The following is a 230,686-nucleotide window of genomic DNA, read 5'->3' as shown; positions in this document are numbered from 1 at the left end:
GGGCCGGGTTGGGGAAGGTCGAGAACACCGACGCCAGTTCCAGGCTGGCCTGAGTGCCGCGAACCATATGGTGGGTTTGTTCGAAATCGAAGAAGAGATTGCTGTATAGCGTGTAGACCAACAGCGCGCCGCAAAAGGCGCCCGCCACTTGGGCAAGGATATAAAACGGCAATTTACGCTTTTCGAAGTCCGCGAAAATGCTCAACGCAATGCTCACCGCAGGATTGAGGTGCGCCCCGGAAACCCCGGCGGTCAGGTAGATCGCCATGCTGACGCCGACGCCCCAGATGATGCTGATTTCCCACAAACCAAAGCTGGCACCCGCGACCTTGAGCGCGGCAACACAACCGGTACCAAAAAAGATAAGCAGCGCAGTGCCCAGAAACTCGGCCATGCATTGGCTCGAGAGCGACGGTTGTTGTAAAGCAGTTGTCATTGGAAACCTCAATTGTTTTTGTTGTCTGGCGCTTTTTTCATCATGGTCGAAGCGCGATTTTCACCAAGGCAGGATCCCCATCCTGGTCTTGGTTTACTGCTGGGTACTGCTGTAGGACTTTTCGTGCTGTATTCAGATTCGAAAAAATATAGACAAGAAACACTGCTGTCAAAGGTCGAAAGTGAACTGTCAGTCATAATCCAACTATTAGTCAGGTGAATGATCGTATTGTTCACGCAGTGGTTCCTGCGCGGACGAACGGTAAAAGTCGGCACCAGCCCTTTAAAAAGGGGCCGTAATAGAGCCTTTTGCGAGGCAATGTCCTAGAATCCAGCGCAGGATTTTTCTACTGCCGCCCAGTCTGGAGCTGTCATGACCCCCGCATTGGATTTGTTGAAAAAAGTTCGAGCCGAACATCGCGTGCACAGTTACGAACATGATCCAAAGGCCGCGTCCTATGGGTTGGAGGCCGCAGAGAAGCTTGGGCTCGACCCGGCGCGGGTGTTCAAGACCTTGCTGGCGGCCAGTGAAAAAGGTGAATTGCTGGTGGCGGTGGTACCGGTCGTCGGGAGTCTGGACTTGAAGCATCTGGCGCATGCGGCGGGTGTGAAAAAAGTCGAAATGGCCGATCCGGCAGCTGCGCAGCGAGCGACGGGTTACCTGTTGGGCGGAATCAGTCCATTGGGGCAGAAGAAGCGTTTGCGTACATTCATTGATAATTCGGCTCAGCCTTTCGCCAGCATTTTTGTCAGTGCCGGTCGGCGTGGTCTGGAAGTGGAATTGGCACCGCAGGTGCTGGCCGAACATGCCCAGGCCAAGTTCGCCGATATCAGCCGCGTCTGATTGAGGCTTATCCAGGCGTGTCTGTATGGTGGAAATTCCGTTTCTCTGTCACTGGTGTGAGTCAGCCTGGCGCGGCATGCTGGGAGATCTGACAAAGGGAGAAGGTCATGCAGCTTGAATTTCACCAGGTCGACGCGTTCAGTGATCGGCCGTTCAGTGGCAATCCCGCGATGGTCTATCGGCTCGATGCCTGGCTCGCCGATGAGCTGATGCAGAAAATCGCCGCCGAACACAATCTCGCCGAAACCGCCTTTGTGGTGCGTGAAGGTCAGGACTGGCACATCCGCTGGTTTACCCCGACCACCGAGGTGCCGTTGTGTGGCCATGCGACGCTGGCCAGCGCCTATGTGTTGTTTGAGATCTATAAAGAACCTGCCGAACGCCTGGACTTCATTTGCAAGTCCGGCCCGTTGAGCGTGAGCCGCGAAGGTGAGCGTTTATGGTTGGACTTCCCGGCGATCACGCCTTCGGAGGTCGGCGTCACTCTGGACGTCGAGCGCGCCTTGGGGGTCGAAGTGGTCGATGTGCTGGGGTCAAACGAGTTGTTTGTGGTGTTGGAGTCGGAACAGGCAGTGCTGGATTGCCAGCCAGACATGGTCGCATTGGCGAAGCTGCCGTGGCCCGGGGCGATTGTGACCGCCAAAGGCAGCGAGCATGATTTTGTCTCTCGCTATTTCGCGCCAGCGATTGGTCTCAACGAAGACCCGGTGACCGGCTCGACCCATTGCAGCCTGATTCCGTATTGGTCGAAACGGCTGGGTAAAACGAGCCTGACCGCGTATCAGTGTTCGAAACGGGGAGGGGAGTTGTTCTGCCGGCTGGAAGGTGATCGGGTGAAGATTGGCGGCAATGCGACGCTCGTTGCGAGCGGCGCACTGATATTGGCTTAACGCAAAACACCTGTAGGAGTGTGTATCAGTTGGTGTTGCTGTAGCGGCGCACACCCGATTCGACGGCCGGAATCTGCGCGGCAACGCTGCCGGACGCCTGGAACAGCACCAGGTGATCAGCCGCCACACGAATGCCGACGTCAGCACCGACCTGATGATCAGCATGGCTCGGAAAAATCGATTCCAGCTGCGCCCCGGTTGGCATCTGCAACCGATACAAGGTCGACGCGCCCTGGAACGACTTGCCGACAATTCGCGCCTTCAACGAGCTGTCCGGGGCATAGACGATATCGTCTGGGCGTAGCAACACGTCCACTGCGCCGCCCATCGGCCAGGTGTAAGCCCGATTGCCGCGCAATTCACCCAGCTCGGTCTGCACAGATTCCGGGCTGCTCAACTGGCCACGAATGAAGTAACCCTGGCCAATGAAGCTGGCCACAAACGGTGTCTGCGGTTCGTGATACAGGTTGTAAGGCGTGTCCCACTGTTCCAGCCGACCTTCCTTGAACACACCGACATGATCGCTGACCGCGAACGCCTCTTCCTGGTCGTGGGTCACCAGAATTGCGCTGGTGCCACGGGCCTTGAGAATGTCGCGCACTTCATGGCTGAGCTTGCGTCGCAGTTCGCCATCAAGGTTGGAGAACGGTTCGTCGAGCAACAGCAGTTGTGGTTCCGGTGCCAGTGCACGGGCCAGTGCAACCCGTTGCTGCTGACCGCCGGACAGTTCATGCGGGAAGCGCTTGCCAAGGTGCTTCAGGTTGACCAGTTCCAGCAGCTCTTCGGTCACGCGCTCCTTTTGCGGATGCTTGCGGATCCCGAAGGCGATGTTCTCGGCCACGCTCAAATGCGGGAACAGTGCGTAGTCCTGAAACACCATGCCGATCCGGCGTTTCTCCGGGGCGAGGGTAAAACCGGCACGGGAAATGGTCTCGCCGGCCAAGGTGATTTCACCTTCGTGCACCGGTTCGAAACCGGCAATCGCCCGCAACGTGGTGGTTTTGCCGCAGCCCGAAGAGCCGAGCAGGCAACCGATGTCACCGGCATTCAAATGCAGGTTGAGGTTCTGCACGACCCGCTGGTCTTGATAGCCGCAGGCGAGGTTACGCAGGTTAAGCAATAATGGCTGGCTCATGCGTGGTGATACGAAGGCGGGACGAGAAATTCGAGCAGGGCCTTTTGTGCGTGAAGACGGTTTTCGGCTTGATCCCAGGCGACCGAGCGTTTGTCGTCGAGCAGGTCGACGCTGATCTCTTCGCCGCGGTGGGCCGGCAGGCAATGCATGAAGAGCACGTCGTCCGCAGCCAGGTCGAGCAGCGCGCGATTGACCTGGTAGGGCGCGAACAGCTTCAGGCGCTTGGCGGTTTCTTCTTCCTGGCCCATGGAGGTCCAGACGTCGGTGCTCACCAGGTGAGCGCCGCGCACGGCTTCCTTTGGATCGCGGACGATTGTCACGCGATCGCCGGCCTTGGCCACGAATTCAGGGTTGGGCTCGTAACCTTCAGGGCAGGCAATGCGCAGCTGGAAGTCGAACTGGATCGCCGCTTCTAAATAGCTGTTGCACATGTTGTTGCCGTCGCCGATCCAGGCCACGGTCTTGCCCTGGATCGAACCGCGATGTTCGAGGAAGGTTTGCATGTCGGCCAGCAACTGGCACGGGTGCAGGTCGTCGGACAGGCCGTTGATCACCGGCACGCGGGAGTTGGCGGCGAATTCGGTCAGGGTGCTGTGGGCAAAGGTTCGGATCATCACGGCGTCGAGCATGCTCGACATGACGATCGCGCAGTCGCCGATCGGCTCGCCACGGCCCAGTTGCGTGTCGCGCGGCGACAGGAAGATCGCCTGGCCACCGAGCTGGATCATGCCGGCTTCGAACGAGATCCGGGTACGGGTCGAGGACTTCTCGAAAATCATCCCCAGGACGCGGTTTTTCAGAGGCTCGAACAGTACGCCGCGGTTACGCAGGTCCTTGAGCTCAACGCCTCGACGGATCACGCTGACCAGCTCTTCGGGCGTGCAATCCATCAGGGAGAGAAAGTGCCTTGCGCTCATCATTGACTACCTTTTTGCTACAAACCGCAGATGCTCAAAGCCTTGTTTAACGGAACAACGGGCGAGACCTGCGGCGTAAGCCGCACGGGGCGACGAAATAGGGGAAGGCGCGATCTTATAATTAAATGTCGCGTCTTACCAATAGGGGGCTCATTTTTACCGCTTCGAAAGGTTGCAGCGCTGCAACCGTTCAATGCAAGCGAAGGTTTTTTGATCCTCATCGCTCTGCATTTGTACACGGTGCCGAAGCGGGTATGCAACCACCCCTTTGTGCAGGCTCGCGCATTGAGCGCGTGCTTCTGTCCGGGGGCTATGCGCCGAAGATGGCTTGTTTTCTCAAGGGCTACGTTGTCTGTTGTTACGGTTTTGCGTGCGGGAATCAGGTGGTACTCAGGTAATCTGCGCGTCATTGCGTAATGTCGACAGAATCAAGTCAAACACTCCCAAGGAGGGACCCCGTCGTATGTCGATCAATAAAACCGGATACGCAGGCCTGACACGGCTCCGTCGGGTCTCTCCGGCGTTTGATATGGCAGTGCTGTCCACGGTCATGGGCTTCGCGATTATCGCCAGCACGATTTACCCCGGCGTTTCGAGCGCCGTGGTGGGGGCCATTGTCGGTGCTTTTATTGGCGTGAAGAATTTCAAGGACGACACGAGTGCAGATTGATTCGACCCAGTGTTTGGTAGTGGGTGGATTGATCGCAACGGGAATTTATCTGGGAGCTTCTCTGCTCTACCGATCAACGCCCGACCTCAAGCATGGCGCTGCCTTGGTGGTTGCGTGGTTTACCGTGGTAAGCGTTGTCGATATTGCGTTGCAGGTCTATCAAGCGGAACCTCATCAGCTGGGTATTCTGGCAAACCAGAAAGCAATCATTCTGATCGGCTCTGGAGTCATGCTTTGGTTGGCTGTCGGGGGCATTTGGGCGGCATTGATTTCACCCCTCAAGAAGAAAGCGTTGAAGGCTTCTCCGTCCCGGTAAGGTGCGGGGCAGGCCCGAAACACTTGCTAATGCAAAGTGCTGGGTTATAACTACCTGACGAGTGACGCAGGAAGCCTTCGAAATGGAATCGAAAGAAAAGCTGTTAATGGATCTACTTGGCCTCACGGCCCGCTCCCTGACCCACCTTACCGCCTCAATGACCTCGATGTGCTTCGAGCTGATGCGCAGTGAAGATGAGGTCACCAAGGCCGCCGGTCGACGGATGATCGACCGCATGGCAACCATCAGCACCGGGCTCGACGAGCATTGGCGACTGATCGGCGAGCTCACCGGCGTGCATGTTCCACAGGAGCAGGTCGAAACCCTTCAGGAAGTCCAGTTGCAGGCGGCGCCCCGTTTGCCGCCGAACTGAGTGCAGACGGCCATCGGCTGGCCTGATGGGGGCCGATTCACAAGACGAACGTCGCTGGCGCAGGAGCGTGTCTGGCGCCATAGTTTTGATCCCGCGGCCGATATAGCCCGCCCAGAACAAGACAGAGACTGGCCATGACCAAGACTCTCCATCACCGTGCCTGCCACTTGTGTGAAGCCATTTGCGGCCTGACCCTCGAAACCACCGAAGCCGACGGCGCGGTGCAGATCACTTCGATCAAGGGTGATCCGCTGGATACGTTCAGCCGTGGGCACATCTGCCCCAAGGCGGTGGCGCTGCAAGATATTCAGAACGATCCGGATCGTCTGCGTCAGCCGATGCAGCGAGTGGGCAGCGAATGGCAGCCTATCGCGTGGGAAGACGCCTTCAGCCTGGTCGCCGAACGCCTCGCGGCGATTCAGGAACGTCACGGGCAGAACGCGGTGGCGGTGTATCAAGGCAACCCCAGTGTGCACAACTACGGGTTGATGACTCACAGCAATTATTTCCTCGGCCTGCTGAAAACCCATAACCGTTTTTCAGCGACGTCCGTCGACCAGTTGCCGCATCACCTGACCAGTCATTTGATGTACGGCCATGGGTTGTTATTGCCGATTCCGGACATCGATCACACCGATTTCATGCTGATCCTGGGCGGTAATCCGCTGGCGTCCAACGGCAGCATCATGACCGTGCCGGATGTGGAAAAACGCTTGAAGGCGATTCAGGCCCGGGGCGGCAAAGTGGTGGTGGTCGATCCGCGTCGCAGCGAAACCGCCGCGATGGCCGATCAGCACCTGTTCGTGCGTCCCGGTGGCGATGCGGCATTGTTGTTCGGGCTGCTCAATACCTTGTTCGCTGAAAACCTGACGCGTGAGAGTCATTTGCCGGTCGACGGTCTGGATGACGTACGCCAGGCCATCGCCACGTTCACCGCCGAAGCCATGAGCTCGCTGTGCGCCGTGCCGGCCGAACAGATCCGCCAACTGGCGCGGGATTTTGCGGCGGCGCCGACAGCGGTGTGTTACGGCCGCATGGGCGTCTCGACCCAAGCGTTCGGTACGCTGTGCCATTGGCTGGTGCAATTGATCAATCTGGTCACCGGCAACCTTGATAGCGTGGGCGGTGCGTTGTGCACCGAGCCGGCGGTGGACCTGGTGGCGTCGACTTCGGGCGGGCATTTCAATCGGTGGCAAAGCCGTGTGTCCGCACGTCCGGAATATGCCGGCGAGTTGCCGGTATCGGCGCTGGCTGAAGAAATGCTCACCGAAGGGGAAGGGCAGGTTCGCGCACTGATCACCGTCGCCGGCAATCCGGTGCTGTCGACACCCAATGGCCGGCAACTGGAACAGGCGCTGGATGGTCTGGAATTCATGGTCAGCGTCGACCTGTACATCAATGAAACCACGCGCTATGCCGACCTGATTCTGCCCTCGACCTCGGCGCTGGAAAACGATCACTACGACACGACGTTCAACATGTTCGCGGTACGCAACGTGACGCGTTTCAACCGGGCGATCCTGGCCAAGCCGGAAGGTGCGTTGCATGACTGGGAGATCTTTGTCGGCCTGGCCAAGGCGTTTGCGGCGAAGACCGGCAAAGAACTGAAGCCGACGATTGCGCCCGCGCAAATGATCGACCTTGGCTTGCGGATGGGGCTGTATGGCGATGCGTCGGAACACAAGCTGTCGCTGGCCACCTTGTTCGACCATCCGCATGGGGTCGACCTGGGCGCGTTGAAATCCAACCTCGCGCCACGATTGAAAACCGCCAATCAGCGAGTGCAGGCAGCGCCGCCGACGATCCTTGCCGACCTCGCACGTTTCGCCGCACTACAAGCACCGGCCGCTGATCAGTTGCTGATGATTGGCCGCCGTCATGTGCGCAGCAACAATTCGTGGATGCACAACTATCACCGCCTGGTGAAGGGCAAACCACGTCATCAATTACTGATGCACCCGGACGACCTGTCCAGTCGCGGACTCAGCGACGGGCAGCGCGTGCGGGTGAGTTCGAGGGTGGGCATGATTGAAGTGGAAGTGGTCGCCAGCCTGGAGATGATGAAAGGCGTGGTCAGCCTGCCGCACGGCTGGGGGCATGCGCGGCCGGGTGTGCAGATGACGATTGCCAGTGGCCAGCCGGGATCCAGCGCCAATGACCTGACCGATGAATGTCTGCTCGACGAGTTGTCGGGGAATGCGGCGTTGAACGGCGTGCCGGTCACCGTGGCGGCGGCGTGATCGTGTCTGTCGGGGAGACCGAGCATGGCGCTCGGGTTTCCGTTACAATGCGCCACCGTGCCGACCTCTGAGTCGGAAAGTTCAGCCGAGGTGCTCCATGGATATCATCGAAACGATTAAAGAGCAGATTGCTAACAACACCATTCTGCTTTACATGAAAGGTTCGCCGAATGCCCCGCAGTGTGGCTTCTCCGCGAAAGCCGCGCAGGCCGTGATGGCATGTGGCGAAAAGTTTGCGTACGTGGACATCCTGCAGAACCCGGAAATCCGCGCCAACCTGCCAAAATACGCCAACTGGCCAACCTTCCCGCAACTGTGGGTCGGTGGTGAGCTGGTCGGCGGTAGCGACATCATGACCGAGATGGCTGCTGACGGTTCGCTGCAGAGCACGATCAAAGCCGCTGTTGAAGCGGCCGCTGCCAACAAGACCGAAGCTTGATTCGGTATTTGTAGGCAATAAAAAAGCCCCGCCTCTTTAAAAGAGTGCGGGGCTTTTTAATGTCTCGAGTTTAGCGGGCGCTCACTTACTCGTCTTCGCCCATCTGCGATTGCAGGTAGTTCTCAAGACCGACTTTATCGATCAGGCCCAGTTGGGTTTCCAGCCAGTCGATATGTTCTTCTTCGGATTCGAGAATGTCTTCGAGCAGTTCACGGCTACCGAAGTCGCCGACCGTTTCGCAATGAGCGATGGCGACTTTCAGATCAGCATGGCCGGTGCGCTCGATACGCAGGTCGCACTCAAGCATTTCCTTGGTGTGCTCGCCGATGTGCAGCTTGCCCAGGTCCTGGACGTTCGGCAGGCCTTCAAGGAACAGGATGCGCTTGATCAGCTTGTCCGCGTGCTTCATCTCATCGATGGATTCGTGGTACTCGTGCTTGCCCAGCTTGTTCAGGCCCCAATCTTCATACATGCGCGCATGCAAGAAGTATTGATTGATCGCGACCAGCTCATTGGCAAGGATCTTGTTGAGATGCTGGATGACTGTAACGTCGCCTTTCATGATGGGGTCCTGCCCTGAGTAACTGTCAATTGAGCAGAGTTTGAGCCGCGTATGTAAGGGTGTCAAACCTAAGTTATTGAAACTTATATGAAAATTAATCTGAATAAGAATGTTTGTGTTCCGCGTCTGGAGCGTAAGCGATTGATTTTCAGGCATAAAAAAACCGGACATCAAGTCCGGTTCTTTGAAACAGGGGCTTTACGCGGCAGTAAATTCTACCGGGAAAGGAATGGCTGCCTGAGCCGATTGCAATTTGGTCAGGGTTTCGCGAACCACTTCCTTTGCAAGGCAGGCGCATTTGCCGCATTGGCTGGCTACGCCGGTGGCCTGACGGACTTCCTTATAGCTGCAGCAACCTTCATAGATTGCATCGCGGATTTGACCGTCGGTGACGCCAGTGCAGAGGCAGACATACATAAGAAAAAACCGTCGCTGGTTGTGACTCAATTGCGATGGATCTTAATGTTAACGAGAATGATTGTCAAAGTGGTTTCTGAAAGCTTTGCGTTATAAGCGGGCGTGACCGACGAACGGTTTTCAATCAGGCAATCTGCCAGTAACGGTCACGACGGCAATTTTGACCCTCCTGCAAAAAACCGTTGAAGACAGCCTAAAAACGCCGTGTATGATGGTCGGTCCTTCGAAGGGGGGTCGTGTCACAGGGCTGTCGCCTGAGGGTGGCAGGCTGATGCGAATCCAGTTCTTCACGTTAATAGACCAGGAGATATCCAATGAGCGTACTCGTAGGCAAACAAGCCCCGGACTTCACCGTTCCAGCCGTCCTCGGCAATGGCGAAATCGTAGACAGCTTCACCCTGTCGTCGGCCATCAAAGGCAAATACGGCCTGGTGTTCTTCTACCCACTGGACTTCACCTTCGTTTGCCCGTCCGAGCTGATCGCTCTGGACAACCGCATGGCTGACTTCAAGTCCCGCAACGTTGAAGTGGTTGCCGTGTCGATCGACTCGCACTTCACCCACAACGCCTGGCGCAACACCCCGGTGAACAATGGCGGTATCGGCCAGGTTCGTTACACCATGGCTGCCGACATCAAGCAGGAAATCATGAAGGCTTACGACGTTCAGTCCGCTGACGGCGTGGCTTTCCGTGGCGCGTTCCTGATCGACGACAAAGGCGTTGTCCGTTCGCAGATCATCAACGACCTGCCGCTGGGCCGTAACATGGAAGAGCTGATCCGTCTGGTCGACGCTCTGCAATTCCACGAAGAGCACGGCGAAGTTTGCCCTGCCAACTGGAAAAAAGGCGACAAGGGCATGAACGCTTCGCCAGAAGGCGTTGCTGCTTACCTGACCGAGCACGCTGCGGCGCTGTAAGCCCAAGCGTCAGGCATAAAAAAACCGGCCTCAGTGGCCGGTTTTTTTATGCGCGGGATTCATCAGCGACAGATCAGTCGTTGAAATCTTCCCAGCCGCCCATTTGTTTCCAGCGATTGACGATGCCGCAGAACAGCTCTGCCGTCTTCTCGGTGTCATAACGAGCCGAGTGGGCCTCGCGACCGTCGAAGTCGATATCCGCCGCTTGGCAGGCCTTGGCGAGCACGGTCTGACCGTAGGCCAGGCCGGCAAGGGTCGCGGTGTCGAAGCTGGAAAACGGATGAAACGGATTACGTTTCATGTCCAGGCGTGCGACGGCTGCGTTGAGGAAGCCCAAATCGAAGCTGCTGTTGTGGCCGACCAGAATTGCCCGTTTGCAGCCGTTGGCTTTCAGGGCCTTGCGGATGCCGCGGAAAATATCGGTCAGCGCCGCTTCTTCACTCACGGCCATGCGCAGCGGGTGATCGAGTTTGATCCCGGTGAATTCCAGCGCTGCTGCTTCGATGTTTGCGCCTTCAAAAGGCTCTACACGGAAGAAGTAGGTGTGATCGGGGTACACAAACCCTTTCTCGTCCATGGCGATGGTGGTTGCAGCAATTTCCAGCAGGGCGTCGGTGGCCGAGTTGAAACCACCGGTTTCTACGTCGACGACGACCGGCAGGTAGCCACGGAATCTGGCAGCCATTGGATGACGAGGACCGCCTCCACCGCCTTGTCCGTCCTGTTCGTCGTCGAAATGGTCTTCACTCACGCGTGTTCCTCCAGCAGGCGCCAGCGCAGTTTTTCACCGGCGCGCAGCGGGATAACGGTCAACTCGCCAAATGGCAGGCTGGTTGGGGCGGTCCACTCATCGCGGACCAGGGTAATGCGGTCGGTGTTCGCTGGCAGGCCATAGAAACGCGGGCCGTTGAGGCTGGCGAAGGCTTCGAGCTTGTCCAGCGCGTTGCGCTGTTCGAACGCTTCGGCGTACATCTCGATGGCCGCATAGGCGGTGTAGCAACCGGCGCAGCCACACGCGGCTTCTTTGGCGTGCTGGGCGTGGGGAGCCGAGTCGGTGCCCAGGAAGAACTTTTCGCTGCCGCTGGTGGCGGCGTCGAGCAGGGCTTCCTGGTGCGTATTGCGCTTGAGAATCGGCAGGCAATAGAAGTGCGGCCGAATACCGCCCACCAGCATGTGGTTGCGGTTGTACAGCAGGTGGTGCGCGGTGATGGTTGCGCCGACGTTGGCCGAGGCCGCGTTGACGAATTGCACGGCATCGGCGGTGGTGATGTGTTCGAACACCACTTTAAGCGTCGGGAAACGCTCGACCACACGGCGCATGTGCTCATCGATGAAGATTTTTTCGCGGTCGAACACGTCGACATCGCCACGGGTGACTTCACCGTGAATCAACAACGGCATCCCGACTTCGGCCATGGCCTCGAGCGCAGGGAAGATCTTGTCGATGCTGGTGACGCCAGAATCCGAGTTGGTGGTCGCGCCGGCCGGGTACAGCTTGGCGGCGTACACGAAACCGCTGGCCTTGGCCTCGCGAATTTCTTCGGGCTGGGTGCGGTCGGTCAGGTAAAGCACCATCAACGGTTCGAAGCGACTGCCGGCCGGGCGTGCAGCAAGGATTCGCTGGCGATAGCCGTCGGCTTCAGCGGCGTTACGCACCGGAGGTACCAGGTTGGGCATGATGATGGCGCGACCAAAGGTGCGCGCAACATCCGCAACGGTATTGGTCAACACGGCACCATCGCGAAGATGAATGTGCCAGTCGTCGGGACGCAGCAGGGTCAGGCGGTCGGACATGAGGGGATTCCAGGCGGGTCAAACTCAGGGGAATGCTACCGGAAAAGACTCTTGCAGGCACTCGCTATCAAGTTTTGCAGGAACCTACCGATATGAATCAGGTATGCCGGAAACATGCGTGTGTCGGTCTTTTTGTTGTAGAAGCCAGTGGAGCCTCCCGTGCGCCAGCGTTATTTAGCCTTGCTCAGCGTGTTTGCCAGCCTTCCTGCGATGGCGCTCACTTTCCAGACGCGTCTGGAGAGCATCGAGTGGACGGTCGAAGGTGACAAGTTCGAATGCCGCCTGACTCAGCCGATCACCGATTTCGGGTCGGGTGAATTCGTGCGCCGTGCCGGTGAGCAGGCGATATTCCGTCTGAATACCTACAACGCGATGATTGGTGGCGGTTCGGCAACCTTGCTAGCGGCTGCCGCGCCGTGGCAACCAGGGCGTGGCGATATCAACCTGGGCTCGGTACGCCTAAGCAGCGGCAATGTGCTGTTCAACAGCTCGCAAGCTCAGGCCGGGCGCCTGATCAGTGGCTTGATCGATGGCCGCAGTCCGGTGATCCGGCATGCCTCTGGCGATGGCCGGGTCTCGGAAGTGCGTCTGTTGCCGGTCAAGTTCAGCAAGGCATTCAATGACTACCAAAGCTGTGTGGCGAAATTGCTGCCGAAGAATTTCGAACAGGTCAAACAGTCCGAAATCACCTTCACGGGGGCTGAAGGCATCGATCTCGATGCGCACGCCAAGGCGCAGTTGCAAGTGATGCTGGAGTTCATGAAGGCTGATCCGTCGGTCAATCACATCGAGCTCGACGGGCACTCCGACAACAGTGGCAATCGCCTGGCCAATCGTGAGCTGTCACGCCGGCGCGCATTGGCGGTGATGGATTACTTCAAGGCCAACGGCATTCAGGAGTCGCAGATCACCATGCGCTTCCACGGCGAGCGTTACCCTGTAGCGCCTAACACCAACGCCGCCAACCGCGCGAAGAATCGCCGGGTTGCCGTGCGTCTGGAACGTGTCGCGCCGACGGAGAAAGTCGCGCCTCAAGGGGCGACACCGGGAAGCGCTTCGACGACCTCCTGAGCCGGCTGAAATCGTCGCCCGATCGACAGAATCTGTCGCTTCGTCGTCATAAGCTGTCGCGACACTGTAAATTATTTCGTATGACCGGTAGACTTCACGGCTTTCCGTAGAACCCCGTGGAGTGATGGCATGGCGGACGTAAACAAGGTCGTTCTGGCGTATTCCGGCGGCCTGGACACTTCGGTGATCCTCAAGTGGCTGCAGGATACTTATAACTGTGAAGTCGTGACCTTCACCGCTGACCTGGGTCAGGGCGAAGAGGTCGAACCTGCACGCGCCAAGGCACAGGCCATGGGCGTGAAAGAGATCTACATCGACGACTTGCGCGAAGAATTCGTGCGCGATTTCGTTTTCCCGATGTTCCGCGCCAACACCGTTTACGAAGGCGAGTACCTGCTGGGTACTTCCATCGCTCGTCCGTTGATCGCCAAACGCCTGATCGAAATCGCCAACGAAACCGGCGCTGACGCCATTTCCCATGGTGCCACCGGCAAGGGCAACGACCAGGTTCGTTTCGAGCTGGGTGCCTACGCCTTGAAGCCAGGCGTGAAAGTGATTGCTCCGTGGCGCGAATGGGACCTGCTGTCCCGTGAAAAGCTGATGGATTACGCTGAAAAGCACAACATCCCGATCGAGCGTCACGGCAAGAAAAAATCCCCGTACTCGATGGATGCCAACCTGCTGCACATCTCCTATGAAGGCGGCGTGCTGGAAGACACCTGGACCGAGCACGAAGAAGACATGTGGAAATGGACCGTCTCCCCGGAGAACGCTCCAGACAAACCGCAATACCTGGAACTGACCTACCGTAACGGCGACATCGTTGCACTGGACGGCGTCGAGATGACCCCGGCTACCGTGCTGGCGACCCTGAACCGTATCGGTGGCGAACACGGTATCGGCCGTCTCGACATCGTCGAGAACCGTTACGTGGGCATGAAGTCCCGTGGTTGCTACGAAACGCCTGGTGGCACCATCATGCTGCGCGCTCACCGTGCGATCGAATCGATCACCCTGGACCGCGAAGTGGCTCACCTCAAAGACGAGTTGATGCCCAAGTACGCCAGCCTGATCTACACCGGTTACTGGTGGAGCCCAGAGCGTCTGATGCTGCAACAGATGATCGATGCGTCCCAGGCCCACGTGAACGGCGTTGTTCGCCTGAAGCTGTACAAGGGCAACGTGATCGTGACCGGTCGCAAGTCTGACGAATCGTTGTTCGACGCCAATATCGCGACCTTCGAAGAAGACGGCGGTGCTTACAACCAGGCCGACGCAGCGGGCTTCATCAAGCTCAACGCCCTGCGTATGCGCATTGCTGCGAACAAAGGCCGCAAGCTGTTCTGAGACCTTTGCCGTTGGTAATGGAAGTGTGGCCTTGTCGGTGACAAGGCCACACCTCGTAATGGGGATGTTCTACCTGGCATTCTTCAAGCATTCAGCTTGTTCTTGATGCCTGTTACGCCTTTCTGCTGCTTTTCTCTCCTTTTGCTCTTCAAGAGCTACCTGCCGGTCTCTGCCGGATAAAACGTTTGCCCAATGATAGTCAACGCTTGAGAGCTCGAATTATAAGCAACGCAGAAGATAGAACCGCTGCGCTTCCTTGTCAGTTTCGAATGCTTGAGCACGCTTTCCTTCAGCGATGTCTCCGAGTCGCCGCACGTGAGAAATACGATCACTTGCGCGATGTTTTTCTGTGGGGGCTGAATGCTCTCCAGCAGCGAGCTGAACTCTAATGGCTGACCCGATACGCGTGCATCGACGATGTGCAGATCCTTCAGCCGTTCAGGCAGGCAGACGTAATGCCGGGCCGCAAGATTAGGCATGGAGGCAGTGTTGTCCTTGCGATCCGCGCTTTTCATGACGGTTAAGAAGTGCTCTCCCTTTTCAAAATCAGAAGGCGCGTAAAGCGACCGATAATTGAAGTTAAGGGTCACGAAAAACAGGAAAAGCAAATAAAACGGAAAGCTGATCAGATACCAGATGTACAGCGCTCGTTCTTCATCGCCGAGAAAGGGCAATGAAAGAGCCGCTGATGCTTCAGACAGTGTCGCGAAAATTGCAATGATAGTCATGGGGGTCGTCATTTTTCTTTTGAGTTTCATAATAGTCTTTGCTCATTATGGTGTTAACTTTTGCTCGGTGGTTTAAAGGTTTGTTTGTTGGGGTGTTGGAATCTGTTCTGCGGAAGCTGCTGGTAATATAATTGGGGGGGCTCCGGTTTTGAGTTGTATGTTTTAAGGTTTGGTAAAGTTGCGTAATTGTTTGAGTGTCATGTTGGTGTGACTTGTTTTGCTGGAAGATATTGTGGGTGGTCTGATTTTTAAGTGTGTCCTGAAATAAGTAATTTGTTGTACCTGGGTATGATGTTTTTTTTGTGTGAGGTTTCCGATCGAGGGGGATGTCTTGCCTGTTTTAAAGTGTAGCTGAGTACTGGTTTTTTTGTCGGAGGTGCGCGTTTGATGGATTAATGTTTTTTATTGCCGTAATTCGACGCGGAAAAATGGTCGGAAGGCTGGGTGCGCGAAATTTGATACCGTGCAGGATGCAATTTGTTTTAAGAAATTTGTAGGACCAATCTTTTAAATTTGTAAGAAATGTCTCTGGCTGTGGGTGGCTGAGGGCGGCGGCATGCCATGGATGAAGCGACTAGGCTATTGTGCGGGCTCTAAAAATTCGAACAGCGAAATTGGACTTGCCCATGAATAAAGTGCTGATCGTGGATGATCACCCCGTCATTCGTCTTGCGGTGCGTATGCTAATGGAGCGCCATGGCTACGAAGTCATTGCAGAAACAGATAACGGCGTGGACGCATTACAACTGGCCCGTGAACTAATGCCGGACATTGTCATTCTGGATATTGGAATACCCAAGCTGGATGGGCTGGAGGTCATTGCGCGACTGACATCGACGGCGATGCCACTTAAAGTGCTGATATTGACTTCACAGGCGCCGGGGCATTTTTCCATGCGTTGCATGCAGTCGGGAGCTGCAGGCTATGTGTGTAAACAACAGGACCTGACTGAGTTGCTCAGTGCAATAAAAGCCGTGCTGTCAGGCTACAGTTACTTTCCGAATCAAGCGTTGCATACCGTGCGGTCAAGTCTTGGCAATGCCAGTGAAGCCGATATGGTGGATCGTTTGTCCGGACGCGAAATGATGGTTTTACAACAGTTGGCCAGAGGAAAGACCAATAAGGAGATTGCCGATGGAATGTTTCTCAGCAATAAAACCGTCAGTACCTACAAAACCCGCCTGTTGTTGAAGCTTAATGCTCGTTCCCTGGTCGACCTGATCGAACTGGCTCAACGCAATGGCCTGGTATAAGTGCCACCCACGTCTGAAGACGCCGTGCTCATCAGCGATGGGCGCTTAGTAAAGAGCCTCCGTTTCGGGAGGCTTTTAGGGGTTACAGGTCAAAATCGTAATCGGCCAATTGCTTTTGCAGTCGGCGCTCCTCCAGCAGGTTGTCGATGGTGCGACGTTTGCTCAGGTTGGTCTTTGCCACTTCTACTACCGGTTCAGCGTCATCGGCCTCAACGGGTGTGAAGTCGTCTTCTACGTCCAATTGCTCTTTGCCAGTGCTCATAGGTCAACTCCAGGCTAAGACTGCCTTTGGCGCCCCTTATATCGATAATCGCCCGGCGGGTAAAAAAGATTTTTTCAATCGATACATCAATAATTTTAATAGCGCCTCAATCGTCCGAGGTCTTTTGCTTGTATTCGCATAAGTCCTCGATCCGGCAGCTGCCGCAGCGGGGCTTGCGGGCCAGGCATACGTAACGCCCGTGAAGGATCAGCCAGTGATGCGAGTCGAGCAGGTATTGCTTGGGTACAAATTTCATCAGTTTCTGCTCAACCTCGACGACATTCTTGCCGGGCGCAATGCCGGTGCGGTTGCTGACCCGGAAGATATGGGTGTCCACGGCCATGGTCAGTTGGCGAAAGGCGGTATTGAGCACCACGTTCGCCGTCTTGCGGCCGACGCCAGGGAGCGCTTCCAGTTCCTCGCGGGTTTGCGGGACTTCACCGCCGTGGCGTTCCACCAGCAAGCGACAGGTTTCGATCACGTTTTTCGCTTTGCTGTTAAACAGGCCAATCGTCTTGATGTATTCCGACAGCCCTTCGACGCCCAGCGCATGGATTGCCGCCGGGGTGTTGGCCACGGGATAGAGTTTGGCGGTGGCCTTGTTGACGCCGACATCGGTCGACTGAGCAGAAAGAATCACGGCAATCAGCAATTCGAAGGGCGACGAATAGGCCAGTTCAGTCTTGGGTTCCGGGTTGTCTTCGTGAAACCGGCGGAAAATTTCCAAACGTTTTGCGGCATTCATGGGCGATGCGTTTCCCTAAAAATCAGTCAATCAATGTGAAGGCGTCGAGCGAGCCCAGGCCTGACGTGCGGCGACCAACGCTCCCAGCAGGATGAACCCGCCGGGGACTAGCGTGGCGAGGTGCAGGCCACCGTTGCCAAGGAGCTCTCGCAGCAGGCCCAGGCCCAGCATCAATGCGCCAAACACGGCGCACAGGCGCAAGCGATCAAGGCGCGGGCTCTGGAAGAAACCGTTGTATTCCAGCACAACGCACTGCAGGGCGATCAGTCCTGCGTAAAGCGCCACAGGCTGGTGCCATTGCAGTGACCAGGCTTGTGCGGCCATTTGCGCGCAGCTGGTGAGCGTGGCGGCCAGCAGGATGCTGGCAATCAAGCGGGCGGACGGCAGCAGTCGCGATCGCAAGGCCCACATGCCAAGGCCGTAACCACCGATGACCACGATGAACATTAGCCACAGTCCCAGTGCCGCCGTCCAGGAGGTCGTGGCGCCGATCAGGGGCGCCAGCATCAGTGAGTTTTGCAGGGTTGACGACTTAGTCATGGGCGTTACTTCCGATCAAGGATTGCCGGTGTTCATCGAAGTAGCGCAAGGCGTCATGAATGGCGCTGATCACCGCCCTTGAAGTGATGGTCGCCCCTGCCACCTGATCGAATTGTCCCTGATCCTTTTTCAAGGCCCAGCCCGTGTCGCCGGGGTCGTTGCGGGACTTGCCGGTAAACGCCTGAAGCCATGCGTTCGGCCAGTCGGCGATCTTGCCCCCCAGCCCCGGGGTTTCCGATTGCTTGAGGGCTTTGACCCCCAACAACTTACCGTTGGCATCAATGACAATCATCAACTCGATTTTGCCTTCATAGCCCAGAGTCTGGCTGCGCAGCAATACCGCGCTCGGCTGGCCGGCCTTGGTCGCCAGGTTGCCGCCCAGCAGCGTGCTGTTGGCCAACGGGATGTTGGCGAGGTCGAGCGGCTGTTCCAGGGGGTGATTGTCATAGTTTTCGGGCGGTAGCAGGTCCAGCAGGTTGCGACTGTCGATCAGCCGTTGTTCTGCAGCAATACGCGGTGCGCTGGTGTGGTGCGCGAAGTAAGTCGCGCCGATACCCAACCCGGCCAGTAACACCAGAATCACCACACTGGACGCTCGTTTCATGGGGTCACTGGCTCCTGCCTGGACGCGATAAAACGCTCCAGCGCCGGTACACAAAGGTTCATCAGCAGCACGGAAAATGCCAATCCGTCCGGATAACCGCCCCAGGTCCGTATCAGGTAAGTCAGCAAGCCCACACCCAGACCAAAGAGCAATCGGGCACCTGCGCTTTTTGCCCCGGACACCGGTTCAGTGACAATGAAAAAAGCCCCCAGCATGGTGGCTCCGGTGAGCAGATGAAACAGTGGTGAGCCATGGGAATCGGAGCCCGAACCGTTCCAGCACAGCAGACTGATGACAAACAGGCTGGCGAGCATGCCGACCGGTGCATGCCAGCTGAACACCCGGCGTTGCAGGAGAAAGACGCCGCCGGCGAGAAAGGCCAGGTTGACCCATTCCATGCCGCGTCCGCCGAAATGACCGAATGCCGGGTTGCCGGCGAAGAGTTCGTCCATGGTCAGGCTTTTGTTGATGCGCAGGCTGTCCAGTGCAGTGGCCTGGGCCCAAGCGTCTGGTGTAGCGCCGAGGTTGAAGCCGAATATCTGTTGCAGGCCGCCGAGCAAGTCCATGCCGTGGGAGGATGGCCAGTGCGTCATCTGTTGGGGAAACGTCACCAGCACCAGAGCGAAACCGAGCATTGCCGGGTTAAACGGATTCTTGCCCACCCCGCCATACAATTGTTTGCCCAGTATCGCGAACGCCGCCGCACAGACCGTCAACCACCACGGGCAGTACGGCGGCAATGCCAGCGCCAGCAACGTCGCGCTGACCAGCGCGCTACCGTCGCTCAACGTTGGTTTGAGCGGACGCCGGCGAAGTCGCAACACGGCACCTTCAACCGCCAGCGCGGTGGCAGCCGCCAGTATCAGGTTGATCAAGACGCCCCAGCCATACAGCCAAAACAACGTCAGCATTCCCGGCACGGTGGCCAGCAACACCAGCTTCATGGCCTGCTGGAGGCGTTCGTCCACCGATTCAAGGGGCGACATAGGCATCCACCTGGCGCTGGGCTTCCAACAGCCGCGCGCGGGCCTTGGCGATCAATTCGTTTGGGGTGTCCGCACTTCGTTCGAGTTTGCTGACGTCGGCACGGGCGTAGGCCAATTCGGTTTTCAGCTGTCGAAGCTGGCTGTCGATGGGGCGCTTTTCGATGCGTGTCAGGTCCGGCAGCGGTTGTTCACTCGCCGCTTCCGCGACGTGCAACGCCTGTTCCGCCTCATTGAGCGCTTGTTGCAGGGCTTCGAGCTGTTCGGCCGGTGCTTCGTTGGTCTGGGCTTTCTTGAGTTCGGCGCGACGCATGGCCAACTGAATTTTTGCCCGCTTCAATTCGGCATCCTTCGCCGGGACCACTGGCGTCGGGGGGGCTGCTGAAATGCTTTCCAGTTGCGCCAAAGCCTGTTCGGCGGCCTCGAACTGTTGTTGCAGAACGATCAGTTGCGATTGCTGCTCGAAGGTCGGTGGATGCCCGAAGGCCTTGAGCGACTTGTTCAGCTGCGCCCGACTCATCGCCACTTCGATCCTGGCCTTTTTCAACGCCGCATCAGCGTTCGCCACTTTTTGTGCGCGCACGCGTTCAAGCGCCGCTTGCACCGGGTCAGCCGTCGTCACTTCACTGTGTGCAACAGCGCGTTGGGCGCGGGCCTGACGTTCTGCGATTTTCTGTTGTTCCTCGCGCTGCAAGCGGGCATTGCGTTGTTCAAAGCGGCGCCGTGCATGGTTGCGCTTGGCGGCGCGAGCCTGTTGCTCTTCAAGGCTGAAGGCCAGGCCTCCGACAATCGGCAGTACCGTGGCCAGCGGCAACGGACGCATCTCGATGCAGTCCACCGGGCAGGGCGCCACGCACAGGTCGCAACCGGTGCATTCGTCGATGATCACCGTGTGCATCAACTTGGCCGCGCCAACAATGGCATCGACCGGGCAGGCCTGGATGCATTTGGTGCAACCGATGCATTCGGCTTCACGAATATAGGCAATCTGCGCCGGGGCTGAACCGCGACTGGTGTCCAGTTCCAGTACCGGTACTTTCAGCAGTTCGGCCAGCGCAGCGATGGTTTCGCTGCCACCGGGCGGGCACTTGTTGATCGGCTCGCCGCTGGCGATGCCTTCGGCGTAGGGCTTGCATCCGGGGTGGCCACACTTGCCGCATTGAGTCTGCGGCAGGAGGGCGTCGATGCGTTGAATCAGACTCATGTTTTGATCAGTCCGCTAAATCCGAGAAATGCCACTGCGATCAGTCCGGCGCCGATCAGCTCGATCGGCAGGCCACGAAAGGGCAGGGGGATATCGTTATCGAGTGTGCGCTGGCGCAAATCGCTGAACAGGCTCAGCACCAGCCAAAACCCCAGCCCGGTGCCGAGGCTCAGAAAGGCGACGTGAAAGAATCCCTTGTCGTCCTGAGCGTTGAGCAACGTCAACCCGAGCACGCCAGCATTGCCCAAAAGAAGCGGCCAGAGCCCGTCGAACGCCAATCTGGGCAACAGCTGCGACAGCGCTTTCAACAACGGTGAGATCAACAACACGCTTAAGGGCAGGAACACGAAAAGACGCAGCGATGTCAGCTCCAGCGGCACCAGCAACCAACGGTCAGCGCTATAGCCCAGCGTGCCAACCAGCAGCATCAAACAGGTGGTCGCAATGCCCAGTGCATGAACTTGCCGATGCGCGTTGCCCAGCAGCGGATCGGCGCCCAGCGGCCAGTGCAACACGACATTGTTGATCAGGGCAGCGCTGATAAGCGTAAGAAGTATCTCGGTCATGATCGTGCCGGCAAGAACGGGGGCTTTTTAACGAGCGGTCTAAAAAGCTTAGGCATTATCCGGCAAGGACGGAGGGTGGGCCAGATATGAAAATCCCACAGTCGCGTCAGGCACGACTGTGGGATCGGTTTACAGCAAGACCTTACTTGATGCGCTGACCCGGCTTGGCACCGCTGTCAGGGCTGAGCAGGTAGATTTCTTCACCGCCAGGACCGGCCGCCATCACCATGCCTTCAGAGATGCCGAACTTCATTTTTCGTGGCTTGAGGTTAGCGATCATCATGGTCAGGCGACCATCGAGCTTAGACGGGTCCGGGTAAGCACTCTTGATCCCGGAGAACACATTGCGTTGCTCGTCACCGATGTCCAGGGTCAGGCGCAGTAACTTGTCGGCGCCTTCCACGTGTTCAGCCTTGACGATCAGTGCGACGCGCAGGTCGATCGCAGCGAACGCGTCGAACTCGATCTCTGGCGATAGCGGATCCTTGGCCAGTTCGCCGTTGCCGGCCGGTGCAGCTTCGCCGGTATCGGTTGCGCTGGCGGTCAGGTCTTCTTTCGACGCGTCGCTCATGGCCTGTACTTTCACCGGGTCGATACGGGTCATCAACGGCTTGAACTCGTTCAGCTGGTGGTTGCTGAGCAGGGTTGCGTGGTCGTTCCAGGTCAGCGGCGCGACGTTCAGGAACGCCTCGGCGTCGGCGGCCAGCAACGGCAGGACCGGCTTGAGGAAAATCACCAACTGGCGGAACAGGTTGACGCCCAAGGCGCAGATGGCCTGGACTTCGTCCTGCTTGCCTTCCTGTTTGTTCAGCGACCACGGGGCCTTGTCGGCGATCCAGGCGTTGGCACGGTCGGCCAGGCCCATGATTTCACGCATGGCGCGGGCGAAGTCGCGAGCCTCGTAAGCCTCGGCGATGCTGGGCGCAGCAGCCAGGAACGCGTCGGTCAGCTCAGGTGCGGCATTACCGGCCACCAGCACACCGGCGTTGCCTTTATGGATGAAGCCGGCGCAACGGCTGGCGATGTTGACGACTTTGCCGACCAGGTCCGAGTTGACCTTCTGCACGAAGTCTTCGAGGTTCAGGTCGAGGTCGTCGACGCCACGGCTCAGCTTGGCCGCGTAGTAGTAGCGCAGGTACTCCGGCGACAAGTGATCCAGGTAGGTCCGGGCCTTGATGAAGGTGCCACGGGACTTGGACATTTTCTGACCGTTGACGGTAAGGTAGCCGTGCACGTTGATACCGGTCGGTTTGCGGAAACCCGCGCCTTCAAGCATCGCTGGCCAGAACAGGGCGTGGAAGTTAACGATGTCCTTGCCGATGAAATGGTACAGCTCGGCGGTGGAGTCCTTGCCCCAGAACGCGTCGAAGTCCAGCTCCGGCGTGCGGTCGCACAGGTTCTTGAAGCTGGCCATGTAGCCGATTGGCGCATCCAGCCACACGTAGAAATATTTGCCCGGCTCGTCCGGAATCTCGAAGCCGAAGTACGGCGCATCGCGGGAGATGTCCCACTGTTGCAGGCCGGCATCCAGCCATTCGGCGATCTTGTTGGCCACGGCGTCTTGCAGGGTGCCGCTGCGGGTCCAGGTTTGCAGCATTTCCTGGAAGTCCGGCAGCTTGAAGAAGAAGTGCTGGGAATCCTTGAGCACCGGCGTGGCGCCAGAGATCGCCGACTTCGGATCCTTCAGGTCGGTCGGCGCGTAGGTCGCACCGCATTTCTCGCAGTTGTCGCCGTACTGGTCTTCGGTGCCGCATTTCGGGCAGGTGCCCTTGATGAAGCGGTCGGCCAGGAACATTTTCTTTTCCGGGTCGAAATATTGCGTGATCGAGCGCTGGGCGATGTGCCCGGCGTCGCGCAGCTTCAGGTAGATCTGGCTCGACAGCTCACGGTTTTCTTCGGCGTGAGTGGAGTGGAAGTTGTCGAAGTCCACCAGGAACTCGGCAAAGTCGGCGCTGTGTTCAGCCTGGACGTTGGCGATCAGTTGTTCCGGGGTGATGCCTTCCTTTTCTGCGCGCAGCATGATCGCCGAACCGTGGGCGTCGTCGGCGCAGACATAAATGCATTGGTTGCCGCGGTGCTTCTGGAAGCGCACCCACATATCGGTCTGGATGTATTCCAGCATGTGGCCAAGATGGATCGAACCATTGGCATAGGGCAGGGCGCTGGTGACGAGGATCTTGCGTGGCTCGGACATGGGGCTCGGCTACTTGATGAAACGGAGGTCGGCCACTATAAAGCGCTGGCGCATATTTTTCACCCTGTGAGCCTGTTTCATTGGATGAGTAACGGTTGGATGCCCTCTTTTGAACATCCCGTCGATCCTTCAGAACAGGTACGATACCCACCATCTTTTCCAAGTCCTGTTTTCGGAGTTGCCCATGAGCGCCGTCAATCGCGCAGCGGTGGAAGCCGTCCTTCGCCAATACACCGACCCTTACCTGAACCAGGACCCGGTCAGCGCCGGATGTGTACGTAATATCGACATCCAGGGCGATCGTGTCAGCGTCCAGTTGGAATTGGGTTACGCCGCCGGCCTGTTCAAGAGCGGCTGGTCGCAGATGCTGCAAATGGCTATCGAAGGCCTGGACGGTGTGACGACGGCCCGTGTCGACATCACCAGCGTGATTGCCGCGCACAAGGCTCAGGCGCAGATCCCGGGGTTGGCCAACGTGAAAAACGTGGTGGCCGTGGCGTCCGGCAAGGGCGGCGTGGGTAAATCCACCACCGCCGCGAACCTGGCGCTGGCGCTGGCCCGTGAAGGGGCCAAGGTCGGGATTCTTGACGCGGACATCTACGGTCCGAGCCAGGGCATCATGTTCGGCATCCCCGAAGGCACCCGACCAAAGGTCAAGGATCAGAAGTGGTTTGTGCCGATCGAGTCCCATGGCGTTGAAGTGATGTCGATGGCGTTCCTGACCGACGACAACACACCGATGGTCTGGCGCGGTCCGATGGTCTCCGGTGCGCTGCTGCAACTGGTCACCCAGACCGCGTGGGGCGACCTCGATTACCTGGTCATCGACATGCCGCCAGGCACCGGTGACATTCAGCTGACCCTGGCACAGAAAGTCCCGGTGGCCGGTGCCGTGATCGTCACGACCCCGCAAGACCTGGCGTTGCTGGATGCGCGCAAAGGCGTGGAAATGTTCCGCAAGGTCAATATCCCGGTGCTGGGCGTGGTGGAAAACATGGCCGTGCACATCTGCTCCAACTGCGGGCATGCCGAGCATCTGTTTGGTGAAGGCGGGGGTGTGAAGCTGGCCAACCAGTATGGTGTCGAACTGTTGGCCTCGTTGCCGCTGGCGATGGCCATTCGCGAACAGGCCGATGGCGGCAAGCCAACCGTGATCGCCGAACCGGACAGCCCGATTGCGCTGGTGTATCAGGAACTCGCTCGCCACGTCGGCGCGCGGATCGTGTTGCAGGAAGCGGCATCGCCGGCGATGCCGAACATCACCATCAGCGACGATTGATTCGCTGAATAGATGTTGTAGCAGCTGCCGAGGCACGAGGCTGCGTTGGGCTGCGCAGCGGCCCCCGAGGGCGGTCCTGCGGACACGCAACGCAGCCTCGTGCCTGGGCAGCTGCTACAGGGTTTTGGGTGTTGCCTTAGATTCGCAACCCGCCATCCATTTCGAGGATCCGGCCGGTGTAGTAGTCGTTCTCGAAAATGTATGCCGCCGAATGGGCGATCTCTTCCGGTTTGCCCATGCGTTTGAGCGGAATACCGGCCGTCATCTTTTCCAGCGCTTCAGGCTTCATGCCCAGCGTCATTTCGGTTTCGATAAAGCCCGGTGCGATGCCCGCCACGCGAATGCCGTAGCGCGCCAGTTCCTTGGCCCAGGTCACGGTCGCTGCCGCCACGCCAGCCTTGGCCGCCGAGTAGTTGGTCTGGCCAACGTTGCCGGCACGGGAAATCGAGGAGATATTGATGATCGCGCCGCTGTTGTTCAGCTCGACCATTTTTGCCGCGACTTCACGGGTGCACAGGAACACGCCGGTCAGGTTGACGTCGATCACCGCCTGCCATTGGGCCAGGCTCATCTTGGTCATTTCGCCGTCCTTGACCTTCAGCAGCAGACCGTCGCGCAGGATGCCGGCGTTGTTGATCAGGCCGTGGATCGCACCGAAGTCTTCGGCGACCTGGGCGACCATGTGGGTCACTTGCTCTTCATTGGCGACGTTGCACAGGTAGCTGCGCGCCTCGACGCCCTTGGCCTTGCACGCGGCGACGGTGTCGTCGAGTTTTTCCTGGTTCAGGTCCACCAGCGCGAGCTTCGCGCCTTTACCCGCGAAATACTCGGCCATCGAACGGCCTAAACCCTGGCAACCGCCAGTGATAATGATTACTTTGTCAGTGAGTTGCATTCGCATGCCCCAATAGCAGGTCAGAGTGGTTTCCTAGTAGAGGGCCTCTCGATCTGCGCCTGATGTGGCCTGGCTACACATGAGAACTGCCCCGATGGCGTACTGGATACTTATCCCCAGGCGCCTGTCCGTTTTTTCGACGGATTCTATATAAGGAGTCATAAATTGAGCGTTGAAGCGGCCAAGAATGCCCGAGAATTGCTTCTCAAGGAATACCGGGGAGTGCTTTCTACCCACTCCAAGTCGATGCCGGGGTACCCGTTTGGCTCGGTGGTTCCTTACTGCCTGGACGAGCAGGGCCGGCCGCTGATCCTTATCAGCCGCATCGCCCAGCACACGCATAACCTGCAGAAAGACCCGAAATGCTCGCTGTTCGTGGGCGAGCGCGAGGCCGATGACGTGCAAGCCGTTGGTCGGCTGACGTACCTCGCCGAAGCAGAAAAGCTCGAGGACGAAGCGGCCATTGAAGCGGCCGCCGAGCGTTACTACCGCTATTTCCCTGAATCGCAGAGCTATCACAAGGCCCACGATTTCGATTTCTGGGTGCTTAAACCCGTGCGTCACCGCTACATCGGTGGCTTCGGCGCGATTCACTGGGTTGAACACCTGACTCTGGCCAACCCGTTTGCCGGCAAAGCCGAGGTGAGCATGGTCGAGCACATGAATGCCGATCACGCCAAAGCCATCGCGCACTACGTCGATCTGGCGGGCCTGCCGAAAACCGAACCGGCGCAACTGGCCGGCATCGACACCGAAGGCATGCATTTGCGCATCGGTCAGGCGCTGTATTGGTTGCCGTTTCAAGCACCTTGTAATACGCCGACACAAGTCCGGGAAGCCTTGGTTTTCCTGGCTCACGCCGAGCATTGGCCCAAAAAAGAAGTCGCCGACGCTTGAATTCACGAAAGGGCGACGTCATCTAAGGCTAACTGGCAAGGCATTCTTGCGTTGAGGAACCATTTGATGCGCCCTTTTTTATTGCTCTTTGTACTTTTCCCGGTGTTGGAGCTATTCGTATTCGTCAAAGTCAGTGGCGCCATCGGGTTTTTCCCGGCCTTGCTGCTGATCATTCTCGGCTCGATGCTCGGCGTGTTCGTGTTGCGCATCGCCGGTCTGGCCACTGCGTTGCGTGCCCGTGAAAGCCTGAATCGCGGCGAGCTGCCGGCCCAGACCATGCTGGAAGGGTTGATGCTGGCCCTGGCAGGCGGTCTGTTGATCCTGCCGGGCTTCGTCTCTGACGTGCTGGGTCTGATCATGCTGCTGCCGATCTCCCGTCGACTGCTGGCCAACAAAATGCGCCAGCGCGCTGAAGAAGCCTCGATCCGTCAGCGTGCCTTCGCCGACGACCTGCAGCCACGTGGCGGTCCTGCACCACGCGAGCCGCTGGGCCGTGAGCCCAACGTGATCGAAGGCGAGTTCGAACACCGCGACCCCCAGTAAAACGTTTCACCTGCACGGCACCTTCGGGTGCCGTGTCTGTTTCGGGTCATCGATGTAAAAAATTTCGATCCCCGCCCTTGTAATAAGCTTATGCGCCCTTATGTAACGGTCACCGCAAGGTTTCTGGCGATCACGCCAGACAGACTTCCGCGTCTCGCTTGTCGAGCCGCACCCGGCACCGCCGGATTTGTTAAACCCGCCGGGAATACACCGGCCGATGAAAACCACAATTAGGAGAGATCGACAATGAAGCTTCGTCCTCTGCATGACCGCGTCGTCATCCGTCGCAGCGAAGAAGAAAAGAAAACCGCTGGCGGTATCGTCCTGCCAGGTTCGGCTGCTGAAAAAGCCAACAGTGGCGAGATCCTCGCTGTCGGTACCGGCCGCGTGCTGGACAACGGTGAAGTGCGTGCACTGGCCGTTAAAGTGGGCGACAAGGTTGTGTTCGGCCCGTACTCCGGCAGCAACACCGTGAAAGTTGACGGCGAAGACCTGCTGGTAATGGCTGAGAACGAGATTCTCGCTGTTATCGAAGGCTGATACCCCGCTCATTTTCCCGCTACTACAAAGTATTTAAGGAATATCGATCATGGCTGCTAAAGAAGTTAAATTCGGCGATTCCGCCCGCAAGAAAATGCTCGCCGGTGTGAACGTCCTGGCTGACGCAGTAAAAGCGACCCTGGGCCCTAAAGGCCGTAACGTGATCATCGAGAAGAGCTTCGGCGCTCCGACCATCACCAAGGACGGCGTTTCCGTTGCCAAAGAAATCGAGCTGAAAGATCGCTTCGAAAACATGGGCGCGCAGCTGGTCAAAGACGTTGCCTCCCGTGCCAACGACGACGCAGGCGACGGCACCACCACCGCTACCGTTCTGGCTCAATCGATCGTCAACGAAGGCCTGAAAGCCGTCGCTGCCGGCATGAACCCGATGGACCTGAAGCGCGGCATCGACAAAGCGACCATCGCGATCGTCAAAGAGCTCAAAGCCCTGTCCAAGCCTTGCGCTGACACCAAGGCCATCGCTCAGGTCGGCACCATCTCGGCCAACTCCGACAGCTCCATCGGCGACATCATTGCCGAAGCCATGGAAAAAGTCGGTAAAGAAGGCGTGATCACCGTTGAAGAAGGCTCGGGCCTGGAAAACGAACTGTCGGTTGTTGAAGGCATGCAGTTCGACCGTGGCTACCTGTCCCCGTACTTCGTCAACAAGCCAGAGACCATGACTGCCGAGCTGGACGGTCCGCTGATCCTGCTGGTCGACAAAAAGATCTCGAACATCCGCGAAATGCTGCCAGTACTGGAAGCCGTTGCCAAAGCCGGCCGTCCACTGCTGATCGTGGCCGAAGACGTTGAAGGCGAAGCCCTGGCGACTCTGGTTGTGAACAACATGCGTGGCATCGTTAAAGTCGCAGCCGTCAAGGCTCCAGGCTTCGGCGACCGTCGCAAGGCCATGCTGCAGGACATCGCTGTTCTGACGGGCGGTACCGTTATCTCCGAAGAGATCGGCCTGAGCCTGGAAAGCACTACCCTGGAACACCTGGGTAATGCCAAGCGCGTGATCCTGTCCAAAGAAAACACCACCGTGATCGACGGTGCCGGCGTTGAGGCTGACATCCAGGCTCGCGTTCTGCAGATCCGTCAGCAAGTGGCTGATACTTCGTCCGACTACGACCGTGAAAAACTGCAAGAGCGTCTGGCCAAGTTGTCCGGCGGCGTTGCAGTGATCAAGGTTGGCGCCGGTTCCGAAGTTGAAATGAAAGAGAAGAAAGCCCGCGTTGAAGACGCCCTGCACGCTACCCGTGCAGCCGTTGAAGAAGGCGTGGTACCTGGCGGCGGCGTGGCACTGGTTCGCGCTCTGCAGGCTATCTCCGAGCTGAAAGGCGACAACGATGACCAGAACGTTGGCATCCAGTTGCTGCGTCGCGCTGTTGAAGCGCCACTGCGTCAGATCGTTGCCAACTCCGGCGACGAGCCAAGCGTAGTGGTCGACAAGGTCAAGCAGGGTTCGGGTAACTACGGTTACAACGCTGCGACCGGCGAATACGGCGACATGATCGAAATGGGTATCCTGGACCCGGCTAAAGTGACTCGTTCGGCTCTGCAAGCGGCTTCGTCGATTGCCAGCCTGATGATCACCACTGAAGCCATGATCGCCGAGATCAAGGACGACGCACCAGCTGGCGGCGGCATGCCAGACATGGGCGGTATGGGCGGCATGGGCGGCATGATGTAAGCCAGCCTTACCCCTGTACTGAAAAACCCCGCCTGCGAAAGCAGGCGGGGTTTTTTATTGCCTCATATCGGGCCAGTCAGGAAACCGCTTTAACCTGTGTGAGCCGGGCTTGCCCGCGATGGCGTCAGCCCAGGCGCTCACTTCTAACGGTTTGATCGGTGTTTCATGCGTTGACTGTTTTCGCTTTGGCCATCGACGCAACCTTGGAAGCAGGTCGATATAGCACGTAATAATAAGACCCCAGGCAAATCAGCCAGCAGAAAACCGCGGTCCACAGGTTGTGCGAAAAGAAGTGCGCGCCCTGCATCATCCGGCCAATCGAAAACACCGAACCCAGGGCGAAGGCGAAGACAAATGCCGCACGCGCCATGCGCGGACGACGGTCACGCAACACAAAGAACAGGGCAAACAGGGTGAAACCGGTGGCGGCATGACCACCGGGCCAGCAGCGGCCGGGTTTGTTCGTGTGCGGGCGAGGGCTCAGCAATTCGCTGTAGGTCTCGTGGCCGCCAAACTGCTCAAGGCTCCATGGGCATTGCACCGCCGTCACTGCTTTCATGGGCGTTACAAAGGATGTTGCCAGACCCAGCGACAGCACCAGGCATCCCAACTCACGCTTGAACGGCTTGAGCTTGTCCACAAAAAAAGACGCGATAAAGCCGATGATCGCAAACACGGAAAAGGCGATCACTGCCTGCTTGGCGCGGTCGTGCAAAATGTCTTCCAAAAAGTAGCTGTGGCGCCCGATGAAATCCCCGGCCACTGGATCGTAGAACAGCTTGGCAAGGTCCATGTCCAGGGACGTCAGTTCCAGTAACACCAGAACGATCGCCGCGACGGCGGGAACACCCAGGCACACCCAGAAATTGAGCGGGCGTGAGGCAGGGCGGACAACGGTTGATGACATGGTGGATCCTGAGCAAAGGAAAACCCCCGGGGCATCAGCCCGGGGCGATTCGGTTAACGTTCGCTGACTTGGCCGGCACCCTCCTTGGGCGCCTTCCAGCCAAGCAGCTGTTGCTTGAAGCCATAACTGGCCGTTTGGTAATAAGTAATCGCCCGGGTGATCAACGGATCACTGGCGGTGGCACGGGACTCGCGACTCTCTGTCAGCGCGTCATCGTGACGGCGCAATCCTTGGCGCGGGCTAAGGATCGCCAGATCCTTGCCGTCAAACAACCCCAGGTGTTGATAATTGCCAACCACCACGCGTGGCGGCAGTGGATTGTCCTGCAACAGGTTGCGACCAAAGAATGTCGATTCGTAATCCAGATTCAGCAAGCCCAGCAACGTGGGGGCGAGGTCGATCTGGCTGGACAATTGTGCCGTCTCTCGGGCTTCGATCAACTTCGGTGCGTAAATGAACAGCGGAATCTGGTAGTTGGTGATCGGCAAATCTTCTTTACCGGCGCTGCCTGCGGTGTGGTCGGCGACGAAGACGAAGATTGTATTGTCAAACCACGGTTTTTGGCGCGCCTGATCGAGGAACTGACCAATGGCATAGTCGGTGTACTTCACGGCGCCGTCACGGCCATTGCCGGATTTGATGTCGATGCGGTTATCCGGGTAGGTATAAGGGCGATGGTTGGACGTGGTCATCAGTTGCAGAAGGAACGGCTGTTGCTTCGCATAGTCGGCGTCCGCCAGTTTCAGCGTCTGCGTGTACAGGTCTTCGTCGGCCATGCCCCAGGCATTCTTGAAGTGAATCTCGGCTTCATCGACGCTGCTCTGGTCGACCACGCGGTAACCGTTGCCGCTGAAGAACGCGTTCATGTTGTCGAAGTAACCGCGTCCCCCATAAACGAACACGCTGTCGTACCCCACGGCCTTGAGCTGTTGGCCGAGGCTGGCAAAACCGCTCTCACGGCCTATGCGCTTGACGATCGAGCGCCCCGGCGTTGGCGGGATGGCCAGCGTGATGGCTTCCAGGCCTCGATCCGTACGGGTGCCGGTGGCGTAGAAGTTGTTGAAATACAGGCTCTGCTGGCGCAGGGCATCGAGGTTGGGGGTCAGGTTACGCTGGTCGCCATTACTGCCCATGTACTTGGCACTGAAGCTTTCGATGGTCACCAGTACGATGTTGGGTTTGCGCAGGGTGCCGGGGTTATCGATGTCCCGGCGGATGTCTTGCGGGTCCTTGCCGACAAAACGTGCATTGGGTTCGCTGAGCTCGGCCCGAATCTGCTGTGCGACAACGTCGGCCGGCAGCGTGCTGTAGAACTGCGGGTAATCCAGATCGTTATTACGGAACGCTGCGAAAAACTGGTATGGGCCATTGCTCGACAGCTCGTTCTGGTAGGCGTTACCGCCCTGGGCGCGAGGTGAGTCCTGACTGAGCAGTTGCAGGCTCAAACCCGCGATGATCAATAAACCCAAGGCATTCAGCAGGCGCCCGCGCAACGGCGGCAACGGGGCGCTCATCGCGGCATTGAAGGGTTTACGCAATAAGACGCTCAAGCCGACCGCCAGGATCGCGAGCAGGCTCAACAATTTGCCGATCGGATAGGACTCGAGCAGGTTGTTCAGCACTTCATCGGAATACACCAGGTAGTCGACGGCGATGAAATTGAAGCGCACGCCAAATTCATCCCAGAACAGCCATTCGGCCACTGCGGTGAACAACATGGCGAACAGGCTGACCGTCAGCAGGCCCTGAAGCAACCAGCGATGACCGCGGCGACGCCACAGCGCCGGTGGGCACAGCAGCAAGTAGAGGCCCATGGGCAATGCCGCGTAGGCAATAAACCCCAGGTCATACAGCAAGCCGATGCCGAACACCGACAGGAAGCCGCTGCCGGCCTCGTCCAGGTGCGTGATGAGCAGAACCGTGCGGGTCAGAAAAAAAATCGCCAGCCAGGCGCCGGTGACCAGCAAGAGAAAGCGCATTGGCGCCGTCCTGAAAAAGTCCATTGTGTATACCTTCCTTATTATCATTAGCGCGGGATTCTCGCCTGGATGCTGTTGCCAGGGTGTGAATCGATAGTGAAAAAGGTGTCAACCGTACCATTTGCGTGCACAAATTGACTCTGCGAAGCGAAACCCTAGTCCTCAGCCACACTTGGCCTTAAGCTGCGCGGGCCAAGACGGCCGTTACTGTGTTACCGAGGAGTGCCCATGCGAATTCTATTGGTTGAAGACAACCGCGATATCCTGGCCAATCTGGCTGATTACCTGGGCCTCAAAGGCTACACCGTGGATTGCGCACAAGACGGTCTGTCCGGCCTGCACCTGGCGGCCACCGAGCATTACGACTTGATCGTGCTCGACATCATGCTGCCCGGCATCGACGGCTACACCCTGTGCAAACGTCTGCGCGAAGACGCCCGCCGCGACACGCCGGTGATCATGCTCACCGCCCGCGATCAACTCGACGACCGGCTACAGGGCTTCAAGTCCGGCGCCGACGACTACCTGATCAAACCGTTTGCCCTGTCTGAACTGGCCGCGCGGATCGAAGCGGTGATGCGTCGCACCCAAGGTGGCGGCCGTCGCACCTTGCAGGTCGGCGATCTGGCCTACGACCTCGATACCCTGGAAGTGACTCGCGAAGGGCGACTGCTGAAACTCAACCCGGTGGGCCTGAAGTTGCTGGCCGTGCTGATGCAGAAAAGTCCGCACGTGCTGCGCCGGGAAATTCTCGAAGAAGCGCTGTGGGGCGATGACTGCCCGGACAGTGACAGCCTGCGCAGCCACGTCCATCAACTGCGTCAGGTGATCGACAAGCCTTTCGCCAAGCCATTGCTGCAAACCGTTCACGGTGTGGGTTATCGCCTGGCCGAGGGCCGTGATGGAGTTTAAGCAGAGCCTTGCTCAACGGATCATCATCGCCTTTGCGCTGATGAGCGCATTGGTGGCCGGTGCCTTTGCCATGGGCATTGTGGCAACCGTACACGTGGTGGAAGAAAAGCTTATTTCGTCCGGACTGGGTGGCGATCTGCAGCGTCTGTTGCTGATGGACAGCATGTCGGACTGGAGCCACCGCCCTGAGCCGGATCAACTGTTCTACTTCAGTGGCGGGGCAGGGGATTTCGAACTGCCCAAGGATCTGCGCAACCTCGATTCGGGTTTTCACGAAGTTTTCCGCGATCAACTGTCGTATCACGCCATGGTCGAAATCGTCGACGGTCGGCGCTATGTGCTGCTTCAAGACCAAAGCGATTTCGAAGAGCGTGAGCGGGTGCTGTTTGCCGTGGTGCTGGTCGGCTTTGTCCTGAGCCTGGCGCTGGCGGTTTTTCTCGGCTGGGTCCTGGCGCGCAAAGTCATGGCGCCCGTGGTACGACTGGCCCGCCAGGTCCGCCATCGCGATCAACTGTTGGGGCTGGCGCCGCCGCTGGCACCGGATTATGCCGCAGACGAAGTGGGCGAACTGGCCGTCGCCTTCGACGCCACCCTGGGTCGTTTGCGCCAGGCGCTGAACCGCGAGCGGTTATTTACCAGTGACGTCAGCCACGAACTGCGTACGCCCCTGATGGTGTTGGCCAGTTCCTGTGAATTACTGCTGGAAAATCCCGGGATCGATCAGCGCGGCCACGCCCAGGTCGAACGCATTGCGCGGGCCTGTGAAGAGATGCGTGAACTGGTGCAGACCTTCCTGATGCTGGCCCGCGCACAACGTGAAGACGCGAGTATGTCGCCGCAGCAGAACCTGAAACAGGTTGCCGACGGCTTGCTCACGCTGTGGCGAGAACCGATCGAAACCAAGGGGCTGAAACTGATTTTCGAACCGGGTCCCCCTCCATCTGCCCGTTACAACGCAACGCTCCTGCATGCGGTGATGGGCAACCTGTTGCGCAATGCGCTGCATTACACCGAACACGGTTTCATCCGCCTGACCCTCACCGCCACGGGGTTTGTGGTCGAGGACAGCGGGGTGGGCATTCCCGAAGAAAAACGCGAGGCGATGTTCGAGCCGTTCGTGCGGGGTTCGGAAAAACGGGGAGAGGGTCTTGGTCTGGGGTTGTCGCTGGTGCAGCGGATTTGTGAGAACCAGGGCTGGTCCGTCAGCCTGACGACTATGGAGCCCAATGGCTGTCGTTTTCAGGTCGAATTAAACGCATCGGAGGCTGGTTGAGTGAACGGTTGCAGTTCAATGGCCCTGAGCTATCGTTGTTATCCTGTAAAACCTTGAAATAGTTCGGGGTTTCTCTCAACGAAATTTTCACAAATGAATGACCTGACTCTGACACTAGACTACCTAAGGTTGGTGACATCAGCATTTCAGGAGACCTGATGATGGACGGCCCGATCAAACTCGATTTTTCGGAAAAATACGACGATCAACACGCTAAGCGTTATCTGCAAAAGCATCAGGATGGCCTCGGTCGCAAACTGTCCCACTGGCGCGACGTACAGCTGGCACGCAAGGCGCTGACACTGGCCGGCGAGCCCGGACTGGTACTCGACCTGCCCTGCGGTGCAGGGCGTTTCTGGCCAATGCTGGCGGAAAAGGCTAACCGTGCAATCATCGGCGCCGACAACTCTGAATCAATGGTGAAGATCGCTTGCCAGGCGCAACCCGCCGACGTGGTGAAGCGGGTACAACCCTTGCACACTTCTGCCTTCGACATCGCCTTGCCTGATAATGCCGTTGACAGCATTTTCTGCATGCGTTTGCTGCACCACATCGGTGAAGCCGAGCATCGACTGGCGATTCTGCGCGAATTCGAGCGTGTCACCCGTGATAGCGTGATCATTTCGTTGTGGGTGGATGGCAACTTCAAGGCCTGGAAACGCAAGCGTTCAGAAGCGCGGCGTGGGCAGGAAGGTTACCAAAACCGCTTTGTGTTACCGGCCGCAACGGTCGAGAAAGAATTCGAGCAAGCGGGTTTCCGCATCCAGGAAAAACTGGACTTTATACCGCTCTACGCCATGTGGCGCGTTTACGTATTACGCAAGAGGTAACAGGATGGCAGTGCAATGTGCAGCAGAAACGGAAGTCGCTCCCAAGGACCGCTTCGACTTTTTCTGGAATCAGCGCGGTGAATGGGTAGAAGAACCCAACGTTCGCCGTGGCGGGGAAAGTGGCGTGCAGCGCGTCATGGGCAGTGATGGACAACTGCTCTATGCCAAGCGCCAGACCGGCCATATCTATCGCAGCTGGCTGCATCCGTTTGGCCGCCCGACCGTGTTGCGCGAGCAAGATGCGCTGGTCGGCCTGCGCAAGCTTGGCGTGCGTGTTCCTGAAATCGTTTTCTGCGGCGCACAGCGCGACCCTGTGCACAAATGGCGCGCATTGCTGGTGACCAAGTCGCTGGATGGCTTCGAGGAAATCGAACACTGGTACGCCGGTGGTGGTCGCGAGCGCCATGGCGAGGCGGTGAATGATCGCGTGTTAAAGGATCTGGCCGAAAACCTCGCCCGGATGCACAAGGGCCGTTGGCAGCACAGCTGCATCTACATCAAGCACGTGTTCTTGCGAGTGACTGGCGAAGGCGAATCGGCCAAGGTCGAAATCGCCTTGATCGATCTGGAGAAGTGCCGACAGCGGATGACCGCTCATCAAGCGGCCGCTCATGACATGAAGCAACTGCGTCGCCATTCGTCATTCAGCGATGCGGACTGGAAAAAACTCGTCTACTTTTATGAGACGGCGTTTGGCAGCGCTATCAAAGGTTTATAGCGATGAAACTCGAAATTGCACGAGGTTTGTTTGTAGTTGGAGCCTTGGCAGTTGCTTCATTGGCGGTGGCTGCCTGGGAGCAGCCACGCACGCAGGTCCTCAGTTCAGTGAGCAGCGATGCTCACTGTCCATTACCACGCGCAATCAAAGCCTCCGCTGCTGCGCAACCCGATCATGACTTGTTGTTGCTCATGTTCGGGCTTGCCCAGGGAATGAGGCCGCAAAGTTGACCAGATTGAAACGCAAATAAAAGGCCTCGCATATGTGCGAGGCCTTTTTTTATGACCAAAACAAATCCCCTACAGGGGGTTATACGTGTTCTTTGGGGGCGGGTTTGGCCAGCAAGGTGTAGATGCACGGCAGCACAAACAAGGTAAACAACGTCCCGATCGACATCCCCGTAGCAATCACCGTCCCGATGTCAAACCGGCTCACCGCCCCCGCGCCCGTGGCAAGGATCAACGGCACCATGCCAAACACCATCGCTGCCGTGGTCATCAGCACAGGGCGAAGCCGGATCGCCGCCGCTTCCTCCACCGCTTCGCGAGCCGTCAGGCCTTTTTCCTTGCGCAGCAGGTTGGCGAACTCGACGATCAGGATCCCGTGCTTGCTGATCAGCCCGATCAGCGTCACCAGCCCGACCTGGGTATAAATGTTCATGCTCGACCAGCCGAGGAATAGCGGAATCAACGCCCCGCAAATCGACAGCGGCACGGTCACCAGAATCACCAGCGGGTCGCGATAGCTTTCAAACTGCGCAGCCAGCACCAGGAAGATGATTGCCAGCGCCAGGGCAAAGGTGACCCACAGCGCACTGCCTTCCTGAACGTATTGCCGTGATGCGCCGGCATAGTCGACGGCGAAGCCCGCCGGGGCTTCTTCCCGGGCGATCTGCCGCACGGTGTCGAGGGCTTCACCCATGCTGACCAGCGGCACCCCGGAAAGGATGGCCGAGTTGAGTTGCTGGAACTGGTTCAGCTGTCGCGGTCGCGCCCGGTCGGTGACGGTGATCAGGGTCGACAGGGCCAGCAATTGGCCCTTGTTGTTCTTCACGTAATAGTTGTTCAGCCAGTCCGGGTTGTCCCGGAAGGGACGTTCGACCTGCGCGATGACCTTGTAACTGCGGCCCTCGATGGTGAAGCGGTTGATTTCCGCCTCACCCAGCAATGTCGCCAGGGTTCCGCCCAGGTCTTGCATGGACACGCCCATCTGCGCGGCTTTGGCGCGGTCGATATCGACCACCACTTCCGGTTTGTCGAAGGCCAGGTCGACGTCGACGAAGGCGAACTTGCCGGACTCCATGGCACGTTTTTTCACCCGGTCCATGACCTGTAACAGCAACTCGTAATCATTGGCCGTGTTAATCACGAACTGAAACGGCAGGCCTTCGCCGGTACCGGGCAGGGAGGGCAAGTTGAAGCCGAAGATCTGCAACCCGGCAATGCTCTCCAGTTTGCGCTGGACCTCGGGCAGGATCGCCATCTGTGTGCGGTCGCGTTCATTCCACGGTTTGAGCAGGAAACCGCCAATCCCCGATTGCACGCCGTTGAACCCATTGATCTGGAACGAGGAGTAGTACTCGGGAAACTCCTTGAAAATGGTGATGAATTCGTCGGTGTAGGTGTTCAGGTAGTCGAGGTTGGCCGGTTGCGGGGCGTTGGCCAACATGAAAATGATGCCCTGATCCTCGTCGGGTGCCAGCTCCGACTTGGTGAATTTGAGCAGCACCGGGATCAGGCAGAGCACGATCAGCGCAAATACCAGCACCACCGGCCGGGTGTTCAGGGTGCCGTGCAGCAGGCTTTGGTAACGACGCTTGAGGCCTTCGAAAATCAGGTCCAGGCGGTGGGCGAGACCGCTGGGATTTTCGTCGTGGCGCAGCAAAAAGGCGCACATCATCGGCGACAGTGTCAGCGCAACCACGCCGGAGATCACCACCGCTCCGGCCAGCGTCAGGGCGAATTCCTTGAACAGCGCCCCCGTCAGCCCGGTCAGGAAACCGATGGGCGCGTAAACCGCCGCCAGAGTGATGGTCATCGAGACCACCGGCATCGCAATTTCCCGGGCACCTTCGATGGCCGCGTCAAAAGGTGTTTTGCCTTCTTCGATGTGCCGGTGAATGTTCTCCACCACGACGATGGCATCGTCCACCACCAACCCAATGGCGAGCACCATCGCCAGCAGCGTCAGCAGGTTGATCGAGTAACCCATCATCTGCATGAAAAACATCACGCCGATCATCGACAGCGGAATGGTCACCACCGGAATCACCACCGACCGCAGCGCCCCGAGAAACAGGAACACCACGACGATGACGATCAGCACCGCTTCGAACAGGGTTTTCACCACCTCATCGATTGAGGCCTGGATGAACAGCGTGGCGTCGTAGGCGATTTCACCTTTGAGGTTCGGCGGCAACTGGGCTTCCAGGTCCGGCATGATCTTGCGCACTTCCTTGATCACGTCCAGAGGGTTGGCGCCCGGCGTGGCCTTGATGCCGATGTACACCGAGGGGGTGCCACCGAAGGAACTGATGGTGTCGTAGTTTTCCGCGCCCATTTCCACCCGCGCGACATCGCTGAGCAGCACGCGGCTGTCACCGTCGACCTTGAGCGGGATCGCGGCAAAGGCTTCGGCGGATTTGAGCTCGGTGTTGGCATTGATGCTGGTGACGACGTACTCGCCTTTCACTTCGCCGGCGGCGGAGAGGAAGTTGTACTGGCGGACCGCGTTGGTCACGTCGCTGGCGCTCAGGCCGAAACCGGCCAGCTTCACCGGGTCCAGCCACAGGCGCATGGCAAACACCTGATTGCCGAGAATCTCGGCTTCGGCCATGCCGGGCAGGGTGGCCAGTTTCGGCTGGATGACCCGCGACAGGTAATCGGTGATCTGCGGGTTGCTCAATTCCTTGCTGAAGAAACTGATGTACATGAGCGCCGAGGCGTCGGCCGCTTCCTTGCTCAGCACCGGGTCTTCGGCATCTTGAGGCAGACGGTTCTTGACCTCGTTGGCCTTGGCCAGCAGCTCGGTGAACAAGCGGTCGCTGTTGGAACCGATACGTGCGTAGATCGAGATCACCGAGAAGTTCTGGCGACTGACCGACGTCATGTAGTCGATACCCTCGGCACTTGCCAGGCTCTGCTGCAGCGGTTGGGTGATGTAGCCCTGGATGGTCTCGGCGTTGGCCCCGGGGTACGCCGTGGTTACCGTGATCAGGGCGTTTTCCATTTGCGGGTATTGGCGCAGGGGCAGCTTGCTCCAGGCTTGGAAGCCCAGCAGCACTATCAGCAGGCTGACCACGGTCGCGAGGACCGGGCGGCGGATGAACGGATCGGTAAAAGCCATGGGGATTCCTTGATCAGTCCGCGCGCGGCTGACTGTTCTTCTCGGCTAGGGTCTTGTCGTCGCTGATCGCGATGTGCGCACCGTTGTCCAGTTTGATCTGGCCGGCCGTGACCACTTTTTCGCCGTTCTGCACACCTTTGGTAATCATCACCAGCCCATCGCGGCGCTCACCGGTTTCGATGAAACGCCGTTCGGCGATCAGGATCGGTTGGCCCTTGTCGTCTTTTTCCAGGCTGCCGTCTTCGGCTTTTTTCTGCGCGACGACGTAGATCGAGTTGCCGTACAGCGTGTAGGTGATCGCGCTTTCCGGCACGACGATGCGCGGCTGCGGGTCCGGCAACAAGACCTGCAGGCTGGCGAACATCCCCGGCAGCAAGGTGCCGTCAGGATTGGCCAGGGTCGCGCGGACCTGGACGTTGCGCGTGCTGTTTTCGACTTTCGGGTTGATCGCACTGATGGTGCCGGGGAAGGTCCGCGTCGGGTAGGCCGCGACAATGACCTGCACCGGTTGGCCGAGGGCGATCTTCGGGATCGACTGCTCGGGCACGAAGAAGTCTACATAGAGGCTGCTAAGGTCTTGCAGGGTGGCAATCATGGTGCCAGTGGCGACATAGTCGCCGACGTCCACCTGACGAATGCCGATGGTCCCGCTGAAGGGCGCGGCGATGCTCTTTTTGCTGAGCGCGGCCCTGAGCTGATTGACCGTGGCCTTGCTCTTTTTCTGCACCGCTGACAGTCGGTCGAATTCGCCTTTGGAAATCGCCTGGCTGCCGACCAGCTGGCTGCCGCGACCGTAATCGAGCTGCGCCAGCCCGAGGTCGGCCAGCGCCGTTTCCAGCAAGGCACTTTCCACAGCGCTGTCGAGTCGCAGCAGGGGTTGGCCGGCCTTGACCTTCTGCCCTGACTCGAACTGCAAATCGACGACGGTGCCGTCGGTCTCCAGGCTCAGGTCCACGCCTTGCAATGCCTTGAGCGTGCCAACGGTGGGCAGGCGCGCTTGCCACGGCCGTTCGGTGGCGGTGGCCACGGCAACACTGATCGGCGGTTTTGGCGCGGAGAAGCCTTGAATCATCGTGTAGATGGAGAAGGCTTTATAACCGGCCAGGACCAGCACGATCAGCAGAACAACACCCAACATGATCAGCATGCGGCGACGCAGCATATTTCCAGTTCCTTGGAGAAAATCAGGTGAGACAGGGAGGCACATTACTCCGAGTGCGCGAGTGATTCCAACTGACACATTTCACAGTCAGGAAAACAACGAACACTAAACCTGTGGCGAGGAAGCAAGCTCCCTCGCCCCAGGGTGATCACCAACAGGGGAGGATGGGATCAGATGAGGTGCAGGTGGTTGTCCCAGAGGCCGGCTGGCAGCTCCAGGGGTTTTGCAACGAGGTTTGTCTGGCGGCAATCGTAGTAGCGGCAGCGGCCCTGGCCCGAGGTCACGACAAACCCATCGGCCACGGCGCCGACGCCAGCGCAGTCGGGCAATGGCGCATCCAGGCGCACTTCGCCGCTGTCCAGGTCCCAGATGAAAAAGCGATTGCCCCGTGGCGCGGTCAACGCCACCAGGCGCAGTTCGCTGTTCACCGCGACGCTGGCGGTGTAATGCCCCATCGCCTGCAACTGATGCTCGGGCACCGGGAACGCCACGAACGGCTGGCCGGGACGCTTGATCGCCAGCAGCTCCGATGACTCGTGGGACGGCCCCATGAATTGCTGACCGGCAACGATGGTGCCGTCGCTGGCGATCCCCAGATGCCGCACGCTGTTCATCTGTTGGGCGAGGGTTTCCTTGCTCAATAGCGTGCCGTCGCGTTGCATCAGCACCAGGCTCGGTTCCATGGCGTTGAGGTTCATCTCGACCCGGCTTTCGGCCTCGGTGCGAATGCCGCCGTTGGCCACTACCAGGGTTTCGCCATCGGGCATCCACGACACCTGATGCGGGCCGATGCCGTGGGTGGAAATCTCGCCGCTGTGGATAAGTCGCTCACCTTCGAACTTATACACACCGAGCAAGCCGCGGCCCGGATCGGAGGTGTCGTTCTCGGTGGCGTACAGCCAGTCGCCGCTCTTGTGAATCACCGCGTGACCGTAGAAATGCCGGTTCGGCAGCGAGGTCACGGTTTGCAGCAGCGTGCCGTCGCGCAGGTCGATCAGGTAACTCTCGGTGCCGGGACGACGGGCCACGAACAGCGCTATCGGCAACGTCGGGTGGTTGATGATGTCGTGGCAGCGCTGGCCGACCTGGGTGGCAAACACCCGGGTGCCGTCCAGCCGGTAACCGACGGCGTAATGCTTGCCGTCGGTATCGTCCCGCGCCGACAGCAGCAGCGGGCTTTTGTCCTTTTGCTTGAACAGCGTCCAGCCGCCCAGTGTCACTGCTCCCAGCAGCAAGCTACCTAAAGTCAGAGCCTGACGTCGCAGCATGGCACTCGTCCTCATCAGTCACCGTCGTTGGCGTTGAAGCCCAGTTGAATGCCCAGCGCCTTGGCCAGTTCGCCTTCGTGCAGGCGGTGGACCACGTTGAGGCTGTCATAGAGGTCGTTGAGTTGCTGGCGACCGGCATCGTCGTTGAGCATTTCGGTCAGCGAGCGCTGGTTGCTGGCGAACAGTTTCAGCGAGGCGGCGTAGGCGGCATCGATCTTGTCGGCCAACGGCTTTTGATCGCTCGGCAACAGACCGCGCAGGCCTTTGTTGTCGACGCCTTCCCACACGGTTTTGGCTGCGGCGAGGCTGGCTTCGAGGCCGGTCAGGGACGACTGGCTGCGCCATGCATCGGCCTGGAAAGGCTGCGGCACGCCCTTGCTCTGGCGGCCCATTGGCGTGCCGAGTTTTTTCTTCAGGGTATCGATAGCGGTGACTTGCACACGCAACAAGTCGGCGATGGCTTCGTGGGAATCGGCGTAGCGCTGGTTCGGGAACTTGCTCATTTGCGCGAGCATGCCGTCGGTGTTGTTCCAGCTTTGCAGAATCTCTTCGGCCAGTTGTTTCTGACGCTCGCCGATGGCTTTCAGCAGCGGGCAATACTTGGCTTTCTGTGCGTCGTTGGCGACGTCCGGCTTGTTGTCGAACAGGATGTATTCATAGGCGGAGAGGCCCTGAACCACCACGCTGGACTTGGCCAGCGCGGCGGCATCGATCTGCGGCTGCGCGGTGACCAATTGCTCGACCTGACGGCCGACCAGGTTCTTCTTGTCCGGCCAGAACTGCACCTGCCACGAACGGTTGCCTTCGGCCAATGGCCCGATCAGCAGCGGTTGCAGCTCGGCCCAGGCTTTCTGCGCGTGCAGGAAGTCGGTGCGGGCGGTGTCGAGGTTTTCCTTGCCTTCGCAGTAGGCCAGGGCGCTGGCGGCCAATTGGCGGTCGGCTTCAACCCAGCGGGTGTAGGTCGGCAGGATCACCGATTTGGCGATAGCGGCCGACGTCACGGCTTGCGGGTCCTGCGGTGAGCAGGCGCCCAGTGCGAGTGCGGCAAGGCTGGTGAACAACAATTTGGGGCGGAACATGTCGGGCTCCCGATTCTTTATAAGTGTTTAAAGAGAATTCAAAAACGCCAGCAACGCAGCGCGTTGCTCGGCATTGAAAGACAAAACCTGTTGCTGCGCGGCCTGAGCTTCGCCGCCATGCCAGAGCACGGCTTCGAGCAGATTGCGCGCGCGGCCATCATGCAAAAACTGGGTGTGGCCACTGACCGCTTGCGTCAAGCCGATGCCCCACAACGGCGGGGTACGCCAGTCGCGGCCACTGGCCTGGAATTCGGTGCGGTTGTCGGCGAGGCCGTCGCCCATGTCATGCAGCAGCAGATCGCTGTACGGGCGAATCACTTGATTGGCCAGTTCCGGTTCGGCGGCATTGGCGGCGGTGGTGTATTTCGGCGTGTGGCAGGACTGGCATCCGGCCTGGAAAAACAGGTTTTTGCCGGCCAGCACTTCGGGCGCGCTGACATCGCGGCGGGCCGGTACGGCAAGGTTTCGGCTGTAGAACAGCACCAGGCGCAGGATGTTGTCGCTGACTTCCGGCTCGCCATCGGGACCGGTGCCATTTGGCGCCTGTTTGCAGGCGGTTTGCGCATCGGTGCAGTCGTCAAAAGGTCTCAGACTGGTGGTCAGGCCCATGTCACCGGAAAACGCATGCACATTCTGTTGATTGAGATTCGGTTGCCCGGCTTTCCAGCCAAATCGGCCGAGGACGGTTTTCTGCTGGGCGTCATCCCAGACCCGGTTCGGGCGTCCGGCGATGCCGTTTTTGTCCTTCGCCTGCGCTTCGGCATTGGCCAGGATCGCCTCGTCGGGGATCGCTTCGAGCAGGCCCAGGCCAATCATTGGCGGGGCGACACGCGCCGAAAACCGCGTGTCGGGGTGCATCGGGCCGTAGCCCAGTTGGGTGATGTTCAGGCTCGGTTTGCGCAGTTCGACTTCGGTGCCGTCCTTGAATCGCACCGCAACGGGCGTGTAATCGACGCGCACCTTGCCTTCCGGTGCAACACCGGGCACGGCCATGTCCTGGAACTGACCGCCATAGACCGGCTCCGGCACCACGCCGAGCTGCTCGATGACCTTGGCATAGGCCGGCGAGTCGGGGATCGACAGGCGCACCAGCATCGAGACGGCATTCGGCGCATCTGGCGTCGGCGGATGGCCGCGCCCGTCCTTGATGTGGCAGCCCTGGCAGGCGTTGGTGTTGAACAGCGGACCGAGACCGTCGCGAGCAGTGGTGGTCGACGGCGCGATCACCCACGGGCTGCGGAAGAAACTGTTGCCGACGCTGAAGTCCACGCGCCGTGACGGCGGCAGGTTGGCGGAGGGCAGGGAAAACGAGTTCTGATCGGTCTTGCGCACGGTCGCGCTGCCACCGGACCGGGCTTCACCGGGTTCGGCCTTGGTAAAACGCGGGGCGTCATCGCAGGCACTCAGGCTCAGGGCCAGTAACAGTGCGGACAAGCGAAGAGGCAGCGGGGGCATCAGATATCCTGCAAGACGAGCAAAACAAGGGCGCAAAGTCTAACAGGGGATGGGAATTTGAATAAGAGGAATTATCGTTTGCTTGATGTGGCGCAGGGTTATTTGCTTAACACACTCCCACAATGGATCGGTGATTGGCAGGTATGAAAAAGGCGACCCTAAGGTCGCCTTCTTGTTTAGCCAGCGTTGATCAGAATTCGTGATCAGCGTTGTCCGGGTTCAGGTCGCTGATGCCCAGTTTGCCAGCGGCGGCTTCGATCGAACCGGTCTGCTTGACCAGCGAAGCGATGGCGTCACGGACGATCTGGTTGCCCGCCGTGTTGCCGGCGGCGATCAGTTGGTCGTAGTGCTCACCCTTGTCGGCGTGATCGACCATGACCTGAATCTTGGCTTCGGTAGCGGCCAGATCAGCTTTCAGCGCGGTGTCGGCAGCCGGGTCGGCCTTGGCCACCAGGGAGGACAGGCTGGCGCCGGTCATTTTGGTGCCGTCGACGCGGGTGTATTCGCCCAGGTACACGTTACGAATGCCTTTGGCATCGTAGAAGTGCGAGTTGTGGGTGTTGTCGCTGAAGCAATCCTGTTCGTCTTCCGGGGAGTTGGCTTCCAGGGACACCTTCATGCGCTCGCCCGCCAGTTCGCCCAGGGACAGGCTGCCCATGCCGAACAGCATTTTGCGCAGGCCGGTATCCACCGGTTCGGCTTCCAGGGTGGCGCGGTAGTTGTCAGCCACGTTCGGCTTCCAGTTACCGACCATTTCTTCCAGGTCGCTGACCAGCAGCTGGGTCACGGATTTCAGGTAAGCGCGGCGACGATCGTTGTGACCGCCAGTAGCGCCTTTGCCTTCCAGGTAGTCCGACGCTGGACGGTTGCCGGCGCCTGGGCCGGTGCCGTTCAGGTCCTGGCCCCACAGCAGGAATTCGATGGCGTGGTAGCCGGTCGCAACGTTGGCCTCGGAACCGCCCAGCTCGTTCAGGCTGGCAAGTTTTTCCGGGGTGATGTCTTTCACGTCGACCTTGTCTTCGCCGACCTGGACTTCAGTGTTGGCGATGATGTTGGCGGTGGCGCCCGGGTTACCCAGTGCGTGTTCGTAGGATTTGTCGACGTAGTCGATCAGGCCTTCGTCCAGTGGCCAGGCGTTCACCTGACCTTCCCAGTCGTCGATGATGGTGTTGCCGAAGCGGAACACTTCGCTCTGCAGGTAAGGAACGCGAGCAGCGACCCAGGCAGCCTTGGCCGCTTTCAGGGTGTCGTTGTTCGGTTTGGCAAGGAAAGCGTCGACGGCGGTCTGCAGGGTTTTCGCGGTGGATTCGGCATCGCTGTAAACGGCGAAGACGATGTCGGCGTAATGCGCGACAACGGCTTTGGCGGCCGCTTCATCGACTTTGCTGGTCGCGGCAGGGGCAGTCGCTGGCGCAGCAGCGGTGCTGGCGGCCGGAGTCGGCGCTGGCGCGGCGGCGGTCTTGTCCTTGCCTTCGCCACAACCGGCGAGGGAAATAGCGATGGCCAACAGACTGGCGGTAGCCAGAGGCATACGAATCATGGCGAACATCCTGCTTCGAGAGGGGTGGAAGGGCGCTTCACGCGCGCAAAACTGCGACATAATGCAAATCTTTCGCATTATGTGTAAAGAGTGCAGGTGGAAATATTTCTTATTCGCGCGGGGGGGCGTAGATCAAAAGAAGCGCAGCCTCGTTGCACTCGAGAGCTGCTACAGACACACGCAGTCCTGCAGCAGCTCTCGAGTGCAATGAGGCTGCGTCTTTCGCAGGCCTACAAAATAGCTGCGTTGCTGCGCTGGGCCTGTTTCAGATAGGCGCTCAATTCACGGGCCGGCAGTGGCTTGCTGTAGTGGTAGCCCTGACCTTCGTGGCAGCCTTCGGAGATGATGTAGGCCTCTTGCTCGGCGGTCTCCACGCCTTCGGCAATGACCTGCATGCCGAGGCTCTTGCCCAGCTGGATGATCGCGCGAACGATGGTGGCATCGTCGTCGTCGTCGAGCAGGTCCTGCACGAAGCTCTTGTCGATCTTGATCTTGTCCAGCGGCAGGCTTTTCAGATAACTCAGTGACGAATAGCCGGTACCGAAGTCATCAATGGCGATCAACGCGCCGGAGCGACGCAGGCTCAGCAAGTGCTGGGCGGCGGTGCTGATGTCTTCCATCAGTCCGGTTTCGGTCACTTCCAGTTCCAGGCTGCGCGGTGGCAAGCGGTACATTTGCAGCAGGTTGTTCACCACCCGTGGCAACTCGGCGTGGTGCAGTTGCACGGTGGACAGGTTCACCGCCATGCGCAGGTCGGGGAAGCCCTGATCGTGCCAGTCGCGCAATTGTTTGCAGGCTTGATCCAGCACCCATTCGCCGATGGCAATGATGGTGCCATTCTGCTCGGCCAGCGGGATGAACAGGTCCGGCGGCACCAGTCCATGTTCGGGATGCTGCCAGCGAATGAGTGCTTCGACGCCCACCACCCGGTGGTCGCGGTAGCTGATCTGTGGCTGGTAGACGAGGTAGAACTGATCGCGAGCCAGCGCATCGCGCAGGTCTTTTTCCAGTTCGCGACGGCGGCGCATCTCGGTGTCGACGCTGGCGATGTAGAACTGATAACGGTTGCGCGAGCGGGTCTTGGCCAGGGTCATGGTCTGCTCGGCTTTTTGCAGCAGCTTCTCGGTGCTGTCACCGTCTTCGGGGAACAGGGTGATGCCGATGGTCGCGCGCAGGCGGATTTCCTGATGGTCGAGGGCAAACGCCGCTTCCAGATCATCGAGGATGCTTTGCGCCAGTTCGGCGGCTTCGTAAGGTTGTTCGATATCGGCCTGGACCAGGGCGAACTGGTCGCCGCCGAGACGGGCGAGGGCGCCGAGGCGACCGCTGTGGGCCCGCAAGCGGTCAGCCAACGCCAGCAGCAATTGGTCGCCGGTCTGGTAGCTGAATTGTTCGTTGATGCCTTTGAAATCGTCCAGGCCCACCACCAAAACCGCGACCCGCCGCTGCAGTTTGCCGGCGTCGACCAGGATCTTGTCCAGTTGTTGCTGCAGTTGCTGGCGGTTCGGCAGGCCGGTGAGGAAGTCGTACTGGGCCATGCGCAACAGGCTGTTTTCCGCTTCGTGGCGCAGGTGGGTGTTGCGTTCGATGGATTCGAGCAACTGGTTGGCGGTGTTGATCCAGATCCCCAGTTCGTTCTTTTCGTGGCCCTTGAGCTGCGGAATCTTGTGTTCGCTGGGGCGATCCGGGTTGATTTCGGTCAGGTGCTCGATAATTCGCGACAGCGGTTTGGTCAGCAGCCAGTGATAGACCAGGTACAGCACCAGGCCCATGGCCATGGCGCGCAACACGCCGGAAATGAAGATGATGACGGAGCTGACGATGAACCCTTGGCCGTAGGTGGCGGTGTCGAGGGTGATGCTCAGGTCGCCGTAATACTCGCTATAAGGACCGCGACCGACCAGTTGGGTGGTGAAGGTGCGTTCCTTGCCGAGGATCAGGTCAGTCAGCCAGCGGCTGTGGGAATGCTGCAGTTCGCGGGTTTTTTGCGCGAGCATGGCTTCGTTGGGATGGCCGATGGAGGCCTGGCGCACGGCGTCGTCCTGGAACAGGCCTTCGATCACTTGCATGCCCATTTCCCGGTCCAGGCTGTAGACGGCCTGGGTAGACGGGTCGCGAAACATGTCGAGGATGCGTTCGGCATCGTTGGCTACGGCCTGGCGTGTCTTGTAGGCGTCGAAAACGATTTGCGCACAGCTCAAGACCACGCCGACGATCAATGCCGACAGGAGCACGACCCGGAGCAACTTCACCGACAAGCTGTTCTTGAGTTCCAGCTTCAAAGGGTTATTCCTTGTTCCGTGCGGGTAGCATCAATTTGCCATGAGTATTGGCAATCCCGTGATGGCAGTCAAAGGGACATTTATTCACAGGGGATTTTGTCTGTGGGCCTGGCCGATTTGCTGTTGTCCGGGGTGTTTGTCCTATTAGTACTGTGTCGGTAGTTGGGTCCTTCAACTTGAGGGGATTGGGATAATTTTTCCTTCTGGGTTGATGGTAGCCGGCTATGGCGTTGGGGCAAGGGGGGCAGGCTGGTTTCATTGTCAGCAATTGACCTGTTTTTCGGATTTGCTCCGTCCCCCTGTAGGAGTGAGCCTGCTCGCGATGGCGGCCTCACAACCGACCAATCTTTTTCTGCTGCCCCCAACTGATCGTTCCCACGCTTCGCATTCCGTTTTTGTACGTTGAAAGGCGTGTAAGAAACACAGCGCTTTCCCACGCATTTTTCAGGTTGTCGGGTAGGAAGCCTTGTCTCTAACCTCTGGCTGTCGCTGAAAACTCAGCGACCGGGTGTGAGAGCCCGGCAACTTATGGTCATCCAGTGTCTGTACACGCATAATCGCCGCCAGCTTACTCGCTGCCAGTAATTGCGTTATGGCGGCTGTGTGCGGGCGGACTTCGGTCCGGCCGGGTGTCCATAACCGGTCTTCTCACCTCGCACATAGCTGCCACCTCTTCGCCGTGTGAGAAGCGGCAAGTGGGGGCTCCAACGCTGGAGAAATACAATGGACAAATTGATTCCCGATCCACCCTTGGACACCACCGACCCAGACGCCGAAGAAACCCAATCCGAAGCACTCCTGCGAGACCGCGAAGCCATAAAACGCGCCCTCGACTACTACCTTGATCCCCCGTCCCAATACACCGAAAAACCCCGCCGTCCCAGCACGATGTACATGATCGCCCCGAACATGGACACCGAAAGCCTGCTGGCCCAGGCCTGCGAGTCACTGGCCTCTGCCAGCGTCATGACCAGCGATTTCGCCGCGAATCTGATAGGCCCGCAGCGCAACACCGTGTTGGCGATTCAGCAGATCATCATGCTGGCGGAGTTGGCGGTGAACCGGGCGCTGGATAACGTAGATCCGGTGTAGACCGCGTTATCGTTCTTCGCGAGCCTGCTCGCGTAGGCGCCCGAATAGTCGACACATTTCTCCAGGCAAAAAAAACCCGGCATTAAAAGCCGGGTTTTTTGTCTGGCGTCGATCTTAAGCGGTGAAGGTTTTGCCTTCGAACTGCTCAGCCACGAATTTCCAGTTGACCAGGTTCCAGAACGCTTCGACGTATTTCGGACGAACGTTGCGGTAGTCGATGTAGTAGGCGTGTTCCCAGACGTCGCAGGTCAGCAGCGGGGTGTCGCCGTTGGTCAGCGGGTTGCCGGCGCCGATGGTGCTGGCCAGGGCCAGGGAACCGTCAGCCTTTTTCACCAGCCAGCCCCAACCGGAACCGAAGGTGCCGATGGACGTCTTGCTGAATTCTTCCTTGAACTTGTCGAACGAACCGAACGAAGCGTTGATGGCTTCAGCCAGCGCGCCGGTCGGTTGACCGCCGGCGTTTGGCGCCAGGCAGTTCCAGTAGAAAGTGTGGTTCCAGACCTGAGCGGCGTTGTTGAAGATGCCGCCCGAGGAAGATTTAACGATTTCTTCCAGGGATTTGCCTTCGAACTCGGTGCCTGGCACCAGGTTGTTCAGGTTCACGACGTAGGTGTTGTGGTGCTTGTCGTGGTGGTATTCCAGAGTTTCCTTGGAAATGTGCGGCTGCAGGGCATCGTGTGCGTAAGGCAGCGGCGGCAATTCGAAAGCCATGATGATTCTCCTAATCAGGTCAGTTGCGGTGAGCGCAAGGCCGATCACGGGCGGCCAGACAAGCGCCGGGGAGTTTGTACTCTTTGCGGCGCATCGGATCGGATCATAGCACCGGGGGTGCGGCATAACCACGCAACAACTGTGTGGGATAGAGGTTCCAGAGCCTTTTGGAATATTCAGGGCGTGACGATTAGTTGAAACGCCACCGCAAACATCATCACCGCCACCAGCAGATCGAGAATCCGCCAGGTGCTTGGCCGCGCTAGCCACGGCGCCAGCCATGCCGCGCCCAACGCCAAGGTGAAGAACCACAGCAACGAAGCACTGGCCGCGCCCACCACATAAGCGCCGGGTTCGGTTTGTTGTGCACCGAGGGAGCCGATCAGCAACACCGTGTCCAGATAAACGTGCGGGTTGAGCAAGGTCACCGCCAGGGCACTGAGCATCACCGCGCGCAGTGAACGCACGGTCTGGTTTTCACCCTGTTGCAGGCTCTGTTTCGAAAAAGCCCTGCGCAGCGCCTGGCTGCCGTACCAAATCAGAAACACCGCGCCGCTCCAACGGGCAACCGCCAGCAAGGTCGGGTTATGCGCCAGTACCGTGGCGAGGCCAAATACGCCGGCGGCCACGAGCAACGCATCGCAAACGACGCACAGTGCCGCCACCGGCAGGTGATGTTCACGACGAAGACTTTGCGCCAGCACAAACGCATTCTGCGTGCCGATCGCCATGATCAGCCCGGCGGCCACCAACAGGCCGTTCACATAGCTTTGCCACATAAGGTTTACTCCGCGTTGGCCGCCAGGTCCCGCAGCACGTGGAGTGCGCGTTCGGCGTCGGCCTGACCGACAAACAGGTGATCGTGGTAGTAACCGGCGATTACGTTGCAGCTGATGCCGGCCTTGCCCAATGCGGTGGCGAAGGCGGCGGTCAGGCCGACCGCTTCCAGCGCCGAATGCACATTCAAGGTGATCCAGGCCGCGACGTAGTCGAAACTGAAACCGGCCTGTTCGGCGTGGGAACGTTCCAGGATCACGGTCAGGCCTTCCTGCTCGCGAAAGCTGCCGACGATCTCAAGGCCCACTGGCAGCTTGCCGTCGCGCAAGGTACAGAACACGTATTCGCCGGCGTTGAGTTGCGGGCTCATGCTGCGCAGCAGGGTTGCCAATGAAGTTTCGCCAGCCATGTCGGATTCCTTGATGAAGAGATTCTTGTTGAAGAGATCTTGGTGAGCATTCTCCGCTGCTAACCTGTATAAGAAAAACCAATCATGCTGATCGCTCATTAGGAAAACTGATGTTCGACTATAAATTACTCTCTGCCCTGGCCGCCGTGGTCGAGCAGGCCGGTTTCGAACGGGCCGCGCAGGTGCTGGGCTTGTCGCAATCGGCGATCTCCCAGCGGATCAAACTGCTGGAGGCGCGGGTCGGCCAGCCGGTGCTGGTGCGGGTTACACCGCCGGCGCCGACGGAGATTGGCCGGCGCCTGCTCAACCATGTGCAGCAAGTGCGTTTGCTGGAGCGCGACTTGCAAACCCTGGTGCCAGCGCTGGATGAAGAAGGGCTGCCGGAGCGCCTGCGCATCGCGTTGAATGCCGACAGCCTCGCCACGTGGTGGGCGCAAGCGGTGGGCGATTTCTGTGCCGAACAACATCTGCTGCTGGATCTGGTGGTCGAAGACCAGACCGTCGGCCTCAAACGCATGCGCGCCGGCGAAGTGGCGGCGTGTGTCTGCGCCAGTGAACGCCCGGTGGCCGGGGCCCGCAGCGTTTTGCTGGGGGCCATGCGTTATCGGGCGTTGGCCAGTCCGGCGTTCATCGCGCGCCATTTTCCGGAGGGCGTTCGCGCCGATCAACTGGCGAAAACCCCGGCTTTGGTGTTTGGCCCGGACGATTTCCTGCAGCATCGCTACCTCGCATCCCTCGGGGTCGACGGCGGTTTCGAACACCATTTATGCCCCTCGTCCGAAGGCTTCATCCGTTTGACCGAAGCCGGTCTCGGCTGGGGGCTGGTGCCGGAACTACAGGTGCGCGAACAACTGGAACGCGGTGTTTTGCAGGAGCTTTTGCCAGATAAGCCCATCGATGTGCCGCTGTACTGGCATCATTGGCGCAATGGCGGTCAGCTTCTGGGGTTGTTGACCGATCAATTGGTGCGTTCGTCGAAGCAATGGCTGGTGCCGTTGGACTGACGGGCAGCGTCAAGACTCACGCATTAGGCAAAACGAAAGACATCGGAGCACTACATGAAAATTCTGGTCACCGGCGCAAGCGGCTTCATCGGCGGACGCTTTGCGCGTTTCGCCCTGGAGCAGGGCCTGGACGTGCGGGTCAACGGTCGCCGGGCCGAAAGCGTCGAACACCTGGTGCGCCGTGGCGCCGAGTTCATTCAGGGCGATTTGAGCGACCCGGAACTGGCGCGTGACCTGTGTTCCGACGTCGAAGCCGTGGTCCATTGCGCGGGGGCGGTGGGGCTGTGGGGGCGTTATCAGGACTTTCATCAGGGCAATGTCCAGGTCACCGAAAACGTGGTCGAAGCCTGCCTGAAACAACGGGTTCGGCGCTTGGTGCACTTGTCGTCGCCGTCGATCTACTTTGATGGCCGCGACCACCTGGGTTTGACCGAAGAACAAGTGCCCAAGCGCTTCAAGCATCCCTACGCGGCCACCAAATTCCTCGCCGAGCAAAAAGTCTTCGGTGCCCAGGAATTCGGCCTCGAAACCCTGGCCCTGCGCCCGCGTTTTGTCACGGGCGCGGGTGACATGAGCATCTTCCCGCGTCTGTTGAAAATGCAGCGCAAGGGGCGCTTGGCGATCATCGGCAATGGTCTGAACAAGGTCGATTTCACCAGCGTGCAAAACCTCAACGAAGCGTTGCTCAGCAGCTTGCTCGCCAGCGGTTCGGCCTTGGGCAAGGCCTACAACATCAGTAACGGCACGCCGATTCCGTTGTGGGACGTGGTCAATTACGTCATGCGCAACATGCAAGTCCCACAAGTGACGCGCTACCGTTCCTACGGTCTGGGCTACACCGTCGCAGCGCTCAACGAAGGGGTGTGCAAGCTGTGGCCGGGGCGTCCCGAGCCGACCTTGTCGCGACTGGGCATGCAGGTGATGAACAAAAATTTCACCCTGGACATCAGTCGCGCCCGGCATTATCTGGACTACGATCCGAAAGTCAGTGTCTGGGCCGCCCTCGATGAATTTTGCAGTTGGTGGAAGGCCCAGGACATCCGCTGACGTACCAGGACCTGCCTGCCCGCACTGAACCGAGTGGGGTATAGAGAGTCAATCGGTGCGACAGTGGGGTTTATACTCGCCGCATAAAGCCATCACCGCGTTCCACAAAGGTTGACTCAATGTCCATGCGTAACGATGCCAACGACGATTTCGATGATGTACCGAGCCTGCGTGCCGACAGCCTCGACGATGATGATTTTCCGACCACCGTCCGTACCAGCGTGCATTCCCGTCCGGTGCCGGTGGTGAAGGTCAAAAGCGCCAGCACTGGCCCGCTGTGGGCATTGGTCGGCGCGTTGTTTTTTGCGTTTGCGGGCCTGGCGTGGTGGAGTTTTCAGCAGATTTCGTTGATGGAACAACAACTGGTCGCGACGCAGGAAAGTTTTGCGCGCATCAGTGAGGAAGCGGCGGGACGCTTGCAGGATATTTCCGGCAAGGTCGTCGCCAGCCAGACCAACGTCACCAGCGACAGCGAAGCGCTGAAACTGCAAATCAAGGATCTGGAAACCAAACTGCTGGATCAGAGCAAACAGCAGCAGGGTGTTGTCGGTCAGACCACCGATCTGGACAAACGCCTGGCGCAAATGACCGCACAAACCAGCGACCTGGATAAACGTCTGGCGCAGCTTGCCGCCCAGAGCACCGAGCATCAGACGGCCAATACTCAGTTGCAGGCGCAGCTCAAAGCCTTGAGCACTGAGTTGACCGCCCTGAAAAGCGCCCCGGACGACAGCAGTAAATTCGACGCACAGCTTAAAAGCCTGGGCGCCGATATCGTCGCGCTGAAAAAACAAGGCAACCCAAGCGCCGCGATCGAGCGTCTGGAACAAGACATGATTGTGCTCAAGAGCGAGCAGGACAACCGCCCGGCTGTCGCACAAGGCTCCACCAATACCGCCGAGTTCGACGCGTTCCGCGGCCAGGTCACCCGCAACATCAACACCCTTCAGGCGCAGATCCAGAACCTGCAGCAGCAACTGCGCGCCCGCCAGTAACCCCCGGGCTCCTGTAGCCGCTGTCGACTCCTGGCGAAGCGGCGTCCGGCTGCAAAGCAGTCGTTAAATCTACCCACGAATTTTTTCAGGTAGACCGCAAACGCAGCCTCGCCAAGGCTCGACAGCGGCTACAGGACCGGGTGTATCTCCCATTGCCGTCTACGCTCTTGAAACATCAACAGGAACGAGGGATGCGCTATGGGGGTTTTGCACAAACTGGCTTTATTGGGCGGGATGCTGTTGCTGTGCCTGGGGCAGGTTCACGCCGCCACGGCGGAAAAGGATGACAGTCAGGCCGCCAAAGCCTTGCTGGAAAAAGCCCTGGCTTACTACCACGACAATGGCGACAAGGCCTTTGCGGCGTTCAGCCGTCAGGGCGAGTTTGTCGACAAGGATCGCTACGTGTTCGTGGTCGATACCAAGGGCGTGATGCTCGCCAGCGGCGGGCCGTCGGCGGCATTGATCGGGCGCGATGTCACCGAGACCCTCGGGCCAGACTTGCAGAAAGCTTTCAAGGACGCCTTGAAAGTACCGGAAGGCAATGGCATCCAGCAGGCGGAATACCGCTGGCAGAACTGGTCTGACGGCAAGGTCGAGCGCAAACATGTGTTCTATCAGCGCGTCGGTCAGCGGATTCTGGCGGTCGGTTACTACCTGCCACGGGCGTCAGCAGAACAGGCGATGGCGCTGTTGAACAAAGCCGCGACCGATCTGGCCAAGGACGAGAAGGGCACACTGACCGCGATCAATTCCCTCAAGGGCGGTTACCTGCAGGATGACCTGTACGTGTTCGTCGTCGACCTGGACACCCAACGCTACGTGGCCCACGGCACCAACCTGCGGCTGATCAACACCGACTTCGGCAAGATCAAGGACCCGGAGGGTAAACCGGTGGGCGAGCCGATCCTTGCGTTGATGGCCAAGCAGGATTATGGCGAATACGAATACCGCTGGAAAAACCCGGTGACCAACAAGGTTGAGGACAAACATGCGTACCTGAAGAAGGTCGGGCATTTTCTGGTGGCAGTCGGGTATTACAGCCCTTGAATCACTGTGACTGACAAACCGCTATCGCGGGCTTGCCCGCGATGGCCGCGACTCGGTCTATTACCGGACCTTGTCTTCACGCCCCCGCAACAACATGTTCGGCATCGCAACCGCCGCCGCCAACCCCAGCAACGACACCGCCGCACTCACCATCAGCAAATGCCTGAACGTCAGCAACAACTCCGCACGCAAGGCGTTTTGCGCATCGCCCGGCGCGGCGTTCAAACCGTCGAGCAAGACATTGCCCGAACGGCCCTCGACAATCAGCGACGAGCCGGCAATGTGCGCGAAGCTCGAATCCTGCAACAACGCCAGCAGCAGCGCCGACATCAACGCCACCCCCACCGCGCCGCCCAGCGAACGGAACAGGTTGGTGGTGCTGGTGGCAACGCCAATGTCGCGCTGTTCCACCGAGTTCTGGGTGCCGACCAGTGATGTCGGGAATTGCATGCCGCTGGCGATCCCGCACAGCAACATGAACAGACTGCTGAGCACAAATGCCTGCGGCGGGCTGAACGCCATGCCCAGAATCGCCATGGGCATCAGCGCCGCGCCGGTCAGGATCATCGGTTTGTAGCGCCCGGTCACCGAGGTCCGGCGTCCGGCAAAGTAGGCGCCAATCGGCAAACCCATCGCCAGCGGCAACAGGTGCAGTGCAGCGCTGTCGGCCCCGGCGCCGGTGACGCTCTGGAAGCGCAGCGGCATCAGCACGATCAGCGAGATCGCCTGGAAACTGGTGAAGAAAATCGTGCACCAGCAAAAAATCGCGTTGCGGTTGGCAAACAGATGCATCGGCAGCAACGGCTCCCGCGCGCGGCGCTCATGCCAGACGAACACCCCAAGAATCACCACCGCGCAGGCAAACAAACCCAGCACTTGCGCGCTGCGAAACGAATGACCCTGACCGACCTGGGTGATGCCCAGCAGCAACGCGGTCAAACCGATGATCATCAGCAACGTGCCGAGGTAGTCGATCACCGGTTTGCGCTGCGGCACCGGCAGCCCGACCAGCGTACGATTCGCCACCACCCAGGCACCCAGGCCCAGCGGCAGATTGATCAAGAACACCCAGCGCCAGGACAGGTACTCGGTCATGTAACCGCCCAGCACCGGGCCGGCCACGCTGGCCACCGCGTACATGCTGCTGAAATAACCCTGATAGCGACCGCGTTCCCGGGGCGGGACGATGTCCCCGATGATCGCCTGACTGACCGAAATCATCCCGCCGGCGCCGATACCCTGAATGATCCGCGCCAGCACCAATTGCTCCATGCTCTGGGCCATGCCGCAGAACAATGAGGCGAGGGTGAACAAGCCCATGCCGAACAGCATCAGCTTGCGCCGACCATACAAATCGCCGAGCTTGCCGTAGATCGGCACCGCCACCGTCATCGCCACCATGTACCCGGAAATCACCCAGGCCAGCAGGCTGACGTCCTTGAACTGGGCGGAAATCGCCGGCATCGAGACGGCGACGATGGTCTGGTCCAGCGCGCCGAGAAAGATCGCCAGCATCAGGGCGATCAGCACGCTGCGAATGGCCGGTTTTGGCGTGTCAGGCTGGTTGAGATTGGTCACGGTAAAACCTGCGGGCAGAGATGGACCCGCAAGGCGCTCGGCGAGCGGGAATGCTCGCCAGTGTAAGTCGATAGCAAGCTATTCGATAGCCTCGTACGGAAGCCCGACGTAATTTTCTGCAATGGTTTTTCGACCAGCTTCGGAACCGACAAAGTAGTCCAGTTCGGACTCGCTGATGCGCTGGCTGAAGGCATCATGGTCGTCAAAACGGTGCAGCATCGAGGTCATCCACCAGGAAAATCGCTCGGCTTTCCACACCCGGCGCAGGCAGATTTCAGAGTATTTCTCCAGCAAATCCACGCGTCCTTCCCGATAGACCTTCAACAGAATATTGAACAACGTGCTGACGTCACTGGCGGCCAGGTTCAGGCCCTTGGCGCCGGTGGGCGGGACGATGTGCGCGGCGTCGCCGACCAGGAACATCCGCCCGAATTGCATCGGTTCAACGACAAAACTGCGCAACGGCGCGATGCTTTTTTCGATGGACGGGCCGGTGACCAGTGAGGCTGCCAACGCTGGCGGCAGACGCAATTTCAACTCATCCCAGAAACGCTGATCCGACCAGTCCTGCACCTGGTCCTCGGCCGGCACCTGAAGGTAATACCGGGTGCGGGTCGCCGAGCGCATGCTGCACAAAGCAAAACCGCGCTTGTGGCGGGCGTACACCAGCTCTTCGTGCACCGGCGGCGTGTCGGCGAGGATGCCGAGCCAGCCAAACGGATAGACCCGCTCGAACACCTTGAGGCAGTCGTCGGGGATCGATTGGCGCGCCACACCGTGAAAGCCATCGCACCCGGCGATGTAGTCGCAATCGAGGCGATACGTCTGGCCATCCTTATCAAAGGTGACGAAAGGTTCTGCGCTTTTCATCCCGTGCGGTTTGACGTTGACGGCGTCATAAATCGTCTGCGCGCCGGCCTCCCGACGAGCGGCCATCAGGTCGCGGGTGACCTCGGTCTGGCCATACACCATCACGGTTTTTCCGCCCGTCAATGCCTGCAGATCGATGTGCACCTGACGGCCATCGAGTGCCAGTTCGAAGCCGGTATGCACCAACCCTTCGGCGTCCATCCGCTGACCTACGCCGGCCTGGCGCAACAGCTCTACCATGCCTTGTTCAAGGACCCCGGCACGGATTCGCCCGAGCACATAATCCGGGCTCTGGCGTTCAAGAATGAGGGTGTCGATACCGGCGTTGTGCAGCAATTGCCCGAGCAGTAAACCGGCAGGACCGGCGCCAATGATGGCGATTTGGGTTTTCAGCGTTTTCATTGTTGTCAGGACTCGCAAGCTCCACGCGACCAAGGCCGGTGAATTATTTTTATGGATCGAGTGCTTGCATTTTTCCCTCGCGAGTCTGTCAATTGAAGGTGAAAACTGAGCCGATACCTGTTCTTTCTGCCAATCGGTGCGATTATCGCCCGCAACCCCCCGAGGCCTGGATTGAAGTGATGAACAAGCCTGACCTGCCTTCGATTCCAGTGTTCAAGCTCTACGGTGAAAGCCTGGACTGGCCGACCCCCGACTTGCTGCACTGCGAAACCATTTCCAAACGCAGCCGCGAACACCAATGGGAAATCAAACCCCACCGCCATGCCGATTTGTGCCAGTTACTCTTCGTCTTCAAAGGTCAGGCAGAGCTTGAGATCGAAGGTAAACGCACGCAACTGACCGAGCCCACCGTGCTGATCCTGCCGCCATTGTCGGTGCACGGTTATCGATTTTCCGAAGACGTCGAAGGGTTTGTCTTGACCCTCGCTGCGCCGCTGATCGCCCATCTGCAAGCGCAACTGGGCAACTCGGTGAATGCCTTGGCCCAGGCTGAAAGCTACCCGGCGGGCAAGGACGGTGACTACCTCAACAGCCTGTTTTCAGCGCTGCAAGACGAATACACCGGCCACCAACCGGCGCGTGAAATGCTCATGCATTCACTGGTCAGCGTGATCATGGTCTGGGTCAGCCGGCAGGTGATTTCACGTCGCAGCGCCAGCCAGCGTCCGCAGCGTGCCCGGGAATACCTCAACGGATTTATTCAACTGGTGGAAGAGACTTACCGCCAGCACGTCAAGGTCGAAGACCTCGCGCATCGGCTGGGGATTTCCGTGTCTCACCTCAACGGCACGTGCCGTGAACTGGCGGGGCAACCGGCGTTGCAGATCATGCACGAACGGCAATTGCTGGAGGCCAAGCGTTTGCTGACCTATACCAGCATGACCATTTACGAAATGTCTGACGTGTTGGGATTTTCCGATCCGACCAACTTCACGCGCCTGTTCCGGCGTCGCGTGGGCATTTCGCCCAAGGCATTCCGCGACCGCTTGAAGGCCGATCAGGGCAACGAGTCCTGATCCCCCGGGTCACCGCAGGGCGTTGAGGGTCGCGTTGTGAGGGATGCAGCGCTCGAAATTGCAGCTCGCAAATTCGCGGGGCAGTTGTCGCGCCTGCTCGACCCGCCAGGCCGCGGTGCCATACAGCGCCAGCGTCACCGCGCAGGTGATGAAAATGGTGAGGTATCTTCTTGTTTTGATGTTCATGGCGTGGACCTCTGAACGAAATACCCTTGGGTATTACTTTGAGCATAGGTCAGCGCCGGTGAGTTGCCACTAAAGCGGATGTTCAAAACACTGATGCGCCCCTTGTAGGATTACAGGTCGACATCCCACTCCGGTTCTTCCGGGAATCTTAAAACAAGGAAATCCAGCAGGCTGCGCAGCGCGGCCGGCATGTGTTTGCGTGAGGCATACACCGCGTAGATATTCATCTGCCTTGGCTCGGCATGAGGCAGCAGGCGGATCAGTTCGCCGCTGTGGATGTGCACACCCGCCTGATAACTCGGCAGCATCGCCACCCCGGCGCCGGCGATGGTTGCGCGCAGCAAGGTGCTGGCTTCGTTGGCGCTGATGTTGCCTTGCACCGTCACCGAAACTGGCTCGCCGTCCTCCTCGAAATGCCAAAGGCTTTTGCCGAAGTAGGAATGGGTCAGGCAATTGTGCTGGCTCAACTCCTCCACCCGCAGCGGCGCTGGATGTTCGCGCAAGTAGGCGGGCGAGGCGCAGATCACCGAACGGCAAACCGTCAGCCGTCGGGCGATCAGGTTCGGGTCCAGGTCGTTGCTGGTGCGGATTGCCAGATCGATGCGCTCATCCACCAGGTTCACGGTGCGGTCGAGCATCTGCAGGTCGATGCTGACGCCAGGGTAACGTTTGACGTAGGCCGCCATGGCGTCCGCCAGTTGCGCCTGGCCAAACGAGGTGCTGACACTGATGCGCAGCAACCCCCGCGGCGCATCGTCCGGCTCGCTGACGGCGGCTTGCATGTCGGTGGACAAGTCGAGCATCTGCCGACAGCGGGGCAGCATCTCGGTGCCGGCGGCGGTCAGGCTCAATTTGCGGGTGGTGCGGTGCATCAACCGGGCGCCGACCCAATCCTCCAGTTCCGCCAGATAACGTGACACCACCGGCCGTGACAGGTCCAGATGATCGGCGGCGGCCGACTGGCTGCCGAGGTCGACCACCGTGACGAATACGCGCATTGCTTGAAGACGATCCATGATTTGCCCGCTTTCAGAAACAAACTATGTTCAAGCATCGCATTTTTTGTACTGAGTCATGCAACTAAGCTCCCTCCCATCGCCAAGCATGGCATTCGGATTACGGAGCAACAGATGATCGGTTTCACCACCCTCAAGCGTATTTTGCTGGCCACCGCCGCTCTCGGCTTCGCGGCCCATGCAGCGGCGGCCTCGACCTTGACCCTGGATGTCTACAACCCCGGCGACAAGGCGATCTTCCCGGTGACGTCGGTATTGGTCAGTGGCGAGAAAGAAGCGATTCTGGTGGATGCGCAGTTTGGTAAGTCCCAGGCCGAACAAGTGGTCGAGAAAATCCGCGCCAGCGGCAAGCAACTGAGCACCATCTACATCAGCCATGGCGACCCGGATTATTACTTCGGCCTCGACACCCTGACCGCCGCGTTCCCCAACGCCAAAGTGCTGGCCTCGCAGCCGACAGTGGATCACATCAAGCACACCGTCGACGGCAAACTGGCGTTCTGGGGCCCGAAAATGGGCGCTGACGTACCGGCGAAAACCATCGTGCCCGGCGTGCTCAAGGGCGACAGCCTGATACTGGAAGGGCAGAAATTGCAGGTGGTGGGGCTGGACAGCAAGCAGCCGGACCGCACCTTCGTCTGGATTCCATCGATCAAAGCGGTTGTCGGTGGGGTGGTTGTGGCAGAAAACATCCATGTCTGGATGGCCGACACGCAAACCCCGCAGTCCCACGCCGATTGGTTGACGACGCTGCACGCCATCGAAACCTTGAAACCGAACACCATCGTGCCGGGTCATTACCTCGGTGACAGCGCCCGCTCCCTGGCGGCCGTGCGGTTCACGGCTGAATACATCAAGGCGTTCGACGAAGAAACCGCCAAGGCCAAGGATTCCGCCGCACTGATCGCCGCGATGAAAAAACGCTTCCCGACGCTGGGCGAAGAAAGCTCGCTGGAGCTGAGCGCCAAAGTCGCCAAGGGCGAGATGAAGTGGGGCGAATGACCGGACACCTGTGAATGATCGTTCCCACGCAGAGTGGGAACGATCAACAACTACATCCAAGCCAACTGGAGAACGTCATGAGCAAAATCGCAATCATCGGGGCCACTGGCCGTGCCGGCAGCCAATTGCTGGAAGAAGCCCTGCGTCGTGGTCATAGCGTCACCGCCATTGCCCGCGACACGTCGAAGATCGGTCAGCGTGCCGGTGTGGTGAGCAAGAATGTCGATGCCCTTGATGGCGAAGCGTTGCAAGCCGCTGTGGCGGGTCATGACGTGGTCATCAGCGCCGCGCATTTCTCGACACTCCCCGTCGCGGCGGTGATCGGGCCGGTGAAAAAGGCCGGGGTGAAACGTCTGCTGGTGGTGGGCGGTGCCGGTTCATTGTTGTTGCCGGGAGGGACTCGCGTGATCGACAGCGAGGGCTTTCCCCAAGCGTACAAAGCCGAGGCGGGTGCCGGGGCGTTGTTCCTTGAGAACCTGCATCAGGAAAATGACCTGGACTGGACCTTCCTGTCACCGTCGGCGGAGTTTGTCGAAGGCGAGCGCACGGGTGTGTTCCGGATTGGCCAGGATGATTTGCTGGTGAGCCGTGAAGGGCGCAGCTGGATCACGTTTGCCGATTATGCGATTGCGATGATCGATGAAGTTGAAGTGCCGAAGCACTCCCGCCAGCGGTTCACCGTAGGCTACTGAGTCCACTGAACCCCTGTCACCGATCGTTCCCACGCAGAGCGTGGGAACGATCAAGGCTTCAGAAGGCTAGCGTGACTGAGCCTGCTCAACCAGCCACCCCAACAATTCCTGCAACTTCGGCGAAGGTGCGGGCTTGTGCGGCAAAACCAGGTAATACGCCAACCCCGTTTTCACCTTCAGTTCAAACGGCATCACCAGTCGCCCGGCGCTCAAGTCATCGCCAATCAACGACCAGTCGCCAATCGCTACACCCGTCCCCTGTGACGCCATCGACATCGCCAGGTCCAGGGTTTCGAAGTGCTGACCCTTGCTGACATTGTTCAGCCGAACATTGGCCGTGGCCAGCCAGGCTTTCCAGTCACGCTCATCACGGGTGGGGTGCAGCAGCATGTGCCGCTGAAGGTCTTCCGGGGTCTGCAACGGCACCGGGCCTTCAAGCAGCGGTTTGGAACAGACCGGCGTCAATATTTCTTCAAACAGGCGTTGCGAGGTCAACGTGCTGTCCGGTGGCACGCCGTACATCACCGCCGCATCGAACTGCTCACGATGAAAATCCACGCCGTGCTTGACCGTGGTGGTCAGTTCCACCGGCACGTCCGGGCGCTCCCGTTGCCACTGCAAAAGACGCGGCAACAGCCAGCGCATCACGCAGGTCGGCGCCTTGAGTTGCAGGGTTTCGCGCTTCTCGCCGATCTGTTCAACGGCCTCATCGATCAGGCCGAAAATCTGCTGCACCCGTGGCAGCCATTCCCGCCCTTCAGCCGTCAGATCGAGGCCGCGAGCCTGGCGGATGAACAGTTCATAACCGAGGTGATCTTCGAGCCCGGCGATCTGCCGGCTTACCGCGCCTTGGGTGATGTGCAGCTGTTCGGCGGCCCGGGTGAAGTTGCAGCACTGCGCGGTAATCAGAAAAGTGTGCAGCGCCGGCAGGGGAGGCAGTCGTTTCATTGGGATCCAAGGTATGACGTGAGGACATGGCTAGTATGACTTTTTATCCATTGTTGAGGCTACGTGTCGCCCGTTCCAATGAGGCCATCCCTGGACCTGCCCACTCATCATAAACACTGTGCAGGCCCGGCGTCTCAAACGAACAAGAAGGGCAAAACACAATGGCGACGTGCGGCGAAGTATTGGTCAAGTTACTCGAAGATTACGGGGTTGAGCAGGTGTTCGGCATTCCCGGGGTTCATACCGTGGAGCTGTATCGCGGGCTGGCCCGTTCGAGCATCAACCACGTCACTCCGCGTCACGAACAGGGCGCCGGTTTCATGGCCGACGGTTATGCCCGCACCAGCGGCAAACCGGGTGTGTGCTTCATCATCACCGGCCCTGGCATGACCAACATCACCACTGCGATGGGCCAGGCTTACGCCGATTCGATCCCGATGCTGGTGATCTCCAGCGTGCAATCGCGCAGCCAGTTGGGCGGCGGTCGCGGCAAGCTGCATGAACTGCCGAACCAGGGCGCGTTGGTCGCCGGTGTGGCGGCGTTCTCCCACACCCTGATGTCGGCGTCCGAGTTGCCGGGCGTGCTGGCCCGTGCCTTTGCGCTGTTCCAGGCTGGCCGTCCGCGTCCGGTGCACATCGAAATTCCGTTGGACGTGCTGGTTGAAGAAGCCGATGACCTGCTGACCAGCGTACCGGTGAACATTGACCGCGCCGGTGCATCGCCGACCGCCGTCTCGCGCATGACCGAGTTGCTGGCCGGCGCCAAGCGCCCGCTGATTCTCGCCGGTGGCGGTGCCATCGATGCCGCTGCCGAACTGACTGAACTGGCCGAACTGCTGGACGCGCCGGTGGCCCTGACCATCAACGCCAAAGGCATGCTCGAATCCAGTCACCCGTTGCTGATCGGTTCGACCCAGAGCCTGGTCGCGACTCGCGCACTGGTGGCCGAAGCCGACGTGGTCCTGGCCATCGGCACCGAATTGGCCGAGACCGACTACGACGTCACCTTCGCCGGTGGTTTCGAAATCCCGGGCAAGCTGCTGCGCGTGGACATCGACCCGGACCAGACCGTGCGCAACTATCCGCCGCACGTGGCGCTGGTGTCCGACTCGCGCAACGCTGCTCAGGCATTGCTGAGCGCGCTGTCCCACAAGTCCCTGGCCGAGCGCGCCAATGATTGGGGTCAGGTGCGTGCCTCCCGTTTGCGTGAGGCACTCGCCGAGAGCTGGGATGCCCCGACCCTGGCGCAAACACGCTTTCTCGAAACCGTCCTGCACGAGCTGCCAGACGCGGTGTTCGTCGGCGATTCGACCCAGCCTGTGTACACCGGCAACCTGACCTTCAACCCCGAGCGCCCGCGTCGCTGGTTCAACTCGTCCACCGGTTACGGCACCTTGGGTTACGCCTTGCCAGCGGCGATTGGCGCCTGGCTCGGCGGCAGCGTCGAAGGCGGTTCGCGTCCTCCGGTGGTGTGCCTGATCGGCGACGGCGGCCTGCAATTCACCCTGCCGGAATTGGCCAGTGCCGTTGAAGCGCGCACCCCGGTGATCGTGCTGCTGTGGAATAACCAGGGCTACGAAGAGATCAAGAAATACATGGTCAACCGCGCCATCGAGCCGGTCGGCGTGGACATCTACACCCCGGACTTCATCGGTGTGGCCAAGGCCTTGGGCTGCGCGGCGCAAGCCATCAGCGACGTCGAGCAATTGCGTACGGCGCTGCGTGCTGCGGCGGATCGCCAAGGCCCGACCCTGATTGAAATCGATCAGACCCAGTGGATGAAGGCGGTGTCGAAATGAGTTTTCCAACCACGCTCGACGGTCTGTTCATCAATGGCCAATGGTCGGCCGGCCACGAACACTTGCGCGTGATCAACCCGGCGACCGAAGCCTTGTTGACCACGGTCAATGGCGGCGATGCGGAGTCTGTCGATCAGGCGGTGAGCGCGGCCGCCAACGCCTTTGCCGCCTGGTCGAAAACCACCGGCGCCGAGCGCGGCGCGATCCTGCGCAACATCGCAGCGGGCGTGCAGGCTGGTCGTGAAAAACTGATGCATTTGCAGTCGAGCAACAACGGCAAGCCATTGTTCGAAGCGGCCATCGACGTCGACGACGTGATCGCGACGTTTGAGTATTACGCCGGTCTGGCCGAAGGCCTCGACGCTAAACTAGACAGCGCCGTTGAATTGCCGAGCGACGATTTCAGCGCGCGTCTGCGCCGCGAGCCGGCCGGTGTGGTCGGCCTGATCGTGCCGTGGAATTTCCCGATGGTCACCACCGCGTGGAAACTCGCTCCGGCCCTGGCCGCCGGTTGCTGCGTGGTGCTCAAGCCTTCGGAAGTGACACCGCTGCCGGAACTGGAACTGGCGTCGATCATCGCTGAAGCCGGGTTGCCGGCCGGCGTTTTCAACCTGGTGTGCGGCACCGGTCTGGCCGTTGGCGCGCCACTGTCGGTTGATCCGCGCATCGCCAAGATTTCTTTCACCGGCAGCAACGCGGTGGGCGTGCAAGTCATGCAACGTGCGGCGGAAACCGTCAAAGGCGTGAGCCTGGAACTGGGCGGCAAATCGTCGTTGCTGGTGCTGGCCGATGCCGACCTCGACCTGGCGGTGGACGTGGCCTGTGGCGGCGGTTTCTTCAACGCCGGGCAAATGTGTTCCGCTACCAGCCGTGTGCTGGTCGCCGATGAACTGGCCGATGAATTCCTGCTGCGCCTGAAGGCGCGCGCCGAAGCCATTCGGGTGGCCGACCCGTTTGATCCGGCCGTGGAAATGGGCGCACTGGTCAATCAGGCGCAATACCAGCGTGTGCTGGGCCACATCGATCGAGGTTTGAGTGCCGGCGCCAAGCTGATCTGTGGTGGCAATCGCCCGGCCGATCTGCCTCGCGGATATTTTTTGCAGCCGACAATCTTCACCGAAGTGCCCCTCGACAGTGCGCTGTGGTGTGAAGAGATTTTCGGTCCGGTGATCTGCGTGCGCAGTTTTGCCACAGAAGCCGAGGCGATTGCCCTGGCCAACGACAGCCAGTTCGGCCTGGTGGCCAGCGTGGTCACGCGCAATGCCGAGGCGGCTGATAGGGTCGCCAACGCCTTGCAGGCGGGCCTTGTGTGGATCAACGCGCCGCAGGTGATCTTCCCGCAAACCGCCTGGGGTGGTTACAAACAAAGCAGCATCGGCCGCGAGTTGGGGCCGTGGGGCTTGCAGGCGTTCCAGGAAATCAAACACGTGATCCGGGCGGTCTGACGGCACGAAAAAGGTCAGCGCATGCCTCGAAAGGAGGCATGCGCTGGCGTCATGGCTTCGATGAGTTTTTATCGATAGTCAGGTGTTTTACACGACCTCAGGATGAACTTGCCGGCTCAGCCAAACCCCCGAAAATACGGGGGCCAATGCAGATCCGGTCGCGCGGATGCAACAGTTTCGACCTGCCTTATACCTACAAAAACAAAGGGAGTCCGTTATGGGCGAACATGATCTGAACAGACGTCAATTCATCAAGACCGTAGGCGTAGCCTCGGTGGCAGCGGCCGCCATGAGCATGCCGTTCATGAAGGCCAATGCCAGCGACACACGCTTTGCGGGCAAGACGCTGCGTTTGCTGACCTGGTCCGATGACACTGGCCTGGCAGCCCTGCGCAACATCGCCGCGACCTTCGAAGACAAGTACGGCTGCAAAGTCATCGCTGACCGCACCGGCAGCACTTCGGAAATGGTCGCCAAACTCAAGGCCGGCGGTGATCGTCCGCAGTACGACATCATCACCCTGGCCGGCGTCGGCGCCGAAGGTCTGGCCGCCGCCAACCTGCTGGAAAAACCCGATCTCAACCGTATCCCGAACCTGGTCGATGTTCCGGAAAAATACCGCACCGGCGCCAATGGCCACGGCATCGGTTACCTGCTCTGGTGCAACAGCCTGGTCTACAGCACCCGCACCCAGAAAGAAGCGCCAACCAGCTACGCCTCCCTGTGGGATGCCGACGCTGCGCCAAACATCTTCCTGCCGCCGCCGAACTGGACCGAGGCCATGGACCTGATCATCATCGCCGCCAAACTGGCCGGTGGTGACGAGCACAACATTGAGCCGGGCTTCAAGAAACTCGCCGAGCTGAAAGATCGCGTAGTCACCCTGGGTGAAAACCCGAACCAGATCGCCGAGCTGTTCCGCACCGGTTCGCTGGACATGGGCGGCCTGTACGCACCGGCATTCTTCCCCAAACAGATCCGCGACCCGGCCTACGGCCTGAGCGCAACCTTTGGCATGAAGGAAGGTTTCTACACCGACTTGATGCAATCGGTGATGCCGAAGAACCGTCCGGGCGACACCGACATGGCGTACGCCTTCATCAACCACTCTCTGGACCCGCTGGTGCAGGGCAAGATGGCTGAAGACATCTACAACGGCCCGGTCAACGCCAAGGCGATCATCTCCGCCGAAGCGCGCAAGAGCCCGTACATCCTCACGCCAGAGCAGATTGCCGAGAAGGCGATCATGCACGACAACGCCTTCCTGGCCACCGTGCATGACCAATGGATTCGTCGCTACACGGAAATCTTTTCTTCCTGATCTGAATCACAGGGAGGTTCTTTGAACCTCATCGCGGGCAAGCCTTGCTCCTGCAAGAGCAGCGCCTTACCTGCAGGAGCACGGCTTGCCCGCGATCGAGTGCCCAGCACTCGCCGAGATCTTCCATTGACGAGACCCTTGCTATGGAACACCAACCTTTGACTCATCCGGTCAGCATCGCCCCCGAGCGTGCCCGTCGGGGTGTTTCGCCAACGACCCGCGCCTGGTTTTTCCTGTCGCCGTCGATGCTGTTTCTGGGTGTGCTGATCGCCGCCAGCCTGCTGGTCCTGCGCATGAGCGTGGGCACCAAGGGCGCGGAATGGACCGGGTTCAGCCTGGCCAGTTATGCCCAATTGCTCGAACCGTATTACCTCAAATCCTTGCTGCTGACCTTGCGCCTGGCGCTGATCAGCGCTGTGATCGCCGTGGTCCTGGCGATCCCGGTGGCCTACACCATGTCGCGCCTGACCTCGCCGTTCGTGCGCCGAGTGTTCCTCGCTGCGGTGCTGTTGCCGTTGCTGGTCAACCTGCTGCTGCAAAGCTACGGCTGGCTGGTGATCCTCGGCCCGGGCGGCATGCTCAATCAGGCACTGATGGGCCTCGGTCTGATCAAACGCCCGATCATGTTGCTCTACAACCAGAACGGTGTACTGATGGGCCTGGTGCAAACCGCGTTCCCGTTGGCCGTGTTGCCGATTGCCAGCGCCATGCGCGGCGTCGCCCGTACTTACGAAGAAGCTGCTGCGACCCTGGGCGCCAGTCGCTTCCAGGTGTTCCGCCAGGTGGTGTTGCCGATGAGCATGCCGGGGATCATTACCGGCGCGACGTTGGTGTTCGCCTACAACGCCAGCAGCTTCGTGGTGCCTTTGCTGCTCGGTGGTCGACGCGTGCCGATGCTGGCGGTGATGGTCCATGACCAGATCGCCCCGCTGATGAACTGGCCCGCCGCGTCCGCTGCCGGTGTGGTGTTGATTGTCACCACGCTCGCGATCATGACCTTGTCCGAATACATCACTGGCCGCCGTCGGCGCATGCTGGAGGCTTCGCAATGAGTACCCTGACCAAGAAACGTTATGGGCTGCTGCCGGGCGAAACCGGCAAGTTCGCCGGCATCCTCTCGGGCTTCATCCTGCTGCTGGCGGTGTTGCCGATCCTGACCATGATCGTGATGTCGTTCAGCGGCTCGTCGAACCTCGACTTCCCGCCGAGCAGCTACAGCCTGCAATGGTACAAGGCTGCCTGGCACACCTTCGTTTCGCCAGACGCCAGCGACGTGCTGAGCCTGGGCAAAGCCATGACCACCAGTTTGATGGTGTCCTGCCTGACCATGGTCTTCGCCACAATCATCGCGGTGCCAGCCGCTTATGCGCTGACCCGTTGCGAGTTCCGCGGCAAGGCCGTGGCGCTGCAACTGATGTCGTTGCCGTTGGTGTTTCCGATGGTGGTGTTGGGCCTGGCGTTGCTGCTGGTGTTCGACAGCCTGCCGTTCCAGATGACCACCTCGCGGCTGGTGATTGCCCACGTGATTCTGGCGTTGCCATTTGTGGTGAAAAACTGCACCGCGGCGATGCTGTCCATCGGCAGCGAAGTCGAGGAGGCCGCGCAAATGCTCGGTGCTTCGCCGACCCGGGCGATTGTCGATGTGGTGGTGCCATTGATGAAGTCGGGGATCCTGGCGGGTGCGCTGCTGGCGTTCATCGTCTCGTTCAACGAATTCACCGTGACCTATTTCCTCTACACCATCGACGTCATGACCGTGCCGATCTGGATGTACAGCCGCACCGTGTCTTCGCTCGACCCTACCGTTTTCTCGTTTGCCGTGCTGATCGTGCTGATCGACTTCGTCCTGATCTGGGCGCTGGAGAAGCTGGTCGGTGAAGGTGGCGTTTCGTTCTGATTTCTTGAGGTGATTCACATGTCTGGTCTGATTCTGGAAAACGTCGAGAAACACTACGGCTCGGCCTGCGCGGTAAAGGATGTAAACCTGCATTTGCCCGAGGGCAAACTGGTGTGTTTCCTCGGCCCGTCGGGCTGCGGTAAAACCACGCTGCTGCGCATGATCGCCGGCCTCGAAACCCTCACCGGCGGCGAGATTCGCCTGGACGGTGAGGACATCGGCCACACGCCGGCGCATCAGCGTAATTTCGGCATGGTGTTTCAATCCCTGGCCTTGTTCCCGCACATGACCGTGGGGGAGAACATCGCTTATCCACTGAAACTGCGTGGCGTCAGCAAGGCTGACCAGCAGGCGCGGGTGGTGGAATTGCTGGAGCTGATTCAGCTGCAGGAAATGATTGATCGCCCGGTGGCCAAACTCTCCGGCGGTCAGCGTCAGCGCGTGGCGATTGCCCGGGCGATTGCTTCGCGACCAAAAATCCTCCTGCTGGATGAGCCACTGTCGGCGCTGGACGCCAAGCTGCGCGAATCGATGCAAGTGGAGATCCGTCAGCTGCAACAGCGCCTGAACATCACCACGATCATGGTGACCCACGATCAGCGTGAGGCCATGACCATGGCCGATATCGTCGTGGTACTGGGTGAGCACCGTGTGCAGCAAGTCGGCACGCCGATTGAAATCTACCGCCACCCGGCCAACGAATTTGTCGCGGACTTTATCGGTTCGGGCAACATCTTCCCGGCCACGGCGTTGGGCAATGGCAAGGTCGGTCTGCCGGGGGGCGATGCACTGGACGTGCCGATCTGCAGCAGCATTGTGGTCGGCGAGAAAGTGAAGATGCTGATTCGCCCGGAAGACCTGCAACTGTCGCACCCGCAGGCGACGGCCGGGAATCGCTTGCTTGGCAAGGTGACGTTCGTGCGTGATATCGGCGCGACGATTGAAACCACCGTGGAGTGTTCCGGGGTGTCGTTTACCGCGCTGAGCACACCGTGCCAGGGGTTCGGGTTGAGCATTGGCAACCCGGTGTCGGTGACGTTGCCGGCTGAGGCCTGCCGCGTACTCGGGGCCTAACATCCACCGCTCTGCAGGAGCAAGGCTTGCCCGCGATGAACAATGACTGGGTGTAACTGATACACCGCATCAAGTCATCGCGGGCAAGCCTTGCTCCTGCAGGGCGCTAAACCGACAGCCGCAACCGCGCCAAATCCCGCAACGGCGGCGCCCCAAACAACCGACTGTATTCACGGCTGAACTGCGAAGGGCTTTCATACCCCACCCGATACCCCGCCGCCGAAGCCTCCAACCCTTCCGCCAGCATCAACCGCCGCGCTTCCTGCAACCTCAGCTGCTTCTGATACTGCAACGGACTCATCGCCGTCATCGCCTTGAACCGGTGATGCAACGTCGACACGCTCAGGTTCACCTCTTTCGCCAGATCATCGATACGCAGCGGCTGCTCATAGTTGCCGTTCAGCCACTGGATCGCCTGACTGATGCGATGGCTCTGGCTGTTGGCGATCGCGATCTCATACAGCCGATGCCCCTGGGGGCTGCGCAACAACCGATAAAGAATCTCCCGACGAATCAGCGGCGCGAGCATGGCGATGTCTTTTGGCGTGTCGAGCAAACGTGCCAGACGCAGCACGGCGTCGAGCATGGCGCTGTCGATCCGCTCGACATACAGGCCACGGCCGGTGGGTCGGGTCGGTACACCTAAAGGTCCGGCATCGGCAATCAGCGCGCTGATTTCTGCCGGGTCGATGTCCAGCCGCACCGAGAGAATCGGTTCTTGCGAGGTGACATTGACGATCCGTCCGCTCAGGGGCATCGAGACCGAGACCACCAGGTAATGCAGCGGGTCGTAATTGAAGTATTCGTCCGCCAGCCGCACCTCTTTGCGCCCCTGCGCCATGATGCACAACGCCGGTTGGGCGAGCACCGGGGCAAAGTCGTGGGACTTGCTGTGTTTGGCCATGAACAGCGAGCCGACGGCGGTCTCATAATTGCCATCATCGGTTGTATAGCGACGGATGATCGCGGCCAGTTCCGCGCGCTGTTTCTCCATCTCGGCGTCCAGTGGGGCTTGAAAATGATCGAGCGACGACATGCAAGGCATCCTCGGTGGGGCGTGGATAATGCACTCAGCTTATGTTTGTGCAAGACGAAGCGGTAGACACATCCTGCCTCAACCTTGCCTGATTCTGCACGGGGTGATGTAGCGGCGCCTCTAGCATTGGGCAGCCCCCGTAAAACTTGCTTGAAAGCTCGGTTTCATTGACCTGAAAGCCTTTTGCCGGTTGGCAAGGTTTCTTTGCGATGCGCGCAGGATTGTGCAACAAGCCGGCAGGAATCGACTAACCGCGCTGTCGGGTGCGCGATTAACCTTTGATCCTGTCGCAGCCCGTCCCACGGCTGCCACTCGAGTACCTGGGAGGGTTGAACATGTCTACGCAGATCCCCGTCAGTCATATGGCCTTTGTCCGTGCCCACGCCGGGCGTTCGGTGGAACTCGGTGCGCGTCTGAGCGCCCTGATCGAGCCGACGCGCAATGCACCGGGTTGCCTGAGCTTTACCCTGCAACAGTCGCAATGCGATACCGAGTTGTGGCTGGTGTCCGGTTTCTGGATCAACCAGCAGGCCATGACCGCGTACTTCAGCACCCCGGCGATGGACGTGTTTGCTGAATTGGTGCAGGACCTGGTGGTCAACAGCCTGGATTTCCACACTTTCAAGGAAGTGTCGGCGGCCCAGGCGCAGGGTCAGACCCAGTCGTGGGTACACAAAATGGCGGGTTGAGGGTTTAATGACCGCATTCTCAACCAGCCAGGATCCGCGACATGGCACGTAAAGCCTTTGAACACTTCGAAGCCGTTTCCGCAGTAGTACCGGGTGAGGGTGGATACCACGCCGCCATCGCCGTCAAAGCCCTGGGTGGCGCGGGCGCACCGCGTTTCCACAAAGTCCTCGAAGACCAGACCTTCAAGACCGCTCATGAAGCCGATGAAGCCGCCGCCAAAGAGCTGACCCGCCTCAAGGACGTCAAGGAAAATACCGACCTGCTCTGGTAACTACTTGACCGCCCCTGGGCGATACATCTTGAACAATGCCTCTGGCCCCAGCTGAAAATAGTCCGCTGGCCCGCCGCCGCGCAGAATCGGTTCTGCCGCGGCGGTGTCGTAGACGCCATCCTTCAACAGCCATTTGGCGATATGCACGGCGACCACTTCGCCGAGAATCAGCCAGCTCGGCACCACATTCCCGTCCGCGCGCTGCAACTGGATAATCTGCGTGACCTTGCACTCAAAGGACACCGGACTTTCAGCGACCCGTGGCACCTGAATGATTGTCGAGGCGGCGGGCGTCAATCCGGACAATTCGAATTCATTCACTTCTGGCCCGACCATCGCACAGCTCTGGTTCATCTGCTCGGCCAATGGGCGAGTGGCGAGGTTCCAGGCGAATTCGCCGGTCTGTTCAATGTTGTTCAGGCTGTCTTTGCGCCCGACGCTGGAAAAACCAATGATCGGCGGAATGTAGTTGAACGCGTTGAAGAAGCTGTATGGCGCCAGGTTCAAGCGGCCGTTGGCATCCTGCGAGGAAATCCAGCCGATGGGGCGCGGGCCGACGATGGCGTTGAACGGGTCGTGTGGCAGGCCGTGCCCGTTGGCGGGTTCGTAGTAGTGGATGTCGTCGGGCATGGAGGGGTTCCTGGGCAGTGTGCGGATGGCGTTCATAGTGCAAGGATGAACCCATAATTTCCAGCAGAAGCAAATCCCGTAGGAGCCGGCTTGCTGGCTCCTACCGGGGATTGTGTTTATTCAATGAAAAGGGGCAGACCCGTGAAGGTCTGCCCCTGTTTTTGTTGCGCGGGCTGAATCAGTCCGTCTCGATCCGCGAATGCTTGCGGGTGTCTTTCATGGTCACGTACACCAGCAACGACACTGCAATACACGCCGTGACATACCAGTAATACCCGGTTTCCATGCCGATGCTCTTGAACCACAGCGCGATGTATTCAGCCGTACCGCCGAAGATCGACACGGTCAGGGCGTAAGGCAAGCCAACCCCCAGTGCACGAATTTCAGTCGGGAACAGTTCGGCCTTCACCACCGCGTTGATCGAGGTGTAGCCGCTGACGATGATCAGCGCCGCCATGATCAGGAAGAACGCGCCCCACCAGGTCTGAACGGTGTGCAGGGTGGTCAGGATCGGCACGGTGAACAGCGTCCCCAGAATACCGAAGGCAATCAGGATCGGCCGACGACCGACTTTATCCGACAGCCCGCCGATGATCGGTTGCAGGCACATGAACAGGAACAGCGTCGCCGCCGAAATGGTGGTGGAGTCGGAGATGCTCATGCCGACCGTGTTCACCAGGTATTTCTGCATGTAGGTGGTGTAGGTGTAGAACGCCAGGGTACCGCCCATGGTCAGGCCGACCACGGTCATCAGTTCCTTCGGATGGCGCATCAAGGTGCGCATCGCACTTTCCTTGGCCTTCTCTTTCTTGGTGAACGACTCGGTTTCTTCCATGCCACGACGCAGGTACAGCGCGACCACGGCACACAGTGCGCCGATGGCGAACGGGATGCGCCAGCCCCAGTCGTACAGTTGTTCGGTGGTCAGGACTTGTTGCAGCACGATCAACACCGCCAAAGCGATGAGCTGACCCGAGATCAGGGTCACGTACTGGAAGCTGGAGTAGAAACCGCGACGATCCTTGGTCGCCATTTCGCTGAGGTAGGTCGCCGAGGTGCCGTACTCGCCACCGACCGACAGGCCTTGCAGCAGACGGGCGAAAATCAGCAGGATCGGTGCGCCGATGCCAATGGTTTCATAACCCGGGCTCAGGGCGATCAGCAGCGAGCCGAAACACATCAGGTACACCGAAGCCATCAGCGCTTTTTTGCGACCGGCCTTGTCGGCGTAGAGGCCCATCAGCCAGCCGCCGATCGGGCGCATCAGGAAGCCCACAGCGAAGATCGCGGCGGTGTTCAAAAGTTGGGCGGTGGTGTCGCCTTTAGGGAAAAAGGCCTTGGCGAAGTACAGGGAGAAGGCGGCGTAGACGTACCAGTCGTACCACTCGACCATGTTGCCGACGGAGCCGCTGAAAATCGATTTGATGCGACTGGCAGTGGTTCTTTCTTTAGCCGGCACGGCAGCCGACCCAAGGGGCAGGGCGTTGGAGTTATCCATTGAAGGATCCTTCGTTTAATTGTTTTTGTGGAGCGCGTTGAAACGCAGCCTGCTGGGGCTATAGCAGGAGATGTGCCAAGGGGGAGAGGGGCGGTTTAGAGGGGTTTTGCAGATTGGGTGAGCGGAAATCCGCTTATGCTGGATTGAGTGTGAGCGGATTTTCGCTTAGCTGGCGTGGAATGGCCTTGCATGGGCCGGCCTCATCGCGAGCAGGCCAGTCCGGACACTGCAAAAATCAGCTATCAGTCAGGAACATCTCGCGCGTCAGTCCATGCCGCTGCATCTTTTCATTAAAGGTCCGGCGCGGCAGTTGCAGCTCTTCAAGCACCGCTTTCACATCGCCCTTGTGCCGGGTCAGTGCCGCGCGCAGGCAATGCGCTTCGAACGCTTCCTGCTGCGCCGCCAGCGATTGCCCCGGATCAATCCCCACCGGTTCCGGCTCACCCAGCCCCAGCACTTGCCGTTCGGCAACGTTCGCCAGTTCGCGCACATTGCCCGGCCAGTCGTGGCTCAGCAGATGACTCAACTGCGGGCCGGTCAACGGTGGAAAGGTCCGGCCCAAACGCTCGGCGGCCTGCTGTGCAAACGACTCGAACAACAACGGAATGTCTTCGCGCCGATCACGCAAGGGCGGTAGCCGCAACTCGGCGACATTCAGTCGATACGCCAAATCCTCACGAAAACGCCCGGCCCGTGCCTCATCCAGCAGGTCCGGCTTGGTCGCGGCAATGATCCGCAAATCCACGCGAATACTCTGGTTCGACCCCAAGCGCTCAAGCTTCTGCTCCTGCAACACCCGCAGCAACTTCACCTGCTGGGCCAGCGGCATGCTTTCGATTTCGTCGAGAAACAGCGTGCCGCCATCGGCGTATTCAAGCTTGCCAATACGTTTACCCGTAGCACCAGTGAACGCGCCGCTCTCGTGGCCAAACAATTCAGCTTCGAACAACTGCTCCGGAATCGCCGCGCAGTTGAGCGCCACAAACGGCTTGTCGGCTCGCGGCCCGAAGTCATGCAGGCACCGCGCGACCAGCTCTTTGCCGCTGCCGGTTTCACCGCGGATCAACACGTTGACTGGCAATGCCGCGAGGTCCAGCACTTGCCGACGCAGCGTCTGCAAGCCACGGGACACACCGAGCAGGGTGGCGTCGAGTTTGGCGCGGTTGTCGGCCTGCTCGTGCAGGGCACGGTTCTCCAAAACCAGCCGACGCTTGTCCAACGCCCTGCGTAAACTGCTCAGCAAGGTTTCGGGGCTGAACGGTTTTTCAAGGAAGTCGTACGCGCCATCGCGCATCGCTTCGACCGCCATCGGCACATCGCCGTGACCCGTCAGCAAAATCACCGGCAAGTCCGCATCGCGATGCTGGACTTCGGCCAACAACTCCAACCCGGTCATGCCGGGCATGCGCACATCGCTGAGGATCACCCCGGGAAAATGCGCGGGCAATTGCGCCAGGCATTCATCGGCGCGACTGAACAACTGCACCTCGAACCCCGACAGGCTCAGCCATTGTTCGACGGCGCTGCGAATGCTGCTTTCGTCGTCGACCACCATCACTGAATTCAACATGCGGCTGGTGCCTCCAGATCGATGGGCAAGGTCAGGGTGAACACCGCGCCGTTGCCGTGATTATCGGCACTCAGGCGTCCGCCCGCTTCGTGAACGATGGCAAACGATACCGCCAGCCCAAGCCCCAGGCCATCGCCCACCGGTTTGGTGGTGAAAAACGGATCGAACACGTTCGGCAGGTGTTCTTCGGCGATGCCGCCACCGTTGTCGCTGACCGTCAGGCGCCACAATTGCTCGTCGGCTTCGAGGCGGATTTCCAGGCGTTTGCAGGGCTTGTCGTGCATGGCGTCGAGGGCATTGCGCAGCAGGTTGATCAGCACCTGTTCCAGGCGAATGGCATCACCCCGTACCCACGCCGGACGCGTCAGGTGCAACACAGTGCTGACCTGTTCGTCACGCAGACGCGCGTCGAGCAACTGCAACGATTGATCCACCACCGCCGCCAGGTCCAGTCGTTCGCGCAGGCCGCTGGGGCTTTTGCGGGCGAAGGTTTTCAGGTGGCCGGTGAGGGCAGCCATGCGTGTGAGCATGTCGTCCACCGGTTTGAGCGCCTTGTAGGCGTCGTCGACCCGGCCGTGATCGAGCAGCAGCCTCAGCGTAGCGAGCTGCATGCGCTGGGCGGTCAGTGGCTGATTGATTTCATGGGCGAGGGCGGCCGACATCTGGCCGAGCGCCGCCAGTTTAGCCGATTGCACCAGCCCGTCCTGAGCGGTGCGCAGGTCGCGGGTGCGTTCTTCCACCAGTTGTTCGAGTTCTTCGCGGCTGCGCTGGCGCATTTTCGCCAGACGCCAGCGTTGATTGAGGAACAGCAACAGAAACACCAGCGCCAGCCACAACCCGGCAGCGGCCAGCGCGGCATTGCGACTGTCTTCGAACGCGACTTGCGGGCGACGCAACAGGTGCAGCGTCCAGCCTTCGGTGGCCAGTGGCAGCGATTCCCACAGGTAATCCGCCGTCCCGTCAGGGCCGACCACCCGCGCCAGATCGCTGTTGTCGTCGAAGCGGCGCAGGGATTGAGACTCAAGCGGCGTCAGCGGTTGCTTGTCGTACTGGCGGGTCGCCTTGAGCGCGGCGTGATCGTTGTCGTTCAGCGGTTTCAACAAGCGATAACGCCAGCCCGGCTGGTTGGCGATGAAGATGATCCCGCGTGCGTCACTGACCAGCAGCGTGTCGCTGCCCTGGCGCCATTCGCGTTCCAGTTCCGGAAACTCGAGCTTCACCACCATGGCACCGAGAAACTCGCCGTTGTCGCCGGTGACTGCGCTGGACAGGAAATACCCCGGAATGCCACTGGTCACGCCCACCGCGTAAAAGCGCCCGGTGCCTTGGGTGCGGGTCTCGCTGAAGTAGGGGCGAAAGCCGTAGTTGTGGCCGACGTAACTGCTGGGCAAGCGCCAATTGCTGGCGGCCACGGCGAGGCCGGTGCGGTCGAGCAGTTCGAGGGTCGAGGACTGGGCGGCGCCGTTGATTTTTTCCAGCTTGCGATTCAGTACGTCCTGTTGCTCAGGCGATACCGTGCCGTTGAGGGCGGCGCGCAACTCCGGGTCCAGTGCGAGCACGGCAGGCAGGGCGCGGTAGCGGTCGATCAGGGTGTGCAGGGAATTGGCGTACAGCGCCAATTGCTGATTGGCGCGCGCAGCGTCTTCAACCAGGGCCTGGCGTTCGGTGTGGCGCATGGCGAAACCGGCGGCCAACACGGCACCGGCGATGATCACTGCGGTATAGAGAGACAGGCGCAAAGTACGAGAAGTCGGCAACATGCTGTAGGAAACAGAAAAAGGTACGGGCGCGCACCATAGCATGCCGCCCGTGCCGGTTATCGTTGCGACGTTGATCCCCTTTTAAAGGGAGGTGACTTTGGAGGACTGGGTGTTCAGCAGTCCACGGGTATTTCTCAGCTCGTTAATGGCGCCATGGGTTAATAGTCTCAGACTGGCGACCGTATCGCCGGACGAGGTATGGAGTTTGCCCGGAATGAAACTGAAGGTATTGACTGCCTGCGTTCCGGTAGCGGCGAACATCGCTTCAATGTTATTCAGACTGTCTTCCAGGAGGCCGATCAGGTTGGTGATGTTCGCGTTCAGCCTGTCAATTTTCTCTGGCGTGAGATCAGCGCTGGCACCCATCACTTCGTGCACGATTTCGGGCAGGCCTGACAGGGCGGATACTCCAGCGCTTAATTCACTCGCCAGTGGTGTATTCGCTAATTTGAGCGTGGTGGAAGTGGCCAGATTGATGCCCTCTTTGCCACCTTTCAAAATTCCTTTTTGATTCATGTCGGCAACACCTTTGGCAATGCCTTTGACTTTGGCGCCGATAAAAGGGACTAACTCCATGGTCTTGTATTCACCCTTTTTTGCGATCCTATCGGGGTCCAGTTTCCTTGATTTCAATTGGACGGATGTACTCAGACCCGCGCGTTCCGCCGCCCAGTCAATACTGAAGCTCACTGCTTTTTTTGCCGCTATGCCTGCGACAAAACCAACGGCAACACCCGCCGGGCCAGCGGCTGAACCCAGCGCACTGACCCCTATGCCTATGCCGACTCCGGCCCCATAGGCAATTATCTGGCTGCCAATATGCGTCGCCGTTCGGATCGCGGCGGAGGACCCCAGCGCTGCTGCCGAGCGATGGTTAAGAATCTGCCCTTGGGCTTCCCTGGCTCGGCGAGCCGAGAGCGCGACGATTTTTGTATGTTTGTACACTGCCTGATTCAGGTCTGATCGATCGCCCCTGGCTTTCTGTGTGGTGCGGCTTTGCGCTTTTCGCTCATCGCGTTGCCGGGGTGTTTCCAGCGTGGCGTTCAGGAAATTTTCAAGTGTCTGACCATCGGGGTCGATAAAGACGATCGGGTTGTTGTTCACCATTGCATACAGATTCAGCCCGTCCACAGCGCCGCCAGGGTCGGCACTGACCCATCGCTGCAACCACGGCGCGTAATAGCGGGCGCCATAGTAATAAAGCCCGCTGCGGTCCATTTCCTTGCCTGAGTAGCGAATCGTCTTGTAGTCGGCCTCTACCGCCGAACGCGCCGCCCACCATGCGGTGCCGCCAAACGGGTAATAACATTCAAGGCTGATCAAGGCACCGTCGCGGTCCAGTTCGTGTGTGCTGGACCCCAAATGATCGTCGAGGCTATAGCGCAATTGATCCGGCTCCAGGTCATCCGGCTGGCCGCTGACCCAGTGCAGGCATCGAACATTGCCGAAAGCGAGTGGCAGCGTGACGACGTGCAGCACACTGGCGTCGTCGCGGGTGTGAATCTCCAGCCCCGGCAGGTAAAGCACTTCACGGCTGTGGGTTATTGAGCGGGTATGGGTGAGGTAGCGTTTGCACACCCGTTCGCCCTGGCTGTAGAGGTAGGTTTCCTGATCGTCCGCCAAGCCGTTGCCGTGGGTGAGCAGGGTCACCTTTTCCAGTTCATCGTGGGCATTCCAGCTCAGGGGTTGGGTACCCTCCTGCAGCAATAGCTGGTTTCCATGCCGGTCAAAGTGGCGCTCGAAATCCGGTTCCGGGTCGCCGGTTTTCCAGCGCACGCCACGGTTGCTGTCACGGTCGATTCGCATGTGCTGCGTAAAATTGTTGCCCTCACGCTGATGACGCAGCGTGGTCAGGTTATTGCCCTCATCGTAGGTGTAGTGTTCTGTGTAGCCATAACGACGGCCAGAGTCGATCGGCTGCATCGGGGTCGGCAACCCGGGGCGCAGATTGGGGATCTCTGCTTCGAAACCGCTGGCGCTGATCAGCCGGTAGAGTGAGTCATAGAGAAAGTTGCGGTGACCGTCGACGCGCTGGTTGGCACCGTACACCGTGGTCAGTGTGTGATCCTCGATGCGTAGAACATTGCCTGTGCGGTCATAGAAATATCGCAGGTTTTGCTGCAAGGCCTCGTCGGGTTTACCGGACTTGAGCGAGTCCAGGCGACCGTCGGCCGGGTCGAAGCGCCATTGGCTGATGATGCCGTTGCCGGCCACTTGTGTATGGATCTGGCCGGCCGCGTTGTACTGCGCATCCTGTAGAACACATTGCGGCTCATGGTCCTTGAGTTGCAAAAACACCTGCTTGAGTTGCCCGGCGATGTCGTAGTGCTGGTGTTGTTGGTGGCCACCGGCATCGGTCTGTGTCAATACCGCACCGAGCGGACTGTAGGTGCTGCTGCTGATGAAGGGGCCAACCTCGGCAATCGTTCGGGTTTCACTCAACGGCGCGCCTTGCAGGTTGAAGCAGCTCAATTCGAGCCACCCTGCCGGATCGACGTGTTTGATCATCTGGCCACGCACATTGCAGGCCGGATCGGCCGATGCGTCGGCATAGGTGAAGGTTTCCACGTCAGGCCGGGAGTTTTGCGCGACGGCCACCACACGTAATTGAGAATCGTAGCTCGTGCGCCAATGGTGATCGCGCCCGTCCCAACGCTGCAATGTTTCACCGGCCAGCCCCGGCAAGCTCAGCCCGCTGCCGGCATCGACGCTGTTCACTTTCAACGGTTGACCGGACAAGCTGTAGACCGTAGCGAGGTTGGGTGTTGAACCGGTGTTGAACAGACGCGGATCCCATTGAGCGATCGATTGCCCTGCCCGGTTGTAACATTGACGAGAGACAAGGCTTTCAACATCACCGCCGACCGTGTTTCGCAGGTACGCCACCTGTCTCATACACAGTGTGCGAGGGTCGTGGGCCAACAATATAGGCGTACCTTGGTGCATTGATCAGTCACTCGTTGCCATGTCGTCGTTCGATTCAAGCGGCTTTTCGTTTGACTGTACGGGCTTGCCGTGCCAGGAACTGGTTGTCCGTAGTGCTCATCTCCCTGTACCAGGCCAGGCCTGTTTGAGCGCGAGCGATGTAATCCAGGGTCGTTCGGGTCTGCGCCTGCAACACTGACCGATGAATCGGGGCAAGGGTCTTTGGCGAGGTCATGAAGTTGACGTTGGGGAGTTGGTCAGCTGGATAAATGACATCGGTGCCCAACGCGTTGAACGCGGCGTCGGCACTGGCCCAGCGCTCCTCGACAGTGCTCTTCCACTCGGTGAGCATGCCTTCTATTTTGTTGATTTTGACGGGGTCGAGACGGTTCTTGATGTCCTCTGCCTCTATGGCCCGTTGAAACGAATTGATCGCGCCAGGGATGATCGACAGCCATGAGGCCATCACTCTGTTCATCATGAAGCCAGGGTTCAATGTCGAATTGAGCGCCGGGCGAATGACCTGATCCCTGATCGATTTCCAGTTGGCTTTCACGTCTCTGGCGGCAGGAGCCAAACCCAACTCTTGATCAATGGCGGCAATGGACATCGTCGAGGTTTGCGGGATCAGCGCACCGGAGGTCAGCCCCATGCCACTGGTCATCGGATTTTCCAATGCCCCGGCTACATCTCCGCCAAGGTTGCCGCCGATCAATGCGTTGGGGTCGGTGAATTGCAGTGCGTGAGAGGCCTGAGGAAGTACGAGGCCGGCTTGCCCGCTGCCCATGACGCCCCCCTCATAGCCGATTGCACCTTTGATGCCCTCAACCACCAGGCCTTTCACCAGATTTTTTCCAATATTTGTTTGATGAATGACGTTGTCGAGTTGCTGGAGTGTCTGGTCGGCGTAGCCATTGAGGGCGGAGATGAACCTCGAGTAGTTGTAAATCACACTCTCCGCTTTCGTCTCGCCGGTGTGATCCACATAGCGCAGTGGATTGTTCCCGACAAACTGATACAGGTTCAGCCCGTCCGCCGCCCCCGCAGGATCAGCACTCACCCAACGCTGCAACCACGGTGCGTAGTAGCGAGCGCCGTAGTAATAAAGCCCGCATTCATCCATTTCCTTGCCTGAATAGCGGATGGTTTTGTAGCCCACCTCCAGTAATGACGCGGCCTTCAGCCAGGCGGTGCCGCCGAACGGGTAGTAGCCTTCGTGGCTGATCAATCTGGCGGCCTGGTCCAGCTCCATGAGGCAGGAACCCAACTGATCGTCGAGGGTGTAGCGCAGTTGATCCTGATCGATCCCGTCGGGTTTTTTGCTCGCCCAGTGCAGGCAGCGGACGCAGCCCCGACCACCCGGCAACGTTATGACGTGCAGCGTTTCGCCGTCGTCCCGGGTGCGGATTTCCAGCCCCGGCAAGTAGATCACCTGACGAAAATGGGTGAGAGTCGAGCCTTGCCATTCATGGCGCTTGAGAAGCCGTACACCCTGACTGTAGCGATACGATTCCTCATCGTTAGCGTTGTTCTCACGTTCGACCAGCGTCGCCGATGCCAGTTGATCGCGACTGTTCCAGTGCAAAGACCTGCCCGAGGCCAAGACCTGCTGATTGCCGTGGCGGTCGAACAGACTGTCGAAATCAGGGGCTGGATCTGCTTCTTTCCAGCGCACACCACGGTTGCTGTTCGGGTCGATGAACATCTTGTGGGTGTAACCGCCCACAGCACGCTCATGGGTCAACTTGATCAGGCTTCCGCCTTCGTCGTACTCGTAGCGCTGTTTATAGTTGAGGTGATTGTTGGGATCACTCGGCAAAGGGCGTCCCGGCATTTCAGAGCCTGGGGTGGCGTCACGGCCGGTGGCGCTGGTCAGCTGGTAGAACGAGTTGTGAGTGAATGTACGGCGGCCATTGATGAGCTGATTACAGTGGTACACCGGTTCAAAGGTCAGATCGTCGATATGCAGCACATTACCGACCCGGTCGTAAACGTACTCAAAGTGCTGGAGCAGATCCTGCCCGGGCACACCGGCGGTGAAGGTCGTAAGACGAGCATCGGCCTCGTCGTATAGCCAGCGGCTGAATACGTTGTTGCCGGCACGTTGCTCAATGATCTGGCCGGCCGCGTTGTACCGGGCCGCTTCAAGTACAGCCTGCCAGGTGCCTGTGGGTTCAAGCAGCAGGTGAACCTGTTGCAGTTGACCGGCGATGTCGTATCGCATCCGTTGCTGATGATGGAAGGCATCGGTCTGGGTCAGCAACGCGCCGTGCGGGTTGTAGGTCCGGCTGCTGGCGAAAGTACCGGCCTCGGTGACGGTTCGGCTGTCGCGCAATGGCTGGCCCTTGAGGCTGAAGCTGCTGAACTCGAGTGCGCCGCTGGGGTCGGTTTGTCGGATCATCCGGCCGCGAAGATTGTAGTTCGGGTCAGCCAGTGCAGAGGCGTAGGTGTCAGTATCAACGACGCCGTGTCCGCTCTCTTCAAGCATGAGCATGCGCAATTGGTTGTCGTAAGTGCTGCGCCAATGATTGCCGCGTCCATCCCAGCTCTGGAGGACTTCACCGGCCAGACCCTTCAGGTTTGTGCGCCTGCCGGCGTCGACGCTGTCAACGTTTACCGGGTGCCCGGCAAGGTCGTAAATCGTCGACAGGTTGGGCCTGGAGGCGTTGGCCAGCCGCGCGTCCCGTTGTTCCACCAGCCGCCCGAGCGTATCAAAGCGTTGCCGGGTGATGTGGGTTTCCACGGGGCCGTCCGGCACAGAGCGCAAGTAGGTCATCTGGCGCACGGTCAGGCGCCGCCCATCAACGGCCTTCACCAACGGTGTTTTCCAGTCGACCGTGCGACTCATCGCTTGCCTGCCTTGGACCCTCGCGAGTCCGGCGGGACAAAGGTGTCATTGAAATCCAGCTTGGCGGTGTACCAGGGGTGGATGATTTCCAGCGCAGTATCCGCCTTGGCGTTGATGATCTTGATCAGGCGACCCAGGACGTCGTAGTAACATTTATCGTGATAGCCAAAATTCCTGAAAGAGTGGTCATGGATGTAGCCATAAGCATTAGCGAAATAGGGGCGATAAGTGCGTACCGCCAACCCCTTGTTGTTGTATTCCACGCGTTCGCTGATGCGCCAGCGTTGCTCGGCGTGCGCCTCCTTCGGCTGGCCGTTTTCGATCACCAATTCGCCGTTTTCCACCACATAGGCCTCGCCAGGCTCGACGCGTTGCTGGGTTTGCAAGGACCGTCCGAAACCGTCGATGATGTTCAGGTCGACGTGGATTTGCGACGCCTGTTCGTCGTAGTAATCGCGATCGGCAGTCAGCACCACGCTGTGCACCGGTACGCGAACGATGGATTGCAGCAAGTCCCACAATGCCTGTTCTGCCGGCGTCCGGGACGTGCGCCTGGCCAGGCGCCGTCGGGCACTGGCGCGAATGTGAAGGTCGGGCAGCACGTAGCCTTGCAGGATCCACTCAGTGAGCCAGTCAGGTGTCTGCTTCACTGCATCAGGGAGCGTGCCCATCCAGCTGAACAGGTCCTTGCGAAAGGTACTGGCGGCATTTTGCAGCGCGTCCTTGGGAGATTCGATTGCCGTTGCGGGGCTGGAATCTTCGGGGCGGGTGTAGTTGGCAATCGGCAGGAAGCCGGCGGGCGCGCCGTTTTCCGTTCCGTAATAGGTGATGGTGTGCGGGCCGGACGGATCGTAAAGGGCTTCTTCAACGTTTTCGTTGGCATCAATGATGCGCAGCGGTTGCAGTGAGTGATAGTCGTACTTTAAGAGGGTGGTACAGCCATCCGGTTGTTCGACGCTGAGGGTCGCGAAAGCGTAATCGTCGCTGCTCGCTTTGGTTACGCCATGGCTCGGGGTTTCATTGTATTGGGTCACCCGGTAGAAGCGTTCGAGGCCTGCATACTGGGCAAAGTTGTATTGGCTGGACCAAAGATTTCTTTGCTGGTCTTCTTCCTCATCGGCCTCTTTGTTCGTCCCGAGAATCAGCGGCATCGACAAATAACCAATCTTCGTCAGTTCAGCCCGGATGTCGATTGGAGGGCTCACATCGCTGTAGACATCCAGCGCCGTCTTGTTCAATTGCGCCATTTCCAGCGGGCCTGCCAGCGCTTCGAAGCTAGCCGTGCCGTCGGGCATTATCGTGCGGTCTTGGGTTTCGAGGTAGCGTTGCACCGTTTGTGAGGTCAGCTCCCGCTGAGCTTCCCATTCGACTGATTTGAACGAGTCCATGAACTGTTCATAATCAATGGCTTCGGGGTTCAGCCCCGTCGGTGCCTGGCCCTTGGGCAAGACCAGTGCATTGCCGCGTTGCTGATAGGGCAGGCCGAGCCTCCAGCCTTGCAGATCGACCAAATGAATAAACGCAGCGCAGGTTTCGGCCAGGTAGTAGAACTGTTGAGCCCGGTCATGGGCGTCGCTCCACCATTTGCGTTCATCCACATCGGAAAAGGGTGGCTCATCCAGTTCAGTCAGGCGTCGGGCATAACTGACCGTGATGCTGTGGGTCGTCAGCCCGAACGCATCCCGACCCAGGTTCACGACATGCCGGCACAGCGGGTCATTGATAAAACGCTCATAGCGGTAGCTGATGCTTTCCAGTTGCGACACCATTAACACCGGGGCAGGATCGTGCTGACCGCGCTCACGCACTTGGCGCACGATGTAGCGGGATTGTTCGACCAGGAACGGGGTGGTCGGGTCATTCGCCGCGTAGGTTTCCACGCGCAGCACAGTGCCGGCGAGTGCGCGGGCGATTCCGTGCATAGTGGCTTCATCGTCAGGCGTAATGAGTTCTTCACACTCGTCGCCCGGGTGATAACGACAAAACAACGTGTCGCCCAGCGGGTGCGCCTTATCGTCACCGTTGAAGTAACCCTCGTCAGGCATGTCGATCTGTTGGCCGGTATGAGACCAGGTGCAGACCAGCGCCGGCGCGGTAAAGCTTTCGTCTTCGTCCGAGCCGATCTCGCTGTCAGTCTGGTGCAGCCGCCCGAAACCACGAAATTCCCGATCCCGGTCGTCGTAGTAACCCTGAAAGTAGCGGAAAAACTGATTCAGCCGATTGCCGGTGATTTCATCGAGCTGGCTTTGATGGCTCACCACTTGAATGGGGAAGGGCAGGTGACAGGTGAGATGGGTCGTGGTTTTTTCGTCCAGCCATTCTTGCGCCGAACTGCGATACACCACCTCGGTACTGCATCCCATGTTGTTATTGCTGGCGATCATCAGATAGGGCTTGGCGCCAACGAAGTCATAGCGCCAGTGCCGGGGTTTGATGTGGGGAACGGTCAGGATCAGGCTGGCGCAGCCCAGGCCTTGCAGGTCGGCGAGGGTCACTTGGCACAGGTGGTCGTAACGCACGCCTTCGGGCCAGGAAACACCAATGGGGGTCAGTTCAAAACCATTGCCGCCCCGGTTGAGATAAATCTCGAACCCGTCGGAATTCAGATAGATCAGCGCCGGTGCGCCCGAGCCGTTCAGATCGGCGATGCGCACACGCGCCGCGTCGAAGGTCGCGTCATCGAATGTCGGCCCTTCGATGACAAATCCAGTGCCGAATGTGCCGTTCCCAAGGTTCGGCCAGCATTTGATTTCGTCGTGGCGGATGCGGCACAACTCGGTGGTGTCGCTGCCCAGGAGGTTGCCCATAAACACCAGTTCGCTGCGTGCGTTGCTGATCAATGGCAGGCGGTCATCATCCGGCGTGTGAGCGACGTCTTCGCCTTTGGCAAAACCTTCCTCGCGCCGGCTGGCGTACAGGCGTACGGAGTTGGGGCCGATCAGTGCCAGCGAGCTGAGGCCATCGCCCTGCACGTCACCCAACTGTGAGACGGCGTTGAAAAACTCCAGCGGGAACGCTTTGAACGGAATAAACCCTGACCAGCTCCGATCCGGGTTCAATGCATGGAAACCCGCTACGCCGGGTTGGGCGATGACCCAGTCCAGGCGTCCGTTTCCGGTCAGGTCCATCAGGGCTTGATGGGTTTGCTTGCGGCGGTCGGCGACAGGGATGTCGTCGAGCGCAGTCCACGGGCCGTAGGTGATGCGATCACCACCGGTGCGGTCACGCAAGGGTTCGCGGTAGTACCAGCATTGGTCGTAGCGACACAGGAAACCTGGCAGTCCCTCACCGAACAGGTCGACGCATTGAGAGTGCTGGCCGTCCTCGATAGCCGGCATGTGGTCGAACGGGAAAAACACGGCGGGCAGAGTATTGAGTTCAGCACCTGAATACTCGAACTCTATCGGCGGAATGTTTTCCACGGCGCCGCTGGCGGCGTACGTCTGGTAATGCGCCGCGGTGATTTGGCTGTAAGACCAGGGGCCGGTGTTGCCCGAATACTCCAGCAGCAAGCGACGGACCAACGCCGGCTCGTCACCCAGTTCCGCAAAGCGGTGAAACATCAGCACCTGCTGGCAAAGACGGCGGGTGCCGACTTCAAAGCCTTGGCCATAAGACGAAAACGGATCCGGACGCTTCAGCCAGGGACTGAGTGTTTCACTGTCGTAGACCGGTTTTTCGGTCAGGGATCGGGTGCGCTCGCCATAATCGAATACCACGAGGAAGTGCCATGAAGGCGGCGCTGATGTGAGTACGTTCCAACCATACAAATGGCTGCTGGCCTCAAAGTTGCCATACAACACTCGATGCACATAGCGTTGGGCCCGGTAGTCGTGCGGGGCGGGCTCGTCGGCAGGGTCCTCCGCCTTGTACTCGTAGCAGATGTGCTCGCCGCGGGCGTTCATGCTTTCCTGCAGCAGCCAGGCAACCACCCGATCCGGTTGTTGCGGGTCTGCCTTGCGCGCGGTGTCGACCTTGCCAAACAGGTGCAGGCTGCCATCGGCCCCATGCACCAGCCAGAAACCTTGGGGGTTGACCTCGGAGCACCAGAATTCGATGACATCAAACGTGGTTTCGACTCGGGGTCGATATTGCACGACCCGATGGGCACCGATGGGCAAACCGCGGTATTCAGATGCGTCCCGCGACTTGATCTTGCCGTCAGCGTCGCGTTCGGCGATCAACTCCTCGCCGGAGGCACTGAGGAACACATCATCATCGGTGTAGCGCGGCACGCCTTTGCTGGTCTGGCGGGTAAAGGCGCTGAGGTTCAAATGCCAACCGACACCGAACGGCCCGTTTCCTGATTGGCTGCTATAGCTCAGGGAAAGTTGCGGGTCCCAACCGCGTCCCGGCGAAAGCGCCAGCGGCAACTCGAATGAGGCGCCACCGGTGGGGCCAACCTTGCCCCAGCTTTTGCCGATGCTGGCGATCGAGGCACTCTTGGCAATCGAGGGTTCAGTGATACTCAGGGACGCTTGCTCTTGCATGGGGCTGATCCTGTTTGGCCGGGCGTTCGTCCGTGGCGATGGTGTCGCTGACTGAAGCAGACGCTAACAAGAGGGGAGCCGTAAGTAACCTGTCAGATCTGACAGGGAGAGGGGGTTTCTCCAGATCGAATGGCTATAAAAAATAGCGGTTCAATGCCATTGGTGTTATTCACAGGCAAAAAAAAGCGGCCGGGTCGCCTTTTCAGGCAACCCGGCCGCTGTTTGGCCCGATGAAGCGCTTACTGCACTTCTACTGCCAGACTTTCACTGATCTTCTTCTGCCAGATCGCAGGACCGGTGATGTGAACCGACTCGCCTTTGCTATCAACCGCAACCGTTACCGGCATGTCTTTCACGTCGAACTCGTAGATGGCTTCCATCCCCAGTTCTGCGAAGGCAACAACGCGGGATTTCTTGATGGCTTGCGCCACCAGGTAAGCCGCGCCGCCGACTGCCATCAGGTAAACGGCTTTGTGGTCCTTGATCGCTTCGATAGCGGTAGGGCCACGCTCGGATTTGCCGATCATGCCCAGCAGGCCGGTTTGCTCGAGGATCTGACGGGTGAACTTGTCCATCCGCGTGGCGGTGGTCGGACCGGCAGGGCCAACCACTTCTTCGCGCACCGGATCAACCGGGCCGACGTAGTAGATGAAGCGACCCTTGAGGTCCACCGGCAAGGTTTCACCCTTGTTCAGCATCTCGACCATGCGCTTGTGCGCCGCGTCGCGACCGGTGAGCATCTTGCCGTTGAGCAGGACGGTTTCGCCCGGCTTCCAGCTCTGCACTTCTTCCGGGGTCAGGGTGTCGAGGTTGACGCGACGGGCCGACGGACCGGCTTCCCAGACGATTTCCGGGTAGGCGTCCAGCGGTGGCGCTTCCAGCGAGGCCGGGCCGGAACCGTCGAGCACGAAGTGCGCGTGACGGGTGGCGGCGCAGTTGGGGATCATGCACACCGGCAACGAAGCGGCGTGGGTCGGGTAATCCATGATCTTCACGTCGAGCACGGTGGTCAGGCCACCCAGACCCTGGGCGCCGATGCCCAGTTGGTTGACCTTCTCGAACAGCTCCAGACGCATTTCTTCGATGCGGTTCTGCGGGCCACGCGCTTTCAGCTCGTGAATGTCGATGGATTCCATCAACACTTCCTTGGCCATCACCGCGGCTTTCTCGGCGGTGCCGCCGATGCCGATGCCGAGCATGCCCGGTGGGCACCAGCCGGCGCCCATGGTCGGAACGGTCTTCAATACCCAGTCGACGATCGAGTCGGACGGGTTGAGCATGGCCATTTTCGACTTGTTCTCGGAACCGCCGCCCTTGGCTGCCACGTCCACTTCCACGGTGTTACCCGGAACGATGGAGTAGTGGATAACGGCCGGGGTGTTGTCCTTGGTGTTTTTACGAGCGCCCGCCGGGTCGGCGAGGATCGAGGCACGCAGTACGTTTTCCGGCAGGTTGTAAGCCCGGCGCACGCCTTCGTTGATCATGTCGTCCAGGCCCATGGTGGCGCCATCCCAACGTACATCCATGCCCACACGAACGAATACGGTGACGATGCCGGTGTCCTGGCAGATCGGGCGGTGGCCGGTGGCACACATGCGCGAGTTGATCAGGATTTGCGCGATGGAGTCGCGGGCGGCCGGCGATTCTTCACGCAGGTAGGCTTCGTGCATCGCCTGGATGAAGTCAACGGGGTGGTAGTAGGAAATGAACTGCAGGGCGTCGGCAACGCTCTGAATCAGGTCGTCTTGCTTGATCACGGTCATGAGTCGCGCTCCTCTAAAAGACGGGAACATTCAATAAGGTGCTTGCAGCTTGGGTGCATCGGTCGGTTGCAAGCACCTTTCAAGGCACGCCGGACAAGCTGGCGCGACGCTAAAAAGGCGCGGCAGTATACCGCGCCTCGCGGGCGGGTACACGCGCCGGCAGGCAATCGTTGGTCGCATACACCCCGATCTCTCTGGCCGCAGGCTTCGCCAGCTGCTACTGGTAGGTGAGAAGGGGGAGGGCGGGCCATGCTTTTGACGTCAGTTTTTTGCCCCGAAAATTGAATGGTCATTTGTCCGGCTCGCCACTAAAGTGGCAGTCGGCCTGTAGAGTAGGACACTCAAACAGCCTCTTTTCGCATGGTGAGTCAACGATTGACCCATAACGCCATCCAACGGCTTTTACTCAAACGCTTTGCCCTCGCTGCCGGCACTTACGCCCTGGCTTTGATGTTGCTGTGGCTGGCATTTTTCACCGGCCACTACAACGAACCCGCAACCAGTGTTGCTGTCGGCACGGCCATGGTGATCATCAGCCAGGCGGCGTTGTTCGCGGTGTTTTACAGCGGCTGCAACCTGCGCTTTTCCGACCCCAGCCTGACCGAAGTGCAAGTGCTGATGGGGCTGGGCTGGCAAACCTGGCTGATCGCCAATCTGGATGAAGCACGCGGCGCGTTCCTGGTGTTCTATGTACTGATTCTGCTGTTCGGGCTGTTCCATCTGTCTCGCCGGGCGTTGGTGCGGTGTGCGCTGTTGGTGTTTTTCAGTTTCAGCGCGATCACGCTGTGGGAGGGCTACCGCTTTCAATTGCCCGACCCGGCGCTGGCCGGGTTGCAAGTGTCTGTGCTGTTTATCGTGTTGATCTGGCTGGTGCTTTACGCCCGCTATGTCCAGGCGTCGCGTCAACGCATGCGGCAACGGCGCTTCGCGTTGCAAGCGCACCAGGACACCCTGCGCGGGATGATGCGCCAGCTTGAAGACCTGGTCGCCACCGACGAACTCACCGGGCTGTTCAACCGCCGCCATTTCCTGCGCCTGGCTTCCCGCGAACTCAATGCCATGGACGCCGGCGTGATGCATGGCCTGGCGTTGATCGACCTCGACCACTTCAAACGCATCAATGATGTGCACGGTCACGCGGCGGGCGACCAGGTCTTGCAAGCCTTTGCCGGTGTCGCGACCGCATGCCTGCGCGACGGCGACGTGCTGGCGCGTTATGGCGGCGAAGAATTCGTGGTGCTGGTGCCCGATTGCGATGCCGAACGCTTGACCGCGTGCTGTGAACGGTTGCGTATCGCCTTCACCGATGTCGAGTTGATCGGCCTCAATGTCGCCCATCTCAGCTTGTCGGCGGGCATGACGTTGCTGGAACTGGGCGACGATCTCGACGATGCCTTGCAGCGCGCGGATCAGGCGCTTTATCGCGCCAAGCGTGACGGACGCAACCGGTGCGCAGCGGCCTGGGAGAACGTCGATGCCTGAGTTACGCGTCGGCGAGCGTCACTTTACGGTGACGTCGGGCAGTAATCTGCTCGATGCCTTGAATCAAAACGGCGTGCCAGTGCCCTACAGTTGCCGCGCCGGCAGTTGCCATGCCTGCCTGGTGCAATGTGTACAAGGGCTACCGATTGACAGCCGCCCGGATGCCTTGAGCGCGCAGCAGCGTCAGCAAGGCTGGCGCTTGGCGTGCCAGTGCCAGGTGGTCGAGGACCTGCAGGTGCACACCTTCGACCCGCAACAGGACGGTCGTCCGGCCGAGGTGGCCGCTGTGGATTGGTTGAGCGCCAGTGTGTTGCGTTTGCGCCTGACCCCCGAGCGCCCTTTGCGCTACAACGCCGGTCAACATCTGGTGTTGTGGGCCGGCAACGTGGCGCGGCCTTATTCATTGGCCAGCCTGCCGGAAGAAGACCGCTTTCTGGAGTTTCACCTTGATTGCCGTCAGCCGGGGGCATTCAGCGATGCGGCCCGTCAGTTGAAAATCGGCGATTCGATTCGCCTCGGCGAACTGCGCGGCGGGGCCTTGCACTACGATCCGGACTGGCACACTCGCCCGCTGTGGCTGTTGGCCGCCGGTACCGGTTTGGGGCCGCTGTTTGGCGTGTTGCGCGAAGCGCTGCGTCAGGATCATCAAGGGGCTATCCGCGTCATTCACCTCGCCCATGATGCCAATGAGCATTACCTGGCCAAACCCCTGCAAGCCATCGCCGAGGGCCGTGAAAACCTCAGCGTCGAACACTGGACCCCGGCCGAGTTGCCGCAGGCATTGGCGCAACTGCGGCTTGTCTCCCGGCAAACCCTGGCCTTAGTCTGCGGAGCCCCCGACAGTGTCGACGCCTTTTCCCGGCGCCTGTACCTCGCGGGTTTGCCGCGCAATCAACTGCTGGCCGATGTGTTCCTGCCTCGTGGTTGAGCGCTGATTTTTCAGACGCGAGACCCACCATGACCGATGCCATCCAGATTGAACGCGAACGCGGTGTGCTGACGCTGCGCCTGAATCGCCCCGAAAAGAAAAACGCCCTGACGCGCGCCATGTACAGCCACTTGGCCGAAGCACTGAAACAGGCCGACACCAACCCCGAAATCAACGCCGTGCTGATCGCCGGCAGCGCCGAGTGCTTCACCGCCGGCAACGACATCGCCGACTTCATCCAGCAACCGCCGGGCAACCTCGACAGTCCGGTGTTTCATTTCATGCTCAATTTGCTGGAATGCCGTAAACCGGTAATCGCTGCGGTGGCGGGTGCGGCGGTGGGGATTGGCACGACGATGCTGCTGCATTGCGATCTGGTGTATGTCAGTCGGGATGCTCGCCTGAGGATGCCGTTCGTTAATCTCGGGTTGTGTCCGGAGTTCGGCTCCAGCTTGCTCCTGCCACGTTTGATTGGGCATGCCAAAGCGGCGGAGTTGTTGCTGCTGGGTGAAGGGTTCAGCGGTGAACAAGCGGCGGAGTGGGGAATTGCCACCGAGGCGTTGGGCAGTGGCGAAGCAGCGTTGGCCAAGGCGCGGGAGATGGCGTTGCGCTTTGAATCGTTGCCACCGGAAGCGGTGCGCATCAGCAAGCAATTGATGAAAGCGCCGGACCGGGAATTGCTGCGCAAGGTGATAGAAGAAGAGGGCGCGTTATTCACCCAGCGGCTGCGGTCGCCGGAAGCGATGGCGGCGTTGACCGGGTTTATAAAGCGGCATTGAATCTTCGGTGATCTTCGATCGTTCCCACGCTCCGCGTCCGTTTTTGGGACGCGGAGCGTCCCGGGTTGCATTCCCACGCGGAGCGTGGGAACGATCAGCAAAAAGCCCCGCCATTCACATGGTGGGGCTTTTGTTTTCAGCGGCCGGTCACTCAGACCATCGGGTCGCCAACGTGCAGGATTTTCATCCCGTTGGTGCCGCCGATGGTGTGGTAGCTGTCGCCCTTGGTCAGGATGACCCAGTCGCCTTTCTCCACAACGCCGCGCTTGAGCAACTCGTCGATCGCGGCCTGGCTGACTTGCTCAGGCGGCAGCGATGCCGGGTCGAACGGTACGGTGTAGACGCCGCGGAACATGGCCGCGCGGGCCTGTGTTTCGCGGTGCGGGGAGAACGCGTAGATCGGCACCGAAGAACGGATGCGCGACATGATCAACGGCGTGTAGCCACTCTCGGTCAGGGCGATGATCGCCTTCACGCCCGGGAAGTGGTTGGCGGTGTACATGGCCGCCAGCGCGATGCTCTGGTCGCAGCTTTCGAACACTTTGCCGATACGGTGGCTGGAGGTCTTGCTGGTCGGGTGCTTTTCAGCCCCGACGCAGATGCGGGCCATCGCCTGCACAGCTTCCAGCGGGTACAGACCGGCAGCACTTTCGGCCGAAAGCATCACGGCGTCGGTGTAGTCGAGCACGGCGTTGGCTACGTCGGACACTTCGGCGCGAGTCGGCATCGGGTTCTGGATCATCGACTCCATCATCTGGGTCGCCACGATCACAGCCTTGTTGTGGCGGCGTGCGTGCAGAATGATTTTCTTCTGAATGCCCACCAGCTCGGCATCGCCGATTTCCACACCCAAATCACCACGGGCAACCATGACCGCATCGGACGCCTGGATCAGCGCGTCGAGGGTTTCATCGTCGGCCACGGCTTCGGCGCGTTCGATCTTCGCCACCAGCCAGGCAGTACCGCCGGCCTCGTCGCGCAGTTGACGGGCGTATTCCATGTCGGCGGCGTCACGCGGGAAGGACACGGCGAGGTAGTCGACTTCCATCTCGGCAGCGAGCTTGATGTCGGCCTTGTCTTTCTCGGTCAGGGCCGGTGCGGTCAAACCACCGCCGCGACGGTTGATGCCTTTATGGTCGGACAGCGGACCGCCGATCAGCACGGTGCAGTTCAGCTCGGTGGCGGTGGCGGTATCAACGCGCATTACCACGCGACCGTCGTCGAGCAGCAGCTCGTCGCCCACGCCGCAGTCTTTGACCAGGTCCGGGTAGTCGATGCCGACCACTTGCTGGTTGCCTTCGGTCAGAGGATGGCTGGTGGAGAAGGTGAATTGATCACCGATCTTCAGCTCGATCTTCTTGTTGGCGAATTTGGCGATACGGATTTTCGGGCCTTGCAGGTCACCCAGCAGGGCAACGAAGCGGCCGTGCTTGGCAGCGAGGTCACGCACCAGCTTCGCGCGAGCCTTGTGCTCGTCGGGGGTGCCGTGGGAGAAGTTCAGGCGGGCGACGTCCAGGCCAGCCAGAATCAGCTGTTCGAGAACTTCCGGCGAGTTACTGGCCGGGCCAAGGGTAGCGACGATTTTGGTACGACGGACGGACATGCAAAGACTCCTGAGTTCAAGCGCTGAGTGAGGCTACTATCATCTTTGGGTGTAGTCATTGTTCATGTGCACTACTTATTCGTTTGTTTATTGAAATGAACATTCCTGAAGATTTTCGCCAGCAGGCCGATACAGCGCTCAAGACAGGAGATCCCCCCATGCGATTTGCGCTCATTGCCGTCCTTGCCCTCAGTGTGACGGGTTGTGCCCGTTGGTCGATGAACCATCATTTGAATCTCGCGTACAGCGCCTACGACCGTGGCAATTGCGAGCAGGTCATGCTCGAACTGTCGAAAGTCGAGCGCTCCAGCCGTGCGCGGCCTTATGTGTGGCCGGAAGTGTCGATGATGCGCGGCCAGTGCCTGGAACGGCAGATGCTGTTTGTCGATGCGGCGCAGACTTACCAGTACATCATTGCGACCTACCCGCAAAGCGAATACGCCTACCGCGCCCGCGCTCGTCTGGAAACCCTGCAGAGTACGGGCCATTATCCGGTTCGCAGCGCCGCGAACCCACGCCCGGCGACGTACTGATTTCAGTTAGCCCTGGCCGCTCGGCGGGGGTGAGCTATAGTCCAGAAGATCGGTTTTAGAGGCTTGCCTTTCCTTTAAAGCCGAGGTCATACCTGTGATCGGCAGGAGTAAGCGTCAGCGGTTGCATGACTGTCGCACCGGGAACGGGGAGAGCGTGCCTTCGCTTCCATGGATTAAATGGAAGAGAGCCCGTTCCGAAGCATTAGTGCGGCCCTGCTTAAGGGCCTTGCTGGGCCATTTTCGCATGTTTACCGACCGCCGAATCGAGCGGCATCAGCTGCCGTATTTCTTGAGAGTGTTCAACAGCGTCACCGACAAACCCATCGGCTTTCTCGGCAACGTGTCTGCAGACGGGCTGATGCTTATCAGTCAGTTGCCCATGATGGTGGGGGTCGACTTTGACCTGCGCCTGAAAATCCCCGCCGCCGACGGTTGCCAGCAGGTCATCGACCTGACGGCGAGTTGCCTGTGGTGTCATGAAGACGCAACTCCCCACCACTATGACGCCGGGTTCAGCCTGCAACGGGCACCGCCGGAGTTTGGGCAACTGGTGGAGGCGTTGACGCAGTACTTCAGTTTTCAGCCGTTGCCGGCGTCTGCCTGAGTTAAGCGGCGCTCTCACTATTGCCATCGCGGGCTTGCCCGCGATGGCGTCAGCACAGGCGCCTGATATCTGAAGCTCAGGCCGTCTTGATCGCCTTCTCGTTATCCAGCGACCGCTCCACCAGCATCAACCCCAACTCACTCATCCGGTAAATCGCCATCGCCAGATGCCGCGGCGTGTTGTCCAGGCTTTCCGCCAGGTCGAGCAGCAGAATGCTGACCGTCGAAAACGTTTCGTAGGTCTCGATGGTCAAGGCTTCGGGATTGGCGTCCGGGACAACGGTGAACATTTTCATGGCGCGGTCCTGGGAAGTGCGAAGGGTTTCTGCGTCGGGTTTGAGGTAATGGTCGAGCGCCTTGTCGGCGGCGGCGTGGAGCTTTCTTGAATCGAGGGTGGCGTAGGGGGAAACCGGGTCGGTTTCGGGGGGTGGATTGGGTGTTGGTTTGAACATGATTGTATTGCCTCTATTAGGGCTACCACCGATTCGCGACTAAACGAAGGGGTGGCGGCTGTACGCAGGTTAGTCGACCGGGAGGCATACGAAAACCGGCGCGCCCGAGGGCGCCCTGCGCACAACCACCATCGAGTGCGGGGATAGGGAATACCCGACTGGATGACGCTTATGCACCTTCATATGTCTACCGGGCGACTAAACCCGATCGCTGAGTGGCAGCGACACGGATCAAGTTACGGGGCAAGGCCAAGGTGCACAAGCCGGCGGATTCTGGCGGATGTGTAGTCCGTTGCGCAAGGCGTTGTAGTCACTTGGCGAGGGCCTGAAAAATCGGGATGAAGCTCAATTTGATGATCATGCCGTTCATCGGAACTGTCAGATTTTACAGGTAGGCAGCGTCCCTGTGCGCGAAGTAGAAAGGCACTTACGGTCTGCGCAGAACATTAGGGACGAACAGCAATCATGTCAGAAGATAAAGACACTACCGAAGTTGGCAACGCCTCTGAACCTGGGATTCTGGTTTCCCGGCCCTATGTAAGCAAGCAGGAGAACTTTTCAAACTACATGAGGTTGGAAGGGGGAGGGCATGCCAACCATTACATCAGAGTTGTTGATGCTTTTACCGGCGCAACGTGTAGCGGTGAGGTACACATGACCGGTGCCGGTCAATTTTTTCTCCAGACCTATCCTTTGCCCGCTGGAGAGCAGCGTTATTTTGTCTGGTTATGGAATGGAAAAGATGAATGGGTGATGTCCAGCAGGCTTATTTCTTTTGGTCACTATGTGCCGACGTTGGGGGAGTCGAACTCGTCGATCAAACAGCTCGATAATGACGACATGTTAAAGGGCGTTTCTTCTCGTTCGACAAACGCGCAAGAACCCGCCGATCCACCGGGTGTCAACGCGTACCACATTCCGCAATTCAACTGGCCGCAGGGACAAAAAATTGAAGGGCGGCAGTACTTTGAATTGACCGCTTTTCCGGGATGGAAAATAAATATTATAGATGCCGCCACATGGAAGGCGCTGAGTGCAACGGCGACAGTAAACACTAACGGCAAAGTTGGTTTGACACTTAGCGAATCTTTACCCAACGGCATTCATGACATCACCGCTCAGGTGTGGGACAGTGGTGATTGGTTCATGGGCAGTCATCTCCTGCGTGTCGTGGTGCTTTCCAGACCTGTCATCCTGACCAGAGTACTCACTTCACTCACGTCGGCGGAAGTATCTGGTAATAACGGTGCTCCTGGTGCAACTCTCCATTTATATCTACAGGGGGGAACTGTTTATTTTGGCCGGGGTACTGTAGATCAGTATGGCAACTGGAAAGTCATAGTTCAAAATTTATACCCAGGCCTTTTGCGCATGACCTGCAGGCAAGTGTTTGACTCAAGAAGGTATGTCGACAAAACTTACTCTGAATGGTCGGAGGTCGTCGAAGTAGACGTAATGCCTGCCCCGGAATTTACATATCCAAGTAAAGAAGGACGGGTTTACCGTGGGAATATCGTAGTCAAAGGGACGGGCAAAGTGCCTTTTTCGAAAGTTCAACTTATGAACGGCGCAGGAACCATTAATTATGGAGAGACAGAAGCAGCGGACCTTGATGGGAACTGGAGCAAAGCGATAAATTTGAGCAATGAAAGCCTGGGGGATTCTAGTCTCTCCGCTCGTCATGTAGCAGGGGGAGAGTGGGGGAACGTCAGCTTCAAGTTAGTCGGACTTGAAATCGAACAACCCCGTGCTGGCGCTACAGTGGATCAGGATGCGCCAATATCCGGGTTTCTTGACCATCCCGGTGCAATTGTAACGGTGTCGAAGGATCTGGATGATGGTTTTATAGTCGGTCAAGGTACGGTGCAGTCAAATGGTAGATGGACGTTAGTTAGTAGTAATGTCAACCCATTACCTGTCGGTGTGTTCAGTATTGTGGCGCGGTCAGCCTATAACAATACGCCTGGCGGGAGCAGTTCGGTACGAACGTTCAATGTTCGGCCACCGACAGTAGAGTTACTGGAAGCCGTCGCATCCGCCAATGGGACTGTAACAATCAAAGGAAAAGGGCACGTTGGCGCGGAGGTCAATCTTCACTACAAAAACAATGGCAACGTATTAAAATTCTTTACGGTGAACTCCGCTTCGTGGACCCAGATTTATCCTGACTGGCTACCCGGTAATTACACTATTACTGCACGTCAATGGGTCATGGGTACCAGCAATCAGAAAATCTATTCCGGGTGGGCTCAAGACCTCTCGTTCACAGTCAAAGTCCCGCCTCCCAGCCTCACCCATAGCGTCGGGCTCGACCAGAAACCAGTATTTTCTGGTAGCGGTAATGCCTGGGCTGATCAGCCTGCCGCCAAAGTCGAACTGCAGATCACAGGTACTTCTAACCCCCTTCCTTCGATGCCGATAGTCAACGTTGTGAACAATCGTTGGACGAATACGGCGATCGCTCAGTGGGAGCCGGGCACTTATTCGGTAAAGGCGCGGCAACTGTTCAACAACCTCCAATCGGAATGGACGTCGCAAGTGCAAGTGGTCATCAAGGCGCCGCTGCCCTCGATCGACACTATTACTGAAAACGGCTTGTCCCCGGACATTACGGGCACCTGCTGGAAGGGCGCAGTGGTTACGCTCACTTTCAGCGATGGCGCCACGATCTATCCGGTGTCTGACACCGATAAGGACGGTCACTGGACTTACCGTCGTCCTGCGCCTTTCACCCCGGGTACGTACACCATCACGGCGACCCAGACTTTCAACGGGCAGACCTCCAACGAGGTGATCAAATCTTTCTCCGTGGTCGTGCCCAAGCCAGTCATCAAAGCCATGGAGCCGCCGGTGGGCCATGAGCCGATCGTTGAAGGTAGCGGCGGTTATGTCGGTGCCGTGATGACGATTTACAACTATTTTACCAACCAGTCACTGGGCAACGCGCCGGTGACTGACGACGGGTGGGCGGTGCTTCTGTCGCTCGAATTTAGCGACTATCAGATTTATGCCAGGCAGTCGTTCAACGGATTATCTTCCGAACAGAGCGAACCCATCAGCTTTAAAGCGGAGTTGTTGGCGCCCGTCGTCAACACGCCACAGCCTGTGGATACGGTTGCACGCTCCTTCAGAATCGAAGGCATTGCGAGCAAAAAAATAGGTATTGAAGTAGCGACGGTAGAGGTGTTTCTGGATGAGGGGGCCGAGCCATGGGCGAGAATCAGGGCCAACTATCGAGGCGAATTCTGGCTCAACGCGACCCTGCCTCTGGGCACACACACGTTGAGGTTCAAGCAACTTATCAAGGATCAGGAATCTGCATTCGGCGAGGATCTTGTGTTCGGGGTCGTGCCGGCCAAGGCGGTCATCGAAACGCCCGCCGATGGCGAGGTGGTCGAGTCGCGCCTGGCCGTTTCCGGTTTTGGTTACCCGGGCGATACGGTTAGCGTCGCCTTCGCGGATGCCCTTGAGGTGATCCTCGGCACCACGCAGGTGTCGGAAAACGGCACGTGGTCGCTCTGGCTCTCGCTTGACCGGCCGGCCGGCCACCCCTCACTCGTGGTTCAACAGAGCTTCGAGAACCATCTTTCCGGATGGACAGCGCCGCGATCGGTTGAGCTGCGGACTCAGCCACCGCAGTTTAGCGCGCCGCTACCTGGTCGATGGGTCAAGCCCAAGCCGACGTTCGCGGGCTCGTCGTGGGCGGATGCCGAGATTGAGCTACGTGCCTGGTTCAATCCGCAAATCAGTAGGGCCGCCTCCCGTGCTGTCGATAACGACTGGGAGGCGACGCCGACGGACGATTTACCCCCGAACGAGCATTGGGTGTGTGCGACGCAAAGCGCGCAGCAGTCGGGCGGTGTCACACGCGTGTCTGCCAGCGCTGACAGCCCTCGATTCGAAGTCATGGTCGATAAAGACGCCGCCGACTGACCCCTTAAATCCCGATGAACGGTCGCATCTACTGTCATTTATGACAGTAGACGCGACGCGAGGGATGCCGCCAAATGGCTGCACAGGGAATGACAGATTGGTCATTCGTTTCCACATCAATGATGTGCAGGTCGCAGGAGTAACAGCATGGCCAAGTCCCCGATCCGGATCGCTCGACAGATGTACGAGCAACTCTTCGACTTGCCCTTGCGCCAGCAATTTTCCGCGCTCAGTGACTATCTGGACAAAGAGGGCTCGGTGTGTGTGCTGGCGCAAAAAGGCGTGAGTGGCCTGGTGTCCGAGTTTGGCCTCAGCGAGCAGCAGGCGCGTGCCTTCCAACAGCGAATCAACGGTCTGGCGACGCAGGTCATGCGCCGTTTTATCGAGTACCGGCTGGCCAATGAAGATGCATCCGTGCCGTCGACGGAAGGGATAAGCGACGGTCCGACTTATGCGCTTTTGTTCAATCCCAGGTTCGATGAACTCTGCCCGGCGAATGCGATTGAAGCCATTCATTCGCCCGCGGCTTATCTGGTTGTTCTGATGCATTGGGCACTACAGCGACTCGGTGCCGCAGACGAAACGGCGTTGCCCCTGACGGGGCGGCGTCCAGACCTTGAGAGCTTGTTGATTGACAACATGACGATCAATGGCTCGGTAACGTCGGTGGAGGTGGTTACCCGTGTGATGGAAACCTTTATCGAGAACACGAGCGGCGCGTCCCAGGACATCGACGAGGAACTGAGCGAGCATTTTTTCCCCAATAGCTTGCCGTTTCACACCCCTTGGAAAACGCTCGATTACGTGCTGCGTAAAGGCGCCGAGTCGGTCGGCAGTGTCGTGCGTCTTTGTGACCCGTTGTATCCGTATTTCATTCGCCCGCTACCCTGGAGTGTCGCGTACGACAAGGCTTTCACCCAAGCCGCGAGGCTTAGTCCTGCGCAGCGAAAAATTCTGACCGAGGACCGGGATCCGTCGGGGGATTTTTATACGCGTTACTTCGGGTTGGCGCCGATACTGGGAGGCAATCTCAGGCATGTGAGTGTGTTCAATGAGCGAACGAAGCTCGATTTTCAGGGCGTTGAAGCGTTGTTATCGCTTGAGAAGTCGTCGATCACCTTGTCAGAGAATGTGCAAGTCCCAGCCGTCGCTGTTTCTGGGGTGGATGCCGGGTCGGTCTACATCCATGACGGGCGTAGTCCTGCTATTACCATCGAGTATGCAGACGGGGGGGTTCCCGACCTTTTCAATTTTTTCGAGAACGCCACTCCCGACCACTATGACCGCATGAATCGAAAACTGCGCCTGGACGGGTGGCTGGAATTACCCAGCCAGGACGTCGATGCAGTGATCGTCGCGGCCATGCATGCTGAAAGTTCGTCGGTGAAGCCTTCGTACTTGATGACCGAAAACACGGTTCGGGCTCTGGGCCTGTTTCAGGAGTTGCGCGAGCAATATGCCTGTACCGCCGAGGAGTTTGCAGCGTTCTTTTGGCGGATTTCGATTTTTGGCCGGGGCACCGAAAAGTCGCAGTTCGACCGTATATTCAACGAACACATGCGTTTCTCAGCCCCTTTCAAGCTCGACGGCGGCGAGTTTGCAATCATCCCGGTCGCCCCGGCAGACCTGCTCACGGTCAATCAGTTGTGCAGTGGTCTGGGCATCAACCTGGAGACCTATTTCTACCTCGCGCATTTTGTCGCCGATGCCCATGGCGTCACCCAGCTCGCACGCAGTTTACCGATTGTTTCCAGTTTCTATCGCATGGCCAGGTTGCCGCGTTTGCTGGGAATTACGCCCATTCAGGCCATCCTTTTACTGGGCGTGACAGGTGGCGAAGCCTGGGTGACCCCGCTGGCCGGCACTCCCCGTATTGCTACCCAGCGCAATCAAGCAACATCGGACACGTTGAGTGTCATTCACACCCTCATGGAGTGTGTTCGCTGGTGTCGCGATGCCGACCTGCCTGTGCATTGGGTGATCGAGCAAGTGACGCCGATCACGCCATCGTCACTGCCGAGCGATGCACAACGTGAGTTGTTTTCCCAATTGCAGGTGCAGCTCCCTCCTGTGTTGTTGACCGAGCAAGCGTTGACCATGGTGGGTGTTCCGGCCTTGTCGAATAATCGCCAATGGATGAACGAGTTGCGGGTTCTGGTGGATGAACAAGGGCTGGTCGTTCACTTTACGGAAACGCCACAACAGTCATTCGAGTCCTATGCCCGGGAGGCCATCGATCGCGTGGTGAAGGCCGCCATTGTCGGAATCGACGACACTGCGCTTCGGGTCATCGTCGAGAAGATCCTCGCGGTAGTACTGCGCACCGAAGCCGGCCAGCGCAATGTGGTGCAAGGCAGCCTGAGCGCCTATGTCGGGCTTGCTTCAGAACAGGTGCTGCCAGTGCTGACATGGTCCGGGTCAACGGTGTATGGCGTACTGGCCGAGGTGCTGGCACGTTGGCCGGCTGATTCCGATAGTGTTTCGCGCCGACAAGCCAACGAAGAGCCGGGCGACCCTTTCCTGAGCGTGCTGGCGGAGTTTTCGCGACGCAGTAACGTGGCCGCGACGCTGCAACTGAGCGCAGGTTTCCTGAGGCACTTTATCCAAAGTGGTTACGAGCGGTGGTTCGCGCTTGAGACCCTGCAATCGTTCTCGATCTCGACCCTTTATGACCTCACGGTTTACAAACGAGCGGTCACGATGACCGGCCAACCCGAGGAGAAACTGCTCGATTATCTGCAACGGGTCAATGCCCTGCCCAACCTTGTCGGTGACGGGAAGCTGTTGGTTCAAGAGCGGGCGGCAAAATTGTTGGCGGAGCTGTTTGCATGGAGTGTCCGGGAAGTGCGCGCCTGCGCTGATCACGTCAATCCTGGGCAGGGTTTTATCCATACGTTGGCGCAGCTAGACGTACTGACCCGTATTCGTCAGCTCGCACAGAAAACGGAACTGAACGCCGAAACCCTGCTGGACATGGCCAAGCTGCCGGCGGATAGCGCCGACTCCTATAAGGCTTACGCTTCAGTGGCCGAGCAGGTCAGCGCCAGTTTGTCCGACCGCAACGACCCGACGCTGGCCGACGACGTCGTAGCGATTGGCCTGGATGTGCTGGTCACTTGCACTGTAAGCGCCCCAACGTTGATTGCGAATCACCCTACCGTTTTTGTGGTGTACACCGTGGAGGTCATGGACCGTTCGAACACGCCGCTGAAATCGGTCAATGTGCATTGGCGCTCCGGGCTGGGCCGATTTGCTGCTTCGATGAGCGTCACCGGCAACGACGGAAAAGCCACGGTGAAATTTTACCCGGGCTCGCAGATGGGCACGGCTGTTCCCTCATTCAATCTGGACCTGGGCAAGGAACGGGTTGCGCCAGCGGTCGAGATCGGCCCGGATCAGACGACGCTGAGCATCACTGCGGATAACATTTTTCCGGAGCCTCCAGGCCCAGTGCTGCTCGGAACACCGGTCACCTACAGAGCAACGGTGCTCGATGACTATGAAAACCGTTTTGTGGGCGAGCAGGTGACCTGGACCCTGAGTCCCGGTTCTCAACCGCCAGTCCATAGCCGGACCAACAGCAAGGGAGTCGCTGAACTGACGTTTACCAGCGGTGATGCCGGGATAGTAACTGTCGAGGCCGCGGTAGGAAGCGCTTCCCTCTCGTTCCGGCCGATCGAGTTCGTTGAAGCGCTACCTCAACCCGAATAAGCCCACTGGCTTTTGAGTGCCGTGGCATGCGCCAGGACGAGCCGTGGAAAATTGATACTGACAGGAGACGGTGATGGCCAAGCAATCGTTCGATGACCTGGCGGCTCTACGGCGCAATGCCTTGATAGACCTCAGCCTGAATGCCAAACACACCAACGAAGGATGGCCGTATCCGATGAAGCTCAAAACGGCCGATGATCTGTTCGAATGGCTGCGCTCAGACCCTCTGGACAGCCAGCAGATCAAGACCTCCCGGGGGGCGGAGGCGGGGAGCTGCCTGCAGCAATACATCCATGCGGTGTATCAAAAGCTCGAACCGGGTTATAGCGGCCGCAAATTTGACCCGGACGACCTGGAAGAATGGAACATCGCCAGCAGCTACGGCTCCTGGTCGGCGAGCCAGTTGCTCAAGTGCACACCCGCGGATTACATCACGCCTATTGTGCGCATTGGCAAAAGCAGTTTGTTCAAGACGCTCGAGAGTCATCTGAATCAGACGCGCCTGACCACGGATTCGGTGCAACAAGGGGTGCAGGAGTATCTGCGCACCTTCGAGGAAACCTGCAACCTGAATGTGCTGACCTGCTACATGGATGGCTCGAACCCGAAGAACAGTCATTACTACTTTGTTGGTCGGGAGCGTGTTGCACCCTATCGCTATTTTTGGCGCAAGGCCGACATAGAGGTTGCCGACACTTCTGAAGCCGTAAACCCTACCGCATGGGGAGAGTGGCAACAGGCGGACATCCCGACCGACGAAAGCGTGCTGGACAGCCGATTGGTGTTTTGGGAGGGCCGTTTGTGCATGGTCTGGGTCGAGTGGCGCAACGCGCTGTTTGACAAGCTTGTCGATGGAACGCTGCAAAAACCTTATGAGATGGAAGTCAAAGTGGCTTTCATTGCGTTGAACGGGCGTTGGTCACCGCCTATCCGCTTGCATCTGGCCCAATTTGACCAGGACGTATCGCAGGACTGCCGGCTGGTGGCGGTGGTCTTGCGCAATGAGCTGGATACCCGATACCCCGAAGGCCGGCTGGCCGTGCATGTCACCAATGGCAATGCTGGCACGGGTAAACCGGTCGGGTCCGTGGCGATCTACGAAACCCGCGATCCGTTGCTGCGCAAACTGTCGGACGCAGGTCCGGTCATGGATTATCTGGCGAATGTGCTGTTTGCTGACCCTCTCACGGTTCAGCGGAGGATTGCGCCAAGCCAGTTTCCCGCCGTTACAAGCGCCGTCGGCACAGGAGCATTGGCCGATCACCTTGGCATCAAGGCTTACATCGTTGCTGACGGTACTGAGTATAAGCTGCGTGTTCAGGGATTTTGTGAGCTTAAGGAACCAGGCAAGTCAGGGACACCGGAGCAATTCACGCTGGAGGTGAAATACGCGACAGAAACCGAACCTCCCATTGAAGGCAGCTATTCCAACAACGGAGGCTGGTCGACGGATTGGCTGGAAGTGAAGAGACCTTCTTTTGTCAACTACACGATTACTTGCACATTAACCGGCGTCAGTTCAGGGGGAAGAACCGTTGTTTTACTGGTCCCGGCAACACTGCCTGCCCAGGGATCTCTGCCGTTCATCCACAAACCCGCGGCGGGTGCGCCGGATAAAGGCGCGCAGTTTCTGGGTTTCAACCAGCCTGAGCTGACCAAGCTCAAGTATGTTCGGCTGAACACGCTGATCGGTGCGGACCTGGTGTTTCGCTCCAATATATCGATGGGGGCCGTGCTCGATTGGTCCACCCAATTCCCGGACGTGCCCCCGCTTCCTGAAGGGACAGAACCCAACGGCCCGTTTGACAGCAGCAACGGTTTGTTTTTCTGGGAGCTGTTCTTCCATTTGCCGCATCTGGTGGCGTCTCGCTTGAGCGATGAGCAGCGTTTTCTCGAGGCCCAGCAATGGTTTCATTACCTGTTCGACCCTCAGGCGCCCGCCGAGGCGGCCGACGGTAGCGTCGGTGCGAAGATCGCGTATTGGCGATGCCGGCCATTGGCGGTGAAACAAGGCACGATTGAGTACGAGGCCTTTGCCCCCACCGACCCGGATGCGATTGCTTACTCATCGCCGCGGCATTACCAAATCGTGATTTTTCTCGATTATGTCCACAACATTATGGCCTGGGGCGATTGGCTGTACCGTCAGTTGACCCGCGACAGCCTGGCGGCTGCGAAGCTGCACTATGTACGCGCCCTGTCTCTGATGGGGCGGGCGCCGGACGGTCGAACCCGTAACAATTGGACACCCCAGCTATTGAAGGATCTGGTCGCTGAGGTCGACGCTCGATCGGCACTGGCCGATTTTGAAAAAACACTGTTGCTGGAGGCGAACCCGCTGCCCGTCACGACTGCCCGTTTTCTGCACCCGGGTGTGATCGGCACGTCATCGTTCAAATTGCCATTGAGCCCGCGCTTGCGCGAGTCCTACGACTTGCCAGCCAACCGCATCTACAACCTGCGCAACAACCTGACCATCGACGGCAAGGAGTTATCGATTCCACTGTTCAGTGCCATGGACCCTAACGCCTTGTTGAACCATCTGGCGGCGGGCGGTACGGGAACAGCACGACCGATGGGGGGCCAATTGCGCGTGGCTGCGTTTCGTTGGCGAGTGTTGTTCGACGTGGCGATGCGGTCCGTGCAGTTGCTGCAGGAGTTCGGGAATGAGGTGCTGCGCCTGCTCGAACAACGGGATCGTGTTGAGCTGGAAGAAACGCAGCAGCGGCATTTGACCGAACTGGGCGACTTTGCCCGTCGGTCGCAAGAAGAATTCCTGGAGCAACAGCGCGAAAGCCTGAAAGCATTGCAGAGCAGCCGGACCATGGCGCAGGAGCGGCAACTGCATTACAGCCTGTTGCACACCGGCAATATTTCTGACGATGAATACAAAGTCATGAAGGCAATCGACGAGGCTAATACGCTGGCAAGTGTTTCGACCGGGTTCAGGATCGCCGGGTCTATCATTGCCGCATTTCCCAACGTTTTCGGGATGGCAAATGGTGGTCACCGACCCGATGCTTTGCCCGATGCGGTCGCGTTTGGCTTCCAGATAGGCGCGGAATCGGCGCGCTATCGAGCCGAAAAAACAGAGCGCTCCGAAAACTATCGTCGGCGCCAGCAGGAGTGGGGGCTGGCAAGGGATCAGGCCAGCGCTGAAATGAACGCAATCGATGTTCAAATCGTCGCCCAGACGCGCGCTATCGCTGCGGCCCAGGCCAGTCTGGATCAAACCCTCAAGGCCAACGCCCAGGCTCTCAGCCAGTTTGAATTTCTGAAAACACGGGCGACGAACCTGGAGTTGTATCGCTGGTCGATCGGTCAACTCAAGACTTTGCATTTCCAGGCCTACGACGCCGCCGTGGCGTTGTGCCTGACTGCGCAGACGGCACTTCAGGCCGAAACCTGTGACTTCAATTCAAGCACCATCCGGCCGGATGTCTGGCTCGATCAACGTCACGGTTTGATGGCAGGCGCTTCTTTACGCGCGGATTTGTTGCGCATGGAGTCGGATTATCTGCAGCGTTATGAGCGGCGACTGGAACTGGTCAAGACCATCTCCCTGCGCCAGTTGTTCGACGACGTCACCACAGGGCAAACGGGTTTCGACAGCTGGGATGAAGCCGTCGACGAATTGAAAAAGACCGGCATCCTGAACTTCGAGTTTCGCCAGTTACTGTTCGATCGTGACTACCCCGACCACTACTGTCGGCAGATCAGTGCCGTCGAAGTGACGCTGCCGGTGCTCAAGCCTGCTTACGAGGATGTCAAGGCCACGCTGCTGCAAGTGGGGAGCTCCACGGCCACGCAACCGTCGTACTCGTCGTTGGACTATTTATATGGTTCTCACAACGAGGTGGCGCCAGCGGATGTGTTGATCAATTTGAGCAGCGGTCAACGCGTCGCCTTGTCTGTCGGGCTGGACGACAACGGCGCGGCTGTCTTCAAACCCGAGGACGGCTTGCTCGCCCCGTTCGAGAACACCGGCGCCGTGTCACGATGGAAGCTGACGTTTCCCTGGCCGAAGCGCACCCGCCAGGCCGCCATGCTGGCTTCGATGACCGACATCCTGGTCAAGGTTACTTACACCGCCAAGGTCGGCGACGCTGCGTTTGCCAAAAAAGTTGAAGAGTGGGTGATCAAGGCTGATTCGAAGACCGAACTCGAACCAGAGGTGAAGCCATCATGAAAAAAATGCCTGATAACACGAACCAAAACCTGGCGCTCAATGGGGATTTTCAGAAGGCCTATGACCACTGGAAGGTGGGGGCTGGCAGCGAGTCAGACTTCCAGGTGAAGGGGGACGAATGGCAAGGAGGTCCCATCAGGTATGCACAGCTCAAGAACGCTGTAGCGATTTTTCAAACGATGAACGTTGAGGTCGAGCCAGCAGAGGGGGCGCAGTATCACCTGCGTTTTCTTTACCAAAACACCTTCAAGAGCGCGCCAGGTAAAGTACTGATCGGCAAAAAAGGCGTCGACGATGTCGATAAGCTGAGCATCGATTTGCCCTCCACGGGAGGGAGCACCAACGCGGAGCCCATGGCGGTCGACCTTCACGAGTTGGCGCATTACTTGCCGCTCGACCTCGTCCTTCATAAAGGTGACGATCTAGACATTACCCTGATCAGTCCGGGAAGAACGTCAGAGGACGGCTCCTCTGCGGATATACGGCTGACCCGCATCGAGCTTCATGTGGAGTTGGCGCCGCTGCGATTGCTGGGATGGGTCCATGACGACCAGCGCTTTGATGCGGGCCAGGTACTTCATCTGTGTCTGGGGGCCACGCAGGAACAACGTCATCAGTTGAAGTTTGACGTTCACCCGCAAAGTGAATGGGTGGGCACCGATGCCTCGCTTTGGGCTGAGGACAACCCGCAAGAGTCAATAATTACCTCACCCGACCTTGGGATTAACCAGTCGATCGAGCAGCCATGGTTGCTCGATTGCCCCCTACTGGAAGGCGATGCGCCTTACCTGTTCGATTTGAATATTTACAGCAAATACACCGCAGAACCTTACCCTGTTGCAGTTTCGCTGGGACATCATCGGCTGACGCTGAACGTACTCAAAGGTGCCACCTTCTGGCCGGTTCTGGAACATAACCAGACGGTGCCGCTGCAGGTTCAGGTTTTGTCACACTACACCGGCCAACCGGTTTCGGGCGTGGAGGTGACCTGGTGTCTGGGTCAGGACGTGCTGCATAGTGGCATCTCCGATGGCGAAGGGAATGCGTATTTCGACTACACCCCCGACACTGATGGGCTGCAGACCATTGAAGTCTCGGTACCGAGTCCTTACTACAACCACGCTGTCGTGCGAAAGTCACTCGACGTCCTGGTGCTCAAGGACGATCCATTGAAAGCGGTGCAGGTCCGGTTCGAGCGTATGGAGGCCGCTGCCTGGGGCGAAAAAACCGGGTATCCCGACCGTGGCAGTACGTACTCGTTCAGCTTGATTTTCCAGGCGGCGAGCCCGTTGTTGGGGGCGCAAATCGCCGTGGAGTGGAGAAAGGGAGGTTACCTGCCCGAAGATCTGGGCATCACTTCGACGCCTGATTTTGGCGAGCTGAAGAATGTCACTGGCGATGAACTTGAATGGACACTTGTCTGCGGCGATGTGCTGGATGCGCCATTTGGCTTGTTTCTGTCCTGCCCGATGCTGCTGCGCGAGTCGCGTGACAACACCCTGTCGCTAGCGCGTAACAACCTCAAGATCGGCGAGGTGCGTGAGGCCAACAAATCACCGGCAGTGGATGAGCTCGATAGCGTGTACTGCATGGTGCAGGTGCTGACGCTCAACAATGAACCGGCGCTCAACGTTCAAGTGGATTGGGTCTTGTCCCAAGGCACCTTCACTTCCTACACCGGCGTCGGAGGCTGGGCCAGTGCATTCGATACACCGACGGTCGCGGGTGCTTACGAGATGGTGGCGCAGGTCAACGTCAGGGAAGGCGCGCCCCCGCTGACTCATTCCTTTGCGATCATTGCGTTGGCCGCCAGTGAATGGAAGGACGACATCGATTTCGTCTTTGATCAAAACATCATAGACAGCCGAGGGGTGGGTATTTTGTGCTGGCGAGGTGGGCCCCATACCTTCAGGGTTGTCCCGAAACACTCAGACAGCCCGTTCATTGGGCAGATGATTACCCTGAATTGGCGCCAGGATGTCGACCCGAACTTGGGGCTGGTTTTTGATCCGCCAATAGGAACGCCTGTTTTACTGACGCAAGAGGGGCATCAATGGGCAATCACTTCCGGCGTTGACCGTAGCGGCATTTTTGAGCTGGAGGTTGAAAGCGGATACCAGTCGCGCAAACGGGAGCTGACTGGCCGTTTGATGGCCAAGAAATTCGATGATGAGGTCGAGCTGGTGTTCGACCAGATGACTTCGCCGATTGGTCGAAGCACTTTTTATCCGTGTATTGGCGCGACTCATCAGTTGACCCTGTTGCCGCATGCGTTCAGTCCGTTGCAGGGGCTTGAAACGTATTGGGGCCCCACCCCCTCAGTGCCATTACCGGAAAATATAGAAATCACTCCAGTCGGTACATCGCCCGCACTCATCACCGCAGGGGGCTCGCGATACACGTACAACAGTTTGGCCAGTTCGGAAAAGACACTGCTTAGAATTTTCTACAACTTGCATAAGTTCCACTTCAGCACTACCCCCCAGCATTTTCAACTGGATCACAACAAGGTGAAGGTGGGTGCTGTGCGCCAGGCGGCGATTGACCCTGTGATGAGTAACGGTGAACGCGCCTGGTTGCAGGTTCAGTACTTGTCATGGTTCACCGACTTGCCCGTCCCGGGAATGCCTGTGCAGTGGAACGATACGCGGTCGCTGCAGGCCCGGTCAGAGACTGATTTGGAAGGGTGGGCAGGTCATGACTATGAACCGCTGGTGCCTGGGCCGAATACGGTCAGCGCACGGGTGGTGAATCTTTATGACGGAAGTTCTGTCAGTGATGACTTCGAGGTCTTGGCCCTTCCTACCGATCCTTGGCGGGACCTCGGCGTCAAGACGATTGACGATCCTGACGCTCATTCCTGGGCTGAGAGAACGTTCTTTCCCCGGCGTAACGGTCAGTTCGATCTTGTCCTGTCGGCGAACGAGGACAGCTATCTGCGGGGGCAGAAACTGGCGCTTGGTATCTCGGGCGCGAGGCCCAGTGAGCTGGGGTTGACGATGGGCCCGGTCACGTTCGGACAGTGGCGAACGCTGATCGATGAATTGCCCTGTACGCTGACCGCCGGTGACGAAAAGGATGGAGGGTTTTCCTTCCAGCTGGCGGCCTCGCGACTGCTGGCGCTGTCACCTCGTAATGCTGTGTCACTGGGGGCGGGGTCTAGAGCCATCAAAATGTCCGCCGTTAGCAGCAGCATGCAGGTTTATGACTGGGGCTCAATGGTTGCGTGCCAGGTCACCGTTCGGTCGGCCTTATCAGGTAAGCCCGTCGTCGGGATGGACGTTGAATGGGAGGGGCCGGATCTGGAACGGGTGTCAACCGTGACCAATTTCTATGGTGTGGCGAGCGTCCGTTTTGTGCCTGCTTTTTCCGGTTTAGGCCAACTGACGGCGATGGTCGGAGAGGCGACAGCGTCGGAGTCGCTGGCGTTTTTCTATACCGTGAATGAACCACGTGAAATTTTTGAGCTGGTCAGTCCTGAAGTGGTTGGTTTGCCGGGGAAGGAGGTCATTGCAGTAGTTAAAGTGGTATCTGGCCGTACCGGGAAGGTATTGGAAGGCGTGATCGTCGAATGGAGATTTGAGGGCGTGCCGCTTCAGCCATCCCGGACCGGTATTGATGGCAAGGCGCTCATTAAATTCCAGCTTCCAGATGGTGAGGGTGAACGGGCATTGATCGCGTCTGTCCGGGGTGGTCTTACCGGAACGGATGCAAAGCTGTTGGTGTATGTAGTGGACAGCGTTCGGATTGAGCGACTCGAGTCCAACGGTGGCGACGTTGTGGAGGTAGGAGGGACGGTGTATGCATACGCCGTCATTCGTTCCACGACGACCAACCTTCCCGCGGATGGGGTAGAGGTCTTTTGGTTTCAAAACGGTGTCTCGAAGGGCCCGTCGACAAGGACCAACGAACACGGTCTGACTTACAAAAATTTTCCAGTCTATATAATTGGTGAGGTCGAATTTGAGGCTGAAGTGCGTGATCGGTATGGCATGCCAATTGATAGGGTGAAGTTATCGATCCTGGTCATTCCCTCTCGTCCAAAATCTGACACCCTCTAGGCATTGGCATCACAGAATGCCTGCTTTTTTCCATCCCAAATACCGCGTCACCAACTCGGCCCCCAACTCTGAGGGCCGGGCATCCACCACCGGTACTCCATGAGCACTCAGCCGCTCATGGAGTTCGGCCCGCGCATTCAGGTAATCCACCGTCCCGCAATACGCCAGCGCCTCCGGCAAGGTTTGCACCGGCGCGTGTCGCAGGCTGTCGAGCAAGTCCTCCCGCAGACTCGCCACCAGCACCCGATGCAGTTTGCTCAGGCGTTTGACGGCGGTCAGCAGTTCTTCGTCGTCTTCGTCGCGCAGGTTGGTGACCAGCACCACCAGCGCTCGGCGTTTCTGGCGGGCCAGTAGTAGCGTGGCGGCCGCCTGGTAATCGGCGGGGCGCTGGGTACTGTCGAGGTCGTAGACGCTGTTGAGCAAGACGTTAAGCTGGCCCGTGCCTTTGACCGGGGCGAGGTAGTGCGCTCGATCACTGGCGAAGGTGCTCAGGCCCACCGCATCGCCCTGGCGCAGGGCGATGTAACTGAGTAGCAGACAAGCATTCAGTGCGTGATCGAAATGCGCGAGTTCACCATCCTGGCTGCGCATGTGCCGGCCGCAGTCGAGCATGAAGATGATCTGTTGGTCGCGCTCGTCCTGATACTCACGGGCAATCGGTGTGCGCTGGCGGGCGGTAGCTTTCCAGTCGATCTGGCGCAGGCTGTCGCCTTCACGAAATTCCCTCAGTTGATGAAATTCGAGGCCCAGCCCCCGCCGTTGTTTTTGGCGTACACCGAGCTGGCTGATCCAGTTGTCCACCGCCAACAGTTCGCCGCCATAGAGGCGAGCGAAGTCGGGATAGACACGGGTGGAGTCGACCGCGTTCAACAGACGTTTGGCTGACCATAATCCGAGCGGGCTGGGCAGGCTGATTTCGCAGTGTTCGAAGCTGAAGTGGCCGCGTTTGAGCGGGCGCACTCGATAGCCAATCTGGCTCTGTTGACCGGGTTGCAATTCGACGGTCAGGGGCAGGTTTTCAAAACTCAGTCCCGACGGCACATGGTCGAAAAGCTGCACGTTCAGCGGTTGGGTGAACGCATGTTCAACGTCCAGCCGCACTTCACTCCAGCGACCCAACGCGAGGCTGCCGGGCATGTGTCGGCGCAGGCGCGGCGAGGGCAGGCGTTTGAGGCGCAAGGCGTCGAGCACGGCCAGCGCGAACAGGGCCAGCAGCAATCCCCAGTTGATCGACAGAAGGGTCGACGGGACGGCAATGTCCAGCGCCCGCAGCGCGCCCAGCACGATGCCGATGGCCAACAGCATTGCCAGCCAGATCAGTAGCAGGCGCGAGGGTTTCACAGACGCGGCGCCGGGACTTGGTCGAGCAATTGCCCGAGCACCTGATCGACGTTCAACCCTTCGATGTCGAGTTCCGGCGCGATCCGCACGCGATGGCGCAGTACCGCCAAAGCGCAGCCTTTGATGTCATCCGGAATCACGAATTCTCCGCCGCGCAACAACGCTCGGGCGCGGGCACAACGGACCAGTGCGATGGTCGCCCGAGGGCCGGCGCCAAGGATCAGCCCCGGCCAACTGCGGGTGCTGCGTGCCAGTCGAACGGCGTAATCGAGCACCTGATCGTCCAGCGGCAAATCACTGGCAATACGCTGCAAGGCCAGCACGTCCTTGGCTTGCATCAGGGTGCGCAGCGGTTGCACATCGAGCATGTCGGCGCGGGTCGAGCGGCTCACCTGACGGACCATGTTCAGCTCTTGCTCGGCGTCGGGGTAATCCATGCGCACCTTGAGCATGAAGCGGTCGAGCTCGGCCTCGGGCAGTGGATAGGTGCCTTCCTGTTCGATCGGGTTTTGCGTGGCAAGCACCATGAACGGTTGCGCGATGGGCAGGGCGCGGCCTTCAAGGGTCACTTGCCGTTCCTGCATGGCTTCGAGCAGCGCGGCCTGGGTTTTCGCCGGAGCGCGATTGATCTCGTCGGCCAGCAGCAGATTGGTGAACAGCGGGCCTTTGCGCAGTTTGAATTGCTCGGTGTTCAAGTCGTAGACCGCGTGCCCGGTGACGTCGCTGGGCATCAGGTCGGGGGTGAACTGGATGCGTGCGAACTCGCCGCCGAAACACTTGGCAAGGGCGCGCACCAGCAAGGTCTTGCCCAGCCCCGGCACACCTTCAAGCAACACATGGCCGCCGGCAATCAGCGCCGTCAGCACATCGTCGATCACGGTGTCCTGGCCGATCACGGCTTTCTGCAATTCGCCGCGCACCGCCTGGGCCAGTTGACTGGCACGCTGGCGTTGCTGCGCGACGTGCGTCGGCGAGCCGGGCTCGATCTGTTCACTCATAGCGTGTTCCTCAAGGTTTGCAGGTGGGCGACCTGACGGCTGAAGTCAGCGCTGGACAGCCGCTGTTTCGGTCGTGGGCTCATGGCCTGGCTGATAGCGCGTGTGGGTTGGCCGGTCAGGCGTGCGAGCACCAGCCACTGCTCGGCGACGCCGAGTTGTTCGAAACCGGGATGACGGCGCCGCACACGGCGCAGGATGTCTTGTTGCAAGGCTTGCAACAGGTGCTGCTGACCCTGGCGACGCAACATGAAATCGGCGCTGGCGCGCAGGTGTTCCTGGAGTTGGCGACGGCCTTTCGTGGCGGGCTCCAGCAGCGGCCCCTGGCGTATGCCAACGTGCCAGAGCCCGAGGGCGATCAGCGCAATCAAGGCCACCAATGCCTGTGGGAAATAACGCCACAGCAAGGTCAACAGGCTGTCGTGATCGGTGTTGAACAACACCGTCACGCTTGTGTCCGCCGTCAGATACCACAGCAGCCACGCGTTGTCGTACTGGCCGATGGCAGGGGTTTTCCAAAGGTCGGCGTCGGTGACCACGATGATCGAACCGAGCCCGTGGTTGATCTGCATCATGTGCGTGGCCTTGCCGCTGTTGGCCCAGGATTGCGCGAGGTTCTTCGGGTCTTCGAGGTGGAATGCCGTGTCGAAGCTGGCGTAGGCCGGTGCTTCTTCATCTTCCAGATACAGCTTGGTCAGTTTGGGGTAGGGATCGTCGAGGATGTCGGGCGGTGGCTCCTTGAGGTCCTTGCTCAAGGTCTGGTGCAACTGCACCCGGTCGAGCAGCAGGTCGTTGCTCTGGCCGGTCTTTTCATCCCACAACGACTGGGCGACAAACAACAAACGGCCACCGGCCCGAGTCCAGTTCAACACCTGATCAATCTGGCGTGGGGTCATGTTGTAGCGGTCACCCAGCAATAGCAGGCTGTGCCGACGGGGATCGAGGGTGGGTAACACGTCAATTCCATTGGCATGGCTGACGGTCAGGTCCTGCTTGCGCAAAAAGTGTTCAGCGCCGAGGTAGGGATTGGCCTGCGCTTCAGGCGATGGGCCGTGATCGACTTCCTCCTGATAGGGCGTGGCTTTCAGGTACAGGTAAATACCCAGTGCGCCGACCAGCAGGGCGATGACCAAGCCGACAAACAACCCTGAACGCCGGCTCAATGGGCGGCTCCCGGGCCGAACAACGTTCGCCAGCCGTCACACAGTTCCTGTTGTGAATGCGCGGGTGGAAGACGATGACCGTAAGCCATGTTTTGCCAATGACGAGTCAGGGTTTTACTAAAGGCCAGCAACGCCGGTTGTTGCAGTTGTTCGATGCGTTGGAGGACTTCGCCTTCGGTATCGGCGGTTTTCAGCGCCATGTGGTGGTCGTGCAGCAAGTGGCTGAGCAGGGCGCGATAGAGCAGACCAAGGGCTGCGCGCGGATCGGTTTGCCAGAGGCTTTCGGCGCTGGCGGCAATGTCGTCGGGCAGGGTTTCACGGTTGAGGTCCAGGCCAAACGCTTGGTGCGGTATTGGACGGGCGACTTTGCTTTTCAATGAGGGGCGACGACTGACGAACGCCTGCAACCAGTCACGGTAACGCCAGATCAGAAGGCCGACGCCAGCCATCACCGCGCCCCACAGCAGCACTTCAATCAGGGTGGCGAGGACGCCGAACCGCTGGCTGTCGAGGAGTGCGAGCAACGCCTTCAGCCATTCGGGTGTCTTGCTGTCGTCCGTGGTTTTGGTATCGGGTTTTTCTTCGCCAAACCGATAGCGGGTCACCGTTTCCTTGTTCTTGAACGGTGGCTGTTCGAGGAGGGCCTTGATGCTGTCTTTTGACGCCTGGCTGGTCAGCGGTTGATTGAGCAGGCGTGGGCTGTCCGGTGTGATGACGGGCTCCGCGGCCCAGCCGTGTTGTGTGCCCGGTACCCACAGGATTGCCGCCAGCAACAGGGTAAGGGCGGTTGTGCTGAGGCGTTGGCGCAAACGGCGGAACACCAGTTCGATGTCCCACGCTTCCAGCACCGTGCGGCGGTTCAGGTAAAGACTGAAGCCGCAGGCCACATAGATCGGCTCCCAGACCATCAGCACCAACACGTAAAAAGCATTGATAAGGTGTTCCAGCCATCGCCAGTCCTGCACGGCGGCGGTGATCAAGGTCTGCCAGCTCCAGTCGAGTTCGATCTGCTGCGGCAGGAGCAGGTAGAACAGCACCATCAGGCCAATCCACAGCGCGCTCTCCAGGTGCACACCGATAATGGTCAGCCATTGTGCGGCACCGGCGTTGCGCTGCAGCAGTACCTGCAAGCGCTGTTCGCGCGTGTGACCGTGGAGGCCTTCGAGTTGCACCACCGGCATCACAAAACTGCGGCTCAGACTCAGGCGGCGCCAGGTCAGGCTGGCCAGCAGTTGCGGCTTGAGCAGGCGCGGCCATTCGCGCAGCGCCTGTTTGAGTGTCGGCGTTTCACCGAACAGGCTTTTGGACAGGATGTACAACGGCAAGCGATCGAATGCCGGTTTAAGCCACCAGAAGAGGAACACGGCAAGGGACGGCGAATCCCAGAAGATCGCACTGAGCAGGGCGAAGATCGGCAAGGTGACGATGGCCCAACTGGTCATCAGCAGGCGACGATGGCGCTGGCTCATCAGCACGCCCAGGTCCATGGCTTCCCAGGTGGTGCGCGGACGGATCACGACGGTGGCGTCACTCAGGCGCATGGCGAGTTCGTCCGGCAAACAGCAAATAAGTCGCGACCAACGCCCAGAGCGCGGCGCCGACCAGGTATTTGGTCATGGGCTGCGGTGCTGTCATCGACGACCAGTACGCTTCGATAAACGCGGCAATCAAAAGAAACAACATCACACCGCAGATCAGCAGCACGCTCTTGCGTGCCGCCAGTCGAAGCGCTTCGGCGCGGGGCAGGCGTCCCGGCGCGATCAATGCCCAGCCCAGTTTCAGGCCCGCGGCACCGGCCAGGGCAATGGCCGTCAGTTCAAAAGCACCGTGGCCGACCACGAACGACCAAAAGGTTTGCCCGTAGCCGACGTGCGTCAGGTGCCCGGCCACTGCGCCGATGATCAAGCCGTTGAACAGCAGGAAAAACACGCTCCCCAGACCGAAGAACAAACCACTGGCAAAGGTCTGAAAGGCGATGCCGATGTTGTGCATGATGTAGTAACCGAACATCACCCAGTCTTCACTGGCGGCGCGTTCCGCCGTGCGTCCCAAATGGCCGGCGACGGGGTCGTACATGCTTTGCATCTCGCTGACCTGCTCGGCCGGGATCAGGTTGTAGACCAGGTCCGGGAACAGATACACCAGCAGCGCAAAGCTGATCAGACTGCCAAAAAACATCAGGCCGGCGGCCAGCACGAACCGCCACTGTTCACGCACCAGGCGCGGGAAGTCGGCCAGGATAAAGCCCAGTAGGTTGGCGCCCAGTCGGCTGCGGTGCCGATACAGCTGTTGATGCCCACGCAGCACGAGTTGCTGCAAGGAATCGATCAGGAAACTGCTGTAGCCGCGTTCCCGAGCCAGCGCAAGGTGTTGGCAAAGCTGCCGATAGTCCTTGGGAAAACCGGCGATTCGGGAGGCGTCCTTGCCGCGCTCCAGTCGATCCAGTGTCAGGGAAAACTCTTCCCACTCGGCCCTGTGGTGGGTTTCGAAAAGGCTTTGCTTCATGCGGGCCCCAACAAGCCGCGGGCGATGCCGTTGAGTGCGACCACCGCGTGTGGCGCAGGGACCTGCAACGGTTGAGCCAGGATCGACGCCAGTTCATGTGTACGCGCCTCGGAGAGTTCACCCTGGCGTTCGGCGAAAGCGAGGATGGCGCGTTGTTCGGGCAGGGTCAGGGTGAAGGCCGGGCGCAAGGGGGGGGCTTCGGGCAGTTGCGGTCGGGTGAGCGTTTGTTCGCGGTAGATCACCAGCGTGCCGGCGGCCAGGTCGCCGAGGCGTTTGAAGGTCGGGTGTTGCAGGCAGCTGATGGCCCCGAGGAAATAGCCGAATGGCAGCAGGTCGACAAATCGCAACAGGTTGCGCAGCAGCGAAGCGGACCAGCCGATCGGCGTGCCGTCGTCCTGCACCACGCGCAAGCCCATCCACTGTTTGCCCGGCGAGCGGCCCTGATTGAGCACTTCGAACAGCACCATGTACCACCAGCTGACCCCGAACAGCAGGATCGAGCCCAGCCCGGCGCCCAGCTTTCCGAGAAACGCCAACACGATAAACAACAGGCCGAGGATCAGCCCGCGTATCCCTAAATCAATGGCGAACGCCAGCGCACGGACCATCAACCCGGCCGGTCGCAGTGGCAAGTCGATGCCTTCGGGCGTTTCGACTTGATGCCGCGTATCCAGTGGCGGGGACAGCGTCGCTTTCCTTGGCAGTGCTGTGGTCTCGAGCATGGGCAACCTTATGTGGCCTGTTCGGGATTCGATGTCTATCCGATGCTAGCAGCCTCTCGGGGGAAAACGACATAACTATGTATTGCACGGTGAGTGGCCAGAGGTGATTGAATGACAGATTACTGGCCGGGGCGGGATGTGAACGCCTAGACTTTGCCGATCTTCAGTTCAGGAACAGCCCGTGACCTCGATCTTCTGGTACGACTATGAAACCACTGGCATCAACCCCCGTTGCGACCGCCCACTGCAAGTGGCAGGGCTTCGCACCGACTTCGATCTCAATGAAATAGACGAGCCGGTCAACCTTTATTGCCAGCCCAGTGAAGACATCCTGCCGCATCCGGCGGCGTGCGCAATCACCGGAATCACGCCCGGTCGACTGGCCGAACAGGGTTTGAGCGAAGCGGACTTCATGACCCGGGTGCACGCCCAGTTGGCGGCGCCGGGCACCTGCGGGGCGGGTTACAACACCCTGCGTTTCGACGACGAGATGACCCGTTACAGCCTGTATCGAAACTTTTTCGACCCATATGCTCGCGAGTGGCAGGGTGGTAACAGTCGCTGGGACCTGATCGATGTGGTGCGTGCAGCGTATGCCTTGCGTCCCGACGGGCTCGTCTGGCCGACGGATGAAGAAGGGCGAGTAACGCTCAAGCTCGAACGGCTGACCGCCGCCAACAATATTGATCATGGCAATGCCCACGAGGCGCTGTCGGACGTTCGCGCCACCATTGCGCTGGCGCGGCTGATTCGTGAAAAACAGCCGAAGTTGTATGATTGGCTGTTCAAGTTGCGCAGTAAGCAAAAGGTGATGGACCAGATCCGCCTCTTGCAGCCGATGGTGCATATTTCCGGGCGGTTCTCGGCCGCGCGCAGTTACGTCGGCGTGGTGCTGCCCCTGGCCTGGCACCCGCGCAACAAGAATGCCTTGATTGTCTGTGACCTGCATCTGGATCCCCAGGGCCTGCTGGATCTGGATGCCGAGACCTTGCGTCAGCGCCTGTACACCCGTCGCGATGAACTGATCGAAGGCGAACTGCCGGTGCCGCTTAAACTTATTCACATCAACAAGTGCCCGGTGGTCGCACCGTTGTCGGTACTTCGACCTGACGACCAGCAACGTCTGGGGCTGGACATGGCGCTTTATCAGGAACGGTCGCTGCGGCTAATCGACGCACAACTAGTGTGGCGAGATAAAGTGCAGGCGATTTATGCCAGCGAAGATTTCACGTCGAGTCAGGACCCCGAGCAACAGTTATACGATGGTTTTATCGGTGATCGGGACCGGCGTCTATGCGAGCAAGTGCGAACCGCGGACCCTGCCCAATTATCACAAGAGCAGTGGCCTTTCGATGACGAACGCTTACCGGAATTATTGTTTCGATATCGCGCACGCAACTTCCCCGATACGTTGAATTCCGAGGAGCAAGCGCGTTGGCAATTATTCTGTCAGCAACGTCTGACAGTGCCCGAATGCGGGGCACCCAATACGCTGAATAGTTTTACAGAAGCCGCGGCCCAATTGAATGAAACTGCTACATCGTTTCAGCGAGAGGTGCTGAGCGAATGGCAGAATTATGTCGAAGCATTACGCAAACGTTTGAATCTTTGAAAACGAAAACAGACATGCCTAAATGACAGGCAAAAAAAACGCCAGCTTTCGCTGGCGTTATTTTTTGTCACTTTTCTTTTGTGAGAAGCTATCTGTGACAAGCGTTACAGCTTAGCCCAGCAGGGTAGCCCAGCCTTCAACCACGTCGCCGCCCCACTTGGCTTTCCACTCTTTCAGAGTTTTGTGGTTGCCACCTTTGGTTTCGATGACTTCGCCATTGTGCGGGTTTTTGTATTGTTTAACTTTGCGAGCACGCTTGGTGCCAGTAGTTTTTACTGCACCGCCGCGTGGCGCTTTGGATTTGGACTCTGGATCCAACAGCGCGATGATGTCGCGCAGGGACTTGGAGTATTCGCCCATCAGGGTGCGCAGTTTGCCTTCGAATTCCAGCTCGGTTTGCAGTTTGTCGTCTTGGGACAGGTTCTTCAAACGGGCTTGCAGCTCTTTGATAGCTTCTTCGGTGGCACGATATTCGTTGATCAAGGACATGAGGACTACCTTATGTTGGAGACTGGATGGCAGGGGGACAGTGCCGCAATAATAGTCAGGGTGTTTCATCAAGTAAACATTTAACCAGCGTTTTAATTAAATTAGTTGTCAGGAATAGGGCGCAAAATTGAAGAGCTGATTAAATAGTGTGATGCAGTCATCACAGATCTTCACAAATGGACTCTTGATATCGACTAAAAGATCACCACCGCGCGGGGAGCGAGTGCTTTCCTGACCGGCTCCACAGACCGTGTGCCAGGCAAGACGTCATCAATACTGCAGTTTTTTTGCGTAATCGCTAGAATGGCGGCCTTTGCGAAGTTCTGGAGTTTCCCCCTCATGCGCACTTTTCGTCTGGTGATTGCTTGCCCGGACCGCGTCGGCATCGTTGCTAAAGTCAGTAACTTTCTGGCGTCACATAACGGCTGGATCACCGAAGCGAGCCATCACTCGGACAACCTCAGTGGCTGGTTCTTCATGCGTCACGAAATTCGTGCCGATTCGCTGCCTTTCGGTATCGAAGCCTTCCGCGAAGCCTTTGCACCGATAGCTGAAGAGTTCTCGATGAATTGGCGCATCACTGATACCGCGCAGAAAAAACGCGTGGTACTGATGGCCAGCCGCGAATCCCACTGCCTGGCTGACTTGCTGCACCGCTGGCACAGCGATGAACTGGACTGCGAGATCTCCTGCGTGATTTCCAACCACGACGACTTGCGCAGCATGGTCGAGTGGCACGGTATTCCTTATTACCATGTGCCGGTCAATCCACAGGACAAAGAGCCGGCGTTCGCCGAGGTCTCGCGTCTGGTCAAACAGCACGATGCTGAAGTGGTGGTACTTGCCCGTTACATGCAAATCCTGCCGCCGGCGTTGTGCAGTGAATACGCGCACAAGGTCATTAACATTCACCACAGCTTCCTGCCGTCGTTCGTTGGCGCCAAGCCATATCACCAGGCCTCTCTGCGCGGTGTGAAGTTGATCGGTGCCACCTGCCACTACGTGACCGAAGAGCTGGATGCCGGCCCGATCATTGAGCAGGACGTAGTGCGGGTCAGCCACAGTGACAGCATTGAAGACATGGTGCGTTTCGGCCGTGACGTCGAGAAAATGGTGTTGGCACGCGGTCTGCGTTATCACCTGGAAGACAGGGTGTTGGTACACGGCAACAAGACAGTCGTGTTCTGATAACAGTGCATTACAGTTGAAATTCGAAGGGCCTGGGCGTTCAATCGCTTCAGGCCTTTCGCCGTTTCTGCACTGAGGACATTGACCATGGCCGATCCACTGGATAAAGCCACTTCCAAAGCGCCCGCTACTTTGGGCGAAGGTTGTCTGAGTCGTTATGACCCTGATGACATGAGCCCGGAAGACGGTACGGAGTTTTCCGGTGCTGCCGAGTTGTGGGAACAGTTACAGCAAGCCCCTGAAGACAAGATCAAGCCTGCTTGAACTTCATTAACTTCCTCAATAGCGGTCGTCCCAGCATCAACAAAAACACCGGGCCACCCGCGATCAGGTAGAAGTAATAAGTCACCGCCCGCCAGATCAGAATCGCCGCTGCGGCGGTTGATTTCCCCACCATCGGTGCCAGCAAGGCTGCCGACGTCAACTCCGCCGCCCCGGCGCCGCCCGGCAGCAGGCTGAACTGCCCTGCACTCAGTGACAGCATCTGGATCAAAAAGCACCAGGCCCACTGCAAATCCGCCCCCAGCCCGCGCAATGCCAGGTACAACACGCTGTAGCGCAATACCCAATGCACGCAGGTCAGCGCAAACACCGTGATCAATGTCTGCAAGGGCAACTTCAATGTGTCCGTGAATGCGGCGAGAAAGTGCAGGAGTTTTCGTGCCCAGCGCAGGCGCGTTGTGCTGTTTACATTCAGGCGAGCCAGTAACCGCCCGCTCAGGCGAATCAGCAGTCGATGGTAGCGCGCAGCCGTCACACAGCAGATTAACCCACCGAACATCGAAATCACGCTGACGGTCAGTAGCCACTCCAGGCGCTGGCTGAGGTGCTGGAACAGCGCATAAATCAGAATCCCGCTCAGTGCGCAGAGAAAAAACAGCAGGTCGCTGAGTTGGTCCATGGCGAACACCGCGCTGCCCCTGGCCGGTCGCACACCATTGCGTGCCAGCAATGCCATGATCGCCAGCGGTCCGCCGCTGCCGCCGGGTGTGGCGCAATAGGCAAACTCGGCGGCCATGACGACGCCGAGGCTTTTGAGCGGGCTGACCTTGTCGCGCTGATCGCCCAGCAACAGACGCAGGCGCAGGGTGTTCACCCCCCAGCACAGCAGAATCATGCCGAACATGGTCAGCAGCCAACTCACTGGAAAACTTTGCAGCCGCGACCAGGTTTGGTTGCCGCCCAGCAGCAGCGGGATCAGCACTGCCGCCAGCAGGGCGACGAACAGCAGAATGCCACGGCTCATGCGGAGCGGCCGAGCGGGGCGCGTTGCAGCGCCAGCCATTGCGATTTGGTCAGTGGTACGCGCCCGCCATCGAGCAAACGCTTGAGGGTTTGCAACCAGTAATGGCGGGAGAACTCATGGCGCATGTCCACCGGGTGCAGGCCCAGCCGAATGACCGGCGCCTCGCGCCATTGTTGTTCGCGCTGATCGCTGAGCAGTTTCGACAGGCCCCGGCGCCAGGCGCTGCGTGCACTCCAGACCAGGCCGGGTGCATCCATCGGTGTGAAATCCGGCAGTTGATACAGATGCTGGGAATCGCTGGTGTAGCGCAGTGGCAGTTGGCGCAAGGCCTCGCGCGTCCCTTCGCTCATCAGCCAGGCCGGGGCGACAAAACCGTCCAGCGGCCAGTTGTAACGATCAAAGACCTCAATGCCGGCGCGCAACCGGTCGAGCGCGGTGCGTTGCGACAGGGTGTAAAACTCGCCTTCATGGGTGTAGATCCGACGCATGAACCAGTCTCGCGGAGTGTCGGGCGGTGGGCCCTCATCGCAATGAAAGTACCCGTGCAAGGCCAGTTCGTCACCCCGCGCAACACGATGGGTGAGCACACGTCGAAATTCCGGATGAGCCTCAAGGCCGTTGTGTTTGTGAAAATCCGGCACCACCAGCCAAGTCATAGGCACCTCGCCCAAGGCGTCGACGGCTTCAACGAACGGTTGATAGTCGGCCAAGGTAGGCGGCGCAACGTCGTGCAGTACCAGTAAGACGCTGGACGGACTCATCGGGTTAACCATGGGCCACCAGTGGCCATTGGCTGCCGAGTACGGCGTGATAGTGCCCCAGCAGGCTGTTGACCACCGTGTCCCAGCTGTATTGGCGCTCGACATGACTGCGCGCTGATTTGCCCAGCGCCGCGCTGCCCTGGCTGAACAACTCGCGAACGGCGTTGGCCATGGCTGTCGGATTGTTCGGCGTGCAAAGCAAACCGCAGTGTTCGGTCACTATTTCCGGAAAGGCACCGGCGGCCACGGCGACCACCGGAATACCACTGGCCATGGCTTCGAGTATCACCAGCCCGAACGTTTCCTGATCGCCGGCATGTAACAAGGCATCGGCGCTGGCCATCAGCCGCGCCAAGTGTGCGGCCGGGCAGAACCCATCGACCACCGTGACGTTGTCCGGCACCGTGGCCGGCATCGACGAACCCACCAGCAGCAGGTGAAAACGCGGCCCCAGGCGTGCCATGCACTTGAGCAGCACCGGCAGGTTTTTTTCCTTGGAACCGCGCCCGGCGAAAATCAGCAGATGCGTATTTTCATCGATGCCCAGTTCGGCGCGCAGGCCAGGGTCCCGGGCATCGGGATTGAAGGTAAGCAAATCGACGCCCAGGGGTTGGACATAGACGTTTTTCACGCCCAGCCCGCTCAATTTGTCGGCCATGACCCGGCTCGGCGCGAGCACCCGGTCGAAGTTGCCATAGAGCTTGCTGACATAGGCCTCGACATTGGTGGTCACCCAATTTCCCATCCGGTTGCTGACCAGCAGCGGCAAGTCCGAATGATAAAAGCCGATGACCGGGACATCCCGTTGGCGCCGCGCGTCGAGTGCCGCCCAAGCGGTTAGGTACGGGTCGCCCACTTCGATCAGGTCGGGCTGTAAATCCTGCAGGACATTTCGCCAGGGAGCGAGGCGGAGGGGAAAACGATAACCCTTGCCGAAGGGCAGGGCGGGGGCAGGAACTGTGTAGACGCCATCCGTTTCACTCAGGTGTGCGCCTGGAATCAACAGACTGTGACGAATGCCTGGCTTGATCACCAGGCGACGGTGCTTGGCATCCAGATACGTGCGCACGCCGCCACTGGCCGGGGCGTAGAACATGGTGATGTCCGCGATATGCACGATGAGCGGCCCTCCGGTCTGTTGTTCTCCCTAGGTTGACCTTTATGAAGGATAGATGTTCGGTTGGGGTTTTGGGGTGGGGTGTTAGCGGGGTTTTTGTGGCGTTTGATAGACCGCTATCGCGAGCAGGCTCACTCCTACAGGTTCAGTGCAAAACCTTGTAGGAGTGAGCCTGCTCGCGATGGGGCCCTAACTGACACTAGATACGGAAACTGCCGACCAACTGTTTCAGCCGTGAAGCCTGCTGCTCAAGATCCGAGCACGCACGCAACGTCGATTGCAGGTTTTCCACGCCTTCCTGGTTCAGCGTATTGATCTCGGTAATGTCGACGTTGATCGACTCCACCACTGCCGTCTGCTCTTCCGTCGCGGTGGCCACCGACTGGTTCATCCCGTCGATTTCGCCGATGCGCAACGTCACACTGTTCAACCGCTCGCCCGCCAGGTTGGCGATTTCAACGCTGTCCTGACTATGGCGCTGGCTGTCGCTCATGGTGCTGACGGATTCGCGGGCGCCGACTTGCAGTTCCTCGATCATGGTCTGCACCTGTTGCGCCGATTCCTGCGTGCGGTGTGCCAGGTTGCGCACTTCATCTGCCACCACCGCGAAACCGCGGCCGGCTTCACCGGCACGGGCTGCTTCGATGGCCGCGTTGAGTGCAAGAAGGTTGGTTTGCTGGGAAATGCTGGTGATCACTTCGAGGATCTGGCCGATGTTCACGGTTTTGCTGTTCAGCGATTCGATGTTGGTGCTCGAGGCGCTGAGCATGCTCGACAGCTGATTCATCGCTTTGATGCTGCGGTCCACCACTTGCTGGCCATCTTCGGCCAGGCTGCGGGCATCGCTGGCCTGACTCGACGCTTGCGCGGCGTTGCGGGCGATTTCCTGGGCGGCGGCCCCGAGTTGATTGATCGCGGCGGCGACGCTGCTGGTGCGCGAGGCCTGCTGATCGGAGTTGAACATCGAGGAATTCGAGGCGGCCACCACGCGCAGCGCCACTTCGTTGACTTGCCCGGTGGCCGAGGACACTTCACGGATCGAGGTGTGAATACGTTCGACAAAACGGTTGAACGCTGTGCCGAGGATGCCGAATTCGTCGTTGTTCTGGATGGTCAGGCGTTTGGTCAGGTCGCCTTCACCGTCAGCGATGTCTTCCATGGCGCGGGTCATGACGTGCAGCGGCTGGATCAGGATGCGAATGAGCATGCCCAGCAGCGCGATGATGATCGCCACGGCAATAATGGTCGCGACCACGGCGGATGCACGGAACGAGCTGAGCATCGAGAAGGCTTTGTCCTTGTCCACCGACAGGCCGATGTACCAGTTGACCGATGGCAGGCCTTTGATCGCGGTGAAGGTCACGATACGGGTCTTGCCGTCGACGTCGACCTCACTGAAGTCGCTGCTGATGCGCAGGGTATTTTTCGGGTACGCCTCGCTCAGGGACTTCATGACCAGGGCTTTGTCCGGGTGCACCAGGATCTTGCCGTCGGCGCTGACCAGGAAGGCATACCCCATGCCGTCGAAATCACGGGCGCTGAGGGTGTCGATCAGGGTTTGCAGGCTCAGGTCGCCGCCCACCACGCCGACGCTTTGCCCGGCCTTCTTCGAGGCGGTGGCGATGGAGATGATGGTCTGGCCAGTGGCCGCGTCGATGTACGGTTCGGTCAGGGTCGCGGTGCTGCTGCTTTCGGCACCTTTATACCAAGGGCGAACCCGTGGATCGAAGCCGGCCGGCATCTTGGCGTCGGGGCGAATGGTAAAGCTGCCGGTGGCATCGCCCAGGTAGGATGCCATGAAGGTCGACGTCAGGGCTTTCTGCTCAAGCAGGCTGGCGACATTGGACTGTTCGGGGTTGATGGCGATGTTTTGAGCGAGGTTATCGATCAGCAGGATACGACCGGCCAACCAGGTCTGGATGTTGTTGGCGGTGACGTCGCCCATCTCATTGAGGTAATTGTCCAGGTCTTCGCGGATGGCGTTGCGCTGTAAATAGTCGTTGTACAGGGTGAACGAGGCGAAGGCAGCAATAACAATGAGGGCGGCGGCAAGCAAGATTTTATGACTGAAGCGCAGGTTTTTGTTCATGGCTTGGGGTTCCGCTAAGGTCTTATTGTTCAGGGCGTGCTTTTATAAAGGCACGCAAAACGGGCAGGGTGAAAAGCAGCTGATAGTTCTGTCCTGTCCTTAGGGAATACCGACGCTGATTTCTTTGTAGTCTCTTGTTTTGTATCGGCCGCGCCGGATCAAAGATTAACCATTGGGTGACAAAATGCCTGACTCATTGCAACTCGTTCTCGGTGCCGACCTTGCCGGCCAGCCCATCGCTCAGGCCATGCGTCTGGCGAACCGCCACGGCCTCGTCGCCGGCGCTACCGGGACCGGTAAAACCGTCACCTTGCAGCGCATGGCCGAAGCCTTCAGCGACGCAGGCGTGGCGGTGTTTGCCGCCGATATCAAAGGCGATCTGTGTGGCCTCGGCGCCGCCGGCATCCCCCAAGGCAAGATCGCCGAGCGCATCGCCGGGATGTCGTGGCTGAACCACAAGCCCCAGGCGTACCCGGTGACGCTGTGGGACATTCATGGCCAGTCCGGTCATCCATTGCGCACCACCTTGAGTGAAATGGGCCCATTGTTACTGGGCAGCCTGCTGGAACTCACCGATAGCCAGCAGTCGGCGCTGTACGCGGCGTTCAAGGTAGCGGACCGCGAAGGGCTGTTGCTGCTCGACCTCAAGGACCTCAAGGCGCTGCTCAATCACCTGCGTGATAACCCCGAATTGCTCGGCGATGACGCCGCGTTGATGACCACCGGTTCCAGTCAGGCGTTGTTGCGGCGGCTGGCGACGCTGGAGCAACAAGGCGCCGAAGCGCTGTTTGGCGAACCGGCGCTGCAACTCGAAGACATTCTGCAACCAACCGCTGACGGTCGCGGACGCATTCATTTGCTGGATGCCAGTCGTCTGGTTCACGAAGCTCCGAAGGTGTACGCGACATTCCTGCTGTGGCTGCTCGCCGAACTGTTCGAGCAATTACCGGAGCGCGGAGATGCGGACAAACCGCTGCTGGCGTTGTTTTTCGACGAAGCTCATTTGCTGTTCGCCGGGACGCCCAAGGCGCTGCAGGATCGACTGGAACAAGTGGTGCGGCTGATTCGCTCGAAAGGCGTGGGCGTGTATTTCGTCACCCAATCGCCGGGTGACCTGCCGGATGACGTGCTGGCTCAGTTGGGGCTGCGCATCCAGCACGGTTTGCGTGCGTTCACCGCCAAGGAGCAGAAATCCCTGCGCGCCGTGGCCGAAGGCTTCCGGCCGAACCCGGCGTTCGATGCCTTGTCGGTGTTGACCGAACTGGGGATCGGCGAGGCACTGGTCGGGACGCTGGCCGATAAAGGCACGCCGGAGATGGTTCAGCGTGTGTTGATCGCGCCACCACAATCGCGGATCGGGCCGTTGAGCGAGGCCGAGCGTGCGGCACTGATCGCCAGTTCGCTCTTGCAAGGGCGTTATGACAAGCCGATTGATCGGGAGTCGGCTTATGAAGTGCTGATGGGGCGTAAGGGGTTGGCACCTGATCCCGAGGCCGCGCCGGCCAAACCTGCAGCCGAAGGGCCAAGTTTCACCGAGCAGGCCGGGGAGTTTCTCGGGACGGCGGCCGGGCAGGCGTTGAAATCGGCAATGCGACAAGCGGCTAATCAGTTGGGCCGACAATTGGTGCGCGGGTTGATGGGGTCACTGCTAGGTGGCAAAAAAAGCCGCTGAACCTTGCAGGCGCATGGATTGCCCGCGATGAACGATAACGTGGTGTATCTGTTGCACTGCGGCGTGCCCATCGCAGGCAAGCCCTGCGCCTACAGGAATTGGCGTGTCAGGTCTTTGGTTTTGCGTGCGCCGCAAGGCGTTCCAGTGCAGCCCGCAGATTCGGATCGCTGATCCCGTCAGCCGTGGCCTGAATGGTCGCGCCCGCATCGGACGACAAACTGATGGTGTGCCCTGCCGCGCCTTGTTGCACGGTCGGTGGCTGCACCTTGAACAGAATCCGGGTCAGACTGGTGAACTCGTCAAACATCTGTAACTGGCGTTGCAGACGCTTTTGCTGATAGCGCAGGCGCGTGGCCCAGTGTCCGTCGGTGACGATCAGCAACAAACTGCCTTCGCGCCACGAAGCTACATGGCAGTGTTCGCGAGCGGCGGGCTGCAGTTGGCTTTCGAGCAGGCGTTGTAAATGACCCAGGCGTTGAGCGTGGCCAAAAATAGCTTTCAGCGGCTTGGCTTCGCGAAGCAGAACGGCGGGTGCTCTGGCCGTAAGAGGGCGAAATGCCATGATCAGACACCTGAAGTAACAGAGCCGCTATGGTAGCAGAAAGCACCTCCTGCACCCGACCCATTGCTTTGCGCGCGCTTTACCCATTAAATCAACAAGTAACTTCTGCCGTGAATGGCTTGAAGTTCAGCAAAAAGCCCTTATTTTAAGTGAGCCCCGTTACAGCGCAGTGCATGCATCGTGGAATAACGCCACTTTCCTCACCATCGTTTCCGGGTAGAATGCTCGTTCGCATGCGGCCATGAGGGCTGCACGGGCGACTCACGGGGCCGCCCTCCATCCCTTTAGTGTGGAAGATCCTGCCGATATGTTTGCGCCTTTGTTAAAGAAACTTTTTGGAAGCAAGAACGAGCGTGAAGTCAAACGCATGCTCAAGACGGTGCAATTCGTCAATGCCTTCGAAGAGCAAATGGTGGCCCTTTCGGACGATCAATTGCGTGCCAAGACAGACGAGTTCAAGGCCCGCATCGCCAAAGGGGAATCCCTCGACAAGCTGTTGCCAGAAGCCTTTGCGGTCGCCCGCGAAGCCGGCAAGCGTGTCATGGGTATGCGCCACTTCGATGTCCAGCTGATCGGCGGCATGACCTTGCATGAAGGCATGATCGCGGAAATGCGTACGGGTGAAGGCAAGACCCTGGTGGCAACACTGGGCGTTTACCTCAACGCGCTGTCCGGCAAGGGCGTGCACGTTGTGACCGTGAACGACTACCTGGCCCGTCGTGACGCCAACTGGATGCGTCCGCTCTACGAATTCCTCGGCCTGACGGTCGGCGTGGTTACGCCGTTCCAGCCGCCGGAAGAGAAACGTCTGGCGTACGCCGCCGACATTACCTACGGCACCAACAACGAATTCGGTTTCGATTACCTGCGCGACAACATGGCGTTCAGCATGGAAGAAAAATTCCAGCGCGAACTCAATTTTGCCGTGATCGACGAAGTCGACTCCATCCTCATCGACGAAGCCCGTACTCCACTGATCATTTCCGGTCAGGCCGAGGACAGCTCCAAGCTGTACATTGAGATCAATAAACTGATCCCGCGCCTGGAATTGCACGTCGAAGAAGTTGAAGGGGAAGTCACCAAGGCCGGCCACTACACCGTCGATGAGAAGACCCGTCAGGTTGAACTCAACGAAGCGGGCCATCAATTCGTAGAAGAATCGCTGACCTCCCTCGGTCTGCTGGCTGAAGGCGAGAGCCTGTACTCGGCCCACAACCTGGGCCTGCTGACCCACGTTTATGCCGGTCTGCGCGCGCACAAACTGTTCCACCGCAACGTCGAGTACATCGTGCAGGACGGTCAGGTTGTCCTGGTCGACGAACACACCGGTCGTACCATGCCGGGCCGTCGTTTGTCCGAAGGCCTGCACCAGGCCATCGAAGCCAAGGAAAACCTGAACATTCAGGCCGAAAGCCAGACATTGGCATCGACCACGTTCCAGAACTACTTCCGCCTGTACAACAAGCTGTCCGGCATGACCGGTACGGCTGACACCGAGGCGTTCGAGTTCCATCAGATCTATGGCCTGCAGGTCATGGTCATTCCGCCGAACAAGCCGTTGGCCCGTAAGGACTACAACGACCTGGTGTTCCTGACGGCCGACGAGAAGTACGCGGCCATCGTGGCGGACATCAAGGAAAGCATGGCGGCGGGCCGTCCGGTTCTGGTGGGTACCGCGACCATCGAAACCTCCGAACACATGTCCCGCCTGCTGGTGGAACAAGGCATCGAACACAAGGTTCTGAACGCCAAGTTCCACGAAAAGGAAGCCGAGATCATTGCCCAGGCCGGCCGCCCAGGCGCACTGACCATCGCCACCAACATGGCCGGTCGTGGTACTGACATCCTGTTGGGCGGTAACTGGGAAGTGGAAGTGGCGTCCCTGGAAGATCCGACGCCAGAGCAGATTGCCCAGATCAAGGCCGACTGGCAGAAGCGTCACCAGCAAGTGCTCGAATCGGGCGGCTTGCAGGTCATTGCTTCAGAGCGTCACGAATCGCGCCGTATCGACAACCAGCTGCGTGGTCGTGCCGGTCGTCAGGGCGACGCCGGTTCCAGCCGCTTCTACCTGTCGCTGGAAGACAGCCTGATGCGTATTTTCGCCTCTGACCGGGTGAAGAACTTCATGAAGGCCCTGGGCATGCAGCCAGGCGAGGCGATCGAGCACCGTATGGTGACCAACGCCATCGAAAAGGCTCAGCGCAAGGTTGAAGGCCGTAACTTCGACATTCGTAAGCAACTGCTCGAGTTCGACGACGTCAACAACGAACAGCGTAAAGTGATTTATCACATGCGTAACACGTTGCTGGCCGCTGACAACATTGGCGAAACCATCGCTGATTTCCGTCAGGACGTGCTCAACGCTACCGTCAGCGCGCACATTCCACCGCAATCGCTGCCTGAGCAGTGGGACGTGGCCGGTCTGGAAGCTGCGTTGCAGAGCGACTTCGGTGTGGCGCTGCCGATCCAGCAATGGCTCGACGAAGACGATCACCTGTACGAAGAAACCCTGCGCGAGAAGCTGATGCAAGAGCTGATCGCGGCGTACAACGAGAAAGAAGACCAGGCGGGCGCCGAAGCGCTGCGCAGTTTCGAGAAACAAATCGTGCTGCGCGTGCTCGACGACCTGTGGAAAGACCACCTGTCGACCATGGACCACCTGCGTCACGGTATCCACTTGCGTGGCTATGCCCAGAAGAACCCGAAGCAAGAGTACAAGCGCGAGTCGTTCACTCTGTTCTCCGAGCTGCTGGATTCGATCAAGCGCGACTCGATCCGTGTGTTGTCCCACGTTCAGGTTCGCCGCGAAGATCCGGAAGCCGAAGAACAACGCCTGCGTCAGGAAGCCGAAGCGCTGGCTGCACGCTTGCAGTTCCATCACGAAGAAGCACCGGGTCTCGAGCAAGTGGAACCGCTGGGCGAAGAGATTGATGTCGCCCTCGCCGTGGCACCGGTTCGCAACGAGCAGAAGCTGGGCCGTAACGAACTGTGCTATTGCGGTTCGGGCAAGAAATTCAAGCATTGCCACGGGCAGATCCAGTAAAACCCGTTTCAAACGCTGAAATACCCGCGCCGCGACCGGCATCAGCCGTCGCGGCGTTTTGCCATTTAATACCGCCGTTCATCGCATGACGGTGATGACTACATTTTTTGAGGAGCGCATTCATGGCTGTTGGTCTTGGTCCTTTGCCAACGTTGCACCCGGTTGCCGGTTTTGAACTCGGTATCGCCTCGGCCGGCATCAAGCGCCCGGGGCGCAAGGATGTCGTGGTCATGCGCTGCGCCGAAGGTTCCACCGTCGCTGGCGTTTTCACCCTGAACGCCTTTTGCGCCGCCCCGGTGATCCTCGCCAAGCAACGCGTGCAAGGCCCGGTGCGTTACCTGTTGACTAACACCGGCAATGCCAACGCTGGCACCGGCGAACCTGGCCTGGCCGCCGCCGAGCGTACCTGCGCCAAACTGGCTGAGCTGACGGGTGTCGATGCCAGCCTGGTGCTGCCGTACTCCACTGGTGTGATCGGCGAGCCGCTGCCGGTCGAGAAAATCGAAGGCGCGCTGCAAGCAGCCCTTGATGACCTGTCGATCCACAACTGGGAAGCGGCCGCCACCGGCATCATGACCACCGACACCCTGCCCAAAGGTGCGAGCCGCCAGTTCCAGCATGACGGCGTGACCATCACCGTCACCGGCATCAGCAAAGGCGCGGGCATGATTCGTCCGAACATGGCGACCATGCTCGGCTACATCGCCACCGACGCCAAAGTCTCCCGCGATGTGCTGCAAAACCTGTTGCTGGACGGTGCCAACAAGTCGTTCAACCGCATCACCATCGACGGCGACACGTCGACCAACGACTGCTGCATGCTGATTGCTACCGGTCAGGCGGCGCTGCCGGAAATTACCCGTGCCGAAGGCGAGTTGTTCGCCAAGTTGAAGCAAGCGGTGTTTGAAGTGTGCATGGATGTGGCCCAGGCCATCGTTCGCGACGGCGAAGGCGCGACCAAGTTCGTCACCGTTGAAGTCAACGGTGGCGGCAATCACCAGGAATGCCTGGACGTCGGCTATACCGTGGCGCACTCGCCGCTGATCAAGACGGCGTTGTTCGCTTCCGACCCGAACTGGGGCCGCATCCTGGCCGCCGTTGGCCGCGCTGGCGTGCCGAACCTGGACGTGAGCAAGATCGACGTGTTCCTTGGTGACGTGTGTATTGCCAGCCGTGGTGCGCGTGCCGCGACTTACACGGAAGCCCAGGGCGCTGCAGTGATGCAGCAGGAAGAGATCACCATCCGTATCGAGCTGGGTCGCGGCGATTGCAGCGAAACCATCTGGACTACCGACTTGTCCCACGAATACGTGAAGATCAACGCCGAGTACCGTACTTAAGACCGAGTCGCCTCATTCGCGAGCAGGCTCGCTCCCACAGGGGAATGCATTCCAAAGTGGAAGCGAGCCTGCTCGCGAAGAGGACCGACCAGACGCTAGAGTTTCTGGCCTGAATTCCTCATCAAAAAGGTCCCGAACATGAGCCTCCACCTGATCATCGGCGACAAACTGCTTTCCTCCTGGTCCCTGCGCGGCGCACTGGCCCTCGAGCTGACCGGCGCGGCCTACACCGAAGAATTGATCAAGCTGGGTCAACCCGACACCCGCGAACGCCTGCTCAAGCATTCGCCGACCGGCAAAGTCCCGCTGCTGAAAACCGAACACGGCACCATCGCCGATTCCCTGGCGATTGCCGAGTACCTGGCCGAGCAATTCCCTGATGCCGGTCTCTGGCCAAAAGACACCGCCGCCCGTGCCCAGGCACGTTCAGCCTGTGCGCAAATGCACGCCGGGTTCTTTGCCATGCGCGGCAACATGCCGTTCGACCTGAGCCGCGATGCACCGCTGGCGTTAACACCTGATGATGTTCAGGCCGACATCCAGCGCATGCTGGCGTTGTGGGCGGAATGCCGAACGGTGGCGACTGACACTGGTCCGTTCCTGTTCGGCGGCGCAACCCTGGCCGATGCGTTCTTCGCCCCGATTGCCGTACGCCTGCGCACCTATCAGGTGAAATTACCGGCAGCGGACGAAGCCTATGTCGAAGCGATCTACCAATGGCCGGCGTTCAAAGCCTGGCATAAGGCAGGTCTGGAGGAGGTCGGGCAGTGAAACGAGTTCATGTAGCCGCTGCCGTTATCCGTGATAACAGCGGCAAGATCCTTATCGCACGCCGTGCCGACACTCAGCACCAGGGCGGTTTGTGGGAGTTTCCCGGCGGCAAGGTCGAGGGCGACGAGTCCGTCGAGATCGCGCTGAGTCGTGAGCTTCAGGAAGAACTGGGCATTGTGGTCAGCGCCGCGCGACCGCTGATCAAAGTTCATCACGACTACCCGGACAAGCATGTGTTACTGGACGTCTGGGAGGTCTCGGCTTTTACCGGCGAACCCCACGGCGCCGAAGGTCAGCCGTTGGAATGGGTGTCACCACGCGACCTGCTAAACTACGAGTTCCCGGCGGCCAACCAGCCGATCGTCGCGGCTGCACGCTTGCCAGCGGAGTATCTGATTACCCCCGAAGGCCTGGAAACCCCGGCCTTGCTGCGCGGCATTCAGAAAGCCATCGCCGGTGGGATCAAGTTAATCCAGCTACGGGCGCCCAACGGCTACGATCCAAAGTACCGCGACCTGGCGGTGGACGCAGCAGGGCTGTGTGCGGGCAAGGCGCAACTGATGATCAAGGGGCCGTTCGAATGGCTGGGGGATTTTCCGTCCGCCGGTTGGCACATCACCTCCGCCCAGTTGCGTAAATACGCAGCGGCCGGGCGACCACTGCCGGCGTCGCGCTGGTTGGCGGCGTCGTGTCATAACGCTGAAGAACTGGCGTTGGCCGAGCAAATGGGCGTGGACTTTGTGACCCTGTCGCCGGTGCAGAAGACCCAGACTCATCCGGATGCGCAGCCGTTGGGCTGGGATCAGGCTTCGGCGTTGATGACGGGCTTCAGCAAGCCGGTGTTCCTGTTGGGCGGTGTTGGCCCGGCAGAGCGGCAACAAGCCTGGGAAGCTGGTGCGCAGGGTGTGGCGGGGATTCGGGCGTTCTGGCCGGATTCTTTGGTGTAGCTGCCCCCCCATCGCGAGCAGGCTCGCTCCCACAGTTGACCGAGTTCTTCTGTAGGAGTGAGCCTGCTCGCGATGGCGTCCTGAAAGGCGGCGGTTAAACCTGAGGCTTCACCGCCGCCTGCCACAAAATCTCCGCAACCCCCTGCCGCTTGGCAATTACCCGCGCCACCACAAACAACACATCCGATAACCGATTGATATACGCCAACCCAACCCCCGCCAACGGTTCAATCGCATTCAACTGCTGACACCGTCGTTCCGCACTGCGCGCAAGGCATCTGCACACATGCGCCTGAGCGATCAGCGCTGAACCGCCGGGCAGTATGAAGTTCTCAAGCGGTCCCAACTCTTCATTCCAGTGATCAATCGCCGCTTCCAGGCGTTCGATTTCCGCCGCGTCCAACGCCTGATACTCCGGCATCGCCAGCTCGCCACCCAAGTCGAACAAGCGGTGCTGGCAAGGCGCCAATACTTCGATCACCTCGTTCAACCCCGGGTACGTGATGCTTTCTGCGGCCAACCCGGCCAATAGCACACCGACCTGGCTGTTCAGCGAGTCGACTTCGCCAATGGCCTCGATCCGCGGGTGATCCTTGGGCACCCGGCGACCATCGCCGAGCCCGGTTTCGCCTTTGTCGCCGGTGCGGGTGTAAATTTTCGACAAGCGAAAGCCCATGGGTTACCTCGATAGCTGATTGAGTTCTTGAGAGATGACTGGCGTGCCCGCCAAGGGCAGGCGCAAGGTGAAACAGGTGCCTTGGCCCGGCGTCGACTGCACTTCCATCTGGCCCTTGTGATTGTTGGTGATGATGAAATAGGAGACCGACAGGCCCAGCCCCGTGCCCTGGCCGATTTCCTTGGTGGTGAAGAATGGCTCGAACGTGCGTTTGCGCACGTTTTCGCTCATGCCGATGCCGTTGTCCTCAACCTGGATTTCCGCCCAGGGCGGATTCAGTTTGGTGCGCAGAATGATCCGTCCCGGCTCGCGGTCATCTTCACGCTGATGAATGGCCTGAGCGGCGTTTTTCAACAGGTTGAGCAGCACCTGCTCCAGTTCGTTGGCCGTGCCGGGCACCGGGCCGAGGGCCGGATCGAACTGGCGAATGATTGCCTGGCCCTTGAAGTCGAAACCGATCGCCAGGTCGAAGTCGTTACCGGCGATTTCCACCGCTTGATCGATAAGCGCCGGCAAGTCGCACGGGGCCATTTGCCGGGTGCTGCGACGGCTGAAGCTGAGCATGTGCGTCACAATCTTCGCCGCCCGGGCGCCGGCCTGCTGAATGCCATCAAGCAATTGCGGGACTTCGCGTACTTGCAGGTAGCGGTTGACCGTTTCCAGCTCGATGCCGATGTGCTCGGCCTGCTCCAAGTTTTTCGGCAGGTCAGGTGACAGGCGTCGGCGAATGTTCTGTACGTTGTGCAGGATAGCGCCCAACGGGTTATTGATTTCGTGGGCCATGCCCGCGGCGAGGCCACCGACCGAGAGCATTTTTTCCGACTGCACCATCATTTCTTCCAGCGACAGGCGCTGGGTGATGTCGTCGATCCGGATCACCACGCCGCGTCCGGCGCCGCCCATCAGCGGGTAAAAGGTCAGGGCGTAATGCTTGGGCTCATCGTCCTTGAACCACGTTACCCGCTCGATCTTGGCCACGGTGTGCTGCTCGACGGTTTGCTTGAGCTGCGGCAGAAACGGCTTCAACGGTTCGAAGGCGAGGAAGATCGGCTGGTTCAGTGCTTCATCCAGACGCGTGCCGGACAGGGCGCTGGCCTCCTGATTCCACTGGGTCACGTAGAGCTGTTCGTCGAGGGCGATCAGCGCCGACGGCATGGAGTCGATAATGCTGTTGAGGTAATTCTGGAAACCGGTGAGCTTTTTCTCGATCTTGCTGCGCACCTGGACTTCGAGTTCCAGCTTGCGATTGGTATGGCGCGTTTCTTCGGCCAGGCCCTGGGCCTGGTCGTAAGCGGCCTGGGAATCGTCCCGGGCCCGTTTGAGTTGCTGCTCACGGGCTTCGATCCGCGAGAGCATGGTGTTGAACGCCTCGGCGAGGCTGCCGATTTCGTCGTGGTTGCCACGGGAGGCTCGCAGCGCGTAGTTCTCTTCGCGGGTCACCTGCCGGGACAGCTCTTCGAGCTCATGGATGGGGCGGGTAATCAGCCGTTTGATTTGCCGGGCAATCACCAGCCACAACAACACGCTGAAGATCAGAATGCCCAGGCTGGCAGTCAGGGTTCCGGTGTAGAACGCCATTGGCAGCTCACTGCTGGCCACCAGCAACAAATGGCCAGGCTCAGTGCCCGGGCGGGGCAGGGTGATCAGTTGATTACTGCGAAACTCGGTCGCTTGCCAAGCCTCTATGTGCTGATAGCGCCCCGGCAGGCTGAGTTTGTCGCCATGCTGCAACTGGGCCAGCCGTTCGCCCTTGCCGTCATAAATGGCGGCTGCACGCAGCGGCGAGTAACTGTTGAGTTCGTTGAGCAGGCGTTCGGCGTTTTGCGGCGTCTTCAGGGCGTCGGCCACCAGGCTCGGGTTCGACACCAGTCGGCCAATGGTCTGCAATGCTTGGGGCGCCATGCTTTCCTGGGAGATGTAATACGCCGCACTGATGAAGGTCAGGTTGGCGACCAGCAGGATGGTGATCAACAGTACCAGCAGGGCGGCCAGCAGTTTCTGGCCGACGGGAAGGTTTTCGAGGCGCTGGCGCAATGGCATCAGGTTCATCGCTTAAATGGAACACGTGGCCAGCGTAGCCGCTGCTCAGTCGCTGGGCAATCCAAGGCTGTGCAGATGGCCGATCAGTCGCTGCTGTAATTGATGCAGGTGCGGCAGGTTCAGTTGATGACGCTCGGCCACTTTGCACACATGGCCCAGCAGGTAGGTGATTTCGGTGCGGCGCTGATTCGCGACGTCCTGGTACATCGAGGAGTAATTGGCCGCCGTGGCTTGGATGACGCGCTCGACTTCCTGTTGCAGGTTTTCTGCCGCAGCGGGCTGACCACACCGTTCCAGCAACTCGGTCAATTCACCGCAGAGGGTCGCGACTTCGCACTGATGCGCCTGCAATCCGCCATTTCGGCAGTTATGAAGGACTGTCAGGGGATTGATCGCACAGTTAAGCGCCAGTTTTCGCCACAGCCGCGTGAGGATGTCGGTGCTCCATTCATGGGGGATTCCGGCAGCCACCAGATCATCCAGCCAGATCGGCGCAACCGGATGGCCTGCATCTCCCAGCCAGGTGTAACCGTGGCCTGCGAACACCACACGCCAGTCGCCATCGCGAAACGCGCCTTCGGTGCTCGATGCACTCACGCAACGGGCTTGCGGCACCTGCGCCGCCACGGCGTCCTGACTGCCGAGGCCGTTCTGCAGCAGGATCAGCTCGGCCTCCGGTGTCAGGCGTGGCGCCAGTTGTGCGACGGCTTTCTCGGCGTCGTAAGCCTTGCAGGCCACCAGCAGGCGGCTGATCGGTTCGCGGCTGTCCGGTGTTTCGCCGGGGATATCATAGGTATTGGCTACGCCGTGCTCGACCAGCGTCAAACCACCCGCGGCTTGATACGCCTGCAAGCGCTGCGCATCCCGAACGATCAGCCTGACCGGCAAATCGGCCCGCGCCAGACGCGTAGCCCACAACGTGCCGAGGCTGCCGGCGCCCAATACATGCCAGGTGGTCGACATCAGCTTTTTGCTCGGTTTGAGGCAGGCATGTGAGGCTCGCAGTATCGGTTGGAAAAGACCCGTTATAATGAGCCCGATTTTAACCGCAAGCCAAGCGCGCGCCATTGCAATCGAGCGCGCCTTTTTATTGGAGAGATTACATGCCGTCGTTCGACGTGGTATCCGAACTGGACAAACACGAAGTCACCAACGCGGTCGAAAACGCCGTCAAGGAACTCGATCGCCGTTATGACCTGAAGGGCAAGGGCACCTTCGAGTTCAAGGAAAAGGACCTGACTGTCAACCTGACCGCCGAGGCCGACTTCCAACTCGAAGCGATGATCGAGATCCTCAAGCTGGCACTGGTCAAGCGCAAAATCGACGTGCAGTGCCTTGAAGTCAAGGACGCCTACGCATCGGGCAAGCTGATGAAGCAGGAAGCGGTCCTCAAGGAAGGCATCGACAAGGAACTGGCGAAGAAAATCGTCGCTCACGTCAAAGACGCCAAGCTCAAGGTTCAGGCCGCTATTCAGGGCGAGCAAGTGCGCATTACCGGCAAGAAACGTGACGATTTGCAGGAAGCCATCGCGGCCCTGCGCGCCAAAACGTTCGATATGCCGCTGCAGTTCAACAACTTCCGCGACTGACCTTCAACTTGGGAACCTCTCGGCGTTTTCGGCGTCCGAGGCCCAACCAACGGCAGAAATGATTAAGTCCCCTGGGTTTGGTCGTTCTGCCGTTTATTTTTTTCGCGTGCCGGATAGCCGGAAATCAGGAGAAATTAGATGGATTTGAATACTGAAGTGGACAACCTGGTCAAGGCATCCCAAGCCTGGATTCCAATGATCATGGAGTACGGCAGCCGCGTGTTGCTGGCAGTGATCACCCTGGCTATCGGTTGGTGGCTGATCAACAAAGTGACGCAAAAGCTTGGTGGCCTGCTGGCCCTGCGTAACGCCGACCTGGCGCTGCAAGGTTTTATCAGCAGCCTGGCGAACATCATTCTCAAGGTTTTGCTGATTGTCAGCGTAGCGTCGATGATCGGCGTGGAAACCACCTCGTTCGTCGCAGCGATCGGTGCGGCGGGTCTGGCCATCGGTCTGGCCTTGCAAGGCAGTCTGGCCAACTTCGCTGGCGGCGTGTTGATTCTGTTGTTCCGTCCGTTTCGCATCGGTGACTGGATCGAAGCCCAAGGGGTTGCCGGTACTGTCGACAGCATTCAGATCTTCCACACCGTACTGCGTACCGGTGATAACAAAACCATCATTGTTCCCAACGGTAACTTGTCGAACGGCATCATCACCAATACCAACCGTCAACCTACCCGCAAAGTAGTGTTCGATGTGGGGGTGGATTACGAAGCAGACTTGCAGAAGGCCCGTGAAGTATTGTTGGAACTGGCCAAAGATCCGCGCGTATTGGCAGATCCGGCACCACAAGCAGTAGTTTCTACGCTGGGTGACAGTTCGATCACTCTTTCGCTTCGGGTCTGGGTAAAGACGGCGGATTACTGGGAGGTGATGTTCATGTTCAACGAACAATCCCGTGATCGCTTGAAAAATGCCGGTATTGATATTCCGTTTCCACAGCGGGTTATTCGCGTGGTTCAGGAATCTGCGGTGCAGTGATTGTTTTTTGATCATGCCTGACTCTTTGGTCAGGCATGTTTCTCACGGATTTGATCGTTTTAACGCATTATTGATAGCCAACGAAAAAGGCCCATCCGAAGATGGGCCTTTTTTTGATTACCGCAAACTAACGTTCTGCAATTACAGAATGTTGAGCGGGTAGTCGGTGATCAGGCGGAACTCAGAGATATCGCCTTCGCCTTCGTCTGCGTTGGCGGTGTGCCATGCTTGACGGATGCGGAACGACAGATCTTTAGCCGGACCGGATTGAATAACGTACTTGGCTTCCACGTTGACTTCGTGGTGTTTGCCGTCTGCACCGTACAGACCAGCGTAAGCGCTGCCAGCTGGAGTGTTGGTGCCGTCGATGTCCCAACCTTTCACGTAACGGGTCATGAAGCTCAGACCAGGTACGCCGTATTCGGCCATTTTCAGGTCGTAACGGGCTTGTACCGACTTCTCGCCAGGGGCGTTGAAGTCAGAGTACTGGATGGAGTTGGCGAGGAAGATCGAGTCGCCACCGCGGTTGTTTTTACCCACACCGACGTAGTCGAACGGGGTATCGCCGTTCACTTTCTGGAAGCCCAGGGTCAGGGTATGCGCTTTCAGGAACGAGAAAGCAGCAGCCAGGGAGTAGGCGTTGTTGCTGATTTCGCCTGCTTTAGCGTTACCGGTGTCCTTGGTGTTGTAGTAGTTGGCGTCGAAGTTCAGCGACTGATCGCCACCCAGCGGGAGGGTATAGTTACCGTTGGCGTAGTACTGGTTCCAGACGTCTTCGAGCTTGGCACCGTAGAGCGAGAAGCTCAGGTTGTCGTTGATGCCGTACTTGCCGCCGAAGTAGTCGATGGAGTTGGCTTTCACACCAGCGTAAGTAGCCCACAGGTCGCCGTCACGGGCGTTGCTGTCCTGGCTGGTCGCCGAAGTGAAGTGGCCGCCTTCGAGGTCGAGGTCTTTGACTTCGCTGCTCTGCAACTGGATGCCAGTTGCAGTCTGGTGAAGGATACGGGAACCGCCAACAGCGAACACTGGAGCAGTGCTTGGCTGCATGTCGCCGATTTTCAGCTCGGTCTTGGAGATGCGGAACTTGGCAGCAGCGCCGGCTTTGCCTTGGCTGTTGTTGACTTCGCCATCGCCGTCCACGGACATGTTGCCCGAGCCTGCGTATTTGTCGGAACCGTCCAGTTTGATGGCCAATTGGCCCCAAGCTTCAACGCCAACACCGATCAGACCTTGGGTGTAGCCAGAGCTGAAAGTGCCCTGAATGCCTTGGGTCCAGTCTTTGTCGTCGGTCGCGCCGTCGGTCTTGTTACGGTTGTAGTAGTAGTTGCGAACCAGCAAGTCGAGCTTGCTGTCTTCAACAAAACCTTTGGCTTCTGCCTGGTCGCTTACGAAAGGTGCGGCTACTGCCAACTGAGTACTGGCTGCTGCTGCAACTGCCAGTGCGATCATGCTCCACTTCATCACGCGCATCGTGATTTGCTCCTTTGGTTTTAGAAGAGTACTGCCGTCCCACCTGTTTTATTATCTGGGCGGCTCTTTCTTTTTGTGTCGGCGCAAACTTATATCACGCCGACCATGTTGGCGATACTTGCGTATCTAACCTTTCAGCTTCTTTACGACCCTGTCGCAAACAGCTTGGTAGATGTCGCAAATTTACAGCCTCAATGCAAGCGGACCGGCAACTTTAACGTTGTTTTCCAGGGCTTGAACATCGGTAAAAAGAGTCCTTGGTGAAACGTCTGAATCTCCATCGGGCAACCCTGCCGCTGTTTTTATTTGCCTTGAGGCCCCCACTTCCAGCAGAGACATTCAAGGCGATGTGGGTGTGAATGCAACAAGCGTGCACAAAACAGAATTTTGTTGCTGTTTTTTTCTGCTTGCTTGTCTATACGTGTAAAAACCTCATAAAACCGGGCGTTTCAAGCACGTTTTGTTTGGGCTTGACGCCAGGTTTGCATCGTGTTCCAGCCTTCGGTTCGGTGCCGTGACAACCAAAAACGTTACCGGTTCACCCCAAAGGTGAGTAGATGGCGGATGCTGACCGACTCAGCGTAGACGAGCTGTGCGCTTTTGGTGCAAAAAATTTTAATCACTGTACTGAATTCATACAGTGTTGTTATTTGTCTGAATCGAACACATCGTTGTTAATCAGTCATTTCGGCGATTTTGGCTGCATCGTTGGTCCTGTAATGGTGCGTTCTGGCAAAAAATGTCTCATGGCGGGGCGCATGTATGGTCGTGAAGAGAGACCCGTTCGCAGGTATGCTGCCGTCCTGTCGCTTGGCGCGCCGTCCCTCGGGAGGGGCGCTAAGCTGAAAAATGAGAACCAGGCGGGAGTACGCACAGTGTTCGCTTTAGATCCACGGCTTCAACAAGACACGCTACCGATCGGGGATTTCCCGCTCTGCCGGTTGCTGTTGTCGAACGACTCGAATTACCCCTGGTTCATCCTGGTGCCTCGTCGCGACGATATCAGCGAGATATTTCAGTTGGGTGTCGCCGAGCAGCAACAGCTCTGGCAGGAGACGACCGCGCTGGCGGAAACGCTCAAGGGTGCGTTCGACGCTGACAAGCTGAATATTGCAGCGCTGGGTAATGTCGTCAGCCAGTTGCACATGCATGTGATCGTGCGCAATCGCGAAGACGCCGCCTGGCCTGCTCCGGTCTGGGGCAAGGTGCCGGCCAAACCCTATGATGCAGGCCAGATCGCAGCGATTCGCGAGCGGCTGCGTTTGGTATTAGCCGAAGACTTTACGTTTCTGGAGGGTTGAATCATGAGCCTGGAAGATCGAGTTACCGATCTGGAGAGCCAGTTGGCGTTTCAGGATGACATCATCCAGTCATTGAGTGATGTGCTGGCGACGCAGCAGCGTGCCGTTGAACGCCTGCAGCTGCAAATGGCAGCACTGCTCAAGCGCCAGGAAGAAATGGCGGGGCAGTTCGAAACCTTCGAAGAAGAAGCACCGCCGCCGCATTACTGACTTTTTTGATAAAGAAGCAGCCAATAAAAAACCGCGAACAGCTTGGCTGTTCGCGGTTTTTTTTAGCCTTTGAATCAGCGACGCGGCAGTGCGGCGATCACATCTTCGGCTTGCAGGCCTTTGTCACGGTTCATCACAGAGAATTCCACGCGCTGGCCTTCGACGAGAACGCGGTGGCCTTCGCCACGAATAGCGCGGAAATGCACGAAAATATCATCGCCGGAATCGCGGGAAATAAAGCCGAAGCCTTTGGAGGTGTTGAACCACTTCACGGTGCCGGTATCGCGGTTGCTCATGTCATAGCTTGGCGAGGCGGCGGCTGGTGACGATTTGTAGAAGCTGACGCCCAGGTGCAGTAACACGGCGGCCATGGCTGCGACCAGGCTGAACAGGACGGCAGGTTGACCGGCGATGACTGGCATCGGCGCGAGCAACGTCAGGATTTGCAGGAGGACGGCCAGTATCAGCAGAACGCTGACCAGGTTTTGCAGTTGGTGACGAGGGCCTTTGTTCCAGTAAGGGATAACAGGAGCAAGGGTGAGGTTCAGCAGGCCGAAAAAGGCCAGGTACAGTGCATCGGGTTGTTGCAGGTAAGGGACCGCTTCAGCTCGCAGGCTGGGGATGAAGGACAGCAGCAGGGCCGCTGCGCCCGTTAGCAGGTGGACGATTTTCAACATTTTGATTAACTCACGTTAAGACGGATCACAAGGAAGAGCGGATGGAATACGGTTCGCTTCGGAACAATAAGAGGCGTTGGGCACGTATTCGGTATCAGCCTATGCGCAGCCCCCGGAAAATAGGCGGTCGCGACACACTGTCTATTTAACAGCAAAGCCTGCAGCTACTCAAATCAGGCAGTCCGGCGGTGCCCGGGAGGTTGATTTGTCACAGGTCGGTGCGTCTTTCGGGGCGGCGAGGTGTTGGCAGGTTTGTTGTGCGCTGCTTTCTTCTATCAAGGGCGAGGTCGTGGCGCTCACCGCCGACCTGCTGACTCGGCGCGTGTTCGCACTTGACCGTTTTGCTTCTTGAAATCTCTTTTGCGCGTGGTAAATCGCGCTTGATCATGTAGGAAAATGGCCGGCCTAGGACGGGCTCCATGATCCCCTGTCAACTGTTGGCTTATCCTACGTCGATGGTCATAAAGTCATCTGGATATCCCTTTGCGCCTGCGCTTTTATAAGGCAACACAACAGATGTGGCTCTTAATAGAAGGCAAGGAATGACAAAGGAGTGTCAGCGATATGGTGTACGAAGACAGACCAGGCGAGGGGAGGGAGATCAGGGTTGATCCGTTCGTCAGTGAGTTTGATATGGGGTTGGCCCGGCCTTTATCCCGCTCTGTGCGTTTGAATGGTTTCGCGACCTGCTTGCGGCTCGAGCAGGTCTACTGGGATATTTTGGGCGATATGGCCAAGGTCAATTGCTGTTCGGTCAGTGCACTGCTGTCCCATGTGGACCGCGAAGTGCATTTGCGTCACGGCGGGGTCAAGAACTTCACCGGGCTGGTGCGGGTTGTCTGCGTCGTGCGCAGCTTGAAGGAAGGGGGCTGCGTTGCGACACCTTAGTCGCGACGGCGTAATGGACTGAGTGTCAGTCTGTGCAGTCTTACGGCTGCACAGGCTGCATTTAATGGATATAATCCCGCTCTTTGCCGCAAAACCCAGCGTGTGCGGTAGCAATCTGATCGCCGAGACAACCCCCATGCCGATGTACGACTATCAATGTGCTTCCTGTGGTCATCAGTTGGAAGCCATTCAAAAGATCAGCGCAGCACCGCTGGTCGACTGCCCTGCCTGCCAGGCGCCAGAGCTGAAAAAGATGCTGTCCATGCCAGGTTTCCGCCTCAGCGGCACCGGCTGGTACGAAACCGATTTCAAGACCGGCTCGAAGAAGAACCTGGCCGGCGGCGACAAAGCTGACTAGGGTCTAGGGCCTGAGTTGAACCACACGTGCGAGCGCTTGCATCATCGGGCACCTTTATAAAGGGCAGGATGTGCAGGGCTCCAACCGAATTTCGAATTACGAGAAGTGAAACCACTACCATGATGCGCAGCCATTATTGCGGCCAGCTGAACGAAAGCCTGGAAGGCCAGGAAATTACTCTTTGCGGTTGGGTTCACCGTCGCCGTGACCACGGCGGGGTGATTTTCCTCGATATCCGTGATCGTGACGGTCTGGCCCAGGTGGTGTTCGACCCGGACCGCGCTGAATCCTTCGCTGCCGCCGATCGCGTGCGCAGCGAGTACGTCGTGAAAATCACCGGCAAGGTTCGCCTGCGTCCGGCCGGTGCCACTAACGCCAACATGGCGTCGGGCATGATCGAAGTCCTCGGTTACGAACTGGAAGTGCTGAACGAATCGGAAACCCCGCCGTTCCCGCTGAACGAGTTCTCCGATGTCGGCGAAGAAACCCGCCTGCGCTATCGCTTCCTTGACCTGCGTCGCCCGGAAATGGCCGAGAAGCTGCGTCTGCGTTCGCGCATGACCACCAGCATCCGTCGTTTCCTGGACGAGAACGGCTTCCTCGACGTCGAGACGCCGATCCTGACCCGCGCGACCCCTGAAGGTGCTCGCGACTACCTGGTGCCGAGCCGTACTCACGCCGGTTCGTTCTTCGCCTTGCCGCAATCGCCACAGCTGTTCAAACAGCTGCTGATGGTGGCTGGCTTCGACCGTTACTACCAGATCGCCAAGTGCTTCCGCGACGAAGACCTGCGGGCTGATCGCCAGCCGGAATTCACCCAGATCGACATCGAGACCAGCTTCCTCGATGAAAACGAGATCATGGGCATCACCGAAAAAATGATCCGCAACCTGTTCAAGGAAGTGCTGGATCTGGAATTCGGCGACTTCCCGCACATGACCTTTGCAGAAGCCATGCGTCGTTACGGTTCCGACAAGCCGGACCTGCGTAACCCGCTGGAACTGGTTGACGTTGAAGATCAACTGAAAGACGTCGACTTCAAGGTGTTCAGCGGTCCGGCCAACGACCCGAAATGCCGAATTGCCGCGTTGCGCGTTCCTGGCGCTGCGAGCATGCCGCGCAAGCAGATCGACGATTACACCAAGTTCGTCGGCATCTACGGTGCCAAGGGCCTGGCGTACATCAAGGTCAACGAGCGCGCCAAAGGCGTTGAAGGCCTGCAGTCGCCGATCGTCAAGAACATCCCTGAAGCCAACCTCAATGTGATCCTCGATCGCGTTGGCGCGGTTGACGGCGACATCGTGTTCTTCGGTGCCGACAAAGCCAAGATCGTCAGCGAAGCCCTGGGCGCGCTGCGGATCAAGGTCGGTAACGACCTGAACCTGCTGACCTGCAAGTGGGCACCGATGTGGGTCGTCGACTTCCCGATGTTCGAAGAGAACGACGACGGCAGCTTCACCGCCTTGCATCACCCGTTCACCGCGCCGAAGTGCACCCCGGAAGAACTGGAAGCCAACCCGGCGACCGCTCTGTCCCGTGCCTACGACATGGTGCTGAACGGCACCGAGTTGGGTGGCGGTTCGATCCGTATCCACCGCAAGGAAATGCAGCAGACCGTATTCCGCCTGCTGGGCATCAACGAAGCGGAACAGGAAGAGAAGTTCGGCTTCCTGCTCGACGCCCTGAAGTATGGCGCGCCACCACACGGTGGCCTGGCCTTCGGTCTGGACCGTCTGGTGATGCTGATGACTGGCGCCCAGTCGATCCGTGAAGTGATCGCCTTCCCGAAAACCCAGAGCGCGGCGGACGTCATGACTCAGGCACCGGGTCAGGTGGATGCCAAGGCATTGCGCGAACTGCACATTCGTCTGCGCGAAACGCCAAAGGCTGAGTAAGGCCGACCGCAAAGGCGCATCCTTTTGGGTGCGCCTTTTCTTTAAGTCGAGATTTTTTGGTTGCTGGCCGACACTGAGTGTGGCGGGCAATGTTTCAAAGAGAATTCGGAGCGAGTTATGGCGGGTCATTCCAAGTGGGCGAACATCAAGCACCGCAAAGAACGTCAGGATGCCAAGAAGGGCAAGATTTTCACCAAGTGGATTCGTGAACTGACCGTTGCTGCCCGTCAGGGTGGCGGTGATCCGGGCTCCAACCCGCGTCTGCGTCTGGCGCTGGACAAGGCCCTTGGCGCGAACATGAGCCGCGACATCATTGATCGCGCCGTTGCGCGCGGTGCTGGCGCTGCCGACACCGACGACATGGTCGAACTGAGCTACGAAGGCTACGGCCCGGGTGGCGTGGCGGTGATGGTCGAGTGCATGACCGACAACCGTAATCGCACAGCAGCGGCTGTTCGTCACGCGTTCAGCAAATGTGGCGGCAACCTCGGCACCGACGGTTCCGTGGCTTATCTGTTCGAGCGCAAAGGGCAGATTTCCTTCGCGCCAGGCGTTGATGAAGACGCGCTGATCGAAGCCGCAATGGAAGCCGACGCCGATGACGTGGTCACCCACGAAGACGGTTCCATCGATGTGTTCACCTCGTTCGCCGGGTTTTATTCCGTGCGCAATGCGCTGGAAGCGGCCGGGTTCAAAGGCGACGACGCTGAAATCGTCATGTTGCCGACCACCAGTGCGGAACTGGACCTGGAAGGCGCCGAGAAGGTGCTCAAGCTGATCGACATGCTTGAAGACCTGGATGATGTGCAGAACGTCTATTCCAACGCGGACATCCCTGAATCGGTAGCCGCACAGCTGGGTTAAGGGCGACTAAGATCAAAGGTGGGAGTCAGCTCCCACTGTTGGTATTTGCTGTATTGAAGTGCTCTTACCTAACCCGCAGGCGTTATGACTTTAATTCTTGGTATCGACCCCGGTTCGCGTATTACCGGTTATGGCGTGGTGCGCGATACCGGGCGTGGCTGTGTGTATGTGGCCTCTGGCTGCATTCGTACCGGCTCGGGAGAATTGCATGAGCGTCTGCAAATCGTTTATCGCGGCGTGCGTGAAATCATCCAGACATACGGCCCGGTCACCATGGGCATCGAAAAAGTCTTCATGGCGCGCAATGCCGACTCTGCACTGAAGCTGGGTCAGGCGCGCGGCGCGGCCATCGTTGCCGGTGCCGAAGAAAGCCTGGAAATCGCCGAGTACACCGCGACCCAGGTCAAACAGGCAGTGACCGGCACCGGTGCGGCGAACAAAGAACAGGTGCAAATGATGGTCATGCACATGCTGAAATTGACCAGCAAACCGCAAATCGATGCTTCTGACGCCCTGGCCATCGCCATTTGCCATGCGCACACCCGTTCCAGTCTGCTGCCCCATGGCCTGGGGACGGCACGCAGTCGTGGCGGGCGCCTGCGTCTCTGATAGCATCAGCAATCATTTTTTATGGAATGAGGTCTTCGTGTCTGTGTTGTCGACGCGAACCCTTGCTCTGTCGGTCGCCAGGCATTGATCTGGCCAACGCTCAAGGATCTGTAACGTGATTGGACGCTTGCGCGGCACTCTGGCTGAAAAACAGCCGCCGCACCTGATTCTGGATGTAAACGGTCTGGGGTATGAGCTGGAGGTGCCCATGACCACGCTGTATCGCTTGCCGTCGGTCGGTGAACCTCTGACCTTGCACACCCACTTGGTCGTACGCGAAGACGCGCAGTTACTCTATGGCTTCTTTGGCAAGCGTGAGCGAGACTTTTTTCGCGAGCTGATCCGTCTCAATGGTGTAGGGCCGAAATTGGCGCTGGCCTTGATGTCCAGTCTGGAAGTCGATGAGTTGGTCCGTTGCGTACAGTCCCAGGACACCTCGGCGCTGACCAAGGTGCCGGGCGTGGGCAAGAAGACGGCTGAACGTTTGCTGGTGGAACTCAAGGACCGCTTCAAGGCGTGGGAAACCGTACCTGCGATGTTCGCGCTGGTTCCCAACCAGCCGGGCGGGCCAGATGCGCCGGCGCCGGTCGCCACCGCTGAAAACGATGCGGTCAGCGCGCTGATTTCCTTGGGCTACAAGCCGCAGGAGGCCAGCAAGGCGATTTCCGCGATCAAGGAGAAAGGCTTGAGCAGTGAAGACCTGATTCGTCGTGCCCTGAAGGGAATGATTTAAGTGATTGAAGCTGATCGTCTGATAGCCGCCACGCCGGGTCCCCGTGACCGCGAGGAAGTCCAGGACCGGGCGATTCGTCCTGTCAGTCTGGCCGAATACATCGGCCAGCCGACCGTTCGCGAGCAAATGGAGTTGTTCATCCAGGCCGCCCGTGGGCGCAACGAGTCGCTGGATCACACGCTGATCTTCGGTCCGCCGGGGCTGGGTAAAACCACTCTGGCGAACATCATCGCCCAGGAAATGGGCGTGTCGATCAAGAGCACATCGGGCCCCGTGCTGGAACGTCCGGGCGACCTGGCGGCGTTGTTGACCAACCTTGAACCCCACGACGTGCTGTTCATCGACGAAATCCATCGCCTGTCGCCGATTGTCGAAGAAGTGCTGTACCCGGCCATGGAAGATTTCCAGCTCGACATCATGATCGGCGAGGGGCCGGCCGCGCGTTCGATCAAGCTTGATTTGCCACCCTTTACCCTCGTCGGCGCAACGACCCGTGCGGGCATGTTGACCAACCCCTTGCGCGACCGTTTCGGCATCGTCCAGCGCCTGGAGTTCTACAGCACCGCGGACCTGGCGACGATTGTCAGCCGTTCGGCGAGCATCCTTGGTTTGCCGCTGGACCCGGAAGGTGCCTTCGAAATCGCCCGACGTGCCCGCGGTACGCCGCGGATCGCCAACCGGTTGTTGCGTCGGGTGCGCGATTTCGCCGAGGTGCGCGCCAAGGGCCATATCACCAAGCCGATTGCCGACCTCGCGTTGAACCTGCTTGATGTCGACGAACGTGGTTTCGACCACCAGGACCGACGCCTGCTGTTGACCATGATCGAGAAGTTCGACGGCGGGCCGGTCGGAGTGGACAGCCTGGCCGCGGCCATCAGTGAAGAACGCCACACCATTGAAGACGTGCTGGAGCCGTACCTGATCCAGCAGGGCTACATCATGCGCACCCCGCGGGGGCGAGTGGTGACCCGGCATGCGTATTTGCACTTCGGTTTAAATATTCCGTCACGATTGGGCGAAATGCCCGTGGTAGACGAGTTCCTTGACGCCGTGGATGATTAATAATTTTTGCGCGCTGATATATTCGGCTTTCGTGCGGTCCGAGGACCGTGCTTTTGCGAAAAAGCCCGCAGATCAATGAAAAACAGTTGCCTGGCCGGATTGGCAACCTGAGGAGTAAGCACTAGAGTATGCGCGCGCAAAACGGGCTTGAGCCGTTCACACATCGTTGTCGCGTTTATTACGAGGACACCGATGCGGGCGGCATCGTGTATTACGTCAATTACCTCAAGTTTATGGAACGGGCTCGAACCGAGCGGCTCCGGGATCTGGGCTTTGCCCAATCGGCGCTGGCAGGGGAGGACCTGTTGTTTGTCGTGCATTCCAGCGAAGCGCGTTACCACGCGCCGGCGCGACTGGACGACGAGCTTCTGGTAAGCGCTGAAGTAATCGAATTGAACCGGGTCAGCCTGCGTTTCAAGCAGCAGGTCAGGCGGGCAACGGATAATGTGCTGCTCTGCGAAGGGCAGTTTTTGGTGGCCTGTGTGCGCACTAACAGTTTGAAACCCCGGGCCATTCCCGAAGCTCTACGTGCGGCCTTTGCCGACGTGAGCGGCGCGGGTACACACTCAAAGCAGGAGATAAAGCGTGGAAGCTAACGTCGTCGACCATTCCTCCATGTGGAGCCTGGTCAGCAATGCCAGTATCGTGGTGCAACTGGTAATGCTGATCCTGGTAGCCGCATCGGTGACCTCATGGATCATGATTTTTCAGCGCAGCAATTTGATTCGCGCCGGTCGACGTGCCCTGGAGAGCTTTGAAGAGCGCTTCTGGTCCGGTATCGACCTGTCCAAACTCTACCGTCAAGCCGGTAGCAACCCTGATCCGGATTCGGGCGTCGAGCAGATTTTCCGTGCCGGTTTCAAGGAATTCTCCCGTCTGCGCCAGCAGCCAGGTGTTGACCCGGAAGCGGTCATGGAAGGCGTGGCCCGTGCCATGCGCGTCGCCATTTCCCGCGAAGAAGAGAAGCTCGAGCAGAGCCTGCCATTCCTGGCCACCGTCGGCTCCGTGAGCCCGTACATCGGTCTGTTCGGTACGGTCTGGGGCATCATGAACTCCTTCCGTGGTCTGGCCTCTGCCCAGCAAGCGACCCTGGCCACTGTGGCTCCCGGTATCGCCGAAGCACTGATCGCCACCGCGATCGGTCTGTTCGCTGCCATCCCGGCCGTAATTGCTTACAACCGCTTCTCTGCTCGCAGCGAAACCCTGCTGAGCCGTTACTACACCTTCGCCGATGAATTCCAGGCGATCCTGCACCGCAAAGTGCACACCAGCGAAGAATAAGCAGGTAATTTCCAATGGCTTTAATCGCTCGAGCTCGCAAAAAGCGCAAGCCGGTTGCCGAGATGAACGTAGTGCCTTACATCGACGTGATGCTGGTACTGCTGGTCATCTTCATGGTGACCGCGCCGATGCTCAATCAGGGCGTGAAAGTTGATCTGCCCAAGGTTTCCAGCGAAGCCTTGCCGCAGGACAACAACACCCAGGTCCTGACTATTTCGATCAAGGCTGACAAGACCTACTACTGGAACCTTGGCAGCGAAGTCGATACCGAAAAGCAGCAGGACAAGGCCATGACCTTGCCGCAGATGACTGACGCGGTAACCAAGATCATTCGTGCCGGCACTGAAGGCGGCAAGCGCACCCAGGTGTTCATCCGCGGCGACAAGACCGTCGACTACGGTTCGGTCATGGGTGCCATGGGCGGTTTGCAGAAAGCCGGCGTCGGTAACGTTGGCTTGATTACCGAGGCGCCCTGATGCAGCAACAACGAGAGCCAACAGCCTCGGAAAGCTACTTCTGGCCTAGTGTCTGGGCGATTGGCTTGCACGTGCTGGTGTTCGGCATGCTGTTTGTCAGTTTTGCCATGACGCCTGAGTTGCCGCCGGCCAAGCCGATTGTCCAGGCGACCCTGTACCAGCTGAAATCGAAAAGTCGGGCGACCACCCAGACCAATCAGAAGATTGCGGGTGAAGCGCAGAAATCTGCTGCGCGTCAAACCGAAGTCGAACAGATGGAACAGAAAAAGGTCGAGCAGGAAGCGGTGAAGGCTGCGGAACAAAAGAAAGAAGAAGCGGCTCAAAAGGCCGAGGAAGCCAAGAAGGCCGACGAGTCGAAGAAAGCGGATGAGGCGAAAAAGGCTGATGAAGCCAAGAAAGCCGATGAAGCGAAGAAGACCGCCGAAGCCAAAAAGGCAGAAGAGAAACAATTGGCTGATATAGCCAAGAAGAAAGCCGAAGAAGAAGCCAAGAAAGCAGCTGAAGAAGAGGCCAAGAAAGAGGCCGCTGAAGAAGCCAAGAAGAAAATCGTCGAAGACGCGAAGAAGAAAGCCGCCGAAGACGCCAAGAAGAAAGCTGAAGCTGAAGAGGCGAAGAAGAAAGTCGCCGAAGACGCGAAGAAGAAAGCTGCTGCCGATGCTGCGAAGAAGAAGTCGCAGGATGCGGCACGTAAATCGGTTGAAGACAAAAAGGCGCAGGCCTTGGCTGATTTGCTGTCCGACAAGCCGGAGCGTCAACAGGCGTTGGCGGATGAGCAGGGTGATGAGACCGCGGGCAACTTCGATGATCTGATTCGTTCGCGCGCTTCTGAAGGTTGGGCGCAGCCACCGTCGGCCCGCAAGGGCATGAAAGTGATTCTGCAAATCAACATGCTGCCTGATGGAACGATCTCCGGTGTATCGGTTGCTCATTCCAGTGGTGATGTGCCGTTCGACAGTTCAGCAGTAGCGGCGGTAAAAAATATTGGTCGTTTGACCGAAATGCAGGGTCTGAAGCCAGCTGATTTCGCACCCTATCGTTCATTCAAGATGACATTCACACCTGAGGATCTAGCCTTGTGAGAAACCTTCTTCGAGGACTGCTTGTAGTCATGTTCTGCTTTGCAGGACTGGCCACGGCAGATGAAAAAAATATCCTGGTCAGCAGTGGCAGCTCCCAGGCCACTCCAATTGCCGTCGTGCCATTCGGTTTCCAGGGCGGCAGCGTGCTGCCGGACGACATGGCTGAAATCATCGGTAACGACCTGCGCAACTCCGGTTACTACGCGCCGATTCCAAAGCAGAACATGATCAGCCAGCCGAGCCAGGCCAGCGAAATCATTTACCGTGACTGGAAAGCGGTTGGCGCCCAATACATCATGGTCGGCAGTATCGTGCCAGCAGGCGGTCGCCTGCAGGTTCAGTACGCTCTGTTCAACGTCGCCACCGAGCAGCAAGTGCTGACCGGCAGCGTGTCGGGCAGCGTTGATCAACTGCGCGACATGGCGCACTACATCTCCGACCAGTCGTTCGAAAAACTCACCGGTATCAAAGGTGCCTTCTCGACGCGTCTGTTGTATGTGACCGCCGAGCGTTTCTCCGAGAAGAACACGCGCTACACGCTGCAACGTTCGGACTATGACGGTGCCCGTGCCGTGACCCTGCTGCAATCGCGCGAGCCGATCCTGTCGCCGCGTTTTGCACCGGATGGCAAGCGCATCGCTTATGTGTCGTTCGAGCAGAAGCGTCCGCGCATCTTCATGCAGAACATCGACACCGGTCGCCGCGAGCAGATCACCAACTTCGAAGGCCTCAATGGCGCGCCAGCCTGGTCGCCGGATGGCAATCGCCTGGCATTCGTCCTGTCCAAGGACGGCAACCCGGACATCTATGTGATGAACCTGGGTTCGCGTCAGATCTCCCGCGTCACCAATGGTCCCGGCATCAACACCGAACCGTTCTGGGGTAAGGATGGTTCGACCATCTACTTCACCTCCGACCGTGGCGGCAAGCCGCAGATCTACAAAACCAGCGTCAGTGGTGGCGGTGCGGAACGTGTGACCTTCATTGGTAACTACAACGCCAACCCTAAATTGTCGGCTGATGAAAAGACCCTGGTGATGATTCACCGCCAGGACGGCTTCACCAATTTCAAGGTGGCAGCCCAGGATTTGCAGCGAGGTAGTGTAAAGATCCTCACTGATAGCACTCTGGACGAGTCGCCTACTGTTGCGCCCAACGGCACCATGGTAATCTACGCCACCCGCCAGCAGGGCCGGGGAGTCTTGATGCTCGTGTCCATTAATGGACGCGTAAGGCTCCCGCTTCCTACCGCTCAAGGCGAAGTTCGAGAACCTTCCTGGTCCCCTTACCTGAACTGACGCGGCGCTACACGTTTTACTTAACACACTGGGGTTCATTAGGAGTTTCACGATGGAAATGCTGAAGTTTGGTAAATTTGCTGCGCTGGCTCTGGCCATGGCTGTAGCTGTAGGTTGCTCGTCCAAAGGCGGCGACAACGCCGGTGAAGGCGCTGTTGATCCAAACGCTGGTTACGGCGCAAACACTGGTGCCGTTGACGGTTCCCTGAGCGAAGAAGCTGCTCTGCGCGCAATCACCACCTTCTACTTCGAATACGACAGCTCGGACCTGAAGCCAGAAGCCATGCGCGCTCTGGACGTTCACGCCAAAGACCTGAAAGCAAACGGCGCTCGCGTTGTTCTGGAAGGCAACACCGACGAACGTGGTACTCGTGAGTACAACATGGCACTGGGCGAGCGTCGTGCGAAAGCCGTTCAACGCTACCTGGTACTGCAAGGCGTTTCCCCAGCTCAGCTGGAACTGGTTTCCTACGGCGAAGAGCGTCCAGTTGCTACCGGCAACGACGAGCAGTCCTGGGCTCAAAACCGTCGCGTCGAACTGCGTAAGTAATTCGTCATGCGAACGTGCCGTCGTGCTGTAACTGTCTTGGCTCTCAGTCTCGCACCGCTTGCGGTGTGGGCTGCGGTTCCTGTGGTCGATAACAACTCCGGTTCTAACAGCGGGAGTAGTTATCCGCCTGCGGGTTACGGTACGAACGGCGCCTATGCCGGGGGAGGGGTTTCAACCCCTGTCTCGGCACAGGGTCAGCTGTTCAACCAACTGCAACAAATGCAGGACCAGATCTCGCGCCAACAGGGTGTGATCGAAGAACTGCAAAATGATGTAGCGCGCATGAAGCAAGAGAACCTGGAGCGATATCAGGATCTTGATCGGCGCATAGGAACCGGCGTTGCACCTGCCGCGACTCCTGAAAATTCTTCCACTGGTGGCGATTTGAATGCCCCTGGTGCAGCTGCTGGCGCAAGTGCAGGAGCGGCTGCCGCTCAAGCACCTGCCGCGGGTGGCGAACCGGCGGATCCGGCGAAGGAAAAGCTGTATTACGACGCAGCCTTTGACCTGATCAAAGCCAAGGATTTCGACAAGGCCAGCCAGGCTTTTGCCGCTTTCCTGCGCAAATACCCGAACAGCCAATATGCGGGCAATGCCCAGTACTGGTTGGGCGAAGTGAACCTGGCCAAAGGCGATCTGCAAGGCGCAGGTCAGGCATTTGCCAAGGTTTCACAGCTGTACCCAAAGCACGCCAAAGTGCCTGATTCGTTGTACAAGCTGGCTGATGTAGAGCGCCGCCTCGGTCACACCGACAAGGTCAAAGGCATTCTGCAGCAGGTTGTGTCGCAATATCCGGGCACCTCCGCCGCTCAGTTGGCTCAGCGTGATCTGCAAAAAATGTAAGGGCTGCTTGACCCGTTTCGAAGAAACCCGCGCTTGTCGCGGGTTTTTTCGTTAGAATTCACGCCCTTTTTATGAAACACGCTTTTTGGGATCTGCGCGGTGGCGGGGTTCCTTGAAGTGCCTGACGGAGGCGGACAGCCTGTTTAGCTGTTATGCCCGTGGCGACTATGCAAGACACATTGAGAATTACCGAAGTTTTTTACTCGTTGCAGGGTGAAACGCGAACTGCCGGGCTGCCCACAGTATTTGTGCGCCTGACCGGCTGCCCCTTGCGTTGCCAATACTGCGACAGCGCCTACGCGTTCACTGGTGGCACCCTTCGCCCGCTCGAAGACATCCTCGAGCAAGTGGCCGGTTTCCGCCCCCGTTATGTGTGTGTTACCGGTGGCGAGCCACTGGCACAACCTAACGCCATCCCATTGCTCAAGCAGTTGTGCGACGCCGGGTACGAAGTGTCACTGGAAACCAGTGGTGCGCTTGATATCTCGGCGGTAGATTCCCGGGTCAGTCGCGTTGTCGACCTGAAAACCCCGGGTTCGAAGGAAGCACATCGCAACCGCTACGAAAATATCGAGCTGCTCACGCCCAACGATCAGGTGAAGTTTGTCATCTGCTCGCGGGATGACTACGACTGGGCAGTGTCCAAGCTGATCCAGTACGGTCTTGACCGGCGCGCCGGCGAAGTCCTGTTCTCGCCAAGCCACCACGACCTGAATGCTCGGGACCTGGCGGATTGGGTGGTGGCGGACAACCTGCCAGTGCGTTTGCAATTGCAGCTGCATAAATATCTTTGGAATGACGAGCCGGGGCGCTGAAATGACGGAACAACTGAACACCGCTGAAAAACGAGCAGTCATCCTGTTGTCCGGCGGGCTGGACTCGGCAACTGTCGTGGCCATGGCCCGCGCCGAAGGCTACAGCTGCTACACCATGAGCTTTGATTACGGCCAGCGCTCTCAGGCCGAGTTGCATGCCGCTGCACGCGTTGCCCATGACCTGGGTGTGGTCGAGCACAAGGTGATCGGCCTCAACCTGAACGGTATGGGCGGCTCGGCGCTGACCGACAGCAGCATCGACATTCCGGAGGAGCTGGGGGAGGGTATTCCAGTGACTTACGTGCCTGCGCGCAACACGGTATTCCTGTCGCTGGCCTTGGGCTGGGCTGAAGTGCTCGGTGCACGTGACATCTTCATTGGCGTGAACGCCGTGGATTACTCCGGTTACCCCGACTGCCGTCCCGAGTTCATCGAGTCCTTCGAGCGCATGGCCAATCTGGCGACCAAAGCCGGGGTAGAGGGCAATGGCTTCCGTATCCAGGCACCCCTGCAGAACCTGAGCAAGGCGCAAATTGTCGAGGCGGGCGTGAAGCTGGGCGTCAATTACGGGCTGACGGTTTCCTGTTATCAGGCTGACGATGACGGTAGTGCATGCGGCAAATGCGACAGCTGCCGACTGCGTGCAGAAGGCTTTGCGGCGGCCGGAATCAGCGACCCAACACGTTATTTTTGATTTATTTCAAATTAGGTGTTGAATAGTCCTTAAAAATCAGTATTATACGCGCCACCACACAGCGGGTCGTTAGCTCAGTTGGTAGAGCAGTTGGCTTTTAACCAATTGGTCGTAGGTTCGAATCCCACACGACCCACCATTTTTGTAGCAGTTTTAAAAGTCTGGAAGGCCCACGCAAGTGAGGATTTCCGGATTTTTTTTTGCCCGCGATTTGAGCTCGCCCAGGCCCTGGGCTGCATCGCATGACGCAGGTCAGAATCATCTTTTGCATCCACGGGATATTCTGTAGCCTTGCGCAACTTCAACGCTGTCCGTGCCTGATGAATACTCACTCTCCCGGCGGTACCCTGATGGGGCCGGAGCCGGGTGTATACTCGACTTTCGCGCGAAAGCGCCTGCAGGTCTTGCGAACATGACGCAGATTTCCGAACGCCTTCTGGTTCAAGCTCACCTCGACGCCAAGCAGCCCAAGCCGCTGACCGCCGAGGAAGAGGCTTATTACCGTGCTGCCATCGCCGCCGAGCTCAAGGCTCAGGACGCGGTGCTGGTTGCCCACTTCTATTGCGATCCGGTGATTCAGGCCCTGGCCGAAGAAACGGGTGGTTGCGTCTCCGACTCGCTGGAGATGGCCCGCTTCGGCAATGCTCACCCGGCCAAGACCGTGGTGGTCGCCGGGGTGAAGTTCATGGGCGAAACCGCAAAAATCCTCAATCCCGAAAAACGCGTGCTGATGCCCACCCTCGAAGCGACGTGCTCGCTGGACCTGGGTTGCCCGGTGGACGAGTTTTCGGCGTTCTGTGATCAGCACCCGGAACGCACGGTGGTGGTGTATGCCAACACCTCGGCCGCGGTCAAGGCGCGGGCGGACTGGGTGGTGACATCCAGCTGTGCGCTGGAAATCGTCGAAAGCCTGATGGATAACGGCGAGACCATTATCTGGGGCCCGGACAAGCACCTGGGCACCTACATTCAGCGCCAGACCGGTGCGGACATGCTGCTCTGGGACGGTGCCTGCATCGTTCACGAAGAGTTCAAGTCCAAGCAGCTTGAAGACATGAAAGCGCTGTACCCGGATGCCGCCATTCTGGTGCACCCGGAATCGCCGACCTCGGTGATCGAGCTGGCGGATGCCGTTGGTTCCACCAGTCAGCTGATCGCAGCGGCTCAGCGCCTGCCGAACAAGACCCTGATCGTCGCCACCGATCGCGGCATCTTCTACAAGATGCAGCAGCTGTGCCCGGACAAGGTCTTCATCGAGGCGCCAACGGCCGGTAACGGCGCAGCCTGCCGCAGTTGCGCGCACTGCCCGTGGATGGCGATGAACACCCTTGAGCGCACGCTGAAGAGCTTGAAAGAGGGGGCGAACGAGATCTTTGTGGATCCGGCGCTGATTCCGCAGGCGATTCGGCCGTTGAAGCGCATGCTGGACTTTACTCAGGCTGCGCGGATGAAGCTGGCCGGTAACGCCTGAGCTCTTTGAGCTAGTCCTGAAAAACCTGTGGGAGCAAGCTTGCTCCCACAGTGGTTTCTGTATGGCTGAATTACTTGGTCTTCTTTGGGATGCGCACAAGCTGAGTGTTGGAGTACATGTCATGCCAGCTGCGTTTCTGCTTATCAAATAATGGCCAGATAAACCCCAGGCCCACGCACAGCCAAGAAGCAATCGACACCACAAAGCGCAACAACGCCTGCCAAAGGCTGATGGACGAGCCATCGGCATTCTGCACACGGATGCACCACACCTGCATGCCGAGGGTCTGCCCCGACCAGGTCCAGAACTTGGCGAAGAAGCCGAACAGCACAAACAGCAGCACCGTCGAGAGCAATGGATCCCCGTCCAGCGCGCCGGCTTCAGTCAGGGTGCGCATTTTCTCCTCGCCGAGGATCGCCATCTGGATCATCTTGTAGACGCCGCTGGTGACGATCAGCAGGGCGGTACACAACAGGAAGTCATAGAACATCGCTGCCAGGCGACGACCCAGGGTGGCGGCGGGAAAGTCGCCCTGGGGATTGAGCAGGTGTTTCGACATGGCAGCCTCTGAGCGGAAAAAGAAGCCATTTTACGGATTTACGCGCACAAAAAAGCCCCTGATGTCAGCATCAGGGGCTTTTTCGTAACAGAAGATTAGGCTTCTGCTTGTACTTCGTCAGCCTGCATGCCTTTCTGGCCTTGCACAGCAACGAAAGTCACTTTCTGGCCTTCTTTCAGGCTCTTGAAGCCGTTGCCCTGGATGGCGCGGAAATGTACGAACAGATCCGGACCGCTTTCAGGAGTGATAAAACCAAAACCTTTCTCGTCGTTAAACCACTTGACGGTACCGCTCTGACGTTGGGACATTTCTTATTTCCTTTGACGCAAAAATTAATGACAGTCTCTTTCTCATGAAAGAGTACTGGGGCTGGTTGCAGGAGAGTAAGAAGACGTCGAACGGGATGTAGCTAACTTGTAGGCTACTGCCCAGGTCACGATTCCAAGCGACCCATGCAAACACAGTGAACAAACTCTACGCCAACTACGGGAGAAAAAACAAGCCCTGTCAGAGGCCCGGATTTACTCAGGTTGAGGGTACTAGTCGATCCACTAGTGCCGTCTTATTCTTTGCCGCTGTTCAATTGTTTTCGATCGTTATAAGCAACGTTCATAAACGAAGGCTGGCTATAAAGATATGCACTGTTTTATGGCGGTTGCGTTACACATTAGTGCACTGTTAACGCAACCGCGTTACTTATAGAAACAGTCAATCAGCCGCGATAGTAGCGTTGTGCAACAAATGGCATTTTGCTTACAAGCAAAGGCACCTTTTTCCCACGAACGATCGCCCAAACGGGTGTGTCGATAGCCATATAAGCGCTGTCGAGGTAACCCATGGCCAAAGGAGCGCCCAGGGTCGGACCGAAGCCGCCGCTGCAAACAGCGCCGATGATCTCGCCGGCCTCGTTGACGATTTCTGCGCCTTCACGCACGGGTGTGCGTTCCTGAGGCAGCAGGCCGACGCGCTTGCGGCTGACGCCACCTTGCTGTTGTGCGAACACGGTTTCAGCGCCAGGGAAGCCGCCGGCCCGCGCGCCATCGGCACGACGAGGCTTGGAGATGGCCCACAGCAGGCTCGCTTCGATCGGGGTGGTCTCGGTGTTCATGTCGTGGCCATAGAGGCACAGGCCGGCTTCCAGGCGCAGCGAGTCGCGTGCGCCGAGGCCGATGGCCGCCACTTCAGGTTCAGCCAGCAGGGCGCGAGCCAGGGTTTCGGCGTTGGCGGCCGGTACCGAGATTTCGAAACCGTCTTCACCGGTGTAGCCCGAACGGCTGACAAAGCAGTCCACGCCCAGCAGTTTCACGCGGGTGAACTGCATAAAGGTCATCTTCGCCACTTCCGGCGCCAGGCGTGCGAGCACGGTGACGGCGGCCGGGCCTTGCAGCGCCAGCAGGGCGCGTTCTTCGAACAGCGGCTCGATGGTGCACTGCTCGCCGATGTGCTTGCGCAGGTGCGCCAGGTCTTGATCCTTGCAGGCTGCGTTGACCACCAGGAACAGTTCGTCGTTACCGAGGTTGGCAACCATCAGGTCGTCGAGGATGCCACCGGTTTCGTTGGTGAACATTGCGTATCGCTGCATGCCCACCGGCAGGTCGATGATGTCGACCGGCACCAGGGTTTCCAGGGCCTTGGCGGCGTTGGCGCCGGTCAGGCGGATCTGGCCCATGTGCGACACATCGAACAGCCCGGCCTGATCACGGGTGTGCTGGTGTTCTTTCATCACGCCGAGCGGGTATTGCACCGGCATGTCATAGCCGGCGAACGGCACCATGCGTGCGCCGAGTTCGATGTGCAGTGCGTGCAGCGGGGTTTTCAGCAATTGTTCGGTGGACATATTCAGCTCCTGAAAAAGTGTGCAGTGCGCGTGAGCATCAGCACTCGATAATGTTGACCGCCAAACCGCCGCGGGCGGTTTCCTTGTATTTGCTTTTCATGTCGGCGCCGGTCTGGCGCATGGTACGGATGACCTTGTCGAGGGAGACGAAGTGCTGACCGTCGCCGCGCAGGGCCATGCGTACCGCGTTGATCGCCTTGACCGAACCCATGGCGTTGCGCTCGATGCAAGGCACTTGCACCAGCCCGCCAATCGGGTCGCAGGTCAGGCCGAGGTTATGTTCCATGCCGATTTCGGCGGCGTTTTCCACTTGCTGCACGGTCCCGCCAAGGACCTCGCACAAGGCGCCGGCCGCCATCGAACAAGCCACGCCGACTTCGCCCTGGCAGCCGACTTCGGCGCCGGAGATCGAGGCGTTTTCCTTGTAGAGAATGCCGATGGCCGCCGCCGTCAGCAGGAAGCGTACGACGCCGTCTTCGTTGGCACCGGGAATGAAGCGCATGTAGTAATGCAAAACTGCCGGAACAATCCCGGCTGCACCGTTTGTGGGCGCGGTGACGACGCGTCCGCCGTTGGCGTTTTCTTCGTTGACCGCCAGGGCGTACAGGTTGACCCAGTCCAGCACTGACAGCGGATCGCGCAGTGACGATTCCGGGTTTTTGCACAATTGCCGGTGCAGTGCCGCCGCGCGACGCTTGACCTTCAACCCGCCGGGCAGAATGCCTTCGTTGCGGCAACCGGCGTCGACGCAGTCCTGCATTACTTGCCAGATTTTCAGCAGGCCGGCGCGGGTTTCCGCTTCCGGGCGCCAGGCGCTTTCGTTGGTCAGCATCACCTGGCTGATGGACAGGCCGTAGGTGGTGCAATGACTGAGCAAGTCCTTGGCACTTTTGAACGGGAAGGTCAGCGGCGTGGCGTCTTCGACGATGCGGTCGGCGCCGGCTGCATCTTCATCGACCACAAAGCCACCCCCGACCGAGTAGTACTCGCGGCTGCGGATCTGCAGGCCGGCGGCGTCGAATGCGCGAAAGATCATGCCGTTGGGGTGATAGGGCAAGGGTTTGCGAATCATTGCCAGGTGTTCTTTCTCGTTGAACGCAATGCTGTGTTCACCGAGCAGGTTCAAGCGACCGTTGCCGCGAATGTCTTGCAGGCGGGCGGCGACGGTTTCGGTATTCACGGTGTCCGGGTGTTCACCTTCGAGGCCGAGCAACACAGCCTTGTCGCTGCCGTGGCCCTTGCCGGTGGCGCCGAGCGAGCCGTAGAGCTCGACTTTGACGCAGGTGGTGGCGGCCAACAGCCCTTCGCGGCGCAACCCTTCGGCAAAACGCGCGGCTGCGCGCATCGGGCCGACGGTGTGGGAACTGGAGGGGCCAATGCCAATCTTGAACAGGTCGAACACGCTTAACGACATGGTTGTTCTCCGGTTTCTTGTTATAGGTATGGGCGCGATCTGGGAAGTGCCACAGAACCCTTGTAGGAGTGAGACCGGCTTGCCGGCGATAGCGGTCTAACATGCAACAAAAATGTCTACAGACAGATCGCTATCGCCGGCAAGCCGGTCTCACTCCGACAGTGTTTTGTGGTGTTCTCGAAAATGGAGGCGAGTAAACCCGCCCCCCTTATTCGTTTAAGCGTAGCTTTCGATCGATGGGCAGGCGCACACCAGGTTGCGATCGCCAAACACGTTGTCGACGCGACCGACCGGTGGCCAGTATTTGCCTTCGATCAGGGAGGCTACCGGGTACACCGCTTGCTCACGGCTGTACGGATGTGTCCACTCGCCAACGATCTCTGCCGCGGTGTGCGGAGCGTTCTTCAGCGGGTTGTCTTCCTTGTCCAGTGTGCCGTTTTCCACCGCGCGGATTTCTTCGCGGATGCGGATCATGGCGTCGCAGAAACGGTCCAGTTCTTCCTTGGATTCGCTTTCGGTCGGCTCGATCATCAGCGTGCCGGCGACCGGGAACGACATGGTCGGGGCGTGGAAGCCGAAGTCGATCAGGCGCTTGGCGACGTCATCAACGCTGATACCGCTGCTGTCTTTAAGCGGACGCAGGTCGAGGATGCATTCGTGTGCCACCAGGCCATTGCTGCCTGTGTACAGAACCGGGTAATGCTCTTCGAGGCGACGGGAGATGTAGTTGGCATTGAGGATCGCCAGCTGCGAAGCGCGTTTCAGGCCGGCGCCGCCCATCATCCGAATGTACATCCAGGTGATCGGCAGAATGCTCGCGCTGCCGAACGGTGCTGCGCAGACCGCGCCTTCCTTGCGTGCCATCTGGGCGTGGCCCGGCAGGAACGGAGTCAGGTGCGATTTCACGCCGATCGGGCCGACGCCCGGGCCGCCGCCGCCGTGTGGAATGCAGAAGGTTTTGTGCAGGTTCAGGTGCGACACGTCGCCGCCGAACTTGCCCGGTGCGCAGAGGCCGACCATCGCGTTCATGTTGGCGCCGTCGATGTACACCTGGCCGCCGTTGTCATGAATGATGCCGCAGATTTCGCGAATGCCTTCTTCGAACACGCCGTGGGTCGACGGGTAAGTGATCATCAGCGCAGCGAGGTGTTCGCGGTGCTCGATGGCTTTGGCGCGCAGGTCTTCGATGTCGACGTTGCCGCGCGCATCGCAAGCGGTCACGACCACACGCATGCCGGCCATGTTGGCGGTGGCCGGGTTGGTGCCGTGGGCGGACGACGGGATCAGGCAGATGTCGCGACGATCTTCGCCACGGCTCTGGTGATAGGCGCGGATGGCCAGCAAACCGGCGTATTCACCTTGCGAACCGGCGTTCGGTTGCAGTGAGATCGAGTCGTAACCGGTGGCGGCACAGAGCATCGCTTCCAGTTCGTCGGTCAGTTGCTGGTAGCCGGCGCTTTGCTCGGCCGGAGCGAACGGGTGCAGGGCTCCGAATTCAGCCCAGGTCACCGGGATCATTTCGCTGGCAGCGTTGAGTTTCATGGTGCACGAACCCAGCGGGATCATGGTGCGGTCCAGCGCCAGGTCCTTGTCGGCCAGCTTGCGCAGGTAGCGCATCAGCTCGGTTTCCGAGTGATAACGGTTGAACACCGGGTGGCTGAGGATCGGCGATTGACGCACCAGCGAAGCTGGGATGGTGCTCTGTACCGAGGCGGCCAGCGCAGCGAAGTCCGGCAGGGTCTTGCCGTCGGCGAACAGAGCCCACAGGGTTTGGATGTCAGCCTGGGTGGTGGTTTCGTCCACCGACAGGCCCAGACGCTGAGCATCGATGACGCGCAGGTTGATCTGCCGGGCGTGAGCCTTGTCGTGCAGCGCGGCGGTTTGCGCGCCGGTGGCCAGGGTCAGGGTGTCGAAGAAGCTGGCTTGCTCGACGGTCAGGCCCAGTGCGTTCAAGCCTTTGGCCAGAATGGCGGTCAGGTGATGCACGCGGTTGGCGATCTGGGTCAGGCCTTTCGGACCGTGGTACACGGCGTACATGCTGGCGATGTTGGCCAACAGCACTTGGGCGGTGCAGATGTTGCTCGTAGCCTTCTCGCGACGGATGTGTTGCTCGCGAGTCTGCATGGCCAGGCGCAGGGCCGGCTTACCGAAACGGTCCACCGAAACACCGACCAGACGGCCCGGCATGTCGCGCTTGAACGCGTCTTTAGTGGAGAAGTACGCCGCGTGCGGGCCACCGAAGCCCAGCGGAACACCGAAACGCTGGGCGCTGCCGATGGCCACGTCGGCGCCGAATTCGCCTGGCGGGGTCAGCACGGTCAGGGCCAGCAGGTCAGCGGCCACAGCCACCAGAGCGTTGGCGGCGTGGAAGCGTTGGGTCAGTTCGCGGTAATCGAACACGTCACCGTTGCTGGCCGGGTATTGCAGCAGGGCGCCGAAGAATGGCGTCACGTCAGTGAGTTCGAGTTCGTCGCCGACCACCACATCAATGCCCAACGGCTCGGCACGGGTGCGCAGCACGTCGAGGGTTTGCGGGTGGCAATGCACGGAGGCGAAGAAGGCGTGGCTGCCCTTGTTCTTGCTCAGGCGTTTGCAGAAGGTCATGGCTTCGGCTGCGGCGGTGGCTTCATCGAGCAAGGACGCGTTGGCAATCGGCAGGCCGGTCAGGTCGCTGATCAGGGTCTGGAAGTTCAACAGCGCTTCGAGACGGCCCTGGGAAATTTCTGGCTGGTACGGGGTGTAGGCGGTGTACCAGGCCGGGTTTTCCAGCAGGTTGCGCAGGATCGGCGACGGCGTGTGGGTGCCGTAGTAGCCCTGGCCAATGTAGGTCTTGAACAGCTGGTTTTTACCGGCGATGGCTTTGATCGAGGCGAGGGCTTCAGCCTCGCTCAAACCGTCTTCCAGGCCCAGCACGCTGGTGCCTTTGATGCTGTCCGGGATCACGCTGGCGCTCAGGGCTTCCAGCGAGTCGAAGCCGAGGCTGTTGAGCATGGCTTGCTCGTCGCCGGCACGCGGGCCGATGTGACGGGCGATGAATTCGTTGGCGGTGGTCAGGTTTACAGAAACAGAAGGTACTTGGGTCATGTCAGCGCTCCTCAGGCTTCGGCGTTGGCTTTGATCAGACGGTCGTAAGCGTCCTGGTCCAGCAGTTTGGCGACCGCCGAGGCGTCGCTTGGCTGGAAGCGGAAGAACCAGCCTTCGCCCAGTGGATCTTCATTGACCAGTTCAGGGCTGCTGTCGAGTGCCGGGTTGACTTCCAGCACGTCGCCGTCGAGTGGCATGTAGACGCCGCTGGCGGCTTTTACCGATTCCACGGTGGCGGCTTCAGCGCCTTTGTCGTAGGACTGCAGCTCAGGCAGTTGTACGAAAACCACGTCGCCCAAGGCGTTCTGTGCGAAAGCGGTGATGCCGACAGTAACGCTGCCGTCAGCTTCGGTGCGCAGCCATTCGTGATCTTCAGTAAAACGCAAATCGCTCATGAGAACTCCTAAGGGGGGCCAGACTCGTCTGGTGGACGCTATTGAATGCTTGGGCAAAAAAGCCGTGTTATGACGAACTACTTAGCAAGAACACGGCCAATGTTTGTTTTATCTTTATTAATCAGTGGGTTGGGATGTTTTGCAGGGCGGGAGAATTCGCTCGCTGTAGCGAAATCGATACGGACAAAGTCAGGCAAGAAAGCTGAGGTCAATCAAAGCCTTGCACAGCCGTGATCGGGGAGGGGTGTAGCGATATCGTTCCGCTGTAGCGCTTTCAGTACAGGTAGAGGTCGTTTTTAAGCAGGAGTTTTCAGGTAACACACAAAACCTGTGGGGTGTGGTTCAACCTCAACCTCAGGGCTTGTTGGGTATGCCGTACTTGCGCAACCGATGGGCAATCGCGGTGTGGGATGTCTGCAGGCGGCTGGCCAGTTGGCGGGTCGAGGGGTAGCTGACGTAGAGCTTTTCCAGCAGGGTTTTCTCGAACTCTTCCATCGCCTGCTCCAGGCTGTCGACTTCGTTGTCGCTCTGGCGCGCCACCGAGGTGCCGGCGATGTCGAGGTCGCCGATGTCGACCAGCGTGCTTTCGCAAATTGCCGCGGCGCGGAAGATCACGTTCTGCAATTGCCGCACGTTGCCCGGCCAGCGATTGCCCAGCAGTGCCGGGTAGGTGCCCGGCGCCAGGCGACAAACCGGGCGCTGGATCTGCGCGCAGGCTTGCTGCATGAAGTAGCGGGCGAGCAACAGAATGTCCTGGCCACGTTCGCGCAGCGGCGGGACTTCAACGTTGAGTACATTGAGGCGGTAAAACAGGTCTTCGCGGAAGCTGCCTTCGCTGACCATCTTTTCCAGATCACGGTGGGTGGCGCTGAGGATTCGCACATTGACCTTGACCTCACGATCACCGCCGACCCGGCGGAAACTGCCGTCATTGAGAAAACGCAGCAGTTTGGCCTGCAAGTACGGCGACATCTCCCCGATTTCATCGAGAAACACCGTGCCCTGGTTGGCCAGTTCCATCAGCCCCGGTTTGCCGCCCCGTTGCGCGCCGGTAAAGGCACCGGGGGCGTAGCCGAACAGTTCACTTTCGGCGAGGTTCTCCGGCAATGCTGCGCAGTTCAACGCAAGAAAGGGCGAATTGTGTCGAGCGCTGATGGCATGGCAGGCCCGGGCGACCAATTCCTTGCCGGTGCCGGTTTCGCCCTGAATCAACAGCGGCGCATCGAGTGCGGCCACCCGTTGCGCCCGAGCCTTGAGCGTGCGGATCACCGGCGACTCGCCGAGCAGCGCATCGAATCCTTCGGCGTGATCATGGTGCAGCGCCGAGAGGCGTTCGCCGATGCGGTTGGGTTGATACAGGGTCAGCAGGGCGCCAGCGTCGGTGATCGGCGTGGCGTCCAGCAGCAACGTCTGGCCGTTGACCGTGATTTCCCGCAGCGGCAGGCGAAAGCCCTGTTCCAGCAAGGTGTCGAGCAGCGCCGGGTCGGAGAACAGGTCGGCGATGCTTTCACCGGCGGGTTCACGCCCATACAACGCGATCAATGCCGGGTTGGCCAGCAACACGTTGCCGGCACTGTCCAGGGCCAGTACCGGGTCGGTCATGGCCGCGAGCAAGGCGTCGAGTTGCAGGTGGCGGCGCTGGCCGGGAAGGATGTCGACCACCGTCACCGCTTGCACGCCACGCACGCTGAACAGCGCATCGCGCAGCTCTTCGAGGACTTCCGGACTCAGGGTCGGGGCATCGATGTAAACGTTGGGCGGGACCATTTCCACCGCATCGAGATTGAGATTGCGCCCACCGAGCAGGGCCAGGACTTCCTGGGTGATACCGACGCGGTCGATGAAACTGACGTGGATACGCATGGGGCGGTTTTTGGTTCTGGAGTGCGGAGGGGCGCAAGTATGCCTTGGGGCGGGCGAATGGTGAAATCCTGCGCGGGATTTCAGGCCCACACCGAACCTTTGCAGGAGTGAGCCTGCTCGCGATAGCGGTGTATCAGTCGACATCCATGGTGAATGTCAGTCCGCTATCGCGAGCAGGCTCACTCCTGCAGGGGGGAGTGTGGGTTACTCGAAGTTCTCGAGGTTCACCGGGTCGCCGGATTTCATGTCCAGCTTCGCCCGTATGTCTTCAAACACCAGATCGTAATGCTTGTGCACCGAGCCGATCTGGCTGTGTGTCTTTGGAATGCCGTACTGCTCGGCGATCTTCGTCACATTGTTGGCAAAGTTGTAGGCCTCCTCCTTGGGCAGGAAGAAGGTCTCTTTCATGTCCTTTCCCTGAATGTTGCCATGCATCGTGAACTGGATGCCTTTGACGCCTTTGGGGTTCTTGCTGACTTCATAGTCGAGGTGAATGTTGTAGCTGACATCATTCTTGTCCAACGCGTGACGCTCGATGTGCAAGTGACCCGGTTCAAACTGTGCCATAGACGTCTCTCCTTACAAGTAAGTAATGCCAGGTTTCGCCGTGCTGATGCGCGTACCTGCCTTGCCCTGGACGATCGCTTCAATGTCCGAGAGTGAACCGATTACCGCGGTTTTTCCAGTGTGGCGGGCGAACTCGCAAGCCGCTTGAACCTTGGGTCCCATGGAGCCTGCGGCGAAGCCGAGTTTTTCCATTTCATCCGGGTGAGCCTGGCCGATGGCTTTCTGGGTCGGCTTGCCGTAGTCGATGAAGGCGGCGCTGACGTCGGTGGCGATCACTAACAGATCGGCCTCAAGTTGTTCGGCCAGCAGCGCCGAGCACAAGTCTTTATCGATCACCGCCTCGACGCCTTCCAGTTTGCCGGGGGCGGTGTACATGGTCGGGATCCCGCCACCGCCGGCGCAGATCACGATGCTGCCTTTTTCCAGCAGCCATTTGATCGGGCGGATTTCGAAAATGCGTTTCGGTTTCGGGCTGGCCACCACGCGACGATACTTGTCGCCGTCCGGGGCAATCGCCCAGCCTTTCTCGGCGGCGAGTTTTTCCGCTTCGGCCTTGGCATACACCGGGCCGATCGGTTTGCTGGGGTTCTGGAACGCCGGGTCGTTGGCGTCGACTTCGACCTGGGTGAGCAGGGTCGCGAAGGGCACTTCGAAGTCCAGCAGGTTGCCCAGTTCCTGTTCGATGATGTAGCCGATCATGCCTTCGGTTTCGGCACCGAGCACGTCCAGCGGGTAAGGGGAAACCGAGGTGTAGGCCGCGGCTTGCAGCGACAACAGGCCGACCTGCGGGCCATTGCCGTGGGCGATCACCAGTTGGTTGCCGGCATGGACCTTGGCGATTTGTTCAGTGGCGATCCGGATGTTGGCGCGCTGGTTGTCCGCGGTCATGGGTTCACCACGGCGGAGCAGGGCGTTACCGCCCAGAGCTACGACGATACGCATAATGGCAATCCTTCTAAAACGAGAAATAAGCAGGTAACTCAGGCCTTTGTGGGAGCGAGCCTGCTCGCGACAGGGCCGTGTCAGTCGACGTCTATGTCGTCTGTTACCCCGTCATCGCGAGCAGGCTCGCTCCCACATTGACCGGTCCGTTCTTTAGAGGTCAGCCAGGGTCGATACCAGGATCGCCTTGATGGTGTGCATGCGGTTTTCCGCTTGCTCGAAGGCGATGCAGGCCGGCGACTCGAACACGTCATCAGTCACTTCGATGCCGTTCTTCAGGTTCGGGTACTGCTCGGCAATCTGCTTGCCGACTTTGGTATCACTGTTGTGGAAGGCCGGCAGGCAGTGCATGAACTTGGTGCGTGGGTTGCCGGTGGCTTTCATCAGTTCGGCGTTGACCTGATACGGCAGCAGTTGCTGGATACGTTCGGCCCAGGCTTCGACCGGTTCACCCATCGACACCCAGACGTCGGTGTGGATGAAGTCCACGCCTTTGACCGCAGCTTTGGTGTCTTCGGTCAGGGTGATGCGCGCGCCACTTTCTTCGGCATATTTGTGGCAGCGCTGTACCAGATCGTCCAGCGGCCACAGGGCTTTTGGCGCGCAGATGCGCACGTCCATGCCCAGCTTGGCGCCGATCAGCAGCAGCGAGTTACCCATGTTGTTGCGGGCGTCGCCCAGGTAGACGTAGCTGATGTCGTGGATCGGCTTGTCGGCGTGTTCGCGCATGGTCAGCACGTCGGCGATCATTTGCGTTGGGTGGTATTCATCGGTCAGGCCGTTGAACACCGGCACGCCGGCAAACTTGGCCAGTTCCTCGACGATTTCCTGCTTGAAGCCACGGTACTCGATAGCGTCGTACATGCGCCCCAGCACGCGGGCGGTGTCCTTCATGCTTTCCTTGTGGCCGATCTGCGAAGAGTTCGGGTCGATGTAGGTGACGTTGGCGCCCTGGTCATAAGCGGCGACTTCGAAGGCGCAGCGGGTGCGGGTCGAGGTTTTTTCGAAGATCAGCGCGATGTTGTTGCCTTTGAGGTGCTGCTGCTCGGTGCCGGTGTACTTGGCGCGCTTGAGGTCGCGGGACAGGTCGAGCAGGTAACGCAATTCGCGAGGGGTGTGGTGTTCCAGGCTCAGCAAATTACGGTTGTGAATGTTGAAAGCCATGATGGATCTCCTTAGGTGTCGGTTATCCCCCTGGCCGTGCTTGCCTTCGGGTAGAGGGCACAGCAGCGGCCAGGGCTCAAAGATTAATAGTCGATAGGGTCGCGAATGATCGGGCAGGTCATGCAGTGGCCGCCCCCGCGTCCACGCCCCAGTTCGCCGGCGCTGATGGTGATGACCTCGATACCCGCCTTGCGCAGCAAGGTGTTGGTGTAGGTGTTGCGGTCATAACCGATGACCACGCCCGGCTCCACGGCCACCACGTTGTTACCGTCATCCCACTGTTCGCGTTCGGCAGCGAAGCTGTTGCCGCCGGTTTCGACGACCCGCAACGCTTTCAGGTTGAGGGCCTTGGCCACGGTGTCGAGGAACGTGCCGTCTTCGCGTCGGATGTCGATGCCGCCCGGTTTCTTTTCGTCCGGACGCAGGGTGAAGGCGACGATCTGGTTCACGACTTCGGGGAAAATGGTGACCAGGTCGCGGTCACAGAAGCTGAACACGGTGTCCAGGTGCATCGCGGCACGGGATTTTGGCAGGCCGGCGACGATGACTTTTTCCACGGCTTTGTGTTTGAACAGGTTCAGCGCCAATTGACCGATGGCCTGGCGCGACGAACGCTCGCCCATACCGATCAGCACCACGCCGTTGCCGATCGGCATCACGTCGCCGCCTTCAAGGGTGGAGCTGCCGTGATCCACGTCCGGGTCGCCGTACCAGATCTCGAATTCGGCGTTGGTGAACTGCGGGTGGAATTTATAGATGGCGGTGGTCAGCAGGGTTTCCTGACGGCGCGCCGGCCAGTACATCGGGTTCAGGGTCACACCACCGTAGATCCAGCACGTAGTGTCGCGGGTGAACTGAGTGTTGGGCAGTGGCGGCAGAATGAAGCTGGAGTGGCCGAGGAAGTCGCGGAACATCTGGATGGTCTTGCCACCAAAGCTGTCCGGCAGGTCATCGGCGGAGACACCGCCAATCAGGAACTCGGCGATATGACGGGGCTCCAGGCTGAGCAGCCAGGATTTCACTTCGTTGATCAGGCCCAAACCCACCGAATCGGCGGTGACCTTGCGCTCCAGAATCCAGTCCAGCGCTTCGGGGATGGCGACGATGTCGGTCAACAGGTTGTGCATTTCCACAACGTCGATCCCGCGTTCGCGCATCTTGGTGACGAAGTCGAAGTGGTCACGCTTGGCTTGGGCGACCCACAGCACATCATCAAACAGCAGCTCGTCACAGTTATTCGGGGTGAGCCGCTGGTGGGCCAGGCCGGGGGAACAAACCATGACTTTGCGCAGTTTGCCGGCTTCGGAATGCACGCCGTACTTAACTTTTTCCGTGGTCATTACAGTGATCCTCCAGATGACAAATTATTCAGGTGTTACAGGGTCAGGAAGCCGGAATACAGTCCATAGGCCGCTACCACGGCACCTATGATCACGGCTGCAAAAATCAGCTTCTCGACGTTGGTGAAAACAGGTTTGCCCAGTTCTCGCTTGGCCTTGGCGAACAGGATCACGCCGGGCGCATAGAGCAGGGCGGACAACAGCAGGTATTTGGTGCCGCCGGCGTAGACCAGCCAGACGGCGTAGATCACCGCGACGCCGGCGATGAACAGGTCCTTGGAGCGATCGGCCTTGTCGACTTCGTAGCTCTCACCGCGTACCGCCAGCAACAGTGCATAAGCCGCCGACCACAGGTAGGGCACCAGGATCATCGAAGTGGCGAGGTAGATCAGCGACAGGTAAGTACTGGCCGAAAACAGGGTGATGACCAGGAACAGCTGCACCATTGCGTTGGTCAGCCACAGGGCGTTGACCGGCACGTGGTTGGCGTTCTCCTTGCGCAGGAACTCCGGCATGGTGTGGTCCTTGGCGGCGGCGAACATGATCTCCGCACACAGCAGCACCCACGACAGCAAGGCCCCCAGCAGCGAGATGATCAGACCGACGCTGATCAGCACCGCGCCCCAATGACCGACCACATGCTCCAGCACGGCCGCCATCGACGGGTTCTGCAGCTTGGCCAGTTCAGGTTGGGTCATGATCCCCAGGGACAATACGTTCACCAGCACCAGGAACAGCAGCACGGTGATGAAACCGATGACGGTGGCTTTACCGACGTCGGTGCGTTTTTCTGCGCGGGCCGAGAAAATGCTCGCGCCCTCGATGCCGATGAACACCCAGACGGTGACCAGCATCATTTTGCGCACCTGATTCATCACGCTGCCCAGGTCCGGGTTTTTCAAACCCCAGATGTCGGCGGTGAAGATGTCCAGTTTGAAGGCGAAAATCGCGATCAGCACAAACAGCAGCAGCGGCACGATTTTGGCGACCGTGGTCACCAGGTTGATGAACGCCGCTTCCTTGATCCCGCGCAATACGAGGAAATGCACACCCCAGAGCAGGACCGATGCACCGATGATGGCCGCGACCGTATTACCTTCGCCAAAAATGGGGAAGAAGTAGCCGAGGGTGCTGAACAGCAGAACGAAGTAGCCGACGTTGCCCAGCCAGGCACTGATCCAGTACCCCCAGGCGGAAGAGAAACCCATGTAGTCGCCGAAACCGGCCTTGGCGTAGGCGTACACCCCGCCATCCAGATCAGGCTTGCGGTTGGCCAGGGTCTGAAAGACGAAGGCCAGCGTGAGCATGCCGACAGCGGTAATGGCCCAGCCGATCAGGACCGCGCCAACGTCCGCACTGGCGGCCATGTTTTGTGGCAAGGAAAAGATCCCGCCACCAATCATTGAGCCAACAACCAGTGCAACCAATGCGCCGAGTTTCAGTTTTCCGGGGGATTCAGACATCGCATGACTCCAGTGCAGGAGAAGAGAGACAACAGAGTAGTTCTGTTAGCTGTTCAAATATCTGACTTAGATCAGTGCATTGGCACATTCCATTGTTAAATAAAGACTTTTGGATATTGCTCCGGCCACACACGGATTGCCGCAGAAGCCTAATCCAGACGGCTCACTCAGAGCTATCCGAAATAAGAGAGTTTGGCTTGCGATCTTTAAATTAGTTTGTTTTGGCGTTTCCGCAACTATTTGGCAGTCGTTTCCAGGGTGGAATTGATTTGTCGGGATTTATCGACAAAATCACTCTTTGCCATGACGCCTATAGAGTGATCGGTTATAAATAACCGTGCTCGAAATGGCTTTATCTAATAAACGTTATTACGCTGTATCTATTTAGTTAAGCCAACCCTGTGAAGGTTTCAAAATCATGACAGCCCTTGGCCGACTGTGGACAAAAATGGAGATGCAGGAATGTCACAACCCACGCAAAAGCTACGCCTGAGCGCACTGATCGCCCTGGTGGTGGGGTCGATGATTGGCGGCGGCATCTTTTCCTTGCCGCAGAACATGGCCGCGCGGGCCGACGCGGGGGCGGTGCTGATCGGCTGGGCCATTACTGCTGTCGGCATGCTGACCCTGGCGTTCGTCTTCCAGACCCTGGCCAATCGCAAACCCGAACTGGACTCCGGGGTGTACGCCTACGCCAAGGCGGGATTCGGTGACTACATGGGATTCTCGTCGGCCTGGGGATACTGGATCAGTGCCTGGCTCGGCAACGTCGGTTATTTCGTGTTGCTGTTCAGCACCCTCGGTTATTTCTTTCCGGTCTTTGGCCAGGGCAACACGCCGATTGCCATCGGCTGCGCTTCGGTGCTGCTGTGGGCCGTGCATTTTCTGGTGATGCGCGGGATCAAGGAGGCGGCGTTCATCAACCAGGTGACCACCGTGGCCAAGATCGTGCCGCTGATCATGTTCATCGTCATCGCCGCCGTCGCCTTCAAGGCCGACATTTTTACCCGGGACATCTGGGGCCGTAGCAACCCGAGTTTCGGCGGGGTGATGGACCAGGTGCGCAACATGATGCTGGTGACAGTGTTCGTGTTCATCGGCATTGAGGGCGCCAGTGTGTATTCGGCGCGCGCGGAGAAACGTTCGGACGTCGGCCGGGCAACGGTCATCGGTTTTCTCGGGGTGCTGGCGTTGTTGGTGCTGGTGAATGTGTTGTCGCTGGGGATCATGAGCCAGCCGCAATTGGCCAACCTGCAGAACCCGTCACTGGCAGCGGTGCTGGAACACATCGTCGGGCCTTGGGGCGCGTTGCTGATCAGTGTCGGCCTGGCGATTTCGCTGTTGGGGGCGTTGCTGTCATGGGCGCTGCTGTGTGCCGAGATCCTGTTCGCCACGGCGAAGGACAACACCATGCCGGCCTTCCTGAAAAAGGAAAACGCCAACCATGTGCCGGTCAACGCCCTGTGGCTGACCAACGTGATGATCCAGTTGTTCCTGCTGATCACGCTGTTTTCCGCCGGCACTTACACCAGCCTGATCTACCTTGCGTCCTCAATGATTCTGGTGCCGTACCTGTGGTCGGCGGCGTATGCGGTGTTGTTGAGCGGGCGCGGTGAAACCTACGAACACGCCAGTGCCGAGCGCACCAAAGACCTGATGATCGGCGGAATCGCGCTGGGGTATGCGGTGTGGTTGCTGTATGCCGGCGGGGTCAAATACCTGCTGCTGTCGGCGCTGCTGTATGCGCCGGGGGTGATTCTGTTTGCCAAGGCCAAGCATGAGCAGGGCGAGCCATTGTTCACTCATGTAGAGAAGGGCATTTTTACCGGTGTCCTGATTGGTGCCGGGTTGGCTGCATATGGGTTGTACAGCGGTTTGCTGTCGTTGTGAGGTTGTTGCTGGCGTATCAACCGCCCTATGACTGGGTGGCGATGTTGCAGTTCTTGTCGGTGCGGGCGGTGGCCGGCATGGAAATCGTGACCGATGGAGTGTACTCGCGCAGCATCGGGTTGAACGGTGTTCACGGCACGTTTTCGATCGGGCCGGCGGGCGGTGATGCGCTTGAGCTGACGCTGGATTTTGCGCAGGAGTCGGCGGTGCCCGAGATCGTGGCGCGCGTGCGACGGATGTTTGATCTGGACGCGGATTTGCCGTCGATTCATCGGCAGTTGAAGCGGGACCCGTTAATGGAACGCTTGATTGCCGAGCGTCCGGGCTTGCGGGTGCCGGGGGCCTGGGATGGGCTGGAACTGGCGATTCGGGCCGTGCTGGGGCAGCAGATTACCGTGGGGGCGGCGATTCGGTTGGCGGGTAAGTTGGTTGCGCAGTATGGTGCGCCGTTGTCGTCGCGGCTGGCGGGTTTGAGCCATGTGTTTCCTGGGCCTGAAGTGTTGGCGCAGGCGGAGCTGGCGACGTTGGGCATGCCGAAAAGTCGGGGGCGGACGTTGTCGGGCGTGGCTCAGGCGTTGCTGGATGATCCGCTGTTGTTTGCGCCGGGGCGGGAGGGCTGTGTGGCGCGGTTGTCGGCGTTGCACGGCATTGGCGACTGGACGGCGCAGTACATTGCCTTGCGTCAGCTGCGTGAGGCGGATGCGTTTCCGTCCGGGGATGTGGGGTTGATCAAGGCGTTGGCGGCACTCGAGCAAAGGCCGGTGACGGCGCGCGAATTGCTGTTGCGCGCCGAGGCGTGGCGACCTTGTCGAGGGTATGCGGCGCAGTTGCTTTGGACATCGCTGAACCGGATGGATTGAGCTGATCCGGGATTTGTATTGACTCTGCTGGCCTCATCGCGAGCCATCACCACCACTGCGCGCGATGGGATCCCAATTCAGTTGCCGGCAGTGCCCACTGCAACGGAGTGCCGGTTATTCTCAGCGGCACATGCAGCCGATGCGCCGGTCCCCAAGGTGTCTGCTCAACCACCAGCCCTTGGTCGTTGTCATCCTCCGCCCGTAATGCCTGGGCCGTTCCCGGGCCATTTTCAATCAGCAACTTTGCTGTACGCGCCAACGAAAGCCGCGCCGAACCCTCGCGCCCCAACAACCTGATTGCTGCCGCCGCCATCAAATACCCGGTCGCGTGGTCGAGTGCCTGCACCGGCAACGGCGTCGGCTTGTCCGCGTTTTTCCAGCGCATCCCGGCATCGGCAATCCCGCTGCTCATTTGCACCAAACTGTCGAAACCGCGGCGGTTCTGCCACGGCCCGCTCCAGCCGTATGCATTGAGACTGACATCGATCAGCCCCGGCGCCAGTCTCCGGCGTTCGCCAGCCCCGTAACCCATGCGCTCCAGTGCATCGGCGCGGTAGCCGTGCAGGAGAATGTCAGCCTCTTTGAGCAGCGTTTCGAACACCGCGCGTTCATCGGGGTTGTGCAGATCCAGGCGCGCGCAGCGTTTGCCCAGGGTGACTTCCGGCACTACGCCGGGTTCGTTCCAGGTCGGTGGGTCGATGCGCAGCACATCCGCACCGAGGCCGGCGAGAAAACGACTGGCGACCGGACCGGCCAGCACGCGGGTCAGGTCCAAAACCTTGATCCCGGCCAGCGGCTGGGCCACGGAGCCTTGCCACGGTTTCGCCGGTTGATCGCTGTCGCCACTGAACTGGATCAACGGCTCGGCGTTCACGGCCACACCTTGTGGGTGTTGCTGCCATTGCGCCCAGGTGCGCATCTCGGCGGCGCATCCTCCGGCGTCGACGACGGCCTGTTCCAGACCACTGCTGGCCCATTGCGCCACGTTGCTCGCCATCGCTGCACGGTCGGCGCAGGCGCCGAGCACGCTTTCAGCCGCGGCGCGGTGATGGGGCGCGTTGGTGTGCAGGCGGATCCAGCCGTCCTTCGTCGCGTAGTCACCGGCAATCGGGTCCCATAGCGGCGGAACGCTCCAGCCGATGGGTCGGATCGAGGTGGCGAACCAGAAAGAGGCGAGACGGCGGTCGACTTCAACCCCGGGCAAGCGACCGGTGTGTTGCAGCAATAACGCGCTGACCGCCTGCCCGGCCGCAGCGATGCTGGCACAGGCGAGGTCGGTCACGGCAAACGCCGAGGGCAGGGCGCCGTTCGACGTAAAGGGGATGGGGGTGTGGGGCAAGCCGAGTGCGGTTTGAATGGACGTGAGTAGATCAGTCATCGAAGGCCCTCCGGAACGAGAGCCCGATCATAGTTCAAAAAACTGGCTGGCCGGATGAAACGATGATGGCAGCTTCAATACTGGCCGCCCTTGTGGGAGCGAGGTGAAGCCTTAAACCCGGAACTGGTCCATCAGTTTCATCTGGTGGGTCGTCAGCGAGTTGAGCTGGCTGCTGATCTGCGCCGATTCGGTGGCCTGGCCGGTCAGGGTTTCGGTGACGGTGCGGATCGCCGAGACGTTGCGGTTGACCTCTTCGGCCACGGCGCTTTGCTGTTCGGCGGCGCTGGCGATTTGCAGGTTCATGTCGCTGATCACCGTCACCGCGTCACTGATTTTGCCCAAGGCCTGGACCGCTTGCTGGATTTGTCCGGCGTTGTTGTGGGCCTGGGTCTGGCTCGAATGCATGGTGGCGACCACGCCGCGTGTGCCGCTCTGGATGCGTTCGATCACCTGGCGAATTTCTTCCACCGAGTCCTGGGTGCGTTTGGCCAGGTTGCGTACTTCATCGGCCACCACCGCAAAGCCGCGACCGCTCTCACCGGCACGGGCCGCTTCAATCGCAGCGTTGAGCGCCAGCAGGTTGGTCTGTTCGGCAATGCTGCGGATCACTTCCAGCACCGAACCGATCTGCTCGCTGTTGACCGCCAGCGCTTCGACTTCGGTCACGGCTTTGCTGACTTCGTCGGCCAGTTGATTGATGTCGCGGGTACTGCGCTCGATGATCTGCATGCCGTCGCGTGCCGACTGGTCGGCCCCTTTGGCGGCATTGGCCGCGTTCGAGGCACTGTTGGCCACGTCGTGGGCGGTGGCGCTCATTTCGTTGGACGCGGTGGCGACCTGGTCGATTTCGCGGAACTGCACCTGCATGCCTTCGCTGGTCTGACGGGCGATTTCCGAAGACTGGTCGGCGGTGCCACGGGCGTCGGTGATGCTTTGCTTGATCTGCGCAATGGTCGGTTGCAGCTTGTCGAGGAAGCGGTTGAACCAGCTGACCAGTTCGCCCAATTCGTCTTTCTTGGTGTAGTGCAAACGCTGGGTCAGGTCGCCGTCGCCGCTGGCAATCGCCTTGAGCATCTCGGCCACGCTGTTGATCGGCCGGGTCACGCCCGAGGCGGTGAGCCAGGTCAGCAACAAACCGACCAGACCGGCAATGACAGAGACCAGCAGCGTTTTGATCGTGCCGCTTTGTTGGGCGTCATCGAGCACGGCTTGCAGTTTCACCGAGTCGGCCAGCAACACTTGCTTAGGCAGGTCGATCACCACGGCCCAGGCTTTCGCATCGGCAATCGGGCTGACCGGGTACACCGCGCGAATCAGGTCGCCTTGCTGCAAAATCTTCGGTGCACCACCACTGAGCAATTGCAGAATGTCCTTGCCGTCCGCGCCCAGGGTTTCGCCGATAGACTTGCCGACTTTGCCGGCGTCGACACTGTTAGCCGCCAGCACGCCGGTGCCGGAGACGATCAGCATGTGCCCGGCGCTGTTGAACAGTTCACGCTGGGAATCGACCGCCGCTGCTTGCAGCGCATCGAGGGCAATGTCGACACCGACCACGCCAATGGACTTGCCATCCACCAGCAGCGGCACGGAAATGGTGGTCATCAACACTTCTTTTTTTTCAGTGCCAATGGTATCGGCGTAGGGGTCAAGCAGGCAGGTACGCTTGCTGTCGCGCGGGCAGGTGTACCAGACGTTGTAGGGCGTACCGCTGAGGTTCAGGGTGGTTTTGTTCATGTCCTCTTCGACCATGATCGTGTTGAGCACCTCGCCTCCGGCACGACTCCAGTACGTGGCGAAACGCCCGGCTTCGTTGGACTGGCGGACCGCATCATTGACGAACTCGCTGTCCTTGCCATCCAGGCCATTGGGCTCGAACGCCAGCCAGACGCCCAACACCTTGCCGTTGCGCTCGAACGCGGTCTTGATGCTCTGGTTCAACTCTTCACGCAGGGCGCCGGCTTCAATGGAACGCTTGGCGGCCATGTTGCGCATGTCCTTGATCTGGTCCGCCAGGGCGGTCACCACCGTCAGGGTTTCGCCAAAGGTCTTCTGCACTCGCACGGCCTGTTCAGCGGCCTTGGCTTGCAGCAGGTTCTGAACGCTGTCGGTGAGCATCTTGCTGCTGGAGGCGTTGACCAGATCATCGTTCTGATTGGTCTGGTAAATGTTCATGCCGACGATCAAGACGACCACGCCGAGCAGACACAGACCAGACAGCAAAACGATTTTCAGACGGATAGAGAGAGAGTCGAACATAGGGCGAACTCACAAATGGATGATGTGTTGGCAAGGAGTCACGATCGACTCGGTACGCCAAATCCATTCAGCGCCATTCAATGCACATCGGCGCCGTGTGACGATTGCATGAACGGATGCCGACGAACGGTAGCAGGTGAACGTTTGCGCAGGAAAAAGCCCTGAAAAGACTGTGGATTCAGGAGATTCTCGGTAGTGATTCCGGCCGTTGGGCAGGGTGAGGCATGGGGGCTGCTGAAACAAGCGCCCGCAGGTGGGGCGCTTTTAAGTCAGGCGGGCATCCAGGATGCAGATTCAAGATTGTTCCGCAAACAGGTAGAAGTTTCAGGCGCGGCCGAGCAGATAGGTCGAATAATCGGGTATTCGATGTTCGTGTGCCTGATCCATCAAGGGGCTACTGAGCAGGTAATCGGCGCTGCATTCGTTGCAGGCCACCGCAATGTTCCAGACCGCCGCGACGCGCAATAACGCCTTGATGTCCGGGTCGTGAGGCTGTGGTTCGAACGGGTCCCAGAAGAACACGAGCATGTCGACCCGTTGCTCGGCGATTTGCGCCCCCAGTTGCTGGTCGCCGCCCAACGGACCGCTGATCATGCTCTCCACTGGCAAATCCAGGCGTTGTTGCAACAACAACCCCGTGGTGCCGGTGGCGATCAATTCATGCTGTGCAAGTCGGTCTTTTTGCCGCTCGGCCCAGTCCAGTAAAAACACCTTGCAGTGGTCGTGGGCGACCAAGGCAATGCGCTTGCGCGCCGCCATGGTCTTTTGCATAAAGCTGATACCGATCATCGGTTGCTGCCCCACGATTATTCTGCGTTGCACAGCGCCAGGCAGTTATCGAGCATGCGGTTGGAGAAGCCCCATTCGTTGTCGTACCAGGCCAGCACCTTCAGCAACTTGCCGCTGGATTTGGTGTGGTTGGCGTCGAAGATCGACGACAGCGGGTTGTGGTTGAAGTCACTGGAAACCAGCGGCAGGGTGTTGTAACCGAGAATCTTCGAGTGTTGGCTGGCTTCTTTGAGCAGTGCATTCACTTCTTCGGCCGACGCTTCGCGTTTCAACTGCACGGTCAGGTCCACCAGCGACACGTTGATCACGGGTACACGCACGGCCATGCCGGTCAGTTTGCCCGCCAGTTCCGGCAGCACCAGGCCAACGGCTTCAGCCGCACCGGTCTTGCTCGGGATCATGTTCTGCGTGGCGGAGCGGGCGCGGTACGGGTCGGTGTGGTAGACGTCGGTCAGGTTCTGGTCGTTGGTGTAGGCGTGGATCGTGGTCATCAGACCGCTTTCGATCCCCAATTCGCGGTGCAGCACTTGAGCCACTGGCGCCAGGCAGTTGGTGGTGCACGACGCGTTGGAAATGATCTGGTGATGCTGGCGCAAAATGTCGTGGTTGACCCCATACACCACGGTGGCGTCGGCGCCCTTGGCCGGTGCCGAGATGATGACTTTGCGTGCGCCGGCCGTAATATGCGCGGCGGCTTTGGCGCGGTCGGTGAACAAACCGGTGCATTCGAATACCACATCAATTTTTTCCGCAGCCCAGGGCAGCTCGGCCGGGTTACGAATGGCGCTGACCGCAATACGGTCGCCATTGACCGTCAGGCTCTCCTCGTCGTGTTGAACATCGGCGTCGAACGTGCCGTGAACAGTGTCGTACTTGAGCAGATGAGCGTTGATCGCGCTGTCTCCCAAATCGTTGATGGCCACGATCTGCAGATCCTGGCGATAGCCTTGGGTATACAGTGCGCGCAGGACGTTGCGGCCGATCCGGCCAAAACCATTGATTGCGATTCGAAGAGTCATTTACAGCGCCGCCGTCGTTTTGTTGTTGGAATTACAAGATTATTCGCATAAAAATAGAAAACAAGCCTTTTTAATGGCAATATTTTGTTCAATCTACAACGAGTGACCTGAATCAACTGGTCCGACCGATCAAGAAAACCGTCTGTCATCCCAATCACAACGGTCCTTGTTCAGCATAGACAATCAGGTCGCCACATCCGTTAGCCTGGAGTTCTACACATGCATCCCCGCGTCCTTGAGGTCACTGAACGGCTTATCGCCCGTAGCCGCGCCACGCGTGAGGCCTACCTTGCACTGATTCGCGGTGCGGCCAGCGACGGTCCGATGCGCGGCAAGCTGCAATGCGCCAACTTCGCACACGGCGTGGCGGGTTGCGGCACCGAAGACAAGAACAGCCTGCGGATGATGAACTCCGCCAACATCGCCATCGTTTCGTCATATAACGACATGCTCTCGGCGCATCAGCCGTACGAAGTCTTTCCGGAGCAGATCAAGCGAGCGCTGCGCGAGATCGGTTCGGTCGGCCAGTTCGCCGGCGGCACTCCGGCCATGTGCGACGGCGTGACCCAGGGCGAGCCAGGCATGGAACTGAGCCTGCCGAGCCGCGAAGTGATCGCGATGTCCACCGCCGTGGCGCTGTCCCACAACATGTTCGACGGCGCGCTGATGCTCGGCATCTGCGACAAGATCGTGCCGGGCCTGATGATGGGGGCGTTGCGTTTCGGTCATCTGCCGACGATTTTTGTGCCGGGCGGGCCGATGGTCTCGGGCATTTCCAACAAGCAGAAAGCCGATGTGCGTCAGCGCTATGCCGAAGGCAAGGCCAGTCGCGAAGAGCTGCTGGAGTCGGAAATGAACTCCTACCACAGCCCTGGCACCTGCACGTTCTACGGCACCGCCAACACTAACCAATTGCTGATGGAAGTGATGGGCCTGCACTTGCCGGGCGCGTCCTTCGTCAACCCGAACACGCCGTTGCGCGATGCCCTGACCCGCGAAGCGGCACATCAGGTCACGCGCCTGACCAAGCAGAATGGCGACTTCATGCCGATTGGCGAAATCGTCGACGAGCGTTCGCTGGTCAACTCCATCGTGGCACTGCACGCCACCGGTGGCTCGACCAACCACACCTTGCACATGCCGGCCATCGCCATGGCGGCGGGCATACAGTTGACCTGGCAGGACATGGCCGACCTCTCCGAAGTCGTGCCGACCCTGAGCCACGTCTACCCGAACGGCAAAGCCGACATCAACCACTTCCAGGCGGCGGGCGGCATGTCGTTCCTGATCCGCGAACTGCTGGATGCCGGGTTGTTGCACGAAAACGTCAACACCGTTCTCGGCCACGGCCTGCGCCGCTACACCATGGAGCCGTTCCTCGATAACGGCGAACTGGTCTGGCGCGAAGGCGTGACCGACAGCCTCGACGAAAGCATCCTGCGCCCGGTCGCCCGTGCATTCTCGCCAGAGGGCGGCTTGCGGGTGATGGAAGGCAACCTCGGTCGCGGCGTGATGAAAGTCTCGGCCGTGGCGCTGGAAAACCAGATCGTCGAAGCACCGGCCATGGTGTTCCAGGATCAGCAGGATCTGGCAGACGCCTTCAAGGCCGGCCTGCTGGAGAAAGATTTTGTCGCCGTGATGCGCTTCCAGGGCCCGCGTTCCAATGGCATGCCGGAGCTGCACAAGATGACGCCGTTCCTTGGCGTGCTGCAGGATCGTGGTTTCAAAGTGGCATTAGTCACGGACGGACGCATGTCCGGCGCCTCGGGGAAAATCCCGGCGGCGATCCACGTCAGTCCCGAAGCGTATGTCGGTGGCGCTTTGGCGCGGGTGCAAGAGGGCGATATCATCCGCGTCGATGGCGTCGAAGGCACCCTGGAGCTTAAGGTGGACGCCGACGAATTCGCGGCGCGCGAACCTGCCAAGGGCCTGTTGGGCAATAACATTGGCAGCGGACGTGAACTGTTTGGTTTCATGCGCATGGCCTTCAGCTCCGCAGAGCAGGGCGCCAGCGCCTTTACTTCTGCCCTGGAGACGCTTAATTGAAACTGGCTTTGGTCGGTGACATCGGTGGGACCAACGCTCGTTTCGCGTTGTGGAAAAACCAGCAGCTGGAGTCGGTCCAGGTGCTGGCGACGGCCGACCACGCCAGCCCGGAAGAGGCGATTGCCCTCTACTTGAGCGGGCTCGGTCTGGCGTTGGGTTCGATCGGCTCGGTGTGCCTGTCGGTGGCAGGTCCCGTGAGTGGCGATGAATTCAGGTTCACCAACAATCACTGGCGCCTGAGCCGCAGGGGTTTCTGCAAGACCTTGCAGGTCGAGCAACTGCTGCTGGTCAACGACTTCTCGGCGATGGCGCTGGGCATGACCCGTTTGCAGCCGGGCGAGTTTCGTGTGGTCTGCGAAGGCACCCCGGAACCGTTGCGGCCAGCGGTAGTGATTGGCCCGGGCACCGGCTTGGGCGTCGGGACATTGCTGGACCTTGGTGACGGGCGTTTTGCCGCGTTGCCGGGGGAGGGCGGTCATGTTGATTTGCCGCTGAGCAGCCCGCGGGAAACTCAATTGTGGCAACACATCTTCAATGAGATCGGCCATGTCAGCGCTGAAACCGCGTTGAGCGGCGGCGGCTTGCCACGGGTTTACCGGGCGATTTGTGCAGTCGACGGCCACACGCCGGTGCTCGAAACACCAGAAGCGATCACCGCTGCCGGGCTCGCCGGCGACCCGATTGCCCTGGAAGTGCTGGAGCAGTTCTGCTGCTGGCTCGGCCGCGTGGCTGGCAACAACGTGCTGACCATTGGTGGGCGCGGTGGCGTGTACATCGTTGGTGGGGTGATCCCACGGTTTGCCGATTTCTTCCTTGAAAGCGGTTTCGCCCGGTGCTTCGCCGACAAGGGTTGCATGAGCGATTACTTCAAAGGCATCCCTGTGTGGCTGGTGACGGCGCCGTATTCCGGGTTGATGGGTGCGGGTGTGGCGCTCGATCAGGCCTGAAATGCATTCAACCTGTAGGAGTGGTGTTTGTGAAATCGGTGCTTAAGGCATAATCCGCCCAATTCAAACAACAAGGACGCCGCCCCGTGAGCTCAGTCAGGTCGATTTTGTTGGTCGATGACGATCAAGAGATACGCGAGTTGCTGGACACCTACCTGACCCGCGCCGGTTTCCAGGTCCGCACCACGCCCGATGGCGCGGGCTTTCGCCAAGCGATGAACGAAGCGCCGAGCGATCTGGTGATCCTCGACGTGATGCTGCCCGACGAAGACGGTTTCAGCCTTTGCCGCTGGATCCGCCAACACCCGCGTCAGGCGCAGGTGCCGATCATCATGCTCACCGCCAGCTCCGACGAGGCCGACCGCGTCATTGGCCTGGAACTGGGAGCCGACGACTACCTCGGTAAACCGTTCACCCCCCGTGAATTGCAGGCGCGCATCAAAGCCTTGTTGCGTCGTGCGCAATTCGGTCAGGAGCGTAACGGTGGTGAAGTACTGGCGTTCGACGACTGGCGTCTCGACATGGTCAGCCATCGGCTGTTCCACACCGATGGCGAAGAAGTGATTCTGTCTGGCGCCGACTTCGCGCTGCTGAAACTGTTCCTCGATCACCCGCAGGAAATCCTCGACCGTGACACCATCGGCAACGCCACCCGCGGGCGCGATCTGATGCCGCTGGACCGCATCGTCGACATGGCGGTCAGCCGCTTGCGTCAACGCCTGCGTGACACCGAAAAGCCGCCACGTCTGATCCGCACCGTACGCGGTAGCGGCTACCAACTGGCAGCCAATGTGGTTGCCAGCAATGGCCACTGAGTTTCTGCGCAAGCTCGCCGCCCGCGTGCCGATGCCCCGTTCGCTGCTCGGGCGGATGTTGTTGCTGACGTTGTTGGCGGTGCTGTTTGCGCAGACGTTGTCGAGCGTGATCTGGGTCTCGCAACTGCGTGCCACGCAGCTTGAAGGGCTGGTCACTGCTGCCCGCAGCCTGGCGCATTCGATGACGGCCAGCGTCAGTTACTTCCGCTCATTGCCCGTCGCTTTCAGGCCGTTGGTTCTGGATCAGTTGCGCAGCATGGGCGGCACCCGTTTCGTGGTGACGCTCAACGACAAACCCTTGGGCATGGAAGTGCTGCCGATCACCCCGCGCAAGGAAGCCGTACTCAAAGCGGTGGACCAGGTGTTGCGCGAATCCCTGGGCCATGACACGGATATCTCGGTGACTTTCGTCAGTCCTGAAGACCTGCGGATCTTCAACAGCGGGCTGAAACTCGATGAGTTGCCGCGCTCCTGGGCGCACTACGCGTTGACCCTCGAACCGGTCAATCCACCCGTGCTGGTCACGCAAATCCAGATGGCGCCGGGAGAATGGCTGTACATCGCGTCATTGTTGCCAGAGCCCTACACCAGTCTTGAAGAACAAGGCCTGCCGGCGCAACAGGTCTGGTTCATCGTCCTTACCAGCAGCTTCTTGCTGTTGTTCATTGGCTTGCTGGTGCACTGGCAAAGCCGTCCGCTCAAGCGCCTGGCGCGGGCCGCGCGGGACATGTCGCTGGGGGCCGATGTGCAACCGGTGGCCGAGGGGGGCGGCAGTGAAGTGGTCGAAGTGGGGCGTGCGTTCAACGCCATGCGTGAACGGATCAGCCGTTACCTGACGGAACGCAGCCAGTTGTTCAGCGCGATTTCCCACGACCTGCGCACGCCCATTACCCGTTTGCGCCTGCGCGTGGAATTGCTGGAAGACGAGAAGCTGCAAGCCAAGTTCGGGCGCGATCTGGATGAGTTGGAGTTGCTGGTCAAAGGCGCGCTGCAATGCGTGAAAGACACCGACATTCACGAAAACATCGAACCGGTGGACCTCAACCACGTGCTCGATTGCCTGGTGGAACCGTATCTGGCGCCTAACGGCAATGGCCGCGTGACCCAGCAGGGGCGGGCGCTGGCGGCGTATCCGGGAAAACCGCTGGCGCTTAAACGCTGCATTGGCAACCTGATCGACAACGCCCTCAAGTATGGGCAGAACGCGCATTTGCACATCGATGATGACGAGAGCGCGTTCATTCTTCATGTCGATGACGAAGGGCCAGGCGTGCCGGAACAACGGCTGGAGCAGGTGTTTGAACCGCACTTCCGTCTGGCCGGGCAGCAGCAGGGTTATGGGTTGGGGTTGGGGATTGCGCGCAATATTGCGCACAGTCATGGTGGCGAGGTCAGTCTGCAAAACCTGCGTGAGGGTGGGTTGCGGGTGACGTTGCAGTTGCCTCGTAGTGTTGATTAGTAATGCCGCGTTATCGTTATTGGCGAGCAGATTTTCAACACATCGTTTAGCCAATGTCACAAATCGGTGACATAACTCGCCCCCTTCGTTACAAGCCCGTCCCCGCCCGTTGTTTAGACTGCCCTCAGTCAAAACAACAAAAAAGGCACCCCATGGACACCTTCCAACCGGCCTTCAGCAGTTGGCTGAACGCGCCTGCCCACCAGCAATGGCTCGCCGCCGAAGGCCTGCGCCTGCTGGCGTTCGCCAAGGCTTCAAAGCTTCCTGACGGCTTCGGCAATCTCGATGAAAAAGGCCATCTGCCGGCCAACGCCCGCGCTGAAACCATGAACACTGCGCGCATGACGCATAGCTTCGCCATGGCCCATATTCAGGGCTTGCCGGGGTTTGCCGAGTTGGTGGATCACGGTGTCCAGGCCCTCAGCGGCCCGTTGCGCGATGCCGAGCACGGGGGGTGGTTTGCAGTCGCTCATGCGCTGGATGGCAACACCGGCAAGGCTGCTTATCTGCATGCCTTCGTGGCCCTGGCCGCCAGTTCTGCGGTGGTTGCACAACGTCCCGGCGCACAGGCCTTGCTCGATGACGCGATCAACATCATCGACACGTGTTTCTGGAGCGAGGAGGAGGGTGCCCTGCGCGAATCCTTCAATCGTGACTGGAGCGAAGAAGAAGCGTACCGCGGCGCCAACAGCAACATGCACGCCACCGAAGCTTTCCTCGCGCTGGCCGATGTCACCGAAGAAAGCCGTTGGCTATGTCGCGCCCAGCGCATCGTCGAGCGGGTGATCCACGGTCACGCCGCCGCTAATGACTATCTGGTGGTCGAGCATTTTGACCGCGACTGGCAGCCGCTACGCGAATACAACCACGACAACCCGGCCGACGGTTTTCGCCCCTACGGCACCACACCGGGCCACGGTTTTGAATGGGCACGCCTGCTACTGCACCTCGAAGCGGCGCGAGTTCAGGCCGGCATGCTGACGCCGGGCTGGCTGGCCACTGACGCGCAAAAACTCTTCGACCACAACTGCCGTCACGGCTGGGATATCGACGGGCTGCCCGGGATTGTCTACACCCTCGATTGGGGCAACCGTGCAGTGGTTCGTCACCGTCTGCACTGGACCCATTGCGAGGCCAGCGCTGCCGCCAGCGCGTTGCTCAAACGCACGGGCGATGAGCAATACGAACGCTGGTACCGGCTGTTCTGGGAATTTTGTGACACTCATTTCATCGACCATTGCGACGGCAGCTGGCATCACGAACTGGATCCGCAGAATCGCCCGAGTGCCGATATCTGGGCGGGTAAACCTGATCTGTATCACGCCTGGCAAGCCGTACTGATTCCACGACTGCCCCTGGCGCCCAGCCTGGCCACGGCTCTGGCGACGTTGTCCCAGAGCGCTCCTGTGTAACCATGTGGTGACATTCAAGCGTCCCTTCGTTACCTGCGAGGGGATAACTCCTGTTTAAAATCCTATGCAGCGCAAGCACCAGACTTGCATGCATAACAACAAGAAAGGTACTTCTAGATGAATGCGATTTCTCGCCTCGCTACTGTCATTTCTCTCGCCTCCCTGTCTGCGCTCCCTCTCAGTGTGCTTGCCGCCGAATCCAAAGGTTCCGTGGAAGTGGTTCACTGGTGGACGTCGGGTGGTGAAAAAGCAGCGGTCGATGTGCTCAAGGCTCAAGTCGAAAAAGACGGCTTCACCTGGAAGGACGGCGCTGTTGCCGGTGGTGGCGGTGCTACAGCCATGACCGTGCTCAAGAGCCGCGCCGTTGCCGGCAACCCGCCAGGTGTGGCGCAGATCAAAGGTCCGGACATCCAGGAATGGGCATCTACCGGCCTGCTCGACACCGACGTCTTGAAAGACGTTGCCAAATCGGAGAAGTGGGACAGCCTGCTCGACAAGAAAGTCTCCGATACTGTGAAGTACGAGGGTAACTACGTGGCCGTGCCGGTGAACATTCACCGCGTCAACTGGCTGTGGATCAACCCGGAAGTCTTCAAGAAAGCCGGCATCACCAAAAACCCGACCACCCTCGAAGAATTCTACGCCGCCGGCGACAAGCTCAAGGCTGCGGGCTTCATTGCGCTCGCCCACGGCGGCCAGCCTTGGCAGGACAGCACCGTGTTCGAAGCCGTGGTGCTTTCGGTCATGGGGGTCGATGGCTACAAGAAAGCCCTGGTCGATCTCGACAACGCTGCGCTGACCGGTCCTGAAATGGTCAAGGCGCTGACCGAGCTGAAGAAAGTCGCGACCTATATGGACGTCGACGGCAAAGGCCAGGACTGGAACCTGGAAGCGGCCAAAGTCATCAACGGCAAGGCCGGCATGCAGATCATGGGTGACTGGGCCAAGTCCGAATGGACCGCCGCCAGGAAAGTCGCCGGCAAGGACTACGAGTGCGTAGCGTTCCCGGGCACCGACAAGGCCTTCACCTACAACATCGACTCCCTGGCCGTGTTCAAGCAGAAAGACGCGGGCACTGCGGCCGGTCAGCAGGACATCGCCAAGATCGTCCTGGGTGAGAACTTCCAGAAAGTCTTCAGCATCAACAAGGGCTCGATCCCGGTTCGCAACGACATGCTGAGCGACATGGGCAAGTACGGTTTCGACTCCTGCGCCCAGACCGCTGCCAAGGACTTCCTGGCAGACGCCAAGTCTGGCGGCCTGCAGCCGAGCATGGCGCACAACATGGCGACCACGCTGGCCGTACAGGGTGCGTTCTTTGATGTGGTGACCAACTACATCAACGACCCGAAAGCCGACCCTGCCGATGCCGCCAAGAAACTCGGCGCCGCGGTCAAGTCTGCCAAGTAATGCCTGGCCCCTGTAGGAGCAAGCCTGCTCGCGATTGCGGTGTATCAGTTGATACATCCACTGACTGACTGACACTCAGCGATCGCGAACAGGCTCACTCCTGCAAGGGGGCAGCATTTCCAAAGTAAATTTCTCTCGTACTGGATTTCCCCATGAGTTCTGTTGCTGTGTTCAGCAAGGCCTCGCCGTTCGATGCATTGCAACGCTGGCTACCTAAACTGGTGCTGGCGCCGAGCATGTTCATCGTTCTGGTGGGCTTTTATGGCTACATCCTGTGGACGTTCGTTCTGTCGTTCACCAGTTCGACCTTTTTGCCGACTTACAAATGGGCAGGCCTGGCTCAATACCAGCGGCTGTTCGACAACGATCGTTGGTGGGTGGCGAGCAAGAACCTGGCGCTTTTCGGCGGCATGTTCATCGGCATCACCCTGGTGATCGGTGTGCTGCTGGCCGTGTTTCTTGATCAGCGCATTCGTCGCGAAGGTTTCATTCGCACCATTTACCTGTACCCGATGGCGCTCTCGATGATCGTCACCGGTACCGCCTGGAAATGGCTGCTCAACCCGGGCATGGGCCTGGACAAATTGCTGCGTGACTGGGGCTGGGAAGGCTTCCGCCTGGACTGGCTGATTGATCCGGATCGCGTGGTGTATTGCCTGGTGATTGCTGCGGTCTGGCAAGCCTCGGGCTTCATCATGGCGATGTTCCTCGCCGGCCTGCGTGGCGTTGATCAATCGATCATCCGTGCCGCCCAGATCGATGGCGCGAGCATGCCGCGCATTTACCTGAAAGTGGTGTTGCCAAGCTTGCGTCCGGTGTTCTTCAGCGCCGTGATGATCCTGGCCCACATCGCGATCAAGAGTTTCGACCTCGTGGCGGCGATGACGGCTGGCGGCCCGGGTTACTCCTCCGATTTGCCGGCGATGTTCATGTACTCCTTCACCTTCAGTCGCGGCCAGATGGGCATGGGCTCGGCCAGTGCGATTCTGATGCTCGGTGCGATTCTCGCAATCATCGTGCCTTACCTGTACTCCGAGCTGAGGACCAAGCGTCATGACTAGTTTCGCTGCCAAACCTTCCATCAGCCTGAGTCGCATCGCGATTTACGGCGTGCTGATCCTCGCCGTATTCCTTTACCTGATACCGCTGGTGGTCATGCTGTTGACCAGCTTCAAGACGCCGGAAGATATAAACACCGGCAACCTGCTGAGCTGGCCGACCGTGGTCAGTGGCATCGGTTGGGTCAAGGCCTGGGGCACGGTTGACGGGTATTTCTGGAACTCGATCAAGATCACCGTTCCGGCGGTGCTGATCTCCACCGCCATCGGTGCGTTGAATGGCTATGTGCTGTCGATGTGGCGCTTTCGCGGCTCGCAATTGTTCTTCGGCCTGCTGTTGTTCGGTTGCTTCCTGCCGTTCCAGACCGTGCTGCTGCCAGCCTCGTTCACCCTCGGCAAGATGGGCCTGGCCAGCACCACCACAGGCCTGGTGTTCGTCCACGTGGTCTACGGCCTGGCGTTCACCACGCTGTTTTTCCGTAACTACTACGTCAGCGTTCCCGATGCGCTGGTGAAGGCGGCGCGGCTCGATGGCGCGGGTTTCTTCACGATCTTCCGCCTGATCATCCTGCCGATGTCCACCCCGATCATCATGGTCTGCCTGATCTGGCAGTTCACCCAGATCTGGAACGACTTCCTGTTCGGCGTGGTGTTCTCCAGCGGTGACTCGCAACCCATCACGGTCGCGCTGAACAACCTGGTCAATACCAGTACCGGGGCCAAGGAATATAACGTTGATATGGCGGCGGCGATGATCGCCGGGCTGCCGACCCTGCTGGTCTATGTGGTCGCAGGCAAGTATTTCGTGCGCGGGCTGACGGCCGGCGCAGTCAAGGGGTAATCATGGCTACGCTCGAACTTCGCAATGTAAACAAGACTTATGGCCCAGGCTTGCCGGACACCCTCAAGGACATCCATCTGTCTATCAAGGACGGTGAGTTCCTGATCCTAGTCGGACCTTCGGGTTGCGGCAAATCGACCCTGATGAATTGCATCGCCGGCCTGGAAACCATCACCGGCGGCGCGATCATGATCGATGACCAGGACGTCAGCGGCATGAGCCCGAAAGACCGCGACATCGCCATGGTGTTCCAGTCCTACGCGCTGTACCCGACCATGAGCGTGCGCGAGAACATCGCCTTCGGCTTGAAGATTCGCAAAATGCCCGCCGCCGATATCGAAACGGAAGTGGCGCGGGTGTCCAAGCTGTTGCAGATCGAACACTTGCTCAACCGCAAGCCCGGCCAGCTCTCCGGTGGTCAGCAACAGCGCGTGGCCATGGGCCGTGCCCTGGCGCGTCGGCCGAAGATTTACCTGTTCGACGAACCGCTGTCCAACCTCGACGCCAAGCTGCGGGTCGAGATGCGCACCGAAATGAAGCTGATGCACCAGCGCCTGAAAACCACCACGGTCTACGTGACCCACGACCAGATCGAAGCGATGACGCTGGGCGACAAAGTGGCGGTGATGAAGGACGGGATCATCCAGCAGTTCGGCACGCCGAAAGACATCTACAACAACCCGGCCAACCTGTTCGTGGCGAGCTTCATCGGTTCTCCGCCGATGAACTTCATCCCCCTGCGTTTGCAGCGCAAGGACGGTCGTCTCTACGCGCTGCTCGACAGCGGCCAGGCTCGTTGTGAATTGCCGCTGGGCATGCAGGACGCCGGTCTCGAAGACCGCGAAGTGATCCTGGGTTTGCGCCCTGAACAGATCGTACTGGCGAACGGCGAGCCGAACGGTTTGCCGACCATCCGCGCGGAAGTCCAGGTCACCGAACCGACCGGTCCCGACACCCTGGTGTTCGTCAATCTGAATGAAACCAAAGTCTGCTGCCGTCTGGCACCAGACGTTGCACCGGCTCCGGGCGAAACCCTGACCCTGCAATTCGATCCGTCGAAAGTGTTGTTGTTCGATGCCAAGACCGGGGAGCGGTTGGGTGTAGCCGGCGAACCGCAAGACCAGACCCGTGCCGCGAACGTCGCGCAATTCAAGGGTCGCTGAAGATCAAGGTGGGAGCGAGCGTGCTCGCGCCCACAGGGGATGTAACCGCGTTAGAAAACAGTTAATAACAATAAAACGAGGATGTAGGGATGAAGAAGAACAACAACGCTCAGCTTATCTGCCAGTTGTCAGCAGTTGCAGCCATGATGCTGGCCGGTAGTGTGCACGCGGCTGACGCGTTCAGTGCTGATTCCGAATGGATGACCGGTGATTGGGGTGGCGAGCGGACCAAGCTGATCGAGCAAGGCATCGACATCAAGATGGACTACGTCGGTGAAGTCGGCGGCAACCTTCACGGCGGTTTCAACGACGACAAGACCGCACGTTACGCGGACCAGTTCGGCCTGGGGGCGGCGCTGGACCTGGAAAAACTGTTTGGTTGGGATAATACCCAGGCCAAGATCCAGCTCACCAACCGTAACGGAGAGAACATCTCCAACGATCGCGTAGGCGATCCGCGTGCCGGCACCTTGAGTTCCTCGCAGGAAGTCTACGGCCGTGGCCACATGGTCCGTCTGACCCAGTTGTGGATCAAGCACCAGTTCCTGGACGGCAAACTGGACGTCAAGGCCGGTTACTTCGGCGAAGGCGAAGACTTCAACACCTTCCCGTGCGAGTTCCAGAACCTGGCGTTCTGCGGTTCCCAGGTGGGTAACTGGGCCACCAACATCTGGTACAACTGGCCAGTCATGCAGGCAGCGGTCCGCGTGAAGTACAACATCTCGCCTGAATTCTATGCGCAGATCGGCGCGTACAACCAGAACCCGTCGCAACTTGAGCACGGCAACGGCTTCAAGCTCAGCGGCAGTGGTACTGCAGGTACCGTGTTACCGGTCGAGCTGGTCTGGTTGCCTAACCCTAACAACCTGCCGGGCGAATACCGTGTCGGTTACTACAAAAGCACCGCCGAGGCCAATGACGTTCTCAAGGACGACAACGGCAATGATGCGGCCACCAGCGGCAACGCCTACCGCAGCCACAGCAGCAAACACGGCTACTGGTTCGTTGCACAGCAACAACTCACCAGCCACAACGGTGACAAGACCCGCGGTCTGAACATTGCGGCCAACGCCACGTTCCACGACAAGGACACCAACTTCGTCGACAACTACCAGTCGCTGATGTTTGTGTACAAGGGCCCGTTCGATGCGCGTCCTAAAGATGACATGGGCATCGGTTTCGCCCGTACCCACGTCAACGATGACGTGAAGAAAAACGCCGAACTGGTCAACGCGGCCAACAATGTCACTGATTACGAGAATCCACTGTTCTCGCCACTGCGGACCACCGAGTACAACTACGAAATCAACTACGGCTTCCACGTTACCAACTGGCTGACCGTGCGTCCTAACCTGCAATACATCACTCACCCGGGCGGTGTTGATGAAGTCGATAACGCGCTGGTGGCCGGCCTGAAAATTCAGTCGGTGTTCTAACGCTGTTGCGATAAGCTCCTCTCTATGTGCGCATATTTGCGGACAGCCCAGGCTGTCCGCTTTTTTTTGGGGGGCGCGCACCCCGGCAACAGATGATTTTCAGGACCGTGGCACATGCATGAGCATCCGCTACAACGCTTCTTCAAATCCTTGCGCGAACGTCCGGTGTTTGCGTGGGAGCGCTATCAGAAGCGCGACGTGTTGGTGATCGATCATCCGCTGTGTCAGGCGGTGTTCAGTCGCCAGGGCGCGCAGTTGCTGCATTTCCAGCCTGCGGGTCAAAAGCCCTGGCTTTGGTGCGCGGCGAAGTGGCCGCAGGTCGGTGCGATTCGTGGTGGCGTGCCTGTGTGCTGGCCTTGGTATGGCCGTCATCCGAGCGAAAACGCTTGGCCTTCCCATGGTTGGGCACGGTTGATCGACTGGAAGCTGCTCGACAGCAGCCACGATGACGATGGCGTGCGATTGCACTGGCAACTGCAGTTGTGTGACTGGCAAGTGGACCTGTACGCCGATCTGGGCGAACGCATGGATTTGCGCCTGAGTACCGAGCATCAAGACACCTTGCCGTGCCAATTGAGTCAGGCGCTGCACGCTTACTGGCGTATTGGTGATGTCGGTGAGGTAGCGCTGTCTGGGCTGGAGGGCGCGCAGGGTTATGACCATTTGAGCCGTCAGGTTTGCCAGCAGGAAGGTGAGTTGCGGGTCGATGGCGGGTGCCAGCGGGTGTTCCGGCATGACGGCGAGTTGCAGCTCAAGGACCACGCCTGGCAACGTGAATTGTGCATCGATACCGGTGACCATTCGGACACGGTGGTCTGGCATCCCGGATCGCGGCCATTGCTGGGGGTGAGCTGGAATGAGATCTCAGAATTCGTGTGTGTGGAAGCGGCGAGTGGTGGCGCCCATCGCCTGAGCCTGGCGCCGGGAGAGAGGGCGCATTTGAGTTTGCAGGCGCGGGTTGGCATTTAGCTCAAGATTGCGGTGGTGCGGCTGGCCTCATCGCGAGCTTGCTCGCGATGAGGCCCTGTCAGGCTGCGGAGATGCCAGGTTAGTTGAACTCATCCCCAACCGGATACCGACTCGCATTCAGGCTCTCTTTGATCTTGCGCAAGTGCGGCTGGAAATCCACCCCGCGACGCAGCGTCATGCCGGTCGCCAGCACGTCGAGCACGGTCAGCTGGATGATGCGCGAGGTCATCGGCATGTAGATGTCGGTGTCTTCCGGCAGTGGAATATTCAGGCTCAGCGTACTGGCCTTGGCCAAAGGCGAACCCTCGGCGGTCAGGCCCAGCACCGAGGCACCGTTCTCACGGGCGATGCGCGCCACTTCCACCAGTTCGCGGGTGCGGCCGGTGTAGGAAATGATCACGAACAATTCGCCGGTATGCGCCACCGACGCAATCATGCGTTGCATCAGCACGTCGGCGTGGGCGGTGACGGCCAGGTTGAAGCGGAAGAACTTGTGCTGCGCGTCCAGCGCCACCGGGGCCGAGGCGCCGAGGCCGAAGAAGTGGATCTGCCGGGCCTGGATCAACAGGTCGACGGCGCGGCTGATCAGGTTCGGATCCAGCGCCTGCAGGGCACTGTCCAGCGAGGCGATGGCGCTGCCGAAAATCTTCTTGGTATAGGCTTCAGGGTTGTCATCGGCCTCGACCGCGCGGCTGACATACGCCGCGCCACTGGCCAGGCTTTGGGCCAACTGAAGTTTGAGTTCCGGGTAGCCGCTGACGCCGAACGAGCGGCAGAAACGGTTGACGGTCGGCTCGCTGACCTTGGAGGCCTGGGCGAGCGCGGCGATGCTGAACCGGGTGGCCTGCTCAGGGTTGAGCAGGATCACTTCGGCGACTTTACGTTCCGCCTTGTTCAGGTCTTCAAGGCGATTCTGGATCTGTTCCAGTAAATTTCGCACGCGGTCCATATGTGTTCCTTGGGTCAGCTGCGCAAATTAGAGTTCGGCTATGCCAAAAGGGCCTTGGATGCGGCCCCAAACGGTGGCCTATCCTACTGATGGCTCCGACCGGCTACCACTCGGAATCTGTATTTTGCGAAAATGTTGTGGTTATTACTACATTTTCTCTTGAGCGATGCCTTGAAAAAAGGTATTTGTAGCTTAACTTGATAAAAGAACAAACATCATGCCTTCGATTACGGTTGAACCGTGCACCTTTGCCTTGTTCGGCGCTCTCGGCGACTTGGCCTTGCGCAAGCTGTTTCCTGCCCTCTATCAACTCGATGGCGCAGGCCTTCTGCACGAGGATACGCGCATTATCGCGCTGGCCCGCGAGCCCGGCACCGAGCAGCAGCACCTGGCATTCATCGGCGCCGAACTGCGTCGTTATGTGGGCGCCAAAGAGCTGGACGAAGCGGTGGTCGAGCGCTTTCTGGCGCGGCTGACCTACCTGCACGTGGACTTCCTCAAGGCTGACGATTACATCGCCCTGGCCGAAATGGCCGGCAGCGCCCAGCGTGTGATTGCCTACTTTGCCACGCCGGCCGCTGTGTACGGCGCGATTTGCGAGAACCTGGCCAAGGTCGGCCTCGCGGAAAACACCCGCGTGGTGCTGGAAAAACCGATCGGCTCGGACCTGGAATCCTCGCGCAAGGTCAACGACGCGGTGGCGCAGTTCTTCCCGGAAAACCGCACCTATCGCATCGACCACTACCTGGGCAAAGAGACAGTTCAAAATCTCATTGCGCTGCGTTTCGCCAACAGCCTGTTCGAAACCCAGTGGAACCAGAACTACATCTCCCACGTGGAAATCACCGTGGCCGAGAAGGTCGGGATCGAAGGCCGCTGGGGCTACTTCGACAAGGCCGGGCAACTGCGGGACATGATCCAGAATCACTTGCTGCAACTGCTCTGCCTGATCGCCATGGACCCACCGGCCGACCTGTCCGCCGACAGCATCCGCGACGAGAAAGTCAAAGTCCTCAAGGCACTCGCTCCGATCAGCCCGGAAGGCCTGACCACTCAGGTGGTGCGCGGTCAGTACATCGCCGGCTACAGCGAAGGCAAGCCGGTGCCGGGTTACCTGGAAGAGCCCAATTCGAACACCCAGAGCGACACCGAAACCTTCGTCGCCTTGCGTGCCGATATCCGCAACTGGCGTTGGGCCGGTGTACCGTTTTACCTGCGCACCGGCAAGCGCATGCCGCAGAAGCTGTCGCAGATTGTCATTCACTTCAAGGAACCGTCGCACTACATCTTTGCCCCTGAGCAGCGCCTGCAAATCAGCAACAAGCTGATTATCCGCCTGCAACCGGACGAAGGCATTTCCTTGCGCGTGATGACCAAAGAACAAGGCCTGGACAAGGGCATGCAGCTGCGCAGCGGTCCGTTGCAGTTGAATTTTTCCGACACCTATCGCAGCGCACGGATTCCCGATGCCTACGAGCGGTTGTTGCTGGAAGTGATGCGAGGCAATCAGAACCTGTTTGTCCGTAAAGATGAAATCGAAGCCGCGTGGAAGTGGTGTGACCAGTTGATCGCCGGGTGGAAAAAATCCGGTGATGCGCCCAAGCCGTACGCGGCCGGGTCCTGGGGACCGATGAGCTCCATTGCTCTGATCACGCGGGACGGGAGGTCGTGGTATGGCGATATCTGATTTGAAACTGCCTCAGGGCGTCAGCGCCCATGAGTTCAAGAGCCCGGTGCTGTTGGCACAAGCGCTGGCACTGTCGGTGGCCAAGCAACTGAGCGAAGCGATCGAAGCCCAAGGCACCGCCACGCTGGTGGTGTCTGGTGGCCGCAGTCCGGTGGCGTTTTTCCAGCACCTGGCCAAACAGGCGCTGGACTGGTCCAACGTGGTGGTCAGCCTGGCTGACGAGCGTTGGGTGCCGGTAGAACATGCCGACAGCAATGCCGGCCTGCTCAAGCGTTATCTGTTGCAAGGCCCGGCGGCCAAGGCGCAGTTCCTGAGTCTGTACAGCGCCAGCGCCAACCTGGAACAGGCAGCAGAGCAGGCCGACCGTTTGTTGTCCGAGCTGCCGGTGATCGATGTGCTGGTGCTGGGCATGGGCGACGACGGCCACACTGCCTCGTTGTTTCCGAACAGCCCGAACCTGGCCGACGCCCTGAAGGTCGACGGTACACGTCGTTGCTACCCGATGCTGGCGCCGACCGTGCCACATCAGCGCCTGACCATGAGCCGTGCGCTGCTGGCCTCGGCCAAACACAAAGTGCTATCGATTTCCGGTCAATCCAAGCTGACCACCCTGAGTGCCGCATTGGCCGTCGACGATGTCGCCGCCATGCCGATTCGCGCGTTTCTGCAACCTACGTTAGAGATTTACTGGTGCCCATGAGCCAAGGAACAGCCGCTATGACAACCCCATCCCCGACCGTATCCATGGCGGACAAAGTTGCCCTGATCGACAGCCTCTGCGCCAAGGCGCGGATTCTGCCGGTGATCACCATCGCTCGCGAACAGGACGTGCTGCCACTGGCCGACGCCCTGGCTGCCGGTGGCCTGACTGCCCTGGAAGTGACACTGCGTTCGCAGTTCGGTCTCAAGGCCATCCAGATCCTGCGCGAACAGCGCCCGGAACTGATGACCGGTGCCGGCACCGTGCTCGATCGCCACATGCTCGCCGCCGCCGAAGCGGCCGGTTCGCAGTTCATCGTTACGCCCGGCATCACCCGTGATTTGCTCGAAGCCAGCGTCAATAGCCCGATCCCGCTGTTGCCGGGTATCAGCAACGCCTCCGGCATCATGGAAGGCTATGGCCTGGGCTATCGCCGCTTCAAGCTGTTCCCGGCGGAAGTCAGCGGCGGCGTCGCGGCCATCAAGGCCCTCGGCGGTCCATTCGGCGAAGTGAAATTCTGCCCGACTGGTGGCGTCGGCCCGGCCAATATCAAGAGCTACATGGCGTTGAAAAACGTGATGTGCGTGGGCGGTAGCTGGATGCTTGATCCGGAGTGGATCAAGAACGGCGACTGGGCCCGCATTCAGGAATGCACCGCCGAGGCCTTGGCGCTGCTGGACTGATCCGCTTTATCTGACACTTCGTTGTGTGTTCTACGGCTTTACGGTGCGCTTGGTCGGTGCACCGTTTTTTTTGCCCAAAGAAAACCAACTGGCCACCGAGATTCCTTGTAGCAGCTGCCGAAGGCTGCGTCCGGCTGCTACAAATCCGCTTCAGGCGATACATAGTTACCGCATAACGACAGTCGGCCACTGCTAGCCTGCGTTCATCTTATGGAAGAGAGAACGTCATGGACGACAACACCTCAGTTGCACCCGAATCACCGGTTCACCTGCTATCTCCTGAGCAGATCCCCGGCCCGTATTTCCGCAATCCGAAACTGATCAGGCGCAACATCAGCGAAGGCGCCGATGGTGTTCCCTTGGTGCTGCGCCTGCAAATCGTCGATGCCATGACCGGGCAGCCTGTCACCGGCGCGCTGGTCGATATCTGGCATTGCAATGCGCGCGGATTCTATTCGGGCTGGAGCAGGATTGATCCGGACAAGGAGGTCGACGACGGTGACATCGGCTCGGTCCCGCGCACCGACGACGACACGTACCTGCGAGGCGGGCAGTTCACCGACAGGCAAGGCGTCGTGCGGTTTACCACGGTCTATCCGGGGTTCTATGCCGGCCGTGCGCTGCACATTCACGTCGCCGTGCGCATCACCGCCGGCAACAATTACCTGGAAGAACGGCATGTCGCCTGGGTCGGTCAGTTGTACTTGCCCGAGGTGGCGTCGCGTTCGGTCCTCAACTCACGTGAGTACGGCGGTCGCAAGTCCTTGGCGCTGAACAACGATGAAGACGTTTACTACAAACACCACAGCGGCGAAGCGTCGACCTTGAACGTGCACACCCTCAGCCGGGATTCGAATGAAGATGGCTTCTTCGGCGCCACGACCATTGGCATCGACACTTTCGCGGTGTCATCACACATCAAGCCCGAGGATTTCGACAAGTACACCGTATGACCTCAGCGCAGTTCGCTCAGCGCCCGGGCCAGCAATTGCATGTGTACGGCGGTGGTGGTCAGGCCCGGGGTGATGCGAATGCACGGGCCACTCGCGGCACCGCTGCGCATCACGGTAAACAGGTTGTAGTCGTTGAGCAGACGCTCGACCATCGGTTGTTGATCGGCTTGTCGGGTGAAACGCATCGATGTGATGCCGCAATACAAGCGAGGATCATCCGGCGTCATCACTTCGATCCCCGGGAGTTCGCGCACTTCGCGCACCCACAAATTGCGCAAGTAGTTGAGTCGGGCACTTTTGGCGGCGGACCCGCCCATGGCCTGATGTTCTTCGAACACCAGCGGCAAGGTCAGCAGCGCCGGAATATTGGGTGTGCTGTACGGCGTGCGTGCACGAATATCGGTGACCGGGAAATGCACCTCGCCCATGTCCGGGTCGATATCGGCCAGACGCTCGGGCGCGATGTAGATGAAGCCCAGGGTCAGCGGCGCACCGATCCATTTGTGCAGGTTGAAACCGGCGAACGAGACACCGAGTTCATCGAGTTCATCGAGTTTGAAGTCAATCTGCCCAAGTGCGTGTGCGCCATCGAGAATCACATCGACGCCGTGTTCCTTGGCGGCGGCGGCAATCGCCTGCACCGGCATCACCAGACCGGTGCGGTGGGTGACGTGAGTCAGGGCCATCAGTTTGAGTTTGGGGTAACGCGCAAAGGCGTCGCGATAACTGGCCAGCAAACTGTCGAAACTGGCGGGGTGGGCGTGATTGATTTCGATCACCTCGACCCCGCGATTGCGCGCCAGCCAACGCATCGCGCCTTTGACGGTGTCGTATTCCAGATCGCTGAACAGCACCTGATCGCCCGGTTGCAGGCGGTTGTAGTTGCGGATCAACGATTGCAAGCCGTCCGAAGCGTTGCGGGTCAGGGCGACGGCTTCGGCGGGCACGTCCACCAACTCGGCCAGTTGCGCGCGGATCTGCAGGATTTCACCCTGTTCGAAGCGCTGTCGGACATACACCGAGTTGCTGCGATTGATGAGCTCTATGTTGCGCTGGTATTCCTCGACCACCGTTCGCGACATGCGCCCGAAGTAACCGTTTTCCAGGTTGATCGGGCCGGGTTCGACGGCGTAGCGGTCGGCAAAGGTCTTCCAGAAGGATTCATCACGGGCGCGGCGGGTGTTATCGGGCATGGGCTACTCGGGTCAGGATCAATGGCGGGGCGCAGGTTTGCCGTGTTTGGCGCGCAGGGGTTCGAGCAGTTCCGACAAGCCGTTGTGGTCGATTTCCTGCATCAAGGCCAGCAGGCCACCGAGTTCGCCATGGGGAAATCCTTCCCGGGCGAACCAGTTCAGGTACTGGCCGGGCAGGTCGGCAATGATCCGGCCCTTGTATTTGCCGAAGGGCATTTCGCGAGTGATCAGCAGTTCGAGTTTTTCAGGGTTCATCAGTCGGTCGTCTTGATTCTATGCGTCTGGAAAATACAGGCATTCTGCATGCAGGCCAATTGACAGATCATGCAAAAAAAACGGATACAGATTTTGCTGTTTTATATAACTGTTTGAAAAATAACGAATAAAGAATAGGTCAGAAGCTGGCATGCAGGGTGCAACAGTCATTGCATCTTTCATCAACCCGCAAGGAATTGAAAAATGACCGACATGAATAAAGAAGCCATCTCTGTACTCAACGACCTGATTGAAACCAGTAAAGACGGTCAGGAAGGGTTCAAGACTTGCGCTGAAGACATCAAGCACCCAGAACTCAAAACGCTGTTCGTTCAGCGTTCTGCCGATTGCGCCACCGCTGCTGCTGAACTGCAATCTGCCGTGCGTTCGATGGGCGGTGATCCGGAAACTTCTACCAGTGTCAGCGGCGACTTGCACCGTCGTTGGGTCGACGTGAAGTCGATGTTCACCGGCAAAGACGAAGAAGCCGTTCTGAACGAAGCAGAACGCGGTGAAGACCATGCGCTGAAGGCTTACCGCGAAGCCATGGAGAAAATCAACAAACACAACCTGGTGGGTATTCGTGATCTGGTTGAACGTCAGTACCACGGCGTGCAACGCAATCATGACCAGGTGAAAGCCCTGCGTAACCAGGCTCGCGCACGCTCGTAAACGTTCGCTGCCTGCCAAAAACGCCAGCCAGTCTGGCGTTTTTTTATGCCTGGTCGATTAGCCGATGCTGATCGCCGGCAATGTCGGCAACGTCACGGTCTGCTGCTTGCGCGGTGCCAGGATCTCGGCTTCGCCGTCGACCACCAACTCATCGTTCTGGTTGAACACGCGAGTGGCAATGCGTACACGAAACTTCGGTAGCTTCTCGAGGATTTCCAGGCGTACGGTCAGGGTGTCGCCGATTTTCACCGGCTTCTGAAAGCTCATCTGCTGGCCAATATAGATCGTCCCTGGCCCAGGCAGCTCGCACGCAACGGCGGCGCTGATCAGTGCGCCACTGAACATGCCATGGGCGATGCGCTCCTTGAACATGGTGCCTGCCGCGAATTCGGCGTCCAGGTGCACCGGGTTGTGATCGCCGGACATTGCAGCGAACAACTGAATGTCGCGCTCCTCGACCTTTTTGCTGTAGCTGGCGGTCTGGCCGACTTCGAGGGCTTCGTAAGGGGTGTTGGTAACCTGGGTCATCTGTCTCGATTCCTGTGACGAATAAATGAATCCACAAAAAAACTATTCCGACCGGGGTGGCCGGCGGTGGCTGAGGGCCTGGGCAATCCACTGCAGCACGTCGTTGATCACTTCCTCGCGGTTGCTCTCATTGAACAGTTCATGCCGCGCCTGCGGGTAAATCGTCAGGTGCAGGTTCTGGCTGCCTGCCGCACGCAAGGCGTCAGCCAGATCTTTCAGACGTTTGCCTTCGCTCACCGGATCACATTCGCCGCCAATCACCAGCAGCGGCAGGCCCGGATCGATCTGGGCGAGATTGGACGCTTTGCTGATTTGCTGCAACCCACCGAGCAAATCGATCCACAGCTGGTTGGTGCAACGAAAGCCGCAGAGCGGGTCGTTGGCGTACATATCCACTTCTGCCGGGTCGCGACTGAGCCAGTCGAAACGGGTGCGCGCCGGTTTGAATTGTTTGTTGAACGAACCGAAGGACAGCCATTCAATCAGCGCACTGCGGCCCTTGGGCCCTTGGCGCAACTTCTCCAGGCGGGCGATCTGCCGCGCCGCGCGATAGAGCGCCACGGGCTGGAAGTTCGAGCCGCTAAGCACCGCGCCGTGCAGGCTGGCGCTGTGATGCAGCAGATAAGCCTGGGCGATGTAGCTGCCCATGCTGTGACCGAGCAACACAATGGGCACGCCAGGATGATGCTGGCCGATGTGTTGGTTGAGGCTGGCGAGGTCGCCGACAACCTTGCACCAACCGTCCTCGTCGGCGAAATGGCCCAGGGTGCCGTTTTCGGCAGTTTTGCCATGTCCACGCAGATCCGGTGCATACACGCCGTAGCCTTGCTCACAGAATTTTTCCGCCAGCCGGGCATAGCGAGCGCTGTGCTCGGCCATGCCATGGGCCAGCAGGATCACGGCTTTTAACGGCGAGGCGGGCAGCCACTGGTTGACGAAGAGGCGGCTGTGGTCACTCGCGGTCAGCCAGAACGTGTCGTGGATCATGGCGATTCCTTTGCATGGGGCTGCATGGGGCATGGGCGTGGTTGCATTGTATAGCGCATCCCGCGCTTGCCGTCTGATCAGGCCGCGCCACGGCAGGAAGATTCACGCGGTCAATGACGGCGTTGGCTGTATTTGCCTGAATCGCCATAACTGCTAGTGTCCGTGGAGCCCCGCCTTTCGCTTCAGGTTTTTTAGAAGTGACAGAAAAGCGGCCCGGATAGGCTCAGGTAAAGAGGACAAGAACAATGCAACCTGATTTCTGGAATGACAAACGCCCGGCCGGCGTGCCCTTGGACATCGATCTTGGGGCCTACAAGTCGGTGATTGAGGTGTTCGAGCGTTCCTGCAAGAAATTTGCTGACCGCCCGGCCTTCAGCAACATGGGCGTGACCCTCACCTACGCCGAACTGGAACGCCAGAGCCTGGCCTTCGCCGCGTACCTGCAAGCCCACACCGACCTGGTGCCGGGGGATCGCATCGCGGTGCAGATGCCCAACGTCCTGCATTACCCGATTGCCGTGTTCGGTGCCTTGCGCGCCGGGCTGATCGTGGTCAACACCAACCCGATGTACACCGCGCGGGAGATGCGTCATCAGTTCAAGGATTCCGGCGCGCGGGCGCTGGTGTACCTGAACATGTTCGGGCAGAAGGTCCAGGAAGTGCTGACCGACACCGACATCCAGTACCTGATCGAAGCGCGAATGGGCGACCTGATGCCTGCCGCGAAGGGCTGGCTGGTCAATACCATGGTCAGTAAGGTCAAGAAAATGGTCCCGGCGTATTCGTTGCCGCAGGCTATTTCGTTCAAGAGCGCGTTGCACATGGGACGTGGTCTGGGGATCAAGCCGCTGAAAGTCAGCCTCGACGACATCGCCGTGCTGCAATACACCGGCGGCACCACCGGTTTGGCCAAGGGCGCGATGCTGAGCCACGGCAACCTGGTGGCGAACATGCAACAGGCGCGGGCGTGCCTTGGACAGTTCGGCGCTGACGGTCAACCGCTGCTGCGCGAAGGGCAAGAGGTGATGATCGCGCCGCTGCCGCTGTACCACATCTATGCTTTCACAGCGAACTGCATGTGCATGATGGTGACCGGCAATCACAACGTGCTGATCACCAATCCGCGCGACATTGGTGGCTTCATCAAGGAACTGAAGAACTGGCGGTTCTCGGCGTTGCTGGGGCTCAACACGCTGTTCGTTGCCTTGATGGATCACCCGGACTTCAAGACCCTGGATTTCTCCAGCCTCAAGCTGACCAACTCCGGCGGTACGGCGCTGGTCAAGGCCACCGCCGAGCGTTGGGAGCAGATGACCGGTTGCCGCATCACCGAAGGTTACGGCCTGACCGAAACGTCGCCAGTGGCCTGTACCAACCCGTACGGCGATCAGTCGCGGATCGGCACGGTCGGCCTGCCGGTGCCGGGCACCACGCTCAAAGTGATCAACGATGACGGCGTCGAGCAGCCATTGGGCGAGCGCGGCGAGCTGTGCATCAAAGGCCCGCAAATCATGAAGGGCTACTGGCAGAAACCGGAAGCCACCGCCGAAGTGCTGGATGCCGAGGGCTGGTTCAAGTCAGGCGACATTGCGGTGATCGACCCGGACGGCTTTGTGCGCATTGTCGATCGCAAGAAAGACATGATCATCGTCTCGGGTTTCAACGTGTACCCGAACGAGATCGAAGACGTGGTGATGGCTCACCCGAGAGTCGCCAACTGTGCGGTCATCGGTGTGCCGGACGAGCGTTCGGGGGAGGCGGTGAAGTTGTTTGTGGTGGCCCGTGAAGCGGGGGTCAGCCTTGAAGAGCTGAAGGCGTACTGCAAGGAAAATTTCACGGCGTACAAAGTGCCCAAACACATCGTGTTACGTGAGTCGTTGCCGATGACGCCGGTCGGGAAGATTCTGCGGCGGGAGTTGCGCGATATCGCTTGATCGTTGAATGGCCGCGCTTCGCGCGGATCGTCGGAACGCCGCCCGGGGCAAGCCACGCTCCCACAAGGTCATCGCTGATCCTTGTAGGAGCATGGCTTGCCCGCGATGCTTTCAGGGGCTGGAAAGCTCCTGTTTTCGGGGCTTTCAAGGCTTTATAGGTTTTTTGCTCTAAAATGACCGCCGGCTATTCTTGAGTCACAATTGTGACCGTAGAGGCCGCTTTTGGCTCTGGTCGACCCTTGGCAAAGCTGCTACTCTCGGCGCGCTTTGTGACTTCTCGGCCTAGTAAAAAGCCAGACTCACCGATAAAACACACACCAATAATAATCGCATCAAATGCGGTGCTGAATTCGCGTTGCTGAGGAGTGGGCTTCCATGATCGAAGACTTTTGGAAGGATAAGTACCCAGCTGGGATCGCTGCCGAGATCAATCCAGACGAGTACCCGAATATTCAGGCAGTGTTGAAGCAATCCTGCCAACGCTTCGCCAACAAGCCGGCATTCAGCAACCTGGGCAGGACACTCACCTACGGTGAACTGTACGAATTGTCCGGTGCCTTTGCCGCTTACCTGCAACAGCATACCGACTTGCAGCCGGGCGATCGAATCGCCGTGCAGTTGCCCAATGTTTTGCAGTACCCGGTCGCCGTCTTCGGTGCCATCCGCGCCGGGCTGATCGTGGTCAACACCAACCCGCTGTACACCGCGCGGGAAATGGAACACCAGTTCAACGACTCCGGTGCCAAAGCCCTGGTCTGCCTGGCCAACATGGCGCATCTGGCGGAAACCGTCGTGCCGAAAACCGGCGTCAAGCACGTGATCGTCACCGAAGTAGCCGACCTGCTGCCGCCGCTCAAGCGCCTGTTGATCAACAGCGTCATCAAATACGTGAAGAAGATGGTCCCGGCGTATCACTTGCCCAAGGCCGTCAAATTCAACGAAGTACTGAGCAAGGGCCATGGCCAGCCAGTGGCTGAAGCCAACCCGGCCAGCAGCGATGTCGCGGTGCTGCAATACACTGGCGGCACCACCGGCGTGGCGAAAGGGGCGATGCTGACCCACCGCAACCTCGTGGCAAACATGCTGCAATGCAAGGCGCTGATGGGCTCCAACCTTAATGAAGGTTGTGAGATCCTGATCACGCCGCTGCCGCTTTATCACATCTATGCGTTCACCTTTCATTGCATGGCGATGATGCTGATCGGCAACCACAACATCCTGATCAGCAACCCGCGCGACTTGCCGGCGATGGTCAAGGAACTGTCGAAGTGGAAGTTCAGCGGTTTTGTCGGCCTCAACACGTTGTTCGTGGCGCTGTGCAATAACGAAGGTTTCCGCAAACTGGACTTCTCGGCGCTGAAAGTCACCCTGTCCGGTGGCATGGCCCTGCAATTGGCTGCCGCCGAACGCTGGAAAGCGGTCACCGGCTGCGCCATCTGCGAAGGTTACGGCATGACCGAAACCAGCCCGGTGGCCACGGTCAACCCAATCCAGCACATCCAGATCGGCACCATCGGTATTCCGGTCCCTTCGACCCGCTGCAAAGTCATCGACGATGCCGGTGTGGAACAACCGCTGGGTGAAATCGGCGAACTGTGCGTCAAAGGTCCGCAGGTGATGAAAGGCTACTGGCAGCGCCAGGAAGCCACCGATGAAATCCTCGACAGCGAAGGCTGGTTGAAGACCGGTGACATCGCGCTGATCCAGCCGGACGGCTATATGCGTATTGTCGATCGCAAGAAAGACATGATCCTGGTTTCCGGTTTCAACGTGTACCCGAACGAACTGGAAGACGTGCTCGCGACCCTGCCGGGTGTGCTGCAATGTGCGGCCATTGGCGTGCCGGACGAGAAGTCGGGCGAGGCGATCAAGATTTTCATCGTCGCCAAACCGGGCATGACGCTGACCAAAGAACAAGTGATGGAGCACATGCGTGCGAACGTCACCGGCTACAAGGTGCCGCGCGCCGTCGAGTTCCGCGACGCGCTGCCGACCACCAACGTCGGCAAGATTCTGCGTCGCGAGTTGCGCGACGAAGAACTGAAGAAAATCGCCGCGAAAAAAGTCGGCGCGTAACAACAAAAAGCCCCGCGGATGCGGGGCTTTTTTTGCCTGCCAAATCTTCTTTGCCTGTCAGACCGCTATCGCGAGCAGGCTTTTGCTTTCAGAGGCGGAACGGCGCGAAATTGACGTTGGTACCCGCCGGGCGCATGTCCTGCAGGAATGAGTCCTTGTCGGCACTCAGCTCCAGGCTCAAGGCCGCCTTGCGCTTGCCTTCATTGCGCACCACCAGGCCTTCAAGCTTCTCGCGCAGGAACACGGTCGGCACTTTCAGGTGCAGCAGCTCGTCGGTGTCCGGCGTGTGCATCAGCAAGTGAACCCATTCGTACTGACCAATGGCCAGGCGCGCGACCGGAATATCGAACCACCAGATGTTGCGGTTGCGGTTCAATTCGGTGAAATGGCAGTTGTTGACGCCAAGCACGGCACCGCCAAGTTCCTGGTTTCTGCGGGCAATGGCCTGCTTTTTATCGAGTTTCATAACATTCCTACGGGATTGGATCTTCAGCGCCATGGCCTGAATACGTTGCGCATTCTCGGGGGTTGGTCGGCAAACATAAAGCCCAACCTGCCAAGATCGACGAAATGTGCCGTACAAAATAAATGAAACTCCGTGCTAACGCCCCCGGTCAATCCTTGTGTAACGACTTTTCTCATTGATTTGTTCACAGGAGAAACACCATGAGCAGCACTGGCGATAAAGTAAAAGGCATGGCCAACGAAGCCGTCGGCAATGTCAAGCAAGGTGTCGGCAAGGCCACTGACAACACCCGCCTGCAAGCCGAAGGCAAAGTGCAGGAAAAAAAAGGCGAGGCTCAGCAAGCTATAGGCAAAGCCAAAGACGCCATCAAAAAAGGCGTCGACAAGGCTTGATTCGGCCTTTGACGATGATCAGGAACGGCCATCCACGGATGGCCGTTTTTGTGTCAGCCTGAACTTGAGCGCGGAAATTGTTTCAAAGTCGCCAAGTAGGCTACTTTGATGTAGAAAACGGCCCCTGAGTCGCCACGACTTCAACCCCAATCTTGCGGCGAAAGGAGACGCTAATGATTTTCCCGGACATGAAAGGCCTGCCCCTGCACCGTGTGATGGTGCGCACGGTCACCGAGTTCATCGACGATGAAATGTCGACCTATGCCTCGGCGCTGGCCTATCAGATGTTGTTCTCGTTGTTTCCCTTCATTTTGTTCCTGATTGCCCTGATCGGTTTCCTGCACCTGCCGGACTTTTTCTCCTGGCTGCGACTGCAGTCGGAACTGGTCTTGCCGCCCCAGGCGCTGGAACAGGTCAACCCGGTCATTGACCAGCTGCAGCAATCCAAGGGTGGATTGCTCTCGGTGGGTATCGTGATTGCGCTTTACACCGCCTCCGCTGGTGTGCGGCTGATGATGAGCGCGATGAACGCGGCCTACGATGTGGTCGAAGGCCGGCCGGCGTGGAAGCGCTTCCCGTTGTCGATCATTTACACCGTTGGCATTGCCGGGATGCTGCTGGTCGCTGCCGCGCTAATGGTGCTCGGTCCGCAGTTGATGGGCTGGATCGCCGCGCAGGTCGGCCTCGAAGACTTCATCGTGACCCTCTGGACCATCGTGCGCTGGCCGGTGGTGGTGATTCTGCTGATGGTCGCGGTGGCCGTGATTTATTACGTCATGCCCGACGTCAAACAGGAGTTTCGCTTTATCACGCCGGGATCGGTGCTGGCGGTGGTGGTGTGGATCTGTGCCTCTGTGGGCTTCGGTCTGTACGTCAAGGAGTTCGCCAACTACAACGCCATGTATGGCAGTATCGGCGCGATCATCGTGCTGTTGCTGTACTTCTACATTTCCGCCGCGGTGCTGTTGCTCGGCGCGGAGATGAACGCGGTCATCGAGCACATGTCGAGCGAAGGCAAGGACCCCGGCGAGAAGGTCCCTGGCGAACACGGCCACGACCATCAAAAACACCACGTTTCGGGATTGGGGCGCGATCACTCGCTTCATCCCTCCACTGACGAAGTCACCAAATGATCCGTGAAATTCTGAAAATGGGCGATGAGCGCCTGCTGCGCGTTGCCCCGCCGGTACCGGCCGAGATGTTCGACAGCCCCGAGTTGTGGCAGTTGATCGACGACATGTTCCAGACCATGGAAAGCGTCGGTGGCGTCGGCCTGGCTGCGCCGCAGATCGGGGTCGACCTGCAACTGGTGATCTTCGGTTTCGAGCACAGTGAACGGTACCCGGACGCCGAAGCGGTGCCGCAAACTATCCTGATCAATCCACTGATCACACCGTTGAGCCCGACGCTGGAAGAGGGGTTTGAAGGGTGCCTGTCCGTGCCGGGCCTGCGCGGCGCCGTGGACCGTTATCAGCAGATTCGCTACGAAGGTGTCGACCCCAAGGGCCAACCCATCGTGCGCATCGCCTCAGGCTTCCATGCGCGGGTGGTGCAGCATGAATGCGATCATCTGATCGGCCGTTTGTACCCGTCGCGCATTACCGACTTCAGCAAGTTCGGGTTTACCGAAGTCATGTTCCCGGACCTGGATCCGAACGCTGACGACTGAACACACCGCCGCTCCCACATTAGGTCTCCATCGGTCTGTCGGGCTTTATCGCGTTGGCTCCAACCCCATCGCAATCATCGGCTTGCTGCGCGCATAACGGCTCAACCGTTCCACCATGGCATACGGCATCTGTGGATCGAAAACAAAGCCGCGACGTTCATAAAAGCCACGCAGATCCGGATGGCAAAACAGCCACACCGGAAGGTCGAGGTCCTTGACCGCTGCCGAAATCAACTCGCCGGCAATCCCCTGCTCGCGACAGGTCGGGTCAACAAACAACCCCGTCAACCAATACCCACCCGCCACCGGTCGCAAACACAGCGCTGCCACAATCTCATTGCGTCGAGCCACCCATAACCGAGCATCGCGCACGGCTTTCATCGGCGATTGGTGTGCGCGATAAAATTTGTTCATCAGGGGCCATAACGGCTCGTCGAGCAAGTTGTACTGGGTGTCGGGCATGGGTCTGGACTGTCGGTGTGCAAAGCGGACGATTATAAAAGAACGTACGCGCAGGGATAGGTGTATACCTGATCTCACATCCCGTATGAGTGGAGTACGTATCATGGCCAAAGGCATGGATTCAAAGAAAGCTGCGAAGAAGAAGCCGGCGAAAACCGCCGATGAAAAGCGCGCGGACAAGAAGGCCAAGAAGGTGGATGTGTTCGGTCACTGATCCCGCGACAAGGGAGCCCGGGCAATCGGGCTCCTGCTGCAGGTCTAACGAAATAACCAAATAATCTGCAAGATTTCCCAAGGCAACTGCACAGAAGGGGACTGGTCCCCGATCTGAGCAACGCCATGCCCCATTACTTCGATAACGCCCACCGAGAAGAAATCGATGCCCTGCGTCAACGCCTGACGGCCCGCACCGAATGGCCGACCTGGCTGTTGTTGATCGGCGTGTACGGCGGCTGGTTCAGTATTGTTCTGGCCAGTGACCGATGGGGGCTGTGGTTGAGTACTGTGCTGCTGATTCCATTGCTGGTGCTGTGGTTGTCGGTGCAGCACGAATTGCTCCACGGTCACCCGACCCGCTGGACAACACTGAACAAAATCCTCGGTTATGCGCCGTTCGCGGTCTGGTATCCCTACACCCTGTACCGCGACAGCCATCTGCTGCATCACCGCGACGCAGACCTGACCGTTCCCGGTCGCGATCCGGAAAGCCGCTACCTCAGCGTCGAGCAGTGGCAGGGCAGTTCACTGTTCGAACAGAGCCTGCACTGGCTGAACAAAACAGTGATCGGGCGTTTCATGCTCGGCACGCCGTTCGCCTTGCTGGCACTGGCGAAAGAACAACTGCAGCGGTTGATCAACGGTGAGCGACAGGCCTGGCTGATGTGGCTGACCCACGGAGCACTGACCTTGCTGATGCTGGCGTTCATTGCCCGCTACAGCGTTTTGCCGGTGTGGCATTACCTGCTGCTGATCAGCGTGCCGGCGCTGTCGATTGCGATGATTCGCTCCTACTATGAACATCGTCCGCACGCGCAATCCGAACAACGGACCGTGCTCAATGAAGCGGCGTGGCCTTGGCGCTGGCTGTTCCTGAACCTCAACTTTCACTTGGTGCATCACGACTTGCCGGGGCTGGCGTGGTACGACTTGCCGCGTGCTTATCACGCACGCCGCGAGCAATGGATCGCGCGCAGTGGCGGGTTTCTGGTACAGGGTTATGGCCAGTTGTGGCGCGAGCACGGGATCAAGGCCATCGACAGCCCACGGCATCCGTTCCACTGATTTTTTGGATCAATCCCCAATCCTTGTAGGAGTGAGCCTGCTCGCGATAGCGGCCTGACATTCACCATTAATGTCGTCCGACATGCCCTCATCGCGAGCAGGCTCACTCCTACATTTGATTTTTGTTATCTGGACGATTTTGATGACCCACCACCTTGCCGAACTCCTGATGTACGTCGCCCCCGAGCCCATCCACCAGGCCAACGAACGCTGGCTGACGCACATTCTCGAACGGTTTCCCTGCGATCGCCTCGATGCCAGGGACCTGTCACTGACAGACCTCTGGCGCTCCCCGCACCTGTTGCTGACCCAAACCTGCGGCTACCCGCTGATGACGGCATTGTGCGGTCAGGTCCGGGTGATCGGGCGGCCGCGCTATGAGTTGCCGTACAGTTGCGCTGGAAGCCATTGCAGCCTGCTGCTGAGTCGCGCCGATGATCCGCGGCGGACCTTGCCCGACTTTCGCGACAGCCGTGGCGTGATCAATGGCGAAGACTCCAATAGCGGCATGAACCTGTTGCGCCATCGACTGGCGCCGCTGCATCGCGCCGGACAGTTCTTTGCCCGTGTCGCCATCAGCGGCAGTCACCGTGAAAGCCTGCGCTGGCTGCGTGAAGATCGAGCGGATCTGGCCGCCATCGACAGCGTGACCTTCGCCTATCTGGCGCAACACGCCCGGGAAGAGGTCGCCGGCCTGCGCGTCGTTACCCGAAGTGAGTTCTGTCCGACCTTGCCGTACATCTCGGCTGCCGGGACGAGCGATGAACAGGCTGAGCATCTGTTGAAAGTGATGAATCAGACCCTGAGCGAACTGCCCGACGTAGCCCAAATCCTCGGGCTGAAGGAAGTGCTGCCTGCCAGCGAAATCGATTATCAGGTCGTCCTTGACTATGAGCGAGAAGCGGAAAATCTCGGTTACGGTCGTTTGCGTTAAAATTCCAAAAAAGAATATAAAAATGCTTTTTAAATATTATTAAAGAATAAGTCTCCTTGTTAGGATCGCGCCACCGGATCACCGGACATTCAGCGACCCCTAACCCTTGGAGCCTCTATGTCCGGCACCGACGACTCCCATCGTAACCTCGTGGGCGGATTGTTCCGCGCCCATTACCCCTGGCTGTGCGCACGCTTGCGCCAGTATTTGGGAACCGGTGTCAGTGTCGAAGACATTGCCGCCGACACCTTCATGCAATTGCTCGAGTCGCCCAGCCTGGCGCCTATTCGTGAGCCCCGCGCCTTGCTCACCACCATCGCCCGCCGACAGATTTATGAGCTCTGGCGCCGCCGCGTTCTGGAGCGCCAACACCTCGACCAGCTGCCGCCGGCAGACCTGACCAGCGGCCCATCGCCTGAAGATTTGCTGCAGCTATCGCAAACCCTGAACCGCCTGGACCAAACCCTGCAGCGACTTCCGGGCAAGGTCAGGGCGACCTTTCTGCTGTCGCGCGTCGACGGCCTCACCTATCCGCAAATCGCCGCCGAACTGGGTATTTCCCAGCGTTCGGTCAGCGTTTACATGACCCGCTCCCAGGCACTGTGCGCCCAGCACAGCGCCAACCAACCCTTGACCCGGAGGTCCGCATGAGATCGATCAAAGCCCTGCTTGGCAGTTCGCTGCTGGCGCTGAGCCTGGTGGCCAGCCAGGTTCAGGCGGCGGAAAAAGCCGCGCCCATCCATTTCGGCGACATCACCTGGGAGAGCGGCAGCCTGATCACCGAAATCCTGCGTCTGATCGTTGAAAAAGGTTACGGCTACCCGACCGATACGTTGCCGGGCAGCACCGTCAGCCTCGAAGCGGCACTGGCCAAGAATGACATTCAAGTGATCGGCGAAGAGTGGGCGGGGCGCAGTCCGGCGTGGGTCAAGGCGTCAGCCGAGGGCAAGGTGTTTGGTTTGGGCGACACGGTCAAGGGCGCCACCGAAGGCTGGTGGGTGCCGGAATACGTGATCAAGGGTGACCCGGAACGTGGCATCAAGCCGCTGGCGCCGGAGTTGAAATCCGTGGCTGACCTGGCCAAATACAAGGATGTATTTCGCGACCCGGAAGACCCAAGCCGTGGCCGTTTCCTCAACAGCCCCACCGGCTGGACCTCGGAGATCGTCAACAGCCAGAAACTCAAGGCGTATGACCTGAGCGCCAGCTACGTCAACTTCCGCACCGGCTCCGGCGCGGCGCTGGATGCCGAGGTCGCCTCATCGATCCGTCGAGGCAAACCGGTGTTGTTCTACTACTGGTCGCCGACGCCGCTGTTGGGTCGTTTCAAACTGGTGAAACTGGATGAGCCGCCGTTCGACCCCGAAGCCTGGAAAACCCTGGCCGACGCCAACAACCCCAACCCCAAGGGCACACGCTCGATGCCGGCCAGCCTGGCCATTGGCGTGTCGGCGCCGTTCAAGGCGCAGTACCCGGACCTTGTGTCGTTCTTCGAAAAAGCCGATTTGCCGATCGATCTGCTGAACCAGACGCTGGGGCAGATGAGCGAAAAACGCCTGCAACCGCGTGAAGTGGCCCAGGCGTTTCTACGCGAGCAGCCGCAAGTGTGGAAGGGTTGGGTGCCAGGGGAGGTGGCCACGAAAGTGAGTGCAAGTTTGTAATCTTGTAGTGCCTGGTAAAAGCCATCGCGAGCAGGCTCGCTCCCACACGGGATGTGCGCCGTTCACAAAACCTGTGGGAGCGAGCTTGCTCGCGACGGTCTCCCGTCTTACACCCCTCCTGCCCGCTGAACCGATTTTGTCCTCAATCCTGGCCGACTAGTGGCGTTGCGTCCTCAACGACGCTGACTATGCTGACCCATGACGGAATATGTCACTCGACATCAAAGGCCGCCATCAACGCCGATTTGCTTTTTGACTACATCAGGTTTGGCCCGGGCCCGGGCTATCAAGAGAAGGATGTCTTGATAAGAGTGTCGCGTTAGGGACCCTCCGATTGAACATCATTTATCACCTGACTACCTCATCCGTGGAGAAACGCGTGTGCCCGTTCCATGGAACGTCGTGGTGGATACGTTGAAAGACCGAAGTCCTGTCATCAACCAGAAGTCCGCGCCCAAGGTGATAAGAACATGTTTAACCTACATCACAAGTCTGACCTGCTGGAAATCGAGCGATACAGTTGTGCCTTGAATGAAGCCAACGCCAGGTTGGCGGCGATCAGTCGTTCGATGGCAATGATTGAGTTCACTCCTGAAGGCATTGTGCTCGATGCCAACGAGAACTTTTGCGCTGTCATGGGTTATAACGTCGACGAAATTCGCGGAAAACATCATCGGGTCTTTTGTGAGGAGGCGTTTTATCGCAGTGAAGAGTACGCAAAATTGTGGCGAGACCTGGCCCGTGGCGAGCCGGTCAGTGGGTCATTTCTGCGATTGACCAAGAGTGGTAAAGAAGTGTGGCTCGAAGCCAGTTACATGCCGGTATACGGGGCTGATCGCCAAGTTAAAAGCGTGATCAAAGTCGCCTCGGACATCACCGAACGCGTTAACAAAGAGCATGAAAACGATAGCCAACTCGCCGCGATCGGCCGTTCGATGGCGGTGATCGAGTTTTCTCCTGACGGCAAAGTCATCACGGCCAATGATAATTTTCTGAAGACCATGCATTACCCGCTCCACGAAGTGGTCGGCCAACATCACAGTATGTTTTGCCACCGCGCCGAAGCCGACTCGCAGAACTACAAAGCGTTCTGGGCTTCATTGAATCGCGGCGAATATCACTCGCACCGTTTCGAGCGCAAAGACAAATACGGGCACACTGTATTTCTGGAAGCGTCCTATAACCCGCTGTTCGACGCCAAGGGGCGGCTGTTTAAAGTGGTCAAGTTTGCCAGTGACATCACCCATCAGGTTTCCACCCTGCAAACCGCCGCCGAATCAGCCCACAGCACCTCCGTACAGAACGATGCCTGCGCGCAGAAGGGATCTCGGGTGGTGCAGCAAACCGTGCAGATCATTCAGGACATTTCCCGTGACTTGAATGAAGCGGCGCTTAGCATTGATGCCGTCAACAAACAGTCCGACATCATCGGCACCATTGTTCAAACCATTCGCGGCATTGCCGACCAGACCAACTTGCTGGCACTCAACGCAGCTATCGAAGCCGCTCGGGCCGGGGAGCACGGACGTGGTTTTGCGGTGGTCGCCGATGAAGTTCGCAGCCTTGCGGCACGTACCAGCCAGGCGACCCTGGAGATTGTCGAAGTGGTGCGCAAGAACCACGATTTGTCGTTGAGCGCAGTATCGAGCATGCAATCGAGTTTGAGTCGAACCGGACTTGGCGTGGAGTTGGCCAATGAAGCGGGGGAGGTGATTCTGGAAATCCAGCAGGGCTCAAGGCACGTCGTCGATGCGATCAGTCAGTTCAACTCGACCTTGCAATTGAACTGACCACGGTAACAATGAAAAAGGGTCCCGGTAGAGGGACCCTTTTTTATGCGCGCGGGTTAAAGCGATGCCAGAAACTTGTCGACTACTTGAGTGCCGCTTTTTTCGCTACTGCTGGTTTCTTTCTCGGCCTGCGCCAGTTTCATCTTGTCCTGCATGCGATTGGCAATCTCTTGCGCGACGGCCTGTTGTTTCTCCGGCGGCATGGCTTTCAAGTCTTCTTCGGTGATGCCCATGTCTTTCAGAATACTGTCGCGCAGCCGCTGTTCCGGCGTTTTGCTCATGTAGTCCTTGAAGTCGGTCATTGCCGAACTGTCGGTGGCGTTGCCTTGAATGTCGGCCGGCACTTTCGACGGATCGGCTGCTTGCAGCGCCACGCGGGTCTTGGCGAAGGCTTCATCGATGTTGTCGCTGATCTTGCTCGCTTCGTTCACTTGCTGCGTGGTTTGTTGGGTCGCGGACGCCTGGGCCTGTGCCTGAACATTGGTTTGCAGCGCTTGCAGCATCGCGCCCTGCATGCCGCTTTGCAGTCCGGCGGCGGCTTCAGCGCTCGGGTCTTCGCCGGGACGCTTGGGCAGAGGGATCATTTGTGTTTGTTTTGCACTGACCAACATGATGAATAGCCTGTAGGTAATTGCTGACCGGAGGGCAGGAGCAATTAGCGTGCCGTCGCTTGATGCCCCTGTTTATGGGGCTCGAAGGGGTGAATAGCGGTCAGGAGTTGCCGTCAGGCGGCAGGGCTCGACCGCCGCGCCGTTACGGCAAGCCGTTACAGCCATGTTTCAGGAAGCCCTGGCGTTGTGCCAGGCGCTGGAAATATTCGTCGATGGCGGGGAAGTCCGGCCGTTCCATCGGGGTCATCAACCAGCGGTTGACCGACAGCCCCACGACAATGTCGGCCAGGGTAAAACGAGGCCCGGCGACATAGCCTTTGGTGATCGCAAGTTGGTGTTCGAGGATGGCCATTTTCTGGTTCCAGCCGCGCACGCCGACGGCAATCCGGTGCGGGTCCTGAAACTCCGGGTCCTTGCGCACCAACGCGGTAAACGCGTAGCTCCAGGAAGGGTTGAGCTCGGTGGCTTGCCAATCCATCCACTGTTCCACCCGCGCACGCGCCGCCGGGTCATGCGGCAGCAGATCGGTGTTTTGGTGTTTGCCGGCCAGGTAACGGCAGATGGTATTCGACTCCCACAACACGCCTGCCTCATCGATGATCACCGGCACCTGTGCATTGGGGTTCAGGCGCAGAAACTCCGGCGTGTGGGTCGACGCATAACCGCTGCCCCAGTCCTCACGCTCGTAGGCAGCGCCCAGTTCCTCACAGGTCCACAGGACTTTTCTGACGTTGATGGACGACGCCTTACCGAGAATCTTCAGTGCATGTTCCATTGGGCGACTCCGTTTTCAAACTGGATCCGGCAGCGCCGACGTGGGCAAACCAAACGCGCGATCAAACAGCCAGTTGAAGGCGAAGGTGTAGCACGGGATGAAAATAATCAATGCCAAGTCCAGCAGGAACGCTTGCACCAGACTGATGTTCATCCACCAGGCAATCAACGGGATGAGAAACACTATCAAGGTTAGTTGAAAACCCACGGCATGGGCGATGCGCCGTTTAACGGTGCGGGTACGTGATAACTGGCGACTTTCCCAACGCTCGAACAGCGAGGTGTAGATGAAATTCCAGGTCACGGCGAGGGTGGTGATGATCACCGCCAAGGGGCCGGTGCTGCCCGGTGAGGTGCCGGACAACAGGGCCAGACCAAGCGCCGAGAAGGTCATGCCAATGACTTCATACAACGACACGAAGACCAGTTTGCGTTTAACGCCTTGCATGGGATTTGCCTCTTTCTTGCGAACTTGAAACCAGCAGCACTGGCGAAAGCGGCGAAAGATAGCTTCAATAGACGTGACAGAAAAAGTCAGCAGCTTTCAGTTTTATTGATAGGACCGTGGATGAATTTCAACAGCGACAGCATCGAGTTGTTTCTTGCGGTGATCGAACGCGGCTCGTTTTCAGCCGCTGCCCGGGCGCTGGGGAAAGTCCCGTCGGCCGTGAGCATGGGCATCGCCAACCTGGAGGCTGAACTGGGTTATCCGCTGTTTGATCGCAGTCATCGCGAACCGGTGCCCACCGCCATGGCCAGTGCGTTGGTGCCGCATGCACGACTGATCGCCGAGCAACTCAAACAACTGCAAGTGCATGCGATCGAGTTATCGCTGGGGCTGGAGAGCAAGTTGTCGATCGGCGTGGTGGCGGACATCGACAAGGGGCGTTTGATGGCGGCGATCAAGGCAATTGCCGAGCGTCATCCACTGCTGGAGATCGAGGTGCTCAACGCGCCGCAGGATGATGTTCTGGCCATGCTGCACAGCGGCCGGGTCAACGTGTGCCTGGCCTTCGCCGGGTTGAGCATGAATGTCCTTGAGCGGTTTCAGTTTGTCGGCACGGAGCGAATGATCGCCACGCTCGCGGCGGACAATCCACTGTTTCAGGGCAAGGATTTGTTCCTGGAAGACTTGGTCAACGTCCGACAAATTATCGTCGCCAGCCGCGATCTGCCGATCAGCGAAACCCGGCCTTTGGTCGGCGAGTCTTACTGGCGCACCGACACCTTGGCGATGGCGCTGGAGATGGTCGAAGCGGGATTGGGCTGGGGCAACTTTCCGGTGTCTGTGGTTCAGCCGCTGCTCGACGCCGGACGGCTCAAGCGCCTGAACTTTCGCAACATCGAGAATGGTCTGGAGCTGCCGGTGCATGCCGTGTGGCTCAAGAGCCAACCGTTGCGCAAAGGCGCGTTGGCGTTTGTCGAACTGATGAGCCACTGACAAGCGATGACCCCTGCAGGAGCCGAGCTTGCAGGGGTTATGTGCTTTCCCGGATTTTTAGTTCAAACCCCATATCCTGCACCGGTTTAGCCACTGAATTCCCTGCCAGCAACGTCAACATCAACTCCGCCGAACGTCGGCCGATGGCCTCGCGCGGCGTATTGATGCTGCTCAGGCGCGGCACCATGTGCGCCGAGGCGGGCAGGTCGTTGAAGCCGAGGATAGCGATCTGTTCCGGGATCTTGATGCCATGGCGCAGGGCTTCAAGCAGTGCGCCCTGGGCCAGGTCGTCGTTGCCGAAGAAGATCGCATCGACATCGGGGTGACTGGCCAGCAGTTGCAGAAACAGCTCGCCGCCCAATCCGACGGAGGAGGCACGCGGGGTCAGCACTTCCAGACCCGGGTCGTACAAACCGGCCTTCTGCAGGGCTTTGCGGAACCCTTCGCCGCGCAGCAGGGTGCGCTGGTCCAGTTGCGCGCCGATGTAGGCCAGGCGCTTGCGACCACGGGAGAGCAAATGTTCGGCCGCCGTTTCGCCGGCGGCCAATTGCGAGAAGCCCACGCAATTCACACCCGCCGCGCTGTCCAGTTCCATCATGTACACGCAGGGAATGTTGCTGGCTTCAATCATCCGCCGCGAACTTTCAGTGCGGTCGAACCCGGTCAGCAGCAAGCCGCGAGGTTGATAGGCCATGTAGTTGCGCAGCAGGTTTTCTTCTTCATCGCGCGAGTAGTGGAAGTTGCCGATCAGCACTTCGAAGCCCTTGGGGCGAAGCACCTGATGAATGGCTTCCAGCGTGTCGATGAACAACAGGTTGGACAGCGATGGCACCAAAACCACCACCGAATGGCTCTGCGCCGAGGCCAGGGCGCGGGCGGCGGGGTTGACCACGTAGTTGAGTTCGAGCGCGGCTTTCTGGACTTTTTCTACCAGTTCGGCGGCCACGGTGCTGACACCGCGCAACGCACGGGAGGCGGTAATCGGGCTGACCCCGGCCAGTCGGGCTACTTCATTGAGGGTAGGGCGGCCAGTGGTGCGGGTATTTTTATCGTTTTTAGGGGAGGTCATCGGGCGGCTTGCCAAACAAAATTCAAGGCACTAAGGTAGCGCTGTCCCGAAGCAGCTGCAAATGCGTAAGCGAGTTTTGCCTGAACCTCGCTTTTTGGCACTGGGACGAAAATGCTGCAACCCACAAAAATGACAAGAAGGCGTCGGCAACTTCTACTTTTGATCGAGTGTCATAGCTTTCAAAGGTAGCGCTGTCTGCGCGCTGAGGTGTTACATGAATCATCCCATCACCGCCCTGGTCATCATGGGCGTTGCCGGTTGCGGCAAGACATGCGTCAGCGAGGCCTTGTGCCAGCTCAGCGGCGCCACTGCCATTGAAGGCGATACTTTCCACCCTGCCGCCAATATCGAAAAGATGAGCGCGGGTATCCCCCTGAACGACCAGGACCGTGCCGGCTGGCTCGACAGCCTGTGCGATGAACTGCGCCGCGTCGACGCCAAGGGCGAACGCCCGGTGCTGACCTGCTCGGCCCTCAAACACAGTTACCGCGAAGTGTTGCGCAGCGCCTTGCCGGGCCTGGGCTTCGTGTTCCTTGAGCTGACCCCTGAAGTTGCCGCCGAGCGTGTGTCGCACCGGCCGGGTCACTTCATGCCTTCGACCCTGATCGACAGTCAGTTCGCCACCCTCGAATCCCCCGTAGGCGAACCGTTGACCCTGGCGCTGGATGCATCGACCTACAGCGTCGAGCAACTGGCGTCGCAGGCGCACGTCTGGTGGCAGGCGCACGGCCTGAAACAGGCCGTATGAGTGTTGCCAAAAAAGATAGCGCTGTCCTGATGGCTCGCGAATTACCCGCTTTAATAACAACAACAACCAGGAGACACCCCTAATGTTTGGCATGTCCCACGAGACGTTCCTGCTGCTTGATGCAGTGGTCACGGTGATCGGGCTTATATTCCTGATTACCAAGTTCAAGTTCCACCCGTTCATTGCCCTGATCATCGCCGCCGCCTTTCTCGGGCTGACCTCCGGCATGCCGATCGGTACCGTTATCAAAGCGTTCCAGGACGGTTTCGGTGGCGTGCTCGGTTTTGTCGGGATCATCCTCGCGCTGGGCACCATGCTCGGCAAAATGATGGCCGAGTCGGGCGGGGCGGATCAGATTGCCCAGACGCTGATTCGCGCGTTCGGCAAAGACAAAGTGCAGTGGGCGATGATGTTCGCGGCGTTCCTGGTCGGCATTCCGCTGTTCTTCGAAATCGGTTTCGTGCTGCTGATCCCGCTGGTGTTCATCGTGGCGCGCCGCACCGGCGTGTCGATCATCAAGATCGGTATCCCGCTGCTGGCCGGTCTGTCCGCCGTACACGGTCTGGTTCCGCCGCACCCGGGTCCGTTGCTGGCCATTGGCGTGTTCGGTGCCGACATCGGTAAAACCATTCTGTACGGGCTGATTGTGGCGCTGCCAACGGCCATCATTGCCGGCCCGATCTTCGGTACGTTCATTGCCAAGTACATCCCCGGTCATCCTAACCAGGAACTGGTGGATCAACTGGCGCGTGAGCCGGAATCGGCCGACCTGCCAAGCTTCAGCATCACGCTGATCACTGTGCTGCTGCCAGTGTTCCTGATGTTGCTCAAGACCTTTGCCGATGTGGTACTGCCAGAAGGCAATTTCGCCCGCTCCTTCATGGACCTGATTGGTCACCCGATCTCGGCGTTGCTGTTGGCGCTGCTGCTGTCGCTGTACACCTTCGGTCACCGTCAGGGCATCGACTCGAAACGCATTCTGAAATGGCTCGATTCGAGCCTCGCGCCGACTGCCGCGATCATTCTGATCATCGGTGCCGGTGGCGGCTTCAAGCAGATGCTGGTGACCAGCGGCGTGGGTGACGTGATCGGCCACATGGCGGTGAATGCACAGATCTCGCCGATCCTGCTGGCGTGGCTGGTGGCGGCGGTGATTCGAGTGGCAACCGGTTCGGCGACTGTGGCGACCATTACCGGCGCAGGCATCGTGGTGCCGGTGGTGGGGATGATTCCGGGTGTGAACCGTGAGCTGCTGGTGTTGGCCACCGGTGCCGGTTCGTTGGTCCTGTCTCACGTCAACGACGCAGGTTTCTGGCTGGTGAAGCAGTACTTCAACATGACCGTGGCGGAAACCTTCAAGACCTGGACCGCGATGGAAACCATCCTGTCCGTGGTTGCGCTGGGCTTCATCCTGCTGCTGTCGATGTTTGTTTAAGCCAAAACACCGGTGGTGACACAGCGCTTGTGATCACCCCGAAACTAATGTGGGAGCGAGCCTGCTCGCTCCCACAGTGTTATGTGTCAGTCATCAGGATTTGGCGACTAGCCCATCCGCCCTGAACATCCCGCGAATCCCGCGCACGGCCTGACGAATCCGGTCCTGGTTTTCGATCAGCGCGAAGCGCACGTGATCATCCCCGTACTCACCAAACCCCACGCCCGGCGAGACGCAGACCTTGGCTTCGGCCAGCAGTTTCTTGGCGAACTCCAGCGAGCCCAGGTGCGCATACGCGTCGGGAATCTTGGCCCAGACGTACATCGACGCCTTCGGGTTCTCGACCATCCAGCCCAGCTCATGCAGGCCTTTGACCAACACGTTGCGCCGCTGCCGATACTGCTCGGCGATGTCCTTCACGCATTGCTGATCGCCTTCCAGCGCCGCAATGGCTGCGACTTGCAGCGGGGTGAAGGTGCCGTAGTCGTGGTAGCTCTTGATCCGCGCCAGGGCGTTGACCAGTTCCGGGTTGCCGACCATGAAACCGATCCGCCAGCCCGCCATGTTGTAGCTCTTGGACAGGGTGAAAAACTCCACCGCAATGTCCTTGGCGCCCGGCACTTGCATGATCGACGGGGCTTTCCAGCCGTCGTAGACGATGTCGGCGTAGGCCAGGTCGTGCACCACCAGTACGTCGTACTGCTTGGCCAGGGCGATCACCCGTTCGAAGAAATCCAGCTCCACGCATTGCGCGGTCGGGTTGGACGGGAAGCCGAGGATCATCATTTTCGGTTTCGGGATCGAGCCGCGAATCGCCCGTTCCAGTTCGGCGAAGAAGTCCACGCCCGGAATCAACGGGACCGAACGCACCTGGGCGCCGGCAATCACGGCACCGTAGATGTGAATCGGATAACTCGGGTTCGGCACCAGTACGGTATCGCCCTGATCCAACGTGGCCAGCATCAAGTGCGCCAGACCTTCCTTGGAACCGATGGTGACAATGGCTTCGGTTTCCGGGTCGATGTCGACCTCGTAGCGATCCTTGTACCAATTGGAAATCGCCCGGCGCAGACGCGGAATGCCCTTGGACGTCGAATAACCGTGGGTGTCTTCGCGCTGGGCGACAGTCACCAGTTTTTCGACGATGTGCGGCGGAGTAGGGCCATCAGGGTTGCCCATGCTGAAGTCGATGATGTCTTCGCCACGACGACGGGCGGCCATCTTCAGCTCGGCAGTGATGTTGAATACGTAAGGGGGGAGTCGATCTATGCGCGCAAAGCGGCGCGGCGAACCTTGTTCGGCCATTGTTGCCTCGGATAACGTGAGCGCCCGGAACCGTCCGAGCGACGCTGGCCACTGCGGTGGCCTGTTGCGGAAGATAAGGGCAGTCGTGGCACACTGTCCAGCCAGTGAGTAAACAATTTTTTTCCGAAGGAAATCGGTTGATGGAATTTAGCAGCGGCTTCTTGCTGAGCCTTTCGTTGTGCCTGGATATCGGCGTAGCCAACATTGCAATGATCACCCTGGCCATGCAACGCGGCTATTTCCAGGGCTTTGCGTTGGGTTTGGGGACTTGTGTCGGCGACCTGATCTACGCGGTGCTGGCGCTGGCGGGCATGACCGTTTTGCTGCAATACGAAACCGTGCGCTGGGTGCTGTGGATCGGCGGTTCGGCGTTGCTGATTTATTTCGCGGCGAAGATGATCTACTCGGCGATTCACCACGAAGCAGCATTGGCGCAAACCGAAGAGGTGGGGCAGAACTCCCATCGCAAAGAGTTTTTCCGCGGGATCTTCCTCGCCATGTCCTCGCCCAGCGCCATCCTGTGGTTCGCGGCGGTGGGCGGCACGCTCATCGCCCGTTCCGGTGGCGGTGATGCGCTCAGCTCCGCGCTGTTTCTCGGCGGATTCCTCTGTGCCGGTCTGCTCTGGAGCGCCGGTTTGTGCTTTGCCGCGAGCCATGGCGGCAAGTTGCTGGGTGACAAACTGCTACGCTACTCATACATGGCATCGGCGGCGATCTTCTGCTATTTCGCGGTCTACGTGATCCTATCGGGGTACAACGAGTTTTTCGGTGCGGTGGCCGTGGAACAGTTGCACGCCCTGTAACTGGGCGAATCGGGTTTGGCTTCTATACTCCCAGCCGAACCCATTTTTAAGCCTCAGGAGTTGAGCCATGGATGAGCAAACAGGCGTAAAACCCGCCGAGCCCCGTTTCGAACACGGGCACTTCCTGCTCATTGCAGGGTTTGGCGGACGATTTACCCAGGAGACCTCGAAGAAAATCCCCGATCTCTGGGAAAAATTCATTCCCGAGATTGGCCAGATTCCCGGTCAAAAAGGCGAAGTGACCTACGGCATCTGCTGCAATCCGGATGGTAAGGGCGGATTCGAATACATCGCCGGCGTCGAGATCGACAAGCTCGACGACCTGCCGGAGAAGTACCGTTGGGTCGAGGTTCAACCCCAGCATTACGCGGTATTCGAGCACAAGGGATCGCTGGATACCTTGCCCCAGACCTTTCAGTACATCTGGAAAACCTGGTTGCCGCAGTCCGGCAAAGAGGCGGCGGACGCCCCGGAATTCGAACGCTACAGCGAAGACTTCAACCCGAAGCTCAACACCGGCGTGCTGGAAATCTGGCTGCCGATCAAGCCGTGAACACCGCGAGAGGCGGACGGTGTGTCCGCCTCTCGTCGGGTTATTTGCCTTGCTTCATCCGGCGCGCCCGCATCAGGTCGATCGACAAGGTAACGAAGCCAAACGTGCTGATACCCAACAACATAAGAAGACCGATCTGAACGCTGCTCATGGTGTATTCCCCCTATTGATGTCGTGAAACCGGGAACATCAATAATCCGAACCTTCGAGCAATGAAAGCGCCTATACGCAGGCTTTACGGCACCGGCAGTGATCGATATGAACACCTTATTCAACTATGATTCGCAGCCTTTCCCTCGCTGATTTCGAGCCGCCATGAACACCCTCATCCGCAACGTCACCGCCACTGACCTGGACCGCTGCTACGCCATCGAAACCTTTGCCTACGAAGGTGACGAGGCGGCCACCCGCGAGAAAATCGCCACCCGCATTGCCACCTGGCCCGAGGGTTTCATCGTGGCTGAAGTCGACGGCGTTGTAGCCGGTTTCATCAATTCCGGTGCGGCGTTTCAGGTGGAGATGTCGGACGAAGCGTTCAAGGAACTGATCGGCCACGACCCGGCCGGCCCGCAGGTGGTGATCATGTCGGTGGTGGTGGACCCGGACTATCAGGGGCAGGGGCTGGCGAAGCGGTTGATGGGCGAGTTCATTGAGCGGATGCGCGCTTTGGGCAAGACCAATATTCACCTGATGTGCAAGAAGCGGCATGTTCCGCTGTATGCCGGGTTTGGCTTTGCCTACATCAAACCGTCGGCTTCGGACCATGGCGGGATGGCGTGGCATGAGATGGTGCTGGATTTGTAAGACCTACGAAGATCCCCCGTAGGAGTGAGCTTGGTGTTGGGTCAGTAGAGCCTCAGAAAACCAGGCCCATTCGCCGCTCATACCCAATTCGGCCCTTGTAGGCCTCGCCGCTGTCGACCCAGCCGAATTTTGCATACAGCGCGATGGCCGACTCATTGTCCGCATCCACCGACAATTCCAGCCCCTTTATCTCCGGAAATGCCTGTCGCGCCACCTCGGGCAGCGCTTGCAGGCAAGCCTTGCCATAGCCTTTTCCCTGAGCACGTTGATCGACTTGCAACGCATGCAACGTGGCGCTGTGTTTATCGGCCCAGGCCGGTAACACGGGCGGGCGCTTGAGCAGCAGGAAGGCCACCGGAGCGTCCTCGACCAGCAGCGCAAATCCTTTGACGCCGGGACCGGGTTTGGACAGCAAGGTGTGCAACGCACCGTGAATGTCGCCGCTGAACCTGATTTGTTCTTTGTGTACTTCGATGGCCTCGACCTGCTGGCGCTGGCGCGCGTTCAGGCTTTCGTAAGGCACGAGACGGGCTGTCACTGGAGTGTCCTTTTCCCACATGAATGAGCCTCGGATTCTAGCGAGTTTGCGCCGATGGATTATTTTTATTTCGACTGTCGATTTGGCTTTTTGCCGAACGACTAAGGGTGTCTTCACTACAAAAACCAAGGAGAACCACCATGAGTGCCACTCACGAAATCGAGACCCTGATCGACATTTATCGCCAGGCCGTCATCTCCAAGGATGTCGACAAAATCATGGCCCTGTACGCCGAGGACATCGTCTCCTACGACGCGGTCAAGGCCTTGCAATTTCGCGGTAAGGCCGCCTACCGCGCGCATTGGCTGGAGTGCATGGAAATGTGCCAGGGCCCGCATAAATTCGACTTCGGTCACATGAACATCGTGGCGGACGAGCACATCGCCTTCGCCCATTGGCTGGCCCATTGCGGTGGCACCAACGACAAGGGAGAAACCCAGGCCTGCTGGATGCGCGTGACCGCTTGCTACCGTCGCGACGCCGGGCAATGGCGGATTGTCCACGAACACTGGTCGGCCCCGTTCGACATGGCCAGTGGCGCTGCGCTGTTCAATCTGGAGCCCTGATCGTCGGGAATTTCGCCAACGCGTCAATCTGCAGCCATAGTTGATCCGTTCGATTCAGGAGAACCACATGAAATACCTATGCCTGGTCTACAGCAACGAACACACCTTGCACTCGCTGCCCGAGAGCCCGAATGACGCCGAGTGCATGGCCTACGCCGAGTCGATCCAGAGTGGCGGCCGGATGCTCGCGGCCGAGGCGCTGGAGTCGGTGCAGACGGCGACCACCGTGCGCATGCGTAACGGCAAGATGTCGATCACCGACGGTCCGTTCGCCGAAACCAAGGAGCAGTTGGCCGGCTTCTACCTGATCGATGCCAAAGACCTCAATGAAGCAATCCAGGTCGCCGGCAACATCCCGGCGGCCCGGGTCGGCTGCGTCGAGGTGCGTCCCGTTCGTCAGTTGAATCCTTGAATAACAACAACCAAAAAGGAGTTGTGCATGAGCCCGCAATCAGCTGAAAAAAAGTCTGCCGAGTTCGAGTTATCCATCAGCCGCCTGATCGATGCGCCACGCCAGAAGATCTTCCGTGCCTGGACCGAGCCGGCCTTGCTCGCCCAATGGTGGGGGCCGCATGGCATGACCACGCCAGAGTGTGAAATGGACCTGTGGGTCGGCGGCCAGTTTCGCACTTTGATGCGGGCGCCGGACGGCAGCGAATACCCGACCATGGGCGTATTTTTGGAAATCGTCGCCCCTGAGCGACTCGTGTTCACCGACGCGTTTATCCCGGGCTGGATACCGTCGGGCAAACCGTTCATGGCGGCCGAAGTGACGCTCGAAGAGCGGGACGGCAAAACCCTCTACACCGCGCGTGCCATGCATTGGTCAAAAGAGGATCACAAAGCCCACGAAGACATGGGGTTTCATGACGGCTGGGGGCAAAGCCTTGATCGCCTGGAAACGCTGGTGACTGAAGGCATGCCGGACTGATGCCTGGCGAGGCGGTGCAGGCCCGGGTCGAGCAGGTTTACCGCGAAGACTCGCGACGGATCCTGGCGACGCTGATCCGCTTGCTCGGCGATTTCGACCTCGCCGAAGAGGCCCTGCACGAGGCCTTTTTCATCGCGGTCGAACGCTGGCAGCGTGACGGCGTGCCGGACAATCCGCGCGCCTGGCTGGTGTCCACCGGGCGCTTCAAGGCCATCGATGCCTTGCGTCGGCGCACGCGTTTTATTGCTTCGCAACCGATGCTGATCGCGCAGCTGGAGGCGCTGGAGCAGGCCGACTGGAGTGATGAAGACGTGGAAGACGATCGCCTGCGCCTGATCTTCACCTGCTGTCACCCTGCACTCGCCTCCGATGCTCAGGTGCCACTGACCTTGCGCGAAGTCTGCGACCTGACCACAGAAGAAATCGCCCGGGCGTTCCTGTCGGCGCCCGCCACCATCGCTCAACGCATCGTGCGGGCGAAGGCAAAAATCCGTGATGCGAAAATCCCTTATCAAGTGCCGACGCTGGCGGAACTGCCCGAGCGCCTCGACAGCGTGCTGCGGGTGATTTACCTGGTGTTCAACGAGGGGTACTCGGCGTCCATCGGCGCTGAAGTGACGCGCGAAGACCTGACGCGCGAGGCGATCCGGCTGGGGCGATTGTTGCTGGAGTTGCTGCCGGAGCCGGAGGTCATGGGCTTGCTGGCGATGATGTTGTTGCACGAATCACGACGCCAGGCCCGGACATCGGCGACCGGCGAGTTGATCCTGCTGGATGAGCAGGACCGCTCGTTGTGGGACGCCGGGATGATTGCCGAGGGTTGCGCGTTGGTTGAGCAGGCGCTGACCCGGCAGCGCTTCGGGCCTTATTGCCTGCAAGCAGCCATCGCGGCTGTGCATGCCGAGGCGGCGACACCGCAAGACACCGACTGGCTGCAGATTGTCGGTCTGTATGACCTGCTGTTGCGGGTGGTACCGTCGCCAGTGATCGAGTTGAACCGGGCGGCAGCGATCTCCAGGCGCGATGGTCCGTTGGCGGGTTTGACCTTGGTTGAGGCGATTCTGGATCGGGGTGAATTGCACGATTACCACCTGGCGCATTCGGCGCGGGCGGAGTTTTGTCGGCAGTTGGGCAGGGTGGAGGAGGCGCGGGCGGCGTATGAGCGAGCGCTGGAGTTGACCCAGCAAGTGCCGGAGCGGCGTTTTCTTGAAGCGCGGATCAAGGCGTTGGAATGATGCGATCTTGCCTGCTCGCGAAGGGGGGCACCACTATTCCAGCATCTTGCTCAACAACCAACTCCCCGCCGGCCCAGGCGGATGCTGGCGCGACCACAGTGCATCGACAAACACCGGTTTCGGCCAGCCGCGCACGTTGAGTTCCTGCAACGAGCCCGGCCCAAACCGCTCCACCAGCCAGCGCGGCAACGGCGCCCAGCCAAATCCACCCTGAGCCATTTCCAGCAGCATCAAATAACTTGGCGCCGACCACACGCGGCCCTTCGCTCGTGTCTCGTACGGATTGACGATGGTCGCCAGGCGCAATTCCCGGTGCTGCTGCAGGACATCCTGATCAATAGGATGAAGCGCCGCCAATGGATGCGCCGGGGAGACGAACAACGCAATTTCCGTGCGCTCCTCAACCGTCGAACTCACCAGATCCGGCGGATAGCTGTCCTGCATTTCGGCGAACGCCACCCGCGCCCGACCCCGTTGCACCAGCGCAATCAAGTCATCGCATTCAGCAATCAGGCACTCGAGCTCCAGGTCCGGATAACGCTGTTCAAACGCACCCAGCGCCGCTTCGAAGCGGTCGGATTGATAGGTATCGGAAATCGCCACGGTCAATTTCGGC

206 protein-coding genes, 1 tRNA gene and 3 pseudogenes (2 of these 210 only partly in view) are annotated in these 230,686 nt (G+C 59.1%); 115 read left to right on the top strand and 95 right to left on the bottom strand.

Annotated elements, in window-relative coordinates; genetic code table 11:
* Together J2X66_RS15395 and J2X66_RS15390 are read right to left on the bottom strand one after the other, a co-directional pair.
* A protein-coding gene (locus J2X66_RS15395) for an MIP/aquaporin family protein (protein WP_027922835.1) crosses the window boundary here: on the bottom strand, positions 1-436 show its 5' portion. Its footprint begins 416 nt before the window's first position; only the first 436 of its 852 coding nucleotides appear in the window; it begins with the start codon at positions 434-436; its stop codon lies beyond the left edge, outside the window.
* 8 nt (positions 437-444) lie between these two features.
* Positions 445-672, bottom strand: coding sequence for a hypothetical protein (locus J2X66_RS15390; RefSeq protein ID WP_310265754.1), 228 nt, complete (start codon positions 670-672; stop codon positions 445-447).
* A 136-nt stretch (positions 673-808) separates the two neighbouring features.
* On the opposite strand from J2X66_RS15390, the gene ybaK reads away from it, so the two are divergent.
* Positions 809-1,279: a Cys-tRNA(Pro) deacylase gene (ybaK, locus tag J2X66_RS15385; RefSeq protein ID WP_310265752.1), complete on the top strand. Its 471-nt coding sequence runs from the start codon at positions 809-811 to the stop codon at positions 1,277-1,279.
* Positions 1,280-1,386: 107 nt separating this feature from the next.
* A complete protein-coding gene (locus tag J2X66_RS15380; RefSeq protein WP_310265748.1) occupies positions 1,387-2,169 on the top strand; it encodes a PhzF family phenazine biosynthesis protein in 783 nt (260 codons plus the stop codon).
* Between the two features lie 25 nt (positions 2,170-2,194).
* On the opposite strand, the gene J2X66_RS15375 is transcribed toward J2X66_RS15380, so the two are convergent.
* The gene (locus tag J2X66_RS15375) at positions 2,195-3,304 is read right to left on the bottom strand and encodes an ABC transporter ATP-binding protein (protein WP_310265745.1); all 1,110 of its coding nucleotides are present in this window, start codon (positions 3,302-3,304) and stop codon (positions 2,195-2,197) included.
* Positions 3,301-4,221 carry an ornithine carbamoyltransferase gene (gene argF / locus J2X66_RS15370; RefSeq protein WP_310265743.1) on the bottom strand — a complete coding sequence of 307 codons (921 nt, stop codon included), beginning with the start codon at positions 4,219-4,221 and terminating at the stop codon, positions 3,301-3,303. Before argF ends, J2X66_RS15375 begins: the two co-directional genes overlap by 4 nt.
* A gap of 463 nt (positions 4,222-4,684) precedes the next feature.
* Between argF and J2X66_RS15365 the strand changes: the two genes are divergently transcribed.
* From J2X66_RS15365 to grxD, 5 genes are all read left to right on the top strand, one after another.
* The gene (locus J2X66_RS15365) at positions 4,685-4,891 is read left to right on the top strand and encodes a hypothetical protein (protein WP_310265740.1); all 207 of its coding nucleotides are present in this window, start codon (positions 4,685-4,687) and stop codon (positions 4,889-4,891) included.
* Positions 4,881-5,207 (top strand): hypothetical protein, encoded by a 327-nt coding sequence (locus tag J2X66_RS15360; RefSeq protein WP_310265738.1) that lies wholly within the window; start codon positions 4,881-4,883, stop codon positions 5,205-5,207. Before J2X66_RS15365 ends, J2X66_RS15360 begins: the two co-directional genes overlap by 11 nt.
* A gap of 82 nt (positions 5,208-5,289) precedes the next feature.
* On the top strand, positions 5,290-5,580 hold the full coding sequence (locus J2X66_RS15355) for a hypothetical protein (RefSeq protein ID WP_310265736.1): 291 nt from the start codon (positions 5,290-5,292) through the stop codon (positions 5,578-5,580).
* A 134-nt stretch (positions 5,581-5,714) separates the two neighbouring features.
* Positions 5,715-7,820, top strand: coding sequence for a molybdopterin oxidoreductase family protein (locus J2X66_RS15350; RefSeq protein WP_310265734.1), 2,106 nt, complete (start codon positions 5,715-5,717; stop codon positions 7,818-7,820).
* Positions 7,821-7,917: 97 nt separating this feature from the next.
* Entirely contained in the window at positions 7,918-8,259 is a 342-nt protein-coding gene (grxD, locus tag J2X66_RS15345) for a Grx4 family monothiol glutaredoxin (protein ID WP_194692629.1), read from the top strand.
* Between the two features lie 85 nt (positions 8,260-8,344).
* Here grxD and bfr read toward each other — a convergent pair whose 3' ends face one another.
* On the bottom strand, positions 8,345-8,821 hold the full coding sequence (gene bfr / locus J2X66_RS15340; protein ID WP_027922842.1) for a bacterioferritin: 477 nt from the start codon (positions 8,819-8,821) through the stop codon (positions 8,345-8,347).
* A 198-nt stretch (positions 8,822-9,019) separates the two neighbouring features.
* Positions 9,020-9,238 (bottom strand): bacterioferritin-associated ferredoxin, encoded by a 219-nt coding sequence (locus tag J2X66_RS15335; protein ID WP_007943567.1) that lies wholly within the window; start codon positions 9,236-9,238, stop codon positions 9,020-9,022.
* A 314-nt stretch (positions 9,239-9,552) separates the two neighbouring features.
* Here J2X66_RS15335 and J2X66_RS15330 point away from each other — a divergent pair, with 314 nt between their 5' ends.
* Positions 9,553-10,155, top strand: a complete 603-nt coding sequence (locus J2X66_RS15330) for a peroxiredoxin (RefSeq protein WP_027922844.1) — start codon at positions 9,553-9,555, stop codon at positions 10,153-10,155.
* A 73-nt stretch (positions 10,156-10,228) separates the two neighbouring features.
* Here the strand turns inward: J2X66_RS15330 and rnt are convergent, their stop codons facing one another.
* Both rnt and pyrC read right to left on the bottom strand, forming a co-directional pair.
* Positions 10,229-10,906, bottom strand: a complete 678-nt coding sequence (rnt, locus tag J2X66_RS15325; RefSeq protein WP_027922845.1) for a ribonuclease T — start codon at positions 10,904-10,906, stop codon at positions 10,229-10,231.
* Positions 10,903-11,949: a dihydroorotase gene (pyrC, locus tag J2X66_RS15320; protein WP_310265728.1), complete on the bottom strand. Its 1,047-nt coding sequence runs from the start codon at positions 11,947-11,949 to the stop codon at positions 10,903-10,905. The genes rnt and pyrC overlap by 4 nt, the downstream gene beginning before the upstream one ends.
* A gap of 159 nt (positions 11,950-12,108) precedes the next feature.
* On the opposite strand from pyrC, the gene J2X66_RS15315 reads away from it, so the two are divergent.
* A complete protein-coding gene (locus J2X66_RS15315) occupies positions 12,109-13,020 on the top strand; it encodes an OmpA family protein (RefSeq protein ID WP_310265725.1) in 912 nt (303 codons plus the stop codon).
* Between the two features lie 129 nt (positions 13,021-13,149).
* On the top strand, positions 13,150-14,367 hold the full coding sequence (locus J2X66_RS15310; protein WP_027922848.1) for an argininosuccinate synthase: 1,218 nt from the start codon (positions 13,150-13,152) through the stop codon (positions 14,365-14,367).
* 155 nt (positions 14,368-14,522) lie between these two features.
* Here J2X66_RS15310 and J2X66_RS15305 read toward each other — a convergent pair whose 3' ends face one another.
* Positions 14,523-15,128 carry a hypothetical protein gene (locus tag J2X66_RS15305; RefSeq protein WP_310266203.1) on the bottom strand — a complete coding sequence of 202 codons (606 nt, stop codon included), beginning with the start codon at positions 15,126-15,128 and terminating at the stop codon, positions 14,523-14,525.
* Between the two features lie 593 nt (positions 15,129-15,721).
* Between J2X66_RS15305 and J2X66_RS15300 the strand changes: the two genes are divergently transcribed.
* A complete protein-coding gene (locus J2X66_RS15300) occupies positions 15,722-16,348 on the top strand; it encodes a response regulator transcription factor (protein WP_007943575.1) in 627 nt (208 codons plus the stop codon).
* Positions 16,349-16,430: 82 nt separating this feature from the next.
* On the opposite strand, the gene J2X66_RS15295 is transcribed toward J2X66_RS15300, so the two are convergent.
* The 8 genes from J2X66_RS15295 to metG all read right to left on the bottom strand — a co-directional run bounded on the left by J2X66_RS15295 (position 16,431) and on the right by metG (position 23,446).
* Complete coding sequence (locus J2X66_RS15295) at positions 16,431-16,610, bottom strand: PA3496 family putative envelope integrity protein (RefSeq protein ID WP_007898493.1); 180 nt, start codon at positions 16,608-16,610, stop codon at positions 16,431-16,433.
* Positions 16,611-16,716: 106 nt separating this feature from the next.
* Entirely contained in the window at positions 16,717-17,355 is a 639-nt protein-coding gene (gene nth / locus J2X66_RS15290; protein ID WP_007943576.1) for an endonuclease III, read from the bottom strand.
* 30 nt (positions 17,356-17,385) lie between these two features.
* Positions 17,386-17,895 (bottom strand): Rnf-Nqr domain containing protein, encoded by a 510-nt coding sequence (locus tag J2X66_RS15285; protein WP_310265720.1) that lies wholly within the window; start codon positions 17,893-17,895, stop codon positions 17,386-17,388.
* Positions 17,888-18,499, bottom strand: coding sequence for an RnfABCDGE type electron transport complex subunit G (locus J2X66_RS15280; RefSeq protein ID WP_310265716.1), 612 nt, complete (start codon positions 18,497-18,499; stop codon positions 17,888-17,890). The genes J2X66_RS15285 and J2X66_RS15280 overlap by 8 nt, the downstream gene beginning before the upstream one ends.
* Positions 18,496-19,485, bottom strand: coding sequence for an RnfABCDGE type electron transport complex subunit D (locus J2X66_RS15275; protein WP_310265714.1), 990 nt, complete (start codon positions 19,483-19,485; stop codon positions 18,496-18,498). Before J2X66_RS15275 ends, J2X66_RS15280 begins: the two co-directional genes overlap by 4 nt.
* Entirely contained in the window at positions 19,472-20,686 is a 1,215-nt protein-coding gene (gene rsxB / locus J2X66_RS15270; RefSeq protein WP_310265712.1) for an electron transport complex subunit RsxB, read from the bottom strand. The genes J2X66_RS15275 and rsxB overlap by 14 nt, the downstream gene beginning before the upstream one ends.
* Positions 20,683-21,252, bottom strand: a complete 570-nt coding sequence (locus J2X66_RS15265) for an Rnf-Nqr domain containing protein (RefSeq protein WP_310265711.1) — start codon at positions 21,250-21,252, stop codon at positions 20,683-20,685. Before J2X66_RS15265 ends, rsxB begins: the two co-directional genes overlap by 4 nt.
* Before the next feature lie 142 nt (positions 21,253-21,394).
* Entirely contained in the window at positions 21,395-23,446 is a 2,052-nt protein-coding gene (gene metG, locus J2X66_RS15260; RefSeq protein WP_027922856.1) for a methionine--tRNA ligase, read from the bottom strand.
* A 184-nt stretch (positions 23,447-23,630) separates the two neighbouring features.
* On the opposite strand from metG, the gene apbC reads away from it, so the two are divergent.
* Positions 23,631-24,725 carry an iron-sulfur cluster carrier protein ApbC gene (apbC, locus tag J2X66_RS15255; protein ID WP_027922857.1) on the top strand — a complete coding sequence of 365 codons (1,095 nt, stop codon included), beginning with the start codon at positions 23,631-23,633 and terminating at the stop codon, positions 24,723-24,725.
* Between the two features lie 136 nt (positions 24,726-24,861).
* Here apbC and J2X66_RS15250 read toward each other — a convergent pair whose 3' ends face one another.
* Positions 24,862-25,620: an SDR family oxidoreductase gene (locus tag J2X66_RS15250; protein ID WP_027922858.1), complete on the bottom strand. Its 759-nt coding sequence runs from the start codon at positions 25,618-25,620 to the stop codon at positions 24,862-24,864.
* 165 nt (positions 25,621-25,785) lie between these two features.
* On the opposite strand from J2X66_RS15250, the gene J2X66_RS15245 reads away from it, so the two are divergent.
* The 4 genes from J2X66_RS15245 to groL all read left to right on the top strand — a co-directional run bounded on the left by J2X66_RS15245 (position 25,786) and on the right by groL (position 29,293).
* Positions 25,786-26,517 carry a HugZ family protein gene (locus J2X66_RS15245; protein ID WP_310265707.1) on the top strand — a complete coding sequence of 244 codons (732 nt, stop codon included), beginning with the start codon at positions 25,786-25,788 and terminating at the stop codon, positions 26,515-26,517.
* Positions 26,518-26,583: 66 nt separating this feature from the next.
* Positions 26,584-27,060 (top strand): FxsA family protein, encoded by a 477-nt coding sequence (locus J2X66_RS15240; RefSeq protein WP_310265705.1) that lies wholly within the window; start codon positions 26,584-26,586, stop codon positions 27,058-27,060.
* Positions 27,061-27,306: 246 nt separating this feature from the next.
* Positions 27,307-27,600, top strand: coding sequence for a co-chaperone GroES (locus J2X66_RS15235; protein WP_019827816.1), 294 nt, complete (start codon positions 27,307-27,309; stop codon positions 27,598-27,600).
* A gap of 49 nt (positions 27,601-27,649) precedes the next feature.
* Positions 27,650-29,293 (top strand): chaperonin GroEL, encoded by a 1,644-nt coding sequence (gene groL, locus J2X66_RS15230; RefSeq protein WP_074874047.1) that lies wholly within the window; start codon positions 27,650-27,652, stop codon positions 29,291-29,293.
* A 163-nt stretch (positions 29,294-29,456) separates the two neighbouring features.
* Here the strand turns inward: groL and J2X66_RS15225 are convergent, their stop codons facing one another.
* Both J2X66_RS15225 and J2X66_RS15220 read right to left on the bottom strand, forming a co-directional pair.
* Entirely contained in the window at positions 29,457-30,200 is a 744-nt protein-coding gene (locus J2X66_RS15225) for a phosphatase PAP2 family protein (RefSeq protein WP_310265700.1), read from the bottom strand.
* Between the two features lie 53 nt (positions 30,201-30,253).
* The gene (locus J2X66_RS15220; protein ID WP_310265697.1) at positions 30,254-32,203 is read right to left on the bottom strand and encodes an LTA synthase family protein; all 1,950 of its coding nucleotides are present in this window, start codon (positions 32,201-32,203) and stop codon (positions 30,254-30,256) included.
* A gap of 204 nt (positions 32,204-32,407) precedes the next feature.
* Here J2X66_RS15220 and colR point away from each other — a divergent pair, with 204 nt between their 5' ends.
* The 5 genes from colR (at position 32,408) to J2X66_RS15195 (ending at position 36,142) form a co-directional block, all read left to right on the top strand.
* Entirely contained in the window at positions 32,408-33,091 is a 684-nt protein-coding gene (colR, locus tag J2X66_RS15215; protein ID WP_007948597.1) for a two-component system response regulator ColR, read from the top strand.
* Positions 33,081-34,364, top strand: a complete 1,284-nt coding sequence (locus J2X66_RS15210; protein ID WP_310265693.1) for a HAMP domain-containing sensor histidine kinase — start codon at positions 33,081-33,083, stop codon at positions 34,362-34,364. Before colR ends, J2X66_RS15210 begins: the two co-directional genes overlap by 11 nt.
* Before the next feature lie 161 nt (positions 34,365-34,525).
* The gene (locus tag J2X66_RS15205) at positions 34,526-35,194 is read left to right on the top strand and encodes a class I SAM-dependent methyltransferase (protein WP_310266200.1); all 669 of its coding nucleotides are present in this window, start codon (positions 34,526-34,528) and stop codon (positions 35,192-35,194) included.
* A gap of 4 nt (positions 35,195-35,198) precedes the next feature.
* Complete coding sequence (locus tag J2X66_RS15200; RefSeq protein WP_310265691.1) at positions 35,199-35,912, top strand: lipopolysaccharide kinase InaA family protein; 714 nt, start codon at positions 35,199-35,201, stop codon at positions 35,910-35,912.
* A gap of 2 nt (positions 35,913-35,914) precedes the next feature.
* Positions 35,915-36,142 (top strand): hypothetical protein, encoded by a 228-nt coding sequence (locus J2X66_RS15195; protein WP_310265688.1) that lies wholly within the window; start codon positions 35,915-35,917, stop codon positions 36,140-36,142.
* A 79-nt stretch (positions 36,143-36,221) separates the two neighbouring features.
* On the opposite strand, the gene J2X66_RS15190 is transcribed toward J2X66_RS15195, so the two are convergent.
* The 7 genes from J2X66_RS15190 to J2X66_RS15160 all read right to left on the bottom strand — a co-directional run bounded on the left by J2X66_RS15190 (position 36,222) and on the right by J2X66_RS15160 (position 48,043).
* Entirely contained in the window at positions 36,222-39,257 is a 3,036-nt protein-coding gene (locus tag J2X66_RS15190) for a multidrug efflux RND transporter permease subunit (RefSeq protein ID WP_310265686.1), read from the bottom strand.
* A gap of 13 nt (positions 39,258-39,270) precedes the next feature.
* The gene (locus J2X66_RS15185) at positions 39,271-40,419 is read right to left on the bottom strand and encodes an efflux RND transporter periplasmic adaptor subunit (protein ID WP_123433019.1); all 1,149 of its coding nucleotides are present in this window, start codon (positions 40,417-40,419) and stop codon (positions 39,271-39,273) included.
* A 170-nt stretch (positions 40,420-40,589) separates the two neighbouring features.
* Positions 40,590-41,687 (bottom strand): DUF1513 domain-containing protein, encoded by a 1,098-nt coding sequence (locus J2X66_RS15180; protein ID WP_310265683.1) that lies wholly within the window; start codon positions 41,685-41,687, stop codon positions 40,590-40,592.
* Between the two features lie 14 nt (positions 41,688-41,701).
* Positions 41,702-42,766, bottom strand: coding sequence for an imelysin family protein (locus J2X66_RS15175; RefSeq protein WP_310265681.1), 1,065 nt, complete (start codon positions 42,764-42,766; stop codon positions 41,702-41,704).
* Positions 42,767-42,793: 27 nt separating this feature from the next.
* Entirely contained in the window at positions 42,794-44,221 is a 1,428-nt protein-coding gene (locus J2X66_RS15170) for a di-heme oxidoredictase family protein (RefSeq protein ID WP_310265679.1), read from the bottom strand.
* Positions 44,222-44,411: 190 nt separating this feature from the next.
* A complete protein-coding gene (locus J2X66_RS15165) occupies positions 44,412-45,761 on the bottom strand; it encodes an imelysin family protein (protein ID WP_310265677.1) in 1,350 nt (449 codons plus the stop codon).
* Between the two features lie 230 nt (positions 45,762-45,991).
* Positions 45,992-48,043 (bottom strand): EAL domain-containing protein, encoded by a 2,052-nt coding sequence (locus J2X66_RS15160; protein WP_310265674.1) that lies wholly within the window; start codon positions 48,041-48,043, stop codon positions 45,992-45,994.
* A 723-nt stretch (positions 48,044-48,766) separates the two neighbouring features.
* Here J2X66_RS15160 and J2X66_RS15155 point away from each other — a divergent pair.
* Positions 48,767-49,135: a DUF6124 family protein gene (locus J2X66_RS15155; RefSeq protein WP_310265672.1), complete on the top strand. Its 369-nt coding sequence runs from the start codon at positions 48,767-48,769 to the stop codon at positions 49,133-49,135.
* A 114-nt stretch (positions 49,136-49,249) separates the two neighbouring features.
* Here J2X66_RS15155 and J2X66_RS15150 read toward each other — a convergent pair whose 3' ends face one another.
* From J2X66_RS15150 to J2X66_RS15140, 3 genes are all read right to left on the bottom strand, one after another.
* Positions 49,250-49,846, bottom strand: coding sequence for a Fe-Mn family superoxide dismutase (locus J2X66_RS15150; RefSeq protein WP_310265670.1), 597 nt, complete (start codon positions 49,844-49,846; stop codon positions 49,250-49,252).
* A gap of 176 nt (positions 49,847-50,022) precedes the next feature.
* Positions 50,023-50,625 (bottom strand): LysE/ArgO family amino acid transporter, encoded by a 603-nt coding sequence (locus J2X66_RS15145; protein ID WP_310265669.1) that lies wholly within the window; start codon positions 50,623-50,625, stop codon positions 50,023-50,025.
* Between the two features lie 5 nt (positions 50,626-50,630).
* Positions 50,631-51,032: an ACT domain-containing protein gene (locus J2X66_RS15140; protein WP_310265667.1), complete on the bottom strand. Its 402-nt coding sequence runs from the start codon at positions 51,030-51,032 to the stop codon at positions 50,631-50,633.
* A 110-nt stretch (positions 51,033-51,142) separates the two neighbouring features.
* Between J2X66_RS15140 and J2X66_RS15135 the strand changes: the two genes are divergently transcribed.
* From J2X66_RS15135 to J2X66_RS15120, 4 genes are all read left to right on the top strand, one after another.
* On the top strand, positions 51,143-52,036 hold the full coding sequence (locus J2X66_RS15135) for a LysR family transcriptional regulator ArgP (RefSeq protein ID WP_310265665.1): 894 nt from the start codon (positions 51,143-51,145) through the stop codon (positions 52,034-52,036).
* A gap of 54 nt (positions 52,037-52,090) precedes the next feature.
* Positions 52,091-53,083: an NAD(P)-dependent oxidoreductase gene (locus tag J2X66_RS15130; protein WP_027922877.1), complete on the top strand. Its 993-nt coding sequence runs from the start codon at positions 52,091-52,093 to the stop codon at positions 53,081-53,083.
* A 119-nt stretch (positions 53,084-53,202) separates the two neighbouring features.
* Entirely contained in the window at positions 53,203-54,078 is an 876-nt protein-coding gene (locus tag J2X66_RS15125) for an ATPase (RefSeq protein WP_310265663.1), read from the top strand.
* Positions 54,079-54,276: 198 nt separating this feature from the next.
* The gene (locus tag J2X66_RS15120; protein ID WP_027922879.1) at positions 54,277-55,125 is read left to right on the top strand and encodes a cache domain-containing protein; all 849 of its coding nucleotides are present in this window, start codon (positions 54,277-54,279) and stop codon (positions 55,123-55,125) included.
* Positions 55,126-55,185: 60 nt separating this feature from the next.
* On the opposite strand, the gene J2X66_RS15115 is transcribed toward J2X66_RS15120, so the two are convergent.
* Together J2X66_RS15115 and pobA are read right to left on the bottom strand one after the other, a co-directional pair.
* A complete protein-coding gene (locus J2X66_RS15115; protein ID WP_310265660.1) occupies positions 55,186-56,703 on the bottom strand; it encodes an MDR family MFS transporter in 1,518 nt (505 codons plus the stop codon).
* A 78-nt stretch (positions 56,704-56,781) separates the two neighbouring features.
* A complete protein-coding gene (gene pobA, locus J2X66_RS15110; RefSeq protein ID WP_310265658.1) occupies positions 56,782-57,975 on the bottom strand; it encodes a 4-hydroxybenzoate 3-monooxygenase in 1,194 nt (397 codons plus the stop codon).
* Positions 57,976-58,154: 179 nt separating this feature from the next.
* On the opposite strand from pobA, the gene J2X66_RS15105 reads away from it, so the two are divergent.
* Positions 58,155-59,051, top strand: coding sequence for a helix-turn-helix domain-containing protein (locus tag J2X66_RS15105; protein ID WP_310265656.1), 897 nt, complete (start codon positions 58,155-58,157; stop codon positions 59,049-59,051).
* Between the two features lie 9 nt (positions 59,052-59,060).
* On the opposite strand, the gene J2X66_RS15100 is transcribed toward J2X66_RS15105, so the two are convergent.
* Together J2X66_RS15100 and J2X66_RS15095 are read right to left on the bottom strand one after the other, a co-directional pair.
* Positions 59,061-59,237: a hypothetical protein gene (locus J2X66_RS15100; protein WP_170219114.1), complete on the bottom strand. Its 177-nt coding sequence runs from the start codon at positions 59,235-59,237 to the stop codon at positions 59,061-59,063.
* Positions 59,238-59,347: 110 nt separating this feature from the next.
* Positions 59,348-60,253 (bottom strand): LysR family transcriptional regulator, encoded by a 906-nt coding sequence (locus tag J2X66_RS15095; protein ID WP_310265653.1) that lies wholly within the window; start codon positions 60,251-60,253, stop codon positions 59,348-59,350.
* A gap of 114 nt (positions 60,254-60,367) precedes the next feature.
* Between J2X66_RS15095 and J2X66_RS15090 the strand changes: the two genes are divergently transcribed.
* Both J2X66_RS15090 and J2X66_RS15085 read left to right on the top strand, forming a co-directional pair.
* Positions 60,368-61,255, top strand: coding sequence for an MBL fold metallo-hydrolase (locus J2X66_RS15090; RefSeq protein ID WP_310265651.1), 888 nt, complete (start codon positions 60,368-60,370; stop codon positions 61,253-61,255).
* Between the two features lie 77 nt (positions 61,256-61,332).
* A complete protein-coding gene (locus J2X66_RS15085; RefSeq protein WP_310265649.1) occupies positions 61,333-61,947 on the top strand; it encodes an NAD(P)-dependent oxidoreductase in 615 nt (204 codons plus the stop codon).
* A 66-nt stretch (positions 61,948-62,013) separates the two neighbouring features.
* Here the strand turns inward: J2X66_RS15085 and J2X66_RS15080 are convergent, their stop codons facing one another.
* On the bottom strand, positions 62,014-62,895 hold the full coding sequence (locus tag J2X66_RS15080; protein WP_310265648.1) for a LysR substrate-binding domain-containing protein: 882 nt from the start codon (positions 62,893-62,895) through the stop codon (positions 62,014-62,016).
* Between the two features lie 161 nt (positions 62,896-63,056).
* Between J2X66_RS15080 and J2X66_RS15075 the strand changes: the two genes are divergently transcribed.
* The 6 genes from J2X66_RS15075 (at position 63,057) to J2X66_RS15050 (ending at position 70,431) form a co-directional block, all read left to right on the top strand.
* A complete protein-coding gene (locus tag J2X66_RS15075; protein WP_310265647.1) occupies positions 63,057-64,694 on the top strand; it encodes a 5-guanidino-2-oxopentanoate decarboxylase in 1,638 nt (545 codons plus the stop codon).
* Positions 64,691-66,139, top strand: a complete 1,449-nt coding sequence (locus J2X66_RS15070) for an aldehyde dehydrogenase family protein (RefSeq protein ID WP_310265646.1) — start codon at positions 64,691-64,693, stop codon at positions 66,137-66,139. The genes J2X66_RS15075 and J2X66_RS15070 overlap by 4 nt, the downstream gene beginning before the upstream one ends.
* A gap of 217 nt (positions 66,140-66,356) precedes the next feature.
* Positions 66,357-67,460, top strand: a complete 1,104-nt coding sequence (locus J2X66_RS15065) for an extracellular solute-binding protein (protein ID WP_027922889.1) — start codon at positions 66,357-66,359, stop codon at positions 67,458-67,460.
* Between the two features lie 143 nt (positions 67,461-67,603).
* Entirely contained in the window at positions 67,604-68,512 is a 909-nt protein-coding gene (locus J2X66_RS15060) for an ABC transporter permease (RefSeq protein ID WP_310265645.1), read from the top strand.
* Entirely contained in the window at positions 68,509-69,357 is an 849-nt protein-coding gene (locus J2X66_RS15055) for an ABC transporter permease (protein WP_310265643.1), read from the top strand. The genes J2X66_RS15060 and J2X66_RS15055 overlap by 4 nt, the downstream gene beginning before the upstream one ends.
* Positions 69,358-69,375: 18 nt before the next feature.
* Positions 69,376-70,431 (top strand): ABC transporter ATP-binding protein, encoded by a 1,056-nt coding sequence (locus J2X66_RS15050; RefSeq protein ID WP_310265641.1) that lies wholly within the window; start codon positions 69,376-69,378, stop codon positions 70,429-70,431.
* A 106-nt stretch (positions 70,432-70,537) separates the two neighbouring features.
* Here J2X66_RS15050 and J2X66_RS15045 read toward each other — a convergent pair whose 3' ends face one another.
* On the bottom strand, positions 70,538-71,467 hold the full coding sequence (locus J2X66_RS15045; protein WP_310265639.1) for an AraC family transcriptional regulator: 930 nt from the start codon (positions 71,465-71,467) through the stop codon (positions 70,538-70,540).
* A gap of 335 nt (positions 71,468-71,802) precedes the next feature.
* On the opposite strand from J2X66_RS15045, the gene J2X66_RS15040 reads away from it, so the two are divergent.
* Together J2X66_RS15040 and J2X66_RS15035 are read left to right on the top strand one after the other, a co-directional pair.
* Positions 71,803-72,156, top strand: coding sequence for an antibiotic biosynthesis monooxygenase family protein (locus tag J2X66_RS15040; protein ID WP_310265636.1), 354 nt, complete (start codon positions 71,803-71,805; stop codon positions 72,154-72,156).
* Between the two features lie 41 nt (positions 72,157-72,197).
* On the top strand, positions 72,198-72,428 hold the full coding sequence (locus J2X66_RS15035; RefSeq protein WP_194940562.1) for a hypothetical protein: 231 nt from the start codon (positions 72,198-72,200) through the stop codon (positions 72,426-72,428).
* On the opposite strand, the gene J2X66_RS15030 is transcribed toward J2X66_RS15035, so the two are convergent.
* From J2X66_RS15030 to J2X66_RS14995, 8 genes are all read right to left on the bottom strand, one after another.
* Positions 72,429-73,058, bottom strand: coding sequence for a flavin reductase family protein (locus J2X66_RS15030; RefSeq protein WP_310265633.1), 630 nt, complete (start codon positions 73,056-73,058; stop codon positions 72,429-72,431).
* A gap of 178 nt (positions 73,059-73,236) precedes the next feature.
* Positions 73,237-74,556 (bottom strand): MFS transporter, encoded by a 1,320-nt coding sequence (locus J2X66_RS15025; RefSeq protein ID WP_310265631.1) that lies wholly within the window; start codon positions 74,554-74,556, stop codon positions 73,237-73,239.
* Positions 74,557-74,791: 235 nt separating this feature from the next.
* Entirely contained in the window at positions 74,792-76,126 is a 1,335-nt protein-coding gene (locus tag J2X66_RS15020) for a sigma-54 dependent transcriptional regulator (protein ID WP_310265629.1), read from the bottom strand.
* Positions 76,120-77,886, bottom strand: a complete 1,767-nt coding sequence (locus J2X66_RS15015) for an ATP-binding protein (protein WP_405046779.1) — start codon at positions 77,884-77,886, stop codon at positions 76,120-76,122. Before J2X66_RS15015 ends, J2X66_RS15020 begins: the two co-directional genes overlap by 7 nt.
* A gap of 81 nt (positions 77,887-77,967) precedes the next feature.
* On the bottom strand, positions 77,968-80,781 hold the full coding sequence (locus J2X66_RS15010; protein ID WP_310265625.1) for an RHS repeat-associated core domain-containing protein: 2,814 nt from the start codon (positions 80,779-80,781) through the stop codon (positions 77,968-77,970).
* Between the two features lie 85 nt (positions 80,782-80,866).
* On the bottom strand, positions 80,867-83,659 hold the full coding sequence (locus J2X66_RS15005; RefSeq protein WP_310265623.1) for an RHS repeat-associated core domain-containing protein: 2,793 nt from the start codon (positions 83,657-83,659) through the stop codon (positions 80,867-80,869).
* Positions 83,656-88,149, bottom strand: a complete 4,494-nt coding sequence (locus tag J2X66_RS15000; RefSeq protein WP_310265621.1) for a SpvB/TcaC N-terminal domain-containing protein — start codon at positions 88,147-88,149, stop codon at positions 83,656-83,658. Before J2X66_RS15000 ends, J2X66_RS15005 begins: the two co-directional genes overlap by 4 nt.
* Positions 88,150-88,388: 239 nt before the next feature.
* Positions 88,389-89,912 carry a fumarate hydratase gene (locus tag J2X66_RS14995; protein ID WP_019581511.1) on the bottom strand — a complete coding sequence of 508 codons (1,524 nt, stop codon included), beginning with the start codon at positions 89,910-89,912 and terminating at the stop codon, positions 88,389-88,391.
* Between the two features lie 375 nt (positions 89,913-90,287).
* On the opposite strand from J2X66_RS14995, the gene J2X66_RS14990 reads away from it, so the two are divergent.
* The 3 genes from J2X66_RS14990 to J2X66_RS14980 are packed head-to-tail and all read left to right on the top strand — an operon-like array spanning position 90,288 to position 93,101.
* The gene (locus J2X66_RS14990) at positions 90,288-91,394 is read left to right on the top strand and encodes a GGDEF domain-containing protein (protein ID WP_194940556.1); all 1,107 of its coding nucleotides are present in this window, start codon (positions 90,288-90,290) and stop codon (positions 91,392-91,394) included.
* On the top strand, positions 91,387-92,322 hold the full coding sequence (locus J2X66_RS14985) for an iron-sulfur-binding ferredoxin reductase (RefSeq protein ID WP_310265616.1): 936 nt from the start codon (positions 91,387-91,389) through the stop codon (positions 92,320-92,322). Before J2X66_RS14990 ends, J2X66_RS14985 begins: the two co-directional genes overlap by 8 nt.
* 29 nt (positions 92,323-92,351) lie before the next feature.
* Positions 92,352-93,101, top strand: coding sequence for an enoyl-CoA hydratase-related protein (locus J2X66_RS14980; protein ID WP_310265615.1), 750 nt, complete (start codon positions 92,352-92,354; stop codon positions 93,099-93,101).
* A 151-nt stretch (positions 93,102-93,252) separates the two neighbouring features.
* On the opposite strand, the gene pyk is transcribed toward J2X66_RS14980, so the two are convergent.
* A complete protein-coding gene (gene pyk / locus J2X66_RS14975) occupies positions 93,253-94,704 on the bottom strand; it encodes a pyruvate kinase (protein WP_027922904.1) in 1,452 nt (483 codons plus the stop codon).
* A 158-nt stretch (positions 94,705-94,862) separates the two neighbouring features.
* Here pyk and J2X66_RS14970 point away from each other — a divergent pair, with 158 nt between their 5' ends.
* On the top strand, positions 94,863-95,237 hold the full coding sequence (locus J2X66_RS14970) for a tetratricopeptide repeat protein (protein WP_310265613.1): 375 nt from the start codon (positions 94,863-94,865) through the stop codon (positions 95,235-95,237).
* A gap of 244 nt (positions 95,238-95,481) precedes the next feature.
* Complete coding sequence (locus J2X66_RS14965) at positions 95,482-95,841, top strand: PilZ domain-containing protein (protein ID WP_310265611.1); 360 nt, start codon at positions 95,482-95,484, stop codon at positions 95,839-95,841.
* A 76-nt stretch (positions 95,842-95,917) separates the two neighbouring features.
* On the opposite strand, the gene J2X66_RS14960 is transcribed toward J2X66_RS14965, so the two are convergent.
* Entirely contained in the window at positions 95,918-96,292 is a 375-nt protein-coding gene (locus J2X66_RS14960; protein WP_310265609.1) for a DUF6124 family protein, read from the bottom strand.
* 465 nt (positions 96,293-96,757) lie between these two features.
* Here J2X66_RS14960 and J2X66_RS14955 point away from each other — a divergent pair, with 465 nt between their 5' ends.
* The 4 genes from J2X66_RS14955 (at position 96,758) to J2X66_RS14940 (ending at position 112,186) form a co-directional block, all read left to right on the top strand.
* Positions 96,758-100,225, top strand: coding sequence for a hypothetical protein (locus J2X66_RS14955; protein ID WP_310265607.1), 3,468 nt, complete (start codon positions 96,758-96,760; stop codon positions 100,223-100,225).
* A gap of 147 nt (positions 100,226-100,372) precedes the next feature.
* Entirely contained in the window at positions 100,373-103,936 is a 3,564-nt protein-coding gene (locus J2X66_RS14950; RefSeq protein ID WP_310265605.1) for a Tc toxin subunit A, read from the top strand.
* Positions 103,937-104,009: 73 nt separating this feature from the next.
* Positions 104,010-108,125 (top strand): neuraminidase-like domain-containing protein, encoded by a 4,116-nt coding sequence (locus tag J2X66_RS14945; RefSeq protein ID WP_310265603.1) that lies wholly within the window; start codon positions 104,010-104,012, stop codon positions 108,123-108,125.
* Positions 108,122-112,186 carry a hypothetical protein gene (locus tag J2X66_RS14940; RefSeq protein ID WP_310265600.1) on the top strand — a complete coding sequence of 1,355 codons (4,065 nt, stop codon included), beginning with the start codon at positions 108,122-108,124 and terminating at the stop codon, positions 112,184-112,186. The genes J2X66_RS14945 and J2X66_RS14940 overlap by 4 nt, the downstream gene beginning before the upstream one ends.
* Positions 112,187-112,195: 9 nt before the next feature.
* Here J2X66_RS14940 and J2X66_RS14935 read toward each other — a convergent pair whose 3' ends face one another.
* Genes J2X66_RS14935 through J2X66_RS14910 form a run of 6 tightly spaced genes read right to left on the bottom strand, consistent with a single transcriptional unit; the run spans position 112,196 to position 118,912 of the window.
* A complete protein-coding gene (locus tag J2X66_RS14935) occupies positions 112,196-113,527 on the bottom strand; it encodes a DUF58 domain-containing protein (RefSeq protein WP_310265599.1) in 1,332 nt (443 codons plus the stop codon).
* Complete coding sequence (locus J2X66_RS14930) at positions 113,524-114,525, bottom strand: MoxR family ATPase (protein WP_310265596.1); 1,002 nt, start codon at positions 114,523-114,525, stop codon at positions 113,524-113,526. Before J2X66_RS14930 ends, J2X66_RS14935 begins: the two co-directional genes overlap by 4 nt.
* The gene (locus tag J2X66_RS14925) at positions 114,522-115,685 is read right to left on the bottom strand and encodes a DUF4350 domain-containing protein (RefSeq protein WP_310265593.1); all 1,164 of its coding nucleotides are present in this window, start codon (positions 115,683-115,685) and stop codon (positions 114,522-114,524) included. Before J2X66_RS14925 ends, J2X66_RS14930 begins: the two co-directional genes overlap by 4 nt.
* The gene (locus J2X66_RS14920) at positions 115,682-117,226 is read right to left on the bottom strand and encodes a DUF4129 domain-containing protein (protein WP_310265591.1); all 1,545 of its coding nucleotides are present in this window, start codon (positions 117,224-117,226) and stop codon (positions 115,682-115,684) included. The genes J2X66_RS14925 and J2X66_RS14920 overlap by 4 nt, the downstream gene beginning before the upstream one ends.
* Positions 117,213-118,190: a stage II sporulation protein M gene (locus tag J2X66_RS14915; RefSeq protein ID WP_310265588.1), complete on the bottom strand. Its 978-nt coding sequence runs from the start codon at positions 118,188-118,190 to the stop codon at positions 117,213-117,215. Before J2X66_RS14915 ends, J2X66_RS14920 begins: the two co-directional genes overlap by 14 nt.
* Entirely contained in the window at positions 118,187-118,912 is a 726-nt protein-coding gene (locus tag J2X66_RS14910) for an RDD family protein (RefSeq protein WP_310265586.1), read from the bottom strand. The genes J2X66_RS14915 and J2X66_RS14910 overlap by 4 nt, the downstream gene beginning before the upstream one ends.
* 181 nt (positions 118,913-119,093) lie before the next feature.
* On the opposite strand from J2X66_RS14910, the gene sbcB reads away from it, so the two are divergent.
* Positions 119,094-120,524 carry an exodeoxyribonuclease I gene (gene sbcB / locus J2X66_RS14905; RefSeq protein WP_310265584.1) on the top strand — a complete coding sequence of 477 codons (1,431 nt, stop codon included), beginning with the start codon at positions 119,094-119,096 and terminating at the stop codon, positions 120,522-120,524.
* A 111-nt stretch (positions 120,525-120,635) separates the two neighbouring features.
* Here the strand turns inward: sbcB and mvaT are convergent, their stop codons facing one another.
* Positions 120,636-121,013 (bottom strand): histone-like nucleoid-structuring protein MvaT, encoded by a 378-nt coding sequence (gene mvaT, locus J2X66_RS14900; protein WP_007945872.1) that lies wholly within the window; start codon positions 121,011-121,013, stop codon positions 120,636-120,638.
* A gap of 339 nt (positions 121,014-121,352) precedes the next feature.
* On the opposite strand from mvaT, the gene purU reads away from it, so the two are divergent.
* Entirely contained in the window at positions 121,353-122,201 is an 849-nt protein-coding gene (gene purU, locus J2X66_RS14895) for a formyltetrahydrofolate deformylase (protein WP_027922916.1), read from the top strand.
* A gap of 87 nt (positions 122,202-122,288) precedes the next feature.
* Positions 122,289-122,465, top strand: a complete 177-nt coding sequence (locus J2X66_RS14890) for a hypothetical protein (RefSeq protein WP_310265581.1) — start codon at positions 122,289-122,291, stop codon at positions 122,463-122,465.
* On the opposite strand, the gene J2X66_RS14885 is transcribed toward J2X66_RS14890, so the two are convergent.
* From J2X66_RS14885 to J2X66_RS14870, 4 genes are all read right to left on the bottom strand, one after another.
* The gene (locus tag J2X66_RS14885; RefSeq protein WP_310265579.1) at positions 122,452-123,447 is read right to left on the bottom strand and encodes a lysylphosphatidylglycerol synthase transmembrane domain-containing protein; all 996 of its coding nucleotides are present in this window, start codon (positions 123,445-123,447) and stop codon (positions 122,452-122,454) included. The genes J2X66_RS14890 and J2X66_RS14885 overlap by 14 nt on opposite strands.
* Positions 123,444-124,220 (bottom strand): polysaccharide deacetylase family protein, encoded by a 777-nt coding sequence (locus J2X66_RS14880; protein WP_310265577.1) that lies wholly within the window; start codon positions 124,218-124,220, stop codon positions 123,444-123,446. The genes J2X66_RS14885 and J2X66_RS14880 overlap by 4 nt, the downstream gene beginning before the upstream one ends.
* Complete coding sequence (locus J2X66_RS14875) at positions 124,213-125,325, bottom strand: glycosyltransferase family 1 protein (protein WP_310265575.1); 1,113 nt, start codon at positions 125,323-125,325, stop codon at positions 124,213-124,215. The genes J2X66_RS14880 and J2X66_RS14875 overlap by 8 nt, the downstream gene beginning before the upstream one ends.
* Before the next feature lie 199 nt (positions 125,326-125,524).
* Positions 125,525-127,414 carry a methyl-accepting chemotaxis protein gene (locus tag J2X66_RS14870; protein WP_310265573.1) on the bottom strand — a complete coding sequence of 630 codons (1,890 nt, stop codon included), beginning with the start codon at positions 127,412-127,414 and terminating at the stop codon, positions 125,525-125,527.
* Between the two features lie 184 nt (positions 127,415-127,598).
* Between J2X66_RS14870 and J2X66_RS14865 the strand changes: the two genes are divergently transcribed.
* A complete protein-coding gene (locus tag J2X66_RS14865; protein ID WP_310265571.1) occupies positions 127,599-129,086 on the top strand; it encodes a helicase HerA-like domain-containing protein in 1,488 nt (495 codons plus the stop codon).
* 106 nt (positions 129,087-129,192) lie between these two features.
* Here the strand turns inward: J2X66_RS14865 and J2X66_RS14860 are convergent, their stop codons facing one another.
* Positions 129,193-129,648, bottom strand: a complete 456-nt coding sequence (locus tag J2X66_RS14860) for a DciA family protein (RefSeq protein ID WP_310265568.1) — start codon at positions 129,646-129,648, stop codon at positions 129,193-129,195.
* A 307-nt stretch (positions 129,649-129,955) separates the two neighbouring features.
* On the opposite strand from J2X66_RS14860, the gene secA reads away from it, so the two are divergent.
* On the top strand, positions 129,956-132,691 hold the full coding sequence (secA, locus tag J2X66_RS14855; protein WP_310265565.1) for a preprotein translocase subunit SecA: 2,736 nt from the start codon (positions 129,956-129,958) through the stop codon (positions 132,689-132,691).
* Here secA and J2X66_RS14850 read toward each other — a convergent pair.
* Positions 132,663-132,815, bottom strand: coding sequence for a hypothetical protein (locus J2X66_RS14850; protein ID WP_310265563.1), 153 nt, complete (start codon positions 132,813-132,815; stop codon positions 132,663-132,665). The genes secA and J2X66_RS14850 overlap by 29 nt on opposite strands.
* On the opposite strand from J2X66_RS14850, the gene argJ reads away from it, so the two are divergent.
* From argJ to J2X66_RS14835, 3 genes are all read left to right on the top strand, one after another.
* Positions 132,814-134,031 (top strand): bifunctional glutamate N-acetyltransferase/amino-acid acetyltransferase ArgJ, encoded by a 1,218-nt coding sequence (argJ, locus tag J2X66_RS14845; RefSeq protein WP_027922924.1) that lies wholly within the window; start codon positions 132,814-132,816, stop codon positions 134,029-134,031. The genes J2X66_RS14850 and argJ overlap by 2 nt on opposite strands.
* A gap of 138 nt (positions 134,032-134,169) precedes the next feature.
* Positions 134,170-134,802, top strand: coding sequence for a glutathione S-transferase family protein (locus J2X66_RS14840; protein WP_310265560.1), 633 nt, complete (start codon positions 134,170-134,172; stop codon positions 134,800-134,802).
* Positions 134,799-135,749 (top strand): Nudix family hydrolase, encoded by a 951-nt coding sequence (locus J2X66_RS14835; RefSeq protein WP_310265558.1) that lies wholly within the window; start codon positions 134,799-134,801, stop codon positions 135,747-135,749. Before J2X66_RS14840 ends, J2X66_RS14835 begins: the two co-directional genes overlap by 4 nt.
* Positions 135,750-135,843: 94 nt before the next feature.
* On the opposite strand, the gene J2X66_RS14830 is transcribed toward J2X66_RS14835, so the two are convergent.
* Genes J2X66_RS14830 through J2X66_RS14820 form a run of 3 tightly spaced genes read right to left on the bottom strand, consistent with a single transcriptional unit; the run spans position 135,844 to position 139,428 of the window.
* On the bottom strand, positions 135,844-136,425 hold the full coding sequence (locus J2X66_RS14830; protein ID WP_310265555.1) for a cob(I)yrinic acid a,c-diamide adenosyltransferase: 582 nt from the start codon (positions 136,423-136,425) through the stop codon (positions 135,844-135,846).
* 3 nt (positions 136,426-136,428) lie between these two features.
* Entirely contained in the window at positions 136,429-138,465 is a 2,037-nt protein-coding gene (locus J2X66_RS14825) for an ATP-binding protein (protein WP_310265553.1), read from the bottom strand.
* A 45-nt stretch (positions 138,466-138,510) separates the two neighbouring features.
* On the bottom strand, positions 138,511-139,428 hold the full coding sequence (locus J2X66_RS14820) for a putative 2-dehydropantoate 2-reductase (protein ID WP_310265551.1): 918 nt from the start codon (positions 139,426-139,428) through the stop codon (positions 138,511-138,513).
* Positions 139,429-139,568: 140 nt separating this feature from the next.
* On the opposite strand from J2X66_RS14820, the gene J2X66_RS14815 reads away from it, so the two are divergent.
* Positions 139,569-140,054, top strand: a complete 486-nt coding sequence (locus J2X66_RS14815; RefSeq protein WP_007906601.1) for a YajQ family cyclic di-GMP-binding protein — start codon at positions 139,569-139,571, stop codon at positions 140,052-140,054.
* 138 nt (positions 140,055-140,192) lie between these two features.
* On the top strand, positions 140,193-141,035 hold the full coding sequence (locus tag J2X66_RS14810) for a mechanosensitive ion channel family protein (protein WP_027922930.1): 843 nt from the start codon (positions 140,193-140,195) through the stop codon (positions 141,033-141,035).
* Between the two features lie 141 nt (positions 141,036-141,176).
* Here J2X66_RS14810 and J2X66_RS14805 read toward each other — a convergent pair whose 3' ends face one another.
* Positions 141,177-142,505: an OprD family porin gene (locus J2X66_RS14805; RefSeq protein WP_310265547.1), complete on the bottom strand. Its 1,329-nt coding sequence runs from the start codon at positions 142,503-142,505 to the stop codon at positions 141,177-141,179.
* 875 nt (positions 142,506-143,380) lie between these two features.
* Here J2X66_RS14805 and J2X66_RS14800 point away from each other — a divergent pair.
* Both J2X66_RS14800 and J2X66_RS14795 read left to right on the top strand, forming a co-directional pair.
* Positions 143,381-143,806, top strand: a complete 426-nt coding sequence (locus J2X66_RS14800; RefSeq protein ID WP_310266197.1) for an HIT domain-containing protein — start codon at positions 143,381-143,383, stop codon at positions 143,804-143,806.
* A 3-nt stretch (positions 143,807-143,809) separates the two neighbouring features.
* Positions 143,810-144,016, top strand: coding sequence for a SlyX family protein (locus J2X66_RS14795; protein WP_310265545.1), 207 nt, complete (start codon positions 143,810-143,812; stop codon positions 144,014-144,016).
* Between the two features lie 74 nt (positions 144,017-144,090).
* On the opposite strand, the gene J2X66_RS14790 is transcribed toward J2X66_RS14795, so the two are convergent.
* Entirely contained in the window at positions 144,091-144,693 is a 603-nt protein-coding gene (locus J2X66_RS14790) for a cold-shock protein (protein WP_310265542.1), read from the bottom strand.
* Between the two features lie 564 nt (positions 144,694-145,257).
* Here J2X66_RS14790 and J2X66_RS14785 point away from each other — a divergent pair.
* The 18 genes from J2X66_RS14785 (at position 145,258) to nadA (ending at position 159,609) form a co-directional block, all read left to right on the top strand.
* Positions 145,258-145,581 (top strand): ribbon-helix-helix domain-containing protein, encoded by a 324-nt coding sequence (locus J2X66_RS14785; protein WP_310265540.1) that lies wholly within the window; start codon positions 145,258-145,260, stop codon positions 145,579-145,581.
* 136 nt (positions 145,582-145,717) lie between these two features.
* Positions 145,718-145,939, top strand: coding sequence for an FmdB family zinc ribbon protein (locus J2X66_RS14780; RefSeq protein WP_010457489.1), 222 nt, complete (start codon positions 145,718-145,720; stop codon positions 145,937-145,939).
* 119 nt (positions 145,940-146,058) lie between these two features.
* Complete coding sequence (gene aspS / locus J2X66_RS14775) at positions 146,059-147,834, top strand: aspartate--tRNA ligase (protein WP_310265538.1); 1,776 nt, start codon at positions 146,059-146,061, stop codon at positions 147,832-147,834.
* A gap of 117 nt (positions 147,835-147,951) precedes the next feature.
* Positions 147,952-148,698 carry a YebC/PmpR family DNA-binding transcriptional regulator gene (locus J2X66_RS14770; protein WP_027922936.1) on the top strand — a complete coding sequence of 249 codons (747 nt, stop codon included), beginning with the start codon at positions 147,952-147,954 and terminating at the stop codon, positions 148,696-148,698.
* Between the two features lie 84 nt (positions 148,699-148,782).
* On the top strand, positions 148,783-149,307 hold the full coding sequence (ruvC, locus tag J2X66_RS14765) for a crossover junction endodeoxyribonuclease RuvC (protein WP_007945844.1): 525 nt from the start codon (positions 148,783-148,785) through the stop codon (positions 149,305-149,307).
* Between the two features lie 115 nt (positions 149,308-149,422).
* The gene (gene ruvA, locus J2X66_RS14760) at positions 149,423-150,040 is read left to right on the top strand and encodes a Holliday junction branch migration protein RuvA (RefSeq protein ID WP_059182263.1); all 618 of its coding nucleotides are present in this window, start codon (positions 149,423-149,425) and stop codon (positions 150,038-150,040) included.
* Positions 150,041-151,102, top strand: coding sequence for a Holliday junction branch migration DNA helicase RuvB (ruvB, locus tag J2X66_RS14755; protein ID WP_027922938.1), 1,062 nt, complete (start codon positions 150,041-150,043; stop codon positions 151,100-151,102).
* A gap of 128 nt (positions 151,103-151,230) precedes the next feature.
* Positions 151,231-151,698: a tol-pal system-associated acyl-CoA thioesterase gene (ybgC, locus tag J2X66_RS14750; protein ID WP_027922939.1), complete on the top strand. Its 468-nt coding sequence runs from the start codon at positions 151,231-151,233 to the stop codon at positions 151,696-151,698.
* Positions 151,688-152,383: a protein TolQ gene (gene tolQ / locus J2X66_RS14745; RefSeq protein WP_027922940.1), complete on the top strand. Its 696-nt coding sequence runs from the start codon at positions 151,688-151,690 to the stop codon at positions 152,381-152,383. Before ybgC ends, tolQ begins: the two co-directional genes overlap by 11 nt.
* A 23-nt stretch (positions 152,384-152,406) precedes the next feature.
* The gene (gene tolR, locus J2X66_RS14740; protein WP_161807482.1) at positions 152,407-152,859 is read left to right on the top strand and encodes a protein TolR; all 453 of its coding nucleotides are present in this window, start codon (positions 152,407-152,409) and stop codon (positions 152,857-152,859) included.
* Entirely contained in the window at positions 152,859-153,938 is a 1,080-nt protein-coding gene (tolA, locus tag J2X66_RS14735) for a cell envelope integrity protein TolA (protein ID WP_027922941.1), read from the top strand. The genes tolR and tolA overlap by 1 nt, the downstream gene beginning before the upstream one ends.
* 29 nt (positions 153,939-153,967) lie before the next feature.
* Positions 153,968-155,236, top strand: coding sequence for a Tol-Pal system beta propeller repeat protein TolB (gene tolB, locus J2X66_RS14730; protein WP_218186576.1), 1,269 nt, complete (start codon positions 153,968-153,970; stop codon positions 155,234-155,236).
* A 52-nt stretch (positions 155,237-155,288) separates the two neighbouring features.
* Positions 155,289-155,786 carry a peptidoglycan-associated lipoprotein Pal gene (gene pal / locus J2X66_RS14725; protein ID WP_003178634.1) on the top strand — a complete coding sequence of 166 codons (498 nt, stop codon included), beginning with the start codon at positions 155,289-155,291 and terminating at the stop codon, positions 155,784-155,786.
* Between the two features lie 6 nt (positions 155,787-155,792).
* Entirely contained in the window at positions 155,793-156,629 is an 837-nt protein-coding gene (gene ybgF / locus J2X66_RS14720; RefSeq protein WP_310265532.1) for a tol-pal system protein YbgF, read from the top strand.
* 167 nt (positions 156,630-156,796) lie between these two features.
* On the top strand, positions 156,797-157,444 hold the full coding sequence (gene queE / locus J2X66_RS14715; protein WP_310265530.1) for a 7-carboxy-7-deazaguanine synthase QueE: 648 nt from the start codon (positions 156,797-156,799) through the stop codon (positions 157,442-157,444).
* A 1-nt stretch (position 157,445) separates the two neighbouring features.
* The gene (queC, locus tag J2X66_RS14710; protein ID WP_310265528.1) at positions 157,446-158,138 is read left to right on the top strand and encodes a 7-cyano-7-deazaguanine synthase QueC; all 693 of its coding nucleotides are present in this window, start codon (positions 157,446-157,448) and stop codon (positions 158,136-158,138) included.
* Positions 158,139-158,201: 63 nt separating this feature from the next.
* Positions 158,202-158,277 (top strand) — tRNA-Lys (locus J2X66_RS14705).
* Between the two features lie 273 nt (positions 158,278-158,550).
* Positions 158,551-159,609, top strand: a complete 1,059-nt coding sequence (gene nadA / locus J2X66_RS14700; protein ID WP_140667536.1) for a quinolinate synthase NadA — start codon at positions 158,551-158,553, stop codon at positions 159,607-159,609.
* Positions 159,610-159,679: 70 nt separating this feature from the next.
* Here nadA and J2X66_RS14695 read toward each other — a convergent pair whose 3' ends face one another.
* From J2X66_RS14695 to arcD (J2X66_RS14640), 12 genes are all read right to left on the bottom strand, one after another.
* Complete coding sequence (locus tag J2X66_RS14695; RefSeq protein WP_027922947.1) at positions 159,680-160,168, bottom strand: RDD family protein; 489 nt, start codon at positions 160,166-160,168, stop codon at positions 159,680-159,682.
* A gap of 95 nt (positions 160,169-160,263) precedes the next feature.
* Positions 160,264-160,476: a cold-shock protein gene (locus J2X66_RS14690; protein WP_003175786.1), complete on the bottom strand. Its 213-nt coding sequence runs from the start codon at positions 160,474-160,476 to the stop codon at positions 160,264-160,266.
* Between the two features lie 404 nt (positions 160,477-160,880).
* The gene (gcvT, locus tag J2X66_RS14685; protein WP_310265508.1) at positions 160,881-162,005 is read right to left on the bottom strand and encodes a glycine cleavage system aminomethyltransferase GcvT; all 1,125 of its coding nucleotides are present in this window, start codon (positions 162,003-162,005) and stop codon (positions 160,881-160,883) included.
* 37 nt (positions 162,006-162,042) lie between these two features.
* The gene (locus J2X66_RS14680) at positions 162,043-163,419 is read right to left on the bottom strand and encodes an L-serine ammonia-lyase (RefSeq protein WP_310265506.1); all 1,377 of its coding nucleotides are present in this window, start codon (positions 163,417-163,419) and stop codon (positions 162,043-162,045) included.
* A gap of 216 nt (positions 163,420-163,635) precedes the next feature.
* Positions 163,636-166,503, bottom strand: coding sequence for an aminomethyl-transferring glycine dehydrogenase (gcvP, locus tag J2X66_RS14675; protein ID WP_310265503.1), 2,868 nt, complete (start codon positions 166,501-166,503; stop codon positions 163,636-163,638).
* Positions 166,504-166,514: 11 nt separating this feature from the next.
* A complete protein-coding gene (gcvH, locus tag J2X66_RS14670; protein ID WP_310265501.1) occupies positions 166,515-166,898 on the bottom strand; it encodes a glycine cleavage system protein GcvH in 384 nt (127 codons plus the stop codon).
* 354 nt (positions 166,899-167,252) lie between these two features.
* Complete coding sequence (locus tag J2X66_RS14665) at positions 167,253-168,761, bottom strand: sigma-54-dependent transcriptional regulator (protein WP_310265499.1); 1,509 nt, start codon at positions 168,759-168,761, stop codon at positions 167,253-167,255.
* A 204-nt stretch (positions 168,762-168,965) separates the two neighbouring features.
* A complete protein-coding gene (locus J2X66_RS14660) occupies positions 168,966-169,328 on the bottom strand; it encodes a DUF5064 family protein (protein WP_310265497.1) in 363 nt (120 codons plus the stop codon).
* A gap of 12 nt (positions 169,329-169,340) precedes the next feature.
* Positions 169,341-170,270 carry a carbamate kinase gene (gene arcC, locus J2X66_RS14655; protein WP_310265495.1) on the bottom strand — a complete coding sequence of 310 codons (930 nt, stop codon included), beginning with the start codon at positions 170,268-170,270 and terminating at the stop codon, positions 169,341-169,343.
* A gap of 153 nt (positions 170,271-170,423) precedes the next feature.
* Positions 170,424-171,434, bottom strand: coding sequence for an ornithine carbamoyltransferase (locus tag J2X66_RS14650; protein ID WP_310265493.1), 1,011 nt, complete (start codon positions 171,432-171,434; stop codon positions 170,424-170,426).
* Positions 171,435-171,517: 83 nt separating this feature from the next.
* Positions 171,518-172,774 (bottom strand): arginine deiminase, encoded by a 1,257-nt coding sequence (gene arcA / locus J2X66_RS14645; RefSeq protein ID WP_310265491.1) that lies wholly within the window; start codon positions 172,772-172,774, stop codon positions 171,518-171,520.
* 35 nt (positions 172,775-172,809) lie between these two features.
* Positions 172,810-174,237 (bottom strand): arginine-ornithine antiporter, encoded by a 1,428-nt coding sequence (gene arcD / locus J2X66_RS14640; RefSeq protein ID WP_310265489.1) that lies wholly within the window; start codon positions 174,235-174,237, stop codon positions 172,810-172,812.
* Between the two features lie 462 nt (positions 174,238-174,699).
* Here arcD (J2X66_RS14640) and arcD (J2X66_RS14635) point away from each other — a divergent pair, with 462 nt between their 5' ends.
* Positions 174,700-176,127, top strand: a complete 1,428-nt coding sequence (arcD, locus tag J2X66_RS14635) for an arginine-ornithine antiporter (RefSeq protein ID WP_310265488.1) — start codon at positions 174,700-174,702, stop codon at positions 176,125-176,127.
* The gene (locus tag J2X66_RS14630) at positions 176,124-176,987 is read left to right on the top strand and encodes a DNA-3-methyladenine glycosylase (RefSeq protein WP_310265486.1); all 864 of its coding nucleotides are present in this window, start codon (positions 176,124-176,126) and stop codon (positions 176,985-176,987) included. Before arcD (J2X66_RS14635) ends, J2X66_RS14630 begins: the two co-directional genes overlap by 4 nt.
* 46 nt (positions 176,988-177,033) lie before the next feature.
* Here J2X66_RS14630 and J2X66_RS14625 read toward each other — a convergent pair whose 3' ends face one another.
* The 5 genes and pseudogenes from J2X66_RS14625 to gap all read right to left on the bottom strand — a co-directional run bounded on the left by J2X66_RS14625 (position 177,034) and on the right by gap (position 182,429).
* Positions 177,034-178,365: a CoA transferase gene (locus tag J2X66_RS14625; protein WP_310265484.1), complete on the bottom strand. Its 1,332-nt coding sequence runs from the start codon at positions 178,363-178,365 to the stop codon at positions 177,034-177,036.
* A gap of 111 nt (positions 178,366-178,476) precedes the next feature.
* A pseudogene (locus J2X66_RS30215) lies at positions 178,477-179,004 on the bottom strand (methyl-accepting chemotaxis protein); the annotation flags it as partial.
* A gap of 378 nt (positions 179,005-179,382) precedes the next feature.
* Positions 179,383-180,348: pseudogene (locus tag J2X66_RS30210) on the bottom strand (chemotaxis protein); the annotation flags it as partial.
* 597 nt (positions 180,349-180,945) lie between these two features.
* A complete protein-coding gene (locus J2X66_RS14615; protein WP_310265481.1) occupies positions 180,946-181,410 on the bottom strand; it encodes a methylglyoxal synthase in 465 nt (154 codons plus the stop codon).
* 17 nt (positions 181,411-181,427) lie between these two features.
* Positions 181,428-182,429, bottom strand: a complete 1,002-nt coding sequence (gene gap / locus J2X66_RS14610) for a type I glyceraldehyde-3-phosphate dehydrogenase (protein ID WP_310265479.1) — start codon at positions 182,427-182,429, stop codon at positions 181,428-181,430.
* Between the two features lie 219 nt (positions 182,430-182,648).
* Here gap and edd point away from each other — a divergent pair, with 219 nt between their 5' ends.
* The 11 genes from edd to J2X66_RS14555 all read left to right on the top strand — a co-directional run bounded on the left by edd (position 182,649) and on the right by J2X66_RS14555 (position 195,985).
* Complete coding sequence (gene edd / locus J2X66_RS14605; protein WP_310265477.1) at positions 182,649-184,475, top strand: phosphogluconate dehydratase; 1,827 nt, start codon at positions 182,649-182,651, stop codon at positions 184,473-184,475.
* The gene (locus J2X66_RS14600) at positions 184,472-185,422 is read left to right on the top strand and encodes a glucokinase (RefSeq protein ID WP_310265475.1); all 951 of its coding nucleotides are present in this window, start codon (positions 184,472-184,474) and stop codon (positions 185,420-185,422) included. Before edd ends, J2X66_RS14600 begins: the two co-directional genes overlap by 4 nt.
* Positions 185,423-185,508: 86 nt before the next feature.
* On the top strand, positions 185,509-186,237 hold the full coding sequence (locus tag J2X66_RS14595; protein ID WP_310265473.1) for a response regulator transcription factor: 729 nt from the start codon (positions 185,509-185,511) through the stop codon (positions 186,235-186,237).
* Positions 186,227-187,696, top strand: coding sequence for an ATP-binding protein (locus J2X66_RS14590; RefSeq protein ID WP_310265470.1), 1,470 nt, complete (start codon positions 186,227-186,229; stop codon positions 187,694-187,696). The genes J2X66_RS14595 and J2X66_RS14590 overlap by 11 nt, the downstream gene beginning before the upstream one ends.
* Positions 187,697-187,848: 152 nt before the next feature.
* Positions 187,849-189,108: an AGE family epimerase/isomerase gene (locus J2X66_RS14585; protein WP_310265468.1), complete on the top strand. Its 1,260-nt coding sequence runs from the start codon at positions 187,849-187,851 to the stop codon at positions 189,106-189,108.
* A 117-nt stretch (positions 189,109-189,225) separates the two neighbouring features.
* On the top strand, positions 189,226-190,518 hold the full coding sequence (locus tag J2X66_RS14580; RefSeq protein WP_310265466.1) for an ABC transporter substrate-binding protein: 1,293 nt from the start codon (positions 189,226-189,228) through the stop codon (positions 190,516-190,518).
* Between the two features lie 152 nt (positions 190,519-190,670).
* Positions 190,671-191,579 carry a carbohydrate ABC transporter permease gene (locus J2X66_RS14575; protein WP_027922970.1) on the top strand — a complete coding sequence of 303 codons (909 nt, stop codon included), beginning with the start codon at positions 190,671-190,673 and terminating at the stop codon, positions 191,577-191,579.
* Positions 191,572-192,417, top strand: a complete 846-nt coding sequence (locus J2X66_RS14570; protein ID WP_027922971.1) for a carbohydrate ABC transporter permease — start codon at positions 191,572-191,574, stop codon at positions 192,415-192,417. The genes J2X66_RS14575 and J2X66_RS14570 overlap by 8 nt, the downstream gene beginning before the upstream one ends.
* Before the next feature lie 2 nt (positions 192,418-192,419).
* A complete protein-coding gene (locus J2X66_RS14565; protein WP_310265461.1) occupies positions 192,420-193,580 on the top strand; it encodes an ABC transporter ATP-binding protein in 1,161 nt (386 codons plus the stop codon).
* Between the two features lie 89 nt (positions 193,581-193,669).
* A complete protein-coding gene (locus J2X66_RS14560; RefSeq protein ID WP_310265458.1) occupies positions 193,670-195,016 on the top strand; it encodes a carbohydrate porin in 1,347 nt (448 codons plus the stop codon).
* A gap of 114 nt (positions 195,017-195,130) precedes the next feature.
* Positions 195,131-195,985: a D-hexose-6-phosphate mutarotase gene (locus J2X66_RS14555; RefSeq protein WP_310265456.1), complete on the top strand. Its 855-nt coding sequence runs from the start codon at positions 195,131-195,133 to the stop codon at positions 195,983-195,985.
* Positions 195,986-196,064: 79 nt separating this feature from the next.
* On the opposite strand, the gene J2X66_RS14550 is transcribed toward J2X66_RS14555, so the two are convergent.
* Positions 196,065-196,925 (bottom strand): MurR/RpiR family transcriptional regulator, encoded by an 861-nt coding sequence (locus tag J2X66_RS14550; protein WP_172825977.1) that lies wholly within the window; start codon positions 196,923-196,925, stop codon positions 196,065-196,067.
* A gap of 226 nt (positions 196,926-197,151) precedes the next feature.
* Here J2X66_RS14550 and zwf point away from each other — a divergent pair, with 226 nt between their 5' ends.
* The 4 genes from zwf to J2X66_RS14530 all read left to right on the top strand — a co-directional run bounded on the left by zwf (position 197,152) and on the right by J2X66_RS14530 (position 200,957).
* Positions 197,152-198,621, top strand: coding sequence for a glucose-6-phosphate dehydrogenase (zwf, locus tag J2X66_RS14545; RefSeq protein WP_310265454.1), 1,470 nt, complete (start codon positions 197,152-197,154; stop codon positions 198,619-198,621).
* The gene (pgl, locus tag J2X66_RS14540) at positions 198,608-199,321 is read left to right on the top strand and encodes a 6-phosphogluconolactonase (protein WP_027923858.1); all 714 of its coding nucleotides are present in this window, start codon (positions 198,608-198,610) and stop codon (positions 199,319-199,321) included. The genes zwf and pgl overlap by 14 nt, the downstream gene beginning before the upstream one ends.
* A gap of 17 nt (positions 199,322-199,338) precedes the next feature.
* On the top strand, positions 199,339-200,004 hold the full coding sequence (locus J2X66_RS14535) for a bifunctional 4-hydroxy-2-oxoglutarate aldolase/2-dehydro-3-deoxy-phosphogluconate aldolase (RefSeq protein WP_007949453.1): 666 nt from the start codon (positions 199,339-199,341) through the stop codon (positions 200,002-200,004).
* 227 nt (positions 200,005-200,231) lie between these two features.
* Positions 200,232-200,957, top strand: coding sequence for an intradiol ring-cleavage dioxygenase (locus J2X66_RS14530; protein ID WP_310265451.1), 726 nt, complete (start codon positions 200,232-200,234; stop codon positions 200,955-200,957).
* A 2-nt stretch (positions 200,958-200,959) separates the two neighbouring features.
* Here the strand turns inward: J2X66_RS14530 and J2X66_RS14525 are convergent, their stop codons facing one another.
* Entirely contained in the window at positions 200,960-202,150 is a 1,191-nt protein-coding gene (locus tag J2X66_RS14525) for an aminotransferase class V-fold PLP-dependent enzyme (protein WP_310265449.1), read from the bottom strand.
* An 18-nt stretch (positions 202,151-202,168) separates the two neighbouring features.
* Positions 202,169-202,405 carry a DUF3820 family protein gene (locus tag J2X66_RS14520; protein WP_007949456.1) on the bottom strand — a complete coding sequence of 79 codons (237 nt, stop codon included), beginning with the start codon at positions 202,403-202,405 and terminating at the stop codon, positions 202,169-202,171.
* 204 nt (positions 202,406-202,609) lie between these two features.
* On the opposite strand from J2X66_RS14520, the gene J2X66_RS14515 reads away from it, so the two are divergent.
* Positions 202,610-203,077 carry a PA2169 family four-helix-bundle protein gene (locus J2X66_RS14515; protein WP_027923861.1) on the top strand — a complete coding sequence of 156 codons (468 nt, stop codon included), beginning with the start codon at positions 202,610-202,612 and terminating at the stop codon, positions 203,075-203,077.
* A 57-nt stretch (positions 203,078-203,134) separates the two neighbouring features.
* On the opposite strand, the gene J2X66_RS14510 is transcribed toward J2X66_RS14515, so the two are convergent.
* Both J2X66_RS14510 and J2X66_RS14505 read right to left on the bottom strand, forming a co-directional pair.
* Positions 203,135-203,605, bottom strand: coding sequence for a MaoC family dehydratase (locus J2X66_RS14510; RefSeq protein ID WP_027923862.1), 471 nt, complete (start codon positions 203,603-203,605; stop codon positions 203,135-203,137).
* 42 nt (positions 203,606-203,647) lie between these two features.
* Entirely contained in the window at positions 203,648-204,592 is a 945-nt protein-coding gene (locus tag J2X66_RS14505; protein WP_310265445.1) for an alpha/beta hydrolase, read from the bottom strand.
* 245 nt (positions 204,593-204,837) lie between these two features.
* Between J2X66_RS14505 and fadD2 the strand changes: the two genes are divergently transcribed.
* Both fadD2 and fadD1 read left to right on the top strand, forming a co-directional pair.
* Positions 204,838-206,526, top strand: coding sequence for a long-chain-fatty-acid--CoA ligase FadD2 (fadD2, locus tag J2X66_RS14500; RefSeq protein WP_310265442.1), 1,689 nt, complete (start codon positions 204,838-204,840; stop codon positions 206,524-206,526).
* 375 nt (positions 206,527-206,901) lie between these two features.
* Complete coding sequence (gene fadD1 / locus J2X66_RS14495) at positions 206,902-208,602, top strand: long-chain-fatty-acid--CoA ligase FadD1 (RefSeq protein ID WP_310265440.1); 1,701 nt, start codon at positions 206,902-206,904, stop codon at positions 208,600-208,602.
* Between the two features lie 88 nt (positions 208,603-208,690).
* On the opposite strand, the gene J2X66_RS14490 is transcribed toward fadD1, so the two are convergent.
* On the bottom strand, positions 208,691-209,068 hold the full coding sequence (locus tag J2X66_RS14490) for a hypothetical protein (RefSeq protein WP_027923866.1): 378 nt from the start codon (positions 209,066-209,068) through the stop codon (positions 208,691-208,693).
* A 200-nt stretch (positions 209,069-209,268) separates the two neighbouring features.
* On the opposite strand from J2X66_RS14490, the gene J2X66_RS14485 reads away from it, so the two are divergent.
* The 3 genes from J2X66_RS14485 to def all read left to right on the top strand — a co-directional run bounded on the left by J2X66_RS14485 (position 209,269) and on the right by def (position 211,129).
* On the top strand, positions 209,269-209,460 hold the full coding sequence (locus tag J2X66_RS14485; protein WP_027923867.1) for a CsbD family protein: 192 nt from the start codon (positions 209,269-209,271) through the stop codon (positions 209,458-209,460).
* A 173-nt stretch (positions 209,461-209,633) separates the two neighbouring features.
* Positions 209,634-210,593, top strand: coding sequence for a YihY/virulence factor BrkB family protein (locus J2X66_RS14480; RefSeq protein WP_310265437.1), 960 nt, complete (start codon positions 209,634-209,636; stop codon positions 210,591-210,593).
* A complete protein-coding gene (gene def / locus J2X66_RS14475) occupies positions 210,590-211,129 on the top strand; it encodes a peptide deformylase (RefSeq protein WP_027923869.1) in 540 nt (179 codons plus the stop codon). Before J2X66_RS14480 ends, def begins: the two co-directional genes overlap by 4 nt.
* A 45-nt stretch (positions 211,130-211,174) precedes the next feature.
* On the opposite strand, the gene J2X66_RS14470 is transcribed toward def, so the two are convergent.
* On the bottom strand, positions 211,175-211,591 hold the full coding sequence (locus J2X66_RS14470) for a GNAT family N-acetyltransferase (protein WP_310265434.1): 417 nt from the start codon (positions 211,589-211,591) through the stop codon (positions 211,175-211,177).
* A gap of 339 nt (positions 211,592-211,930) precedes the next feature.
* On the opposite strand from J2X66_RS14470, the gene J2X66_RS14465 reads away from it, so the two are divergent.
* The 6 genes and pseudogenes from J2X66_RS14465 (at position 211,931) to J2X66_RS30200 (ending at position 217,257) form a co-directional block, all read left to right on the top strand.
* Positions 211,931-212,872 carry a fatty acid desaturase gene (locus tag J2X66_RS14465; RefSeq protein ID WP_310265433.1) on the top strand — a complete coding sequence of 314 codons (942 nt, stop codon included), beginning with the start codon at positions 211,931-211,933 and terminating at the stop codon, positions 212,870-212,872.
* Between the two features lie 142 nt (positions 212,873-213,014).
* The gene (locus tag J2X66_RS14460) at positions 213,015-213,806 is read left to right on the top strand and encodes a PhnD/SsuA/transferrin family substrate-binding protein (protein WP_310265430.1); all 792 of its coding nucleotides are present in this window, start codon (positions 213,015-213,017) and stop codon (positions 213,804-213,806) included.
* A gap of 117 nt (positions 213,807-213,923) precedes the next feature.
* Complete coding sequence (locus tag J2X66_RS14455) at positions 213,924-214,457, top strand: sigma-70 family RNA polymerase sigma factor (protein WP_310265427.1); 534 nt, start codon at positions 213,924-213,926, stop codon at positions 214,455-214,457.
* Entirely contained in the window at positions 214,454-215,467 is a 1,014-nt protein-coding gene (locus J2X66_RS14450) for an ABC transporter substrate-binding protein (RefSeq protein ID WP_310265424.1), read from the top strand. The genes J2X66_RS14455 and J2X66_RS14450 overlap by 4 nt, the downstream gene beginning before the upstream one ends.
* A 392-nt stretch (positions 215,468-215,859) precedes the next feature.
* A pseudogene (locus J2X66_RS30205) lies at positions 215,860-216,708 on the top strand (PAS domain-containing protein); the annotation flags it as partial.
* Complete coding sequence (locus tag J2X66_RS30200; protein WP_405046783.1) at positions 216,685-217,257, top strand: methyl-accepting chemotaxis protein; 573 nt, start codon at positions 216,685-216,687, stop codon at positions 217,255-217,257. The pseudogene J2X66_RS30205 and the gene J2X66_RS30200, both read left to right, overlap by 24 nt.
* Before the next feature lie 56 nt (positions 217,258-217,313).
* On the opposite strand, the gene J2X66_RS14440 is transcribed toward J2X66_RS30200, so the two are convergent.
* The 3 genes from J2X66_RS14440 to J2X66_RS14430 form a co-directional block, all read right to left on the bottom strand.
* Entirely contained in the window at positions 217,314-217,868 is a 555-nt protein-coding gene (locus J2X66_RS14440; RefSeq protein WP_310265419.1) for a hypothetical protein, read from the bottom strand.
* Between the two features lie 142 nt (positions 217,869-218,010).
* Positions 218,011-218,643 carry a glutathione S-transferase gene (locus J2X66_RS14435; protein WP_310265417.1) on the bottom strand — a complete coding sequence of 211 codons (633 nt, stop codon included), beginning with the start codon at positions 218,641-218,643 and terminating at the stop codon, positions 218,011-218,013.
* A 15-nt stretch (positions 218,644-218,658) separates the two neighbouring features.
* A complete protein-coding gene (locus J2X66_RS14430; RefSeq protein ID WP_310265414.1) occupies positions 218,659-219,090 on the bottom strand; it encodes a PACE efflux transporter in 432 nt (143 codons plus the stop codon).
* Between the two features lie 120 nt (positions 219,091-219,210).
* Here J2X66_RS14430 and J2X66_RS14425 point away from each other — a divergent pair, with 120 nt between their 5' ends.
* Positions 219,211-220,083, top strand: a complete 873-nt coding sequence (locus J2X66_RS14425; protein WP_310265412.1) for a LysR family transcriptional regulator — start codon at positions 219,211-219,213, stop codon at positions 220,081-220,083.
* Positions 220,084-220,120: 37 nt separating this feature from the next.
* On the opposite strand, the gene J2X66_RS14420 is transcribed toward J2X66_RS14425, so the two are convergent.
* The gene (locus tag J2X66_RS14420; protein ID WP_310265409.1) at positions 220,121-221,152 is read right to left on the bottom strand and encodes a LacI family DNA-binding transcriptional regulator; all 1,032 of its coding nucleotides are present in this window, start codon (positions 221,150-221,152) and stop codon (positions 220,121-220,123) included.
* Positions 221,153-221,366: 214 nt separating this feature from the next.
* Here J2X66_RS14420 and J2X66_RS14415 point away from each other — a divergent pair, with 214 nt between their 5' ends.
* The gene (locus J2X66_RS14415) at positions 221,367-221,900 is read left to right on the top strand and encodes a gluconokinase (protein WP_027923877.1); all 534 of its coding nucleotides are present in this window, start codon (positions 221,367-221,369) and stop codon (positions 221,898-221,900) included.
* A gap of 82 nt (positions 221,901-221,982) precedes the next feature.
* Complete coding sequence (locus J2X66_RS14410; RefSeq protein ID WP_310265406.1) at positions 221,983-223,335, top strand: GntP family permease; 1,353 nt, start codon at positions 221,983-221,985, stop codon at positions 223,333-223,335.
* Positions 223,336-223,428: 93 nt separating this feature from the next.
* On the opposite strand, the gene alaC is transcribed toward J2X66_RS14410, so the two are convergent.
* Positions 223,429-224,640: an alanine transaminase gene (alaC, locus tag J2X66_RS14405; RefSeq protein WP_310265403.1), complete on the bottom strand. Its 1,212-nt coding sequence runs from the start codon at positions 224,638-224,640 to the stop codon at positions 223,429-223,431.
* 140 nt (positions 224,641-224,780) lie between these two features.
* On the opposite strand from alaC, the gene J2X66_RS14400 reads away from it, so the two are divergent.
* The 3 genes from J2X66_RS14400 (at position 224,781) to J2X66_RS14390 (ending at position 226,800) form a co-directional block, all read left to right on the top strand.
* The gene (locus J2X66_RS14400; protein ID WP_310265402.1) at positions 224,781-225,443 is read left to right on the top strand and encodes a LysE family transporter; all 663 of its coding nucleotides are present in this window, start codon (positions 224,781-224,783) and stop codon (positions 225,441-225,443) included.
* Positions 225,444-225,510: 67 nt separating this feature from the next.
* Positions 225,511-225,996 carry a GyrI-like domain-containing protein gene (locus J2X66_RS14395; RefSeq protein WP_310265399.1) on the top strand — a complete coding sequence of 162 codons (486 nt, stop codon included), beginning with the start codon at positions 225,511-225,513 and terminating at the stop codon, positions 225,994-225,996.
* A gap of 315 nt (positions 225,997-226,311) precedes the next feature.
* A complete protein-coding gene (locus tag J2X66_RS14390; protein ID WP_310265397.1) occupies positions 226,312-226,800 on the top strand; it encodes an N-acetyltransferase in 489 nt (162 codons plus the stop codon).
* A gap of 52 nt (positions 226,801-226,852) precedes the next feature.
* Here the strand turns inward: J2X66_RS14390 and J2X66_RS14385 are convergent, their stop codons facing one another.
* A complete protein-coding gene (locus J2X66_RS14385) occupies positions 226,853-227,338 on the bottom strand; it encodes a GNAT family N-acetyltransferase (protein WP_310265394.1) in 486 nt (161 codons plus the stop codon).
* 140 nt (positions 227,339-227,478) lie between these two features.
* Here J2X66_RS14385 and J2X66_RS14380 point away from each other — a divergent pair, with 140 nt between their 5' ends.
* From J2X66_RS14380 to J2X66_RS14365, 4 genes are all read left to right on the top strand, one after another.
* Positions 227,479-227,904 carry a nuclear transport factor 2 family protein gene (locus J2X66_RS14380; protein ID WP_310265392.1) on the top strand — a complete coding sequence of 142 codons (426 nt, stop codon included), beginning with the start codon at positions 227,479-227,481 and terminating at the stop codon, positions 227,902-227,904.
* Between the two features lie 67 nt (positions 227,905-227,971).
* Entirely contained in the window at positions 227,972-228,316 is a 345-nt protein-coding gene (locus J2X66_RS14375; protein WP_123432890.1) for a YciI family protein, read from the top strand.
* Positions 228,317-228,343: 27 nt separating this feature from the next.
* Positions 228,344-228,835: an SRPBCC family protein gene (locus J2X66_RS14370; RefSeq protein ID WP_310265388.1), complete on the top strand. Its 492-nt coding sequence runs from the start codon at positions 228,344-228,346 to the stop codon at positions 228,833-228,835.
* Positions 228,835-230,070, top strand: a complete 1,236-nt coding sequence (locus J2X66_RS14365; protein ID WP_310265386.1) for an RNA polymerase sigma factor — start codon at positions 228,835-228,837, stop codon at positions 230,068-230,070. Before J2X66_RS14370 ends, J2X66_RS14365 begins: the two co-directional genes overlap by 1 nt.
* A gap of 33 nt (positions 230,071-230,103) precedes the next feature.
* Here the strand turns inward: J2X66_RS14365 and J2X66_RS14360 are convergent, their stop codons facing one another.
* Positions 230,104-230,686 carry the 3' portion of a LysR family transcriptional regulator gene (locus J2X66_RS14360; RefSeq protein ID WP_310265384.1) on the bottom strand. The gene runs 272 nt beyond the window's last position, so the window shows 583 of its 855 coding nt (coding positions 273-855); its start codon lies off the right edge, out of view; its stop codon occupies positions 230,104-230,106.

It is taken from the genome of Pseudomonas sp. 3296, assembly GCF_031456615.1.
GTDB classification, from domain to species: domain Bacteria; phylum Pseudomonadota; class Gammaproteobacteria; order Pseudomonadales; family Pseudomonadaceae; genus Aquipseudomonas; species Aquipseudomonas mucoides.
This window is presented reverse-complemented; position numbering and strand designations above follow the sequence as displayed.

Coding starts and splice junctions, on each gene's coding strand:
- ybaK (WP_310265752.1), top strand. CDS start 809: ATGACCCCCGCATTGGATTTGTTGAAAAAAGTTCGAGCCGAACATCGC.
- J2X66_RS15380 (WP_310265748.1), top strand. CDS start 1,387: ATGCAGCTTGAATTTCACCAGGTCGACGCGTTCAGTGATCGGCCGTTC.
- J2X66_RS15375 (WP_310265745.1), bottom strand. CDS start 3,304: ATGAGCCAGCCATTATTGCTTAACCTGCGTAACCTCGCCTGCGGCTAT.
- argF (WP_310265743.1), bottom strand. CDS start 4,221: ATGAGCGCAAGGCACTTTCTCTCCCTGATGGATTGCACGCCCGAAGAG.
- J2X66_RS15365 (WP_310265740.1), top strand. CDS start 4,685: ATGTCGATCAATAAAACCGGATACGCAGGCCTGACACGGCTCCGTCGG.
- J2X66_RS15355 (WP_310265736.1), top strand. CDS start 5,290: ATGGAATCGAAAGAAAAGCTGTTAATGGATCTACTTGGCCTCACGGCC.
- J2X66_RS15350 (WP_310265734.1), top strand. CDS start 5,715: ATGACCAAGACTCTCCATCACCGTGCCTGCCACTTGTGTGAAGCCATT.
- grxD (WP_194692629.1), top strand. CDS start 7,918: ATGGATATCATCGAAACGATTAAAGAGCAGATTGCTAACAACACCATT.
- bfr (WP_027922842.1), bottom strand. CDS start 8,821: ATGAAAGGCGACGTTACAGTCATCCAGCATCTCAACAAGATCCTTGCC.
- J2X66_RS15335 (WP_007943567.1), bottom strand. CDS start 9,238: ATGTATGTCTGCCTCTGCACTGGCGTCACCGACGGTCAAATCCGCGAT.
- J2X66_RS15330 (WP_027922844.1), top strand. CDS start 9,553: ATGAGCGTACTCGTAGGCAAACAAGCCCCGGACTTCACCGTTCCAGCC.
- pyrC (WP_310265728.1), bottom strand. CDS start 11,949: ATGTCCGACCGCCTGACCCTGCTGCGTCCCGACGACTGGCACATTCAT.
- J2X66_RS15310 (WP_027922848.1), top strand. CDS start 13,150: ATGGCGGACGTAAACAAGGTCGTTCTGGCGTATTCCGGCGGCCTGGAC.
- J2X66_RS15300 (WP_007943575.1), top strand. CDS start 15,722: ATGAATAAAGTGCTGATCGTGGATGATCACCCCGTCATTCGTCTTGCG.
- J2X66_RS15295 (WP_007898493.1), bottom strand. CDS start 16,610: ATGAGCACTGGCAAAGAGCAATTGGACGTAGAAGACGACTTCACACCC.
- nth (WP_007943576.1), bottom strand. CDS start 17,355: ATGAATGCCGCAAAACGTTTGGAAATTTTCCGCCGGTTTCACGAAGAC.
- J2X66_RS15285 (WP_310265720.1), bottom strand. CDS start 17,895: ATGACTAAGTCGTCAACCCTGCAAAACTCACTGATGCTGGCGCCCCTG.
- J2X66_RS15280 (WP_310265716.1), bottom strand. CDS start 18,499: ATGAAACGAGCGTCCAGTGTGGTGATTCTGGTGTTACTGGCCGGGTTG.
- J2X66_RS15275 (WP_310265714.1), bottom strand. CDS start 19,485: ATGTCGCCCCTTGAATCGGTGGACGAACGCCTCCAGCAGGCCATGAAG.
- rsxB (WP_310265712.1), bottom strand. CDS start 20,686: ATGAGTCTGATTCAACGCATCGACGCCCTCCTGCCGCAGACTCAATGC.
- J2X66_RS15265 (WP_310265711.1), bottom strand. CDS start 21,252: ATGACCGAGATACTTCTTACGCTTATCAGCGCTGCCCTGATCAACAAT.
- metG (WP_027922856.1), bottom strand. CDS start 23,446: ATGTCCGAGCCACGCAAGATCCTCGTCACCAGCGCCCTGCCCTATGCC.
- apbC (WP_027922857.1), top strand. CDS start 23,631: ATGAGCGCCGTCAATCGCGCAGCGGTGGAAGCCGTCCTTCGCCAATAC.
- J2X66_RS15250 (WP_027922858.1), bottom strand. CDS start 25,620: ATGCAACTCACTGACAAAGTAATCATTATCACTGGCGGTTGCCAGGGT.
- J2X66_RS15240 (WP_310265705.1), top strand. CDS start 26,584: ATGCGCCCTTTTTTATTGCTCTTTGTACTTTTCCCGGTGTTGGAGCTA.
- J2X66_RS15235 (WP_019827816.1), top strand. CDS start 27,307: ATGAAGCTTCGTCCTCTGCATGACCGCGTCGTCATCCGTCGCAGCGAA.
- groL (WP_074874047.1), top strand. CDS start 27,650: ATGGCTGCTAAAGAAGTTAAATTCGGCGATTCCGCCCGCAAGAAAATG.
- J2X66_RS15225 (WP_310265700.1), bottom strand. CDS start 30,200: ATGTCATCAACCGTTGTCCGCCCTGCCTCACGCCCGCTCAATTTCTGG.
- J2X66_RS15220 (WP_310265697.1), bottom strand. CDS start 32,203: ATGGACTTTTTCAGGACGGCGCCAATGCGCTTTCTCTTGCTGGTCACC.
- colR (WP_007948597.1), top strand. CDS start 32,408: ATGCGAATTCTATTGGTTGAAGACAACCGCGATATCCTGGCCAATCTG.
- J2X66_RS15210 (WP_310265693.1), top strand. CDS start 33,081: ATGGAGTTTAAGCAGAGCCTTGCTCAACGGATCATCATCGCCTTTGCG.
- J2X66_RS15205 (WP_310266200.1), top strand. CDS start 34,526: ATGGACGGCCCGATCAAACTCGATTTTTCGGAAAAATACGACGATCAA.
- J2X66_RS15200 (WP_310265691.1), top strand. CDS start 35,199: ATGGCAGTGCAATGTGCAGCAGAAACGGAAGTCGCTCCCAAGGACCGC.
- J2X66_RS15195 (WP_310265688.1), top strand. CDS start 35,915: ATGAAACTCGAAATTGCACGAGGTTTGTTTGTAGTTGGAGCCTTGGCA.
- J2X66_RS15190 (WP_310265686.1), bottom strand. CDS start 39,257: ATGGCTTTTACCGATCCGTTCATCCGCCGCCCGGTCCTCGCGACCGTG.
- J2X66_RS15185 (WP_123433019.1), bottom strand. CDS start 40,419: ATGCTGCGTCGCCGCATGCTGATCATGTTGGGTGTTGTTCTGCTGATC.
- J2X66_RS15180 (WP_310265683.1), bottom strand. CDS start 41,687: ATGCTGCGACGTCAGGCTCTGACTTTAGGTAGCTTGCTGCTGGGAGCA.
- J2X66_RS15175 (WP_310265681.1), bottom strand. CDS start 42,766: ATGTTCCGCCCCAAATTGTTGTTCACCAGCCTTGCCGCACTCGCACTG.
- J2X66_RS15170 (WP_310265679.1), bottom strand. CDS start 44,221: ATGCCCCCGCTGCCTCTTCGCTTGTCCGCACTGTTACTGGCCCTGAGC.
- J2X66_RS15165 (WP_310265677.1), bottom strand. CDS start 45,761: ATGATTCGTATGCCTCTGGCTACCGCCAGTCTGTTGGCCATCGCTATT.
- J2X66_RS15155 (WP_310265672.1), top strand. CDS start 48,767: ATGGACAAATTGATTCCCGATCCACCCTTGGACACCACCGACCCAGAC.
- J2X66_RS15150 (WP_310265670.1), bottom strand. CDS start 49,846: ATGGCTTTCGAATTGCCGCCGCTGCCTTACGCACACGATGCCCTGCAG.
- J2X66_RS15145 (WP_310265669.1), bottom strand. CDS start 50,625: ATGTGGCAAAGCTATGTGAACGGCCTGTTGGTGGCCGCCGGGCTGATC.
- J2X66_RS15140 (WP_310265667.1), bottom strand. CDS start 51,032: ATGGCTGGCGAAACTTCATTGGCAACCCTGCTGCGCAGCATGAGCCCG.
- J2X66_RS15135 (WP_310265665.1), top strand. CDS start 51,143: ATGTTCGACTATAAATTACTCTCTGCCCTGGCCGCCGTGGTCGAGCAG.
- J2X66_RS15130 (WP_027922877.1), top strand. CDS start 52,091: ATGAAAATTCTGGTCACCGGCGCAAGCGGCTTCATCGGCGGACGCTTT.
- J2X66_RS15125 (WP_310265663.1), top strand. CDS start 53,203: ATGTCCATGCGTAACGATGCCAACGACGATTTCGATGATGTACCGAGC.
- J2X66_RS15120 (WP_027922879.1), top strand. CDS start 54,277: ATGGGGGTTTTGCACAAACTGGCTTTATTGGGCGGGATGCTGTTGCTG.
- pobA (WP_310265658.1), bottom strand. CDS start 57,975: ATGAAAACGCTGAAAACCCAAATCGCCATCATTGGCGCCGGTCCTGCC.
- J2X66_RS15105 (WP_310265656.1), top strand. CDS start 58,155: ATGAACAAGCCTGACCTGCCTTCGATTCCAGTGTTCAAGCTCTACGGT.
- J2X66_RS15100 (WP_170219114.1), bottom strand. CDS start 59,237: ATGAACATCAAAACAAGAAGATACCTCACCATTTTCATCACCTGCGCG.
- J2X66_RS15095 (WP_310265653.1), bottom strand. CDS start 60,253: ATGGATCGTCTTCAAGCAATGCGCGTATTCGTCACGGTGGTCGACCTC.
- J2X66_RS15090 (WP_310265651.1), top strand. CDS start 60,368: ATGATCGGTTTCACCACCCTCAAGCGTATTTTGCTGGCCACCGCCGCT.
- J2X66_RS15085 (WP_310265649.1), top strand. CDS start 61,333: ATGAGCAAAATCGCAATCATCGGGGCCACTGGCCGTGCCGGCAGCCAA.
- J2X66_RS15080 (WP_310265648.1), bottom strand. CDS start 62,895: ATGAAACGACTGCCTCCCCTGCCGGCGCTGCACACTTTTCTGATTACC.
- J2X66_RS15075 (WP_310265647.1), top strand. CDS start 63,057: ATGGCGACGTGCGGCGAAGTATTGGTCAAGTTACTCGAAGATTACGGG.
- J2X66_RS15070 (WP_310265646.1), top strand. CDS start 64,691: ATGAGTTTTCCAACCACGCTCGACGGTCTGTTCATCAATGGCCAATGG.
- J2X66_RS15065 (WP_027922889.1), top strand. CDS start 66,357: ATGGGCGAACATGATCTGAACAGACGTCAATTCATCAAGACCGTAGGC.
- J2X66_RS15060 (WP_310265645.1), top strand. CDS start 67,604: ATGGAACACCAACCTTTGACTCATCCGGTCAGCATCGCCCCCGAGCGT.
- J2X66_RS15055 (WP_310265643.1), top strand. CDS start 68,509: ATGAGTACCCTGACCAAGAAACGTTATGGGCTGCTGCCGGGCGAAACC.
- J2X66_RS15050 (WP_310265641.1), top strand. CDS start 69,376: ATGTCTGGTCTGATTCTGGAAAACGTCGAGAAACACTACGGCTCGGCC.
- J2X66_RS15045 (WP_310265639.1), bottom strand. CDS start 71,467: ATGTCGTCGCTCGATCATTTTCAAGCCCCACTGGACGCCGAGATGGAG.
- J2X66_RS15040 (WP_310265636.1), top strand. CDS start 71,803: ATGTCTACGCAGATCCCCGTCAGTCATATGGCCTTTGTCCGTGCCCAC.
- J2X66_RS15035 (WP_194940562.1), top strand. CDS start 72,198: ATGGCACGTAAAGCCTTTGAACACTTCGAAGCCGTTTCCGCAGTAGTA.
- J2X66_RS15030 (WP_310265633.1), bottom strand. CDS start 73,058: ATGCCCGACGACATCCACTACTACGAACCCGCCAACGGGCACGGCCTG.
- J2X66_RS15025 (WP_310265631.1), bottom strand. CDS start 74,556: ATGGATAACTCCAACGCCCTGCCCCTTGGGTCGGCTGCCGTGCCGGCT.
- J2X66_RS15020 (WP_310265629.1), bottom strand. CDS start 76,126: ATGTTGAATTCAGTGATGGTGGTCGACGACGAAAGCAGCATTCGCAGC.
- J2X66_RS15015 (WP_405046779.1), bottom strand. CDS start 77,886: ATGTTGCCGACTTCTCGTACTTTGCGCCTGTCTCTCTATACCGCAGTG.
- J2X66_RS15010 (WP_310265625.1), bottom strand. CDS start 80,781: ATGAGACAGGTGGCGTACCTGCGAAACACGGTCGGCGGTGATGTTGAA.
- J2X66_RS15005 (WP_310265623.1), bottom strand. CDS start 83,659: ATGAGTCGCACGGTCGACTGGAAAACACCGTTGGTGAAGGCCGTTGAT.
- J2X66_RS15000 (WP_310265621.1), bottom strand. CDS start 88,149: ATGCAAGAGCAAGCGTCCCTGAGTATCACTGAACCCTCGATTGCCAAG.
- J2X66_RS14995 (WP_019581511.1), bottom strand. CDS start 89,912: ATGACCGTGATCAAGCAAGACGACCTGATTCAGAGCGTTGCCGACGCC.
- J2X66_RS14985 (WP_310265616.1), top strand. CDS start 91,387: ATGCCTGAGTTACGCGTCGGCGAGCGTCACTTTACGGTGACGTCGGGC.
- J2X66_RS14980 (WP_310265615.1), top strand. CDS start 92,352: ATGACCGATGCCATCCAGATTGAACGCGAACGCGGTGTGCTGACGCTG.
- pyk (WP_027922904.1), bottom strand. CDS start 94,704: ATGTCCGTCCGTCGTACCAAAATCGTCGCTACCCTTGGCCCGGCCAGT.
- J2X66_RS14970 (WP_310265613.1), top strand. CDS start 94,863: ATGCGATTTGCGCTCATTGCCGTCCTTGCCCTCAGTGTGACGGGTTGT.
- J2X66_RS14965 (WP_310265611.1), top strand. CDS start 95,482: ATGTTTACCGACCGCCGAATCGAGCGGCATCAGCTGCCGTATTTCTTG.
- J2X66_RS14960 (WP_310265609.1), bottom strand. CDS start 96,292: ATGTTCAAACCAACACCCAATCCACCCCCCGAAACCGACCCGGTTTCC.
- J2X66_RS14955 (WP_310265607.1), top strand. CDS start 96,758: ATGTCAGAAGATAAAGACACTACCGAAGTTGGCAACGCCTCTGAACCT.
- J2X66_RS14950 (WP_310265605.1), top strand. CDS start 100,373: ATGGCCAAGTCCCCGATCCGGATCGCTCGACAGATGTACGAGCAACTC.
- J2X66_RS14945 (WP_310265603.1), top strand. CDS start 104,010: ATGGCCAAGCAATCGTTCGATGACCTGGCGGCTCTACGGCGCAATGCC.
- J2X66_RS14940 (WP_310265600.1), top strand. CDS start 108,122: ATGAAAAAAATGCCTGATAACACGAACCAAAACCTGGCGCTCAATGGG.
- J2X66_RS14930 (WP_310265596.1), bottom strand. CDS start 114,525: ATGAGTGAACAGATCGAGCCCGGCTCGCCGACGCACGTCGCGCAGCAA.
- J2X66_RS14920 (WP_310265591.1), bottom strand. CDS start 117,226: ATGCGCCTGAGTGACGCCACCGTCGTGATCCGTCCGCGCACCACCTGG.
- J2X66_RS14915 (WP_310265588.1), bottom strand. CDS start 118,190: ATGAAGCAAAGCCTTTTCGAAACCCACCACAGGGCCGAGTGGGAAGAG.
- J2X66_RS14910 (WP_310265586.1), bottom strand. CDS start 118,912: ATGCTCGAGACCACAGCACTGCCAAGGAAAGCGACGCTGTCCCCGCCA.
- mvaT (WP_007945872.1), bottom strand. CDS start 121,013: ATGTCCTTGATCAACGAATATCGTGCCACCGAAGAAGCTATCAAAGAG.
- purU (WP_027922916.1), top strand. CDS start 121,353: ATGCGCACTTTTCGTCTGGTGATTGCTTGCCCGGACCGCGTCGGCATC.
- J2X66_RS14890 (WP_310265581.1), top strand. CDS start 122,289: ATGGCCGATCCACTGGATAAAGCCACTTCCAAAGCGCCCGCTACTTTG.
- J2X66_RS14885 (WP_310265579.1), bottom strand. CDS start 123,447: ATGAGCCGTGGCATTCTGCTGTTCGTCGCCCTGCTGGCGGCAGTGCTG.
- J2X66_RS14880 (WP_310265577.1), bottom strand. CDS start 124,220: ATGGTTAACCCGATGAGTCCGTCCAGCGTCTTACTGGTACTGCACGAC.
- J2X66_RS14870 (WP_310265573.1), bottom strand. CDS start 127,414: ATGAACAAAAACCTGCGCTTCAGTCATAAAATCTTGCTTGCCGCCGCC.
- J2X66_RS14865 (WP_310265571.1), top strand. CDS start 127,599: ATGCCTGACTCATTGCAACTCGTTCTCGGTGCCGACCTTGCCGGCCAG.
- J2X66_RS14860 (WP_310265568.1), bottom strand. CDS start 129,648: ATGGCATTTCGCCCTCTTACGGCCAGAGCACCCGCCGTTCTGCTTCGC.
- secA (WP_310265565.1), top strand. CDS start 129,956: ATGTTTGCGCCTTTGTTAAAGAAACTTTTTGGAAGCAAGAACGAGCGT.
- argJ (WP_027922924.1), top strand. CDS start 132,814: ATGGCTGTTGGTCTTGGTCCTTTGCCAACGTTGCACCCGGTTGCCGGT.
- J2X66_RS14850 (WP_310265563.1), bottom strand. CDS start 132,815: ATGAATGCGCTCCTCAAAAAATGTAGTCATCACCGTCATGCGATGAAC.
- J2X66_RS14840 (WP_310265560.1), top strand. CDS start 134,170: ATGAGCCTCCACCTGATCATCGGCGACAAACTGCTTTCCTCCTGGTCC.
- J2X66_RS14830 (WP_310265555.1), bottom strand. CDS start 136,425: ATGGGCTTTCGCTTGTCGAAAATTTACACCCGCACCGGCGACAAAGGC.
- J2X66_RS14825 (WP_310265553.1), bottom strand. CDS start 138,465: ATGCCATTGCGCCAGCGCCTCGAAAACCTTCCCGTCGGCCAGAAACTG.
- J2X66_RS14820 (WP_310265551.1), bottom strand. CDS start 139,428: ATGTCGACCACCTGGCATGTATTGGGCGCCGGCAGCCTCGGCACGTTG.
- J2X66_RS14815 (WP_007906601.1), top strand. CDS start 139,569: ATGCCGTCGTTCGACGTGGTATCCGAACTGGACAAACACGAAGTCACC.
- J2X66_RS14810 (WP_027922930.1), top strand. CDS start 140,193: ATGGATTTGAATACTGAAGTGGACAACCTGGTCAAGGCATCCCAAGCC.
- J2X66_RS14805 (WP_310265547.1), bottom strand. CDS start 142,505: ATGCGCGTGATGAAGTGGAGCATGATCGCACTGGCAGTTGCAGCAGCA.
- J2X66_RS14795 (WP_310265545.1), top strand. CDS start 143,810: ATGAGCCTGGAAGATCGAGTTACCGATCTGGAGAGCCAGTTGGCGTTT.
- J2X66_RS14790 (WP_310265542.1), bottom strand. CDS start 144,693: ATGTTGAAAATCGTCCACCTGCTAACGGGCGCAGCGGCCCTGCTGCTG.
- J2X66_RS14785 (WP_310265540.1), top strand. CDS start 145,258: ATGGTGTACGAAGACAGACCAGGCGAGGGGAGGGAGATCAGGGTTGAT.
- J2X66_RS14780 (WP_010457489.1), top strand. CDS start 145,718: ATGCCGATGTACGACTATCAATGTGCTTCCTGTGGTCATCAGTTGGAA.
- aspS (WP_310265538.1), top strand. CDS start 146,059: ATGATGCGCAGCCATTATTGCGGCCAGCTGAACGAAAGCCTGGAAGGC.
- J2X66_RS14770 (WP_027922936.1), top strand. CDS start 147,952: ATGGCGGGTCATTCCAAGTGGGCGAACATCAAGCACCGCAAAGAACGT.
- ruvC (WP_007945844.1), top strand. CDS start 148,783: ATGACTTTAATTCTTGGTATCGACCCCGGTTCGCGTATTACCGGTTAT.
- ybgC (WP_027922939.1), top strand. CDS start 151,231: ATGCGCGCGCAAAACGGGCTTGAGCCGTTCACACATCGTTGTCGCGTT.
- tolA (WP_027922941.1), top strand. CDS start 152,859: ATGCAGCAACAACGAGAGCCAACAGCCTCGGAAAGCTACTTCTGGCCT.
- tolB (WP_218186576.1), top strand. CDS start 153,968: ATGTTCTGCTTTGCAGGACTGGCCACGGCAGATGAAAAAAATATCCTG.
- pal (WP_003178634.1), top strand. CDS start 155,289: ATGGAAATGCTGAAGTTTGGTAAATTTGCTGCGCTGGCTCTGGCCATG.
- ybgF (WP_310265532.1), top strand. CDS start 155,793: ATGCGAACGTGCCGTCGTGCTGTAACTGTCTTGGCTCTCAGTCTCGCA.
- queE (WP_310265530.1), top strand. CDS start 156,797: ATGCAAGACACATTGAGAATTACCGAAGTTTTTTACTCGTTGCAGGGT.
- queC (WP_310265528.1), top strand. CDS start 157,446: ATGACGGAACAACTGAACACCGCTGAAAAACGAGCAGTCATCCTGTTG.
- nadA (WP_140667536.1), top strand. CDS start 158,551: ATGACGCAGATTTCCGAACGCCTTCTGGTTCAAGCTCACCTCGACGCC.
- J2X66_RS14695 (WP_027922947.1), bottom strand. CDS start 160,168: ATGTCGAAACACCTGCTCAATCCCCAGGGCGACTTTCCCGCCGCCACC.
- J2X66_RS14690 (WP_003175786.1), bottom strand. CDS start 160,476: ATGTCCCAACGTCAGAGCGGTACCGTCAAGTGGTTTAACGACGAGAAA.
- gcvT (WP_310265508.1), bottom strand. CDS start 162,005: ATGTCCACCGAACAATTGCTGAAAACCCCGCTGCACGCACTGCACATC.
- J2X66_RS14680 (WP_310265506.1), bottom strand. CDS start 163,419: ATGTCGTTAAGCGTGTTCGACCTGTTCAAGATTGGCATTGGCCCCTCC.
- gcvP (WP_310265503.1), bottom strand. CDS start 166,503: ATGACCCAAGTACCTTCTGTTTCTGTAAACCTGACCACCGCCAACGAA.
- gcvH (WP_310265501.1), bottom strand. CDS start 166,898: ATGAGCGATTTGCGTTTTACTGAAGATCACGAATGGCTGCGCACCGAA.
- J2X66_RS14665 (WP_310265499.1), bottom strand. CDS start 168,761: ATGCGTATCCACGTCAGTTTCATCGACCGCGTCGGTATCACCCAGGAA.
- J2X66_RS14660 (WP_310265497.1), bottom strand. CDS start 169,328: ATGGCACAGTTTGAACCGGGTCACTTGCACATCGAGCGTCACGCGTTG.
- arcC (WP_310265495.1), bottom strand. CDS start 170,270: ATGCGTATCGTCGTAGCTCTGGGCGGTAACGCCCTGCTCCGCCGTGGT.
- J2X66_RS14650 (WP_310265493.1), bottom strand. CDS start 171,434: ATGGCTTTCAACATTCACAACCGTAATTTGCTGAGCCTGGAACACCAC.
- arcA (WP_310265491.1), bottom strand. CDS start 172,774: ATGACCACGGAAAAAGTTAAGTACGGCGTGCATTCCGAAGCCGGCAAA.
- arcD (WP_310265489.1), bottom strand. CDS start 174,237: ATGTCTGAATCCCCCGGAAAACTGAAACTCGGCGCATTGGTTGCACTG.
- arcD (WP_310265488.1), top strand. CDS start 174,700: ATGTCACAACCCACGCAAAAGCTACGCCTGAGCGCACTGATCGCCCTG.
- J2X66_RS14625 (WP_310265484.1), bottom strand. CDS start 178,365: ATGACTGATCTACTCACGTCCATTCAAACCGCACTCGGCTTGCCCCAC.
- J2X66_RS14615 (WP_310265481.1), bottom strand. CDS start 181,410: ATGATCGGTATCAGCTTTATGCAAAAGACCATGGCGGCGCGCAAGCGC.
- gap (WP_310265479.1), bottom strand. CDS start 182,429: ATGACTCTTCGAATCGCAATCAATGGTTTTGGCCGGATCGGCCGCAAC.
- edd (WP_310265477.1), top strand. CDS start 182,649: ATGCATCCCCGCGTCCTTGAGGTCACTGAACGGCTTATCGCCCGTAGC.
- J2X66_RS14590 (WP_310265470.1), top strand. CDS start 186,227: ATGGCCACTGAGTTTCTGCGCAAGCTCGCCGCCCGCGTGCCGATGCCC.
- J2X66_RS14585 (WP_310265468.1), top strand. CDS start 187,849: ATGGACACCTTCCAACCGGCCTTCAGCAGTTGGCTGAACGCGCCTGCC.
- J2X66_RS14580 (WP_310265466.1), top strand. CDS start 189,226: ATGAATGCGATTTCTCGCCTCGCTACTGTCATTTCTCTCGCCTCCCTG.
- J2X66_RS14575 (WP_027922970.1), top strand. CDS start 190,671: ATGAGTTCTGTTGCTGTGTTCAGCAAGGCCTCGCCGTTCGATGCATTG.
- J2X66_RS14570 (WP_027922971.1), top strand. CDS start 191,572: ATGACTAGTTTCGCTGCCAAACCTTCCATCAGCCTGAGTCGCATCGCG.
- J2X66_RS14565 (WP_310265461.1), top strand. CDS start 192,420: ATGGCTACGCTCGAACTTCGCAATGTAAACAAGACTTATGGCCCAGGC.
- J2X66_RS14560 (WP_310265458.1), top strand. CDS start 193,670: ATGAAGAAGAACAACAACGCTCAGCTTATCTGCCAGTTGTCAGCAGTT.
- J2X66_RS14555 (WP_310265456.1), top strand. CDS start 195,131: ATGCATGAGCATCCGCTACAACGCTTCTTCAAATCCTTGCGCGAACGT.
- zwf (WP_310265454.1), top strand. CDS start 197,152: ATGCCTTCGATTACGGTTGAACCGTGCACCTTTGCCTTGTTCGGCGCT.
- pgl (WP_027923858.1), top strand. CDS start 198,608: ATGGCGATATCTGATTTGAAACTGCCTCAGGGCGTCAGCGCCCATGAG.
- J2X66_RS14535 (WP_007949453.1), top strand. CDS start 199,339: ATGACAACCCCATCCCCGACCGTATCCATGGCGGACAAAGTTGCCCTG.
- J2X66_RS14530 (WP_310265451.1), top strand. CDS start 200,232: ATGGACGACAACACCTCAGTTGCACCCGAATCACCGGTTCACCTGCTA.
- J2X66_RS14525 (WP_310265449.1), bottom strand. CDS start 202,150: ATGCCCGATAACACCCGCCGCGCCCGTGATGAATCCTTCTGGAAGACC.
- J2X66_RS14520 (WP_007949456.1), bottom strand. CDS start 202,405: ATGAACCCTGAAAAACTCGAACTGCTGATCACTCGCGAAATGCCCTTC.
- J2X66_RS14515 (WP_027923861.1), top strand. CDS start 202,610: ATGACCGACATGAATAAAGAAGCCATCTCTGTACTCAACGACCTGATT.
- J2X66_RS14510 (WP_027923862.1), bottom strand. CDS start 203,605: ATGACCCAGGTTACCAACACCCCTTACGAAGCCCTCGAAGTCGGCCAG.
- J2X66_RS14505 (WP_310265445.1), bottom strand. CDS start 204,592: ATGATCCACGACACGTTCTGGCTGACCGCGAGTGACCACAGCCGCCTC.
- fadD2 (WP_310265442.1), top strand. CDS start 204,838: ATGCAACCTGATTTCTGGAATGACAAACGCCCGGCCGGCGTGCCCTTG.
- fadD1 (WP_310265440.1), top strand. CDS start 206,902: ATGATCGAAGACTTTTGGAAGGATAAGTACCCAGCTGGGATCGCTGCC.
- J2X66_RS14490 (WP_027923866.1), bottom strand. CDS start 209,068: ATGAAACTCGATAAAAAGCAGGCCATTGCCCGCAGAAACCAGGAACTT.
- J2X66_RS14485 (WP_027923867.1), top strand. CDS start 209,269: ATGAGCAGCACTGGCGATAAAGTAAAAGGCATGGCCAACGAAGCCGTC.
- J2X66_RS14480 (WP_310265437.1), top strand. CDS start 209,634: ATGATTTTCCCGGACATGAAAGGCCTGCCCCTGCACCGTGTGATGGTG.
- def (WP_027923869.1), top strand. CDS start 210,590: ATGATCCGTGAAATTCTGAAAATGGGCGATGAGCGCCTGCTGCGCGTT.
- J2X66_RS14470 (WP_310265434.1), bottom strand. CDS start 211,591: ATGCCCGACACCCAGTACAACTTGCTCGACGAGCCGTTATGGCCCCTG.
- J2X66_RS14465 (WP_310265433.1), top strand. CDS start 211,931: ATGCCCCATTACTTCGATAACGCCCACCGAGAAGAAATCGATGCCCTG.
- J2X66_RS14460 (WP_310265430.1), top strand. CDS start 213,015: ATGACCCACCACCTTGCCGAACTCCTGATGTACGTCGCCCCCGAGCCC.
- J2X66_RS14455 (WP_310265427.1), top strand. CDS start 213,924: ATGTCCGGCACCGACGACTCCCATCGTAACCTCGTGGGCGGATTGTTC.
- J2X66_RS14450 (WP_310265424.1), top strand. CDS start 214,454: ATGAGATCGATCAAAGCCCTGCTTGGCAGTTCGCTGCTGGCGCTGAGC.
- J2X66_RS14440 (WP_310265419.1), bottom strand. CDS start 217,868: ATGTTGGTCAGTGCAAAACAAACACAAATGATCCCTCTGCCCAAGCGT.
- J2X66_RS14435 (WP_310265417.1), bottom strand. CDS start 218,643: ATGGAACATGCACTGAAGATTCTCGGTAAGGCGTCGTCCATCAACGTC.
- J2X66_RS14430 (WP_310265414.1), bottom strand. CDS start 219,090: ATGCAAGGCGTTAAACGCAAACTGGTCTTCGTGTCGTTGTATGAAGTC.
- J2X66_RS14425 (WP_310265412.1), top strand. CDS start 219,211: ATGAATTTCAACAGCGACAGCATCGAGTTGTTTCTTGCGGTGATCGAA.
- J2X66_RS14420 (WP_310265409.1), bottom strand. CDS start 221,152: ATGACCTCCCCTAAAAACGATAAAAATACCCGCACCACTGGCCGCCCT.
- J2X66_RS14415 (WP_027923877.1), top strand. CDS start 221,367: ATGAATCATCCCATCACCGCCCTGGTCATCATGGGCGTTGCCGGTTGC.
- J2X66_RS14410 (WP_310265406.1), top strand. CDS start 221,983: ATGTTTGGCATGTCCCACGAGACGTTCCTGCTGCTTGATGCAGTGGTC.
- alaC (WP_310265403.1), bottom strand. CDS start 224,640: ATGGCCGAACAAGGTTCGCCGCGCCGCTTTGCGCGCATAGATCGACTC.
- J2X66_RS14400 (WP_310265402.1), top strand. CDS start 224,781: ATGGAATTTAGCAGCGGCTTCTTGCTGAGCCTTTCGTTGTGCCTGGAT.
- J2X66_RS14395 (WP_310265399.1), top strand. CDS start 225,511: ATGGATGAGCAAACAGGCGTAAAACCCGCCGAGCCCCGTTTCGAACAC.
- J2X66_RS14390 (WP_310265397.1), top strand. CDS start 226,312: ATGAACACCCTCATCCGCAACGTCACCGCCACTGACCTGGACCGCTGC.
- J2X66_RS14380 (WP_310265392.1), top strand. CDS start 227,479: ATGAGTGCCACTCACGAAATCGAGACCCTGATCGACATTTATCGCCAG.
- J2X66_RS14375 (WP_123432890.1), top strand. CDS start 227,972: ATGAAATACCTATGCCTGGTCTACAGCAACGAACACACCTTGCACTCG.
- J2X66_RS14370 (WP_310265388.1), top strand. CDS start 228,344: ATGAGCCCGCAATCAGCTGAAAAAAAGTCTGCCGAGTTCGAGTTATCC.
- J2X66_RS14365 (WP_310265386.1), top strand. CDS start 228,835: ATGCCTGGCGAGGCGGTGCAGGCCCGGGTCGAGCAGGTTTACCGCGAA.